Raw genomic sequence first — 230686 nt, forward strand, 5'->3', positions numbered from 1 at the left:
CCCAATCCACAGAATGTGGACGAGGTCGGGGTATCAACATATCTGGCGTTGACTTTTGGCACGCTGTTGAGTTCTCAAGGAACGGACGCTTCCTTCGGTCCCGTCTCCGGGCCCTCCGGGCTTTTCCCTTCGGTCTTGCTGTCTTGCGTTTCCGACTCTATCAGAACCTTTCGGTCCTGATTCCCAGTCGCCGGGACCGCTGAAAGGTATCCGCTTTCGCGTTTCCCTTTCGGCGTGTCCACTACGTTAACCGATTCCCTAAGCAACTCATAATCGAGCCGAGAAGTTCGAATTTCGGCATGCCGAAATAGAACCCGTCAGGGGCAAATCGTAGGTAGTGGGTGGCCACTTCGGGCTGCTGATGAGCAAGACCCGTGTAAAGCGGCTCGGACTACATTAGGCGTCCCGACCCGGCGCGTCAAGTTGCCCTGCGGCGGGGAGTGTGGGCGCGGTACGGGCTCACCGTGGGGTCGCCGTCGATCCAGTATCGCCAGGGGTGCGGGGCGCCGTCGCCTCCCACGCCCGTGCGTGGGCCGTTGCGTACCAGGTCACTTGGGGGTGGTGTGCCCGTGAGGATCGACAGGGGCGCGTCGCCGCCGGTGCAGACGTCCGTGCCGTTCAGGGCGCGGTCGATGGCCAGGCCGGTGGCCAACCGGGCCGGGCCTTTGGCCAGTTCCTTGTCGTTACGGGCCGAGACACGTCGTTTCCGTACCTGCTCCGCTCCCTCCCGGACCTCGCCGGCGCGCAGCAGCACTCCGCTTGCCCGGCCCTCCGGGCCGCAGACCAGGTTGAGGCAGTGCCACATGCCGTACGTGAAGTAGACGTACGCGTGGCCGGGCGGGCCGAACATCACGTCGTTGCGGGCCGTACGGCCACGGAAGGCGTGCGAGCCCGGGTCGATGTCGCCCGCGTATGCCTCCACCTCCGTGAGGCGAAGCTCTATCGTTCCTTCCGCCGTGCGGCGTAGGAGAGTTCGGCCCAGGAGGTCCGGGGCGACTTCCAGCACGGGCCGGTTGAAGAAGTCGCGGTGCAGCGGCGTACGGTCGGGGCGCTCGATCATGTCGTCCGAGCGTAGCGGGGGAACCGCCCGCGGTCGTGACGCGTATGTAGAGGTCAGGATCTAGGAGGAGTGACTATGGGCTTCAAGAGGCTGCTCGCGAGCATGGGCGCCGGCGGTGCGTCGGTCGAGACCGAGCTGACCGAGCAGAACGTCGTGCCGGGCGGAGTCGTCCAGGGCGAGGTGCGTATTCAGGGAGGGTCGGTCGACCAGCAGATCGAGGGGCTCTCCGTCGGTCTCCAGGCGCGCGTCGAGGTCGAGGGCGGTGACCAGGAGGTCAAGCAGGACCTGGAGTTCGTCAAGCAGCGTCTCGGTGGCGCCTTCGAGGTGCAGGCCGGCGCGGTGCACGTGGTGCCGTTCGGGCTTGAGATCCCGTGGGAGACCCCGGTGACGAGCATCGCCGGGCAGCAGCTGCACGGCATGAACATCGGTGTGACGACAGAGCTGGAGATCGCCCGCGCGCTGGACTCCGGCGACCTGGACCCGATCAACGTGCACCCGCTCCCGGCGCAACAGGCCATCCTGGACGCCTTCATCAGTCTGGACTTCCGCTTCAAGAGCGCGGACATGGAGCGTGGGCACATCCGCGGGACGCGTCAGCGGCTGCCGTTCTACCAGGAGATCGAGTTCGTTCCGCCGCAGCGCTACCGCGGGCTGAACCAGGTGGAGCTGACGTTCGTCGCGGACGACCGTGAGATGGACGTCATCCTGGAGATGGACAAGAAGCCGGGTCTGTTCAGCGAGGGCAGCGACTCGTTCCGCGCGTTCAAGGTGGGTCTGCACGACTTCCAGGGCACCGACTGGGCTGCCTATCTCAACCAGTGGATCGCTGACGTCGGCGGACGTCGTAACTGGGCCTGAGGGCCCACCGGCCATAGTCTCGGCTTCGGAAGGCCGCCGGGGCCCACGAGGCCCGGCGGCGCGAAGCCGAATCCGGAGGTTCTGTAGTGACCGAGGCGACGAGGGCTCCACTCCCTCATGACTTCCACCCGCCGGTGCCGTCCTTCACCGTGGTGAGCGACGACATCGCGCCCGGTGCGGTCCTGAAGGACGCCCAGGTCTTCGCGGCCGGGAACACGTCGCCGCACCTGCGGTGGGAGGGATTCCCCGCGGAGACCAAGAGCTTTGCCGTGACGTGCTTCGACCCCGACGCGCCGACCGGCAGCGGTTTCTGGCACTGGGTGCTGTTCGACATCCCCGCGTCGGTCACCGAGCTTCCGGCGGGCGCTGGTTCCGGTTCGTTCGTGGGGCTGCCCGCGGGCGCGGTGCACGCCCGTAGCGACTACGGGTCCAAGGAGTTCGGGGGCGCCGCTCCCCCGGCGGGTGATCCCGCGCACCGTTATGTGTTCACGGTGTACGCGGTGGACAGTGACGCGCTGGGCCCGGATTCGGACGCCTCGCCCGCCGTGGTCGGCTTCAATCTGCGCTTCCACACGCTCGCGCGTGCGCGGCTGATCGGTGAGTACGCCGCTCCGGCGGCCGACTGACCGTTCAGCTGTTGTTTGCCCTGCCCTGGTCTTGGAGAGATCAGGGCAGGGCATTTTTTCGTTGCGGGGGCTATTGGGGTCGTCTCCGGAACCCGGATCGGCGGATATTGCGTTGTCCATCTTGGCGCGCCCGGCCAGAGTTGATCCCAGCCCGCCTTCCGGCGGGGCGGCAGACGGGAGGTGGGCGGGATGCGGGACACGCTGGTACTGAATGCGAGCTTCGAGCCGCTGTCGACGGTGACACTCAACCGTGCGGTGGTGCTGGTCCTCCAGGACAAGGCCGTCGTCGAGCAGTCTCACCCGGCTCTGCGGGTGCGTGCCGCCGCGGTGGATCTGCCGGTGCCTCGGGTGATCAGACTCTGCAGGTATGTACGGGTGCCCTTTCGAAGACAGGCGCCGTGGTCGAGACGTGGAGTGCTGGTCCGTGACCAGCACCGGTGCGCGTACTGCGGTCGGCGGGCGACGACCGTGGACCACGTGGTGCCGCGGTCGCGCGGTGGTGCGGACAGCTGGCTCAACACGGTCGCCTCGTGTGCCGAGGACAATCACCGCAAGGCCGACCGGACGCCGGAGCAGGCGGGGATGCCGCTGCTGTACGAGCCGTTCGTGCCGTCTCCGGCCGACGCGATGCTGTTGGCGCTGCGGGCCGGTGAGCGGTCGGCGCTGCCGCAGTGGCTGGCGGGGGTCGGTGCCGCCGCCGCGTAGCCGCGCCGGTGAAGCTCTGTCGCTCTGTCGGGAAGCCCGTCTCCGTGTTACTGCCGGAGGCGGGCTTTCGCGTGTGCGGTCCGTCAGCGCGTGACCAGTTGGACGATGGCCGCCGTGCCGACGACCACGATCGTCGCACGCATGACCGTGGGCGACAGGCGTCGGCCGACCTTCGCGCCCAACTGGCCGCCGATCGCCGAGCCCACGGCGATGAGTACGACCGCCGTCCAGTCGAACTCCGCCACGAAGAGGAAGAAGATCGCGGCGATGGTGTTCACGATGGCGGCGAGTACGTTTTTCACGGCGTTGAGGCGCTGCATCTCGTCGTCGATCAGCATGCCCATGAGGGACATGTAGATGATCCCCTGGGCGGCCGTGAAGTAGCCGCCGTAGACGCTGGCGGCCAGTACGCCGCCGACGAGCAGCGGTCCGCCGTCGGTCTTGGTGGCGACGTTCTTGCGTTCGCGGTGGCGCCGGACGGTCTTGGCGAGCCGGGGCTGGAGGATCACCAGGACGAGGGCGAGGCTGACCAGGATCGGCACGATCGTCTCGAACGCCGTCGAGGGCAGTGAGACGAGCAGGATCGCTCCGCCGAGCCCGCCGCAGACGGAGGCGGTGCCCAGTCGGATGATGCGGCGGCGCTGGCCGGCGAGTTCCGCGCGGTAGCCGATGGCTCCGCTGACGGCGCCGGGTATCAGGCCGAGCGCGTTGGAGACGGTCGCGGTGACGGGTGGCAGGCCGGTCGCGAGCAGCACCGGGAAGGTGATCAACGTCCCTGATCCGACGATCGCGTTGATGGTGCCGGCGCAGGTGCCCGCGACGAACACGGCGAGCATCTCCCAGATGGTCACGCAGCACGTCCCTCGGTGATCGGTGGTGGTAGCACCGATCATGCCCGACGGCGGGGCCGGTCCCGTACGACGGGTGGTGCGTCGTACGGGACCGTGACCTGCGGATCAGTCGAGCGGCGGCTGCTGGCGCCGCTCCTTGCCGGTGTTGAAGCCCGGCACACCTGCGCCGAGGTTGTCGAACGCGCCGCTGAGTCCCTTGAGCGCGTCGCCGATCTCGCTGGGCACGATCCAGAGCTTGTTGGCGTCGCCCTCGGCGATCTTGGGGAGCATCTGGAGGTACTGGTAGGCGAGGAGCTTCTGGTCGGGGTCTCCGGCGTGGATGGACTCGAAGACCGTACGGATCGCCTGGGCCTCGCCCTCGGCGCGCAGGGCGGCTGCCTTGGCCTCACCTTCGGCGCGCAGGATCGCGGACTGCTTCTCACCCTCGGCGGTCAGGATCGCCGATTGCCGAATACCCTCGGCTGTGAGGATCGCGGCGCGCTTGTCGCGGTCCGCGCGCATCTGCTTCTCCATCGAGTCCTGGATGGACGTCGGCGGTTCGATGGCCTTCAGCTCGACGCGGTTGACGCGGATGCCCCACTTGCCGGTCGCTTCGTCGAGGACGCCGCGCAGGGCCGCGTTGATCTCCTCGCGCGAGGTGAGGGTCCGTTCCAGGTCCATGCCGCCGATAATGTTGCGCAGCGTGGTGACGGTGAGCTGTTCGATCGCCTGGATGTAGCTGGCGACTTCGTACGTCGCGGCGCGGGCGTCGGTGACCTGGTAATAGATGACCGTGTCGATGTTGACGACCAGGTTGTCCTGGGTGATCACCGGCTGCGGCGGGAAGGGGACGACCTGTTCGCGGAGGTCGATGCGGTTGCGGATCGAGTCGATGAACGGGACCACGATGTTCAGGCCCGCGTTGAGCGTGCGGGTGTAGCGCCCGAAGCGCTCCACGATGGCGGCGCTCGCCTGCGGGATGACCTGGATCGTCTTGATCAGGGCGATGAATACAAGCACCACCAGAATGACCAGGACGATGATGATTGATGGCATCGTGTTCCTACTGCCCTTCGCTGCGGACTGCCGGATGGCCGGTCTGCCGGACTGTCAGATGATCGAGTTTCGCAGAACACGCGTGTGTCTGCGGGGCGTTCGGCCTGGTTGGCTCAGTTCGCACGGCGTGCGCGGGTGCCGGGGAGCGTTCACATCACCACCGCGGTCGCGCCGTCGATGTCGGCGACGTCGACCTTCTCCCCCGGTTCAAAGCTCTGTTCGGCGTCGAGGGTGCGTGCGGACCAGATCTCTCCGGCGAGTTTGATCCGGCCACCGCTGCCGTCGACCCGTTCGACGACCACGGCCTGACGTCCTTTCAGGGCGTCGATTCCCGTGGCCGTACGGGGAGTTCGGGCGCCTTGTCTGGCTGCCAGGGGCCGTACGACGGCGATGAGGGCGACCGAGACCCCCACGAAGACGAGGACCTGCGCCACGATTCCGCCGCCGAGCGCCGCGACGACGGCACCGGCCACCGCGCCCACGGAGAACATGCCGAACTCGGGCATCGCCGTCAGGACGAGCGGAATTCCCAGTCCTACGGCCGCGATCAGCCACCATACCCACGCGTCGATTTCCACATCATCATGGTAAGGCGGCGGGTCCGGTCCGGACAGGGGGTGTGTGCGGGTCGTCCCTGGCTCAGCGCAGCGGCAAACCGCGTGCCGACCAGCGGTCGTTGGCCTGCTCGACGACGAGCGGGAGGCCGAAGCAGAGGGAGAGGTTACGGGACGTCAGCTCGGTCTCCATGGGGCCGGCGGCGAGGACCTTGCCCTGGCGGATCATGAGGACGTGGGTGAAGCCGGGGGCGATCTCCTCGACATGGTGGGTGACCATGATCATGGAGGGGGCGTACGGGTCCCTGGCGAGCCGGCCGAGGCGGCGTACGAGATCCTCCCGGCCACCGAGGTCGAGACCGGCGGCCGGCTCGTCGAGCAGCAGCAGTTCGGGGTCGGTCATCATCGCGCGGGCGATCAGGGTGCGCTTGCGCTCGCCCTCGGAGAGGGTGCCGAACTTGCGGTCCAGGTATTCGGTCATGCCGAGCCGGTCGAGGAAGGCGCGGGCGCGCTGCTCGTCGACCTCGTCGTAGTTCTCGTGCCAGGTGGCGGTCATGCCGTACGCGGCGGTGAGGACCGTCTGGAGCACGGTCTGGCGCTTGGGCAGCTTCTCGGCCATGGCGACGCCCGCCACGCCGATGCGGGGGCGGAGTTCGAAGACGTCGACCTTGCCGAGCTTGTCGCCGAGGATCTTCACCTTGCCGGTGGAGGGGAAGAGATAGCTGGACGCGAGGTTGAGGAGGGTCGTCTTGCCGGCGCCGTTGGGGCCGAGGATCACCCAGCGCTCGCCTTCCTTGACGGACCAGGAGACGTCGTCCACCAGAGCGCGTCCGTCGCGGACCACGGATACGTCCACCAGCTCCAGTACATCGCTCATGAGCGCGTTGTCTCCCCATGCAGTCTTGAGATCTGGCATGCGCCTGTGGGCGCAGCTCCACAGGGAAAACCTACGCCACCGGTCCGGCGGTCAACTCCTTAGGTCCGTTCCCTAGGCTGGGGCCATGCTTTCCGAACCACGCTCAGGACTGTTGGCGGCCTGGGGAAATGCCCTCCTTGCCGGTTTCGTATCGCCGGACGACGCGGCTGCCGCGATCGTCGGGCCGGACGCCGTGCACCGGGTCGAGGGGCTGCCGGGCGAGGCGGGGCCGGTCGGGCTGACGCTGGCGCTCGGCCGGCTGCGCGCGCTGGGGGTGACCGGGTACCGGGTGGCGCTTCCGGCGCCGGGCCATCCGCTGGGGCTCAGCGGGCCACCGGACTTCAACGCCCGTGCGCTGGACGCCGAGGAGGCGGTGGTCGCCTCGGGGGCGCCGTACGGGCTGGTGCCCGAGGTGTCCGCGGTGGGGCCCGACGGCGACCGTCATGTCGAGGTGGTCTGGCACTGTCTGCCGGTGCGGGTGGCGCCGCCGGCGGATGTGCCGTCGCTCGGTGAGGCGGAGCGGGAGCTGGCCGAGGCGCTGCGGGACGCGACGGAGGTGCTGTCGCGGCTGGATGTCGCGGGGTCGGGTCCGGTGGCCGAGGCGGCGCTGGACGCTTACCGGGCACGGGCGGAGCGGGGCCGGGAGGTGCTGGCTCCGGGCTATCCGCCGCGCGCGGTACGGGTGCTGGAGCTGGCGCAGCGGGTGGCGCTGCTGGTCGCGCTGGCGCGGGAGCACGGGCACGGCGGGGCGGTGAGCGCGTCGGAGATGGCGGCGCGGGGCGAGGCGCTGCGGCCGGTGGAGCGGGTGTCGCGGCGGGCGCAGGTTGCCGCGTACAACGCGTATGTGGAGGAGCTGGAGCGCGGGGCGCGCTGAGTGCGGTGCCGGGGGCAGCGTGACCGGGGGTGTGGCCGACGGAACGGCCCCGGCGCCCGTCACCGAGGACGGGCACCGGGGCCGCGGGCCTTGAGGGCCGTGGATCAGGCGTTGAGGCCGTGGTTGGCGAACGCCGGGTTGAGGACGCCGATCACGTTGACCGTGTTGCCGACCGCGTTGACGGGGATCTGCACCGGCACCTGCACGAGGTTGCCGGAGCCGACGCCCGGCGAGTGCACCGCCTTGCCGTCGGCGTCGGCGTGCGGGCCGCCGGTGGCGAAGGCGGCGCCGGAGCCCGCGGCGACGAGGCCACCGGCGATCATGGTGAGGGCAGCGGCCTTCTTAAGGTTGTTCATTTTCAGGATCCTCCATCGCAAGGGCCGCGGCGGTAATCCGCGGCACGCCATGGAGAACGCCCGGACACCGCCGGGGATACGCCGTGTGGGGTACATCCACCCGACGGTATGAATCTCAGATCGGAACACGACGTTCCGGATCGTGCCGGATCATCGGTGCTCAGCCGGTGATCCCGTGCCGTACGGCCCACAGCGCAGCCTGCGTGCGGTCCGCGAGGTCCAGCTTCATCAGGATGTTCGAGACATGCGTCTTGACGGTCTTCTCCGAGAGGACGAGCGCGCGGGCGATCTCCCGGTTGGAGCGGCCGTCCGCGATCAGGGTGAGCACCTCGCGCTCCCGGTCGGTGAGCGAGGACCCCCTGCCGTGTCCGGCGCCGGGGTCGTCCTGGGCCAGCAGCGCGCCCGCCACCTCCGGCTGGAGCAGGACATGACCGGCGTGCACGGAGCGGATGGCGCCGGCCAGCGCCTCCGGGTCGACGTCCTTGTATACGTAACCCGCGGCCCCGGCACGCAGCGCGGGCACCACCGTGCGCTGCTCGGTGAAGCTCGTCACGATCAGCACCTTGGCCGGGTTGGCGAGTTCGCGGAGCTTGCGCAGCGCCTCGATGCCGTCGGTGCCCGGCATCTTGATGTCCATCAGGACGACGTCCGGGCGCAGCTCCTCCGCGCCGGCCACGCCCTCGGCGCCGTCGGACGCCTCGCCCACGACCTCTATGTCGTCCTGTATCTCCAGGAAGGTGCGCAGACCTCGGCGGACCACCTGGTGGTCGTCCACCAGCAGCACACGGATTCTCTTGTCGTCAGCCACCGGGCACTTCCATCTCGATCGTGGTGCCCTGTCCGGGCGCCGATTGCACGGTCAGCCGGCCGCCCACACCGCTCGACCTGTCCCGCATCGAGACGAGCCCGAGATGGCGGCCGGCCCTGCGGACCGTTCGCGGTTCGAAGCCCTTGCCGTTGTCGGTGACGCTGAGGACGGCGCCCTGGCCCCGCGGGGCGACGGTCACGTCGACGCGGTTCGCGCCGGAGTGACGCAGCGCGTTGTGGAGCGCTTCCTGGGCCACCCGCAGCATCGCCTCCTCCTGGGAGGCGGGCAGGGCCCGTACCCCGCAGCTGTCGAAGGTGACCTGTGCCGAGTGCGCGCGGTCCAGGACCTGGATATGGGTGCGCAGGGTGTGGACGAGACCGTCCTCCTCCAGGGCCGCGGGGCGCAGCTCGACGACGGCGGCGCGCAGTTCGTCGGCGGCCTCGGCGGCGAGGTCGGCGACCTGCTGGAGCTCGCCCCTGGCGCGTGCCGGGTCGCGGTCGATGAGGCTGGAGACGGCCTGGGCGGTCAGCCGCAGCGAGAAGAGTTTCTGGCTGACGGCGTCGTGCAGTTCGTGGGCGAGCCGTGAGCGTTCCTCGGCGATGGTCAGCTCGCGGCTGCGCTCGTACAGCCTGGCGTTGGTGAGGGCGATCGCCGCGTGCTGGGCGAGGATGCCGAGAAGTTCCTCGTCCTCCTCGGTGAATCCGCAGCCGCCGGCCGGCTTGGGGCAGCGTTTGTTGGCGAGGAAGAGTGTGCCGATCGTCTCGTCACCGTCGCGGATGGGCGTGCCGAGGAAGTCGGACATGTCGGGGTGGGCGGCGGGCCAGCCGCCGAAGCGGGGGTCCTTCTTCACGTCGGCCAGCCGCTCGGGCTTCGCGTCGTGCAGCATCGCCGCGAGGATGCCGTGCTGGCGCGGGAGCGGGCCGATGGCCTTCCACTGGGCGTCGCTGACTCCGTCGACGACGAACTGGGCGAAGCCGCCGTGGTCGTCGGGCACACCGAGCGCCGCGTACTCGGCGTCGAGCAGTTCGCGGGCGGAGGCGACGATCGTCTTCAGGACGTCCCGTACTTCCAGATGTCTGCTCATCGCGAGGAGTGCGGTGCTCACGGCGGCGAGCCCGGAGCTCGGTCGATGGCTCATGACTTCACGGTACCGGCGGGTGCCGCGGGGCGGATCGGACCTGGGACGCACCCGACGGAGGGCGGACGGCCTAGGCCTATGTGCCTTGGGGGCGCGGGACCCGCGGCCGATTCGGCGGGCCGCTTGTCCTTTTTATGTTGGGGACAACGGGCCTCGGCGCCGAGGCCAACGGCCCTCGGCGACGCCCGCGGCCCACGCGAGGCGAGAAGGAGCGGACGCCATGTCGGTAGCGATCATCACGGGGGCTTCCAAAGGACTGGGGCGCGCACTGGGCGGGGCGCTCGCGCGGGAGGGGTGGGACCTGGTGCTCGACGCCAGGACGCCCGGCGCGCTGGCGGACGCCGCGCGGGAGATCGGGGCGCACGGGACGCGGGTGACGGCGATCCCCGGGGATGTGACCGATCCCGCGCACCGCGCGGAGCTGGTCGCGGCGGCGGCCGGTCTCGGCGGGCTCGATCTGCTGGTGAGCAACGCGAGCGCGCTGGGCGCCGAGCCGCTTGTACGGCTGGACGCGCTGGCGCTCGACGGGCTGCGCGCCGCGCTGGAGACGAATGTGGTGGCGGCGCTCGGGCTCGTGCAGGAGGCACTGCCGCTGCTGCGGGCCGCCGGCGCGGGCACGGTGATCGCCGTCAGCTCGGACGCGGCGGCGGAGGCGTACGAGACCTGGGGCGGGTACGGGGCGTCCAAGGCCGCGCTCGACCACCTGGCCGCCGTGCTCGGGGTCGAGGAGCCGGAGCTGCGGGTGTGGACCGTCGATCCGGGCGACATGCAGACGGATCTGTACGCGGCGGCCGTACCGGACGACGGCGATGCCCGGCCGGATCCCCGGTCCGTGGTGCCGGGCTTCCTGCGGCTGCTGCGGCAGCGGCCGACGAGCGGCCGTTACTCGGCCACCTCGTTGCTGGATGTGGCCTCGTGACCAGGGCTGCCGGGCTCCGGGCGGGTCCGGAGGGGCTGGGAGGTGCCATGAGCCTGGAGGGACTCCGGGTGCCCGATTCGCTCTCCGCGCGGGTGCCGGCCGAGCAGCGTGGCACGGGGCGGGACGACGTACGGCTGCTGGTGTCGCGCGGCACGCGGGTGTCGCACCACGTCTTCGGGGAGCTGGCGGGGCAGCTGAGGGCCGGGGACGTGCTCGTGGTGAACACCTCGCGGACGCTGCCGGCGGCCGTCGACGGGCGGCTGCGCGGTGAGCGGCTGGTCGTCCACTTCTCCACGCGCGGGGACGACGGCCGGTGGGCGGTGGAGCTGCGGACTCCGGGAGCGGCCGGGGGGCGGAGAAGGGGGGCGACCGTGGCGCGTGCCGGGGGGCCGGCCGGTGCGGTCGTACGGCTGCCGGGCGGCGGGCACCTCGTGCTGGAGGAGCCGCTGGACCCGGCGGGCACGCGGCTGTGGTGGGCGCGGGTGGCCGGCGGGGACGTGGCGGCGCTGCTGGGCCGCCACGGCCGGCCCATCCGGTATGGGTACACGGAGCGGGACCAGCCGCTCTCGGCGTACCAGACGGTCTTCGCGCTGCCCTCCCCCGACGGGTCGGGCTCGGCGGAGATGCCGAGCGCGGGGCGGCCGTTCACCGCGCGGCTGGTGGCGGAGCTGGTGAGCCGGGGTGTGCAGTTCGCGCCGATCAGGCTGGACACGGGGGTGGCGTCGGCGGAGGCGCACGAGCCGCCGTACCCGGAGCGCTTCGAGGTGTCGGCGACGACGGCCCGGCTGGTGAACGCCGCCGCCGCGGGCGGCGGGCGGATCGTCGCGGTCGGGACGACGGCCGTGCGGGCGCTGGAGTCGGCGGCCGGTCCGGGCGGGGTCGTGCGGGCGGCGTCGGGCTGGACGGATCTGGTGATCACGCCGAGGCGCGGGGTGCGCGTCGTCGACGGGCTGCTGACCGGGCTGCACGAGCCCGAGGCCTCGCATCTGCTGATGCTGGAGGCGATCGCCGGGCGCGAGGCGCTGGAGCGCGGTTATACCGAGGCCGTACGGCATCTCTACCTCTGGCACGAGTTCGGCGACGTCCACCTCGTTCTACCGGCTGAGAACGCTCACTCTCCGAATTGCTTCAGCAACCTCCGGTGAGTTGGGCACCTGCCCCATGTGACGCCGCACATAGGACCCAGATCACTTACGAAGGGACGTAGTGGACATAAAGACGGACATAAGCACGGCATGAGCCGGTAGCGAGGTGTCCCTTTTGCACCTCTTTCAACTATCACGGGTCGTACGTCACACCTTTGCCACATGGTTTTGCTGCCGCTAAGAATTGCAGCCGTCGCCGCCGAGAAGGCACTGCCCGACCGGGCCTCCGCGACTCCCGCTATTCGAAGAGGTATGTCGTATGACCGCGTCCAGCACCACTGGCAACCGTCTGAAGAAGAGCCACAAGCTCTCGATCGCCGGCGTGACAGCAGTCGCCGCCGCGGCCGTCACCTTCTCCTTGATCCCGGGCAACGCATCCGCCGAGTCCCAGGGCAAGGATGTGGCCGCCTCCGTGTCCACCACCCCGGTGGCCTGGAACATCGCGAACGGCAGCGGCCAGGCCGCAGCCGTCACGGAGAGCCTGACCAAGCAGAGCAACCTCGCCGACCGCGTCGCGGAGATTCACGCGAAGCAGGAATCGGCGGCGAAGGCAACGTCCAAGGCCGACGTCAAGGCCAGCTCCAAGGCCGGTTCCAAGACCGACGCCAAGACCGATGCCAAGGACAAGGCCGAGGCGAAGGCCAAGGCGAAGAAGCGCGCCGCCGAGAAGGCCAAGGCGAACCGCTCCGCCGACCGCAAGCCCGCCTACGCCAACAACCTGAACGGATGGATCAAGGAAGCCCTGTCCATCATGAAGAAGGAGAAGATCCCCGGCACGTACGAGGGTCTGCACCGCAACATCATGCGCGAGTCCAGTGGTAACCCGCGTGCGATAAACAACTGGGACATCAACGCCAAGAACGGCGTCCCGTCGATCGGCCTGCTCCAGGTCATCAAGCCGACCTTCGACGCCTACCACGTCAAGGGCACGCCCAACAGCCAGTACCACCCGGTCGCCAACCTCGTGGCCGCGGCCAACTACGCCGCCGACCGTTACGGCTCGATCGACAACGTCGACAGCGCCTACTGAGCCGCTGCCCGACCCCGTGGTCCCGCACGACCACGCACAGACGCCGGTGGGCGGCACCCCGCGAAGGGGTGCCGCCCACCGGCGGTTCGCCTGTCAGTACTCCGCGTTACTTGCGCATGACCTCCGGTTCGTGGCGGCGCAGCAACCGCGCCACCGCGACCCCGCACACGGCTCCGATGAACAGCAGGACCGTGAGGTTGAGCCCCCACTGTCCGATCGAGTGTTCCCAGAGCGGGTCCAGGTCGTTCGGGCTCTTGGGATCCCACGGCGGCATCAGATGCGCCAGGTCGAGGGTCGAGCCGGTGCCCGCGATCGCCCAGCGTGAGGGCATCAGCCAGGCGAACTGCTCCAGGCCGGGCGAACCGTGGATCTGGAAGAGCGTGCCGGTGAAGACGACCTGGACGATCGCGAACATGACCAGCAGCGGCATGGTCTTCTCGGCGGTCTTCACCAGCGAGGAGATCACCAGACCGAACATCATCGACGTGAAGCCCAGCGCGATGATCACGAGGCACATCTCGACGGCCGGCGGCATGATCAGGCCCTCGTCCGGCAGCGCGCGCGGCGCGAAGCCGATGCCGCAGATGATGACGCCCTGGAAGGCCGTGATCATGCCGAGCACGATGACCTTGGACATCAGATAGGCGGAGCGGGAGAGGCCGGTGGCCCGTTCCCGTTCGTAGATCACCCGTTCCTTGATCAGTTCTCGTACGGAGTTGGCCGCACCCGAGAAGCACATGCCGACCGCGAGGATCAGCAGGATCGTCCCGGCCTTGCCGTTGAACCTGGCCGGGGCCTCCGGCGGGCCCAGTCCGTACTCCGCCGGGATCACGACGCTCACCACGCCGAGTACGGCGGGCAATATCACCATCAGGCCGAGGAAGCCCCGGTCGGAGGCGATCACCGAGGAGTAGCGGCGGATCAGCGTCCAGAGCTGGGAGCCCCAGCTCTGCGGCTTCGGCGGGCGCATCTGCTGCGGCGTCGGCATGTGCACGGACTGAGCGGCGACGGCGTCGATGTCGGCGGCGTACATCTGGTAGTGCTGCGAGCCGCGCCAGCGGCCCGCCCAGTCGTAGTCGCGGTAGTTCTCGAACGCCGAGAAGACATCGGCCCAGGTCGTGTAGCCGAAGAAGTTGAGCGCTTCCTCCGGCGGTCCGAAGTACGCGACCGAGCCGCCGGGCGCCATGACGAGCAGCTTGTCGCAGATCGCCAGCTCGGCCACCGAGTGCGTGACGACCAGGACCGTACGGCCGTCGTCGGCGAGGCCGCGCAGGAGCTGCATGACGTCGCGGTCCATGCCCGGGTCGAGACCCGAGGTCGGCTCGTCCAGGAAGATCAGCGACGGCTTGGTCAGCAGTTCGAGGGCGACGGAGACACGCTTGCGCTGGCCGCCGGAGAGCGAGGTGACCCGCTTGTCCTTGTGGATGTCGAGCTTCAGCTCGCGCAGCACCTCGTCGATACGGGCCTCGCGCTCGGACTCGGCGGTGTCACCGGGGAACCGGAGCTTGGCGGCGTACTTGAGCGCCTTCCGTACGGTCAGCTCCTTGTGCAGGATGTCGTCCTGCGGGACCAGACCGATGCGCTGGCGCAGCTCGGCGAACTGCTTGTACAGATTCCTGTTGTCGTACAGGACGTCGCCCTGGTTGGCGGGCCGGTAGCCGGTGAGCGCCTTGAGGAGCGTGGACTTGCCGGAGCCCGAGGGGCCGATGACCGCGATCAGCGACTTCTCGGGGACACCGAAGGAGACGTCCTTGAGGATCTGCTTGCCGCCGTCGACCGTCACCGTGAGGTGGCGGGCGGAGAAGGAGACCTCGCCGGTGTCGACGAACTCCTCAAGCCGGTCGCCCACGAGGCGGAAGGTCGAGTGACCGACGCCGACGATGTCGTTCGGGCCGATGAGGGCCGTCCCGGACTTGTGCATCGGCTGGCCGTTGACGTATGTGCCGTTGTGGGATCCGAGGTCACGGATCTGGAAGCGGCCGTCGGGCGTCGAGGTGAACTCGGCGTGCAGACGCGAGACCTGGAGGTCGGAGACGACCAGTTCGTTCTCCAGCGCACGGCCGATGCGCATCACCCGGCCGAGAGCCACCTGGTGGAAGGTGGTCGGGCTCCGGTCCCCGTACACCGGCGAGGCCCCCGCCGCGCCACCCGTGCCGGGACCGCCTTGACCACCGGGACCGCCGTGCTGCTGCGGTACGTAGCCGTGCTGGGGCTGCTGCTGGTGCTGTTGGTGCTGGGGCTGCTGCTGTTGGTGGTGCTGAGGCTGAGGCTGCTGCCAGCCCTGTTGCTGGGGCGGCTGCTGCTGAGGGGCCCAACCGGGGGCTCCCTGCTGCTGCGGCTGCGCGGGCGCGTGCTGTGGCGCCTGGGCCTGCTGGGGCGGCGCGGCCTGGGCCTGGTAGGCACCGGCTGCCGCACCGTTGAGATTCAGCCGAGGTCCGTCGGTCCCATTGCCGAGACGTACGGCGCTACCGGCACCGATTTCCATCTGGTGGATCCGCTGGCCCTGTACATAAGTGCCATTTGTGCTGCCGTGGTCCTCAATTACCCAACTACGGCCCCCCCAGCTGATGGTGGCATGACGCCACGAGACCCGGGCGTCATCGATCACCAGGTCGCCCTGCGGATCACGTCCCAGGGTGTACGACCTGGACTGATCAAGCGTCCAGGTCCTTCCGTTCATTTCAAGTACGAGTTCCGGCACTCCATGCCCCACTGGTTGTCCCCCGAGTTACTCCCACGACAGGGAGTCTAGGGATGGCGAACATCGGGGGGAACTATTTCAGGCCCGCCCCCTTATACGAAAGTCGGGCCTCGGAGAAGACCGCGAAAACATCTTCGGGGCGCGGCGAAACGTAAGTGAACAGGATCAAATCCCACATGAAGGACGTGTGTCCGCTACGCGGGACGCCGCGTCGCCCCACCCGCCCCGCCCGCTACGGTGGAATCACCATGAGCGCATCGCAGCAGCCCCGTCAGACCACCGACGCCGCCCCCACGCTTCTTGTCAAGATCTTCGGGAAGGACCGCCCGGGGATCACCGCAGGCCTCTTCGACACCCTCGCCGCCTACTCCCTCGACGTCATAGACATCGAGCAGGTCGTCACCCGTGGCCGTATCGTCCTGTGCGTGCTCGTCACCGCGCCGGAGGCCGGCGGCAGCACCGAGGGTGCGCTGCGGGCGACCGTCCACAGCTGGGCCGAGTCCGTGAAGCTCCAGGCCGAGATCATCTCCGGGACCGGCGACAACAGGCCGCGCGGCAGCGGCCGTTCCCATGTCACCGTGCTCGGACATCCGCTGTCCGCCGAGTCGACGGCGGCGATCGCCGCCCGGATCACCTCGACGGGCGGGAACATCGACCGTATCTTCCGGCTCGCGAAGTACCCGGTCACGGCGGTGGAGTTCGCCGTGTCGGGCACAGAGACCGCACCGCTGCGCACCGCTCTGGCGACCGAGGCCGCCGAGGTCGGGGTGGACGTGGCCGTCGTGTCGGCCGGGCTGCACCGCCGCGCGCAGCGGCTGGTCGTCATGGACGTCGACTCGACCCTCATCCAGGACGAGGTCATCGAGCTGTTCGCCGCGCACGCGGGCTGCGAGGAGCAGGTCGCCGAGGTGACGGCCAGGGCCATGGCCGGCGAACTGGACTTCGAGCAGTCGCTGCACGCGCGCGTGGCGCTGCTGGCGGGACTCGACGCGTCGGTGGTGGAGAAGGTACGCACGGAGGTACGGCTCACGCCCGGCGCCCGCACCCTGATCCGTACGCTCAAGCGGCTCGGCTACCAAGTGGGCGTCGTGTCCGGCGGGTTCACCCAGGTGACCGACGCGCTGAAGGACCAGCTCGGGCTGGACTTCGCCTCGGCGAACACGCTGGAGATAGTGGACGGGAAGCTCACCGGGCGCGTGGTGGGCGAGATCGTCGACCGGGCGGGCAAGGCCCGGCTGCTGCGGCGGTTCGCCGAAGAGGCCGGGGTGCCGCTGTCCCAGACGGTGGCGATCGGCGACGGGGCGAACGATCTCGACATGCTGAACGCGGCGGGGCTCGGGGTGGCGTTCAACGCCAAGCCGGTGGTCCGCAAGGCCGCGCACACGGCGGTCAACGTGCCGTTCCTGGACACGGTGCTGTATCTGCTGGGGATCACGCGCGAAGAGGTGGAAGAGGTGGAGGCCGCGGAGGCCGCCAGGGAGTCGGCCACGGAGCCCGATACGGAGCCGGTCGAGGGTTCGTCGTCCGGCTGAGCCGCCTACGGCACAGGACAGGAAGCCCCGGCACACACACCGTGCCGGGGCTTCATCCGTTTCGTACGCAAGGGAGTTGGGGCGGTCGGAGGGCCGCCGTCAGTCGTGCGGGGCCCAGTATTCGAGCAGCGTCCCCACGTCGGGCTCCACGGTCTTCCATGTGCCGGTGAAACCGATGACCGCGAAGGCAGAGGTCGGGTACCCGCTCGCGGTCATCCGCCCCAGGGCGCCCCCCTCGGCGCGGGCCGAAAGCGCGTCTGCGAGGGCGTGCATACCGGGGTTGTGGCCGATCAGCAGGAGGTCGGCGACCTCGTCCGGTGTCTCGGTCAGCAGCGCCAGGAGGTCGCCGAGCGTGGCGTCGTACAACCGGTCCTCGTAGACGGTCCTGGGCCGCTGCGGCAGCTCCTGCACCGCCAGCTTCCAGGTCTCGCGCGTGCGGACCGCCGACGAGCAGAGGGCCAGATCAAAGGCGATACCGGTCTCCGCGAGCCGCCCACCGGCCACCGGGGCGTCCGCGCGGCCTCGCTCGGCGAGCGGCCTCTCGTGGTCGGCCACGTCGGGCCAGTCGGCCTTCGCGTGCCGGAGTAGGACAATCCTGCGGGGTGTTTCGACGCTCATGCATCCCAGCTTCGCACGAAATGCGCCGTCAGGCGCGGGGTGTTGGAGGGGGCACCCGCCCAAGGTGGCCCTACCGGCGGGGGCACTACCGGGCGAGGGTCTGCTGAATCTGGATCACCACACGGCCGACGCCGGGGTCACTCGCGGCGGCGCTGGCCTCGCCGGGACCGGCCATCAGCAGCAGAAGCGCGGCGAACGCGATGGCCGGGAGCACGACGGCCCACCACGGGAGACGGATGTCGACGGTGTCGGGGGACGGGCGGTGGGACCGGGTGTGCGTAGGGGCCGCCATGGCCGCCTCCGTAGGTCAGCGGTTGAAGTACCTCAAAGCTACGGACGACCGGGGCCGGCCCCCATCCGGAGACCCACCCACTTGACCCTGACCCTGACCCCCTAAGGGACGGTGGTGCCAGCACCACCATCCCTCCCCTTTTTTTTGGGGGGCTCGGTTCGCCTCCGGGGCGCTATAAGTCGGTGTCGACGGTCGACCGTGCTCAGCCCCTCGTTCCTCGGGGCCTCTGCGCGCTCTCCCTTTCGACACCGACGCGCCCCTTCGGCTCACTCGCCGACGACTCTCGTGCCGGATCGTGGTCGGGACTCAGGGGGAGGCGATCGAGGCGATGACGGCGATCACGACCATGATGCCGATGATCGTGCCGAACATCAGCAGCAGTTTCTTCTGGCCGTTCTGGGGATTCGGATCAAGGACTGGCATGCCGCCAGTTTCTCATCTCAGCACTCGTCCTCGATCGTCCGGTCCCGGCCGGCCACCACGCCCAGGATGATCTGCGGCACCATCAGCCCGCCCATCAGCGTGATCGGCAGTTCCCAGCCGCCGCTGTGCTGGTAGAGCACCCCCACCAGCAGCGGCCCCGGAATGGAGATCAGATAGCCGGTGCTCTGTGCGAAGGCCGACAGCCGTACGATCCCGGCACCGGTCCTCGCGCGCATGCCGATCATCGTGAGCGCCAGCGGGAAGGCGCAGTTGGAGACCCCCAGCAGCAGCGCCCACACCCAGGCCCCGGCGGCGGGCGCGAGGAAGAGTCCCGCGTAACCGGTCAGCCCGCAGGCGCCCAGGGCGATGACGATCGGGCCCTGGTTCTTCATCCGGGTGGCCAGTCGCGGGATCACGAAGGCCAGCGGGACGCCCATCACCATGGTGACGGCCAGCAGCAGCCCCGCCGTACCGGCGGGGACGCCCGCGTCGCGGAAGATCTGCGGCATCCAGCCCATGGTGATGTACGCGCCCGTGGCCTGGAGGCCGAAGAAGCAGCCGAGCGCCCAGGCGGTACGGCTCCGGGCGATCCTCGGTGCCGGTGCCGCCTCCGCGCCGGCCGGGGTCGCGACCGGGGCCGGGGTCGCTGCGTCCCTCCCGTCGCGTACGAGGAGCGCGGCCCACGGCAGTACGGCGACTGCCGCGACCACGGCCCACACACCGAGGCCCAGGCGCCAACTGCCGCCCAGCGCCGTGGTCATGGGGACGGTCGCGGCGGCTGCCACGGCCGTGCCGGCGGAGAGGGACATCGAGTAGAGGCCGGTCATGGTGCCGACCCGGTCGGGGAAGTACCGCTTCACGATCACCGGCATCAGCACGTTGCTGACGGCTATGCCCATCAGCGCGAGCGCACTCGCCGCGAGGAAGGCGGCTGTGCCGCTGGTGAGGGGGCGGAGCAGCAGACCCACCGTGACGGCCACCATGCCCGCGCAGACGACGGCGCCGGGGCCGAAGCGGCGGGCGAGGCGCGGGGCCATGACGCCGAAGACGGCGAAACAGAGCGGGGGTACGGAGGTGAGGACCCCGGCGACGCTGCCGCTCATATGGAGTCCGACGCGTACGTCTTCGAGCAGCGCGCCGAGGCTGGTGATGGCGGGGCGCAGATTGACCGCGGCGAGGACGAGTCCCACGACGAGGAGCCGGGTCAGCCAGACGGTCGTCCGGGGTGAGGGGGCCGGTGCGGGAGAATCGGCGGGCGCGGGTGCCACGGCCTCCCGGTGCGTGAGCGGGGTCGTGGTCTCGTCAAGCATGGAGCCATCATAGAATCATGGGATGATTGGTTGTCCAATCCCGGCACTGAGAACTTGGAGCACCATGGCCCTGACCTCTCCCCGGCGATCCGCGCTCTCCGATCAGGTGATCACCCAGCTGCGGAACCAGATCACGTCGGGCGAATGGCCGGTGGGTTCACGTATCCCCACCGAGCCCGAGCTGGTCGAGCAGCTGGGGGTGGCACGTAACACCGTCCGCGAGGCGGTCCGCGCGCTGGCGCACAACGGGCTCCTGGACATCCGGCAGGGCTCGGGCACCTATGTCGTCGCCACGAGCGAGCTGGCCGGTGTGATGCACCGCCGGTTCGCCGACGCCGACGCCCGGCACATCGCGGAGGTGCGATCCACCCTCGAAGCCTCGGCGGCGCGGCTGGCGGCCGAGCGGCGTACGGAGCGGGAGATGCGGCAGTTGGAGACCCTGCTGGCGCGCCGCGAGGAGGCGTGGGCGGGCGGGGACGCCGAGCTGTTCGTGGCCGCGGACGCGACCCTGCACCTCGCGGTGGTCGCGGCCTCGCACAACGAGGTGCTCACCGCGCTCTACGCGGACCTGAGCGAGCTGATGCGCGACGGGCTGCGCTCCGATGTGGGGCGCGAGCTGCGGCCGGCGTTCCATCTGGACCACGCGCGGCTGGTGGACGCGATCAGGGCCGGGGACCCGGAGACGGCGGGTACGGAGGCGGCGAGCCACGCGTTCACCTGCCTCCGCAGGACGGCCTGAGACGGGACAGGGGCGGCCGGTCAGGGCGTGACGCGCTCGTGGCTGACCCAGGCCGATGCGACTTCCTTCCAGCAGCGTCCGGTGAGCCGGGCGTAGCCGGCCGCGCCGGCCTCGACGGGGGCGCTGTCGGAGTCGACGTCCCACCAGCGGGCGCACTCCATGTGCAGCTGGAGGCGGTCGGGCTCGGGGTACGGGTTGTGGCAGACGGCGGTCACCAGGGAGCCCTCGGTCGTCGTACGGCAGGCGGCTCCGAACGGGGCGCGGTCACGGCGCTCGCGGTCGCCGCGGTCACCGTCACGGTCGTCGTCGCCACCGTCGTCGCCGCGTGCGCCGTCGCTCCCGGCGTCCGCCGCGAACCGGTCGGCGCCGGTCATGTCCGCCGTCGATGGCCTGGCCACCGGGGGCGGCGGCTCGTCCCGTACGACAGCGGTGACGGCGAGGCCCACGACGATCAGCACGGCCACCGTGAGTGAGGCGGCCACCTTGCATGCTCTCCGGTACACAGCGACACCTCCTCCCCGATCAGTGTGCGGGGAGGAGGTGCGCTTCTCGACTCGTACGACCACGGACAGTGACCTGCCACGGTCCGTGACGCGGGAATCCCTTCGGTCAGGCACCCATCATGTGGACGCCGCCGTCGACGTGCACGATCTCGCCCGTCGTCTTCGGGAAGAAGTCCGACAGCAGCCCGACGACGCCGCGCCCCGTCGGCTCCGGGTCGGCCAGGTCCCAGCCGATCGGCGCGCGGTGGTTCCACACGTCGGCCAGTTCCTCGAAGCCCGGAATGGACTTGGCCGCCATCGACTTGAGCGGCCCGGCCGAGACGAGGTTGCAGCGGACGTTCCGGGCGCCCAGGTCCCGCGCGAGATAGCGGTTGGTGGATTCGAGCGCCGCCTTGGCGATGCCCATCCAGTCGTACTTGGGCCAGGCGAACTGCGCGTCGAAGGTGAGCCCGACGACCGAGCCGCCGCGCTCCATCAGCGGCAGACAGGCCATGGTCAGCGACTTGAGCGAGTACGCCGAGACATGCACCGCCGTGCCGACGTCCTCCCACTCCGCCTCCAGGAAGTTGAAGACTCCCTGTGGGCCGAAGGCGATCGAGTGCACGACACCGTCGAGGCTCGCCCCCTCGCCCTGGTGCTCACGGATCCGGTCGGCGAGGGAGTCCAGGTGCTCCTGGTTGGTGACGTCCACCTCGATGACGGGGGCGGGCTTGGGCAGCCGCTTGGCGATGCGCTCCACGAGCGAGAGGCGCCCGTATCCGGTGAGGATGACGTCCGCGCCCTCTTCCTGCGCGATCTTGGCTGCGTGGAAGGCGATGGAGGAGTCGGTGAGGACCCCGGTGACGAGGATGCGCTTGCCGGCGAGGATTCCACTCATGTGATCAGTGACCCATGCCCAATCCGCCGTCAACGGGAATGACGGCTCCAGTGATGTACGCGGCGTCGTCCGAGGCGAGGAAGCGGACCGTGGCCGCGATCTCCTCGGGCTGCGCGTAGCGGCCGAGGGGGACATTGGCGACGATGTTCTTGCGCTGCTCGTCGGTGAGCACCTTGGTCATGTCGGTGTCGACGAAACCGGGCGCGACGACGTTGAACGTGATGTTGCGCGAGCCGAGTTCACGGGCGAGCGAGCGGGCGAAGCCGACGAGCCCGGCCTTGGAGGCCGCGTAGTTCGCCTGGCCCGGCGAGCCCATCAGCCCGACGACCGAGGAGATCAGCACGACGCGGCCCTTCTTGGCGCGCAGCATGCCGCGGTTGGCGCGCTTGACGACGCGGAAGGTGCCGGTGAGGTTGGTGTCGAGGACGGAGGTGAAGTCCTCCTCCGACATCCGCATCAGCAACTGGTCCTTGGTGACACCGGCGTTGGCGACCAGCACCTCCACGGGACCGTGCGCTTCCTCGATCTCCTTGTAGGCCTGCTCCACCTGCTCGGCGTCGGTGATGTCACACCGGACGGCCAGGCAGCCCGACTCCGTCAGGGCTTTGGGCGGTTCGCCCGTGCGGTAAGTGATGGCGACCTTGTCGCCGTTGCCGACGAATGCCAGGGCAATGGCAAGACCGATGCCCCGGTTTCCTCCGGTGACGAGAACCGAGCGGCTCAACGGAGCACCTTTCGTAGCTGTCTGGTACGTGGAGAACCTATCGGTCGGGCCGCCGGTCCGTGGACTCGGGCATGGACAGCGCCTCGGTACGGTCGCTGTGGGGTCCCTACATAAACGGGGGCGAAACTCCACCCCGTACCGCATGATTCACTGCGGACACCTTTACCGAGGCATGTGAAAGGGAGGCCGACGTGCCCCATGAGGTCGATCAGTCGTTTCTGGCGCTGCCGCTGCGGGCACTCGCCGACGCGGCGCTCGCCAGAGCGCGGGCGCTCGGCGCCGATCATGCCGATTTCCGGTTCGAGCGGGTGCGGAGCGCGGCCTGGCGGCTGCGGGACGCCAAGCCCGCCGGGTCGTCGGACTCCACCGACCTCGGGTACGCGGTCCGCGTCGTGCACGGCGGCGCGTGGGGGTTCGCGTCCGGGGTCGATCTGACGATGGACGCGGCGGCCAAGGTCGCCGGACAGGCCGTGGCGATGGCCAAGTTGTCGGCGAAGGTGATCGCGGCGGCGGGTTCGGACGAGCGTGTGGAGCTGGCCGACGAGCCGGTGCACGCGGAGAAGACCTGGGTGTCGGCGTACGACATCGACCCGTTCGAGGTACCCGACGAGGACAAGACCGGGCTGCTCGCGGAGTGGAGCGCGCGGCTGCTGCGCGGGGAGGGCGTGGCGCATGTGGACGCCTCGCTGCTGACCGTGCACGAGAACAAGTTCTACGCGGACACGGCCGGCACCGTCACCACGCAGCAGCGCGTCCGGCTGCACCCGCAGCTGTCGGCGGTCGCCGTGGACGGCGAGAGCGGCGAGTTCGACTCGATGCGCACCATCGCCCCGCCCGTCGGGCGGGGTTGGGAATATCTGACGGGCACCGGCTGGGACTGGGACTCCGAGCTGGAGCGGATTCCGGGGCTGCTCGCCGAGAAGATGCGCGCGCCGAGCGTCGAGGCGGGGACGTACGACCTGGTCGTCGACCCGTCGAACCTCTGGCTGACCATCCATGAGTCGATCGGCCACGCGACGGAGCTGGACCGGGCGCTCGGGTACGAGGCGGCCTACGCCGGGACGTCCTTCGCGACCTTCGACCAGCTGGGGAAGCTGGCCTACGGCTCGTCGATCATGAATGTGACGGGTGACCGCACGGCGGAGCACGGGCTGGCGACGATCGGGTACGACGACGAGGGTGTCGAGGCCCAGTCGTGGGACCTCGTCAAGGACGGCACGCTCGTCGGCTACCAGTTGGACCGGCGGATCGCGAAGCTCACGGGCTTCGACCGCTCCAACGGCTGCGCGTACGGCGATTCGCCGGGCCATGTGCCGGTGCAGCGCATGGCGAACGTGTCGCTGAAGCCGGATCCGGGCGGGCTCGGCACGGAGGATCTGATCGGCGGGGTGGAGCGCGGGATCTATGTGGTCGGCGACCGTTCGTGGTCGATCGACATGCAGCGGTACAACTTCCAGTTCACCGGGCAGCGGTTCTTCCGGATCGAGAACGGCAAGCTGGCGGGTCAGTTGCGCGATGTCGCCTACCAGGCGACGACGACGGACTTCTGGGGCTCCATGGAGGCGGTCGGCGGACCGCAGACGTATGTACTCGGCGGCGCCTTCAACTGCGGCAAGGCCCAGCCGGGCCAGGTGGCGGCGGTCTCGCACGGCTGCCCGTCGGCCCTGTTCCGAAGCGTGAACATCCTCAACACGACGCAGGAGGCCGGAAGTTGAGCACGAGCAGCAAGCCGCACGAGATCGTCGAGCGGGCACTCGAACTGTCCACCGCCGACGGCTGCGTGGTCATCGCCGACGAGCATTCGACCGCGAACCTCCGCTGGGCCGGCAACGCGCTGACGACGAACGGCCTCACCCGGAGCCGTACGCTCACCGTCATCGCGACCGTCGACGGCAAGGAGGGCACCGCCTCCGGTGTGGTGTCCCGATCCGCCGTCACCGCCCACGAGTTGGAGCCGCTGGTGCGGGCCGCCGAGGCAGCCGCCCGTGGTGCGGGTCCCGCCGAGGACGCCCGGCCGCTGGTCGAGGCCGGGCCGGTGTCGGAGGACTTCACCGACGAGCCCGCCGAGACGACATCCGCGGTCTTCGCCGACTTCGCGCCGGCGCTCGGTGAGTCCTTCGCGCACGCCAGGGCCGGCGGCCGTGAGCTGTACGGCTTCGCGAACCACGAGCTGACGTCGACGTATCTCGGTACGTCCACGGGTGTACGGCTCCGCCATGACCAGCCCAACGGCACGCTGGAGCTGAACGCCAAGTCCCCCGACCGGTCGCGGTCGGCCTGGGCGGGGCGGGCGACGCGGGACTTCAAGGATGTCGACCCGGCGGCGCTCGACGCGGAGCTGGCGCGGCGCCTGGCCTGGGCGGAGCGGCGGATCGAGCTGCCGGCCGGCCGGTACGAGACGCTGCTGCCGCCCACCGCGGTGGCAGATCTGCTGATCTACCAGCTGTGGTCGTCGTCCGCGCGGGACGCGGCCGAGGGCCGTACGGTCTTCTCCAAGCCCGGCGGCGGTACCCGCGTCGGCGACACCCTCGCCGAGCTGCCGCTGTCGCTGCGCAGCGATCCGAACGAACCGGGCCTGGAATCCGCTCCGTTCGTGATCGCGCACGCGTCGGGCGACGACGCGTCGGTGTTCGACAACGGGCTGCCGCTCCGCGCGACCGACTGGATCCGGGACGGGAAGCTGGACCGGTTGATCACCACGCGGCACAGCGCGGAGCTGACCGGGCTGCCGCTCGCGCCGCCGGTCGACAATCTGGTCCTGGACGGCGGCGGTGAGCGTTCGCTGGAGGAGATGGTCGCCGGCACCACGCGCGGGCTGCTGCTGACCTGCCTGTGGTACATCCGCGAGGTCGACCCGGCCACTCTGCTGCTGACGGGGCTGACCCGGGACGGTGTCTATCTCGTCGAGAACGGCGAGGTCGTCGGCGAGGTGAACAACTTCCGCTTCAACGAGTCGCCGGTCGGTCTGCTCCTGCGGGCGTCGGAGGCGGGACGGACGGAGAAGACGCTGCCGCGTGAGTGGGGCGACTACTTCACGCGGGCCGCGATGCCCGCGCTGCGGGTGCCCGATTTCAATATGAGTTCGGTCAGCCAGGGCGTATAACCTCGAAGGCGTTCCGTCGTCACGGACGCCGGACGGACCTGGACACATCGAAGGAGACGCGAGAAACGTGACGGATATCGTCGACGAGCTGCGGTGGCGCGGGCTGATCGCCCTGTCCACCGACGAGGACGCGTTGCGCAAGGCGTTCGCGGACGGCCCCGTCACGTTCTATTGCGGCTTCGACCCGACCGCGCCCAGCCTGCACCTGGGGAATCTGGTCCAGATCCTCACCATGCGCCGGATCCAGCGGGCGGGGAACCGTCCGCTGGGTCTGGTCGGCGGGGCGACGGGCCTGATCGGCGACCCCAAGCCGAACTCGGAGCGCACGCTGAACGAGCCCGAGGTCGTCGGCGAGTGGGTGGAGCGGCTCCGGGGGCAGATCGAGCGGTACCTGGACTTCGACGGTCCGTACGCCGCGACGATGGTCAACAACCTGGACTGGACGTCGGGTCTGTCGGCGATCAGCTTCCTGCGCGACGTGGGGAAGTACTTCCGGGTCAACAAGATGATCGCGAAGGAGGCGGTCGCGCGGCGGCTGAACTCCGACGCGGGCATCAGCTACACGGAGTTCAGCTACCAGATCCTTCAGGGCATGGACTTCCTGGAGCTGAACCGGCGCTACGGCTGCACGTTGCAGACCGGCGGCAGTGACCAGTGGGGCAATCTCACGGCGGGTACGGACCTGATCCACCGGGTCGAGCCCGACGCGTCGGTGCACGCCCTGGCGACCCCGCTGATCACGAAGGCCGACGGCACCAAGTTCGGCAAGACGGAGTCCGGCACGGTCTGGCTGGACCCCGAGCGGACCACGCCGTACGCGTTCTACCAGTTCTGGCTGAACGCGGACGACCGGGACGTCTCCAAGTTCCTGCGGATCTTCAGCTTCAAGTCCCGCGAGGAGATCGAGGAGTTGGAGAAGCTGACCGAGGAGCGTCCGCAGGCCCGTGCGGCGCAGCGCGCGCTGGCCGAGGAGCTGACGACGCTGGTCCACGGCGCCGATCAGTGCGCCGGTGTGGTCGCGGCGTCGAAGGCGCTGTTCGGCCAGGGGGAGCTGACCGGGCTGGACGCGGCGACGCTGGCGGCGGCCCTGTCCGAGGTGCCGCACGCGCGGGTGGCGGAGCTGGCGCCGATGGTGGACCTGCTGACCGAGGTCGGGCTGGCGCCGAGCAAGTCGGCGGCCCGTCGGACGGTGAAGGAGGGCGGGGCGTACGTGAACAACGTCAAGGTCACGGACGCCGAAGCCGTACCGGACGCCGGGGAGCTGCTGCACGGTCGCTGGCTGGTGCTGCGCCGGGGCAAGAAGAACCTCGCCGCGGTCGAGGTCACGGCGGACGCGGCGTCCTGATCCGGCGCGGGAAAGCGGTACGGCCCGGTACGCGTACGGCGTGCCGGTCCGTACCGCTGTCGGGCAGGTGGGACCGGTCCGGGTGTGTCGCGTATACGCCGCTTGTCGAACAGGGCCGTACGTGCGCGGGCGGGGACGGGGTGCGCCGCCGTCGAGCGGTACCCCCTCTCGTAGTGGGCGCAGGGCGGGCGTACCGTTGAGCGGGTCCGGCACGGGGAACGGCCGGCGAGGGAATCGGATGGTGGATCGTGATGCGGAAGCAGCGCAGCGCCGAGGTTTTCCGTATCACGGGCGCGAGGCGGGGGCTCGACGAGGACGTGCGCGGCAGGCAACGGCGCTATGTCATCTCGATGCTGGTGCGCACCCTCGCGGTGATCCTGGCCGTGGCTCTGTGGAATGTGGAGCGATATGTCGCGATTGCCTGCCTCGTACTGGGAGTCCTGCTGCCGTACGTGGCCGTGGTGATCGCCAACGGGGGACGGGAGAACGGTGGTTCGCTGCCGTCGACGCACCTCGCTCCGCCGGCCCGGCCGATGATCGCTCCCGCTCCGGCGGCGGGTGGAGCGGAATCCGGCACACGGTCCGCGAACTTCGAACATCCCGGTCCCCCACACGAGCGAAATTGAGCGGGCCCGGCCGCAAAGCTCAAGAAAAGCTCAGATCAATCATGAAGTTCCGGTGCACCTGACCCCGTTACCCGTGACATACTTTGTAGGCGCTCCGCATCCCCCGTCGGAGCGACGGACCGACGCCGGGCAGCTCCCCCCGTGGCTGCTCGGCGTCGCCTTTTTACGGCCTAGGCTTCAGGTCGTGGACCTCTTCGATTCTTCCAGCGCATCCTCCGGGCCCGACAGCCCTGTCTGTTCGGCCAAGGGCTGCCGCGCGGCAGCCGTGTGGGTGCTGGCGTGGAACAACCCCAAGCTGCACTCGCCCGAGCGCCGGAAGACCTGGCTGGCCTGCGACGACCACCGCGAACACCTTTCGTCGTTCCTCGGCGTCCGCGGTTTCCTGAAGGATGTGGTCACCCTGGCCGAGTGGGAGCGGGACAGCTCAGCCGCCGATGGCTGACATGGGACGGTCGGGCTGGAGGAACGTCGGGTCGTCCAGGCCGGAGCCCGCCTTCTTGCCCCACATCGCCAGCTTCCACCGCGTCGCGATGGCCTCGTCGGACGCGTCGGAGCGCAGGGCCGTACGCAGGTCGGTCTCCTCGCGGGCGAACAGGCAGCTGCGCACCTGACCGTCGGCGGTGAGCCGGGTGCGGTCGCAGGCGGAGCAGAACGGGCGGGTCACGGAGGCGATGACACCGACCCGGTGCGGTCCGCCGTCCACGATCCAGCGCTCGGCGGGGGCGGATCCGCGCTCCTCGCCGCCCTCCTCGGTGAGCGTGAAGCGGGTCCTCAGTGACTGGAGGATGTCACCGGCGGTGATCATTCCGTCGCGCTTCCAGCCGTGCTGGGCGTCGAGGGGCATCTGCTCGATGAAGCGCAGCTCGTAGCCGTGTCGGACGGCCCACGCGAGGAGTTCCGGTGCCTCGTCGTCGTTGAGCCCCGGCATCAGCACGGTGTTGACCTTGACGGGGGTCAGTCCGGCCTCGCGCGCGGCGGCCAGGCCGTCGAGCACGTCCTGGTGGCGGTCGCGCCTGGTGAGGGTTTTGAAGACGTCGCGGCGCAGGGTGTCGAGCGAGACGTTCACCCGGTTGAGGCCCGCGGCCTTCAGTGCCGCGGCCGTGCGGCCGAGCCCTATGCCGTTGGTCGTCAGCGACATCTTGGGGCGCGGGGTGAGGGCCGCGCAGCGCTCGACGATGCCGACGAGACCGGGCCGCAGCAGGGGCTCACCGCCGGTGAAGCGGACATCGCGGACGCCCAGCCGGGTCACGGCTATGCGGACGAGTCTGACGATCTCGTCGTCGGTGAGCAGATCGGGCTTGGCGAGCCATTGCAGGCCCTCTTCCGGCATGCAGTACGTACACCGGAGATTGCACTTGTCGGTGAGCGAGACGCGCAGGTCGGTGGCTGCCCGGCCATAGGTGTCGACGAGCACGGTGAGCCCCTTCCCTCGTGGTGTCCTTCGAGCGTACGGCAGACCTCTGACAACGGCCGGGGCCGCTTGCGACGAGGAGCGGCGTGGTCGCGTCGTAGGACTCTACGACGCGGCCACGCCGAATGCGCTCGCTTCGGTGGAAGACGATCAGGGATCGATCAGTGCGCCCCGGTGCCGGTGAGCGACTTGACCTCCAGCTCGGCGTACTTCTTGACGTCCGGCTCCTCCTTGGAGAGGAGCGATCCGAGCCAGCCGAGCAGGAAGCCCAGCGGGATCGAGATGAGACCCGGATTCTCCAGCGGGAAGAAGGCGAAGTCCACGCCCGGGAACATCGAGCTGGGCTTGCTGGAGACGACCGGCGAGAACAGCACCAGCAGGACGGACGAGGTGAGACCGCCGTAGATCGACCAGAGCGCGCCCGTCGTCGTAAACCTCTTCCAGAAGAGGCTGTAGAGGAGCGTCGGCAGGTTGGCGGAGGCGGCGACCGCGAAGGCGAGGGCCACCAGGCCGGCGACGTTCAGGTCGCGGGCGAGGGCGCCGAGCGCGATGGAGACGATGCCGATGGCGACGGTCGCGTAGCGCGCCGCGCGGACCTCCTCCTTCTCGGTGGCCTTGCCCCGGCGGATGACGTTGGCGTAGATGTCGTGCGCGAACGACGACGAGGACGCCAGTGTCAGACCGGCCACGACCGCGAGGATGGTGGCGAAGGCGACCGCGGAGATGATGGCTAGCAGGATGGCGCCGCCGGTGGAGTCCCCGCCGCCGCCGATCTCCATCGCGAGCAGTGGCGCGGCCGTGTTGCCCGCCGGGTTGGAATCGGTGATCTCCTTCGGGGTGAGCAGCGCCGCGGCGCCGAAGCCCAGGGCGATGGTCATCAGGTAGAAGCCGCCGATGATGCCGATGGCCCAGTTGACGGACTTACGGGCCGCCTTGGCCGTGGGCACGGTGTAGAAGCGGATCAGGATGTGCGGCAGACCGGCGGTGCCGAGGACGAGCGCGATACCCAGGGAGATGAAGTCGAGCTTCGAGGTCTCCGTGAGGCCGTACTTGAGTCCCGGCTCCAGGAAGGCGGTGCCCTTGCCGCTGTTGGAGGCGGCGGTGCCGAGCAGGTCGGAGATGTTGAAGTTGAACTTCAGCAGCACCAGGAAGGTGATGAGCAGGGTGCCCGCGATCAGCAGGACGGCCTTGACCATCTGGACCCAGGTGGTGCCCTTCATGCCGCCGATGGTGACGTAGACGATCATCAGGATGCCGACCAGGGCGACGATCAGGATTTTGCCCGCGTCGCTGGTGATGCCGAGCAGCAGGGAGACGAGCACGCCCGCACCGGCCATCTGGGCGAGCAGGTAGAAGATCGAGACGACGATGGTGGAGGCGCCCGCCGCCGTACGGACGGGGCGCTGGCGCATCCGGTAGGCGAGGACGTCGCCCATGGTGTAGCGGCCGGAGTTGCGCAGCGGTTCGGCGACCAGCAGCAGCGCGACGAGCCAGGCGACGAGGAAGCCGATGGAGTAGAGGAACCCGTCGTATCCGAAGAGGGCGATGGCACCGGCGATACCGAGGAAAGAGGCGGCGGACATGTAGTCGCCGGAGACCGCGAGGCCGTTCTGGAAGGCGGTGAACTGCCGTCCGCCCGCGTAGAAGTCGGCGGCGCTCTTGGTCTGCCGGCCGGCCCACACGGTGATGACGAGGGTCGCGATGACGAACAGGGCGAAAAGCGTGATGATCAGCGGCCGGTGCTCGCTGGCGTCGGTATTGGCCAGATGTACGTTCGCGGCCTCACTCAGCTGAATGGTCGGGCTCACAGGTCGGCCTCCATACGGGACTTGATCGCCGCGCCCTTGGGGTCGAGCTTCTGCGATGCGAACTTCGCGTAGAACCAGGCGATGAGGAAGGTGGTGAGGAACTGACCGAGGCCGAAGACGAAGGCGACATTGATGTTGCCGAAGAGCTTGGTACCCATGAAGCCGCCGGCGTAGTTGGACAGCAGGACGTACAGCAGGTACCAGGCGATGAAGGCGATGGTCAGGGGGAAGGCGAAAGAGCGGTACGTACGGCGCAGTTCACCGAACTCGGCGCTCCCCTGGACCTCGACGAACTGTGCTGTCGTGGGCTGGGCGGGGGTGCTGGAGTCCGATTCGCCCTGGGGCGGCGGTCCATCGGTAGCCACGGAATCTCCTCGTGACGCGGGTGCGGTAGGGGTGTTCATGGGTGTCCTCACTCGGGGGGTGATGTTGCTCCACCCCCTGACAACGGCACGGAGAGCGTGGCGAAGTGGTTCAACACCCGCGTTTTTCTGACCGAAATCGTTGCTGAGCAGCGATGATCAGAGATAGCTTCGCTCGTCATGTACCCGCCCATGCGCAGCGTGCGCAGGGGCGGCCTCACGGATGATGTGGAGAACCCATGGCTCATCTGAGATCCAGACAGCGGCGCGCACTGGCTCTGCCCGTCGGTCTGGCGCTCGTCGCCTCGCTCGGCTTTCTGCCGGCCGGCGCGGCTTCGGCGGCGCCGGCAGACGTCCCGGCCGCCGTTTCGGCGGACGGCCCGAAGATGTCGTACGTCGTGAACACCAACGGCGGGCACTCCACCGTCAAGTCGGTGAAGAAGGCCATCGCCGAGGCCGGCGGGACAGTCGTGATCGCCTATGACCAGATAGGTGTCATCGTCGTCCATTCGCAGAACCCGGAGTTCGTGAAGACGATCCGCAAGGTCCGGGGCGTCGCTTCGGCGGGGGCCACCCGCACGAATCCGATGGCGGCCCAGACCACCACGGACATCGACGCGGAGCAGCCGCTGTCCGCCAAGGAGGCCAAGGCCGCCGCGGCGACGGCGTCCGAGGACCAGGACGCGCTGGAGCCTCTTCAGTGGGACCTGCCGGCCATCAAGGCCGACAAGGCGCACCAGAAGTCGCTGGGCAGCAGCAAGGTCACGGTCGCCGTGATCGACACGGGTGTCGACGACACCCACCCCGATCTCGCGCCGAACTTCGACCGCCGCGCCTCGGCCAACTGTGTGGGCGGTACGCCCGACACGACGGACGGCGCCTGGCGTCCCGCCGCGGGCGAGAGTGACCACGGCACGCACGTCGCGGGCACGATCGCCGCGGCCAAGAACGGCACCGGTGTCACCGGCGTCGCTCCGGGTGTGAAGGTCGCCGGCATCAAGGTGTCGCAGCCCGACGGCTTCTTCTACACCGAGGCGGTCGTCTGCGGCTTCGTCTGGGCCGCCGAGCACGGCGTCGATGTGACGAACAACAGCTATTACACCGACCCGTGGCTGTTCAACTGCGCCGACGACCCGGACCAGAAGGCCCTGGCCGACGCCGTCGGGCGGGCCACCCGGTACGCCGAGGGCAAGGGCGTCGTGAATGTCGCCGCCGCCGGCAACTCGGACATGGATCTGGCCGCCGACGAACTGATGGACGGTTCCAGCCCGAACGACACCGTTCCGAGTGAGCGCGTGATCGACCCCGACACATGCCTGGACATCCCGGCCCAGCTGCCGGGTGTGGTCACGGTCTCCGCGACCGGTGCGAAGAACCTGAAGGCGTCGTACTCCAACTACGGCCTCGGGGTCGTCGACATCGCCGCTCCCGGTGGCGACCGAACGGCGTACCAGACGCCGGAGGCGCCCGCCGTCAACGGTCTGATCCTGAGCACGCTGCCCGGTGGTGGCTTCGGCTACAAGGGTGGTACATCGATGGCTTCCCCGCACGCGGCGGGTGTCGCGGCGCTGATCAAGTCGACCCACCCCTACGCCTCGCCGTGGCTGGTCAAGACGTTGATGAACGTCCAGGCCGACGCGACGCCGTGCGGCAACCCGTACGACATCGACGGTGACGGCACCGTCGACGCGGTGTGCGAGGGCAGCAAGAGCAAGAACGGCTTCTACGGCGTCGGCACCGTCGACGCGCTGGACGCCGTCAGCCGGTAACGGCGACCGCGTGAGCGGGTGAGCGGGCCGTCCTACGGGGCGGCCCGCTCAGTCGTGTACGGGGCCGGTACGGCGGCCCGCAGGACCCCGGCCGTGAGCAGGGCCTGGGCCGCGATGTAGGTGAGCATGATCCAGAGGTCCGCGACGGGTGGCCGCGGCCACTCGGCGACGCCGGCGGCGATCAGCGTGTCGGAGAGCAGGAAGAGCGCGCCGCCCGCGCCCGCGAGCGGGCCGAGACCACTGGCCCGGTAGGCCATGGCGGCCAGCAGCAGGCTGTATCCGGCGACGGGGACGCGCAGTTCGGCGGGGAGGTCGGGCCAGAGCAGAACGAGCGTCACGACGACCAGCAGGCCGTATCCGAGGGCCAGATCCACGCGGGTGCGGCGGCGGCCGAACAGCGTCAGGTAGCAGACGTGTCCGGCGGCGAAGCAGCCCATGCCCGCGAGGAACGCCCCGTCGGCCGACGAGAGCAGGAACACGTCGCCGCCCCAGCCGAGGAGCAGCGCGGCGACGAGCAGCCGCGGACCGCCCCGCGCGGCCACGTACACGGCGAGCAGCGGCATCAGCAGGGGCTTGGCGAGGAGTTGGCCGGTCCGTGCGTCCGCGGCGACGCTCACCAGCTCGGCGACGGCGGCGAGTGCGAAGGCGGCGAGTGCGAAGGTGGCCAGGGGAGGCTTCGCGAGCCGGTCGCTCATTCGGGCTGCCATCCGGGTCCCCGGAAGAGACGTCCGGCCCGTTCGCGCCAGTCGCGGGCGGCGCGCAGGTCGCGGGCGATGGCGGCGTACTCGTGGGTGGCGACCCGCAGCGGGTTGTAGGTCTCTATGTTCTTCGTGAGCCCGAAGACGGGCCGCTCGGTCTCGGCCGCGAAGGAGCCGAAGAGGCGGTCCCAGACGATCAGGATCCCGCCGAAGTTGCGGTCCAGGTAGCCGCCTTGGGAGGCGTGGTGCACCCGGTGGTGGGAGGGCGTGTTCAGGACGTACTCGAAGGGCCGGGGCAGCTTGTCGATCCGCTCGGTGTGCACCCAGAACTGGTAGACGAGGTTCGCCGACGAGCAGAAGGCGAGCGCCGCGGGGTGGACCCCCAGCAGGATGAACGGCAGGTAGAACGGCCAGACGGTGAGTGAGGTCCAGGGCTGGCGCAGCGCGGTGCTGAGGTTGAACTTGCGGCTGGAGTGGTGGACCACGTGGCAGGCCCAGAGGATCCGTACGACGTGGTGACCGCGGTGGGACCAGTAGTAGAGGAAGTCCTGCGCGAGGAGCATCAGCGGGATCGTCCACCACAGGACGGGCACGCGAAGGGGTGTCAGCTCGTACGCCGCCGTGTAGATGGCGACGACGGGGATCTTCCACAGGAGGTCGAAGCCGAGGCTGCCGAGTCCCATGGAGAGGCTGGTGGCGGCGTCCTTGCCCGAGTACCCGGCGGCGTCCTCGTCGGGATGGAGTCGGTAACTCACCACCTCGACAAGGGTGAGCAGGACGAACGCGGGGATCGACCAGAGCACGACATCGGGCAGGTTCGGCGGCATGTCAGCACCGTAGGGCGGGGCGTCGGCCCCGGCTAGATGGTGTTACTGACAAGTATATGAGACGTCCTGTCAGCGGATTTTGGTGGCTTCCACCAACGGGTGACCGGACGTCCCGTCAACTCCCGGGCCCTGCGGGCGGGCCGACGACCGGTCAGAGGCGTGTCACGGACTGTCAGTCGTGGCCCGTATTCTCTGTGACCATGCTCGACGACCCTGCGATTTCAGCGATGTGGCCGGCCGCGTACCCCCGGGGATACGCGGTCGTCGACGTGGAGACCACCGGACTCGCCCGTGACGACCGGATAGTGTCCGCGGCGGTGTACCGACTGGACGCGCGGGGCGACGTCGAGGACCACTGGTACACGCTGGTCAATCCCGAGCGGGATCCCGGCCCGGTCTGGATCCACGGTCTGACGGCCGATGTACTGGCGGGCGCACCGCTGTTCAGGGATGTCGCGCACGATTTCTCCGAGCGGCTCGCGGACCGGGTGCTCGTCGCGCACAACGCGGCCTTCGACTGGTCGATGATCTCGCGGGAGTACGCACGCGCCAAGGCGACCGCGCCCACACGCCAGCGGCTGTGCACCATCGCCCTGGCCAGGGAGCTACGACTCCCCCTGCCCAACCACAAGTTGGCCACGCTCGCCGAGCACTTCGGCGTCGTGCAGCAACGCGCGCACCACGCGCTGGACGACGCGCGGGTGCTCGCGGAGGCGTTCCGGCCGAGCCTGCACGCGGCGGCGCGGGACGGGGTGCGGCTGCCGCTGCTCGAATGCCGGCCGCTCACCGAGTGGTCGGACACCCCGGCGACGCCGCCGCTGATCGGCCGTCAGACGGCCTACCGCCCGGCGACCTGGCGTCCGTCGCGCCGGCTGCCGCCCTGTCCGTATCCGAACCCGGGGCGGTACGAGAGCGACAAGCCGCTCGCGCAGGGGATGCGGGTGGCGTTCTCGGGCGACACGTCGGTCGACCGTGAACTGCTGGAGGACCGGGCGATCGAGGCGGGGCTGCATGTCGCCACCAGCGTCTCGCGCAAGACGAGTCTCCTCGTGACGAACGATCCGGAGGCGGCGACGTCCAAGGCGGTGAAGGCGGCGGAGTACGGCACGCCGGTCGTCGACGAGGCGGCGTTCACCCACCTGCTGCGCGACGTGGCCCCGTCGCCGTCGGCGCTTCCCGCGGCGGTACCCACGGTGGTGCCCCCGTCAGACGGGTGATTGCGCCGCGACTCGCCCGCCGTCCGCTCGCACACCGCTCCGCCGCGTCCCACCCTGTGGCGCATGGCACGTTGCGAAGTCTGCGGAAACGAATACGGCATGTCCTTCGAGGTGCACGCGCAGGGCGCGGTGCATGTCTTCGACTGCTTCTCCTGCGCCATCCACCGCATGGCGCCCGTCTGTGAACACTGCCGGGTCCAGATCATCGGCCAGGGCGTCGAGGTCGAAGGCCAGTGGTTCTGCGGCGCCCACTGCGCCCGCGCGGAGGGGAAGGCGGGCATCGTCGACCGGGTGTGAGGGGCGCCGGCCCACGGGGCGGGGCGCCGGCGGTCCGGGCCGGGGCGCCTGCCGGACGGGTGACCCGCTGCCGGTGCCGCCCGGCCCGCCGGGTACCGTCAAAGGCGTGTACCGCTTCCTCTTGTCGCGGCAGTGGGTGATCCTCACCCTGCTCGCCCTCGTCCTCATCCCCGTGATGATCGAGCTGGGCTTCTGGCAGCTGCACCGCCACGAACGCCGGGTGGCGCAGAACACCCTGATCGCGGACAACCTCAAGGCGAAGCCGGTCCCGGTCACCGAGCTGACCTCCCCCGGCCACACCGTCCCGCGCGCCGACTACTGGCGGCAGGTCGAGGCCACCGGCAGATTCGACACGGAGCACGAGGTCGTCGTACGCCGCCGGACCAACACCGACGAGACCGTCGGCTTCCATGTCCTGACCCCGTTCGTCCTCGACGACGGCCGCGCGGTCCTCGTCAACCGGGGCTGGATCCCCTTCGGCGAGGACCAGCGGTCCTTCCCCGACATCCCGGCGGCGCCGAAGGGCGAAGTCACCGTCACCGGCCGCCTCAAGGCCGACGAGACGACCCGCAGCAGCGGCATCAAGGAGCTGAGCGACCTCCCGGACCGCCAGGTGATGCTGATCAACAGCGCACAGCAGGCCCGGTCCCTCGGCCGTACCGTCCTCGGCGGCTACATCGAACAGACCGCTCCTGCGGCGGCCGGCGGCAGCCCGGAGCAGATCCCGAAGCCCGACTCCAGCTCGATCGGCGCGCACATGGCGTACGCCGTGCAGTGGTGGCTGTTCACCGCCGGTGTGCCCGTCGGGTGGGTCGTTCTCGTACGGCGCGAGAAGCGCGACCGGGCGGCGACCGCGACCCGGAGCGCCCCCGAGCGTGAGACGGCAGCCGTGTAACTGAGTCGCTGCGCGCTGGCGTTCGGGCATATCGGTCCCGCGTGGACGGCCCTGGCCCCGGCGATGGCGGAGAAGGCAGGATGGGGCCATGGATCTTGGACTGAAGGACCGTGTCTACGTCGTCACCGGGGCGTCCCGGGGGCTGGGGCGCGCGTCCGCCGAAGCGCTGGCGGCGGACGGCGCGAAAGTGGTCGTCACCGGACGCGACGAGAAGTCCGTCGCCGAGGCGGCGGCCTCGATCGGCCCGAACGCGTTCGGCGTCGCCGCGGACAACGCCGACCCCGCTGTCGCCGAGCGTCTGATAGCGGTGGCGCGCGAGCGGTTCGGCGGCTTCGACGGGATCCTGATCAGCGTCGGCGGCCCGCCACCGGGGCTCCCGCTGGACACGACGGACGAGCAGTGGCGGTCGGCGTTCGACTCGGTCTTCCTGGGCGCGGTACGGCTGGCGCGTACGGCGGCGGCGGAACTGGCCGACGGCGGGGTCGTCGGCCTCGTCCTGTCCGGCTCGGTCTACGAACCGATCCGCGGCCTCACGATCTCCAACGGCCTGCGGCCTGGTCTGGCGGGTTTCGCGAAGTCGCTGGCCGACGAGGTGGGTCCGCGCGGCGTCCGCGTGATCGGCCTGCTGCCGGCCCGGATAGACACCGATCGCGTCCGCGAGCTGGACGCGCTGTCCGGCGACCCGTCGGCGGCGCGGGCGTCGCACGAGTCCCGCATACCGCTGCGCCGCTACGGCACGCCGGAGGAGTTCGGCCGTACGGCGGCGTTCATGCTCTCCCCGGCGGCGTCCTATCTGACGGGCCTGATGCTCCCGATCGACGGCGGCACCCGGCACGGCTACTGACCCTTCCTGCCGGGGCTCCGCCCCGGACCCCGCGCCTCAAACGCCGGGGGGCTGGAAGTTCAAGTCACCCTCTGCGCCCGGTGCTTGGCGGCACGCAATCTCGCCTCCGTCGGCAGCGACTCCAGCCCCGCCGAATCCCGCGCGTGCGCCACCGCCTTCTCCGTCAGCCCCTCGAGCGCGGTCCCCGGCGCCACGTGCGGCTCCAGCAGCAGCCGTACCCGCGCCTCCGGCGCACTCCGGCGCCCCGTCAGCCGGACGCGTGCCCGCGCCACGCCGTCCAGCGACTGCGCCTCGCTCTCCAGGACGTTCTCCAGCGCCCGCCCCCGCAGCAGCGCCCCCTCTCCGTCGCCGCTGTCGACCAGCACCTCGGACAGCCGCGGGCGGCGCAGTTGGGACAGCAGCCACCACAGCGTCAGCAGCACCAGGACCGCGAGCACCGCGATGACGACCGGCCACCACCAGCTCTGGTCGCTCCAGCGCACACGGTCGGCGTGGCTCAGCAGGACGTCCTCCTTGCCGGAGTAGGGCCACCAGGACGGGACGGACACGCCCAGCCCCGTCGCGAGCAGCCCGCCGCCCACGCACAGCAGTACCAGCCCGACGAGACCCAGCAGGACACGGTTGACGACCCTGACCATCCCGTCATCCCTTCTTCTTCGGCCGGCGGACGTACACGGAGAGCGCGGGCGGCTTGACGAGCCCCAGCTCGCCGATGCCGGTGCCCAGGGCGGTGTCGAGATCGGCGCGTACGTCGTCGAGTTCGCGGAAGTGGGACACGGCCCGGACCCGGACCTTGGACCGGCGGGCCCGTACCCGTACGGACTGCACACCGGAGACTTCGAGCGCCCGGTCGCGCAACATCAGCGCCGCCGCCTCCCGGTCGAGTCCGGCCCGGACCCCCGCCGGGCCGCGCCGCATCGGCAGGATCTCGCGCAGGCCCGGCGTCAGGGCGAGGACGATCAGCCAGAGGCCGAGGACCGCCGCGACGCCCGTGCCGACGAGGACCCAGGTGTTGTCCAGGGGCTGGGTGGCGAGCCGGCCGGCGAGCCAGCGGCGCCAGTACATGGCCGGGTGGTCGGCGCGGACGGCCGCGACGTCGTACAGCAGCAGCGCCGCCGCGCCGAGCAGGACGGCCGCGACGACGGCGGCCGGGATCCGGCGCCAGGACCAGAACCGGCCGGCCTTGCCGTCTCCGTCGCCCTGTCCCGTCGCCGGCCGCCTCGGTTCGTACCGCGCGGCGGAGGCGGACTGGTCCAGCTCCATCACGTCCGCGCGGACGGCGCCCGCGGCGCGCTCGGTCCCCTCGCCTGCCGGTTCACCCGCCGACCCATCCGCCGGTTCACTCATTGGATCCTCCCCTGCGCCGCGCGGGTCTGGGCGGAGTGCAGCCGTTCGACGACGACCGCCACCTCGGGCACGTCCATCCCCGCCAGAGCATGTACCCGCTGGGCGACCCGCTGACGCACCGCGCCGCACCGGGCGCCGATGTCGGAGGGGTAGTCCAGCTCGACTCCGACCCGTACCCGCGCGACGTCGTGGTGGACCAGGACGCTGGCGTGCGGCGCCTCGCCCCCGACCGGTACGCCGTCCAGCGCCTCCCGCGCCGCCTGTGCGGCGATCTTCGCGACGACCCGGTCGGCGATCGTGGTCGCCCCCCGCTCCGCAGCCGCCACCCGCTCACCGGCCACGGGCGGTCACCGCCGACGTTCGTCGCGTTCGCGACCGCGGAAGAGGTCGCCCGCTTCCAGATCGCCGTCGAGGAATCGGCCGGCCACGAAGCCGACCGCGCCCAACGCGGCCACCAGCAGAAAGGCCCCGAAACCGCCGAAAAACCCGGCGAACGCCAGGGCCATACCGGCCAACAGGCCGACCACCGCCATGCTCATCCTGTGACTCCTCCTCGGTCTTGCGGACCTGTCCGTTACTGGAGCCGGGACTCGGGCTCGTCGTCCTCTTCGTCGGGCAGCTTCACATCGCTGACGGCGATGTTGACCTCGACGACCTCAAGGCCCGTCATCCGCTCGACGGCGGAGATCACGTTCTCCCGTACATCGCGGGCGACGTCGGCGATCGACACGCCGTAGTCCACGACGATCTCCAGGTCGAGGGCGGTCTGCACCTCGCCCACCTCGGCCTTCACGCCGCGCGAGACGGACTTGGTGCCGCCGGGGACCCGGTCGCGTACGGCACCGAAGGTGCGGGACATACCGCTGCCCATCGCGTGGACGCCGAGCACATCACGCGCGGCGAGGCCGGCGATCTTCTCGACGACACCGTCGGCGATGGTGGTCCGTCCGCGGACGGCGGGGGCGCCGCCGCCCCTCCTGCCGGGGGACGACTTCCGCTGATCATCGGTGGACGACGACTTGGCGGACGGCTCGGACTGGTTGCGCTGTGCGATGTCGGACATGCGATTCGCCCCTTTCCGGGCGCCGGTGGACTCGATGCCCACATTAAGGCGACTTGCCCGGTCTTGCGCCGGGAATACGGCAGTGTGGGCCCATGACGACTGGGCGCGGTGGCAAGGGTGCGGACGGATGGGGTGCGGCGGTACGCGAACGGCTCGGCCTCGGCCGACTGCTCCCGCTGGGCGACGCGGCGGACGGCGCGTGGCTGGCCGAACGGGCGGCGACGACCGCGCTGCGAGGCACGGCCGCACGGGTGCCCGGCGCAGTGCTCGGCCGGCTGCGGCTCTGTCTGGCCGATCCCGGCTCGACGGAGCCGCCCGCGGTGCCCCCGCCGCCCGGCGCGCTGCCGCCGGGGGTGCTCCGTATCGAGGGGGATTTCGCGGCGGTCGCGGGCCGGCCGCTGCCCGACCTGGCCGAGCGGCTGCGTACGGCGCTGTACGCGCACGCGGTGGACCGGCTGGGGCTGCGGGTGACGGAGGTGGACCTGCGGGTGACGGCACTGCTGGAGCGGGAGCCGGAATCTTCGGGAGCGGCTGAGCCAGTCGAGGCAACAGCCGTCACCCCGGACGGCACGGTGGCGCTCAACGCGGCGAACGTCCCCGGCGTCGCCCATCTCTCCGGGGCGCTCGGCACCGCGGTGCTCGTGGCCGAGGGCCATGCGCGCATCGAGTTGGCGACGGCGGCGGGCCACCATCCGTCGAAGGTGGCGCGCGCCGTCAGCGAGACGGTCTCGGCGTCACTGCCGGGTCACCCGACGGTCGCCGTACTGATCACGGCGGTCGACGTCAGGGCCTGATCCGAAAAGGCCGTGTCTGACAAATCCCGCCTGGCCGCGCGACGCCCGGCACGCACGCCCGCCGCGTTGGCAGCGCTCTCGAAGGCATCCGAGTACGCCCAGTACGAGAGCGATCCTCCGCCTTGCGATCGCACGCACCGGACGCCGCGCGCCCCGCCCCAAGGGCGGACGGCGCTATTTGTCAGACACGGCCTAGTCGCCCAGTCCCGCCAGGTCGCGCAGTCGGCGTGCCTGCGCGGCGCGCTCGGCGGCGCGCTGTTCGTCGTACGTACGCGTCGAGGCGCCCCGCAGCAGGGCTTTCGTCTCGACCGTCGCGTCGCGCGGCGCCGCGAGCAGGGCCGCGGTCAAGTCCTTCACCGCCGCCTCGAGTTCGGCCGGTGGCACCACGAGATTGGCCAGGCCGGTGCGCTCGGCCTCATCGGCCTGGACGAAGCGGCCCGTCGCGCAGATCTCCAGCGCGCGGGCGTATCCGACGAGCCCGACGAGGGGGTGTGTGCCGCCGAGGTCGGGGACCAGCCCCAGGCTGGTCTCGCGCATGGCGAACTGCACGTCCGACGCGACGACTCGCAGGTCGCACGCCAGCGCGAGCTGGAACCCGGCGCCGATGGCGTGTCCCTGGACGGCGGCGATCGACACGATGTCGCTCCGGCGCCACCAGGTGAAGGCGGACTGGTACGCGGCGATGGCCGCGTCGAGGTCCGGGTCGGAACGGCGTGCCAGTTCCGGGAAGGAAGGTTCACCGTCGAAGCCCTCGGGGCTGAACGCCTGCCGGTCGAGGCCGGCGGAGAAGGACTTGCCTTCGCCGCGCAGCACGACGACCCGCACGCTGCCCGGCAGTGACTGTCCGGCTTCCGTCAACGCCCGCCACAGAGCGGGAGACTGAGCGTTGCGCTTGGCCGGGTTGGTCAAGGTCACCGAGGCAACCGCGTCCTCGACGGTGAGCCGTACGCCGTTCTTGTCGAGTACGGGATCGAGCGAAGTCATGGGGTGCCTCCGGTTCGGTGCAGTCAGCACAACTGGCTAAGTGACTGCACAGTAACCACCCGGTCGACCGCGACGACCGGCCGGGTGGTCACCGGCGGACCGGTGGCCGGAGAAGCGGTGCGCGGTCGTCAGGCCGAGGCCTTCTTGCCACGTGTCGCTCCCCCGCGTCCCCGCAGTGTGACTCCGGATTCGCTGAGCATCCGGTGGACGAATCCGTATGACCGGCCCGTTTCCTCGGCCAGCGCACGGATACTCGCACCGGAGTCGTACTTCTTCTTCAGGTCTGCCGCGAGCTTGTCGCGCGCGGGGCCGGTTACCCGGCTGCCCTTCTTCAGAGTCTCGGCCACCCGTGCCTCCTCATGGAAGTGCGCTCTGGACTTCTCATGATCACCCCTCGGGGCGCTCCTGGCCACCCATTCAGCAAGGTTCGCACCACAAGCTTCGACGGAGCCCAGGATTCGAACACGAACGGAATTCTTACTTCCAGACCAGTGTCTGCACACCGGTCGCCGGAAGCACACAAGAAACAGCAGGTCAGACACGGTGCCCCGGAGAGCTGATCGAAATGGACCCGGAACCGCTTGATCGTCGGGGCGCCACGCCAAAGTACGAGACGCACTCACCCAGATGATGGATCACCGCTGAGCCGAATGATCCATACGGAGTGGATCACGATCGTGCGGTCAGGCCAGCGCCACCAGATCCGCGTAGTCCGCGCCCCACAGGTCCTCGACACCGTCGGGCAGCAGGATGATCCGTTCCGGTTCGAGCGCCTGGACGGCGCCCTCGTCGTGGGTGACGAGGATGACCGCGCCCTGGTACGTGCGCAGCGCGCCCAGGATCTCCTCACGGCTGGCGGGGTCGAGGTTGTTCGTGGGCTCGTCCAGCAGCAGCACGTTGGCCGACGAGACCACCAGGGTCGCCAGCGCGAGGCGGGTCTTCTCGCCGCCGGACAGGACACCGGCCGGCTTGTCGACGTCGTCCCCGGAGAAGAGGAAGGAGCCGAGGGTCTTACGGACCTGGACCAGGTCGAGGTCCGGGGCCGACGAGCGCATGTTCTCCAGGACCGAGCGCTCGGGGTCGAGCGTCTCGTGCTCCTGCGCGTAGTAGCCGAGCTTGAGGCCGTGGCCCGGTGTCACTTCTCCGGTGTCGGGCTTCTCCACCCCGGCGAGCAGCCGGAGCAGTGTGGTCTTTCCCGCGCCGTTGAGGCCGAGGATGACGACGCGTGAGCCCTTGTCGATGGCCAGGTCGACATCGGTGAAGATCTCCAGGGAGCCGTACGACTTCGACAGGCCCTCGGCGGTCAGCGGCGTCTTGCCGCACGGCGCCGGGTCCGGGAAGCGCAGCTTGGCGACCTTGTCGGACTGGCGTACGGCCTCCAGGCCGGACAGCAGGCGCTCGGCGCGGCGCGCCATGTTCTGCGCGGCGACGGTCTTGGTGGCCTTGGCGCGCATCTTGTCGGCCTGCGAGTTGAGGGTGGCGGCCTTCTTCTCCGCGTTGGCCCGCTCGCGCTTGCGGCGCTTCTCGTCGGACTCGCGCTGCTGCTGGTAGAGCTTCCAGCCCATGTTGTAGACGTCGATCTGGGAGCGGTTGGCGTCCAGGTAGAAGACCTTGTTGACGACCGTCTCGACGAGGTCGACGTCGTGGGAGATGACGATGAAGCCACCGCGGTACGTCTTGAGGTAGTCCCGCAGCCAGACGATGGAGTCGGCGTCGAGGTGGTTCGTCGGCTCGTCCAGGAGCAGGGTGTCGGCGTCCGAGAAGAGGATGCGGGCGAGTTCGACACGGCGGCGCTGACCGCCGGAGAGCGTATGGAGGGGCTGGCCGAGGACCCGGTCGGGCAGGCCGAGCGCGGCGGCGATGGTGGCGGCCTCGGACTCGGCGGCGTAACCGCCCTTGGTGAGGAACTCCGTCTCCAGGCGCTCGTACTTCTTCATCGCCTTCTCGCGGGTGGCGCCCTTGCCGTTCGCCATCCGGTCCTCGTTCTCGCGCATCCTCTTCAGGACGGTGTCGAGGTCGCGCGCGGAGAGGATGCGGTCGCGGGCGAGGGTGTCGAGGTCGCCGGTGCGCGGGTCCTGCGGCAGATAGCCGACGTCGCCGGAGCGGGTGATGGTGCCGGCGGCGGGGATGGCCTCACCCGCGAGGCACTTGGTGAGGGTGGTCTTGCCTGCTCCGTTGCGGCCGACGAGGCCGACGCGGTCGCCCTTGGCGATACGGAAGGAGGCGGACTCGATGAGGACACGAGCGCCGGCGCGCAACTCGACACCGGTGGCGGTGATCACGGGAAAACTCCAAGGCGGTATGGACGGCGGAAGGGCGGGCGGAGGGGATTCTTCGACGCCGGCTAATGCACAAGGAGAAATGCCATACGGCCGAGTCTACCGGGACCGCACAACTGGTTTACGCCTGGCGGAGTCTGTCCGGGGCGGTCGCCCGAGAGGCGTTGTCGGTGGCCGGTGCGAGACTGTGAGAAGTGAGACGCAGGTCACAGCCGAGCTTGGAGAAGGGTGATCAGCATGGCCGGTGCGCCGAGTATCTGTCCGACGCTCGTCTACGACGACGCGAAGGCGGCCATCAGGACGCTGAAGGACGCCTTCGGCTTCACGGAGCTGAGTGTGTACGAGGGCGAGGACGGCAGCGTGCTCCATGCCGAACTGGCCCATGGGAACGGCATCGTGATGCTGGGGTCCGGGAAGGGCGACGGCGTCTTCGCCAAGGCGATGGCGGGCGGCGGGCCCGCCGGGATCTATGTGGTGGTGGAGGACGTCGACGCGCACCACGCGCGAGCCGCCGCACAGGGCGTGGAGATCCTGATGCCGCCGACGGACCAGGACTACGGCTCGCGCGACTACATGGCGCGGGACGCGGAGGGCAACGTGTGGAGCTTCGGGACGTACGCACCGGGCGCCGGGGGCTGAGCGCCCGGCCGCCGCCCGGTGGCAGGCCGGCCGACGGCGGCCGGGGCCGGTCAGGCTCCTCCGGTGTGGACCTGGAACGCCGCCCGGCGGACGGCCTTGGCGAGGGCGGGGTCCGGGTGCGCGGCGGCCAGCGCGACCAGGACCTGCACGGTGCGGGGGTGGCCCACGGCCCTGATCTCGTCCAGCAGTGCGGGGACGGTGCCCTGGACGGCCGAGTCGAGATGGCGGACCAGCAGCGCGGTCTCCCCGTGGTCGGCGACGGCGGCGGCGGTGTCGACCCAGAGCCAGGTCGACTCGTCGCGGGTCAGGACGTCGGGTGCGTCCTCAGGGTCCGTGCCCTCGTATTCGGCGAGCCAGAGCAGCGCGTAGGGGCGCAGTGAGGGTTCGGCCGAGGCGGTGCGCACCTCGGACTCGGCGGGAGCGCCGACGACGCGCAGCGCCTCGAAGGCGAGTCCGCGCAGGAGCGCGTCCTCGCCGCGGGCCACGGCGAGGAGTTCGGTGACCGCGCTGCCGACGGGGCGGGCGGCGAGCCAGGCCCGGTATTCGGCGCGGGCCGGTCCGGGGGTGAGCCGCGCGCAGCCGCGCAGCATGTTCTCGGCGGACTGCTCGATGTTGCCCGCCGGGCTCTGCGCGGCGACGCAGATCTGCTCCAGCTTGACCCAGACCGCCCAGTTCCCGAGCGGGGTGAGGGTCGCCTGGCCCTTGCCGAGGGTCAGGGCGCCGACGGCGGCCAGACCTTCCAGGGCCCAGTCGAGAAGCGGCGGCAGCGGGACCGTGCCGGTGGCCCGGTCGGCTTCGGGCTCGGGCTCGGGTGCGGACGCGGTCGGGGCGGCGGTGGGGCCGGACACGGTCGCGGGGTCGTACGGCACCTCGCAGCGCTCGTCGCGCAGTTCGGCGACGCGCTGCTGGAGCAGGTCGAGCAGGGCCGGTACGAGCACGGAGCCGGCCGAGAGCTGGAGGAGGGAGAGCATCTGGGGGACGGCTTCGACGACCTCGGCGACCGTCGCCGGGGCGACGTCGGCGGGGGCGGCGTGGACGAGCGACCAGGCGTCGAAGAGGGCGACCCAGCCGCGCAGGACGGCGGAGTCGTCACGGTTCCAGGCGCGCAGGCGCCAGCCGGGGCGTGCGGTGCCGCCGTGCAGTTCGACGAGCCCGGCGAGCCTGGCGCGGTCCCAGCCCGCGCTCACCTGGTCCGGAGTCAACTCCAGGGCGGCGGCGGCCCGTTCGCGGGCCGATGGGGCGAGGGGGCCCGCGCCGGGGTCGCGGTCGGCCGCGGCCCAGCGGGCGATCCGTACGGCGTCGGCGAGGACGGTCCGCGCCTGACGGGCCAGCTCCGCGGGGGGTGGTGTGCCCTCCGGCGGGCGGGGCGCCGGACGCGTGCGTCCGGTGGTCACGGCCCGTCGGGCCGTGGTCAAGGCTCGCGGGCGGACGAGTCGGAGTCTGGAGTTGCGCGCCAATTGCTCATCAGGCTTTCGGGACGTCACGGGAGCAGTCTTCCCGCTGATTGCCCGAAAGCCCAAACGGAACCTCCGGCCGGGGCCTTGCCCGGCCGGTCACACCGCCGGGAAGACACCGGACCGGAGGGTGGCCGTGGTCGGCCGGGGCCGTCGACGGCCGTACCGGCGGGGGGTTGCGGGCGGGGGTGCGGAAGTCGGACGCGGGGTTACATGAGGGGGGTGAGGAAGCGGCGGAGCGTCTCCTCGTAACCGAGGGGGTCGGCGTTCCACATGGCGCCGTGCGGGGCGTCCGAGACGGTGTGAAGGCTCACCAGTTCGGGGCGGCGGGCGGCGAGTTCACGGGAGGGATACCAGGGCGCCAGGACGTCGTCGGGGCCGTGGACGATCAGCGTCGGGACGTCGAGCATGCCCGGATCGGCGACCACGGGCAGCCGGCCGCCGCGCAGTCCGGTCCGGCCCTGCGCCGCGCGGACGGCGAGCGGCAGCAGCGGGCCCGGAGTGCGGCGGGCGGTGGCCAGGGCACGCAGGGTGGCCTCCCAGTCGAGCACCGGGCTGTCCAGCACGAGGCCCTTGATCCGGTCGCGCTGTCCGGACTTCCCCGCGGCGTGCAGGGCCATGGTGGCGCCGACGGACCAGCCGTACAGGATGACGTGTTCGGCGCCGCCCCGGACGGCGAAGCGGATCGCGGCGTCCAGGTCGCGCCATTCGGAGTCGCCGAGGTGACCGAGCCCGTCCGGGGAGCGCGGGGCGCCGCGGTCGCCCCGGTAGGCCAGGTTCAGGACCGGGAGCTGCTGCTCCACCAGGAACTCCAGGACGTTCATGGGGTGCTCCAGGGTGGTGCCGAGGCCGTGCGCGGTGATCACCCAGGTGTCCCGGCTGCCCGGCACGAACCAGCCGGGCAGCGCGCCGAGTTCGCCGGGGATCTCCACCCGGTCGTACTCGATGCCGAACGCGGCGGCGGGGTCGCCGTGGTGGAGCTGCGGGGTGAGCCGGACGCGGCTGCCGGCGTCGAGGGTGCCGCGGCCGACGCGCTCCAGCCTGCGCACGACGGTGTCGGCGGGGTGCGGTACGTCGTCGATGACCGGTCCGACGACCGCCTGGACGTCCGAGGACTCCAGCCCGTAGGTGCCGGGGCGCAGGGAGGCCAGGCAGCGGGTGAGGGTGACGCGGCCGGCGGCCGTGGCGTGCACGGTGAGCCGCGGATCGCCCGGCAGAGGCCGTCCGGGGGGCGCCTTGAGCGCGGCGTCGCTGGCGTACCGGCCGACCGCCACAGCGGCCGTGCCGACACCGATCACTGTGGTGACGGCTGCTGCCGTCGCTCTGGCCGGGCGCATTTCCCCAGTGTCGGTACGGACGGCCGGTACGGCCAGTGGAGCAGCCGTCCGGGGTGACACGGGAGGCGTGGCCGGCCCTTACGCGCGCGCGTGGTCAGCCGCGCTGACCGTAACCCTTGAGCTGTTCCTGGACGTCCCGCACCTGTTGTCGGGAGAGCAGGCTCGGCGTGTGGCCGGGGACGGAGCCGGCGGTGAGCCAGAGCCTGCACATCCACTCCAGCTGGGCCGTGCGGTCGTACGCCTTGTCCAGGGTGTCGGCGTAGGTGACGGTGCCGTGGTTCTGGAGCAGACAGCCGGTGCGGTCGCGCAGCGCGCGCACCATGTTCTCGGCCAGGGCGTCGGTGCCGTACATCGCGTACGGGGCGACCTGGACCGGGCCGCCGAAGTCCGCCGCCATGTAGTGGATCAGGGGGAGTTCGGGCACGAGGGTGGAGACGGCGGTGGCGTGCACAGCGTGGGTGTGCACCACGGCGCCGGCGTCCGCGTTCCGGTAGACCTCCAGATGCATCGGCAGTTCGCTGGTGGGCTTGAGGCGGCCGATGACCTGGTGCCCTTCGAGGTCGACGGCGACGGTGTCCGCGGGCGTCAGCCGGTCGTAGGGCACCCCGCTGGGGGTGACGAGGACCAGCTCCCCGACACGTACGGACACATTGCCCGAGGTGCCGACGACCAGACCGTCTGCCGCGCTGCGGCGGGCGGTGGCGACGAGGTCCCGCCAGGCCTGTTCGATCGCCTGCCCGTGCTCGTGTCCCCGCGTGCGTTCGTGCGTTGATTCCTGCGTGCGCTCGCGCTCGTGTCCGGTGTCGGTCATGCGGCGATCCTGCCAGGTGACTCACGGCGGTTCGCTAGGTCCACGTTCGAGTGAAATGTCTCGGCTCCGGGCCTCAGGAGTTCGATACTCCGCACGCCCGCTCACAAGCGGAAGGACCACTCCCTATTGAGAGACACCGCAGCGCCCGCCCCAGTTCATCTTCCGTTCACTCTGTTTCCCTACGTTCCTGAACGGCCAATGACGTCAAACGATTGCCTGGGTAAATGGAACACATCACGCTGCTGCTCGCGATCGTGATCGTGACGGCTCTCGTGTTCGATTTCACGAACGGTTTCCACGACACCGCCAACGCGATGGCGACGACCATCTCGACCGGCGCCCTGAAACCCAAGACGGCGGTGGCGATGTCCGCCGTGCTCAACCTCGTCGGCGCGTTCCTGTCGGTCGAGGTCGCCAAGACCATCTCCGGCGGGCTCATCAACGAACAGGGCATCAGAACGGAAGTGATCTTCGCGGCGCTCGTCGGCGCCATCCTGTGGAACCTGTTCACCTGGCTGCTCGGCCTTCCGTCCAGCTCCTCCCACGCTCTCTTCGGCGGCCTGATCGGCGCCACGCTGATGTCTGTCGGGACCTCGGGAGTCAACGGCGGAGTCGTCGTCACCAAGGTCCTGCTCCCGGCGCTCGCCGCGCCGCTGGTCGCCGGTCTGGCCGCGATGCTCGCCACCCGGCTGACGTACCGCATCGGCCGCAACACGGACGAGAAGGACACCGCGAAGGGTTACCGTGCGGGACAGATCGCGTCGGCCGGCCTCGTGTCCCTCGCCCACGGCACCAACGACGCGCAGAAGACCATGGGTGTCATCACCCTCGCGCTGGTCACCGGCGGCGTCCTCGCCCCCGGCTCCAACCCCCCGATGTGGGTCATCGTCTCCGCCGGTGTCGCCATCGCGCTGGGCACCTACCTCGGCGGCTGGCGCATCATCCGCACCATGGGCAAGGGCCTCACCGACCTCCGCCCGCAGCAGGGCTTCGCCGCGCAGACCAGCGCGGCGACCGTCATCCTCGCCTCGTCGCACCTGGGCTTCTCGCTCTCCACCACGCAGTCCTGCTCCGGTGCCGTGATGGGCGCCGGCCTCGGCCGCAAGGGCGGAGTCGTCCGCTGGTCGACCGCCACCCGGATGTTCGTGGCCTGGGGGCTGACGCTGCCGGCCGCCGGCCTGGTCGCGGCGGGCGCCGAGTTCCTGACCAAGCAGGGCTCGTGGGGCATCGCGGTCACGGCCACGCTGCTCGTGGTGCTCTCGGCGGTCATCTGGTTCGCGTCGCGCCGCCGGCCGGTCGACCACACCAACGTCAACGCGGCGGACGAGCCCGCCGAAGCGGCCGTCGCCCCCGTCACCCCGCCCCCCGTGGGCGGTCCGGCGCCGGAGATCGCCGCCACCATCCCGGCCCCGGCGGCGAGTTCGGGCACCGCGGAAGCCGGCGCCGAACCCACCGCCGAACCGGCCCGGCCCGCGGCCGTCTGACATCAGTGGCCCGATGAAGCTCCCGATGAAGCTAAGGACACATTCCGCATGAACATCGACTGGGCGGCGCTCGGCTCCGTCTTCGGCGTCAGTCTCGTGACCACCGTCGCTCTGGTGGGCCTGTTCACCCTGGGCATCGTCGGGCTCTCGAAGAGCGCGGCACCCGCCGGGAGCGCGGGCACCGGGAGCGCGGCCAAGGGGACCACCGGCTCCGGCGCGCTGGCCCGCAGCGGCGCGTACGTCTGCTTCGCCCTGTGCCTGGCGGCCGTGTCGTACGGGATCTACATGATCGTCGCCTGACGCGGCGCGATCGAACGCGGTGGAGGGGGTGGCCCGTACGGGCCACCCCCTCCACCGCGTTCGCCCACCCACCTCGTGTGGGCCTCAGCACACTGCCCCGCCGCAGGTCAAAGCCTGGTTGACGGGGATTCGCGCGCATGGTGGACTGCCGAGGCCAATACGGCGACAGCGAGAGGAAGCCGGTGCGAATCCGGCGCGGTCCCGCCACTGTGACCGGAGACAGCCATGTCTCCGGGAGCCAGGAACTCTTGTCGCCGCATCACGTCGAACCAGGGCGCGGACCCTGAGTGAGGACATGTCGCCATGCCCGGCTGCGGTTCAGCTGTCGCGTCCAGAGCTGTGAGTACGAGACCTCCATGGCCTCCGAGAGCTTCCCGAGGCGTATCGGCGGGCTGAGCGATGCGTGCCGAGTCCTCGGCGGGCCGCGAAGTACCGGCCCAGGGAAGCGTTTTCGCGTACGGTGCCGCCGCCGGTCTCCTCCTCGACCGGCTCGTCGGCGATCCCCGGCGCGGCCATCCGGTCGCCGCCTTCGGGCGGGCCGCGGGCGCGGTCGAGCGGCTGCTGTGGCATGACCACCGGGGCTGGGGCGCGCTCCACACGGCTGTGTGCGCCGGTGGTACGGCAGGAGTGGCCGCGCTCGTGGCGCGCGGGCTGCGGGGCCGTACGGCCGCGTCCGTGGCCCTGACGGCCGCCGTCACCTGGAGCGTTGTGGGCGGTACGTCGCTGGGGCGCGAGGCGCGCGCCGTCGGCGGGGCGCTGGCGGCCGGGGACGTCGAGGTGGCGCGGGAGCGGCTGCCGCATCTGTGCGGGCGGGACCCGCAGAGCCTGGACGGACAGCAGATCGCGCGCGCCGTCGTGGAGTCCGTCGCCGAGAACACCTCGGACGCCGTCGTGGGAGCCCTGGTCTGGGGCGCGTTCGGCGGGGTGCCAGGACTGGCCGCGTTCCGCGCCGTCAACACGCTGGACGCGATGGTCGGTCACCGGTCGCCGCGCCATCTGCGCTTCGGCTGGGCGTCGGCGCGGCTGGACGACGTGGCGGGCTGGCCGGGGGCCCGGCTCACGGCCGCGCTGGCCGCCGTGGCGGGCGGCGCTCCCGCTCGGGCGCTGCGCGCCGTACGGCGCGACGCGGGCCGCCATCCGAGTCCCAACGCGGGCCCCGTGGAAGCGGCGTTCGCGGGCGCGCTGGGCGTACGGCTCGGCGGCACCCTCGCCTACGGCGGACGGGTCGAGCACCGGCCGGTGCTGAACGGCGGTGGCCGGCCGGTCGAGGTGGCCGACATCGAGCGCGCCGTCCGACTGTCGCGCCGTGTCGGTGTGCTGGCGCTCGGCGTCTGTGTGGCCGGGCGGCTGCTGGCCGACAACCTCCTGAAGAGGAGGGGCCGATGAGCGGAGGGCGGGGGCAACGGCGCGGCGGCAGGCCCCTCGGCGGCGGGCTGCTCGTCGCGGGCACCACGTCCGACGCCGGGAAGAGCGTCGTCACGGCGGGCATCTGCCGCTGGCTCGTACGCCGGGGCGTGAAGGTGGCGCCGTTCAAGGGGCAGAACATGTCGCTGAACTCGTTCGTGACCCGCGAGGGCGCCGAGATCGGCCGCGCGCAGGCGATGCAGGCACAGGCGGCGCGCGTCGAACCGACGGCGCTGATGAATCCCGTCCTGCTCAAGCCGGGCGGCGACCGCAGCAGCCAAGTGGTGCTGATGGGGCGGCCGGTGGGTGAGCTGAGCGCCCGCGGCTACCACGGCGACGGTGCCGGGCCCGGCCGCCAGGAGACCCTGCTGGGCACGGTCGTGGACTGTCTGGAAGAGCTGCGGAGCACGTACGACGCGGTGATCTGCGAGGGCGCCGGAAGCCCGGCGGAGATCAACCTGCGGCGTACCGACATCGTGAACATGGGCGTCGCGCGGGCGGCCCGGCTGCCGGTCGTCGTGGTCGGCGACATCGACCGGGGCGGCGTCTTCGCGTCCTTCTTCGGGACGACGGCGCTGCTGAGCCCCGAGGACCAGTCGCTGGTCGCGGGCTACCTGGTCAACAAGTTCCGCGGCGACGTCTCGTTGCTGGAGCCGGGCCTGGAGATGCTGCGCGGGCTGACCGGCCGTGCCACGTACGGCGTGCTGCCCTTCCGGCACGGCCTGGGCATCGACGAGGAGGACGGTCTGCGGGTCTCGTTGCGCGGCGCCGTACGCGAGTCGGTGGTGGCGCCTCCGTACGGAGAACAGGTCCTGCGGGTCGCCGTCTGCGCGGTCCCGCTGATGTCCAACTTCACCGATGTGGACGCGCTGGCCGCCGAACCGGGCGTCGTGGTGCGGTTCGTGGACCGCGCCGACGAGATCGCCGACGCGGACCTGGTGATCGTGCCCGGTACGCGCGGCACGGTGCGGGCGCTGGCCTGGCTGCGGGAGCGCGGTCTCGCCGACGGGCTGTCGCGGCGCGCAGCCGAGGGCCGCCCCGTCCTCGGGATCTGCGGCGGCTACCAGCTCCTCGGCGAGCACATCGAGGACGACGTGGAGTCCCGCGCCGGAGCCGTGGACGGGCTCGGACTGCTGCCCGTACGTGTCGAGTTCGCCCGCGAGAAGACGCTGGCGCGGCCCGTCGGTCAAGCGCTGGGCGAGCCTGTCGAGGGGTACGAGATCCACCACGGCGTCGCCTCCGTGGAAGGCGGCGATCCGTTCCTCGTCGACGGCGCCGGCCGCCGCCTGGACGGCACGCGCGTGGGACCGGTGTGGGGCACGCACTGGCACGGCTCGCTGGAGAGCGACGGCTTCCGGCGGGCCTTCCTGCGCGAGGTCGCCGGGGCCGCCGGGCGCCGTTTCGTGCCCGCCCCGGACACCTCGTTCGCCACCCTGCGCGAGGAGCAGCTCGACCTCCTCGGAGATCTGATCGAAGAACACGCGGACACGGACGCGCTGCTGCGGCTGATCGAGTCGGGCGCCCCGTCAGGACTTCCCTTCATCGCACCTGGAGCGCCATGACCACCGTGCCTGTCAACAGCCCTTCCCCGACTGTGCTGTTGCTGTCCACCGCCGATACGGATCTGCTGGCGGCCCGTGCCTCGGGCGCCCCGTATCTCATCGGCAACCCGACGCGGGTCGACGCCGCCGACGGCCTGCCCGCGCTGATCGCCGGGGCGCGGATCGCCGTCGTCCGTCTCCTGGGCGGAAAGCGCGCCTGGGAGGACGGTCTCGCCGCGCTCCGCGCATCCGGCATACCGACCGTGCTGCTGGGCGGCGAGTCCGTACCGGACGCGGAGCTGATGGCCGAGTCGTCGGTGCCCGCCGGTGTGGTGGCGGAGGCGCTGCGCTATCTGGTCGAGGGCGGGCCGGAGAACCTGGCGGAGCTGGCGCGCTTCCTCTCCGACACCGTGCTGCTGACCGGCGAGGGGTTCGACGCGCCGCGCGCGATGCCCGAGTGGGGCGTGCACGGCGAACGCGCCTCCGTAGAAGGGCGGCCGACCGTCGGCGTGCTGTTCTACCGTGCGCATCACCTCTCCGGGAACACCTCGTTCGTGGATGTGCTCTGCGACCGCATCGAGGAGCGGGGCGCCAACGCCCTTCCGGTGTACTGCGGTTCGCTGCGCGGCGCCGATCCCGCCCTGTACGAGCGGCTCGGCGCTGCGGACGCGCTGATCGCGACGGTGCTCGCCGCCGGCGGCACGGTCGCGTCGGACGCGTCGGCGGGCGGCGACGACGAGGCGTGGGACATCGGGGCGCTCGCCGACCTCGACGTGCCCGTCCTGCAAGGGCTCTGTCTGACCTCGTCACGAGCCGCGTGGGACGCGTCGGACGCCGCGCTGTCCCCCATGGACGCGGCGATGCAGGTCGCGATCCCGGAGTTCGACGGGCGGCTGGTCACGGTCCCCTTCTCCTTCAAGGAGGAGGGCCCTGACGGGGTCCCGGTGTACGTCGCCGACCCCGAGCGGGCCGGCCGGGTCGCCGGGATCGCGGTGCGGCACGCCCGGCTGGCGCACAAGCCGAACGCGGAGAAGAAGCTGGCCGTGGTCTTCACCGCGTACCCGACGAAGCACTCACGCGTCGGCAACGCGGTCGGCCTCGACACCCCCGCCTCCGCGGTGCGGGTCCTGGACGCCCTGCGCGACGCCGGTTACTCGGTGGGGGACGGCGCCGACGCGCACCCCGACAACGGTGACGAGCTGATCCACCGGCTGATCAACGCCGGTGGCCACGACGTGGAGTGGCTGACGGAGGAGCAATTGGCGGTCGCGCCCGCGCGGGTGCCGCTGGCCGACTACCGCGCCTGGTTCGACAGGCTGGAGCCGGAGTTGCGCGCGAGCATGCGGGAGCACTGGGGGGAGCCGCCGGGCTCGCTGTACGTGGACGGCGACGACATCGTGCTGGCGTCACTGCGGTTCGGGAACGTGGTGGTGATGATCCAGCCACCGCGCGGCTTCGGCGAGAACCCGATCGCGATCTACCACGACCCGGACATGCCGCCGTCGCACCACTACATGGCGGCGTACCGCTGGCTGGAGACTGCGGCTGCGGAGAACGGTTTCGGCGCGGACGCGATCATCCACATGGGCAAGCACGGCACGATGGAGTGGCTGCCCGGCAAGGGCCTCGGCCTGTCGGCGGGCTGCGGCCCGGACGCGGTGCTCGGCGAACTGCCGCTGGTCTACCCGTTCATCGTCAACGACCCCGGCGAGGGTACCCAGGCCAAGCGGCGCGGCCACGCCACGGTCGTGGACCATCTGGTGCCGCCGATGGCGCGCGCCGACACCTACGGGGACCTGGCCAAGCTGGAGCAACTGCTCGACGAGTACGCGCTGGTCAGCGATCTCGACCCGACGAAGGCACCGGCCGTGCGCGCCCAGATCTGGACGCTCGTCAAGGCCGCCGAACTCCACCACGACCTGCATGTGGACGAGCAGCCGGACGACGACGACTTCGACTCGTTCGTCATGCATGTCGACGGCTACCTCTGCGAGATCAAGGACGTCCAGATCAGGGACGGCCTGCACATCCTGGGCGGCGGGCCGAGGGGCGAGGCGCGGGTCAATCTGGTGCTCGCCGTGCTGCGTGCCTCGCAGGTGTGGGGCGGCACGGCGAACGCGCTGCCGGGTCTGCGGGCGGCGCTCGCCGAGCACTTCGGGCTGGTCGAGAAGGAGTTGCTGGGCGAGCCCGGCGCACCGGTGAAGGTGCCGGTGGAGCTGACGGATCTGGTGGCGGGACCGGCGCGGTCGGCGGCGGACGCGATCGATCTGCTGGAGCAGCTGTGCCGGCGGCTCGCGGAGGGCATGGAGGAGCGGGGGTGGGAGCTGTCGGCGGCGGCCCCGCTGGTCGGGGAGGTACTGGGCCACGAACTGCCTTCGGCGGTGGCCGTGTTGGGCTTCGCCTGTACGGAGGTGGTACCGAGGCTGGCCCGTACGACGGACGAGATCGACCACATCCTGCGCGCGCTGGACGGCGGCTTCGTCCCGGCGGGGCCCTCCGGGTCGCCGACGCGCGGGCTCGTCAACGTCCTGCCGACGGGCCGCAACTTCTACTCCGTCGACCCCAAGGCGATCCCGTCCCGGCTCTCCTGGGAGGTCGGCCAGGCGCTCGCGGACTCCCTGGTCGCCCGCTATCTGGCCGACACGGGTGACTATCCGGCGTCGGTGGGGCTGACCGTCTGGGGCACGTCCGCGATGCGCACCCAGGGCGACGACATCGCCGAGATCCTGGCGCTGCTGGGCTGCCGGCCGGTGTGGGACGAGGCGTCGCGGCGGGTCACCGGTTTCGAGATCGTGCCGGTGGCGGAGCTGGGGCGCCCCCGGATCGATGTGACGGTGCGGATCTCGGGCTTCTTCCGGGACGCCTTCCCTCATGTGGTGGGGCTGATCGACGACGCCGTACGGGCGGTGGCGGAGCTGGACGAGCCGGCCGAGACCAACTACGTGCGGGCGCACGCCGATCAGGACACGGCGGAGCACGGCGACCGCCGAAGGGCGACGGCGCGGATCTTCGGGTCGAAGCCGGGCGCGTACGGGGCGGGTCTGCTGCCGCTGATCGACGCGCGGAACTGGCAGTCGGACGCGGATCTGGCCGAGGTGTACGCGGTGTGGGGCGGTTACGCGTACGGGCGCGGGCTCGACGGGCGGGCGGCGCGCGGGGACATGGAGACGGCGTTCCGGCGGATCAAGGTGGCGGCGAAGAACGTCGACACGCGGGAGCACGATCTGGTCGACGCGGACGACTACTTCCAGTACCACGGCGGGATGGTCGCGATGGTGCGGCATCTGACGGGTGAGTCGCCCGAGGCGTACGTGGGTGACAGCGCGACGCCGGACCAGATCAAGACGCGCACCCTCGGCGAGGAGACGCACCGGGTGTTCCGGGCGCGGGTGGTCAATCCGCGCTGGATGGCGGCGATGCGGCGGCACGGCTACAAGGGCGCGTTCGAGATGGCGGCGACCGTGGACTACCTGTTCGGGTACGACGCGACGGCGGGCGTCGTGGACGACTGGATGTACGAGAAGTTGTCGGCGGAGTACGTGTTCTCGCCGGAGAACCAGGAGTTCATGCGGCAGTCCAACCCGTGGGCGCTGCGCGGGATCACGGAGCGGCTGCTGGAGGCGGCGGAGCGGGGGCTGTGGGCGGAGCCGGACGAGGCGACGCTGGAGCGGCTGCGGGCGACGTATCTGGAACTGGAGGGCGATCTGGAGGGGGGCGGCGAGTGAGGGCCCTGACGCCGGACCTGCCGAACACGCCGACCCACGCCTTGGAGGCACTGTGAGTACGCCGTACCCCTTCACCGCGATCGTCGGGCAGGACGACCTGCGGCTCGCGCTGCTGCTCAACGCCGTCTCCCCCGCCGTAGGCGGCGTGCTGGTGCGCGGTGAGAAGGGCACCGCGAAGAGCACGGCCGTGCGCGCGCTTTCGGCTCTCCTGCCGGAAGTGGACGTCGTCGTCGGGTGCCGGTTCTCGTGCGCGCCCACGGCGCCCGATCCGGCCTGTCCCGACGGGCCGCACGAGGCGGGCTCCGGCACGGCGCGGCCCGCGCGGGTGGTCGAACTGCCCGTCGGCGCCGCCGAGGACCGGCTGGTGGGTGCGCTGGACATCGAACGGGCGCTGGCGGAGGGCGTGAAGGCGTTCGAGCCGGGGCTCCTCGCCGACGCGCACCGGGGAGTGCTGTACGTCGACGAGGTCAACCTGCTCCACGACCATCTGGTGGATCTTCTGTTGGACGCCGCCGCGATGGGCGCCTCCTACGTAGAGCGTGAGGGGGTCTCCGTACGGCACGCTTCCCGCTTCCTGCTCGTCGGGACGATGAACCCCGAAGAGGGTGAGCTGCGGCCCCAGTTGCTCGACCGGTTCGGGCTCACCGTCGAGGTCGCCGCCTCGCGCGAGCCGGATCTGCGGGTGGAGGTCGTACGGCGGCGGCTCGCGTACGACGACGACCCCGCCGGGTTCGCCGCGCGCTGGGCCGGCGAGGAGAACGAGCTGCGGGCACGCATCGTGGCCGCGCGGGCCCTGCTGCCCGAGGTACGGCTCGGGGACGCCGCGCTGCGGCAGATCGCGGCGACGTGCGCCGCGTTCGAGGTGGACGGCATGCGCGCCGACATCGTGATGGCCAGGACGGCGACGACGCTCGCCGCGTGGGCGGGGCGCACGGTCGTGCTGGCCGAGGACGTACGGCAGGCGGCGCTGCTGGCGCTCCCCCACCGCAGGAGGCGCAATCCGTTCGACGCGCCGGGGCTGGACGAGGACAGGCTGGACGACACACTGGAGGAGTTCGGCGGGGAGGACGACACCCCCGAGGACGATCCGGATCCCGACGGTCCCGGCGGGGGCGGGCAGCCGCCGCAGGACGGCCCCGAGGGCCCCCAGGGGCCGGAGGACGGTTCCGCGGAGACGGCGGAGACGGCGGAGACGGCGGAGACGGCGGAGGCCCCCGCGCAGCCCGAGGAGGGGCAGGGCGGCCGGCCCGCCGGGGGCGGTGAGCAGGCGGCCGTACGGGCCGACGAGCCCTTCCGTACGAAGACGCTCAGCGTGCCCGGTCTCGGTGAGGGGGCGGCGGGGCGCCGTTCGCGGGCCCGTACCGACCACGGCCGTACGACCGGGGCGCGGCGGCCACAGGGCGCGCTGACCAAGTTGCATCTGGCCGCGACCATCCGGGCCGCGGCCCCGCATCAGCGGGCGCGCGGGCGTTCGGGGCGTGGGCTGGTGGTGCGGCGTGACGATCTGCGCCAGGCGACCCGTGAGGGGCGCGAGGGCAATCTGGTGCTGTTCGTGGTGGACGCCTCCGGGTCGATGGCCGCGCGGCAGCGCATGTCGGCCGTGAAGGGCGCGGTGCTGTCGCTGCTCCTGGACGCGTACCAGCGGCGCGACAAGGTCGGTCTGATCACCTTCCGTGGGAAGGACGCCACGGTGGCGCTGCCGCCGACCTCGTCGGTCGACGCGGCGGCCGTACGGCTGGAGACCCTGCCCACCGGCGGGCGCACCCCGCTGTCCGCCGGGCTGTTGAAGGCGCACGACGTCCTGCGGGTGGAGCGGATGCGCGATCCCGCGCGGCGCCCGCTGCTCGTCGTGGTCACGGACGGGCGGGCGACGGGCGGGCAGGCGACGGGCGGGCCCGATCCGGTGGCGCTCGGTACGCGCGCGGCGCGGCTGCACGCCGCCGAGGGCACGGCGTCGGTCGTCGTGGACTGCGAGTCGGGGCCGGTACGGCTCGGGCTCGCGGTGGCGCTCGCGGGTCAGCTGGGCGGGACGGCCGTCACGCTCGACGAGCTGCGCGCCGACAGCATCGCGGGACTGGTCAGGGACGTACAGGGCACGCGGGGCCCACAGGGCGCACAGGGCGCACACAGGAAGGCCGCTTGATGCCACAGGGACAGCCGGCCGTCGTGCCGGACGACGGGCTCACCACCCGGCAGCGCCGCAACCGCCCTCTCGTCGTGGTCCACACGGGCATCGGCAAGGGCAAGTCGACGGCGGCGTTCGGGCTCGCGCTGCGCGGCTGGACGCAGGGCTGGCCGATCGGAGTGTTCCAGTTCGTCAAGTCGGCGAAGTGGAAGGTGGGCGAGGAGCACGCGCTGAAGGTGCTGGGGGCGAGCGGCGAGGGCGGTTCGGTCGACTGGCACAAGATGGGCGAGGGCTGGTCCTGGGTGCAGCGCGACAGGCAGCTTTCCAATGAGGACGCGGCGCGCGAGGGCTGGGAGCAGGTCAAGCGGGACCTGGCGGCGGAGACGTACCGGCTGTATGTGCTGGACGAGTTCGCGTACCCGATGCACTGGGGCTGGGTGGACACCGACGAGGTCGTACGGGTGCTCAGGGAGCGGCCGGGGACACAGCATGTCGTGATCACCGGGCGGAACGCGCCGGAGGCGCTGGTCGAACTCGCCGATCTGGTCACCGACATGACGAAGGTCAAGCACCCGATGGACGCGGGGCAGAAGGGGCAGAGGGGCATCGAGTGGTGAACGCCCCTTCGGTTTCCGCAGGTTCACGGGTGTCGGTGCCACGTCTGGTCATCGCCGCGCCGGCCTCCGGCAGCGGCAAGACCACCGTCGCCACCGGGCTGATGGCCCTCTTCGCCGCACGCGGCCTCGCCGTGTCCCCGCACAAGGTCGGGCCCGACTACATCGATTCGGGCTACCACGCGCTGGCGACGGGACGGCCCGGCCGCAACCTCGACGCGTACCTGTGCGGTACCGAGCTGATCGGCCCGCTCTTCGCGCACGGCGCGGCGGGCTGCGACGTGGCCGTGGTCGAGGGCGTGATGGGGCTGTACGACGGCGCCGCCGGGCAGGGCGAACTCGCGTCCACCGCCCAGGTGGCGAAGCTCCTGCGGGCGCCGGTGGTGCTCGTCGTGGACGCGTCGTCGCAGTCCCGGTCGGTGGCGGCCCTGGTGCACGGCTTCGCGTCGTGGGACCCGGAGGTGCGGATCGGCGGCGTGATCCTCAACAAGGTCGCGTCGGACCGGCACGAGGAGTTGCTGCGCGAGGCGCTGGACGAGTCGGGGGTGCCGGTGCTCGGGGTACTGCGGCGTGCTGCCGAGATCGAGACGCCGTCGCGCCATCTGGGGCTGGTGCCGGTGGCGGAGCGGCGGGGCGACGCGGTGGGGGTGGTGCGGGGGTTGGCGGAGCGGGTGCGGATGGGGTGTGACGTGGAGGGGCTGCTGGCGCTTGCGCGCAGTGCGCCTTCTTTGGAGGTGGGGGTATGGGACGCGGTGCGGGAGGTGGAGGGTGGCGCCTGCGGCGGGCCTGTTCCCCTACCCGCCCCTTCCCACAACCGGGGCTCCGCCCCGGACCCCGCTCCTCAAGCGCCGGAGGGGCTGAGAGTGGCCGTCGCCGGTGGGGCCGCTTTCACGTTCTCCTACGCCGAGCACTCCGAGCTGCTTCGCGCCGCCGGCGCCGACGTCGTCGTCTTCGATCCGCTCCGGGACGAACGACTGCCTCCCGGAACCAGGGGGTTGGTCATCGGCGGCGGGTTTCCCGAGGTGTACGCCGCCGAGTTGGGGGCCAACGAACCCCTCCGTAAGGAGGTCGCCGAACTGGCCCGCTCCGGCGCCCCCGTGGCCGCCGAGTGCGCCGGGCTGCTCTATCTGGCGCGGTCGCTCGACGGGGCGCCGATGTGTGGCGTGCTGGACGCCGACGCGCGGATGTCGGAGCGGCTGACGCTCGGGTACCGGGAAGCCGTCGCCGTCGGGGACAGCGTCCTCGCGGCCTCAGGTACGCGGTTGCGGGGCCATGAGTTCCACCGGACGGTGCTCGAACCCGGGGCCGGTGCGACGCCCGCCTGGGGGCTGGTGCGGCCCGAGCACAGGGTGGAGGGGTTCGTACAGCGAGGCGTGCACGCGAGCTATCTGCATACGCACTGGGCGGCGGCGCCCGGCATGGCACGGAGATTCGTCGAAAGGTGCACGGCATGAGCGGCAGACTCGTCGGGGTCGGCGTGGGACCCGGTGACCCCGAACTGGTGACGGTGAAGGGCGTGCGGTGTCTGCGGGAGGCGGATGTCGTCGTCGTGCCCGTGATGGCGGCGGCCGACGGTACGGACGGCGGGGAGCCCGGCCGGGCCGAGGCGACCGTGCTGCACTACGTCGGCGCCGAGAGCGTCGTACGCGTCGTCTTCGCGCTCAACGAGCGCGGCGACCGGGCCCGCCGCGAGGCCGCCTGGGACGCGGCGGGCGAGCGTGTCGCCGGTCTGCTGCGCGCGCACCCTCACGGAAGCGTGGCGTTCGCGACGATCGGCGACCCCAACGTCTACTCGACCTTCACCTATCTCGCCCAGACGATCGGTGAGTCGGTGCCGGGGACGGTCGTGGAGACCGTGCCGGGGATCACCGCCATGCAAGATCTCGCGGCGCGCAGCGGCGCCGTACTGACAGAGGGCACCGAGCCGTTGACGCTGGTACCGGTGACGGCGGGCGCCTCCGTACTGAAGGACGCGCTGAACGGTCCGGGCACCGTCGTGGCGTACAAGTTCGGACGGCTGGCGGGCGAGGTCTCCACAGCGCTGCGGGAGACGGGCCGTACGGAGGGCGCGGTGTGGGGGTCGGCGCTCGGGCTGCCGGAGGAGTCGATCCGGCCCGCCTCCGAGTTGGAGCACGGGGCGCTGCCGTATCTCTCGACGCTCATCGCACCCGCGCGGCGCGACGGCGGGCGCGGGGGCAAGCTGTGACCGGACCGAGAACCGGCCGGCGCGCGTCAGCCGGCCAGCGCCACCACCAGCCAGATGAAACCCGCGCCGGCAACGGTGCACATGAGCGTCGACAGCGCGGGGTGCTCGTGATGCGCCTCGGGAAGGATCTCGGCGGCGGCCAGATACAGCAACGCGCCGCCGAAGAAGCCGAGATAGCTGCCGAGCAGTTCCTCCGGAAGGGTGAACAGCAGCGTGGAGGCGGCGCCGACGACGGGCGCGACCGCGTCGGCGAAAAGCATCGCGAAAGCTCTGCGGCGGTCGTTGCCGTAGAGGCTGGTGAGTGTGTACGTGTTGAAGCCGTCGGCGAAGTCGTGGGTAATGACGGCGAGCGCGACGGTCGCGCCCATGCCGCCGCCGACCTGGAACGCGGCGCCGAGCGCGATGCCGTCCATCAGGCTGTGCAGGACCATCGCCGCCGCGGCCGTCAGGCCCACCTCGGGCGCGCGTTCGGGCCGTCCGGCGTCCCGGCCGTGCTGGTGCGGGTCGTCGGCGTCCGCGGCGCCGTGTGCGGCCCGGCGTACGGCCAGCAGGCGCTCCACGACGTGCGCGAAGAGGAATCCGCCGACGAACAGCAGGAGCGCCTGGTGGACGCCGAGGAAGTCCTCGCCGGCCGCTTCCATGGCCTCGGGCAGCAGCTCAAGGCCGACCACGCCGAGCATCAGCCCGCCGGCCAGACCCAGTACCAGATGGCGGCGGTCGGTGACGCGCTGCGCCGTCCAGCCGCCGAAGAGCGTCATGAGGAACGCGCCGAGCGCGACGAACACCGCCATGCGCCCTTGCTAGCCGATCGGCCCCCCGGTCCGCACGTTCATGTTCACCCCCTCCGCTCCCCCGCCCCGTTGACCCACGAGGACCGCCGCTCATGACCGATCACACCGCAGGCAAGGTGACCTTCGTCGGCGCGGGCCCCGGCGCCGCCGACCTGTTGACCTTCCGTGCCGCGCGGGCCATCGCCGCCGCCGACGTCGTCATCTGGGCGGCCAGCCTGGTGCAGGCCGACGTGCTCGACCACGCGCGCGAGGGCGCCGAGATCCTGGACTCGGCGGCGCTCTCTTTGGAGGACGTCGTCGCCGTGTACGAACGGGCGGTACGCGACGGGCTGAAGGTCGCCCGGATCCACTCCGGCGATCCCGCCCTCTGGGGCGGTACGCAAGAGCAGGCCGATCGCTGCGACGCGCTGGGTCTGGAGGTGGAGATCGTGCCGGGGGTCTCGTCGTTCTCCGCCGTCGCCGCCGTCGCGGGGCGGGAGTTGACGATTCCGGAGGTCGCGCAGTCCGTGATCCTGACCCGGCTGGGCGGCGGCAAGACACCGATGCCGCCCGGTGAGGAGGTACGGGAGTTCGCCAGGCACGGCACGACGATGGCGGTGTTTCTGTCGGCCGCGCGGTCGGGACAGCTCACGCAGGAGCTGCTGGAGGGCGGCTATCCGACGTCGACGCCGGTCGTGGTCGCCCACCAGGTGACCTGGCCGGAGGAACTGGTCGTGCGCTGCACCCTCGGCACGCTGGAGGAGACGGTCAAGGAGCACAAGCTCTGGAAGCACACGCTGTTCCTCGTCGGGCCCGCGCTGGCCGCGTCGGGCACGCGCTCGCACCTCTACCACCCCGGTCACTTCCACGGCTTCCGGCGGGCCGACCCGGCAGCCCGCAAAGCGCTGCGCGAGGAGCGGAACCGGGGCGCCGCGCGGTGATCACCGTCATCGGTACGGGGACGGGGACACCGCTCTCCGTGGACTCGCTGCGGGCCGTGGCCGAGGCGACACTCGTCGTCGGGGGGCATCGGCATCTCAAGGAGGCCGCGTCGGAGGCCGGGCTGCCCGAGCGGGTATCGCGGGTGGTGCTGGGGCCGCTGGCACCGGCGCTGGACGTGATCGCGCGGCACCGTGCGGACGGGAGCGCCGGAAGCGCCGGCCGGGTCGTGGTGCTGGCCTCGGGCGATCCGGGGCTGTTCGGGATCGTACGGGCGCTGGCCGGGCGCTTCGGGCCCGCCGCTCTCGACGTACGGCCCGCCGCCCCGTCCGTGGCCGTGGCGTTCGCCCGGATCGGGTTGCCGTGGGACGACGCGGTCGTCGTCAGCGCGCACGGACGCGACCTCCGTACGGCGGTCAACGTCTGCCGCGCGCACCCCAAGGTGGCCGTACTGACCGGTCCGGGCGCGGGTCCGGCCGAGTTGGGCGCCGCGCTCGCGGACAGCGGGCTCCCGCGCACGCTCGTCGTCGCGTCGGCGCTGGGCGACCCGGACGGCGAGCGGGTCGAGCGGCTGTCCCCCGCCGACGCGGCCGAGCGCGACTGGCCGCAGCCGCTCAGTGTGGTGCTGTGCCTGGACGAGGCGCGGGCGCACGCCCCGGTGCCGCGCACACTGGCCGGTCGCGCGCCGGGGCCCACGCGCTGGGCGCTGGGCGAGGAGGAGTTCGCGCACCGCGACTCGATGATCACCAAGTTCGAGGTGCGCGCGCTGGCGCTGGCGCGGCTCGGGCCGAGGACGGGCGATCTGGTGTGGGACGTCGGCGCGGGCTCGGGGTCGGTGGCCGTGGAGTGCGCGCGGTTCGGCGCGGCGGCGATCGCGGTGGAGAAGTCGTCCGACGGCGTCGAACGGATCCGCGCCAACGCGCTGGCGCACGGCGTGGACGTGCAGACCGTGCACGGCTCCGCGCCGGCGGCACTGTCCCGACTGCCCGATCCGGACGCCGTGTTCGTCGGCGGCGGGGGCCGCGAACTGCCCGCCGTGGTCACGGCTTGCGCGCGCCGGGCGCGTCGGACGGTCGTGGTTGCGGTGGCCGCGCTGGACAGGGTGCCGGCGGTGCGGGCAGCGCTGTCCGGGGCCGGGTTCGCCACCGGCGGCGTGCTGCTGCACTCCTCGCGGCTCGCCCCGCTGCCCGGCGACGTGACCCGGCTCTCGGGCACGAACCCCGTCTTCCTGCTGTGGGGCGACCGCCCCACCGATCCCCAACCTCTGCGAGGAGCGACCCAGTGATCGGCCTGATATCCGCCACGGCGGCGGGCACGGCGGCCCGCGACCGGCTGGCCACGGCCTGGCCCGGCCGCACCCGCGTCTACGACGGCCCGGTGCGCGAGACGGTGCAGCGCGCGTTCGCCGAGTGCGAGCAGTTGGTGTGCTTCCTGGCCACGGGGGCGGCGGTACGGCTGCTGGCGCCGCTGCTGGCCGACAAGGCGACGGACCCGGGGGTCGTGTGTGTGGACGAGGCGGGCCGGTACGCCGTGTCGCTGCTCGGGGGCCACGGCGGTGGCGCCAACTCCCTGGCGGCGGAGGTCGGTTCCGTCCTGGCGGCGACCCCGGTGATCACAACGGCGACGGATGCGACGGGTGTCCCTGGTCTCGACACCCTGGGCCTGCCGACCGAGGGCGCCCTCGCGGCGGTGACGCGGGCGATGCTGGACGGCGCCCCGGTGACGCTGCGAGCGGACACGGTGTGGCCACTGCCCCCGCTGCCGCCGAACGTGCGGCGGGGCGGACCTCTTGGCGGGGGCGGGGTGGCTGCTGCGCCGCTGGGCGGGGACGAGGGCGGCGCTGCTGGGCACGCGATATCCGGTACGCCGAAGGCCGTCGCGCCACACACGGCCTCCCCTGACCGCACGCGAGGTCCGGTGTCGGCAGCGCCCGGGAACGGTGGGCCTCGGGTGCTCGTCACCGATCGGGTCGTGGACCTCGGGCCGGTGGACGTCGTCCTACGGCCACCGTCCCTCGTCGTCGGGGTCGGCGCCAGCCGGGGCGTCGGGGTCGACGAGGTGTACGGACTCGTCCTGGACGCGCTGGGCGATGCCGGGCTCTCGCCGCTCAGCGTCGTGGAGTTGGCGACCGTCGACGCCAAGGCGGACGAGCCCGGCATCGTCGGGGCGGCCGACCGGCTCGGGGTGGCCGTCCGGACGTATCCGGCGGACGCGCTTGCCGCGATCGACGTGCCCAACCCGTCGGGCGCGCCGCTCGCGGCCGTCGGCACCCCGTCCGTCGCGGAGGCCGCCGCGCTGGCCGCCGGGCGGGGCGGTGAACTCCTCGTACCGAAGCGGAAGTCCAGCCCCGAGGGGCGGCCCGCGATGGCCACCTGCGCCGTTGTGCGACGGGCTCCGCGCGGGCGGCTGGCCGTCGTCGGGCTGGGGCCGGGGGCGCGGGACCTGCTGACGCCGCGCGCGGCTGCCGAGCTGCGGCGGGCGTCGGTGCTCGTCGGGCTCGACCAGTACGTCGACCAGATCAGGGACCTGCTGCGGCCCGGCACGCGGGTGATCGAGTCGGGGCTCGGGCACGAGGAGGAGCGGGCCCGTACGGCCGTGGCCGAGGCACGGGCGGGCCATGCCGTGGCTCTGATCGGCAGCGGCGACGCGGGCGTGTACGCGATGGCGTCGCCCGCGCTCGCCGAGGCGGCCGACGACATCGACGTCGTCGGCGTGCCGGGCGTCACCGCCGCCCTGGCCGCCGCCGCGATTCTCGGCGCGCCGCTCGGGCACGACCACGTCTCGATCAGCCTGTCCGACCTGCACACGCCGTGGGAGGTCATCGAACGCCGCGTCCGCGCGGCGGCCGAGGCGGACATCGTGGTGACGTTCTACAACCCGCGCAGCCGCGGCCGGGACTGGCAACTGCCCAAGGCCCTGGCGCTGTTGGCGGAGCACCGTACGGCGAAGACACCCGTCGGAGTCGTACGCAACGCGTCCCGCCCCGACGGCACCAGCCACCTCACCACCCTCGCCCGGCTCGACCCGGCGACGGTGGACATGATGACGGTGGTGACGGTGGGCAACACGGCCACGCGTGAGATCGCGGGCCGCATGGTGACGCCACGGGGCTACCGGTGGCAGTCGGAGGGGACCCGATGAGCCTCGACCGTGTCGTCCACCCCATCGAGGAGGAGTCGTTCCGCAGGCTGCGCGCCCGTGTCGACACCTCACACCTCGCACCGCTGACCCGCGCGGTCGTGGAGCGCGTCATCCACTCGGCGGCCGACCCGGCGTATCTGACCGATCTGGTCTGCGACGAGGCGACGTTGACCGTCGCGCACGGCGCGCTGCACGCGGGCGCGCCGGTCGTCGCCGACGTGGAGATGGTCGCCGCCGGGATCACCCGCCGCACGGCGGTGTGCCGTCTTAAGGAGGCCGTGTCGGGGCCGGGGCTCACCCGTTCCGCGCACGCGGTGCGCCTCGCGTACGAGCAGGTCGGGCCCGGCGCGATCTGGGTCGTCGGCTGCGCGCCCACCGCACTGGAGGAGTTGCTGCTCCTGGACGCCGCGCCCGCGCTGGTGATCGGGCTCCCGGTCGGTTTCGTCGGCGCCGTCGAGTCCAAGGCCGCACTGCGCGAGAGCGGCCTGCCCGCCGTGAGCAACATCTCGGAGAAGGGCGGCTCCGCCGTGGCCGCCGCCGCGCTCAACGCCCTTCTCTACCACCCGCAGAACCCGCCACCGCACCGCCTCTTCAAGGAGAACGCGTGACCACCCCTCGACCCGCACTGCTCATCGCCGGACACGGCACCAGGGACACCGGGGGCGCCGAGGCCTTCCGGGAGTTCGTACGGGAGCTGGGCCGGCGGCACCCCGAACTGCCCGTCGCCGGCGGCTTCATCGAGCTGTCGGCGCCGCCCATCGGTGAGGCCGTGGCCGAGCTGGCCGAACGGGGTGTCACGCGGTTCGCCGCCGTCCCGCTGATGCTGGTGTCCGCCGGGCACGCCAAGGGCGACATCCCGGCGGCGCTCAAACGCGAGCGGGAGCGGCATCCGGGGATCTCGTACACCTACGGCCGTCCCCTGGGCCCGCACCCCGCTCTGCTGACGGTCCTCGAACGGCGCCTGGACGAGGCGCTGGCGGGCCTGGCGGGGTTCGACGGCGACCGGTCCGAGGTGACCGTGCTGCTCGTGGGGCGCGGTTCGACCGATCCCGACGCCAACGCGGAGGTACTGAAGGCGGCGCGCCTTCTTTGGGAGGGTCGAGGTTACGCGGGCGTCGAGACCGCCTTCGTGTCGCTGGCGGCGCCGGACGTGCCGAGCGGGCTGGACCGCTGCGTACGGCTCGGGGCGCGCCGGATCGTGGTGCTGCCGTACTTCCTGTTCACCGGGATCCTGCCGGAGCGCGTGGTGCGTCAGACGCGGGAGTGGGCGGCGGCGCATCCGGAGACGGAGGTGGCCTCGGCCGATGTGGTGGGCCCCACCGAGGAGTTGCTGGACCTGGTCATGGAGCGCTACCACGAGGCGGTCCAGGGGGATCTGCGGATGAACTGCGACTCCTGCGTCTACCGCGTCGCGCTGCCCGGCTTCGAGGACAAGGTGGGGGCGCCGCAGCAGCCGCACTTCCACCCGGACGACGACGGTCACGACCACGGCGACCACGGCGACCACGGCGACCACGGGCATCACCACGGTCACGGTCACGGCAGTCATGCGCACGCGCACTGAGGCCCAACAGGCGGTACAGCACGACCTGCGCCATCACGGCGACGCCGAAGTCCGGGACGGCGGCGCGGACCTGACCGATCTCGCGGTCAACGTCCGCCCCGGCACACCACCTGACTGGCTGCGTGCGCGCATCGCCGCGTCGCTCACCGGCCTCGCGGCCTATCCGGACGGACGCGCGGCACGGGCCGCCGTCGCCGCGCGCCACGGACTGCCGGTGGAGCGGGTGCTGCTGACGGCGGGTGTCGCGGAGGCGTTCGTCCTGCTCGCCCGCGCCGTCGGGGCGCGCCGCCCCGTCGTGGTGCACCCGCAGTTCACGGAGCCGGAGGCGGCGCTGCTCGGCGCCGGGCACACGGTACGGCGCGTGCTGCTCGACCCTGGTGACGGCTTCCGGCTGGACCCTGCCGCCGCCGTCGCCGAGGACGCGGATCTGGTCGTGGTCGGCAATCCGACAAACCCGACGTCCGTACTGCACCCGGCGGCCGACCTCCTCCAACTGGCGCGTCCGGGGCGGACGCTGGTCGTGGACGAGGCGTTCATGGACGCGGTGCCCGGAGAGCCGGAGGCGCTGGCGGGGCGCCACGACGTGCCGGGGCTCGTGGTGCTGCGGAGCCTGACCAAGACGTGGGGGCTGGCGGGTCTGCGGATCGGCTATGTGCTGGCCGATCCGGCGACGATCGCGGCTCTCGCGTCCGCCCAGCCGCTCTGGCCGGTCTCGACGCCCGCGCTGGCCGCCGCCGAGGCGTGCATGACGCCGGCCGCGCTCGCGGAGGCCGAGTCGGCAGCGCGTCGTACGGCGGTCGATCGGGCCCATCTGCTCGCCGGACTGGCCCGGTTCGACGGTGTGCGCGCCGTGGAACCGGCCGCGGGACCCTTCGTCCTCCTACGGATGGAGTCGGCCGACGCCGTACGGGAGCGGCTGCGCGCGCTGGGCTTCGCGGCGCGCCGCGGCGATACGTTTCCGGGTCTCGGGCCGCGGTGGCTGCGGCTCGCGGTGCGGGACCGGGCGACGACGGACCGTTTCCTCCGGGCCCTCGACCAGGCCGTGTCGGCGGTCCGCGCCTGAGGACCGGGCGGGCGGTACGACGCGACGCGCCCTCCGCCCGCCCTCGCCCGTCACGGACAGGGCCCGGCGCGGCCCGTCAGCCCCGGTCGCGCGTCCGGACCAGCACCAGCGCGCCGCCGCCCACCGCGAGCAACAGCACGGCGCCGCTGGCCAGATACGGCGTCATGGAACTGCCGCCCGTCTCGGCGAGGCGCTCGGGCGCCGGTTCTGCGGCCGTCCGCGGCTCGACGCCCTCCTTCTCCGGTTCCGGCCGCTCCTCCCTCACCGGTGCGGCGGGCGCCTCGCAGGTGGCCTCGGCGAGCGTGACGGTGCCCTGGACGTCGGCGACGTTCAGCTTGAGCGGGTTCACCGCGACTTTCAGTTCGAGCGCGGTGGCGGCGGCCGTACGGGACGTGGTCCGCGTCCTGGACAGGTCGAGCGTCACCTCGCCGGCGCCCGGCACCTCGACACGGGTCGGCCCGCCCGCGGAGAGCGTGACCTTCTTACCGAGGACGGTGACGGCGCCGAGCAGGTTGGACTCGGCGACGGGCTTCCGGCCTGCCGCGCAGACCGCCTTGGAGGTGACTTCCTGGACCTCGATGAGCGAGAGCAGCGGCAGCCCCGGCACATGCACCTTGGCGCGGGCGATGTTGGCGTACCCCTCGGCCTTGCGTTCGTCGACGGTGGCCCGCGCGGTGGCGACGTCGGCGCGCAGCACGGTGAACGGCCGGCCCTGGTCGACCCCGTCGAGTTCGACGGTCAGCGCGGTGCGGTCGGCGTCGGCCGGGGCCCGCACCTCGTTGAGCGCCGCTCGCAGCGGCACGTTGACCGACTTGTCGAGCAGGGACACGTCGAGGCCGGTCCGCAGAACGACCGCGCCCGCCTTGCCCTTTCCGGAGGTCACACCGGTCGCACCGGTCCCTCCTGCTCCTCCGGTGGCCTGCGCCGGGGCGGCGAGCACGACGGGTCCGGCGACCAGCGCCACGGCGGCGGCCAGTGCGGCGGAACGGCGCGCGGGCATGCGGAAGACATTGCTGTTCAAGATGTGGAACCCCCACAGAGATGTGACGTCGCCGACCGGCCCGCACGGGGACACGTGCGCGGCGGCGACCGAGACACCGGAATCTTTACGCACTGAGAGTGAACTGACGGACACCTGAGGTGAGTTCACTCCAAAGTGAGGTTTCCGCCCCCAAGTTCGAATCCGCGGGTACGGGCGTTCCTTCCGGCCACCCGCACGGGGGACGTCGGAACGTCAGCCCACGACCCGCCCGTTCAGCACGATCCGCCGCGGCTCCGCCAACACCCCCACATCCGCCCTCGGGTCCTCGTCGTACACCACCAGGTCGGCCGGAGCGCCCTCTTCAAGGCCCGGACGGCCCAGCCAAGCCCTGGCCTTCCAAGCGGTCGCCGACAGCGCCTCCAGCGGCGGAATACCGGCCTTCACCAACTCCGCGACCTCGCCGGCCACCAGACCGTGCGCCAGGGAGCCGCCCGCGTCCGTGCCGACGAAGACCGGGATGCCCGCGTCGTACGCGTCGCGCACCGTGTCGTAACGGCGTTCGTGCAGTCGCCGCATATGGGCCGACCAGCGCGGGTACTTGGTCTCGCCGCCGGCGGCGAGAGCGGGGAAGGTGGCGATGTTGACCAGCGTCGGGACGATCGCCACGCCACGCTCCGCGAAGAGCGGGATCAGTTCGTCGGTGAGCCCGGTGGCGTGCTCGACGCAGTCGATCCCGGCCTCGACCAGATCACGCAGCGCCACGTCGGCGAAGCAGTGCGCCGTGACGCGTGCGCCGAGCCGGTGCGCTTCCGCGATCGCCGCCTCGACGTCGCCGCGCGGCCAGCACGCGGTCAGATCCCCCGCCTCGCGGTCGATCCAGTCGCCGACGAGCTTGACCCAGCCGTCGCCGCGCCGGGCCTCCCGGGCGACGCAGGCGACGAGGTCGCCCGGCTCGATCTCGTGGGCGAAGTTACGGATGTAGCGGCGGGTGCGCGCGATGTGCCGGCCGGCCCTGATGATCTTCGGCAGATCGTCACGGCCGTCGATCCAGCGGGTGTCGGACGGCGATCCCGCGTCACGCAGCAGCAGCGTGCCGGCCTCCCGGTCCGTGAGCGCCTGCTTCTCGCTCGTCGCATCGTCCACCGGGCCATGGGTGTCCAGACCGACATGGCAGTGGGCGTCGACCAGGCCGGGCATCGCCCAGCCGACCACCGTACGGACGTCACGCGCGCCGACGGGACGCTCATAGCTCGTTCGCCCGTCCACGACCCACAGCTCGTCCCTGACGTCGTCAGGGCCGACGAGCACCCGCCCCTTCACATGCAGCACCGCGTGATCCCTCATGGGCGGAACCTTACGAGGCGCTGAGTACCCTCGACGAGGGAGTGTCCGAACAGCGTTCGAGCAACGCGAACACCCCGCGACCCACCGACCCGAAGAGAGCACACCACCGTGACCCACCCGTTGCTGGACCTCGCCCCCCTCACCCCCGCCCACTTCGCGGCTGTCGAGCGACGGGTCGCGGCCCTGCTCGACACCGAGCAGGACGTGGTGATCACGCAGGGCGAGGCACTGCTTCCTCTGGAGGGCTGCGTGCGCGGCGGTGCCCGCGCCGGTTCGACCGCGCTGAACGTCGTGACCGGCCCCTACGGCCAGACCTTCGGCGACTGGCTGCGCGACTGCGGCGCGACGGTCGTGGACCTGGAGGTCCCCTTCCACGGCGCGGCCACCGCGGAGCAGGTCGAGCGGGCGCTGGCGGAGCACCCCGAGATCGACTTCGTGTCGCTCGTCCACGCGGAGGCGGCCACCGGCAACACCAACCCCGTGGCCGAGATCGGTGAGGCCGTCCGCGCCCACGGGGCCCTGTTCATGCTGGACGCCGTCGCCTCGGTGGCCGCCGAGCCGCTGCTGCCCGACGCCTGGGGCGTCGATCTGTGCGTGATCGGCGCGCAGAAGGCCATGGGCGGGCCCGCCGGGGTGTCGGCCGTGTCGGTGAGCACCCGCGCGTGGGAGCGGCTGGCCGCGAATCCGGGGGCGCCGCGCCGCTCGTACCTCTCGCTCCTGGACTGGAAGGAGCGCTGGATCGACACCGGCCGCACCGCCCTGCCGCACGCACCCGCCCAGCTGGAGATGCTGGCCCTGGAGGCCTGCCTGGAGCGCATCGAGTCGGAGGGGCTGACCACCCGAATGGCGGCACACGCGTCGGCAGCCGCGGCCACCCGCGCGGGCGCGCTCGCGCTCGGCGGCGGTCTTGAGCCGTACGTGTACTCCGCGCGGGACGCGGCGCCGGTGGCCACCACGCTGCGTACCCCCGCAGGGGTGGACGCCGCCGGGCTGGTCGCCGAGGCTCTGGCCGTCGATCCCTCGCTGCCGCTGATCGCCGGGGGCGGGGCACTGGCCAAGGAGATGGTCCGGGTCAACCACTACGGCTCCGACGCCACCCCCGGGGTGGTGCGGTCCTCGCTGGCCGCACTGGGCGGGGCGCTCGCCGGCACGGGTGCGCGGGTGAATCTCGCGGCGGCCGAGAAGGCAGTATCCGACAACTGGCCCGACAACGCATCTTGAATACAAAGGAAGCGTTAATTCGAGAATACGGTTGCGCATTCCATCGCGCGCAGCTCCCCGTTATCGTCTGCCCGCTTTTCCTGATCCTAAACACCAAGGTTTCAACAACGTCTACGACGTAATTCCGGTGCAGGTCGAGAGCGTTACACATATGTGACCGAGTACACAAGCGTGCCCGTCTTGCCCCAAATCTTACGGTCAAACCATCCCAGACCGCCACTCCGTCGCGCTGCGTGCGCGCCCGCGCGATAACACAGATCAGGTTGGTGCCCAACCCCTGCCGACGATGCGATTTCTGAATTAGCTCGGTAAATTCAATAGACATGACTGCCGCCCAAGCAGACCTTGCAGGTGTCCGAAGCGAATTCGCGCGATCCATCAGGATCGACGCCCCACGAGTGGAGGACGGAGCCGCGATCTGGCGCATCGCCCGCGATTCCGAGGTACTGGACCTGAACTCCTCGTACAGCTATCTGCTGTGGTGTCGTGACTTCGCCGCGACCTCCGTCGTGGCCCGCGACACCGCCTCAGTCACCGCGCCCGGCGCCGCCGGGGCCGCCCGGACCGATGGATCCCCCGACGGATCCCTCGACGGAGCTGCCATCGGCTTCGTCACGGGTTACATCAGGCCCGAGCGCCCCGAGGTCCTGGTCGTCTGGCAGGTGGCCGTCGACAGTGCCCACCGGGGCAAGGGCCTCGCGGGCACCCTGCTGGACGCACTCACCCGGCGGGTCGTCGAGGAGCAGGGGATCACCTCTGTCGAGACGACGGTCACGCCCGACAACACCGCGTCGGACCGTCTGTTCCACGCCTACTCCGAGCGTCATGGCGCGACCCTGGAGCGCGAAGTGCTCTTCGACGGGGACCTCTTCCCCGACGGGGGCCACCAGCCCGAGGTGCTGTACCGGATCGGCCCTCTCACGACCTGAGCGGCCCGTTCCTCCCCGATCCGCACTCCTCTTCTCCCCCACCCTTCAGGAGACCCCCATGACCATCACCCCGCCCGCACTGAGTGTCTTCGAAACCCTTGAGTCCGAGGTGCGCAGCTACTGCCGCGGCTGGCCCGCCGTGTTCGACCGCGCGCAGGGGAGCCGGATCACCGACGAGGACGGCCACAGCTACCTCGACTTCTTCGCCGGCGCCGGGTCTCTCAACTACGGGCACAACAACCCCGTACTGAAACGCGCCCTGATCGACTACATCGAGCGCGACGGCATCACCCACGGCCTGGACATGGCGACCACCGCCAAGCGCGCGTTCCTGGAGTCGTTCCAGAACGTGGTGCTGCGCCCCCGTGACCTGCCGTACAAGGTGATGTTCCCCGGCCCCACGGGCACCAACGCCGTCGAGTCGGCCCTCAAGCTGGCCCGCAAGGTGAAGAACCGCGAGGCGATCGTGTCCTTCACGAACGCCTTCCACGGCATGTCGCTGGGCTCGCTCGCCGTCACCGGCAACGCCTTCAAGCGGGCCGGAGCCGGCATCCCGCTGGTCCACGGCACCCCGATGCCGTTCGACAACTACTTCGACGGCCAGATCCCGGACTTCCTGTGGTTCGAGCGGCTGCTCGAAGACCAGGGTTCCGGCCTCAACAAGCCCGCCGCCGTCATCGTCGAGACGGTGCAGGGCGAGGGCGGCATCAACGTCGCCCGCCCCGAGTGGCTGCGCGCGCTCGCCGACCTGTGCGAGCGGCAGGACATGCTTCTGATCGTCGACGACATCCAGATGGGCTGCGGGCGCACCGGCGGGTTCTTCTCCTTCGAGGAAGCCGGCATCACCCCCGACATCGTCACGCTGTCGAAGTCCATCAGCGGTTACGGCCTGCCGATGGCGCTGACGCTGTTCAAGCCGGAGCTGGACATCTGGGAGCCCGGCGAGCACAACGGCACGTTCCGCGGCAACAACCCGGCGTTCGTGACGGCCGCCGCCGCGCTGAACACGTACTGGGCCGACGGCCAGATGGAGAAGCAGACCCTGGCGCGCGGCGAGCAGGTCGAGCGCGCGCTGCTGGCCATCGTCGACGAGTGCGAGCCGGACAGCGTGAGCTTCCGGGGCCGTGGCCTGGTCTGGGGCATGGAGTTCCAGGACAAGCCGCGTGCGAGCGCGATCTGCCGTCGCGCCTTCGAGCTGGGGCTCCTGCTGGAGACCTCCGGCCCGGAGAGCGAGGTCGTGAAGCTGCTCCCCGCGCTGACCGTCACCCCCGAGGAGCTGGACGAGGGTCTGCGGACCCTGGCCCGCGCCGTACGCGAGACCGCCTGATCCTTCCATCCACCTCCGAGGGCCGGGTCTGACCCGGCCCTCGCGGGGGCACCCGTACCGGACACCACCACAGCACAGAAGGGCCGTCACCGTGATCGTCCGATCGTTCAGGGACATCGAGAACACCGACCGCCACGTGAGATCCGCGTCGGGCACCTGGGAGAGCAAGCGCATCGTGCTCGCCAAGGAGAACGTCGGCTTCTCCTTGCACGAGACCGTGCTCTACGCGGGCACCGAGACGTCGATGTGGTACGCGAACCACATCGAGGCGGTGCTGTGCGTGGAGGGCGAGGCCGAACTCTCCAACGACGACACCGGCGAGACCCACTGGATCGAGCCCGGCACGATGTATCTGCTCAACGGCCACGAGAAGCACACACTCCGGCCGAAAACCGACTTCCGATGTGTCTGCGTCTTCAACCCGCCGGTGACAGGGCGGGAGGACCATGACGAGAACGGCGTCTACCCGCTGCTGACCGAGGAGGCTTGATCCCATGACCGCCACCGCACCCGCACGCACCGACCTGTATCCGACCCGTGGCGTGGGCGAGGTGACCACCCCGCGCCAGGACCCCGTCGTCTGGTCGCCGCCCGGCGCCCCCGGTCCGGTCTCCCCAGCCGATCTCCAGGGGCTGGAGCGGGACGGGTTCCTCACGGTCGACCAGCTGATCAGCCCCGACGAGGTGTCGCTCTACCGCACCGAACTGGACAGGCTGATCACCGACCCGGCGATCCGGGCCGACGAGCGCTCGATCATCGAGCCCAAGTCCCAGGACGTACGGTCGGTGTTCGAGGTCCACAAGATCAGCGAGGTCTTCGCGGGTCTGGTGCGCGACGAGCGTGTGGTGGGGCGGGCGCGGCAGATCCTCGGCTCGGACGTGTACGTCCACCAGTCCCGTATCAACGTGAAGCCGGGCTTCGGCGCCTCGGGCTTCTACTGGCACTCGGACTTCGAGACCTGGCACGCGGAGGACGGTCTGCCGAACATGCGGACCATCTCGGTGTCGATCGCGCTGACCGAGAACTACGACACCAACGGCGGCCTGATGATCATGCCCGGGTCGCACAAGACCTTCCTGGGCTGCGCGGGCGAGACGCCGAAGGACAACTACAAGCAGTCGCTGAAGATGCAGGACGCCGGAACGCCGTCGGACGAGGCGCTGACGGGCTTCGCCGAGCAGCACGGCATCAAGCTGTTCACCGGCAAGGCCGGTGCGGCGACGTGGTTCGACTGCAACTGCATGCACGGCTCGGGTGACAACATCACCCCGTTCCCGCGCAGCAACGTCTTCATCGTGTTCAACAGCGTGGAGAACGCGGCGGTCGAGCCGTTCGCGGCGCCCGCTCCACGCCCGTCGTTCATCGGCTCCAGGGACTTCACGCCGGTCCGCTGAGGCTGCTGTACGGGAAGCGGGGCCGGTCGTCATGACCGGCCCCGCGCCCGTGCGCCGCGACGTGCCCCGTACTCGTGGCCCCGCTCTCAGCCGGCGAGGACGTCCAGCGCGCGGTCCACGTCCGCCGTGGAGTTGTACAGATGGAAGGCGGCGCGCAGATTCCCCGCGCGGACCGCGACCTTGACACCCGCCGCGACGAGCCGGGGCCCCAGGTCGCCGAGGCCCGGAACGGCCACGACGGTGGATCCCGCGGCGGCGACCGGCCGGTGCCCGAGGGCGACCAGGCCCGCCCGGAAGCGGTCGGCGAGCGCGGTGACATGGGTGTGGATCCGTTCGACGCCGATCTCCTCCAGCAGGGCCAGGGACTGTTCGGCGCCGTGGTAGGCCAGGAAGGCCGTCGGCTCGTCGAACCGCCGTGCCGAGTGGGCGAGTTGTTCGACGGGGCCGTACGTGCTCTGCCAGATGTCCTCGCCCGAGACCCATCCCGCGTGGATGGGTATCAGGCTCTCCTGCGCCTCCTCGGTGACGGTCAGGAACGAGGTGCCGCGCGGGCTCACCAGGAACTTGTAGCCGCCGGTGACGGTGTAGTCGTACGCCCCCGCGTCGACGGGCAGCCAGCCCGCCGCCTGCGTGAGGTCGAGCAGCGTACGGGCGCCGTGCGCCGCGGCGGCGGCCCGTACCGCCGGCAGGTCGGCCATCCGGCCGTCGCCGGACTGGACGGCGGAGACGGCCACCAGGGCGGTCCCCGGCCGTATCTCGTCCGCCAGCGACTCCAGCGGCACATAGCGCGGTTTGAGATCGCGGCGTACGACGAAGGGGTTGACGAGGGAGCTGAACTCGCCCTCGGCCATGAGGACTTCACCGCCCGGCGGCAACGAGGCGGCGATCAGACCGGCGTGCACCGCCACGGCGTTGCCGACGGCGACGCGTTCGGCGGGCATCCCCACGAGGCGGGCGAACGAGGCGCGGGCGGCGTCCACCGAATCGAAACTGCCCGCGCCGTCCCGCTGCCCCGTGCCGTTCTCGGCGGCCAGCGCCCGCACCGCTTCGACGGCCCGGCGTGGCAGCAGACCGCAGGTCGAGGTGTTCAGATACGTCGTCTCAGGCACGAACTCGGCGCCACCCAATGTGTCCATGCCTTCACCCTGGGGCCGGTATCTCCCCTAGTCAATTGCGCATTTTCCAGGGGAACACCCAAGAGATCCTTATGAATGGGTGTGGGCCTGCGGAATCTCGCAGGCTCCGTCCGCGTCGCAGGCGCCGGCCTCTCCGTCCCCTCCGACGGGCGTGATCGCGCGCCCCTGCCACGCCTGCTCCAGCGCCTGGGTGAAGACCTCGGCGGGCTGGCCGCCCGAGACGCCGTAACGGCGGTCGAGGACGAAGAAGGGCACACCGGTCGCGCCGAGTTCCGCCGCCTCGCGCTCGTCGGCCCGTACGTCGTCGGCGTACGCGCCCTCGTCCGCGAGAACCTCCCGCGCCTCGGCCTCGTCCAGACCCGCCTCCACCGCGAGATCGACCAGCGTCCGCGTGTCGTACACCGAGCGCTCCTCGGCGAAGTTCACCCGGTAGACGATGCTCAGCAGCTCGCCCTGACGGCCACGGGCCTTGGCCAGATGCAGCAGCCGGTGGATGTCGAAGGAGTTGCCGTGGTCCCGGGCCCCGACGAGATACCCCAGCCCTTCGGAGCGCGCGTGCGAGGCGACCCGCTCCTCCATGGCGAGGGCCTCCTGCCGCGACCGGCCGAGCTTGGCGGCGAGCATGTCGATCACCGGACCGACCTCGCCCTTGGCATGTCCGGGGTCAAGCTCGAAGGACCGGTGCACCACCTCGACATCGGTCCGGTGCGCGAAGGATTCCAGCCCCTTCTCGAACCGGGCCTTGCCGATGTAGCACCAGGGACAGGCGATGTCGCTCCAGATCTCCACACGCATATGTCTGCTTCTCTCCAGGCCGGACCGGGTGCGGAGCCCGCCTCCGCTACTCCCGCAACCCCTCGGGCGCGCTCCCCATTCCCCGGCCGCCCACTCCGCCTCACTGCGCCCCCGCCGAGACCCGGCGCACCACGCTGAGCAGGTACTCCCCGAGGGGAACTTCCTGGCCTCCACAAGAGACCAGAGGCAGGCAAGGTCTGCTCCCCTGTATCGACCCGCCCTCTTCTCTTGTGCTTATCCGTGGCAGGGGTGAGGCTCGTGCACGTCCGTGCAACCGACTCGATAGAGGAGTGACCAATCGCCCTAGCTAACGGCAAGGGTCGCCTCCCGTCGGCCCGACTTCGTGGCGGCGCTTGGTGCCGGGGGTTGGCGTCCCTGATTGAGGGCATGTTCCATGGCTTGCTAGCCTTCGGCCATGTTGCGCTTGGATCAGGCGTCGCGCGCCCGCGTCGTAGTGGCGGGGATGGGCGATGCCGGACTTTTGGCCGCCATCAACCTGGCCCGGCATCGACGCCTCGTCGACGTGGTGGGTGTCTCCAGCAAGCCGGGCCTGATCAGTGGACAGAGTCTGGGGTGGCGACTGGCCCGGCCCGAAGAGTGGGTGACTCGGTTCAACATCTCCTACGACCGCTTTCGGGTCCTGGACCGCGCGCGCTTGGTGCATGGCTCGCTGACCGGCCTTGATACGGACGCTCGTACGGTCACGGTGAGGTCGGCTGACGGCACTACGACACGCGAACCGTACGACGCGCTTGTGCTCGCCACAGGCGTGAGTAATGGGTTCTGGCGTCAGCCCGAGCTGCAGGACCAGAGTGAGATCGACAAGGGGCTGCGCGACATGCACGCCCGGTTCGCCGCCGCTGATTCCATCGCTGTCGTCGGTGGCGGGGCGACAGCGGTGGGCAGCGCCGCGCAGCTCGCCGAGGCGTTTCCCGACGCACGGATCGACCTGTATTTCCCCGGAGATCGTGCCCTCACCAGCCATCATCCCGACGTCTGGAACGCGGTGAGGGCGCGGCTCGAACGGCTCCGCGTTCATCTGTACCCAGGTCACCGTGCAGAGCTGCCGACCGATCTGTCACCGGCGGCGGGGCCCGTTACCTTCGTCACCGGCCAGCCCCCCGCCGAGGCAGGACTCGTGCTCTGGGCAGTCGGCCTGGCCCGCCCGAACACCGCATGGCTGCCCGAGGACCTGCTCGACCCGCACGGATACGTCCGCGTGGGCACAGACCTGCGAACGCCCGATCACGACCGCATCTGGGCCGTGGGCGACGTAGCAGCCAGCGATTCCCTGCGTGGTTCGGCCCGCAACGGAGGCCCCGCATTGGTCGCGCGCAACGTCGTGGCCGCACTGCGTGGAAAACCCGGCCGTGACTTGCAGATCCGGGGGCAGGCACAAGGGGCCGTTCTCGGGCCCCTGCAGGACGGTCTTGAGATCTTCTCCTACGCCGGCCGCCGCGTCCGCATACCTCGTCGACCCTATTTCGCCTTGGAGCGTTATCTGGAGGGCCCGTTCGTTTACGGCGGGATTCGCCCGGCTTCTTCGCAGGTAGCGGACTCCATGAAACAGGTTCTCTGACCTGACGGTCGGTGGGGTCTGCGCTCTCATGGTGGGTTTGCGCGGGCTCTGTGAAGTGCGCTTTTACTGAGCTTGAACTCATGATTGGTGTTGAGGTGAGGGACAGACCCCCTGCCGGTCGAGGGCCCCGCGCTCGGCGGAGTGCTGTCCCACTACTCGATGATCCATACCCCACCTGGAGAATTACCCGCGCTGCTCGCCGAGCAGGTGCGTGTCCTGGCACCAGGGAGCCTGCTCCTGGTGTCCTTCGGAACCGAGGGACCCGAGCCGGTCCGCTTCGACCACAAGGTGACGCCCGCCTATAGCTGGCCGGCGGAGCAGTTTGCCGAGTTGCTGGCCGGGGTCGGCCTCGTCACATTTGCTCGGTTGCTCCACGACCCGGCGCCCGAGCGGGGCTTCCTCGACAACCATTTCCTGGCCCGCCGCCCGTAGAGCGTGGTTCGTGGCCTGGGTCGGGGTGCTGTATTGATCCGTAACTCAAAGGGTTCTATTCGAGGGTGTAGCGGACATGTGGGCCGCCGAAGTAGCCGCGGACGATGTGCGGCTGGCCCTGACGGCGGTGGAAGAAACGGCGGGTCTCGACGGCGAGTTGGGCCTGGTCGCGGGCCCGGCTGTGCATCGGAAGGCTGCGCTTGAGGTCGGCGTTGACCAGCTCGTCGGTGTTGAGCTCGGGCGAGTAAGGGCTTGCAGGGAATCAAGGTGCTGCTTCCCGTCCTGAGGCTCGTTGGTGTGGTATGCGCATTCCGGATGAGACCCGTGCCCAACTCGCTGTGAAGTTCGCGGTGTTACTCCCGCATTTGGAGAAGCGGCAGCGACGGTGTCGGCGTACGGACTTACTGATCGTTTCAGAATGTGAACGGGGGCTCGTCAGGTAGCGTCAGTCATCGAGCCGGTTCAGGACCTGGGTGAAATAGGGCGGGGGGACGGACTGACGATCGTTCACCTGATCTCCCGAAGGCGCGGTGCGTTGCGGAACGTGCTCACATCTTCGAGCGCCCGCAGGGGTGGCGTTATGGCGCGCCCTGGCGAAGGGTAGGTAGCGAATTAGTCTGATCTACCTACCAATTCGCGCGGTAGGCAAGCCGACGAGCCTTTGTCCGCCTCACTGCGCCCCCGCCGACACCCGGCGCACCACGCTGAGCAGGTACTCCTTGCGGTGGAGCGGGTCGTGGTCCGTGCGGGAGCGGGTCGGTGGAGTGTCCTGGACCGGCTGGTGGTGGGCGAACGATGCCTCCAGGACGCCCTCGCCGCTCGTGAGCGTCGGGAGCTGTTGTTCGAGCGCGTGGACCTGGGCCGCCGGGATCTCGCCCTCCACGACGTACGAGGTCCCTTGCACCGACGGCGTGTGCGGCACCGCGCGCCGCCGGGCCAGGGCGGGCAGGACGGTGCCGAAGGTGTCGGCCGGGACTTCGAGTCGGAAGTGGTGCATCGGTTCGCACACGATCGTGCCGGCGTCCTTCAGCGCCGCCATCAGCACCAGCGGGGTCAGCAGGCGGAAGTCGCCGCCCGTGCTGGACATGCTCTTGTCGAACGTGCCGTGGGCGTGGCTCTGGCGGGGCGCGTAGCCGGTGCGGGTCAGTACGACGACGCAGTCGGGGACCGACCATCCGTACAGCCCTTCCCGCAGGGTGGCGCGCACGGTGTCCTCGATGGCTTTCATGAACGCGTACGGCATGGAGCCGAGTTCGACCTCCAGCCGGAATTCCACGCCGCTTCCGGGCGGGGCGGGTTCGACCCGAAGTCCGACCGTCGCGAGGAAGGGATTGGGTTCCTTTCCCATGACTTCCGCGGCATTTCCCGTACCGGCGACCCTTTCGATACAGATCGTCGTCGTCTCCCGGAAGGTGACATCGACGCCGTATTCGTCGGTGAGTGTCGCCTGAATGACCTCCTTCTGGACCTCTCCGTAGAGCGACACGGAAATCTCCTGCCGAATCTCGTCCTGCCGCAGATTGATCAGCGGGTCCTGCTCGGCGAGTTGGGTCAGCGCCGCGTGCAGCGCGCCCTTGTCGGCCCCGTCACCGGGAACGACCACCGTCTCCAGCGTCGGCGGGGAGAAGTGGTGCCGGACGGCGGTGGCCGCCGACGGGTCGCCGAGCACGTCGCCGATCCGGATGTCACCGAGCCCCCAGAGTTTGCCGATCCGGCCCGCGCCGACGGACGCGCGGCGCACCGACGAGCCGTCGTCGAAGACGCTGATCGCGGTGACCTTGCCCTCGGCGTCGTCGCCGATCGGCAGCCGGTCGCGCACCCGCAGCTCACCGGAGAACATCCGGACGTACGCGATCTTCTCGCCCGCCGCGCCGCGCTCGACCTTGAAGACGCTGCCCGAGACGGGTCCCCGCTCGTCGCCCGCCGTGGCGGGCAGCAGCTCCCTGATGGCGCGGGTGAGCGTGGCCACGCCCGCGCCGGACATGGCGGAGCCGAAGAACACCGGGTGGGTGACGGCGCGCCCGGTCTGCACGGCCAGTTCGCGGCGGAGCCGGTCGTACGTGAGGCGGGCCGGGTCGTCGACGTACGCGGCCAGGAAGGCGTCGTCGTGTTCGGCCAGCCGCTCGGCCAGCGGGCCGGTCGGGGAGAAGGCCGGGTCCGTGCCCTCGTACGGGGTGAAGCCGGCGTCACGCGTGCCGAGTCGGTGTACCGATCCCATCGGGAGGATCGCGGGCGTCAGCTTCTCGGCCAGGTCGCGCAGGAGGCCGTCGTGGCGGGCGCCAACACGGTCGATCTTGTTCACGAAGACAAGCGTGGGGATGCGCAGCCGTCGCAGCGTCCGCATCAGGACACGCGTCTGCGCCTGGACACCTTCGACGGCCGAGACGACCAGGACGGCGCCGTCGAGAACGCTCAGCACCCTCTCCACCTCGGCGATGAAATCCGGGTGTCCTGGTGTGTCGATGAGATTGACGGTGACGTCGTCGATGGCGAACGACACGACGGCGGACTTGATGGTGATGCCGCGTTGGCGTTCCAGGGCCAGCGAGTCGGTCTGGGTGTTTCCGTCGTCGACGCGTCCGATCTCGTCGATGACTCCGGCGGCGTGCAGCAGCCGCTCGGTGAGGCTGGTCTTACCGGCGTCTACGTGCGCCAGAATTCCGAGGTTGAGCGTACGTGTACTCACTGAGCGTCATGTCCCTTGAATAGGCAGGAATTCCCTTCTGCTGGATGGACATCGACGCTCGGCGCATGACGGCTCCTCGACTGTTCGGCGGGCCGGCCGCTCGGCCGACGTCGGGGAGTACAGCAAACCCCGGCCCGACCGGCAAGCTGTTTACCGGGCGGGTCGGGGTTCGGATGTGTCGTGTTGACGTGTTGACGCGTTCTTACGAGGCCGTCGCCGGCTCCGCGCGGCCGTCGACCCGGCGCGGCAGCCCCGCCGGGTTGTCGTCGCGCAGCTCCGGCGGGAGCAGCGCGGCGGGTGTGGACTGGTAGGTGACGGGGCGCAGCCAGCGCTCGATCGCGGTGGCGCCGACGGAGGTCGACGTGGAGGTGGACGCCGGGTACGGGCCGCCGTGCTGCTGCGCGGGGGCGACGGCGACGCCGGTGGGCCAGCCGTTGACGAGGACGCGGCCCGCGAGCGGCGTCAGGTCGGCGAGCAGCCGCGCGGCGCCGGAGTCCGCGTCCTCGGCCTCGCCGTCGGCGAGGTGGAGCGTGGCGGTGAGGTTGCCGGGAAGGCGGGCCAGGACGGCGCCGATCTCGGCGTCGGAGCCGTAGCGGGCGACGACCGTCACGGGGCCGAAGCACTCCTCCAGGAGCAGATCGTGCGGTCCGTCGGCGGCGAGATGCGTCGCCGGAACGGTCAGAAAGCCCGCGCTGACGGTGTGGTCGCCGCCGGCGCCGGGCGTGATCGGGGCGGCCACGCCGGGGAGTTCGGCCCGCTCGCGTACGCCGGCGACGAACGCGTCCCGCATCCGGTGGTCGAGCATCACGCCCGGCTCGGTCTGGCTGACGGCCGTCGTCAGCGACTTGAGCAGACTGTCGCCCACGTCACCCTCCGGGACGAGCACGAAGCCGGGCTTGGTGCAGAACTGTCCCTCGCCGAGAGTCATCGAGCCGGCCAGACCGGCGCCGAGCTGCTCGGCACGCTCGGCGGCTGCGGCCTCAGTGATCACGACGGGGTTGAGCGAGCCGAGTTCCCCGTGGAAGGGGATCGGGGTCGGGCGGGCCGCCGCCGCGTCGAAGAGGGCGCGTCCGCCGCGTACGGAACCGGTGAACCCCGCCCCGGCGACCAGCGGGTGCTTCACCAGCTCCACACCGGCCTCGAAGCCGTGCACCAGGACCACGACGTCCTCGGGCAGTCCGACCCGCTCCGCCGCCCTGCGCAGCGTGGCGGCGCAGATCTCGGAGGTGGCGGGGTGGTCGGGGTGCACCTTGACGACCACGGGGCAGCCGGCGGCGAGCGCGCTCGCCGTGTCGCCGCCGGGGACGGAGAAGGCGAAGGGGAAGTTGCTCGCCGAGTAGACGGCGACGACCCCGAGCGGCACCTTCCAGCGCCGCAGGTCGGGCCAGGGCGGCGTCCGGTCGCCGTCGGCGTGGTCGATGCGTACGTCGAGGAACGACCCCTCGTCGACGACGTCGGCGAATGCCCTCAACTGGGCGGTCGTACGCGCGAGTTCGCCGGTGAGCCGGACCGGCCCCAGCGCGGTCTCGGCGTCCGCCGCCTCGATGACGTACGCCCCCGATTCGTCGAGGAGGTCCGCCGCCGTACGCAGAAGCGCCGCACGCGCGGTACGGTCTGCGAGCGCGGGCCGGGTCGCGTGCGCGCGGCGTACCTCGCGGTCGACCTCCTCGGCCGTCGCCTCGACCGCGACCTGCTCACGTGGCTTCCCGGTTCGGGGGTCGACACTCCAGACTGGTGCTGCTGCCACCGTGGCTTCCTTCCCACTTCCTGTGCCGTCCGCTGTCATCACCGAGGGGCTGTTCGGTATTCTGAACAAAGTTCCTGGTGATGAATCCAGGGGAACTCTATTTCTGTGCGTTCTGTGTGGTCAAGAGTGGTCAAGTTAGGGGCGAGGGACGATGTCGGCTGCGGAAACCGGTGGTGCACAGGTCAAGTCCGCTGTGCGGACGGTGGAATTGCTGGAGTACTTCGCCGGACGCCCCGGTATGCACTCGCTCGCCGTGGTGCAGGAGGCGGTCGGCTACCCCAAGTCCAGTCTCTACATGCTGCTGCGCACCCTGGTGGAGCTGGGCTGGGTGGAGACCGACGCGACGGGCACGCGGTACGGCATCGGCGTACGGGCGCTGCTCGTCGGCACGTCGTACATCGACGGTGACGAGGTGGTGGCCGCCGCCCGCCCCACCCTGGACCGGCTCTCCGACGACACGACGGAGACCATCCACCTGGCGCGGCTCGACGGCACGAACGTCGTCTATCTGGCCACCCGCCAGTCGCAGCACTATCTGCGTCCCTTCACCCGCGTCGGCCGCCGGCTGCCCGCGCACTCCACCTCGCTCGGCAAGGCGCTGCTCGCGACGCACAGCGACGAGCAGGTGCGCAAGATGCTGCCCGAGACGCTGTCGCCGCTGACGGAGAACACGATCACCGACCGTGAGCAGCTGATCGAGGAACTGAACACGATCCGTGAGCAGGGGTACGCCGTGGACCGTGAGGAGAACACCCTCGGGCTGCGCTGCTTCGGTATCGCGATCCCGTACCGGACCCCGGCGCGGGACGCCATCAGCTGCTCGGTGCCGGTGGCCCGGCTGACCCCGGCGCACGAACAGATGATCAAGGACGCGCTGTTCGACGCGCGTGACCGGCTGACGCTGGCCACGCGCCGGCTCTGACGTCCCCGCCGACTCCGACCTCCCCCGCGCGGTCCGGTCTCCCCCGCGCGGCGGAGGAAGATCGTCAGGGCGCATGAGGCGCGGCTGGCGCCCGGCCGTGAGTGTGGATGGCATGACCTTGCCATCGGCCGCCACAGCCGGCACCGCGCCTCTCCCCGGACGAGGGGTACGGGTGCTGCGCACCGTCGCGATCGCCTCCTGCCTCCCGTACATCACGCTCAAGATCCTCTGGATCGCCGGGGACAGGACCGGTATCCCCGACGGCAGCACGCTGCTGGAGCACCGGACCAGGATGGCCGTCGTCAACGGTGCGTCCGTCGTCCTCGACGCCACCGTGGTGGTCCTCGCGCTGCTGCTGACACAGCCCTGGGGGCGACGCGTCCCGGCCTGGCTGCTCACCCTGCCCATGTGGGTCGCGACGGGGCTGCTCGCGCCGATCATGACCGGTTATCCGCTCCAGCTGGCGGCCTCGATGCTCGACGGCTCCCGCCCCGCGCCGTCGAACTCGGAGCCGTTCCTCGACCCGTGGGTGTTCGGCGTCGTCTACTCCGGCTTCATCCTCCAGGGCCTCACCCTGGGCACGCTCTTCGTGCTGTACGCGCGGCGCCGCTGGGGCCATCTGTGGCGGGGCCGCGTCGGGGACGTGCCGACGACGACGTCCGTACGTGCGACCGCCGCGGCCGGTTCGCTGCCGGCGCTGCTGCCCGCCGCCATGCATCTGCTCTGGGCGACGGGGGCGACGACCGGGCTGAGCGCCGACCGGGTCGACAGCCGGTCGACCGACTTCTACCTCGTGGAGGGCGTCAACGCGCTGTTCGCCGTCGTCGCGGTGGTGGGCACGCTGCTGCTCGCCTTCGGCTTCCGTGCGGGCGCCGGCCTGTCGACGAGAGCCCCGCTCGCCGCCGCGTGGGTGGGGTCGGGCACGCTCGGCTGCTGGGGCGGCTTCCTCCTGCTCGTCACGGCGCTGCCCAGCGATCCGGACCAGCGGGCCGCCGCCCTGATGGTGCTGACCTACGCTGTGTCGATGCTCGCCGGGTTCCTGCTGTTCAGCAGCGTCGTCCTCGTACTGCGGCGCCGCGCCGTATGAAAGCCCTGCTCCGGCGGCCGGCTGCGGCTGTCCTCCGCCCGCTCGTCGGCGGCCGGGCCCGGCTGCGCTGGACGCATCTGATCCTCGGCGGCGCGCTGTTGATGCCGTACTGGCTGCTCGGCACAGTGATCGTCGGCCCGCTCATCGGCACCGGCACCATGTTCGCCAGCTCCCTGACGCTCCAGTTCGGCGCGTACGCGGTCGCTCTGCCGCTCGCCGCGGCGAGCGCGCTGTTCCCGCTCGTACGGCCGCTCTCGGTGGCGGCGGCGCGGGCGCTGTGCGCGATCCCGGAGGGCTCCCTGGCCGACGGGCCCGCCCGCTCGCGTGCGGCCCGTGTGCGTACGACCGGCTGGTTCACCCTGCATGTCGGGCTCGGCGGGATCATCAGCGGCATGTCGCTGGCGGTGCCGCCGTTCGCGGTGGCGCTGATGGTGCTGCCGCTGTCGCCCGCGATGCGGGAGTCCTGGCTCGGGATGCCCCGTGTCTTCGCCCAGGGCTGGACCATGGCTCTGTCGCCGCTCGCCGGGGTCCTGTCGCTCGTCGCCCTGGCGGCGTGCGCGGCGGCGGCGAGCGGGCTGCTGGCGCGTCTGGCCCCCGTGCTGCTCGGGCCGACGCCGTCCGACCGGCTGGCCGCCGCCGAACGCCGCGCGGCGGATCTCGCCGCGCGCAACAGGCTCGCCCGCGAGCTGCACGACTCGGTCGGCCACGCGCTGAGCGCCGTGACCCTCCAGGCGGGCGCGGCGCGCCGGATCCTGGACAGCGACGCGCCGCGGGACAGGGAGTTCGTACGGGAGGCACTGGCCGCGATCGAGGAGACCACCCGGCGCACGGTGGGCGAACTGGACTCCGTGCTGGGCCTGTTGCGGCAGGACGACAAACACGAACACGTACACGAGCACGGACCGCCTTCCGGGCCGACGCTGGACGCGCTGGACGCGCTGCTCGCCCACAGCGGCGTACACGTCGCGCTGACCGTCGAGGGGGACATCGCGACGGTGCCGGAGCCGGTGTCGCGCGAGGCGTACCGCATCGTCCAGGAGGGGCTGAGCAACGCCCTGCGGCACGGCGGGGCCGCGCCCGTCACCCTGCATGTCGCACTGAGCACCGAGAAGTTGGAGATAACGATGGAGAATCCGCTGCCCACCACCGCCCCGGTCGTACGCCCCGGCGGCGGGCGCGGACTGCGCGGCGTCGCGGAGCGGGCCACGCTGCTCGGCGGGCACACCTCGGCGGGTCCGGACGGGCCGCTGTGGCGGCTGTCCGTCGCCCTCCCGCCTACCGCCGACGCGGGCGCCCGGAGGGATCGACCGTGAACGAGATCAGGGTGGTGCTCGCCGACGACGAGCGGATGGTCCGTACGGCGCTGCGCGTCATCCTGGAGGCGGAGCCGGACCTGACGGTCGTCGGCGAGGCGTCGACGGGCGCCGAGGCGGTGTCCGTGGTGCGCGCGGTGCGGCCGGACGTCGTGCTGATGGACGTGCGGATGCCGGAGATCGACGGTATCCGCGCGACCGAACAGATCCTCGGCGCACCGGCACCAGCACCGGCATCCGCCCCGCTGCCGCGCGTCGTCGTCGTGACGACCTTCGAGAACGACAGCTACGTGTACGACGCGCTGCGCGTCGGCGCCTCCGGGTTCCTGCTGAAACGGGCGGGGGCCGAGGACCTCGTCCAGGCGGTCCGGCTGGTGGCGCGGAGCGATTCGCTGCTCTTCCCGGCCGCGCTTCGGGGCCTGGCGGCGGAGTACGCCCGCGGGAAGCCCGCGCCGCCGCGCTGGGCGAGCCGGCTCACCGAGCGCGAGGCGGACGTACTGCGGCTGATGGCGACCGGTCTGACGAACGCGGAGATCGCGGGGCGGCTCGGCGTCGGTCCGGCGACGGTGAAGTCGCACGTCGCGTCGGTGCTCGCGAAGACCGGCGCCAGGGGCCGTACGCAGGCGGTGATCGCGGCGTACGAATCGGGGTTCGTCAGCCCGAGGTGACAGCCGCCTTCAAAGGAGGTCGGCCCGGTATGAAGAGTTTCTGAGAAGAGGCGCGCGGCGGAACGCGGCGTCCGGTCCCGTTCGTCCTTGATGGGGAAGGACGGGATGGGATGAACAAGACAATCAGGCGGACCTCGGTCGTCTGTCTGCTCCTGGTGCTCGCCCTGCTGGTGCGGGCCACCTGGGTGCAGGCGTACGAGAGCAAGGCCCTCGCGGACAACGAACGCAACCGACGCACGCTCATCGACCAGTACGCCCAGCCACTGGGCGACATCGTCGTGGCCGGCACCCCCGTGACGGGCTCGGCCAGGACGTCGGCCAGCGACGACCTGAAGTACAAACGGACCTATACGAACGGTGAGCTGTACGCGGCGGTCACCGGCTACAGCTCGCAGGCGTACGGCTCCACACAGCTCGAGGGCATCTACTCCCACGTCCTCGACGGCACGGACCCCCGGCTGAAGGATCCGCTGGGCACACTCACCGGCGAGCAGGCCGCGCCGGGCAGTGTCCTGACGACGATCGACCCGGCGGTGCAGAAGGCCGGTTTCGAGGCGCTCGGTGACAAGAAGGGCGCGGCCGTCGCGATCGACCCGGCGACCGGCAAGATCCTCGGGATGGTCAGCACCCCGTCGTACGACCCCTCGACGATCAGCGGCACGACCGACGGAGACGCCTGGAGCGGGCTGAACACCGACGCGGACAAGCCGATGGTCAACCGGGCGCTGCGGCAGCCGCTGCCGCCCGGTTCGACCTTCAAGCTGGTGGTGGCCGCGGCGGCCCTGGAGGACGGGCTGTACGGATCGGTGGACACCCGGACACAGAGCCCGGATCCGTTCACGCTGCCCGGCACGAGCACGGTCCTGAAGAACGAGAACGCGTCGGCGCCCTGCGAGGACGCGACGATCCGCACGGCGCTCCAGTACTCGTGCAACAACGTCTTCGCCAAGATGGCCGCGGACCTCGGCGAGGACAAGGTGGGCGCGATGGCGTCGAAGCTCGGCTTCAACGACACCGAGCGGGACGTGCCGGTACGGGCGGCCGAGAGTGTCTATCCGTCCGGCATGGACGCCGCGCAGACGGCGCTGACGGGCATCGGCCAGTTCGATGTCACGGCCACACCGCTCCAGATGGCGATGGTCACGTCGGCGCTGGCCAACGACGGGGTCCTCGAATCGCCGCACATGGTGTCCAAGGTGGTGGACGCGGGCGGCGACACGCTCACCTCTTACGAGGACGAGTCCTCGCGCCGGATCGTCTCGTCCTCGACGGCCGAGCAGTTGCGCGGCGCGATGGTGACGGTGGTCGACGAGGGCACGGGCTCGAACGCCCGGATCGACGGGGCCGAGGTCGGTGGCAAGACGGGCACGGCCCAGCACGGCGTGGCCAACAGCCGGACGCCGTACGCCTGGTTCACCTCGTACGCGAAGGACGCGTCGACGGGCAAGGAGGTGGCGGTGGCCGTGGTGGTCGAGGACTCGGACGCGGCGCGCTCGGAGGTCAGCGGCAACGGTCTGGCGGCGCCGATCGCCAAGCGGATGATGGAGGCGGCGGTGCGCTGACCGCCCTCCCCCGCTCCTGTGGCAGCCGGGGTCCGTCGTGCCAGGATGTGCCGATGGGGACGGGGAAACAGACGGGGAAACAGACGGCGAAACGGGCCGGGAAGCGTACGGGCGCGGACTGGGCGATATCCACCGTCCTCCGTGACCGCAACGCCGGGCTGTATCTGACCGGCGTCGTGGTGTCCGGTTTCGGTACGTCGGCGATGTGGCTGGTCGGCGGTATCTGGGTCAAGTCGCTCACCGGGTCGGACAGCCTGGCGGCCCTGACGGTCTTCGCGATGTGGGCGCCGACGCTGATGGGGCCGCTGCTGGGGGCGGTGGCCGACCGGTGGCGGCGCAGGCCGCTGCTGGTGTTCTGCAATCTCGCCATGGCCGCGCTGCTGCCCCTGCTGCTCGTGGTCGACTCGGCCGACCGGATCTGGATCCTGTTCGCCGTGCTGCTCGTGTACGGCGTCAGCGGCGTCGTCCAGGACGCGGCCGAGGCGGCCCTGGTCGCCACGGCGATCGACAAACGGCTGCTCGGTGACTTCAACGGGCTGCGGATGACGGCCAACGAGGGCATGAAGCTCCTCGCGCCGCTCGCGGGCGCCGGACTGTACGCCGCCTACGGCGGCGGGACGGTCGCCCTGCTCGACACCGTGACGTTCGCGCTGGCCGCCGGCCTCTTCGCGCTGATGCGGGTCCGGGAGGAGAAGCCGGTGCCGGACCGCGAGGGCGGCTGGCTGTCCCGGACGGCCGAGGGGGCGCGCGTGCTGCGGCAGTCGCCGGTCCTGCGGCCCCTCGTGCTGGCCGGGTCGGTCACCATGCTGCTCGCGGGGCTCAACGGCGCCGCGATCTACGCGGTGGTCGACAAGGGCCTCGGGCACGCTCCTACGTACGTAGGTCTGCTCTACGCGCTCCAGGGCGTCGGCTCGGTCGCCGTCGGGCTGTTGGCGGGCCCGCTGATGCGCAGGATGCCGGAGCGGGTGTTCGCCGCCGGTGGCATCGCGCTGTTCGCCGCCGCCGTGGGGCTTCGGGCGCTGCCGTACGACGCCGTGGTGCTGGCGAGCGCGGTGGCGGTCGGGATCGGGCTGCCGTGCGTGCTGATCGTCGCGCTCACGGCGGTGCAGCGGGAGACGCCGGACGCGGTGCTCGGGCGGACCGCCGCCACCGCCAACACCCTGATCTACGTGCCGAACGCGGTGTCCCTCGCGCTCGGCGCGGGACTGATCGCGTTCGTCGACATCACGGTCCTGCTGCCGGTCACCGGGGTGATCGGTCTGCTGACGGCGGGGAGCCTCGCCTTCTACGGAGGGCTGCCGCAGGTCCGGTCAGCCGAGGCGTGAGAGCGCGTCGGCGACGGCGGCCAGGTCCGCGTCCGACGCCAGGCCGGCGTGGTAGAGCCGCAGTTCGGTCGCGCCGAGCGAGCGTGCGTGCGCCGCGTCGGCGGCGAGGCTGTGCGGGCTGCCGCCCATGCCCTGGACGACGGTGAAGTTGGCGGCCAGCACGGTGGATTCGTGGCAGTGCGCGGCGAACGGTGTCAGCATCGCCTCCGCCGCGCCGCCCGTGCAGGGCAGGACGACCCCGTCGGCGATGCCCAGAATGTGCGCGGGGTCGACCCCGGCGTTGGCCCCGGTTCGGTGCGGGTGGGGGTCGGCGTGGAGCAGCACCTGGAAGCCGGGGCCCGCCTGCGCGCGCACGGCGGTGACGGTGGCCTCCTGGAGCGTACGGGCGGTCCGGACCCGCCAGTTGAGGGTGGTCGCCGCGAGACCGGCGCCCAGGAGCCTCTCGACGCCCTGCCATCCCGAGGGGGTGCCGGGACCCTCAGCGCCGCTCCAGACGGGCTTCAGGGCGCGTCTGACGGCGGTGTTCAACTCGTCGGCGTCCAGCCCCAGCGACAGATACCCGGCGCGGCAGACGGAGCAGAAGCAGAGCGACATCAGGTACTGCGCGGCCTCGCCGAGGGGGACGCCGCCGATCTTGTCGTGGGCGTGCAGGTGCGCGAGCCCGTACCAGCCGAGGGATTCCAGTTCGGTGCCCGCCGCTCCGGGCCGTACGGCGGCTTCCGCGGCGAGCGAGGCGAGGTAGGTACGGACGGTGGGGCGCGCGATGCACGGGGCCCAGGGGTAGCGGTCGCCGTAGGCGTTCACCACGGAGGTACTGGGATGCTCGGCGCCCAGCCGGGAGTTGTGCGCGAGGACGACCCAGGTGTGCACGTCGAGTCCCGCGTCGGCGAGCGCCGCGGCGGCCTCGCCGTAGGCGTCGGCGCGGGCCCAGTCGCCGGCGGCGTACGGGCGCAGTTCGGCGTCCCCCCAGCGGCCCTCGTCCATGGGGTAGAGCACGGCGGCGTGTTCGGCCGTGACGACACGGTGGCGCGGGTGGCGCGGGGTCAGGGCGCGCGTGGAGTGGTAGGCGGAGGCGAGGGTGACCTGCCGGACGCCGAGATCCGCGACGCGGGCGGCTGCGCCGGGATCGCCCACGACGTCCCACGGGTAGAGGAAGGCGGAGGTCTTCACGCGCGCTTCCCCGCCTCTCCGTCGGCGAGCAGCGCGTAGCCGCGTTCGATGATCTCGGTGAGTTCCTTGATGTGCGCGGGCTGCGGTTCACTGAGGGGTGTGCGCACCTCGCCGACGTCGTAACCGCGCAGCCTGACGGCCGCCTTGACGAGCGAGACGGCGTATCCGCGTCCTCTGGCGCGCAGTTCGACCAGAGGCCGGTAGAAGCCGTCGATGAGCCTGTTCACGGTTGTGTCGTCGCCGGAGGTGAGGGCGCGGTGGAAGGCGAGGGCGATCTCGGGCGCGAAGGCGAAGACGGCGGAGGAGTAGAGGCTGATGCCGATGCCCCGGTAGGCGAGGCCGGTGAGTTCGGCGGTGGGCAGGCCGTTGAAGTAGAGGAAGTCGCGGCCGGGTTCCTCGGTGCGTACGGCGCTGAGGATGCGCTGCATCAGATCGAGGTCGCCGTAGCCGTCCTTGAGGCCGATGATGCCGTCGACCCTGGCGAGTTCGACGACGGTCTCGGGGGTGAAGAGGACGTTGTCTCGCTGGTAGACGATGATCTCCAGGCCGGTGGCGGCGGCGAGCGCGGTGTAGTGGCGCAGCAGGCCCTCCTGGTCGGCGACGACCAGGTAGGGAGGCATGGCGAGCAGTCCGTCGGCGCCGGCCGCCTCGGCGATCTGCGCGTATCTGACGGCGATTGCCGTACCGTAACCGGCGGCTGCCACGACGGGGACCGCTCCGGCGGTCTCCTCGACGGCCGCACGCACGCAGTCCCCGAACTCCTCCGGGGTGAGCGCGTGGAACTCGCCCGTGCCGCAGCAGGCGAAGACCGCGGCGGCTCCCGCGTCGATGCCGCTTCGCAGGTGCGCGCGGTACGCGTCGAGGTCGAGGGCGCCGTCCGGACCGTAGGCGGTGACGGGGAAGAACAGTGGCCCGGCGACTCGGGTGAGGCGGGCGGCGAGCGGGGCTGAGGTCACTGGCGCTCCCTGGGCCGTGCGGCGAGCACGCACACTCGTGCACGATTCTGATCGGCGTCCATATTTCTGAACAGCGCCACGCTAGGGCAGCCGCGCGGCGCCGGTCAAGACGGAAAGCCGCAACCCAGGAGCGGATCGGCCGTCTCCGCGCGACACTTGACGGTGACCGCGATGCTCCTTAATTTGTCCACGCATGTGAATCACATCCATGAATCTGAGCCATTCCCGGCCCGCCCGAGTACGTCCGAGGAGATCGAGCCCATGCCCCGACCGCGAACCGTCCTGCTCACCGGCGCAGCGGGCGGCCTCGGCACCCTGATGCGGGGGCTGCTGCCCGCGTACGGGTACGAGCTCCGGCTCTTCGACGCCACTCCCATAGAAGGCGAACCGGACGCCATCACGGCCGACCTCGGCGACAGGCGCGCGCTGCGCGAGGCCGTCCAGGGCGTCGACGCGATCATCCACCTCGCCGGGATCTCGCTGGAGGCGCCGTTCGACAAGATCCTGCGGGCCAACATCGAGGGGACGTACAACCTCTACGAGGCGGCACGCGAAGAGGGCACCGCGCGGGTGGTCTTCGCCTCCAGCAACCACGCCGTCGGGTTCACGCCACGGCCGCGCGGCGGCTATCCGCTCGACTCGGAGGCGCTGATCCCGATCGGGACCCCGCGCCGCCCCGACACCTTCTACGGCCTCTCCAAGTGCTTCGGCGAGGATCTGGCGCAGCTCTACTGGGACTTGCACGGGCTGGAGACCGTCTCCGTACGGATCGGGTCCTGCTTCATGGAGCCGACCTCCGTACGGATGCTGTCGGTCTGGATGAGCCCCGGCGACGGCGCGCGGCTCTTCCACGCCGCGCTCACGGCCGAGGACGTCCGGCACTCCGTCGTCTACGGCTCGTCCGCCAACACCCGGCTGTGGTGGGATCTTTCGACGGCGCGGGCGCTCGGGTACGACCCCCAGGACGACTCCGAGCAGTACGCGGACAAGCTCGTCGCCGAGCAGGGCGAACTGGACCCGGACAATCCCGACCACGCCCATCTGGGCGGCCACTTCTGCACACACCCACCCCAGTGGCCGTACTGAGCCGTCCGGGCTAGGGCCTGGAGGGTAAGGGAACGGCAAAGAGGGGTCGTTCGTTACCTCTGGCATGACAGCTATGACCCCCGGCTCGAACATCCCTCTCTCCGCCGCCCGCGTGGCGGTGGACGTCGCCGCCCCGGTGCGGCTCGACGTATCGGGCCTGCTGCTCACCGCCGACGGCAAGGTGCGCTCCGACGACGACTTCATCTTCTACAACCAGCCGACGGGTCCGGGCGTGACCTACCGGTCCGGCGGCGGTACGGCTCCGGACGCGATCGTGGTGGACACGTCCGCCGTCCCCGCCGGAATCGAGAAGATCGTCGTCACGGCCAGCCCCGACGCCGCGGGCCAGAGCTTCCAGGGCATCGAGCCCACAGCGACCATCCGCAACGCCGACGACGGCAGCGCGCTCGCCACCTTCACCCCGCCGAATCTGGGTTCGGAGACCGCTCTGGTGGTCGTGGAGGTCTATCTGCGCAACGGCGCCTGGAAGGTCCGTGCGGTCGGCCAGGGGTACGCGAACGGGCTGTCGGGCATCGCCACCGACTTCGGTGTCTCCGTCGAGGAGCCCGTGACGCCCGTCGCCCCCCAGGTACCGCAGGCACCCGTGACGCCGCCGGCACCGGTGCCGCCGTCCGCGCCCGTTCCGCCGTCCGCTCCGACCCCCTCACTGGCCGATCCCCGGATCGCCACCCCTTCAGCCCCTGTCCCGCCGGCACCGCCCCAGGCACCCATGGCGGGCGCCGGGAAGATCAACCTGGACAAGGGCCGCGTCAGCCTCCAGAAGAACCAGACGGTGTCGCTCGTCAAGGGCGGCGCCCCGCTGCTGACCCAGGTCAAGATGGGCCTCGGCTGGGAGCCCGCGTTCCGCGGCAAGGACATCGACCTCGACGCCTCGGTGATCGCCTACGGACCGAACCGCAACCATCTGGAGAGCTGCTACTTCGGCAAGCTCTCCATCCTCGGCGGTTCCATCAAGCACTCCGGCGACAACCTCACCGGTGAGGGCGCCGGGGACGACGAGACGATCGTGGTCGACCTCGGCCGGCTGCCGGCGGAGGCCACGGGCCTGGTCTTCACGGTCAACTCGTTCACCGGCCAGAAGTTCAACGAGGTCGCGAAGGCCTACTGCCGGCTGCTCGACGCCCGGACCGGCGAGGAGCTGGTCCGCTTCGACCTGACGGGCGCCGAGCCGCAGACCGGCGTGATCATGGCCAAGCTGATCAAGCAGTTCTCCGGCGAGTGGGAGATGACCGCCGTCGGCGAGTTCGTGAAGTCCCGCACGGTCCGCGGCATGGTCAAGCCGGCGGCCAAGGCTCTCTGAGCGCCGCCGGAGGGCATGCCTTTCCGGCGGACATGCCTGCACGGGCCGCCGCGGTCACGGGGATCGCGGCGGCCCGTGGGCCTGGATCTTCAGAGCTTGGTCAGTTTGGAGAAGGGGCTCAGGATCCGCCCCTGGCGGCCGGAGAAATCGATGAGCACGGCGTTCTCGCCCTCGACTCCGATGACTCTTCCCAACCCGAACTGATCATGGGAGACACGGTCTCCCACATCGAACTGCTCGGGCGGAGGTGAGGCCGGGCCTTGGCGGTTGAAGGGACTGGACGGCAGGTGGCGCCGGGAACCGGCTGACTTTGTCATTAGCTGGAGTATGCGCCCAACGGCCCCCGACGCGCCATGCCCGACAACCGACGGGCCGCGGGATCACTCGTTCCCCAGTGACCCCACGACCCTCTCCACGACCTTCCCAGCGGCCCCGTTCGGGCCGGCCGTGGGCGGTCGGCCCGCCCACGGCCAGTCGGCGTCCCGACCCGCCTCCAGCAGCGGAACCATACGGAAAGCGGCGTCGGAGAGACCGCCGAACGTGTGCCGGTTCCCGGTGCCCGAAGGACCGTGCCCGGCCCGGTATCCGGCCAGATTCCAGGTGTAGACGGGAACGCGCTCCGGGAGCTGCTCGGTCGGGTCGCCGTAGTGGCTGTACGACGCCTGCTCGTCCGTGACGATCAGCACCCGGTCGTGGCCGCGGTAGTGCTTCCGTACCGCCAGCGTCGTGTCCGTACCGCCCAGGCTGCCGAAGCGCTCCAGGACCTTCAGCACGGACTCGCCGCGGCCGTACGTCACCGCGGCGCTGCCCGAGCCGAACTCCACCAGATCGGCGTCGGCCGCGCGCATCGCCGTCGCCGTACCGAAGATCGCCGCGGCGTCCGCCCGGTTGAGCTGCGAGCGGTCCGACAACGGCGACCACATCGAGCCCGAGCGGTCCACCAGGATCAGCGTGCGCCCCGGCAGCGCGGGCACATTGGCCAGCGAGTGGCCGAGCGCCCGCTCCAGCGGGTAGGCCCAGCGCAGCGACGGCGCGTGCTGGTACGCCGCGAGATAGCGGAACGGGAACTGCCGCGACCGGGCGACGACCGCCGGGGCGGACAGCTCGGCGGCGACCTTGGCCGCGACCTCGTCGCTCACCCCGGCCTCGTCGAAGTTCCGCAGGTTGCGCAGCAGAGCCATCGGCCCCATGGACGGGATGACGGCCTCCCAGGCCGACGCGTCCATCGGGCCCTGGAGCCAGCCCGCCAGCATCTCCCACGTCATGCCCGCCTCGGCCAGACGCCCGGCGGCGCCGGGAGCCGTGATCGCCGCGCGCCGCTCGGCGACGGGCAGCGCCATCAGCTCGCGGTGGGCGGTGAGGGTGCGGTTCGACGCGGGCGGAACAGCGCTGTCGGGGTGGTGCCGGCGGTCCAGGGCGTAACGGAACAACTCGCCCTGCCACGCCTTCGCCGGGTCCGGCGAGGCATGCACGAGATTGAGAATGTCCCCGAAGCGATAACCCTTCGACGCCGTGTCGTACTTCAGCAGCGACTTTCCGCTGTAAAGGCGCTTGACGGCATCGGCCGTTCCCCGCTTGACGGGCTTGGGAATCCGGCGCCCGTAACGCGACGTCCAGTAACCGAGCATTTCACCGGGCTCATCGGCACGCAGCAGTACGGAATCGATGACCTGGCGGTTCGACGGGCCCGTGACGACGCCCGGTTCGAGACGCGCCTGCACATATTCGGCGGCGCCGACAAGGGCGGCGGTCCGCATGTTCCCGTCGCGGCGCAGCCAGCTCAGCAGACCGGCGGTCCACTGCGGGTCCTCGACGGCGAGCTTGCGCACGAGGGCGGTGAAACGGTCGTCACGGCGGCCCCCGGACTCGTAAAAGGTCTGCTGGGAAACGAAGTTGGCGACAGCCAGCAGAAACAGCTCGGACTTCGCGTCGCGCTGATGTCCGCTACCGCCCTGGTGGGTCCGGGTCTTACGGCCGGTCGACCGCACGGGCGAGGTGCCACCGACCACCGAAAGGTGAGTGTTGAAACGTGCCATGGGAATTCCCCCGAATTCAATGAAAGTCCAGAGATCAAGGCCGGCGGAACCGACATAGGTGCTCTGCCAACTGAGCTACATCGGCTCGAAAGCCGATGGCAGGACTCGAACCTGCGACCTCCCCATTAAGAGTGGAAGTAGGTCCCGCCTTCGCACCTGGACGAATATGACTTTAGGAGAGCGAGCGGCGGGCTGCCACGGGTTTTACCGGCGGTGCTGGAGTCCGGGCGCGGCGCGCGCCGGCCCGTGTCGAGTGGCCGCCGCAACCTTGGGATGCTCTCTGTGCGTCGCAGTGATCGGCCGTGTACCGGTGGTGGGCGCGGTGGGTTCGGAGGGGGAGCCACAGTGGAACAGCTCGGTGGGTACCGCCTGGTCGCTCTGCTCGGCGAGGGCGGCATGGGCCGGGTCCATCTCGGCAGGGCGGCCTCCGGCCGGCTGGTCGCCGTCAAGACGGTGCACGAACATCTCGCGGCGGACCCCCAGTTCCGGGAGCGCTTCCGGCGGGAGACCGCCGCCGCCCGGTCGGTGGCGGGGCCGTTCACGGCCGCCGTGCTCGCCGCCGACCCGGAGGCCGTACGCCCCTGGCTGGCCACCGAGTTCTGCACGGGCCCGACCCTCACCGGGGCGGTCTCGGCCCTCGGGCCCCTGGCCGCGGGCGAACTCGCCGCGCTCGGGGCCGCGCTGGCGGAGGCGCTGGCCGCCGTGCACGCCGCGGGGCTGGTCCACCGCGACCTCAAGCCGTCGAACATCGTCGTGACGCGCGACGGCCCGATGGTCATCGACTTCGGCATCGCGCGGACCGCCGCCGACGAGAGCCTGACCGACAGCGGTGAGGTCGTCGGCTCCCCCGGCTTCATCGCGCCCGAACTGCTCTCCGGGGAGGGCGAACCGGGCCCGGCCGTCGATGTGTTCGCGCTCGGGGCGCTGCTCACGTACGCGGCGACCGGCCGTCCGCCGTTCGGCACCGGACCGGTGCACCAGGTGCTGTACCGGACCATGCACGGCCCCGCGGATCTCGACGGGGTGGCGGAGACGGCGGGCGCGCGGGAGGGAGCCACCGGGTGGCGGGAGTTGCTGGGGAGCTGTCTGAGCCAGGAGCCCGCCGACCGGCCCACCGTGGCCGAGGTGCTGACCGCGTGCGCGGCGTGGACCGAGGGCGATCCGTGGTGGGAGCGGGAGGCGGTGTCCGGTCTGATCCGGCACCGCGAGGAGGAAGTGGCCGCGCTGGTCGCGAAGGCGACGGGGGCGGCGGGGGCGGCGGGGGCGGCGGGGGCCGTGGAACCGTCGGCCGACGGACCGGCCAACGCCCTTTCGGTGCCCAGCGACAGGACGCCCGCACCCGGCGCGCGCGCTGACACCGTCGTGAGCCGCGGCCGGGGCGCGTCCCGCAGACGGTTCCTGCGCTGGGGCGGCGCCGCCCTCGCCGCCGGCTCGGCGATCGGCGCGGTCGCCTGGCTCACCGAACTCACCGGCGGCGGCAGCAGCGACGGGGAGGACCCGGGCGCCTCCGGTTCGCCGGGCCCGTACACACTCGGCCGCGCCCTGTGGACCCGTGACATCGGCGAGGCCCGGCCGATACGGCACGGCGAGGCCCTTTACCTGAGGGACGAGGCGGGGCTGACCCGCCTCGACGCCAGGAGCGGGGCCATCGCCTGGAAGTACCCGGCCGAGCACATCACCGACACGGTGCCGGGTGACGAACTCGTCCACGTACTGCGCTCCTCCCCTGCCATGTTCTCGACCGAGGTCATCGCCCTGGACGCCGCGACCGGCGTCCAGCGATGGTCCGCCGACCCCAGGATCCACAACCCGCATCGCCCCCTGAGACTGCGCGAGACCCCCACCTCCGACCCGGTCGTCGCGGTCGACGGCGAGAAATCCGTACTCTCCGTCTCCGCGGACATCCTCTGCGTCGTCACCTACGCCTCGTACTCGACGCAGTGGGAGCGCCGCACCGGCCAGGAACTGCCCTGGCGCGCGTACGGCTACGACCCGCGCACCGGAGACCCCCTCTGGTTCCACCAGGGCGCGCGGGCGGAGGTGGAGGGGCTCCACCAGCGGGAGGGCCGGATCGGCGTGGCGGCGGCGACCACGTCGCTCGTCACGGAGGAGAACCAGACGGACGAACCACTCACCGTGCTGCGCGCCGCCGACGGCGCACTCGACCGCCAGATACCTCGCGGCGCGCGCTACCCGGAGTCGTATCTCGGCTTCCCCGGCGTCCGCCACTACTCGACGGACGGCCGGCTCAAGGCCGTCGACCTCGCGACCCGGCGCACCCTGTGGAGCCGTGACCTGCCCGAGGACGAGACCGAGACCGCGATCACCCCCACGGCGCACGCGGGGCGCGTGCACACCGCCACGTACGACACGGTGCGGGCCCTCGACGCGGACACCGGCCGCACCCGCTGGAGCCTGACGGACATCGGCCTGCCGACGGAGAGCGACCTGCTGGTGGCCGACGGGCTCGTGTACGGCCTGGGGAGGGCGCCGGAGGGCGAGGACACGCCCGACCGCCGCCCCGGCTGGGGCGTGCACGCGCGGAACGCGGCGACGGGCGCGCTGGTGTGGGCCGCCGAGACGGGCGAGGTGCGGACCGTGCTCGCAGGACCGGGCGCCGACGCGCAAGTGGGTCTCGTCCATGTGGTGTCGGACGACGGCACGCTGTCCACCTTCGCCGCACCGGAGCCGACATGACCGATCCCCTGCTGCCCGGCGACCCCGCCGCACTCGGCTCCGTACGGCTGCTCGGCCGGCTCGGTGCCGGTGGGATGGGCCGGGTCTATCTGGGCCGTACGACCGGTGGCCGGCTGGTCGCGGTGAAGACCGTCCACGCGCACCTCGCGGCCGAACCGCACTTCCGGGAGCGCTTCCGGCGCGAGGCCGCCGCCGCCCGCGCCGTGACGGGGGCGCACACGGCCGCTGTCCTCGACGCCGATCCCGCGTCCCCGGTGCCGTGGCTGGCCACCGCCTACCTGCCGGGCGTCACGCTGCGGCGCGCGGTCGCCGCCGCCGGGCCGCTGACCGTGCCTGTCGTACGGTCGCTGGGTGCTGCGCTCGCCGAGGCGCTGACGAGCATCCATGGCGCGGGACTCGTCCACCGCGACCTCAAACCCTCCAACGTCCTGGTCACGGCCGAGGGGCCGCGCGTCATCGACTTCGGGATCGCCCGTGCGCTCGGCGACCAGGGGATCACCGCGGCCGGGGACATCGTGGGGACGCCCGGCTTCATCGCACCCGAGCAGATCACGGGGAACTCGCCGGTGACGGAGGCGGCCGACGTGTTCGCGCTCGGCGCGGTCCTCGCCTTCGCCGCCACCGGCCGCAATCCCTTCGGGGACGGAACGGTCGCGATCCTGCTCTACCGGGCAGTGCACGAGGAGCCCGGCCTGGACGACGTGCCCGGCGAGCTGCGCGGGCTGATCGCCGGCTGTCTGAACAAGGAGCCGGGGCAACGGCCTTCGGTCGCCGCCGTGCTGGAGCGGACGGCCGATCCCGAGTCGCCGCTGTGGTGGCGCGAGGAGCCGTTGCGAAGCCTGGTACGGGGCGACGAGGCGGGCCGCGACAAGGACGAGGCCCGGCCGCGCGAGCACACCGCCGTGGTTCCCACGAAGGAGGTGACGGCCCCGGCGCCCCGCCCCGGTCGCGACCCCTCCGACCGGGCACGGCGCGTCGAGCGGCGCCGTGAACTGGCGCGCCGGGGAGTGCTGTTGGCCGGCGCCGGCGGCCTGACCGGGCTGCTCGGCGTCTCCGTCGTACGCGGCTGGGGAAACCCCCGTCCGGGCGGCCTCACCGACGGTGCGGAGCTGGACCTCAAGAAGGGCTCGGCCGAGCCGGGCGCGCTCCGCTGGAGTCTCACGGCGGAGTCGGGGGAGGTCGACGCCCTGCTGCTCTCCGGCGGCACCCTGCTGCTGCACGGATCACTCGCCCTGGGCGGCGCGGGCTACGTCCGTGCCTGCGCGGCCTCCGACGGGGCCCGCCGCTGGGAACTGGAGGCCTCGGTGGGCGCGCCAGGTGTGTGGGGCGTGGCGGACGGGAGTCTGGTGGCGCCCGATGTGGGGCTTCCCGTCGTCGATGTCGGCTCGGGAAAGGAACGCGCCACGGCCGATCCCGTGCAGCGGCTGACTGCCGAATGGGTCACCGTCGTCGACGGCGCGCTGATCTCGTCGTACGAGGACCGGGAGGACGCGAAGGAGCTGGAGGCCATCGATCTGCGCACAGGGACGGTCCGTTGGGCGCGGGAGCTGGGCGGGACGCAGCCACCGGCGGCGCTGGGCCGCACGATGCTGCTGGGCGCCGCTCTCGGGTGGCGGGTGCTCGGTGTCGACGCGGCGTCGGCCAGGACGCTCTGGACGTACGAGGGGTTGAAGGACGGCGACGACCGGTGGCTCGCCGCCGCCGCGCTGCCGGCCGCGGGGAACTTCGCCCTGCTCACCACGGCGGGCAAGCTGCACATCGTCCGCGCACGCGGCGGCGGGCGCGTCGCGGTCGCGGCAGGGATCCACGCCGTGACTCCGGGCGCCACGGCCGTCGGCGAGGCGGGCGGCAGGGGCCTGCTGGCCACGGCGGGCGCGCTGCGGGGCTTCGACCCCGACAGCGGGAAGTCGATCTGGCCGCGCCCGCGCCCCACACTCGGCGCCGAGACAAGCTGGCAGCGGCGGACGGGCGGAGAGCGCGCGCCGGTCACCGCGGGCGGTCTGGTGCTGCACTGGGCGAGGGCGGACACCCTTGAGGCCGTCGATCCGGTGTCCGGGAAGCCCCGGTGGACGCGGCGGCTGACGGGGATCGCGAAGATACCGCCGGTCGTCGCCGGCGACACGGTCTACGCGGCGTGCGGCGCCACCTGCACCGCTCTGCGCCTCACCGACGGTACGCCGCGGCGCACCTGGTCACTGCCTGGCATCATCGACGGGCTCGCGTCCGACACGTCGGGCTGGTACGGCCGGATCGGTACGTCGGCGATACGGGCGTACAACGGCGTCGACGGCTGACGACTCGCTTCCCTCCCCCGAAGGGCCCTCCCCATGTACTTCCCGCAGACCGGCCGCCGGGTCCTGGTCACCGGCGCCTCGCGAGGTCTCGGCCGCGCCGTCTCCCGCGCCTTCGCCGCCAACGGCGACCGCGTCGCCGTCCACTACGGCACCCGTGAGGACGACGCGCGCCGCACCCTCGACTCCCTCGACGGCACAGGCCACGTGCTGGTGAGAGGCGACGTGTCGGACCCGGAGGGCGCGGCCCGGATCGCGGACGCGGCGCTGGAGGCACTGGGCGGCGTCGACGTACTCGTGAACAACGCGGCGGTGAACGAGCGTCATCCGCTGCCCACCACGTCGTACGAGGACTGGGCGGCGAGTTGGCAGCGCCACCTCTCGGTGAACCTCCTCGGCACGGCGCTGCTCAGCCACCGCGCGGCGCGGTCGATGATCGAGCGCGGCACGGGCGGCCGGATCGTCAACATCGGCTCACGCGGCGCGTTCCGGGGCGAGCCGGACCACCCGGCGTACGGTGCCACGAAGGCGGCGGTGCACGCGCTGGGCCAGTCACTCGCGGTCTCGCTCGCGCCGCACGGCATCGCCGTCGCCTCCGTCGCACCGGGCTTCTTCGACACGGAACGGGTGGCCGACCGCCTGTCCGGGCCGGAGGGCGAGGCGATCCGGGCGCAGAGCCCGTTCGGCCGGGTGGCGACGGCGCGGGAGATCGCGGCGGCGGTGCTGTGGCTGGCCTCGCCCGAGGCGGAGTGGTCGTCGGGAACGATCCTGGACCTCAACGGCGCGTCGCACCTGCGGACATGAGGCCGGTCCGCCGCCTGCCGCGGCACCGGAGTGCTTCGTCTCCGGGGGCTGTCGCCCGCAGCGCAAACCCGGCGGCGCCCCGCGCCCCCCTCAACCCCCGCTGCGTGACCTCGCCTTGAACGCCGCCTTGCGGGCGTCCTTCGCCGCCTTGCGGTCCTGGTGCAGTCGGCCCATCGCCTCCAGCACGTCCGCCGTCGCCGGGTGGTCCACCCGCCATGCCACGTCGAAGAAGCCGCTGTGCTGGCCGACCAGGCCCTCCACCAGCTCCTGGAGCTCCACCGGCTCACCCTCGGCGTCGAGTTGGGCCGCGATCGTGTCGATCGCCAGCCAGAAGATCATCGACTCGGGCGGCGGCGGCACGTCCGCCGCCCCCAGTTCGGCGAGCCACACGCGGGCGAGCCCGCCCAGCTCCGCGTCGTCCAGGACCTCGCGCACCGCGGGCTCGGCCTCGGCGCCGACGAGCGCGAGGGACTGCTGGCAGTGCAGGCGGCGCAGCGGGGCGCCGGGGTCGGTTCCCCTGGCGGCGACCAGGAGTTCGCGCGCCGCCTCAGCGGGCTCGCGGCGGGTCAGCCACGCTTCCGTCTCGGCGCGGGCGGCCCGCTCCGGGAAGTGCGCGACGCCGTCGAGCAGCGCGTCGGCGCCCTTGTCGGCCAGGTCGCCGACGGCGGGCGCCTCGACGCCCGCGTCCCGCATCCGGGACCTGATGCCGTGCAGCCCGAGCGGGGTCAGCGTGACCACGCCGTACCGGGACACGTCCTCGTCGTCGGCGGACGGTACGGCGTCGCCGCCTGCGCCGGCCTCCGAGTCCTCGACCATCAGGGCCTCGTCCACGGGCACGTACGTGACGAGCCCGATCGGCTCCAGCAGCGCGAACTGGTCGTCCAGCCGCATCATCGCCTCCGACACCTGTTCAAGGACGTCGTCGGTGGGCTCGCCCATGTCGTCGGGCACGATCATCGACGCCGCGAGCACGGGCAGCGGTACGGGGACGGGTTCCGTACCGCCCTCGCCGACGGTGAGCAGATACAGGTTCCCGAGGACGCCCTCCAGGAACTCCGCCTCCACCTCCGGGTCCCAGTCCAGCGCGTCGAGGTCGATCTCGCCGTCGTCGCCGACGGCGCCGGCCAGGTCCTCCAGGACGGGCGCCGTCGCGTCGGCGAAGACGACGTCCAGGGCGTCCAGCCAGAGGGAGAGGATGTCCTGCGGGCTGCCGGAGGTGATGAGTTCGAGCGCGGCCCCGGCGCTCACGGTGCCGTCGGCGTCACCGCCGGAGCCGCCGTCGGCGCCCGAGCCTCCGTCGGCGCCCGCCGCCGCCTCCTCGTCGGGGTCCTCGACCTCCACCAGCCCGGTGTCGACGGCCACCCGCCACGCCTCGCTCGCGTCGGCCTCGGCGTCCGCCCGCGCCCACGCCGCCAGCGCTTCGTCGCTCTCCGTCGGCTCCGGGCTCTCGGTCCCCGTCAGCCCCAGCACCTCGGCCGCCGCGGGCAGTTGCTCGTCGACGAGTTCACCGCCCGCGCCGACGCGTGTCCCCGGCCCGGCCCAGCGGGCGAGACGTACCGCCCTGGCGAGCAGCGGTACGGCGAGCGCGTCCCGCGCCAGCTCCGCGTCCGAGGGCAGCCGCACCGGCGGCAGAGTGGGGCGGTCTCCGGACATACTGGTGATTCTCCTTGCGCCTTACGGGGTCCAGGGCGCCCAAGCGTAGACGTATTTCACCCCATCCCACCCGGTTCACTTGGCCGACAACGGGTGTACACCGGGACACCCTTGACAACGCATGGGCCCACACAAGAGATTGACGCGCGTAGAACCACATCTCCACGCCGCCCCCTACCTCCTCCCTTCCTCACCTCCGGAGTCCCGTAATGCCTTCATCCGTACCCAGAACGGCCGCGATTTCGGCCGTCGTCGCCGCCGCACTGGCCGCCGGTCTGCTCGTCGGTTCCTCCTCCGCGTCCGCCGCCGAGGTCAGGATCCACGGCATCCAGGGCAGTGGCCGGATATCGCCGCTCGTGGGTACCGCGGTGGCGGACGTCCCCGGCATCGTCACGGGCGTACGGACGTACGGCTCGCGCGGCTTCTGGTTCCAGGACCCGAACCCCGACAAGGACGCCGCGACGAGTGAGGGCATCTTCGTCTTCACCAACGCCGTTCCGACCGTCGCCGTGGGCGACTCGATCAAGGTGTCCGGCACGGTCACCGAGTACATCCCCGGCGGCGCCGCCTCCGGGAACCAGTCCCTCACCCAGATCTCGTCGCCGAAGATCACGGTCGTCTCCTCGGGCAACAAGGTGCCCGCGCCGGTGACCATCTCGGCCAAGTCCGTACCGGCCGCGTACGCACCGAACGGCACCGCCGCCACCGGCAACAGCATCAACGGCCTCCCGTTGAAGCCCCGCAGCTACGCGCTCGACTACTACGAGTCGCTGGAGGGCATGAACGTCCGCGTCGGCACCTCGCGCGTGGTCGGCGCCACCGACCCGTACTCGGAGCTGTGGGTGACGGTCAAGCCGAGCGAGAACGCCAACCGCCGCGGCGGCACGGTCTACGGCGGTTACGACGACCAGAACACCGGCCGCCTCCAGATCCAGCAGCTGGCCCCGATCGCCGAGCAGCCGTTCCCGAAGGCCGACGTCGGCGATGTGCTGTCCGGCGACACCGAAGGCCCGCTGGACTTCAACCAGTTCGGCGGCTACACGCTGACCGCCCGCACGCTCGGCGAGGTCACCGGCGGCGGCGCAGAGCCCGAGACGACCCGTGTGCAGCGCGGTGACGAGCTGGCCGTGGCGACGTACAACGTCGAGAACCTCGACCCGTCCGACCCGCAGGAGAAGTTCGACGCGCTCGCCGGCGCCGTCGTCAGCAGCCTGTCGTCGCCGGACATCCTGGCGCTGGAGGAGATCCAGGACGACAACGGAGCCAAGGACGACGGCACCGTCTCCGCCGACGCGACGATCGCCAAGTTCACGGCGGCGATCGTGGCGGCCGGCGGCCCCGCGTACGAGGCGCGCACCATCGACCCCGAGAACAAGACGGACGGCGGCGAGCCCGGCGGCAACATCCGCCAGGTCTTCCTCTTCAACCCCGAGCGGGTCTCCTTCACCGACCGCGCGGGCGGCGACGCCACGACGGCGACCGAGGCCGTGAGCAAGGGCGGCGACGCCGCGCTGAGCCTCTCCCCCGGCCGGATCGACCCGACGAACGCGGCCTGGGAGAACAGCCGCAAGCCGCTGGCCGGTGAGTTCACCTTCCGCGGCGAGCCGGTCATCGTGATCGCCAACCACTTCGCCTCCAAGGGCGGCGACGAGAGTCTGGTCTCCCACCACCAGCCGCCGAACCGGATCTCCGAGGCGCAGCGGCACCTCCAGGCGAAGTCCGTCAACACCTTCGTCAAGGACCTCCTCGCGATCCAGCGGAAGGCCAACGTGCTGGTGGTGGGTGACATCAACGACTTCGAGTTCTCCACGACCACGAAGACGCTCACCGCCGACGGCGCGCTGTACCCGGCCATCAAGTCCCTGCCGGCGCCGGAGCGTTACTCGTACGTCTACCAGGGCAACAGCCAGGTTCTCGACCAGATCCTGACGAGCCCGTCGATCGACGACTTCGACTACGACAGCGTCCACATCAACGCCGAGTTCGCCGACCAGAACAGCGACCACGACCCGCAGGTGCTGCGCTTCCGCCCGTGACCGGGGCCGCCTCTGCCTGAACGGCGGTGGGGGGGGGGGGGGCCCCGCCCCCCCCCCCCCCCCCCCCCCCCCCCCGCTTCCCGCTGAGTCCGAGGGCCCCGATCTCCCCCTCAGCCCGCGCTGAGACTGATCGCGGGCGCGTACCTCTTCACCTCGCCGCCCACGAGGCCCGGGAAGTTCCGCACCTTCTCCCACTGCTCGGTGCTGGAACCGACGCCGTCGCCCGGCGCGTTGAGCGCTTCGATGTGGCCCTCCGCGTTCTCCCACTCGGCGTAGTTGAGCACCCGCCTCCCGTCCGTGCTCGTGTGGAAGTGCGCGGCGATCCCGGCCGACCGCTCGTACGGGTCGTTGTCGAGGGCGGCGAAGACCGCGTCCGTCCACTCCCGCTGCCGCGCGGGGTCGGGCCCGTCGAACTCGGCGTCCACGATCACCACACAGCCGGGCACACAGGTGTCGCCCTCGGCCGGCTCCCCGCTGCGGTACAGCTCGTACGAGCCGAGCCCGAGCCGCTCGATCCCCGGCACGGCCGCGTCGATCTCCGCGTTGCGCGCGTCCCGGCCCGTACGGAAGAAGTCCTGGTACGCCGCCTCGTCGCGCCACTGCGAGTAGTGCAGCAGCGTCCGACCGTCCTCGCCGACCAGGACGCTGTACGAGAGAAGGCCGCCGTCCGGCCAGTCCCGAGCGCTCCATGCCGCACGGATCGCTTCGACGGTCGCGCGCTGCCGTTCGGGCGTACCGACGCGCCAGGTGCTGACCTTGACGACGCCCACGCCGGAACGCCTGATCTCGGGGACGGTGCCGACCCGCACGGACATGGTGATCCCTCCTCGTCGCCGCACCACCGTGGTGCGGCGTCACTCACCATGCTCAAATATGAAGTGGGGTTGAAGTCAACGGGATTCGGCCCACCGCGCCACCCAGGCGGCGAACCCCGCCTCTTCCTCGCAGGGCGCGGCGCCGACGTCGCTGACGGCCCATATCCGGCCGCGCTGCGCACCGGTGACGACCAGATGCCAGTAGAGCCCGCAGCCGTCCGTGCCCAGCACGACGCTGCCGTCGTTGCCGACCTCGTCGATCAGCGGCTCTATCTCCTCGTACGGCCGGGGGTCGTCCTCCCACACCCATGCCTCGGTGAGCGGGAACGCCTGCGCGAGGGCGCGCTGCCCGTCGACCGGGCCCCAGTCCGCGGGCAGGGACTTCAGCGGGAGGAGCCCGCCGGCATCGGGGGGACCCTCACCACTGCCGTCGCATATCTCGGCGACCAGCGTGCGATACGGCTCCGGCAGCACGACGCCGTGCTCCCGCTCGAAGGCGCGGACGGTGTCCCAGCCCAGCGGGGGTCTGCGGAGGCCGGGCGGGAAGGCGGCGCGCAGGGCGTCGAGGTCGCAGGGGTCGGCACGTTCGGTGTTCATGCGCTCCATTGGATCACCGACCACTGACAGGGTCGGCCGCCCAGGAGGTCACTTCCAGGGTGCCGTCCGAGCCGATGTCGACGGGGAGCGGCAGAGAGATCGGATCCTCGCCCGGGGCGGGCGTGACGACGATATGGGCGCCCGGAGCGGGGGCTCCGTCCAGGGAGGTGACGCGGTTGTTCCAGTGCAGCACCGCGCTCGCCGTGTCGTCGGGCGCGAGGGTCAGCTGCCGGGGACGGTCGTCGCGCCTGCCGGTGTAGGTGTAGTCGCTCTTGTGGGTGATCTTGACACCGATCGGTTCACGGCCGTCGTCGAGGAGTTCGACGCCGGGGTGGCCCTTGACGCGGCGGGGCTTGTCGCCGCAGTTCCAGAGCTGGAGCGTGACCACGCGGTGGCCCATGGCGGCGTCCTCGCCACCGATCACGACATCGAGGCCGGACGGCGGGCAGCCGGGCGCTGTCGCCTCGGCGGAGGGGGACGGGGAGGGGGACGGGGGCAGGTCGAGAGGCGAGGGCGGTGGCTGCCCCGGTGTGGACGGGGCGGCGCCACCGCCCTTCTCCGCCTCGATCTCGCTCCTGAGGTCGGAACAGCCGACCGCCGTCAGCAGCAGGACGAACGCCCCGGCGAGCAGCGCGGCGGGGCGGTGTCGCCTCGTCATCGGTCCCCGCCCCCCCCATCCCCAGTGGCCCGTGGCCCGTTTGACGCGTCGTCAGTTGTGGCTGTGCAGAACGTCGTTCAGACCGCCCCAGACCGCGTTGTTCGGGCGGGCCTCGACCTTGCCGGTGACCGAGTTGCGGCGGAAGAGGATGTTCGACGCGCCGGACAGCCCACGGGCCTTGACGATCTCCCCGTCGGGCAGCGTCACACGCGTACCCGCCGTGATGTAGAGACCGGCCTCGACGACGCACTCGTCGCCCAGCGGGATGCCGACGCCCGCCTCCGCGCCGATGAGGCAGCGCTCGCCGATCACGATGCGCTCCGTGCCGCCGCCGGAGAGGGTGCCCATGGTGGAGGCCCCGCCGCCGATGTCCGAGCCGTCGCCGACGACGACGCCGGCCGAGATCCGGCCCTCGACCATGGAGGTACCGAGCGTGCCCGCGTTGAAGTTGACGAAGCCCTCGTGCATCACGGTGGTGCCCTCGGCAAGGTGCGCGCCGAGCCGGACACGGTCGGCGTCGCCGATCCGTACGCCCTTGGGGGCGACGTAGTCCGTCATACGCGGGAACTTGTCGACCGAGGTGACCTGGAGGTGCAGCCCCTCCGCACGGGCGTTCAGGCGCACCGTCTCCAGCGCGTCGACGGCGACCGGGCCGAGCGAGGTCCAGGCGACGTTGGCGAGCAGGCCGAAGAGGCCGTCGAGGCTCTGGCCGTGCGGCTTCACCAGGCGATGGCTGAGCAGGTGAAGGCGCAGGTACGCGTCGTGCGCGTCCAGCGGCTTGTCGTCGAGCGAGGCGATGACCGTACGGACGGCGACGACCTCGACACCGCGGCGCGCGTCGGGCCCGACGGCCTTGCGCGCGGCGTCGCCGAGCAGTTCGGCAGCGCGGTCGGCGCTCAGCCGCTCGGTACCGGCGGGGCCCGGCTCGTCGCTGAGCGCGGGGGCGGGGTACCAGGTGTCGAGGACGGTGCCGTCCTCGGTGAGGGTGGCGAGCCCGGCGGCGACGGCGCCGGTGGTACGAGTAGCAGTCGTGTCGGTCATGAGCGAAACCTAACGGGCGCCCGTACGCGGAGGCCAACCCGTCTCGGCGTACGGGCACCAGGAAGGCGACTGAACGTGTCCCTTGCGCCGGGCCCTGGTGGGGCGAGCCGGTTCAGCCGAGCCGGTTGTCGTCCGTGTCGCCCGGTGCGCGGGTGGTGTCGTCCTCGGCGCGCGGCAGGATCCGGTGGCCCTCGGAGTGGTGGTTCACCCAGCCGCAGACTCCGCAGCTGTAGCGGCCGTCGAGTCCTGCGATGAGCGTGCCGCACTGGCGGCACTCCGCGTAGGTGATCTCGGGGCCTATGGCGTCCACGAGCTCCGTTGCGGACCCCGGCGCATACTCAGGCGCGTGTTCAGGCGCGTGCTTGGCGGACCGAATGCTCATCCGTTCAATCTAACGGCGCCGGCGCCGGCGCCGGCGGCCCGGCCAGGATCCGGCCGAGCATCTCGCGCGTGTACCCGGCGTCGTACTCGCGGCCCGTGAGCAGTACCTGAAGGCAGATGCCGTCCAGCAGGGCGACCACCGCGCGGGCGGTGAGCGGGTCGACGCGGCCGGCGAGGGTCGCCGTGACTCCGACGCACCAGTCCGCCGCGACCGGGCGCAGCGCCGGGCGGCGCAGTGCGGCGAGATACAGCTCGTACTCCAGCTCGACACCCGTACGGTCCCCGGCGAGCCAGTGCCCGGTGATCCGGGCCAGCTCGTCCGCGATGTCGCACTCCGGGTCGGCGAGGGCGCGGTTCTCCCTCACAACCGTGGCGAAGCCCTCGTTGGCCTGTCGCAGCGCGGCGACCAACAGCTCGTCCAGGGAGGCGAAGTGGTATGTCGTGGAGCCGAGCGGCACATCGGCCTCGGCGGCGACGGTGCGGTGGCTCAGCCCCGCGATCCCACTGCGCCCGACCACCCGGAGCGCCGCGTCGATGATCCGCTGCCGCCGCTCGGGGTCGTAGCGGCGCGCCATCAGTGGGCCCCGCCGAGATTGAGCAGTACGACTCCGCCTATGACGAGCGCCATCCCGGCGAGCTTCGCCGGGGTGGCCGCCTCGCTCAGGAACACCATGCCGATGGCGGCGACGGCGGCGGTGCCGACGCCCGCCCAGATCGCGTACGCGGTACCCACCGAGAGGGTCTTGAGTGTCTGGGCGAGCATGGCGAACGCCAGCACATAGCCGGCCACGGCCCCCACCGAGGGCCAGAGCCGAGTGAAGCCCTCGCTGTATTTCATGGCCGTCGTGGCGGCCACCTCCGCCATGATCGCGACAGCGAGCAATCCGTATCCCAGTCCCATGTGTACGAGTGTACGCATAACTTGCGTACACCCGTACACAAGACGGTGGAATTCCCGGCCGTGCGACACCAGCGGCTACGGTGTCCCGGCCGGAGTGGCGACAACGCATCGGAGCAGAGCAGTGACGCAGGACGCGGGGTGGGGCGGCGGCGCGCAGGGCGGCGGGCCGCCGGGCGGATACGGACCGTACGGCGGTGGTGGGCCGCCCTACGGCGGTGGAACACCCCCTCCTTACGGAGGGCAGCCCCCGTACGGCGGGAGTCCGCCTCCGTACGGAAGCGGTCCCCCGCCCGACTGGGGCGGCTGGTCGCGCCCCCGCGGGCCGAAGCCCGGCGTGATACCGCTGAGCCCGCTCACTCTCGGCGAGATACTGAGCGGCGCGTTCCAGACGCTCGGCCGTCACTGGCAGCAGGTGCTCGGCATCGCGGTGGCGGTGTACGGCACCGCGCTCCTGGTCAGCGTCGGTGCGGTGGCCGTCGCGTACGCCGCCGTCGGTGACCGTCTGTCGGCCGTCGTCGACACACCGGACGACTCCACACCCGCCTGGGCCGACCTGCGGCCGCTGGTCATCGCCTTCGTCTGTCTCTGGATCGTGGTGACCGCGGCGATGCTGCTGGCCACCTCGATGATGCAGGCCTGCTGCCCGGTGATCGTCCAGGAGGCGGTGCTCGGCAGGCCGGTCAGGGTCGGCCCGACCCTGCTGCGGGCGCTGTCCCGTGTGGCCGCCGTGGCCGGAACGGTCTTCCTCAGCGGTCTGATCGCACTGGTCCCGGTCCTGCTGTTCATCGCCGGGGTGGTCTCCACCATCGTGACGGTCATCGCGCTGGGCGCCTGGGACCCGGCCGGCTGGCTGATCCCACTGGGCTTCCTCGGCGCTCTGATCCTCACGCCCCTGGCGATCTGGCTGTGGGTGCAGTTCAGCCTCGCCCCGGCGGTCGTCGTGGTCGAGTCACGGGGCCCCGTCGACGCGCTGCGCCGCTCGGCCGAGCTGGTCCGCGGCTCCTGGTGGCGGATCTGCGGCATCTCGCTGCTGGCCTTCGTGATCGCCTCGGTCGCGGGTCTGGTGCTCCAGCAGTTGCTCAATGTGCTGGGGATGTTCCCCAGCGCCTTCGGGTTCGGCTCGGAAGAGTTCAGGCACGAGCCGACCACGAGCGAGATCTTCATCACCGCGAGCGGCTATCTGATCGTGGTGCTGGTGAGCCAGCTGGTCAGCCAGATCTTCTCGACGACCTTCCCGCAGCTGGTGCTCAATCTGCTCTACATCGATCAGCGCATCCGTACGGAGGACCTGGCACCGGCACTGATCTCGGCGGCGTCGACCGCCCCGACCGCCCCGGCCGCTCCCCCTGGCGGCCCCTGAATCCCGGACACGTGAGCGGGCCCCACGATCCTGGTGATCGTGGGGCCCGCTCACGTACGCCTCGTAAGGCCGTGCCTCAGACGTTGAAGCCCAGCGCGCGCAGCTGCTCGCGGCCGTCGTCCGTGATCTTGTCCGGACCCCACGGCGGCATCCAGACCCAGTTGATCTTCAGCTCGTTGACAATGCCCTCCGTCGCCGACTTCGCCTGGTCCTCGATCACATCGGTCAGCGGACAGGCCGCCGACGTCAGCGTCATGTCGAGGGTGGCGACGTTGGAGTCGTCGATGTGGACGCCGTAGATCAGGCCCAGATTGACGACGTCGATGCCCAGCTCGGGGTCGACGACGTCGTACAGCGCCTCGCGGACCTCCTCCTCGGAGGCCGGCTTCATCATCACGGTCTCGTTCTCGCTCATGCCGTCTCCTTCTGCGCGGTGTCGCCCAGTGCCTGGGCCGTCGCGTCCTTCCACGCCATCCAGCTCAGCAGCGCGCACTTCACACGGGCGGGGTACTTGGAGACGCCGGCGAACGCCACGGCGTCCTCCAGCACCTCCTCCATGGCGTCGTCGGGCTCGATCTGGCCCTTGGACTGCATCAGCTCCAGGAACGCGCTCTGGATCTTCTGCGCGTCCGCCAGTTCCTTGCCGACCAGCAGGTCGTTCAGCACGGACGCGCTGGCCTGGCTGATGGAGCAGCCCTGGCCCTCGTACGACACGTCCGCGACGCGCGAGCCGTCGTACTTCACGCGCAGGGTGATCTCGTCACCGCACGTCGGATTGACGTGGTGCACCTCCGCGTCGCCGTCCCGCAGACCGCGCCCGTGGGGGTGCTTGTAGTGGTCCAGGATGACTTCCTGGTACATGGAATCCAGCTTCACCGGTCAATCCCTCATCCGAAGAAATTACGGACGTGCTCCAGCCCGTCGACCAGTGCGTCGACCTCGGACTGCGTGGAGTACAGATAGAACGACGCTCGCGTGGTCGCCGGAATTCCGTACCGCAGGCAGACGGGCCGCGCGCAGTGGTGACCGACCCGGACAGCGATGCCCTGCTCGTCCAGCACCTGACCCACGTCGTGCGGGTGGATGTCTCCGAGTGTGAAGGAGATCGTGGCGCCGCGCTCCTCGGCCGTGGAGGGGCCGATGATCCGCAGGTCCGGGACGTCGAGCAGCCGCTTCACCGCGTACTCGGTGATGGCGTGCTCATGCGCGGCGATCTTGTCCATGCCGATCGCGCTCAGATAGTCCACGGCCGCGCCGAGGCCGACGGCCTGGGCGACCGGAGGCGTACCCGCCTCGAACTTGTGCGGAGCGGGGGCGTATGTCGACGAGTGCATCGACACGGTCTCGATCATCTCGCCGCCGCCGAGGAACGGCGGCAGGTCCTCCAGCAGCTCCTGCCGGCCCCACAGGACGCCGATGCCGGTCGGGCCGCACATCTTGTGGCCCGTGAAGGCCACGAAGTCGGCCTGGAGCGCCTGCACGTCGACCGCGGCGTGCGGGGCGGCCTGCGAGGCGTCGATCAGCACCAGCGCGCCGACCTCCTGGGCGCGGCGGACGATCGCCTCGACGGGGTTGACCGTGCCCAGGATGTTCGAGATCAGCACAAAGGAGACGATCTTCGTCTTCTCGGTGATGATCTCGTCGATGTTCGACAGGTCGAGCCGGCCGTCGTCGGTGAGACCGAACCACTTCAGCTTCGCTCCGGTGCGCTGCGAGAGCAGCTGCCACGGCACGATGTTGGAGTGGTGCTCCATCTCCGTGATGACGATCTCGGTCTCGTGGTCCACGCGGTAGGGCTCGTCCGCCCAACCCAGCATGTTCGCCACGAGGTTGAGCGACTCCGAGGCGTTCTTGGTGAAGATCACCTCGTCACGGCTCGGCGCGTTGATGAACGCGGCGACCTTGTCGCGCGCGCCCTCGTAGAGCGCCGTGGCCTCCTCGGCGAGCACATGGACGCCGCGGTGCACGTTGGCGTTGTGCTGCTCGTAGTACTCGTTGAGGGCGTCGAGCACCTGGCGCGGTTTCTGCGACGTCGCCGCGTTGTCCAGATACACGATCTTCTTCCCGTCGTGGACCACACGGTCCAACAAGGGGAAGTCCTTGCGGATCGCCTCGGTGTCGAGAAGGCCCGGCAGCTGTGTCACGCGGTGACGCCACCCTTCACGTACGCCTCGTAGCCCTCGTTCTCCAGCTTGTCCGCGAGCTCGGCGCCGCCGGACTCGGCGATACGGCCCTGCGCGAAGACATGCACGAAGTCGGGCTTGATGTAGCGGAGGATCCGCGTGTAGTGCGTGATCAGCAGCGTGCCGACCTCTCCGCTCTCCCGGACGCGGTTGACGCCCTCGGAGACGACCCGCAGCGCGTCGACGTCCAGACCGGAGTCCGTCTCGTCGAGGATCGCGACCTTGGGCTTGAGCAGTTCGAGCTGAAGGATCTCGTGGCGCTTCTTCTCGCCGCCGGAGAAGCCTTCGTTGACGTTGCGCTCGGCGAACGCGGGGTCCATCTGGAGCTGTTCCATCGCGGTCTTGACCTCCTTCACCCACGTACGCAGCTTGGGTGCCTCGCCGCGCATGGCGGTGGCGGAGGTGCGCAGGAAGTTGGAGACCGAGACGCCGGGGACCTCGACGGGGTACTGCATCGCGAGGAAGAGCCCGGCGCGGGCGCGCTCGTCGACGGTCATCTCCAGGACGTCCTCGCCGTCCAGCGTCACGGTGCCACCGGTGATCGTGTATTTGGGGTGGCCCGCGATGGAGTACGCGAGGGTCGACTTGCCGGAGCCGTTGGGGCCCATGATGGCGTGCGTCTCGCCCTGCTTGACGGTCAGGTCGACGCCCTTGAGGATCGCGCGGGCGCCGCCCTCCGCCTCGACAGTGACGTGCAGGTCGTTGATTTCAAGGGTTGCCATGGGTGACTCAGGACTCCTGGGTGACGGAGACGAGCACATCGTCCCCTTGGATCTGTACGGGGTATACGGGGACGGGGCGCGTCGCGGGCAGGCTGTTCGGCTTTCCGGTACGCAGGTCGAAGCTGGAGCCGTGCAGCCAGCACTCGATCGAGCAGTCCTCGACCTCTCCCTCGGAGAGGGAGACGTTGGCGTGCGAGCAGATGTCGTTGATCGCGAACACCTCGCCCTCGGTACGGACGACGGAGACCGGTATGCCGTCGAGTTCCACCCGCTTCGGGGTGTCCTCTTCCAGCTCGGTCAGTCCACAGACTCGGACGAAGGCCATCAGACTGACGCCTCCAGCTCCGCCTCGATCTTGGCCAGCAGGCGCTCCTCGACGTCCGGCAGTCCGATCTGCTGGACCAGCTCGGCGAAGAAACCGCGGATGACGAGGCGACGGGCCTCGACCTGCGGGATGCCGCGCGACATCAGGTAGAACAGCTGCTCGTCGTCGAAGCGGCCGGTGGCCGAGGCGTGTCCGGCGCCGGCGATCTCGCCGGTCTCGATCTCCAGGTTCGGTACGGAGTCGACGCGGGCACCGTCCGTGAGGACCAGGTTCCGGTTCATCTCGTAGGTGTCGGTGCCCTCGGCGACCACGCGGATGAGCACGTCACCGATCCAGACGGCGTGCGCGTCGTCGCCCTGGAGCGCGCCCTTGTAGACGGCGTTGGACTTGCAGTGCGGCGCGTTGTGGTCGACCAGGAGCCGGTGCTCCTGGTGCTGGCCCTTGTCGGTGAAGTAGAGGCCGAACAGCTCGGCCTCGCCGCCGGGGCCCGCGTACTGCACGCGCGGGTGGAGCCGTACGACGTCGCCGCCGAAGGTGACCACGATCGACTTGAACGAGGCGTCCCGGCCGACCAGCGCGTTGTGCTGGGCGACATGGACGGCCTCGGCGTTCCAGTCCTGCACGGACACGACGGTCAGCTTGGCGCCGTCGCCGACGAGGAAGTCGACGTTGGCGGCGACCACCGCGTCACCGGTGTGGTCCATGACCACGACCGCCTCGGCGAAGGCGCCCAGCTCGACCACCTGGTGCACGAAGCCGGTGCCGCCCTGACCGTGCACGGTGATCCGGATCGGCTCGGTGAGCACCGCCTCCTTGGGAACGGAGACGACCGACGCCTTCTCGAACGAGGTGTACGCCTGGGCGGCCACCCGGTCCACCGGCGTACCGGCCCTGCCCACGCGCGGGTCGTCGCGGCCGACGGTCTCCTGGGTGACACCCGCGGGGGTGTACACCTCCGTACGGATAAGGCCGTCTGCGACGGCCGTCCCGTCCTGGAGACCGCGCAGCCGCTCCAGCGGCGTGAACCGCCACTCCTCCTCGCGGCCGTGCGGAACGGGGAAGTCCGCGACGTCGTAGGACGGCGGCGCGCTCATGCGCGTGGCGACGGTCGACTCGGCGGCCACCGCGATCGAACCGGCGGTGGTGGAACCCACCGGAATGTTCTGAGCCTCAGCCATGGCTGTCGTCGTGCTCTCTCTCTGCCTCTTGGGGACTCTTGGGGAATCGGTCGCTGCGGCGGGCTGCCGCTCGGGGCGGCGTCAGCCGACGGAGCCTTCCATCTGGAGTTCGATCAGCCGGTTGAGCTCCAGGGCGTACTCCATGGGCAGTTCCTTGGCGATCGGCTCCACGAAGCCGCGCACGATCATCGCCATGGCCTCGAACTCGGTCATGCCGCGGCTCATCAGGTAGAAGAGCTGGTCCTCGGAGACCTTGGAGACCGTCGCCTCGTGCCCCATCGACACGTCGTCCTCGCGGACGTCCACGTACGGATAGGTGTCGGAGCGCGAGACGGTGTCGACCAGCAGCGCGTCACAGAGCACGTTGGACTTGGATCCGGGCGCGCCCTCACCGATCTCGATGAGACCTCGGTAGGAGGTACGGCCGCCGCCTCGCGCCACCGACTTGGAGACGATGTTCGAGGAGGTGTTCGGGGCCATGTGGACCATCTTGGCGCCGGCGTCCTGGTGCTGGCCCTCGCCCGCGAAGGCGATGGACAGGGTCTCGCCCTTGGCGTGCTCGCCCATCAGGTAGACGGCCGGGTACTTCATGGTGACCTTGGAGCCGATGTTGCCGTCGACCCATTCCATGGTCGCGCCCTCGTAGGCCACGGCACGCTTGGTGACGAGGTTGTAGACGTTGTTCGACCAGTTCTGGATCGTCGTGTAACGGCACCGGCCGCCCTTCTTGACGATGATCTCGACCACGGCGCTGTGCAGCGAGTCCGAGGAATAGATCGGCGCCGTGCAGCCCTCGACGTAGTGGACGTAGGCGTCCTCGTCGACGATGATCAGCGTCCGCTCGAACTGGCCCATGTTCTCCGTGTTGATACGGAAGTAGGCCTGGAGCGGGATCTCGACATGCACGCCCTTCGGCACGTAGATGAACGAACCGCCGGACCACACGGCCGAGTTCAGCGAGGCGAACTTGTTGTCGCCGACCGGGATGACCGTGCCGAAGTACTCCTGGAACAGCTCGGGGTGCTCCTTGAGAGCGGTGTCCGTGTCCAGGAAGATGACGCCCTGCTCCTCCAGGTCCTCGCGGATCTGGTGGTAGACGACCTCCGACTCGTACTGGGCCGCGACACCGGCGACGAGGCGCTGCTTCTCCGCCTCGGGGATGCCGAGCTTGTCGTACGTGTTCTTGATGTCCTCGGGCAGGTCCTCCCAGGACTCGGCCTGCTTCTCCGTGGACCGGACGAAGTACTTGATGTTGTCGAAGTCGATGCCCGACAGGTCGGAGCCCCAGCTCGGCATCGGCTTCTTGCCGAACAGCTTCAGTCCCTTGAGACGGAGCTTCAGCATCCACTCCGGCTCGTTCTTCTTCGCCGAGATGTCGCGGACGACCTCTTCCGAGAGCCCCCGCTTCGCGGTGGCACCGGCCGTGTCGGAGTCGGCCCAGCCGTATTCGTACTTGCCCAGTCCGTCGAGCTCAGGATGGGCGGTCTCCGTGGGGAGCGTCATGCGGGGTTCCTCCCGGCCGTGCTTTCGGATGCGTGATGTTCGGTCTGCGGTGTATCGGTCTGTGGTGGGACGCCGTGCCCGGCGCCGTGGGGGATGAACGTCGTGCACACCCCGTCGCCGTGGGCGATGGTCGCGAGACGCTGCACATGGGTCCCGAGCAGCTCGGAGAAGAATTCCGTCTCCGCCTCGCACAACTGCGGATACTTCTCGGCCACGTGGGCCACCGGGCAGTGGTGCTGGCAGAGCTGCTCGCCCTGCTGATGCGGTGCGCTACGAGCCGTAGCAGCGTACCCGTCGGCACTCAGTGCCCTGGCGAGCGCGTCCGTGCGCTTCTCGGGTGAGGCGGCTCCGACCGCCTCGCGGTAAGCCCCCGCCTGGGTGGCGATCCGGTCGCGCGCGAACGCGGCGACGGCCGCCTCCCCCTCGGCGCCGCCGCCCGCGCCTCGGGCGATCCACTCGATGGCGTCGGCGGCGAGCTTGTCGTACGACTGGTCGAAGGCGTCCCTGCCGCAGTCGGTGAGGGCGAACACCTTGGCGGGCCGGCCACGTCCGCGTGAGCCGTAGACTCGCTGGTCACGAGGCTCCACGACGGCGTCGGCCGCGAGTGCGTCGAGATGGCGGCGGACGGCGGCCTGGGTGAGCTTCAGGCGCCCCGCGAGATCGGAGACGGTGGACGGGCCGTGATCCAGGATGGAGCGCGCGACCCGATTTCGCGTGGAACGCTCACCGGTCGCGAGTTCCTCCTGCGGAGCCTCGCCGACGTATTTCACAACGCCATTGTTGCGTAATTCCTTGACGAGTGACAACAGCCGTCGGAAACCGCGCGTGGTGCCCTGCGTCACTTAGGGTCACCTAAGAAGATCGGGGGTGGCCACCCGGACGAGGGGTTCGTCCGCCCCCGGAACGGGGGCGCCGGTTGCCGCTGCCTAGACTCACGGCATGCGCAGCGTCGTCGGAGAGCCGGTGGTCCAGGTCCGGGGCCTGGTCAAGCGGTACGGGGCCAAGACCGCGGTGAACGGCCTGGATCTGGCGTTCCGGGCGGGCACGGTGTCCGCGGTCCTCGGGCCCAACGGAGCCGGCAAGACCACCACGATCGAGACCTGCGAGGGCTATCGCAGACCGGACGAGGGCACCGTACGCGTCCTCGGACTCGACCCCGTGACCGACGCGGCGCGGCTGCGCCCCCGGATCGGCGTGATGCTCCAGTCCGGCGGCGTGTACTCCGGCGCCCGCGCGGAGGAGATGCTGCGCCACATGGCCGCGCTGCACGCGAACCCCCTGGACGTGACCGCGCTGATCGAGCGTCTCGGGCTCGGCGGCTGCGGCCGTACGCCCTACCGGCGGCTCTCCGGCGGGCAGCAGCAGCGGCTCTCGCTCGCCATGGCGGTCGTGGGCCGGCCCGAGCTGGTGTTCCTGGACGAGCCGACCGCGGGGCTCGACCCGCAGGCCCGCCGCTCCACCTGGGACCTGGTGCGCGAGCTGCGCGCCGACGGCGTGAGCACCGTGCTCACCACGCATTTCATGGACGAGGCCGAGGAACTGGCCGACGACGTCGCCATCATCGACGCCGGCCGGGTCGTGGCGCACGGCACCACCGAGCAGCTGTGCCGGGGCGGCGCCGAGAACAGCCTGCGTTTCACCGGCCGCCCCGGACTCGACCTCGGCTCACTGCTCAAGGCGCTGCCCGACGGATCGGCCGCCGCCGAACCGGCGCCGGGCGCCTACCGGATCGGCGGCACGATCGATCCGCAGCTGCTCGCGACGGTGACGTCCTGGTGCGCGCAGCACGGGGTGATGCCGGACAAGATCTCCGTCGAACGGCACACGCTGGAGGACGTCTTCCTCGAACTGACCGGCAAGGAGCTGCGTTCATGAGCACCGATACGGAGATGAGTACCGGTGCGGAGACGGGCACCGGTACGTACGCGCCCGCCCCGGGCGCGGCGCCGCTGTCGCGGATGATCGCCGCGCAGACGGCCTTCGAGACGAAGATGCTGCTGCGCAACGGTGAGCAGCTGCTGCTGACCGTGATCATCCCGAGTCTGCTGCTGGTGCTGTTCTCGACGGTCGAGATCATCGACACGGGCGCGGGTGACTCGGTCGACTTCCTGGCTCCCGGTGTCCTCGCCCTGGCCGTGATGTCGACGGCCTTCACCGGACAGGCCATCGCGACGGGGTTCGAACGGCGTTACGGGGTGCTCAAGCGGCTCGGTGCGTCACCGCTGCCGCGCTGGGCCCTGATGACCGCCAAGACGCTCTCCGTACTGGTCACCGAAGTGCTCCAGATCCTGCTGCTGACGGTCATCGCGTTCGCGCTCGGCTGGTCGCCGGAGGGCAACCCTCTCACCGTACTGCTGCTGCTCGTGCTCGGGACGGCCGCGTTCTCGGGACTGGGGCTGCTGATGGCGGGGACGCTCAGGGCCGAGGCGACGCTGGCCGCGGCGAATCTGGTGTTCGTGCTGCTGATGGTGGGCGGTGGCGTGATCGTACCGATGGACAAGTTCCCCGAAGCGGCACAGACATTGCTCGGTCTGCTGCCGATCTCGGCCCTCTCCGAGGGCCTGCGGGACGTGCTCCAGCACGGTGCGGGGATGCCCTGGGACGACCTCGGGGTGCTGGCCGCCTGGGCAGTGCTCGGGCTCGGGACCGCGGCGCGCTTCTTCCGCTGGGAGTAGGTCCCTCGGCTGCGGACGGGGTGCGCGCGGCTGCGCGCGGGGACCCCTCGTGACCGCGTTCACAAGCCCCCGCCTACCATGGTGGCCGTGTGGAACCCCCTCGACTACATCGCCCAGCGCTGGACGCCCTCCCCCCGCATCCTCAGGCGCGCCGCGCTCTCCGCCGTCGTGATGACCGTCGTCATCATCGTCACCGGAGGCGCCGTCCGGCTCACGGGCTCCGGGCTCGGCTGCGACACCTGGCCGAAGTGCTCGGACGACAGCCTGTTCGCGACGTCCGAACAAGGTCTGCACGGCGCGATCGAGTTCGGCAACCGCATGCTGACGTACGTCCTGTCGGCGGCCGTCGGCTGGGCCATCGTCGCCTCCCGGTCGGTCAAGCCCCGGCGGCGCGGCCTCACCCGGCTCGCCTGGAGCATGTTCTGGGTCGTCCTGCTGAACGCCGTGATGGGCGGCATCACGGTCCATATGGAGCTCAACCCCTGGACGGTGGCGGTCCACTTCCTGCTCGCCAACGCCCTGCTCACCGTCACCGTGATCGTCTGGCAGCGCACCCGCGAGGGCGACTCGACGCCCCGGCCACGGGTCCCGCGTCCCGTACGGAAGCTGTCCTGGGCGCTGGTCGCCGCGACGGCCCTGCTGATCACCCTGGGCACGACGGTGACCGGTTCCGGCAAGCACGCGGGCGACAGCAGCGACGTGCCGCGCATGCCGTTCGACTGGATCGACGCGGCGCACGTGCACGCGGCGGCTGCCTGGCTGGTCTGCGCGCTGGCGATCGCGATGTGGCTGGTACTGCGCGTCGTGGACGCTCCCGACGACACCCGCGCGCGGGCGCGCGACCTGCTGATCGTCCTGCTCGCGCAGGGCGGTGTGGGCTATGTCCAGTTCTTCAGCGATGTGCCCGAGTTCCTGGTCGGCATCCATATGCTCGGCTCCGCGCTGACCTGGATCGCGGTGCTGCGGCTCGCGTTGAGCCTGCGTGAACGGCCCGTGGTGGACCCGGAGATCCCGGCGCAGGCGGACCCGGCCGACCCGGCGCTCTCCACGGCCTGAGCGGCCCCGGCCCCTTACGTTCCGTCCCGGCTCGGCAGCGAGCGGTAGGTCTGTTCGACCTCTTCGTGCACCAGTACGCTGTGCCCGGAGTCACCGACTGTCGCGGAGGCACGGGTGGGGGAACCGACATTCGGGGTGCTGGGTCCACTACAGGTGCGGGTGGATGGCGTCCCGGTCCGCATCGGTGGCCCCAAGCCGAGAGCGATTCTCGCCACATTGCTGTTGCAGCCGGGCGGTTTCGTCTCGCTCGACGTGCTGACCGAGGTCCTGTGGCCCGGCGGTGCTCCCCGGTCCGCGGTGGCCAACGTACGGACGTACGTGCGCGCGCTCCGTCGGGCGCTGTCCGAGGCGGGGGTCGCCACCGACGGGCTCAGCACCCAGCCGTCGGGGTACGCGTTCGATGTCGCACCCGACGACATCGACATGCTGCTCTTCGAACAGCGGCTGGACCGGGCCCGCGCGGAGCGCGACCGCGGCAACAACGCCGCCTCGTTGCGCGGCTACGAATCGGCACTCGGCCTCTGGCGCGGCAGCGTGCTGCAGGACGTGCCGTCCAGTGTGGTGTGGGATCCGGCGATCACCAGGGCCGAGGAAGCACGATCGGTCGCCGTCGACGAATGTCTCGACCTGCGGCTGCGCACGGGAGACTACGTGCCGCTGATCGCCGAGTTGCGGTCCCGCCTCACCGAGGACCCGCTGCGGGAGGACCTGTGGCAGATGCTGGTGCGCGCACTGCACAGCTCGGGCCGCACCATCGAGGCCCGCTCCGCGTACGCCAAAGCCGAGCGGATCCTCGCCGCAGAGCTCGGCATCGAGCCGGGCGCCTCCTTGCGCCACGCCGGGGAGGAGGCCAACGGCTATGTCGGCCGGCGCCGCGCGACGCTCTCGCCGGTGTGCCAACTGCCCATCGATGTACCGGACTTCACGGGTCGCACCGAGGAGATCGCCGCACTGGAAGGACTGCTGTCGGCGGCCGGCCGACAGCCGGTCGTCGGGGTCTTGACGGGTCCGCCGGGTTCTGGGAAGTCCACACTGGCGGTTCATGTGGCGCATCGGGTGCGTGACGCCTTTCCCGACGGCCAGCTCTTCGTCGATCTGGGTGGAATGGGCGCTCAGCCGCGCGAGTCGGCCGACGTCCTGGCCGAGATGTTGCGCGGTCTCGGTGTCATCGACAGCGCCATTCCCGGTGAATTGAGTGAGCGGGCCGCGCTGTTCCGCTCACGCCTGGCACAGCGGCGGTTCCTCATCGTCCTGGACGACGCCGTCGGCAGTTCACAGGTGCGTTCCCTGCTCCCGGGAACTGGGGGATCAGCGGTGCTCGTCAGCTCACGGCGCCGTATGCCGGGGCTGCCGGCGCACCACGTCCCCATCGGAGTGATGAAACACGACGAGGCCCGCGCACTGTTCGGCACGATCGTCGGACCGGACCGGCTGCACCTGGAAGGAGCGGACACCGACCGGGTGCTCGCCGGCTGCGGCTCGCTGCCACTGGCCGTACGGATCGCCGGCTCCCGGCTGGCGAACCGGCCGGGCTGGACCGTCGGCACGCTGGCCGACCTCCTGCACGACGAGCGCGGACGGCTGGACCAGCTCCAGACGGGTGAGATGGAGGTACGGGCGAGCGCGGAGCTGAGCTACCGGCATCTGCCCGAGCAGGCCGCGACGGCCTTCCGCGCCTTCGGGCAGCTGGCCGACGAGCCGGTGGCGGGCTGGCTCGTCGCGGTGGCCATGGGGCGTGCCGACGAGGCCGCGAAGGAACTGGAGACGCTGGCCGACGAGCATCTGGTCGAGGTGGTGGGCACCGACCCTCTCGGGCTGCAGCGTTACCGCATGCACAACCTGCTGCGCTGCTACGCCCAGGAGCTGGCCGAGTCGGACGATTCCGGCGTACGCGCGCGGCGCCGGCTGGAGGTCGTCGACACCTTGATCGCGCTCGCCCGCCGCGCCAATGCGGCGATGCCCACGCGTTTCCTCGGAGTACTCGGTGAGTCGGCCCGACCGGCCGGGCCCGCCACCGCGATCTCGCCCGCGGTGGATGCCTGGCCCGTGCAGTGGTTCGAAACAGAACGCCGCCTCCTTGTCGCCGCCGTGGAATCCGCGTTACGCCTCGGTCACGTCTCCCGGGCCGCCGATCTCGCGATCGAGCTGGCGGGTTTCTTCGACATGCGCGGCTACTACGCCGACTGGCTGCGGACGCATCAGCTCGTGCTCGACGCGACGCCGGCTCCGTCCGACGCGCAGGCCGCGGCGCTGCTCCGCAACATGGGCCAGCTCCACCTTTACGGGGACCGGTACACCGACGCGGTCGCGTCGTTCGAAACCTCGCGTGCTCTCTTCGCCGGTCTCGGGCACCTGTCCGGCGAGGCGATGGCCGCGGTGGGGGCCGGGTCCGTGTACCGGGTCATCAATGACCTCGATGCCGCGCTGGAGAGGTTCGTCGCGGCATTGCGCGGATTCGGCGAGGCCGGTGACCGGCACGGCGAAGCGGTCGCATGCAACGCGATCGCCTCGGTGTGGTTGGAGCGGCGGGACCCCGAGGCCGCGGCGCCGTGGCTCGACGGTGCTCTGGAGCTGTCCCGCGAGGTCGGCGACCGGCACCGCGAGGCACAGGTGCGCCGCCGGATCGCGGTGATGCACGAACTGCGCGGCGAACCACACGTCGCGCGGGCCGAACTGGAGTGCGCACTCGCCATCTTCGACGATCTGGCCGACACGCACTGCGCGGCCTGTGTGCAGCAGAGCATCGGGGAGCTGTGCTTGCAACAGGGCGACGCCGGCCAGGCGTCCGCGCTGCTGGTCGATGCGCTCGTCGTACAACAGCAGCTCGGTGATCGCCGGGCGGAGGCGCGTGTCGCGTGCCTGCTGGGCGAGTTGCACCACGCGACCGGCCGGGAGCAGACCGCGAGGCGCTACTTCCACCGTTCGCTGTCCACGTGGCGCCGGCTCGACGCTCGCGATCAGGCCGAACTCGTCGACGCGAAGCTGCGGTTGCTGAACTGACGTGCACTGGTGGGCCGTCGCCGACGAACGCGGTGCCGGCCGCGTGGCCAGCACCGGTCGTACACACTCCGTCAGCCGCACCTGTTGTTGCTGGTCTGGTAGCGCGTCAGGTAGTCGTTCCACTGGACGCCCTGGATGACCGCGACGACGACCGATCCGTTGTGTATCTGCTCGTAGTGCAGGTGCGGAGAGAGGTCGTAGAGCGCGGACGTGGCGCCTACTTCTCCGATCCGCTGGCCGATCGTGACCGTCTGGCCCTTCTGGACGTCACGGGTCTTCAGGTGCGCGTAGCGCGTCTGCCAGCCGTCTCCGTGCCCGATCACGATGGTGTTGCCGTAACCGGTGTCCGTGGCGTAGTACGAGGAGAGGACCGTGCCGCCGGCGCTGGCGAACACCCGACGGCCGAGGTCGTCCGGGTTGCCGCTGGAGTCGTAGTGGTTCCAGTCGATCGCGTGCGCCGGGCTGTGTCCGTTCCAGTTGCTGCCGCGCCAGCTCTGGCCACAGTCGAACGGCATCTTGAAGATGGGTCGGCTCGCGATCAGCGCATCTGCCGGCGAGGCTTCCTGCGGGGCCGCGACGGCGGCCGAAGCCGTGACAGTGAGAGTGACAACCACGCTCACAGCCGCCAGAAGCCGACCGATATGTCTCTGCATGCTCTTCCCCTTGAAGTCGGTGACTGGAAGATTCAAGGAGGCGGGCATACAAAGTGGATACAACTCTGTGAGCGGCAGCTGGGTGCGCTCAACGGCTCGCTGAGGGCGAGGAGTTCGCCGAAGTCCCGTCAGACGTCGTCCAGGCCGTAGACCCGGCGGGCGTTGCCCGAGGCGATCAGCTCCGCAACGCGCTGCGCGTCAGCGAGCGCCCACGAACCGTCCGCCGCCCAGCCGCCGAGCACCCGTGCCAGTGCCTGCCGGAAGACCCGCGCACCGACGACGTGCAGTTCGGGCAGCCCGCGCGCGCCGCTGGAGTAGAGCAGCTTCCCGAAAGGCGCCAGCTCCAGCACCTGTGCCAGTACGTCCGCCGCGCGCGCCCCGGTGTGCGCGAGGGCCGGGCCGAGATCCACGTACACGTGCGGGAAGGCCGCGGCGAGCCGGGCCGCGTGCCGGTGGTAGGGCCGGCCGGGCAGCAGCACCAGGTCGGTGCCGAGCCCGGCCGTGGCCGCCGCGAAGTCGGCGACGGGCGCGGGCCTCCCGTCGGCGCAGGCGCCCCCGCAGCCCTCGCCGCCGCCCGCGTGCAGTTGGAGCGGCAGCCCGGTGGCGACGGCGGTCCACAGCAGATTCCGCAGCAGTACGGGGTCGGTGAGCCGGCCGCCCACCCGCCGCCCGGCGAGCCACCGTCCGGCGGCGGCGCGAACCTCTCCGGGGCCGGGCGGCTCGGACGCCGGGGCGGCGCCGTGGCGCAGGGCGGCCACGGACACGAAGGCGACGGCCGAGCCGGCCGCCGTGTGCACGGCGTGGGCGAGGTTGGCGAGCAGTGAGTCGACGGTGCCCGAGGTGTCGGCCACCTGCTGGGCGAGCAGTTCGAGCCGTACGATCTCGCGCGCCTCGGCTCCACCGGCCGCCGCGATCTCCTCGGGGCCGGTCAGATCGCCGGGCAGCCCGGTGTCGACGAGATAGGTGGTGATGCCGGTGCCCCGCAGCAGCAGCCGGCCGGCCTCCAGGACGCCCAGCTCGCGGCGCCGGGCCAGATAGGCGGCGGGCGAGATGTGCGGCTCCAGTCCGAGGAGCGGCGGGCACCAGCGCCGTACAGCGAATCCGGTCTGGGTGTCGAAGAAGGTGGTGCCGGCGGCGGGCGGCCCGGCGGTCCTGCCGAGCTGGGCCTCGAAGGTGCCGAGGCCCAGCTCCGTACGGAGGACACCGTGGCAGTTCTGGTCCACCAGAGTCGTTGTCTCGATCATGGGGCTTCCCGTCGTGGACCGTTTCCCTACAGTCCTAACGGGCAAGGAGCGCTCGGGTGTTGGTCTGTCCTCAATCGCCGGGGCCGTTGGCCGGTCCGCCGACCTGGATGCCGGCCATCCGCGTCCACTCGTACGGCCCGGTGCGGACCTTCGCGGCGAACTCGCCGTCGAAGGCCTCGTGCACCGTGATCCCGGCCTTTTCGACGGCCTTCAGCGCCACGTCGTGCGAGGGGGCGACCAGGTCGCCCCAGTCGCCGTCCTGCGCCACGAGCACGATGCGGGTGCCCGCCCGGCCCAGATACGCGAGCTGTCCCTCGGCGCCGCCGTGCGCCCGCGCGAACGCGCCGATGTGCTTGGCCAGTCGGGCCGCGCGGCGCTCGTCCCTTACGGCCTGGCGGCTCGCACGCGTGCCGTCGCCGCTCTGCTCGTCAACCTCGGTCTCTGCCATGGACGACATGCTACCGACGGGTAGTGGAACCGTGCCGGGGACTACCGCAGGAAGGGGTCCACCGCGACGGCCACGAAGAGCAGCGAGACATAGGTGATCGACCAGTGGAACAGCCGCATCTCCTTGAGCTTGCCGCCCGTCGCACCGGACTTGGCACGCGACTGGAGCCCGTGTGCCTCCCAGAGCCACCAGCCGCCGGCCACCAGCGCCACCGATGTGTAGAACCAGCCGGTGTAGCCGAGCGGCGTCAGCAGCAGCGACACCGCCACCATCACCCAGCTGTAGAGGACGATCTGGCGCGCGACCACCTGGTTCGACGCGACGACGGGCAGCATGGGCACGCCCACCCGCGCGTAGTCCTCGCGCACCTTCATCGACAGCGGCCAGTAGTGCGGCGGCGTCCAGAAGAACATGACGAGGAAGAGGATGACGGCGGCCCAGGACAGCGAGTTGGTGACCGATGACCAGCCGATGAAGACCGGCATGCAGCCCGCGATGCCGCCCCAGACGATGTTCTGCGAGGTGCGCCGCTTGAGGATCATCGTGTAGACGACGACGTAGAAGAGGAGCGCGCCGAGCGCGAGCGCCGCCGACAGCCAGTTGACGAGCAGACCGAACCAGAGCGTCGAGATCACGGCCAGGGAGAGCCCGAAGGCGAGGCCTTCGCGGGGCGACACCATGCCGGTGACCAGCGGGCGCTGCGACGTGCGGTCCATCAGCGCGTCGATGTCACGGTCGATGTACATGTTCAGCGCGTTGGCGCCGCCGGCGGAGAGATAGCCGCCGACGCAGGTGACGACCATCAGCCAGAAGTCCGGTGCGCCCTGCTCGGCCAGGAACATCACGGGAACCGTGGTGATGAGCAGCAGCTCGATGATCCGTGGTTTGGTCAGCGCCACGAACGCCTTGACACGGGCTCCGAACGGCCGATGGCCCCCCGGGCTCGGAGTCAGGACGACCCCTGCGGGTCGGGACTCGACGGCCGTCACGCACACCCCAGACAGAGAAATCCCAGCAAGCTCCGGGCGTGAAGGCCCGGTAAAGACTTGCGCGTACCACGCCACTCTAGACGTTGCCCATATGCCGTTCTTCTCGGGGGTGCGCTCGTGTTGACGCCTGCTCGAAGCCTTATGCGCGCGGTCGGAGTTCGCCGTCGCGGTGTCGCTCGGGAAAGGCGCCGGGCCTCCCGCCCGATGCCCGCCGGGCACCCCAGCGCCACCCTGACGATGTCTCTTCTTTACGGAAGTGGACGGGAATGGTCGCGCAGCGCCACAAGGGTAGGCTCGGCGGCGAACCGGTGCGCCCTCAGACACCGGGATTCGACATGTGGAGAGGAGCCCTGACTCAGGGTGAGCACCAAGCCGACCACCACAGATCTCGAAGAGTGGACCGATCTGGACCGCAAGGCGGTCGATACCGTCCGTGTCCTGGCCATGGACGCCGTACAGAAGGTCGGCAACGGCCATCCCGGTACGGCGATGAGCCTGGCCCCCGCCGCCTACGTGCTCTTCCAGAAGTTGATGCGGCACGACCCGGCCGACGCGCAGTGGACCGGGCGTGACCGGTTCGTACTCTCCGCGGGCCACTCGTCGCTGACTCTCTACATCCAGCTCTACCTCGCGGGTTACGGCCTGGAGCTGGACGACCTCAAGGCGTTCCGCACCTGGGAGTCGAAGACTCCGGGTCACCCGGAGTACGGCCACACGGTCGGCGTCGAGACCACCACCGGGCCGCTCGGCCAGGGTGTCGCCAACGGTGTCGGCATGGCGATGGCCGCCCGTTACGAGCGCGGCCTGTACGACCCCGACGCGGCGCCTGGCACCTCCCCCTTCGACCACACCATCTGGGTGATCGCGGGTGACGGCTGTCTCCAGGAGGGTGTCTCCGGCGAGGCGTCGTCGCTGGCCGGCCACCAGAAGCTCGGCAATCTCGTCCTGCTGTGGGACGACAACCACATCTCCATCGAGGGTGACACCGAGACGTCCGTCTCCGAGGACACCCTGGCGCGGTACGAGGCGTACGGCTGGCACGTCCAGCGCGTCGAGCAGCTGCCGAACGGCGACCTCGACCCGGCGGGTCTGGCGCGGGCGCTCAAGGCCGCGCAGGACGAGACGGAGCGCCCGTCGTTCATCGCCGCGCGCTCGATCATCGCCTGGCCCGCCCCGCACGCGCAGAACACCGAGGCCGCGCACGGCTCGGCGCTGGGCGACGAGGAGGTCGCCGCGACCAAGCGGGTGCTGGGCTTCGACCCCGAGCAGACCTTCGAGGTCGGCGACGAGGTCCTGGCGCACACCCGGCTGGCGCTCGACCGGGGCCGGGAGACGCGCGCCGAGTGGGAGAAGACGTTCGCCGCGTGGCGTACGGCCAACCCGGAGCGTGCCGCGACGTTCGACCGGATCCGCGCGGGCGAGCTGCCCGAGGGCTGGGAGACGAAGCTGCCGGTCTTTGAGACCGGCAAGGGTGTGGCCACCCGCGCCGCCTCCGGCAAGGTGCTCCAGGCTCTCGGTGCGGTCATCCCCGAGCTGTGGGGCGGCTCCGCCGACCTGGCGGGGTCCAACAACACCACGATCGACAAGACGTCGTCGTTCCTCCCGGCGGGCAACCCGCTGCCGGAGGCCGACCCGTACGGCCGCACGGTGCACTACGGCATCCGTGAGCACGCCATGGGTTCGACGATGAACGGCATCGCGCTGCACGGCAACACCCGTATCTACGGCGGCACTTTCCTGGTGTTCTCCGACTACATGCGCCCGGCCGTCCGGCTCGCGGCGCTGATGCAGGTGCCCGTCACGTACGTCTGGACGCATGACTCGATCGGTCTCGGCGAGGACGGCCCGACGCACCAGCCGGTCGAGCACCTGGCCGTCCTGCGGGCCATCCCCGGTCTCAACATCGTGCGTCCCGCCGACGCCAACGAGACGGCGATCGCCTGGCGCGAGATCCTCAAGCGGCACGCCAAGGGCGCGCCGCACGGACTGGCGCTGACGCGTCAGGGTGTGCCGACGTACGAGGCCAACGAGGGCGCGGCCAAGGGCGGTTACGTGCTGTTCGAGGCCGAGGGCGGCGAGCCCGAGGTCGTACTCATCGGTACCGGCTCCGAGGTCCAGCTGGCGGTCGAGGCGCGCGAGCTTCTTCAGGAGGCGGGCATCGCGACCCGCGTCGTGTCGATGCCGTCGGTCGAGTGGTTCGAGGAGCAGGACCAGGCCTACCGGGACAGTGTGCTGCCGCCCTCCGTGAAGGCGCGGGTGGCGGTCGAGGCCGGGATCGGGCTCACCTGGCACCGTTTCGTGGGCGACGCCGGCCGCGTCGTGTCGCTGGAGCACTTCGGTGCCTCGGCCGACGGCAAGGTCCTCTTCCGGGAGTTCGGCTTCACCGCGGACGCGGTCGCGGCCGCCGCTCGGGAATCTCTGGCAGCCGTCGCGCGCTGACGTAGGTATAAGACATAGGAGATGCAACTCTCATGACAGACGCACTCAAGCGCCTCTCCGACGAAGGCGTCGCGATCTGGCTCGACGACCTGTCGCGCAAGCGCATCACATCCGGCAATCTCGCCGAACTCATGGATCAGCAGCACGTCGTGGGCGTGACGACCAATCCCTCGATCTTCCAGAAGGCGATCTCCGGCGGCGACGGCTACGAACCGCAGCTGACGGACCTCGCGACCCGCCGGGTGACCGTCGAGGAAGCCGTCCGCATGATCACGACGGCGGACGTCCGTGACGCCGCCGACATCCTGCGGCCGGTGTTCGACGAGACGCAGGGCCAGGACGGCCGTGTCTCGATCGAGGTCGACCCCCGGCTGGCGCACAACACGGCGGCGACCGTCGCGGAGGCCAAGCAGCTGGCCTGGCTGGTGGACCGCCCGAACACGTACATCAAGATCCCCGCCACCCGCGCGGGGCTCCCCGCGATCACCGAGACGATTGCCCGGGGCATCAGTGTCAATGTGACGCTGATCTTCTCGCTGGAGCGCTACCGCGAGGTCATGGACGCCTACCTGGCGGGTCTGGAGAAGGCGAAGGCCTCGGGCCTGGACCTTTCGAAGATCTTCTCGGTGGCGTCCTTCTTCGTGTCCCGTGTGGACACCGAGATCGACAAGCGGCTCGGCGCGCTGGGCACGGACGAGGCGAAGGCCGCGCGCGGCAAGGCCGCGGTCGCCAACGCCCGCCTGGCCTACGAGGCGTACGAAGACGTCTTCGGCACCGACCGCTGGGCGGCGCTGGACCGTGCCCAGGCCAACAAGCAGCGTCCGCTGTGGGCCTCGACGGGCGTCAAGGACCCCGCGTACCGGGACACGATGTACGTCGACGACCTGGTGGCCCCGCACACCGTGAACACCATGCCGGAGGCCACGCTGGACGCGGTCGCCGAGCACGGAGCGGTCACCGGTGACACCGTGAAGGGTACGTACGACCAGGCGCGCGCGGATCTCGAAGCCATCGAGAAGCTGGGCATCTCCTACGACGACGTCGTCCAGCTGCTGGAGGACGAGGGCGTGGAGAAGTTCGAGAAGGCCTGGACCGACCTGCTCAAGTCGACCGAGGCGGAGCTGAAGCGCCTCGCCCCTTCGGAGGACTGAACCCTTGACCGCAACCCACGGAGCGAATCCGCTTCGTGACGCCGCGGACCGACGGCTCCCGCGTATCGCGGGGCCGTCGGGCCTGGTCATCTTTGGCGTCACGGGCGATTTGTCCCGTAAAAAGTTGATGCCTGCCGTCTACGACCTCGCCAACCGCGGACTGCTGCCGCCGGGCTTCTCGCTCGTCGGCTACGCCCGTCGCGAGTGGCAGGACGAGGATTTCGCGCAGGAGGTCCACGACGCCGTCAAGGCGCACGCCCGTACGCCGTTCCGGGAGGAGGTCTGGCAGCAGCTCATCCAGGGGATGCGCTTCGTCCAGGGTGACTTCGACGACGACCAGGCCTTCGAGAATCTGAGGTCCACGATAGAGGACCTCGACAAGGTGCAGGGTACGGGCGGCAACTTCGCCTTCTACCTCTCCGTACCGCCGAAGTTCTTCCCCAAGGTCGTCAAGCAGCTCAAGAAGCACGGGCTGGCCGACCAGCAGGAGGGCTCCTGGCGGCGTGCCGTCATCGAGAAGCCGTTCGGCCACGACCTGGTCTCCGCGCAGGAGCTGAACAAGGTCGTGCACGAGGTCTTCCCCTCGAACGAGGTCTTCCGGATCGACCACTACCTGGGCAAGGAGACCGTCCAGAACATTCTGGCGCTGCGCTTCGCCAACACCCTCTTCGAGCCGATCTGGAACCGGTCGTACGTCGACCATGTGCAGATCACCATGGCCGAGGACATCGGCATCGGCGGCCGGGCCGGCTATTACGACGGCATCGGCGCCGCGCGTGACGTCATCCAGAACCACCTTCTCCAGCTCCTCGCGCTCACCGCCATGGAGGAGCCCGCCTCCTTCGACGCGGACGCGCTGGCAGCCGAGAAGACCAAGGTGCTCGGCGCCGTACGCCTGCCGCACGACCTCGGCAAGGACACGGTGCGCGGGCAGTACGCCGCGGGCTGGCAGGGCGGCGAGAAGGCCGTCGGCTATCTCCAGGAAGACGGCATCGACTCCAAGTCGAAGACCGACACCTACGCCGCGGTGAAGGTGGAGATCGACAACCGCCGCTGGGCGGGTGTGCCGTTCTACCTCCGTACGGGCAAGCGGCTCGGCCGCCGGGTCACCGAGATCGCGGTCGTGTTCCAGCGGGCCCCGCACTCTCCCTTCGACCACACTGCGACCGAGGAGCTGGGGCAGAACGCCCTGGTCATCCGGGTGCAGCCGGACGAGGGCGTGACCATGCGGTTCGGTTCCAAGGTGCCCGGCACGGCGATGGAGGTGCGGGACGTCTCGATGGACTTCGCCTACGGCGAGTCGTTCACCGAGTCCAGCCCCGAGGCGTACGAGCGGCTGCTGCTCGACGTGCTGCTCGGCGACTCCAACCTCTTCCCCCGTACGGAGGAGGTCGAGCTGTCCTGGAAGATCCTCGACCCGATCGAGCACTACTGGGACAAGCACGGCAAGCCCGCGCAGTACGAGTCCGGGACCTGGGGTCCGGTCGAGGCGGACGAAATGCTCGCACGACACGGACGGAGCTGGCGTCGGCCATGAAGATCGACCTTACGGACACCACGTCCAGCAAGATCAACAAGGCGCTGGTCGAGGGACGCCGGGCCATCGGCACCCCGGCCGTCGGCATGGTCCTCACCCTGGTCCTCGTCACCGACGAGGAGAACGCGTACGACGCGCTCAAGGCCGCCAACGAGGCGTCGCGCGAGCACCCCTCGCGCAAGCTGGTCGTCGTCAAGCGGTTCTCCCGCTCGGCACGCGACCGGTCCAAGGCGCGCCTCGACGCCGAGGTGCGGGTGGGTGTGGAGGCGGGCACCGGCGAGACAGTCGTCCTGCGGCTGTACGGCGAGGTCATCGAGCATGCCCAGTCGGTCGTCCTGCCGCTGTTGCTGCCGGACGCGCCCGTCGTGGTGTGGTGGGCGGCCAACGCGCCGGACAACCCCGCGAAGGACCCGCTGGGCACGCTGGCCCAGCGCCGGGTGACGGACACGTACGCCGCCGAGAACCCGATCGACGAGCTGAAGGCCCGCGCCACCGTCTACACCCCCGGCGACACGGACCTGGCGTGGAGCCGGATCACACCGTGGCGCTCGATGCTGGCCGCCGCGCTGGACCAGGTCGACTGCAAGGTCACCTCGGTCCGGGTGGAGGGCGAGGAGCTGAACGCGAGCTGCGAGCTGCTGGGCATGTGGCTCGCCGAGCGGCTGCACGTCCCGGTCACCCGCGCGGTCTCGGCCGGCCCCGGCCTCACGGCCGTGCGGATGGAGACCGACTGCGGGCCGATCGAGCTGCGGCGTTCGGACGGCTCCCTGGCGACGCTGTCCATCGAAGGCCAGCCGGACCGGGCGGTGGCGCTCAACCGGCGGGAGACCTCGGAGCTGATCGCCGAGGAGCTGCGCAGGCTCGACCCGGACGACACGTACGCGGCGACGCTGCGGTTCGGCCTGGACCGGCTGGAGTCGGCGAAAACTGACACCTCCGGCGACGACGGCGACGGCGCTCCGGCGGCGAAGAAGGCGGCTCCCCCGCGTGGGTCGGCCAAGAAGGCGGCGTCGAAGTGAGCGTTCCGCAACTCGTCGTCCACCGGGACAAGGAGCTGATGGCGCAGGCCGTCGCGGCCCGGCTGATCACGAAGATCGTGGACGCCCAGGCCGCGCGCGGCTTCGCGTCGATCGTCCTGACCGGCGGGCGCAACGGCAACGGCCTGCTGGCCGCGCTGTCCGAGGCGCCGGCACGGGACGCGGTCGACTGGACCCGGCTCGACCTCTGGTGGGGCGACGAACGCTTCCTGCCGGAGGGCGACCCGGAGCGCAACATCACCCAGGCGCGGGCCGCGCTGCTGGACTCGGTGCCGCTGGACCCCTCGCGGGTGTACGCGATGCCGGCCTCCGACGGCGCGTACGGCTCCGACATCGAGGCAGCCGCCGCCGCGTACGCGACCGAACTGGCCGCGTCCGCACGGCCGGAGGACCACGCGCGGGTCCCGTCCTTCGACGTGCTGATGCTCGGCGTGGGGCCGGACACGCACGTGGCCTCGCTCTTCCCCGAGCTGCCGGGCGTCCGGGAGACCGAGCGCACGGTGGTCGCGGTGCGCGGCGCGCCGAAGCCGCCGCCGCTGCGGATCTCACTGACTCTGCCGGCGATCCGGGCGGCGCACGAGGTGTGGCTGCTGGCGGCGGGCGAGGACAAGGCGGAGGCGGCGGAGATCGCTCTCTCCGGCGCGGGCGAGATCCAGGCGCCGGCGGCGGGCGCACAGGGGCGGGCGCGGACGCTGTGGCTGCTGGACGAGGCGGCGGCGTCGAAACTGCCGCGCGCGCTTTATCCACAGGCGTCCGCCTGATTCGGCGGTGTACGTCAGATCGGGCGGCGTACGTCCGAACTGACGCGCCTGCCTGACGGGGTGTCATATCACTCGCAGCGACGGCCCGGTTCGCCTTCTCGGTGGCCGGGCCGTCGTGCGTTTCCCGCCGCTTACCGGCCTCCGCGCCGGATACATATCGTCACTTTCGCGGCCGATGGACACATCCCCACCCGGCTCTCATGCCCTCGGGCGCCCTCTCCCGACGGACTGTCAGTGGGCACCGTTAGCGTTCTTCCTCTACCGCAGTGCGGGGTCCATTCCCCTGCGGGATTCGTGATGCGTGAACGGGGAGAGGTGCGTACGGATGGGCTGGCTGTCGGCGGGCGACGGATACGAAGTCGCCTTGGTGGAAGGCCGGGTGACCGCGAGGTCCACGTCGGGGCGCGGCGGGGGACGGCAGTTGAAGACACTGCCCAAGGCGGTGCGGACACACCCCGAGGTGGACCGGCTGCGCAAGCTGGCCGAGTGGCTGGACCGGCACGCGACGGCGTGTGTGGCGCGGGTGGACAGCTGGATGGTGTCGTCCCTGCCCGTCCCGACCGGGCTGCTGGCCCGCGTGTGGCCCGACGCCGCGTGGCAGGCGGGGCTGCGCGACCTGGTGGTGATGGGCGAGAGCCCGGACGAGGTGGGCTTCCTCCGTGACGCCACCGACTCGGGCGAGCTGCGGGTGGTCGATCCGGACGGCGAGACGATACGGCTGTCGCCGTCGACGGTGACGCTGCCGCACCCCGTGCTGCTGCCCGAGCTGGATGATCTGCGGGAGTTCGCCGCCGAGTTGGGCCTGACCCAGGGCGTGGAGCAGATCCACCGGGCGACCTGGCACAAGCCGGCCGACCTCGCCAGGAACGCGACCTCGGTGTCGGACTTCGCGGGCGGTGGCTACGACTCACGGTTCGGGCTGGCGGCGCGGGCCACCACGCTCGGCTACCGGGTGTCGGGAGGCTACGCCACCTGCCGGATACGGGAGTCCGGGACGGTGACCGAGGCGTCGGTGTGGATCGGGGAGCCGTACTGGGACGGGGAGTCCGAGACCGGAGACCTGTCCTGGAGCCTCCAGGACGGGCGCTCGCTGCCGCTGCGGCTGGTCGGACCGGTCGCCTGGTCCGAGGGCATGCGCATGGCCGCCGCCCTGTACGCCGGGCGCACGGTCAAGGAGGGCGAGGACACGTGAGTGACGACACGGGGGCAATGGTGCGGGTGACGACGGATACGGCGGGGGCTGTGGTGGGAGCAGGGACAGAGGGACCGACGGGGGCCGAAGCGCGGGCGGAGGCCGAGCAGTTGCTCCGGGCCGGAGCGGTGCTGCCGCCGGGCACGCCGGACGCAGGCGAGCGCGCGGTCCCGCTGACCACGCGCGCCTACCGGCATCCGGGGCTCGACGACCGGGTCGTGGTGCGGCTGGTCGCCGCGGAGCTGGGCGCGGCGGAGGATCTGGCCGCGGACTTTCTGGGGCTGGAGCCGGACGGCGAGCCCGTCGAGGTCGGCCTGGGTCTGCGGCAGTCGCTGAGCTTCCCGGAGTGGGTGCTCGTGCACCACCCGCAGGACGGCCGTCAGGCGCTCGGGCTCGTCCCCGAACTGGACCGGGTGGCCCGGCAGGCGACGACCAAACCGAAGGCGGCGCTGACCTCCTATCAGCAGATCGCGGCGCGGTTGGCCGACTCCGTACCGCATTTCCTGCCGACCTTCTTCGAGCAGGCCGGGCGGGTCTTCCTGGGGGCGGAGAACCCCGGCTTCGCGGGGCAGATGTTCACACGGGCCCGCGACGCGGACAGGCAGTACGGCCTGGCGCTGGACGAGGAGCGGCTGGACGCGGTGTTCCTGGAGTTCGCGCTGGCCGGGGCGCTGCCTGTGAAGGCGCTTTCCGGGTACGCGCGGGAGCTGGCGGCCCGGGTGCCGGCCGATGAGGCGTACCGCCGCTTCCGTGAACTGTGTCTGCGGCGTACAGCGGGCGGCATCCAGCCCTCGGTCCAGATGTCGACCGATCTGCGGAAGCTGGCGAAGGCCACCGGGGCGGACGTGGCGGTGGCGGAGGGCGCGTATCTGACCGATCTGCTCGCCCTGCCTGCCACGCGGCGGGCGGCGCCGGGCTGGTGGAAGGCGCAGCGCCCGGCCCTTGCGGCGCTGGCCCGGCGGGAGCCCTCGACGCGCGGGACGCTGCTGGATCTGCTGCCCGAGGACGACGACTGCGCGGAGTTCTGGCTGGAGTTGCTGGAGGAGTGCGGGGCCACCGAGGGGCTCTGGGACAGCGCGCTGCCCGCGGCGCAGCGGCCGTCGGACGGTACGGTCGGCTGGTACCTGCGGTTCATGAAGTACAACTCGCCTTCCTACCGATCGGCCGTCCGCGTCCCGGCGTTCTATCCGCTCGTGGAGCGGATGGCCGGGCAGCTGCGGGCCGAGCTGGCCGAGTCCGGCACGACACACCAACTGCCGGTGCCGTACGACGACGTGGATCTGCTGGACCTGCTGCTTTCCTTGGATGTGCCGGTCGCCGATCCGGAGACGGAGGGGCGGACCCGCCACCTGCTCGTACGCGAGTGGGCCAAGCGGAAGGACGACCGCCGCGATCTGCGCGCGCTGGAGGCCGACGCGCGTTTCCGGCCCGCGTTCCACGGGGGGCTCGACCGGTTCGGCTTCGAGGCGGACGCCCTCCAGAGGCTGGCCGACTCCCCCGGCGGTCGTCCGATGCTCACGGAGTGGATGAGCGCGACCGCCCGGAAGGCCACCGCGTCGACGCTGCCCATGATGCCGGACAGCCTGTACCGGCTGGCCCGGCTGCCCGGCGTGGCACTGGCTCTCGCGGAGGACGAGGTACGGGCCGTCGCCGCCACCGACGTGGCCCCGCTGCTGGCCCGGACGCTGCGGGCCGGGATCTTCGACGAACTGAGCTGGCCCGCCTGGGAGAAGGCGGTCGCGGAACTGGCGCCGGAGGAGAATCGGAACGGGCTCGTCGTCGCCGATGCCTGGCCTCATCTCATCCTGGCGGGTGCCTCGCAGGCGCGGGTCCTCGACGCCGAAGGCGCCGTACTGACCCATGACCTGCGCATCCCCGACAACGAGATCCGCTGGTACGAGCACCCCGGATTCCACTACGTGGACGGGCAGTTGCTCGTTCACTGGCGGTCCAGGTCCGACGACGGCCGGCTGCACGGGTACTGGCACACGGCCGCCGACCGCCCGGCCCCCATGGAGTCCGCGGTCGGCGTCCGGGGCGTCCAGGTCAGTCGACTCAGCAGCGGTCTGGGCGGGTTCACCCTGCCCAGGCCGGGCGGCGGGCGGCTCACGGGCGGCGGTGTGCTGTACGCGGGGGACACCACGCTGCCCGCCGAGCGGTCGGTGAACACGGACGGGACGCGCTACTGGACGAGGGTCGAGAGGGCCGAAGGCGGTGCACGTCTGCACGAGTTGGACCCGGAGTCCGGGACGGTCGGCGAGGTCGGCAAGCCCGCCTTCTTCGCCGAGGCGACTCGCGACGCGCCGGAGGGCAGCCAGTGGATCGGGGGCGTCCTGCTGCCCGCGCCGTCGGCCGAGACCGGTCCCGGAGCGCATCCGGTGGGCGGGCTCCTCGGCTGGCGGGTGGTGCGGCTGCCCGACGGGTCGCGGCGCTGCGAGGACCTGGCCGGGCACTCCGTCACGCTGGCGCGAGGCGCCGGCTGGCCCGCTCGCCCTCTGATGTTCCCTGGCGACGACCGACCCAGGGGTGTCGTTGCCGCAGGCTCCGAGATCCAGCTGGTCGACCCCGAGGGAGCGGTCACTTCCTTCGCCGGGATGAACGACAATCCGGGTCCGTTCGCCGCGGGCACCGTGCTGCTGCCGCCGGAGAACTACTGGCACTGCCTGAGGGCCAGGGACCCGCGGGGCTCCGAGGCGCTGCGCGGGATCGACCGCGACACGGTGGCGGCGCTGCTGGCGGCGGCGGTCGCGCAGGCCAAGGAACGGACGGAGAAGTCCACTCCGGAGACCGACGAACTGGCCTCACTGGTAGGCCAGTCGCTGCCCGCGGTCAGCCATGACGCACTGGTGGCCGGCATCGTGGGAGTGCTGCGGTTCGCCGCCGAGCAGCAGGCCGTGCTGGACGGGATCGTGAAGCGGCTCGACGACAAGGCGGTGGTCGCACGGCCGGTGGCCGAGGCGGCCGGCCCGGAGAACGAGCTGATCGGGGACGCGCTCAACGGACTGGCGGACGACTGCCGGTTCTCGGGCTACTCGTCCACCTCGCGCAGCATCGGCGGTCAGCTCCAAGCGCTGAACAGGGAGTTGGGAACTCCGTCCGAGGCCGGCGCGGCCGGGACCGCTGCGGACGCCGCACAGGAGGCCGGAGCCGTCGCCGGTACGGCCGTCCGCCTCCACCTGGACGGGCCGCCGCTGCCCGTGGACAGCTCCGAATGGGACGAACTCCTCGGCTCCCCGGCCGCGTTGGCGTTCCGGGCCGCTTCGGCGACCGCCGCGCCGGAACACCGCGCGGTTCTGGCCGAAGTGCTGACCGAGCTGGACACACTCGGCCTGACGGGCACCGGCGGCAGCGACCGCTGGCGTATCTGCCGGCTCCGCCTCGACGAGAACGCGCTGGCCGGCCCGGACGGCACCACGCGGACGGGTAACTGGTCGGGGGTGCTGCGGCTGGCCGATGGCGCCTTCCTGGCCGTCATCCGCCCCGGATACTGGAACGGGTCCGGGCGCGACCTCAGGGCGCTGTTCCACGACCCCGCGGGCCGGTTCGAGGTTCCCGCGCCGTACACCGTGGCGTCAGCGCCCCGCGAGATCGGCGACGGAACTGGCCGGGCGAGCGACTGGTTCACCGTCTTCCGCGCCGAACTGGCCGCGCGTGGGCCCGCGCCCTGGTTCCCCGCCGCCGCCGAGGAGTTCGCCCGGCTGACGGGCGTCACGGAATCCGCGGCGGCGCTGGTGGTGGCCGGTCTGCCCCAGGTGGAGACGCATGTGCAGAGCTTCCTTCCCACGGACGTACGGAACACGCTCGGGCTGAAGACCCCGAACGCCGCGCTGGCCAGGGACGAACTGCGCCGCGTGGACGTCCACGTCCGGCGGGCCGTGGTGGCGGCACTGCTGCCTGCCGAGCCCGCCCGGCTGTGGACGGACGGGCCCGACGTCTCCGCGGCGGCCGAGGTCTGGAACAGCGCGCTGGGCAAACGGACAGCCGTCTCGGAGGAGGACCTGCTGCTCGTGGCGGAGGCGGTCCGGGCCGTGCGATCGTCCTGGACGCCCGAAAAGACCCTGCGGGCGCTCCTCGACCCGTCCGGCGAACCGCAGTTGACGGTTGACACGGCCTGGCGGGTCCACGAGGACCGCGTCATTGCCGTCGGTACGGACACCACGGCGTTCGGCACGCGCGCGCTGACGACCATGACCGCGACGGCCGCGTGGCTGGCCCACCGGCTGCCGGCCGGGCATCCGGTCCGGGCGCTGCTTCCGGGTGTGCTGAACGCGGTACGGGAGCGGCTGGCCAACCCGGAGCTGATGCTCGACCTGGGCCGGTATGTGTACCTGTCCGCGTTCCGCAAGGCGGCCGGCGCTCCCACGGAGACCCAGGACGGATACGAACGCTACGGCGCGGTGGTCCTGCCCACGCACGACAACCAGCCGTTGCCCGCCATCCGTGTGGCGCTGCTCGACGAGGCGGGTGGCGACCCGTACCTGACGGTCCTGCGCGGTATCGGCGACGCGTACGGCGGCGGCGAACCTCTCGACGCCGAGCGGCAGTTCCCCGCCGAGATGGGCCTGCGGGCCGCGCGCGACCCGCGCTTCGCCGCGCTCCTCGGCGATCCGGGCGACCCGCCGTCCGGCGAGCGGGACAAGGACGGCACCTGGTACCCGCAGGATCCCTCCCGCTCCGTGCCGGACCTCGTCACGGAGGCGGCGAAGGAGTACGGCATCAGTGAGGACGCCGCCGTCCTTTATCTGATCCTGCTGGCGATGCCCGATCCGACCGACACCAACGTGGCCCGGTGGACGGGCTGGAAGCGGCGGCGCGGCGGAGCCGCCCGTATCGAGGCGGCGCGCGACGAACTGGCGGCCACCGACCTGGTGGTCAAGGCGACGCGCACCGGGGCCCGGCGCTCGCTCTTCCTGCCGGGAGGCTGGACGGTCACCGAGCCGACGACACTCTCGCTGGAGCGGTGGAAGCTGCCGCTGTTCGACCTGGTGAGCGGCGGAAGCCCGCTGCTGGACGTGGTCGTGCCCACGGAGCCGGTCGCCGACCTCTACCGCAGGGCGTGGCAGCGGGTCAGGGAGGGCGACACTCCACGCTTCGACGAGCTCAAGACCCGACGCGTCGGGCGGGGCGGCCGGGGCTGACCGTACGGCCGGGGCAGGGTGCGCGGCCACCCCGCCCCGGCCGAACCGACCCACCACCGGCGGGACATGGCGCCCTGCCGCGCCACGCGCCTCTCCCACTCCACCATCTGAAGGACAGAGCATGACGACCCGAACAGACACCCGGACAGACACCCAGAACGACACCGGGACGACGGCGCCCGCGACCCGGCAGTCACTGCCGGCCGAGGAGCGGTACGCCACCGAACTCGCCTTTCTCGCCGCCTACGACGACGGCCCTCGCCCACCCGGCTGGGCGCTGACCCCGCGCGCGGTGGTCACCTTCATCTGCGGCAGCGGCGGCGAGGCCCTGCGGCTGCCGAAAAGCAGCGACGGGTTGCCCGCGCGGCTGACCGTCCCCGCCAAGTTCATCGGCGAACGCGCCCTGGTGGAGCGGTGCGTGGTCACCCTCGTCGGTGAGCGCGGCCTGCTGCTCGTCGGCGAACCGGGCACCGCGAAGTCGATGCTCTCCGAGCTGCTGTCCGCGGCCGTCAGCGGCACCAGCGCCCTCACCGTGCAGGGCACCGCGGGCACCACCGAGGACGCCTTCCGCTACGGCTGGAACTATGCCCTGCTGCTCGCCCAGGGCCCTACGCCACAGGCCCTGGTCGCCTCCCCGGTGCTCACGGCCATGCGCACCGGCCGGGTCGCCCGGATCGAGGAGATCACCCGCTGTCTGCCGGAGGTGCAGGACGCGCTCGTGTCGATCCTGTCCGACCGGCGGCTGAGCGTGCCCGAACTCGCGGGCACCGACGACGCGCAGGCGGCGGCCGTCCCCGGCTTCAGCGTGATCGCGACGGCGAACCTCCGGGACCGGGGCGTCTCGGAGATGTCCGCCGCGCTCAAGCGGCGCTTCAACTTCGAGACCATCCATCCCATCGCCGACGCGGACGCGGAGACGGCGCTCGTACGCGGGCAGGCGACGGCCGCCGTGGAGCGGGCCGGTACGGCGTACGGGGTGGACGACGCCGTACTGGACGTACTGGTCACCGTCTTCCGCGATCTGCGCAGTGGCCGCTCGGCCGAGGGCTGGGACGTGGAGCGGCCGGGCACCGTGATGTCCACCGCCGAGGCGGTGCAGGTCGCCGCGTCGCTCGGGGTGGCGGCGGCGTATCTGCCCGGCGGGGATCTGCTCGACCTCGTGCCCGGACATCTGCTCGGAGTCGTCCTCAAGGACGACCAGGCCGACCACGGGCGGCTGTTGGGCTACTGGGACGGCCCGGTACGCCGTCGCGCCGAGGACGGCGCGGAGATGTGGCGCCGCCTCTGGGACCTCCGGGAGAACCTGCGTTGAGCGCCGCCCCGGCGGTGGACACCACCGCATACGACCCTCACGTGGGCGCGGATCCCCGGAGCGCGGTGAGCGCCCTCGCGGAGAGCGTGGAGCCGTATCTGATCGGCGTACGGCACCACAGCCCCGCGCTGGCAGCCGCGATCCCGGCCCTGCTGGACGCCTCGGGCGCGGACGTGGTCTGCGTCGAGCTGCCGGCCGACTTCCAGTCGTGGCTGCCCCATCTCGCCGCCCCGGGCACCGTGGCACCGGTGGCGCTCGCCGGCGCCCACGAGGACGGGCGGGTCGGCTTCTATCCGTTCGCGGACTTCTCCCCGGAACTCGCGGCGGTCCGCTGGGCCAGGGACAACGGCGTCGAAGTGCGCTGCTGCGACCTGCCGTTGTCCGACCGCGGCTGGACCGCGACGGGGCCGGAGACCGACTGGGAGACGGACTCGGAGTCCGGCTCGGAGCCGGACCGCCCCGGAACGGCCTTCGCCGCCGCGCTCGACGTGTCCGGCACCGGCCGCGAGGGCGACGACCTGTGGGACCGAGCGGTCGAGGTCCGCGCACCGGGCTGCCCCCCGGAGGCTGTCCGCCGCGCGGCACTCGGCGTCGGCTGGGCGATGCGCCGCGACGCGTCGACGGGCGCGGGCGTGTCACCCACGGACCTGGCCCGCGAGGCCCACATGCGCGAGGTGATCACCGAAGCGACGGCCACCGGCCGCGTGGCGGCGATCATCGGCGCTTTCCACGCCCCGGCGCTGACGCCACTACGGGATGAACCGGCCTCCGGCTCCGGTGATGGGGAGGTTGCCACCGGGACGACGACGGGGGGCGTAACCGGCGGGACCGACCGGTCGGCAGCGGCAGGCGGGACACCCCTCGCCGACAGCAACACCGAGACCGGCGACACGCACAATCCAGGCGGGTCCCGCGTGCCCGGCGGAGACGGGCCAGCCGCCGTGACGTCTCTCGTGCCGTACACCTTCGCCCTGCTCGACTCCCGTTCCGGGTACCCCGCCGGGATCCGGGATCCGCGTTGGCAGCAGGCCGTGTTCACGGCCGGTGGTGTGCCCGAGCTGGTGCGTGACGCGGCCGCCGGTGCGATCACCGGGCTGTGTCGGGCGATGCGGGCCGCCGGGCACACAGCGGGGACCGGCGAGGCCGTCGAGACCCTGCGGCTCGCCGACGACCTGGCGCGGCTGAGGTCGCTGCCGGCTCCGGGGCGCGGCGAGCTGCTTGAGGCGGTCACGGCCGTTCTCGGCCAGGGCGAACCCCTCGGCCGGGGCCGGGCCCTGGCGCGGGCTCTCGAAACCGTCCTGGTGGGGACCGACCGGGGCAGGATCGCACCTGGCACGCCTCGTTCCGGGCTCGGCCCCGCCGTCGAGGCCGAACTCGCCGCGCTGCGGCTGCCGTGCCCGGAGAGCCCCGAGCCCCGCGAGGTACGTCTCGACCCGCTCCGGTCGGAGCTGGACGGGCGCCGCGAGGTCCTGCTGAACCGTCTTGAGGTGTGCGACGTCGGCTACTGCACCTCCGGCGATGTCGCCCGTACGGGCGACTCCGCCGTTCTCAGTACCCGGTGGCAGGCGTCGTGGACACCGGCCGTCCCCGCCCGGCTCGACCTGGTGGGCGTCCGCGGTGTCACGGCGGCCGTCGCCGCGGCCGGGAAGCTGCGCGAGACGGCGCACGCGCAGGACGCGGACGGCGGACCCACCGCCGCGCGGATCCTCACCGGGCTGCACGACGCGGCCCGCTGCGATCTGCCGGAGCTGGTCACCGAACGTCTCGCCGAGGCCGCCGACGTCCTTCCGTCGTCGGCGACTCTGCCCGAACTCCTCGACGCCCTGGACCTGTTGCACGCCCTTCGCCAGGGACATCTGCCGGGCACCACCGCCCCCGCCCTACGTGCCGCGTCCGAACTCGCCGTGGTTCTGCTGGAGGCCGCCGTACGGGGCCTCCCCGGTCTCGCGGGCAGTGACGACCCGAAGGACGCCGTCGCCCTGGTCGCGCTCGCCACCCGAGCCGGCGAACACCGCCTCGGTCTGCGGATGGACAACGCGCTGAACACGCTCGCGACGACCGGTTCACCGGTCATCCGGGGAGCGGCGACGGCGACGCGCGTCCTGCTCGATCTGGACGCACCGGAGGCCCTGGGCGACCGGGTCGCGAGCTGGGTCGACCGAGCCGTCGCTCCGGACGGGCGGCACCGCCTCTCCGGACTGCTCACCGGTCTGCTGAGCGCGGCCGGACCACTCCTCCAGTCCGCCGAGGCCGCTCTCACCCCGCTGCTGGATCGCGTCGACACCCTTCCCGACCAGGGCTTTCTCGACCGGCTTCCGGCGCTGCGCGGTGGGTTCGACGTGCTCACCCCCGCGGACCGGGGCCGGCTGCTCCGTACGGTCGCCGATCGCCTCGGCGACCGCCCAGACCTGACCCTGGGCGCGCCACCGGAACTCATCGCGCTGTGGACGGCGGCCGACGCCGCCGGACTCGCCGCACTGACGGCCCTGGGCCTGCCCGACCGAGTGTCCTCGCAAGGGCCCGAACTCAAGGACGTACCGAAGGGCGCACCGAAGGACGTACCGAACGAGTCCCGGAGCGCGCGTCCCCGCACGGGCCCCGCGGACGGCTCCCGACGCCTCGCCCCCGCCGACCGCTGGCGGCTGCTGCTCGGCCGCGAGAGCGATCAACTCTCCGACGGCGCCCGCCGCTACGCGCACGCGCTGGACGAGCTGTACGGAACCGGCCGTGGCGAAGGCGGCGCCGCCATCGCGGACGGGCCGCCCGGCGCATCGGGCGACGGGGGCGGCCAGGGCAGGTCCTTCCCCAGCGCCCGCGAATGGGCGAAGGAACTCGACGCCCTGTTCGCCGCCGACGTCCGCGAGGAAGTGCTCGCCAGGGCGGCGGACGGCGGCCGTATGGACGTACTCGCCGAGCTGGACCCGGCATCGGTCAGACCGTCCGTCGAACTGCTGACGTCCGTCCTCTCGCTGGCCGGCGGTATGCCCGAGCGGCAACTCGCCCATCTGCGGCCACTCGTACGCCGCTTGGTCGACGAGTTGGCGCGGGAGCTCGCCACCCGGCTGCGCCCCACTCTCACGGGGCTGACCAACCCGCGCCCGACCCGCCGCGCCGGCGGCAAGCTCGACCTTCCCCGCACCCTGCGCGCCAACCTGGCTCACACCCGCCGCCTCGACGACGGGCGGACCGTCGTCGTCCCCGAGCATCCGGTGTTCAGCACCCGCGTGAGCCGGGAGGCGGACTGGCGGCTGATCCTCGTGGTCGACGTGTCCGGATCGATGGAGGCTTCGGTCATCTGGTCCGCGCTGACCGCCGCCGTCCTGGGCGGTGTGCCCACCCTGTCCACGCACTTCCTCACCTTCTCCACCCAGGTGATCGACCTGACGGACCGGGTCACCGATCCGCTGTCGCTGCTGCTTGAGGTACGCGTAGGCGGCGGTACGCACATCGCGGCGGGACTCGCCCACGCCCGCTCCCTGGTGACCGTGCCGAGCCGCACGCTCGTCGTGGTCGTCAGCGACTTCGAGGAGGGCTACTCACTCGGGGGCCTGCTCGGCGAGGTGCGCGCTCTCGCCTCGTCCGGTGTCCATCTCATGGGCTGCGCGGCCCTGGACGACACCGGCGCCCCGCGCTACTCGGTACCTGTCGCACAGCAGTTGGTGGCCGCCGGGATGCCGGTCGCCGCCCTCAGCCCTCTCGCCCTCGCCCGCTGGGTGGGCGACCGTCTCCGCGGGGAGAACCGATGACGCCGTCCCACTCGACCGTCCCACTGCCGCCCGTCGCCCCCGAGGTGTTCGCCGGTGCGGTGGAGAGCCTGACGTCCCGGCTGCGCAAGAAGCTCGACGCGGCCATCGAGCAGTACGGCGCCGTACCGGCGACCGCCCCGCCCGGTGGTGAAGGCGACGATGCCGGTATCGGTGTGAAGTGCGGCGAGGACGCGGTGGTCACGCTGCTGCCCGGCCCGTCCGGGGCCGTCACGGACCCGGACCAGGCGCGCTGTACGTGCCTGCTCGCACCGCGCTGTCTGCACCGGACGGCCGTCCTCGGGGCATGCCCGGTGGCGGACACGGATGCCCCGGCGGAAACCGCGGCGGAAGCGCCCCCCGAGGCTCCCGCCCCCGAACCCGCCGTCACCACCCCGCTCACCCCCGTCCAGATCGCCGCGGCGGCCGGGCTGTGGTCCGCCGCCACCGCCGTCCTGACGGCCGGAGTACCCGCAGCCGGCGCGATTCCCCAGGCGGAACTCCTGCGGGCCGCCCACACGGCCCGGCTGGCCGGACTGCATCGGGCCGAGGCTGCCGCCCTCCGCGTGGCACGCGGCCTGCGACACGCCCGCGCGGGCCACGCCGGCCACCGGCTGGCCGACCTGGTCTCGGCCCTGCGTGAACTCCTCCTCATCACCGGCCTGTTGGCCGCGGGCAACAGCGACCCCGTACTGATCGGCACCGCCCGGCGCGGTTACCGGCCAGGCGGCACGTTGCGCGTGTACGGCGTCTGCCGGGAGCCCGTCATCAGCGCCACCGGGTACGGGGGTGTGGTCACCCATCTCGTCGACGACGACCAGAACTGGTACTCCGTGGCTGACGTCAAACCGGGCGGATCGGCCCGCGCGCGTGGCGCGGCGACAGCCCCCGTCACCGTCGGCGCGACAGCTCTCGACCACGCCCAGCTCTCCCGTAGCGGCCTGTTGATCACCGGCGCGACCATCTCTCCGGACCACCGTCTCGGTTCCGGCAAGGGTGTCCGCTCCACTCCGATCGCCGGCCTGCCCTGGTCGTCGGGACCGACCGCCGCCCTGTTCGCCCACCGGCCGGCCGAGACAGTCTCCGAACGGCTCGCCGCCCATGGCACCGGCCCCGACGAGGAACTGACTGCCCGGATCGGCGAACCCTTCGGCTGCGACCTGGTGATCACCGGCGCCGTGGGCGATCAGTTGCTGGCCCGCGAGCTGCCGCACCCCGACGCCGTCGAGCCGACCGGCCCGGTGATCCGTCTGATGGCCGCCCACCCCCATCCGGATCTCGCGCACACGGCGAATCTGCGCCGGCTCGCCTCCCGTCCCGGCATGCGTGTCCGCGTACTGGGCCGGATCGACCCCGAGCGCGCTGCCACCCTGCGTCCCCTGGCGGTGGGCCCGGTGCCGGGCACGGAGGCGACGCTGCGTCTCCCGGCGCAGTGGCTGAACCGCGCCGACCTCGGATACGACCGCCTCCAGGGCTCACATCTCCCGTCCCCCGGCGTCTGTCCTCCAACGGGTCCCGAGCGCACCGGTCCGGATGTGCTGGCCGACTCCCCCGTCTGGCGCGTACGACGCCTCACCGAACTGGCCGTCGCGGGCGGACGCCGATCGGTCGCCGAATCCGCCCGCGGCGGCGGCTCACGGGCCGACGGCGCGGCGCTCCGGGCGACCGGCTTCCACACGGCCGCCGACCTGACGGCCACCCTCACCTTCGAGGCCGACCGCCGCACCCGCGACAACTTCGGCCGCACCGGCGACGACGACCCAACCAGCTACGCGTCGGCATGGCTGGCGACGGCGTTCCATCTGGCGTCCACGGAAAGGGAGTTGGTCCGCGCCAGCTGGCAGACCCCCTGAGCCCGACGGGCCATTTCAGCCCCGTCGGCGTTTGAGGCGCGGGGTCCGGGGCAGAGCCCCGAAACCCAGCCCGCCCGGCGTTTGAGGGCACGGCCGAAGGCCGTACGGGGTCCGGGGCAGAGCCCCTCACGCGGCGGAGCCGCATATCGATGCTGCCGGGAAGGGGCGGGTAGGGGAACAGCCCCGCGAGCGGCCCCACACCCGCCCGCCCCGGCCCTCTACTCCTCCAGGAACGGCTCCAGCAACCCCGGCACGGCCTCCACCGCGAACGCCACACCCTCCCCGGCCCCCACGTCGTAGACGTGATACGCCCCTTCCCCCGCCGCCGTCGTCGCCGTCACCGTCAACAACCCCGCCCTACGCTGAAAGTACGACTGCTTGACGGTCCACCCGATCACCCCACTCCGCTGCAGCGCGACGGTCGACCGCCGCACCGTCCCCGAGCGCGCCACCAGATACCCGCCCCCGAGGCCATGGCCGAGACTCCGGTACGCGTCGAGCGCCAGCAGCACCGCCACCGGCAGCAGCACCCCCGCGCAGACCGCCGCGACGGTGAGCAGCACGTCGCTCACGAGCAGGCCGAGGAGGACGAGCACCAGCACCGGCACCAGCGCGGAGCCCACCGCCCAGCGCAGCCGCCGGCCGCGCGCGGCGAGCGGGTGCGGGACGAGTCCGGCCATGCCCGTCGGGGACGACGTCTCGCGCAGGACCTGCGCGGCCACCTCGTCCGCCGCCGCCCTCGGCGCGGCCGGCAGCAGCGTCTTGAGGTCGGTGTGCTTGTCGTCGTCGTCCTGGGCGAGCCCCGTGGCGACGGCGTCGACCCGCGCGGCGCCGACCAGCCGTACCCCCAGCGGCTCGACCAACTCCACGCCCCGCAGCCTGCGCTCCTCGATGGAGACGGACCGCGACGTGAACAGCCCGCGCCGCACCCGCAGGGTTCCGCCGGGCTCGCGCTCCAGCCGGTAGTTCCACCACATCTCGACCCAGAGGCCGAGTGAGCCGACTATGCCCGCGAGGAGCGCCCCGGCGGCGAGCACGACGATCATCATCACGATCGAGGTGTCCCGGAACCGGTCGCCGATCCAGTCGATCACCTCGTGCTGGACCCCGAACCACTCGCTGACCTGCATCACACCTCCCGCCGCCGCTCCGCCCAGCAGGGGCGCCACGAAGGAGAGGGGCGCGTAGCGAATCCAGCGGGGGTCGAGGACGGCCAGCATGCCGTCCGGATGGGTTCCGGAAGCCGACGGTGCGCGGTCCAGCAGTTCCGTGCGAAGACGCTCGCCCTCCGCGCGGGTGACGGGGTCGAGTTCCAGGGTGGATTCGCCGCCGGTGTGCTCCCCCGTGCCGATCCGGACCTTCACCAGGCCGAGGATCCGCAGCAGGAGATTGGCAGTCAGGTCGACGCTCCTGATCCGCTCGCGGCCCAGTGAGCGCCGTTTGACCAACAACAGCCCCGTGTGGAGTTCGGCCCGGTCGGGGCCGATGCGGTAGCGGGTGCGGCGCCAGCGGATGTAGTCGCCGCCGGTGCCGCAGGCGATCAGCAGCAGCGCCGCGGGCAGCACCCAGGCGAGCGCCCGCCATATCCCCATGCCGCCGGAGAGGCCGATGGCGGTGGGCACTCCGGCGCCGGTCGCGACGCCGGTCATGACGGCGGCGGTGACCAGCAGGGTGCGCTTGTCGAGCTTGCGCCACTCTTCTCCGGGCGGGAGCGCGGCGACCGTGCTCACGTCGCGTCTCCGGGGGTCGCCCGGGTGATGTGGGTCAGCTGCTCTGCCAGTTCGGCGGCCAGCTCATGGTCGAGCCCCGCGATCCGTACCGCTCCTTTGGAGGAGGCGGTGGTGACGATGACGGTGGAGAGCTTGAACAGCTGCTCCAGCGGGCCCCGTACGGTGTCCACGGTCTGGATCCGGGACATCGGCGCGATCCGCCACTCCTGCCAGAAGTAGCCGGTACGGACGTAGACCGCCTCGTCCGTCACCTCCCAGCGGTGCACCCGGAACCACCAGCTCGGTATGAACACCGCGCAGGCCAGGCCGAGCACCGCCAGGACCGCGGCGGGGACCAGCAGCCAGGTACGGGCCGGGGCTATGAGCGCGCCCAGTACCGCGAGGACTGCCACCGGTGCCAGGGTGAGCAGCAGCCACTGTGCGCGCCACCAGGTGACCGCCCTCTCGTTCAGTGTGTTGCGGGGCGGCCTGAGCCGCCGCTCCCCCTCGGTCATCGGCTCAACGCCCCCGCAGCGCCCGGTACTTGGCGACCAGCTCCGCCGTGGAGGCGTCCAGCGGCTTGTCGTCCGAGCTGTCGCGGCCGCCGTCGATCTGGGTGAGGATCGGCTCGATCTCCTTGGCGAGGACCTTGCCGAGTTCGACGCCCCACTGGTCGAACGAGTCGATGTTCCAGACCGCGCCCTGGACGAAGACCTTGTGCTCGTACAGCGCGATCAGCTGGCCGAGTACGGAGGGAGTCAGGGACTCGGCGAGGATCGTGGTGGTCGGGTGGTTGCCCCGGAACGTCTTGTGCGGCACCAGTTCGGCGGGGACGCCCTCGGCCCGGACCTCGTCGGGTGTCTTGCCGAACGCCAGCGCCTGGGCCTGCGCGAAGAAGTTGGCCATCAGCAGGTCGTGCTGGGCGACCAGCCGGTGCGGCAGGTCGTCGACCGGCTGGGCGAAGCCGATGAAGTCGGCGGGGATGGTCTTCGTACCCTGGTGGATCAACTGGTAGTAGGCGTGCTGTCCGTTGGTGCCGGGGGTGCCCCAGACGACCGGTCCGGTCTGCCACTCCACCGGCTCGCCGTCACGGTCCACGGACTTGCCGTTGGACTCCATGTCGAGCTGCTGGAGATACGCGGTGAACCGGGACAGGTAGTGGCTGTACGGCAGGACGGCATGTGACTGGGCGTCGAAGAACGCCCCGTACCAGACCCCCAACAGGCCGAGCAGCAGCGGTGCGTTGGACTCGGCGGGCGCGGTGCGGAAGTGCTCGTCGACGAGGTGGAAGCCGTCGAGCATCTCGCGGAAGCGCTCGGGGCCGATGGCGATCATCAGGGAGAGGCCGATGGCGGAGTCGTACGAGTAACGGCCGCCGACCCAGTCCCAGAACTCGAACATGTTGGTGGTGTCGATGCCGAATTCGGCGACCTTCTCACCGTTCGTGGACAGCGCCACGAAGTGCTTGGCCACGGCCTCCTGACCGGCCTGAAGCTCGGTCAGGAGCCAGTTGCGGGCCGAGGTGGCGTTGGTGATGGTCTCGATGGTGGTGAACGTCTTCGACGCGATGACGAACAGCGTCTCGGCGGGGTCCAGATCGCGTACGGCCTCGTGCAGGTCCGCGCCGTCGACGTTCGACACGAAACGGACCGTCAGGTCGCGGTGGGTGAAGGACTTCAGCACCTCGTAGGCCATCGCGGGACCGAGGTCGGAACCGCCGATGCCGATGTTGACGATGTTGCGGATGGGCCGGCCCGTGTGGCCGAGCCATTCGCCGGCCCTGACTTTCTCGGAGAAGGCGGCCATCTTGTCGAGGACGGCGTGCACGCCCGGCACGACGTTCTCGCCGTCGACCTCGATCACCGCGTCGCGCGGGGCGCGCAGCGCGGTGTGCAGCACCGCCCGGTCCTCGGTGGTGTTGATCTTCTCGCCGCGGAACATCGCGTCGCGCAGCTCCGCGACGCCGGTGGCCACAGCCAGTTCACGCAGCAGTGTGAGCGTCTCGTCCGTCACCAGCTGCTTCGAGTAGTCCAGGTAGAGGTCACCGACCTGGAGGGTGTAGCCGGTGCCGCGCGCCGGGTCCTCGGCGAACAGCTCCCGCAGACTCGTCTCCCCCAGCTGCTCACGATGTTTGCCCAGCGCGCTCCACTGGGGCATCCGGTTGAGCCTGGCGCGGCCTTCTGCCTTTTTGTCGGACATCTTGCTTCAGCCCACTTCTTCTCGTACGTGAGTGCCTGCGTGAGTGCGGTGCCCAGCTGCCCACCCAACCTAATTGATCAGAGCGCCGAGCGACGCGACAGCGAGCGTGAACGCACCGGCCGCCAGCAGCGCCGGGGTGTTGAGCCCCCAGGCGCCGGCGACCAGACCGCCGAGCAGCGCCCCGAGCGGTGCCCCGCCGATGGCGAGCGTACGGAAGGCGGAGCTGATGCGGCCCAGCATCTCGGCGGGGCTCCGCTCCTGGACCAGCGTCGCCTGGTTGACGTTCCACACCATGCCCATGACCGCGAACACCGCCATGGCGGCGATGGCCGCCCACAGTTCACGGACTGTTCCGAGCACGACCAGTGCGCAGGTCTGGACGATCCCGGCGACGAGGATGCTGCGTATCCGCCCGATCCGGACCGCGAGCCTCGGTGCCACCAGTCCGCCGGCGACGCTCGCGACGCCGAAGGCCGTGATGACCGCCGCGTAACCGCTGTTGCCCGCGTCCAGCCAGCCGGTGATGTGCAGGACGAGGGTGGCGATGAGGGCGCCCATTCCGATGTTGCACAGGGCGGTCGCGACGGAGAGGCCGCGCAGCGCGCTGTCCCGCCACAGCGCGCGCATCCCGTCCGCCATCTCCGCGCGCAGGGTGCCGCCTGCCGCCTTCGGGGCCTTGGCCGGGGCGTCGGTCCGCAGGGAGGCGATGAGCAGCGCGCCGACGACATAGGTGGCCGCGTTGACCGCGAACGGCGCGGAGGCGCCGAGGATCAGCAGCGCGGGCACCAGCGGCGCCGCCAGGAAGCCGCTGGCGACGTGCTGGCCGGTCATGAGGCGGGCGTTGGCGCCGGCCAGCGTGTCACGGGGGACGACGGCGGGCAGCAGGGCCGTCGCGGCGTTGTCGAAGAGCGTCTGGAGGGTGGTCAGCAGAAAGGCGAGGGCGAGCAGCAGCGCGATCGTGCCGTGGTCGAGGGCGACCGCCAGGGCGAAGCCCGCCATCAGTACGCCGCGCACCAGGTCGACGGCCCACATCGCCCGGCGCTGGTCGACCCGGTCGGCGACGGCGCCGCCCAGCAGTCCGAACAGCAGCCAGGGCAGATAGCCGCAGGCGGTGACGGAGGCGATGAGCAGCGGGTCGTCGGTCAACGAGGCGGCGAGCAGCGGCAGTGCGGCCGTACGCAGCGAGTCCCCGAACCGGGAGATGACGGCCGCGCTCCACAGCCGCCCGAATCCCCCGCGCCACGCGGGGGCGGGCGCTTTCGGGGCCGCCGGCGCCTCGGCCGCCTCTTCCTCGGCTGCCGCCGGCCCGCTCGCCGTCGCCTCGTCCGTCGTCACAACTCTCCCTTTCGGTCATCCTGTTCGGACCGTAAGGGATGCCACTGACAATCGACCGGCCGTGAAAGCGGCTCCGGCCGGACACCTTTGGGTGTCCGGCCGGATCAATGTCTAGATCTCGCCACGCAGTTTGGCGAGGGCTTCCGCGAGAATGGCCTCGCCGTCCGCGTCGCTGCGCCGCTCGCGCACATAGGCGAGGTGTGTCTTGTACGGCTCGGTGCGCGGTGGGTCCGGCGGATTGTCCTGGTCCTGGCCGGCCGGGAATCCGCAGCGCGGGCAGTCCCACGTATCCGGAACCTGCGCGTCACTGGCGAAGCTCGGCTGCGTCTCGTGCCCGTTGGAGCACCAGAAGGAGATGCGCAGGCGTGGCGCGGACTCGCCACGCTCGGCCTCACCCATCGGCCCCGCTCCGACCCGGCTTCCCCGGATCGCGTTGCCACTTGCCACGGTCGTAACTCCCTGCGTGAATGGTGCCGCAAGCATCAAGCGTCGAGAGGCAGCTCCGCTGTTCGAGCGCCCCAGTCTACGTATGGCCCAACGCGCGTCCAGTGGGCGGAGTTACACCCCCACCGCCGGGACGCAGGGCCTCATGATAGGCCGCGCCCCCGGCGACGTACCGTACGACTGGTCAGTTGTCCAGCTTCATCAGCAGACCAAGCACGACAATGCAGGCGAACCATCCCATACCGACCACGATGGTGATGCGGTCGAGGTTACGCTCGGCGACCGACGAACCACCGACGGACGACTGCATGCCGCCACCGAACATGTCGGAGAGGCCGCCGCCCTTCCCCTTGTGCATCAGCACCAGCAGCATCAGCAGCAGGCTGAAGACGATCAGGGCGATCGAGAACCCCATAATCACGGCTGGACCCTACTTTCCGGAATTCTCTCGAATTGATTTGATTCGGGATTGAACGGGATTGAACAGGACTGCGACGGACAACGGGGGCCGGCGGCATAAGTGAGATGCCGACTCGGCCCCCGTCAGGGTACGACGGATCCGCGCCGTCGCATACTTACTGGTCGCGGAACCTGACGATCTTGACGAACTCCTCGGCGTCCAGCGCCGCGCCGCCGACAAGGGCGCCGTCCACGTCCGGCTGCGCCATGATCGCGGCGACATTCCCGGACTTCACCGAGCCGCCGTACTGAATGCGGACCTGGTCCGCCAGCTCCTGCGAGTACAGCTCCGCGAGACGGCCGCGGATCGCTCCGCACACCTCCTGCGCGTCCTCGGGGGTGGCGACCTCGCCGGTGCCGATGGCCCACACCGGCTCGTACGCGATCACGACGGACTCGGCCTGGTCGGCCGGGATGTCCTTGAGGCCGCCGTCGAGCTGCGCGAGCGTGTACGGGACCTGCTCGCCGGCCCTGCGGACGTCCAGGCCCTCACCGACGCACAGGATCGGGGTCAGTCCGTGCTTGTACGCGGTCCGCACCTTCGCGTTGCACAGCTCGTCGGTCTCGGCGTGGTACTGACGTCGCTCACTGTGACCGACGGCCACGTACGTGCACTTCAGCTTCGCCAGCATCGGTCCGGAGACCTCGCCGGTGTACGCGCCGGAGTCGTGCGAGGAGATGTCCTGGGCGCCGTACTTGATCTTCAGCTTGTCGCCGTCGACCAGTGTCTGCACGGATCGCAGATCGGTGAACGGCACCAGGACGGCCGTCTCGACCGCGTCGTGGTCCTTCTCGGTCAGGGCGAAGGCGAGCTTCTGGACGTGCGCGATGGCCTCAAGGTGGTTGAGGTTCATCTTCCAGTTGCCCGCCATCAGCGGGGTACGGGCGGTCTTCTCGGTCGGGGTTGCAGCTGCCATCAGTTGGTCAGTCCTCCAGTGCGGCGAGGCCGGGAAGCGTCTTGCCTTCGAGGTATTCGAGGCTCGCGCCGCCACCGGTCGAAATGTGGCCGAATGCGTTTTCGTCGAAGCCGAGGATCCGTACGGCGGCGGCGGAGTCGCCACCGCCGACGACCGTGAAGGCGTCGGAGTCGATCAGGGCCCGGGCGACGGCCCGCGTGCCCTCGGCGTAGTCCGGGTGCTCGAAGACACCCATGGGGCCGTTCCAGAAGACGGTCGCCGCGTCGGCGAGCTTCGAGGCGTACAGCCGGTTGGTCTCCGGGCCGTTGTCCAGGCCCATCCCGTCGGCCGGGATGGCGTCGACGGCGACGGTCTCCGGGTCGGCCGGTGCCTTCGTTTTCAGGTCCGGGAACGAGGTCGCGACCAGGACGTCGACCGGCAGGACGAACTCCACGCCCCGCTCGTCGGCGCGCTTCAGATACTCCTGGACGGCCGGGATCTGGTCCTCCTGGAGCAGCGAGGCGCCGACCTCGTGGCCCTGGGCCTTCAGGAAGGTGTACGCCATGCCGCCGCCGATCAGGATGCGGTCGGCCTTCTCAAGGAGGTGGTCGATGACACCGAGCTTGTCGGAGACCTTGGCACCACCGAGGACGACCGCGTACGGCCGCTTGACGTCATCGGTCAGCTTCTTGAGCACACCGACCTCGGTGGCGATCAGACCGCCCGCGGCGTGCGGCAGCCGGGCCGGCAGGTCGAAGACCGAGGCGTGCTTGCGGTGGACGGCGCCGAAGCCGTCGCCCACGTAGAGGTCGGCCAGCTCGGCAAGTTGGTCGGCGAAGGCGGCCCGCTCGGCGTCGCCCTTCGACGTCTCACCGGTGTTGAAGCGCAGGTTCTCGATGACGGCGACCTGTCCGTCGGCGAGCGCGGCGGCGACGGCCTTCGCGGAGTCGCCGACGGTGTCGGTCGCGAACGCCACGTCGGTGCCCAGGAGTTCACCCAGACGAGCGGCGGCGGGGGCCAGCGAGAAGGCCGGGTCCGGCGCACCCTTCGGGCGGCCCAGGTGCGACGCCACGATCACCCGTGCGCCGGCTTCGGCGAGCCTGGCGACGGTCGGCAGCACGGCGCGGATCCGGCCGTCGTCGGTGATCCTTGCGGTGCCGGTGCCGTTTTCGAGCGGCACGTTGAGGTCGGCCCGGACGAAGACGCGCTTGCCGGCCACCCCTTCGTCGAGAAGTTCGTCGATCGTCTTCATGTATCAGTGACTCCTTGAGAGCGGCTCCACGTCCCGCGACGTAGCGAGCACACAGAAGAGCGAGCACACACAGCACACAGACGACAGGGCCCGGTCAGCGCCACGTCGCGCCGCACGAGCCCTGTCGTTCACATCGGGAGTTGCCTACCGGACCGGCGTCAGAGCTGACCGCCGACGAAGGTGGTCAGGTCGACCAGGCGGTTGGAGTAGCCCCACTCGTTGTCGTACCAGCCGATGACCTTCACGCTCTTGCCCTGGACCATGGTCAGGGAGGAGTCGAAGGTGCAGGAGGCCGGCCAGTTCACGATGTCCGAGGAGACGATCGGGTCCTCGGTGTACTCCAGGAGGCCCTTCAGCTGGCCCTCGGAGGCCTTCTGGAACGCGGCGTTGACCTCGTCCTTGGTCACCTCGCGCTCCAGCTCGACGACCAGGTCGGTGACGGAGCCCGTCGGGACGGGGACGCGCATCGCGATGCCGTCGAGCTTGCCCTCCAGCTCCGGGATCACCAGGGCGGTCGCCTTGGCGGCACCGGTGGTGGTCGGAATGATGTTCTCGGCGGCGGCACGGGCGCGGCGCAGGTCCTTGTGCGGGAAGTCCAGGATGCGCTGGTCGTTGGTGTAGGCGTGGACCGTCGTCATCATGCCCTTGACGATGCCGAAGCTCTCCAGGAGAACCTTGGCCATCGGCGCCACACAGTTGGTGGTGCAGGAGGCGTTGGAGATGACGTGGTGGTTCGCCGGGTCGTACTTGTCCTGGTTGACGCCCATCACGATGGTGATGTCCTCGTCCTTGGCCGGAGCCGAGATGAGGACCTTCTTGGCGCCGCCCGCGAGGTGCTTCTCGGCGTCGGCCTTCTTGGTGAAGATGCCGGTCGACTCGACGACGATGTCGACGCCCAGCTCACCCCAGGGGATGTCGGCCGGGTTGCGCTCGGAGAGCACCTTGAACGTCTTGCCGTCGACCGTGATCGTGTCGGCGGTGTGGCTCACCTCTGCCTTGAGGCGGCCCATGATCGTGTCGTACTTCAGCAGATGAGCGGTGGTCGCGGTGTCACCCAGGTCGTTGACAGCCACGATCTCGATGTCGGCACCCTGCTCCAGCAGCGCGCGGAAGTAACTGCGACCGATGCGGCCAAAGCCGTTGATGCCTACGCGGATCGTCACGAACCGATCTCCTCGTTGGTACGCCGGGTTTCGACGCCGGCGAGTGCGTATGGGATGTCCCCGACCGGTTACGACCCTACCTCTCCCCGGGCGCCCCGGTGACATCGAGTGTCCGGCTACGGACCGGCGGCGCCGTGTACCCCCCGGTAGGGGTACGGGCGCCGCCGTGGCGTGACGTCGCGCCGGCGCGGTCAGCCGCGCAGGGCCCGCAGCGCCTTCCCGAGCAGCGCCGCGCGCCGCTCCGCGTCCGTGACCTGCTCCAGCCCGAAGCCGAGCAGGACGGTGTCCTTCGTGGTGACCGCCGCAGCGCCGGTGCCGGTGTCGTACGTCCCCGCCGCCGCGCTCGCGAACCGCGGGAAGAGGTCCGGGGCGAGGACGGAGGAGGTGACGGTGTACGTACCGGCCTGGTCCAGCGGGTTGCCGGGCGCCGCACCGAGCGGCCCCGACGTGCCGAGGAGCGCGCCGGCCCCGGTGAAGGCGGTGGCACCGGCCGCGGGGGCCCGCCCGTACGCGCCCAGGTAGTACTGGCTGAAGTCGTTCGTCCGGGTCCGGCCGACCTGCGCGTTCCCGCCTGCCTGCTCGCCCGCCTCGATCAGCTTGCCGCCCTCGTTGAGGAAGTCGCGCACGGGCAGCTGCGTATCGCCGCCGGGGGCGCCGGCGCCGGTGTGGTGGACGACGGTGGGGAAGTGGCTCAGGACGCCCAGGGGATGCGGTGCGCCCTGCGTGGCGGCGTCCCAGACGACCGCGGTACGGCCGTTGGCCCGCAGCGCGTCGACGTACGCCTGTGCGTACTGCGCGGGCGCGCCCTCGTCGGCGACGACGAGGGTGTCCGCCCTGGGGCGCTCGGCGACGGTGTACGTGAAGCGGTCACTGGTGGTGCGCTTGCCGCTCTTGGTACGGCCGGTGAACCAGACCTCGACGCGGTCGCCCGGTTCGGCGTCCTCGACCTCGGCGCGGTACTCGTCGAAGTGGAGGTTGTCCTCGCCGCCGTACGTCTCGCCGCCCTTCCAGGCCCGCAGGCTCTCGTCGTGCGTACGGCCGCCGTTGATCCGGTAGTTCAGCTCTTTGTCACGCAGCGACTTGCGGGCGGTGACGGCGACTTCCTGGTCGGCGCCGCGTCCGTAGGAGGTGGTGAAGGTGTCGGGGGTGAAGTCGGGTGCGGTGAGACCGACCGAGGAGGACGGCTGGTCGGGGTGGGAGGCGGTCTCGGCGACGGAGAGCGCGAAGGGGATGTTCTTGGCGAACTCCGCCTGGATCAGCTTCTCGTCGTCGGGGAAGTTGAAGCCGGACTGGCAGTCGTCCGCCTCCCAGGCGTCGTCGGGGATGCTGTCGGAGACCGTCTCGCAGGTGGTCATCTCCGGGGTGAACATCATGATCCCGTTGACGTTCGCGGCGTGCCCGTCGGCCTCGCCGTTGGTGGTGTACAGCTCGGAGGAGACCTGCGGGTAGTAGCCGGGAACGGCCGAGTTCTCGGGGGTGCCCGCGAGTGACCGGTAGAGGATGTCGTCGGGGGTCGGGGTGGCGACCTGCCAGCCCACGCCGTAGAGGATCAGTTCGGCGGCGGAGTGGTAGTTGATGCCGTAGTCGAACCCGATGCGCTTCTGGAGGCCGTCGATGGCCTGGGTCTCGGGCTCGGAGCCGGGTGACGCGCCCCGGTAGGTCTCGCCGGTGGAGTTCGGGGACGAACCCTCGTTGTCGTAGCCCCACTTGTAGGTGAAGTTACGGTTCAGGTCGATGCCGTCGCCGCGGCTGATGACGCCGTCGCCGTTGACGTCGCGGAGGTTCTTGCGCCAGAGGCGGTTGGCGTCGGCGGCGTGGGTGAAGTCGTAGCCGTCGGGGTTGGCGGACAGGACGAACCACAGCTCGGTGGAGTCGACGATCTTCGTGATCCTCGGGTCCTTGCCGTAGTTGTCCAGATAGTGGTGCATCAGCCGCCGCGTCATCTCGGGGGTGATCCACTCCCGCGCGTGCTGGTTGGACATGTAGAGCACGGACGGCTTGGTGCCGTCCTCGGTCCTGGCCGCGCCCTTGCTGAGCTTGAGGGCGAGGATGTCCTTGCCCTGGACGGTCTTGCCGATGGAGACGACCTTGGTGAGTCCGGGGTGGGCCGCGCCGGCCTCGGTTATCTCCTCCTGGAGACCGCCGGGGCCGCTGTACTGACGGTAGACACCGTCCCCGGCCGCCCGCAGCCGGGATTCCGCTTGTACGGAGATCCGCCGCTCGGTGACATCGACGCCCCGCCGCTCCAAGTCGCGCGCCTGGTCGCCGGTGAGGAACAGCTCGACCTTCGCCGTGCCGCCCCTCGGTACCGATTCGCCCAGCTCGTGCGCGTCCTGGCCGGCCGCGAGGAGCAGCGGTACCTGCTCGGCGGCGACCTTGGCGTCGAAGACCTTCAGGGTGTCCCCGGCCGCGGCCGGGGATCTGTCGGTGGCGGTCTCGGCCTGCGCGCCGGGTGCCGCCGTGATTCCGCTCAGCAACAGTGCGCCGGCCGCGAGGATCGCTCTCGCTCCACGTCTCATGTGCCCCCCTTGCTGTGGTCCGCCACAGGCGTGACGGGACGCCGCAAGGGTCACCAACCCACATGACCATGTCAAGAGTGCGGAAAGACCATACAAAATGCCGCTGTCGGCCCCCAACGGGGTGCCGGCAGCGGCATGTTGACGTCCTCCGGTGCGGCGCGCCGTCTCGGCCTACGGTCGGCCGAAGCGCTGTCTCAGCCGACGAGGCCGTCCGCCATCTCCTCCGACAGCGTCGACTCGGTCCCAGGAATACCCAGGTCCTGCGCCTTCTTGTCCGCCATGGCCAGCAGCCGGCGGATCCGTCCCGCCACCGCGTCCTTGGTGAGCGCCGGATCGGCGAGCGCGCCCAGCTCCTCCAGCGACGCCTGCTTGTGCTCCATCCGCAGACGGCCGGCGGCTGCGAGGTGCTCGGGCACCTCGTCGCCCAGGATCTCCAGCGCCCGCTGCACCCGCGCCCCGGCCGCCACGGCCGCGCGGGCCGAGCGGCGCAGATTCGCGTCGTCGAAGTTGGCGAGGCGGTTGGCCGTCGCACGGACCTCGCGGCGCATCCGCCGCTCCTCCCACGCCAGCACCGACTCGTGCGCCCCGAGCCGCGTCAGCAGCGCCCCGATCGCGTCCCCGTCCCGTACGACGACCCGGTCCACGCCACGCACCTCGCGCGCCTTGGACGGGATCTGGAGCCGGCGGGCCGCGCCCACGAGCGCGAGGGCCGCCTCGGGCCCCGGGCAGGTCACCTCCAGCGAGGAGGAGCGCCCCGGCTCGGTGAGCGAACCGTGGGCGAGGAACGCACCCCGCCAGGCCGCCTCGGCGTCGCAGGTCGCACCCGAGACCACCTGGGGAGGCAGTCCGCGGATCGGCCGGCCCCGGCCGTCGACCAGACCCGTCTGACGGGCCAGCTGGTCACCGCCGGTAATCACCCGTACGACATAGCGGCTGCCGCGGCGGAGTCCGCCGGGGGCCATCACCACCAGTTCGGAGTTGTGCCCGAAGATCTCCAGGATGTCCTTGCGGAGCCGGCGCGCGGCGATGCTGGTGTCCAGCTCCGCCTCGATCACAATGCGACCGCTGACGAGGTGGAGACCACCCGCGAACCGCAGAATCGCCGAGACCTCCGCCTTCCTGCAGCACGTACGGGTGACGGGAAGCCGGGCGATCTCGTCCTTCACCGCTGCAGTCATCGCCATGGGCCGATCCTTCCATGCATCCGAAAAATACGGTCGTACGCGGCGGCCAACAGTTCCGGATCGTGCTTCGGAAGTCCGTCGGGTCGGGCCACGGGAGCCAGCTCGACCGCGGCACCCAGCCGCTTCGCGGCATCGGAGAGTGATTCGCTGTCGGGCACGGCGGCCTCGTCGGCCAGCACCACGTCCAGGGCGAGTTTAGGTGCGTGTCGTCCCAAAACCTCCAAATGACGCTGCGGTGAGAAGCCATCGGTTTCACCGGGTTGCGGCGCGAGGTTCAGCGAGAGGACCCGGCGGGCCTTCGTCTCGACGAGCGCGTCGAGCAACTCGGGCACCAGCAGATGAGGGATCACGGAGGAGAACCAGGAGCCGGGGCCGAGCACCACCCAGTCGGCGTCGAGGACGGCGGCGACGGCTTCGGGGACGGCCGGCGGGTCGTTCGGCACGAGATGCACCGACTGCACCTCACCGGGCGTCAGCGCGACCGTGGCCTGTCCCCGTACGGTGCCGATCTCGTCCGGCCTGTCCGGGTCGTGGCCGCGTACGAGCGCCTGAAGCTCCAGCGGCACCGCGGACATCGGCAGCACCCTGCCGTGGGCTCCGAGGAGCTTGCCGACCAGGTCCAGCGCCAGGACATGGTCGCCGAGCTGTTCCCACAGGGCGACGATCAGCAGATTGCCGACGGCGTGCTCGTGGAGGTCGCCCTTGGACTGGAAGCGGTGCTGGATGACACGGGCCCAGGTCTGGCCCCAGTCGTCGTCTCCGCACAGCGCCGCCAGCGCCTTGCGCAGATCACCGGGCGGCAGCACGCCCAGCTCCTCACGGAGCCGGCCGCTGGAGCCGCCGTCGTCGGCGACCGTGACGACGGCCGTGAGGTCGCCCGTGATCCGGCGCAGCGCCGTCAGGGAGGCGGACAGCCCCATACCGCCGCCGAGGGCGACGACCTTGGGCTGGGCGCCTCGGCCCCGGCCGGCCAGCGCGGGTGTGCCCTTGCGCAGCCGCCGCAGCCGGAAGTTGCGTCCGGTCACTCGCGCCCCATGTCCCGGTGGACGACCACGGTCTCGATCCCCTCGGCGGCCAGCCGGGCGCCCAGCTTCTCCGACATGGCAACGGAGCGGTGCTTGCCGCCGGTGCAGCCGACGGCGACGGTCACATAGCGCTTGCCCTCGCGGCGGTAGCCGGTGGCGATCAGCTCCAGCAGCTCCGTGTAGCGGTCCAGGAACTCCTTGGCGCCCGGCTGGTTGAAGACATAGCCGGACACCTCCTCGTTGAGGCCGGTGAACGGGCGCAGCTCGGGGACCCAGTGCGGGTTCGGCAGGAAGCGGCAGTCGACCACGAGGTCGGCGTCGACCGGCAGGCCGTACTTGTAGCCGAACGACATGACCGTGGCCCGCAGCTCGGGCTCCTCGTCACCGGCGAACTGGGCGTCCATCTTGGCGCGCAGCTCGTGGACGTTGAGGCTGGAGGTGTCGATCACCAGGTCCGCGTCGCCGCGCAGCTCGCGCAGCAGGTCGCGCTCGGCCTCGATGCCGTCGACGATCCGGCCGTCCCCCTGGAGGGGATGGGGGCGGCGTACGGACTCGAACCGGCGCACCAGGGCCTCGTCGGAGGATTCCAGGAACACGATCCGCCGGGTGACCTGCTTGGCGTCGAGGTCGGCCAGCGACTCGCGGAGGTTGTCGAAGAAGCGGCGGCCCCGGACGTCGACGACGACGGCGATCCGGGCCACGTTGCCCTGCGAGCGGGCGCCCAGCTCCACCATGGTGGGGATCAGCGCGGGCGGCAGGTTGTCCACGACGAACCAGCCGAGGTCCTCCAGGCACTTCGCGGCCGTGCTGCGGCCCGCGCCCGACATGCCGGAGATGATCACCAGCTCGGGGATGGCGGGCTCGGGGGCGGTCCCCTCGGGGACGGCAGGTCCGGCCGCCGCGTCGGTGCCTTCGGCGGGCTCCCCGGCGCTCTCCCCCCGCGTGGTCCTCGCGTCCTCTTCCGCCGCCGCCCCCTCCGCGGTCTCCTTGGGCTCACCCGTACTCACGTCTGCCACTCCGTCCCGGTCGTGCTCAGTCATGCGTGCTGCCCCCGTCGTCTTCCATGATCTCTCCTGTCGCCGTGTTCACGGCGGGCGCGGCGGGTGCCGCCTGGGCGAGGGCCACGGCGACGGACTCGGCCGTCTTGCGGCCGAGCCCCGGCACCTCACAGATCTGCTCGATTGTGGCCTGCCGGAGCTTCTTCACCGAGCCGAAATGCTTGATGAGTGCCTGCTTCCGGGTCTCGCCCAGGCCGGGGACGTCGTCCAGGGGGCTGGTGCGGATGCGTTTGGCCCGTTTGGCCCGCTGATAGGTGATGGCGAACCGGTGGGCCTCGTCACGTACGCGCTGGAGAAGGTACAGGCCTTCGCTGGAGCGGGGCAGCACCACGGGGTCGTCGTCATCGGGCACCCAGACCTCTTCGAGGCGCTTGGCGAGGCCGCAGACGGCGACGTCGTCGATGCCCAGCTCGTCCATGGCCCGTTTGGCGGCGGCCACCTGGGGCTGCCCGCCGTCGACCACGACCAGTTGGGGCGGGTACGCGAAGCGCTTGGGCCGGCCGTCGTCCTCCTTGAAGGACGACGGATCGGAGTGGCCGTTGTTCACGTTCTCACCGGGGGCGGCAGGATGCTGGACGGGCGTGTCCCGGCCGTTCGGGTCCTGGCCGTTCGTGTCGTGGGTGGTGGATGACCCCTCGTTCTCGGCCGTCCACTCCCCCGTGCGCTCCTTCTCGGCGAGGTAGCGCTTGAAGCGCCGGCCGATCACCTCGTGCATGGAGCGGACGTCGTCCTGGCCCTCGAAGCCCTTGATCTGGAAGCGGCGGTACTCGCTCTTGCGGGCGAGTCCGTCCTCGAAGACGACCATCGAGGCGACGACGTCGTCGCCCTGGAGGTGTGAGATGTCGAAGCACTCGATACGCAGCGGCACGCTGTCCAGACCCAGCGCCTGCGCGATCTCCTCCAGGGCGCGCGAGCGCGTCGTCAGGTCGCTCGCGCGCTTCGTCTTGTGCAGGACGAGGGACTGCTGGGCGTTGCGCCCCACCGTCGCCATCAGGTCCTTCTTGTCACCGCGCTGCGGGACACGCAGCGAGACGTGCGAGCCCCGGCGGTGGCTCAGCCACTGGGAGAGCGCGTCGGTGTCCGCCTGGTCCTCGGGCAGGGCGGGGACCAGGACCTCCTTGGGAACCGAGTCGCCGATCTCCTCCCCGTACAACTGCTGGACCGCGTGCACGACCAGGCCCGCCGTGTCGACGGCCTCGACCTTGTCGGTGACCCAGCCGCGCTGGCCGCGGACACGTCCGCCGCGGACGTGGAAGATCTGGACGGCCGCCTCCAACTCGTCCTCGGCGACGGCGATCAGGTCGGCGTCGGTGGCGTCGCCGAGGACGACGGCGCTCTTCTCCATCGCCCGGCGCAGCGCCCCTATGTCGTCGCGCAGCCGGCCCGCCTTCTCGTACTCCATGTCCTCGGCGGCGTCCGTCATCCGCTGCTCCAGCCGGCGGATGTACGCGCCGGTGCGGCCGGCCATGAAGTCGCAGAACTCCTCCGCCAGTTGGCGGTGCTCGTCCGGGGTGACGCGGCCGACGCAGGGCGCCGAGCACTTGCCGATGTAGCCGAGGAGGCAGGGGCGTCCGGTGCGCTCCGCGTTCTTGAACACCCCTGCGGAGCAGGTGCGTACGGGAAAGACACGGAGCATCAGATCGACGGTCTCGCGGATGGCCCACGCGTGGCCGTACGGACCGAAGTAGCGCACGCCCTTCTTCTTGGCGCCGCGCATGACCTGCACGCGCGGGAATTCCTCGTTCAGCGTGACCGCGAGATACGGATAGCTCTTGTCGTCGCGGTACTTGACGTTGAAACGGGGGTCGTACTCCTTGATCCACGAGTACTCCAGCTGGAGCGCCTCGACCTCCGTGGAGACGACGGTCCACTCGACGGAGGCTGCCGTGGTGACCATCGTGCGGGTGCGCGGGTGGAGATTCGCCAGGTCCTGGAAGTAGCTGGAGAGCCGGGGGCGCAGGCTCTTGGCCTTCCCGACGTAGATCACCCGGCGGTGATCGTCGCGGAATTTGTAGACCCCCGGGGAGTCGGGGATCTGTCCCGGCTTGGGGCGGTAGCTGGAGGGGTCGGCCATGTCTTCCACCCTACTTCCGGGCACGGACAGTGGAGCCGCGCCGGGTGGTTCCGAGGGGGTGTCGCGGTGGTGTCGTGGGGGCGGGCGGAGGTGGGGTCAGGCGCCGGGGCCCGCGACGAGCCTGCCGCCCTTCGCGGTGATCGGCACCTCGGGCAGCGGCACCGTCGCCGGACCCTTCGTCGCCTGGCCCGTCGTGACATCGAACCGGCTGCCGTGGCAGGGGCAGTTGCCCTCCGTGCCCTCGACCTTGTCCAGCACACAGCCCGCGTGGGTGCACTGCGCGCTGAAGGCCTTGTACTGGCCCTCGGCGGGGCAGCTCACCACCAGCCGCTCCTCGCGGTAGAGCTTCACACCGCCGACCGGCACCGCGTCGGCCGCACCCAGGTCCACCGCGGCGGTGGGGGTCGGCACCTCGGCGTGACCCAGCTTCGACTCCGTGGAGCAGGCGGCCACGCCGACACCGGCCGCACCGGCGAGCGCGACACCCTTCAGGACGGTACGACGGGGGGTGGGCCGGGCGGGCATGGTGTCTCCACTGGTCAGAAGGCTTGCGCTGCGTTCGACCCTACCGGGGGCGATTCCGGCGCCTTCGCCGGGCGTCACCTGCTCCCGCACCGGCACTGAACCTCCTTATGAGGGCGACGCGCGAGAGGGGAGGGCGACGGAGAGGACCTGGGCTTCGGCTGCGGCTGTGGTCTCGGAGCCGACGACGGGGCCGGGGCCGGGGCCGGCGACGAGGCCGACGACGGAGCCGAGGGCAGGGCCGGGGCGGCGGCGCGGGTACCGGGGACGGCTGGGGAGGCCGCCGGGGACGGCAGGAAGCCCGTGCGGGTGAAGTAGTCCACATACGTACGGAAGAGGTGTTCGTCGATGTCGGGGCAGCCGATCCCGGTGCCCTCCAGCGCGCGCCGGGTGTCCGCGGCGTCGAAGAGCACGCTCCCCTCCGAACCCCCTCCGCGCGTCTCGGCGGCCATGGCCGGAAGCAGCGGGAAGGCGGCGTTGCCGGGATCCGCCTCGGTGGCGGCGAGCCAGTCGGCGGCCGGGACGTCCCTTACGGTGTGGCCGAGGGCGCGCAGGCGCGCCACGGCGGTGTCCATGCGCAGAGGGCGCTCCCCCGCGAGATGGAACGTCCGCCCCGCCGACAGGGGTTGGCGGGAGAGCGCCACCACGGCGGCGCTGACGTAGTCCACCGGCACGAGGTCGAAGGCCGTGTCGACACCGGACGGGGCGACGCCCGCCTGGAGGCAGCCCTTCAGCAGCAGCCACATGAAGTCGCCCCTCTGACAGACGCCGGTGGTCGACTCGCCGGTGATCCGGGTGGGCCGGTAGACGGTGACGGGCAGCCCCCGGTCGCGCGCGGCCTCGGCGAGCCGCTCTGCGGCCCATTTGCTCTGCGTGTAGCCGTGTTCCAGCGCCGCGACCGGTCCCGTCGGATCCTGGGGGCGTACGGACCGTACCGGCCGTACGGGCTGTGGGGACCCTTCGCCCCCGCCGTACGCGCTCTCGGCCCCGCCGCCTCCGTACACACCGACGGTGGAGATGTGGTGGACGGGCACGGTGCGGTGCAGGGCGGCCAGCCGCAGGATCTCCTGCGTGCCGTACACGTTGGCGGCTCTCAACTGCTCGTAGGAGAAGACCAGGTTGACGGCGGCTCCGCAGTGGTAGACGGCGTCGACGGTGCGGGCGAGGTGGTCGAAGCCGGCCGCCGAGAGGCCGAGCCGGGGCCGGGCCAGATCGCCCGTGATGACGGTGACCCGGTGCTCGGTGGACGGGTCGCCGAGACCGTACGACTCAAGGGCCGAACGCAGTCGTCCTTCGGCGTTCAACTGGTCGCTGCCGCGCACCAGGCAGTGGACGGTGGCGTCGGTCCGGCGCAGCAGCTCCCTCAGGAGGAAGGCACCGAGGAAGCCGGTGGCTCCGGTGAGGAGGACCTGCTCCGGGTCGGGGACGACGCTGCGCACATCGTCCGCGGCAACGATGTCCGGGGCCAGCTGTATGTCGTCGGTGAGGTCGGGGACGACATGCGTACGCCCTCCTCCTGAGGAGGCGTCCACCAGTGCGGCGAGGCCCGCGACGGTCGGTGAGGTGAAGACCGAGCGCAGCGGCACCTGTACGTGCAGCTCCTCCCGGAGCGCGAGGACCAGCCGGGTCGCCAGCAGGGAATCGCCGCCGAGCGCGAAGAAGTCGTCGTGTACGCCGATGGGGCCGGGGCCGAGCAGTGCGGACCACAGGCGCGCGATCCGCTCCTGCGTGGCGGTCGGGGCGGCAGTACCGGTACGGGACCGGGCGACGGCCCGCGCCGTGTGGCGGCTCTCGTCGCGGCCGGTGCCCGCCGCGAGTGCGGCGCGGTCGACCTTGCCGCTCGACGTGAGCGGGAAGCGGTCGACCGGTATGCACCGGGCCGGGACCAGCGGGTCGGGCAGCCGGGCGCGCAGCCGTTGCCGTACCTCCTCGGGGCGTGCCGCCTCCGCGTCGCCGGCGATGTAGTAGGCCAGGAGTCGCTTGCCGGCTCCCGGTCCGAGGTCATGAGCCACGACTGCCGCGTCGGCCACGCCGCGCTGGGCGCGTACGGCGGCCTCGACCTCGCCGGTCTCCACCCGGTGGCCCCGGATCTTGACCTGGCCGTCGCTCCGCCCGACGTACTGGATCCGGCCGTCGGGCAGCAGCCGGGCCAGGTCACCGGTGCGGTAGAAGCGGCTGCTCTCCCGCGCGCCGGTGCCCGGAACATCGATGGGCACGAACTTCTCGGCCGTCAGCTCGGGGCGCCCCACATAGCCGCGCGCGACCACCGGCCCGCCGACGCAGATCTCCCCGACGGCGCCCGGCGGCACGGGCCGCAGCCGCTCGTCCAGCAGCAGGACCGTGGCACCGTCGACGGGGCGTCCGACGCTCGGCAGATCGGGCCAGTCGGCCGGGTCGGGGCCCAGCCGCTCCGCCGTCACGACGTGCGTCTCCGACGGGCCGTACTGGTTCTCCAGCGTGGCCGAGGTCAGCGAGCCGAAGAACTGCCGCAGGGCGGGGGTGACATGGAGCTGTTCGCCCGCCGTGAGGACTTCCTTGAGAGAGTCGCAGCGACGGCCTGTGGCGCACGCGTACTCCACCAGCTGCTGCAACGCGACGAACGGCAGGAACAGCCTCTCGACCCGCTCCGACGCGATCAGGTCGAGCAGTTGCCGCGGGTCTCTGCGGACGTCCTCGTCGACGAGGACGAGCGAGCCGCCCGCCGCCCAGGTGGCGAAGATCTCCTGGAACGCGACGTCGAAGCCGAGGGGCGCGAACTGAAGCGTGCGCGCCCCCTCGTTCGCGTCCGGCCCGGTCCCCGAGCGGCGGCGCTGCCACTCGACCAGATTGGCCAGCGGGCCGTGCTCCATGGCGACGCCCTTGGGACGCCCCGTCGAACCCGAGGTGTAGATGACGTACACGAGGTCGTCGGGTCCCACCGGGACGACAGGGCCGGTGAACGGCGGTCCGGTGACGCCGCGCTGCGGCACGTCCGGCAGGTCGTCGATGAGCAGGACGTCGACGCCCAGGGGCAGTTCGGCCGGCCGGCACCCGCGCTGGGTGAGCAGGACGTCGATCCCGCTGTCCCGCACCGTGAAGGCGATCCGCTCCGCCGGATGCGCCGGGTCGATCGGCACACAGCTGCCGCCCGCCTTCAGCACCCCGAGAACGGCCACCGGCAGGTCCGCCGTCCGCTCCACGCAGACGCCTACGGGGCGGCGTACGGCGCCCCGCGTGACGAGCAGCGCCGCGACGCGGCCGGCGGCGGCGTCCAGCTCCGCGTACGTCAGGGTCCGCCCGTGCGCGACGACGGCGGGCGCGTGGGGTGTCAGCCGGGCGGAGCGCGCGAACGCCTCGTGCACGAGCGGGACTTCGGGGGGCGGCGGCGCGCCGTGCGCCCACTCGGTGAGGGTCCGCCGTTCCTCGTCGGCCGGCATGACCGCCAGGTCCTGGAGCGCGGCTTCGGGGCGGGCGACGGCGTCGGCGACGAGCGTACGGAACCGGACCGCCAGGCGCTCGGCGGTCGTGCGGTCGAAGAGGTCGGCCGAGTACTCCCACAGTCCGCGGTACCCGTCCCCGTCGGGCACCAGGTGCAGGAACACGTCGTACTTGGCCGTGCCGCCGTGCACCCGGCGGCGCTCGGCCGCCACACCGGGCAGGGACAGCGCCGACGGGGGCGCGTCGTCGACCGCGAACACCACCTGGAACAGCGGGAATCGGCTGAGCGTGCGCTCGACGCCCAACTCGCGCACCAGATGGCTGTACGGCACGTCCTTGTGCCGGACGGCCGATCTGACCTGATGCTTCATCTCCACCACCAGGTCCGTGAACGACCGGTCGTGGCGCGGCCGTCCGCGCAGCGGCAGCACATCGGTGAGACAGGCGATGAGGTCCTCGGTCTCCGGCTCGTCGCGACGCGACACGGGCGTGCCGATGACGAGGTCGTCCTGGCCGGTGTGCCGGCCGATCAGCGCGGTCAGCGCGGCGGCGAACACCACGAAGCGCGTCGTCCGCAGCCGGGCGGCGAGGCCGCGTATCAGGTCACCCGTGGCGGCGTCGACGCCGAACTCGACCTGGCCGCCGTGGTGGCTGAGGGCCGGCGGGCGGGGGCGGTCGGCCGGGAAGGACGACTCGTCGGGCGCGCCGGCCAGTTCGGCCCGCCAGTGCTCGACCAGCCGTGCCCGATGGGCGCCGTCGGTGGTCCGCTGGCGCAGGGCGTACGGCCCGGACTGGACGGGCAGTTGGGGCAGCCGGGACGTTCTGCCCTCAACCTCGGCGCGGTACAGCTCGCTGAACTCCTGGTCGAGGAGGCTGAAGCACCAGCCGTCGATCACGGCGTGGTGGATCGCGACGGCGAGTACGGACTCACCGTCCGCGGGCAGGCGCGAGCCGTCGGTGTCGGTGTCGGTGTCGGTGTCCCGCACACTCTCGGCCGTCACGAGCAGCGTGGCCCTCAACAGCGGTGGTTCGGCGAGGTCCGTCTGCCGGGTGACGGCGTCCCTGAGCGCCGTTTCCCGCTCGTCGGCCGTGACCCGCCGTACGTCGACCGGGACCCGCATCGGCGGGAGGACGATCTGGCAGGGAGCGCCGTCCACCAGCACCAACCGGCTGCGCAGCGCCTCGTGCCGGGCCACGATGCCGGTCAGCGCCGCTTCCACGGCAACGATGTCGAGGGGGCCGCGCAGCCGGTGGACCCAGGACTCCAGATAGCGCGAGGTGCCCTGCTGATACTGGTCGTTGAGCCAGATCGACTCCTGCTCGAACGACATCGGATAGGTACGCGGTTCCATCGCTTCTCGCTTCGTGGTGCGAACGACTGGGACGGACCTCTGGGGGGTGGCGGCTGAGGCCGGTGCGGCGATATTCAGACACCGATCATGCGTCTATCAGCCCGGCAGGTCCAACAGCGCGGCGATGTCGATCTTTCCGTTGGGCGTCCGGGGGAAGGACCCGATCCGGCGGACGTCGTCCGGCACCTGCGCGCGCGGCAGTACGGCGGCGAGCGCTTTCCGTACGGTGCCGGGGTCGGGGGCGACGCCGTCGAGCATGCCGTCGGCGTCCCCCGTACCGCCCGTACCGCCGGGCGGTTCCTCGGTGTAGAACAGCGCGAGGCGTTCGTACGCACCGCTCCGACCGGTCACGGGAAGCACGGCGCACTCCCGTATGCCCGGCAGACGCAGGGCCGCGGTCTCCGTCTCGGCGGGCTCGACGCGCTGTCCGGCGATCTTGACCTGCCGGTCGGCGCGGCCGTGGAAGTGGAGCACCCCGTCGCTGTCCAGTCGGCCGAGATCACCGGTCCGGTAGATCCTCACGGGGCCGGTGCCGGGGTCGAACGTGGTGAAACTCTCCTCCGTCGCCCGTTCGTTGCCGAGATAGCCGTCGGCCAGGCCCTCCCCGGAGACACAGATCTCGCCGAGTGCGCCGGGCGGGACCGCGTGGTCGCCGTCGAGGACATGGACCGCGGTGCCGGGGGCCGCCGTGCCGAGCGGGATGCCGTACTCGGCCTCGCAGTCGGCGGGTCGGATGCGGTGGGTGGTGACGAAGACGCAGCACTCGACCGGGCCGTAGCCGTTGAGCAGTGTGATCCCCGGATGGCGGGCCAGGAAGGCCCGGATGTGCGGGGCGGAGAGCCGTTCGCCGCCGGTGAGGACCTGGCGCAGTCCGGTGAAGCAGTCGGGGTCCTCGTCCACGAAGAGATTGAAGAGGGCGGCGGTGAGCCAGACGGTGTCCAGGCCGGTGGACCGGACGAGTTCGGCCAGGTCGTCGGGGAGGAAGTAGTCGCCGTCGAGGAGCACGACCGTGCCGCCGGTGGTCAGCATGCTCCACAGTTCGAGGGTGAGCGCGTCCCAGGAGACGGGTGCGGCCTGGGGTATCACGCGGCCGGGGCCGAAGTTGGCGAAGCTGTCCGGGCCGAACAGCCGGGTGGTGGCCCGGTGCGGCGAGAGCACCCCTTTGGGGGTGCCGGTCGTGCCCGAGGTGAAGAACACGGTGGCGGTCGCCGCTCCGTCGACCGCGTCCGCCTCAGGGGCGGCGTCCGTGGCCGGTGCCCGTCCGGCCGCTTCGCTCAACTCCTCGGCGGGTGGGGTCCATACGGTGCGGCCGTCGGCGGCCGGCCGGGGCGGCACGCCCCCTCCGGGAGGCGGAACCACGACGACGGGCGGCGCCAGCATGCCGAGCACGGTCCGCAGCCGGCCGGCGGGCAGTTTCGGATCCAGCGCCGCGTAGGCGGCGCCGCGTCTGAGTACGGCGAGGAGCACGGCCACCAGTTGGGGAGAGCGTGGCAGCAGCACGGGCACCAGGTGTCCGGCACGGACACCGAATTGGCCCAGCTCGACGGCGTACGTCTGCGCCGCCAGGTCGAGCGTCCGGTAGCTGACGGGCCGGCCCGCGAAGACGAGCGCGGTGGCGTCGGGCCGGAGTTGGGCCTGTCGCGCGACGGCCTCGTGGATGAGCTGCGCACCGTTGAACCGCGCACCGAGTGTGCGGGACATGCGGGACATGAGAAGTCGGTCCCCGTCCCCGTCAGACGGCTTCGCCGCAGGCGATCACGGCGGCTTGGAAGTCGGCGACCGTCTCACTGTCGAAGACCGTGTCGGGAGAGACCCGGATGCCCAGCTCTCTCTTGACGCGGGTGCATATGCGTACCGCTTGGAGGGATGTGCCGCCGAAGTCGTAGAAGCTGTCGGAGGGCTTCAACTCATCGGCCCCAAGGACCTCTGCCATGATCCGGACGACGGAAGCGCTCTCACCGCGCTGCTGCTCGGACACCTTCATCTCGCATCCTGCCGATTGATGGAAGGTGCCCATTCTGACCCAGATCCCGCTCATACGTTCGGCCGAGGCGCCCGCGAGGGACGCCCCGGCCGCCGATGTCAGGACTTACGGGACCGCGCGGCCGTCTTCCTGGCCGCGGTCTTCTTCGCCGTCGTGCCCGTCGCCGTCTTCGCCGCCGTCTTCCGGGCCGGTGACTTCGTACGTCCCGAGGAAGCGGCGTCGCTGATCCGCTCCGCGTCGAGGATCTCCCGCAGGAACTTTCCGGTGTGGCTGGTCGCGACCCCGGCCACCTGCTCCGGTGTGCCCTCGGCGACGACGAGCCCGCCGCCGTTGCCGCCCTCGGGACCCATGTCGACGACCCAGTCCGCCGTCTTGATGACGTCCAGGTTGTGCTCGATGACGATCACCGTGTTGCCCTTGTCGACCAGCCCCGACAGCACGTTGATCAGCTTGCTGATGTCGTCGAAGTGCAGCCCGGTGGTCGGCTCGTCCAGCACGTACACCGTGCGGCCCGTGGACCGCTTCTGCAGCTCGCTGGCCAGCTTCACACGCTGCGCCTCACCCCCCGAGAGGGTCGGCGCGGACTGGCCGAGCCGCACATAGCCCAGGCCCACCTCGTTGAGCGTCTTGAGGTGGCGCGAGATCGTCGGGACGGCCTCGAAGAAGTCGAGCCCCTCCTCGATGGGCATGTCCAGCACCTCGGCGATGGACTTGCCCTTGTAGTGGACCTCCAGGGTCTCCCGGTTGTACCGGGCGCCGTGGCAGACCTCGCACGGGACGTACACGTCCGGCAGGAAGTTCATCTCGATCTTGATCGTGCCGTCGCCCGCGCAGTTCTCGCAGCGTCCGCCCTTGACGTTGAAGGAGAAGCGGCCGGGGAGATACCCGCGGACCTTCGCCTCCATCGTCTCGGCGAAGAGCTTGCGCACATGGTCGAACACCCCGGTGTACGTGGCCGGGTTGGACCGGGGCGTACGGCCGATGGGCGACTGGTCGACATGCACGACCTTGTCGACCTGGTCGTCCCCGTCGACGCGGGTGTGGCGCCCCGGCACCGACTTGGCGCCGTTCAGCTCACGGGCCAGGTGCATGTAGAGGATGTCGTTGACCAGGGTCGACTTACCGGATCCGGAGACGCCCGTGACGGCGGTGAACAGGCCGAGCGGGAAGGACACGTCGATGTCCCGCAGGTTGTTCTCCCGCGCGCCGTGCACGGTGAGCCCGCGGCCCGGATCGACCGGCCTGCGCAGGTCCGGCGTGGGAATGGCCTTCTTGCCGGCCAGATACTGCCCGGTGATCGAATCCTCGCTGGCCAGTAGCTCCTTCAATGTGCCGGAGTGGACGACCTTGCCGCCGTGCTCACCCGCGCCGGGGCCGATGTCGACGATCCAGTCGGCCACCTTGATGGTGTCCTCGTCGTGCTCCACGACGATCAGGGTGTTGCCCATGTCGCGCAGCCGGATGAGGGTTTCGATCAGCCGGTGGTTGTCGCGCTGGTGGAGGCCGATGGACGGCTCGTCCAGGACGTAGAGCACGCCGACCAGACCGGAGCCGATCTGGGTGGCGAGCCTGATGCGCTGCGCCTCGCCGCCGGAGAGGGTGCCGGCCGCGCGGTTGAGCGAGAGATAGTCCAGGCCGACGTCGACCAGGAACCGCAGCCGTTCGTTGACCTCCTTGAGGACGCGCTCGGCGATCTGCTTGTCCCTCGCGTTCAGCGTCATCTCGCCGAGGAAGTCGGCGCACTCGCTGATCGACATCGCGGAGATGTCGGCGATGGACCTGTCCATGACCGTGACCGCGAGGACGAGCGGCTTGAGTCGGGTGCCGTGGCACGTCGGGCAGGGCACCTCGCGCATGTAGCCCTCGAAGCGCTCCCTGCTGGTGTCGCTCTCCGCCTCGGAGTGCCGGCGCTTGACGAAGGAGACCGCGCCTTCGAAGGACGGCGTCGTGTACGCCCGCTCGCGGCCGTACCTGTTCCTGTACCGCACCTCGACCTGGGTCTTGTGGCCGTACAGCAGGGCCTTCTTGGCGCGCTGCGGCAGTCCGGCCCACGCGATGTCCGTACGGAAGCCGACGGACTCGGCCAGACCGCCGATGAGCCTGCCGAAATACTCCCGCGTGTGACCGTGCGACCAGGGGTGGATGGCGCCCTCGTCGAGCGACCTCTCTTCGTCGGGGACGATCAGCTCCGGGTCGACCTCCATGCGGGTGCCGATGCCCGTGCAGTCGGGGCAGGCGCCGAAGGGCGAGTTGAAGGAGAAGGAGCGGGGCTCCAGCTCCTCGAAGGACAGGTCGTCGTACGGGCAGTACAGATGCTCCGAGTACATCCGCTCGCGCTCGGGGTCGTCCTCGGGAAGGTCGACGAAGTCCAGCACGACCATGCCGCCGGAGAGCCCGAGCGCGGTCTCGACGGAGTCGGTCAGCCGGCGCTTGGCGCTGCCCTTCACCGTGAGGCGGTCGACGACCACCTCGATGGTGTGCTTCTCCTGCTTCTTGAGCTTCGGCGGCTCGCTCAGCTGGATGGTCTGCCCGTCGACGCGCGCCCGGCTGTACCCCTTGGTCTGGAGGTCCGAGAACAGGTCGACGAACTCGCCCTTGCGCTCCCTGATCAGCGGCGACAGCACCTGGAAGCGGCTGCCCTCGGGCAGCTCCAGGACCTTGTCGACGATGGCCTGCGGCGACTGGCGGGTGATGGGCCGGCCGCACTCGGGACAGTGTGGCTTGCCGATACGGGCGAAGAGCAGCCGGAGGTAGTCGTAGACCTCCGTGATCGTGCCGACCGTCGAGCGGGGGTTACGGGAGGTGGACTTCTGGTCGATGGAGACGGCCGGCGAGAGGCCTTCGATGAAGTCGACGTCCGGCTTGTCCATCTGGCCGAGGAACTGCCGGGCGTAGGAGGACAGCGACTCGACATAGCGACGCTGCCCCTCCGCGAAGATCGTGTCGAACGCGAGGGAGGACTTGCCCGACCCCGAGAGCCCGGTGAAGACGATCAGGGAGTCACGGGGGAGGTCGAGCGAGACGTTCTTGAGATTGTGTTCGCGAGCGCCACGGACGATGAGACGGTCGGCCACGCCGGTCCGCACCTTTCTGGAGAGAAGCAGGGGCGGAGCCCCCGTCCCAGAGTAATGGGGGTCGCCAGAGCGATGGACTGCCAAACGGAATGACCCGGGTCACTGGGGCACCGGGCTGCGAGGGCTCCTTTCCAGGATGCCTCCGAGGAGCTTATAGCACGCGCATTCGATTTTCGGCCCCTCGCTGCCACCTTCACCCGAAGGAGTGGTGGGGCTATGGTCGGCCCCATGCTCGATCATGTGCGCGACCTGGAATCACTGCGTGAAGCGACCGAGCGGCTCCTCACCGCAGCCGCCCGACTGGACAACGTCTCCGTGGCCGAGCCGTCACGGCTGCCGGGCTGGAGCCGCGGTCATGTCCTGGCTCATCTGGCCAGGAACGCCGACGCGCTCGTCAATGTGCTCGAAGGGCGGCAGATGTACCCGGACGCCGCCACCCGCGACGCCGACATCGAGCGGGACGCCCCGCGGCCCCTGGACGTCCAGGTCGCCGACGTACGCGACACGGCCGAGCGCTTCCGGCGAGTGGCGGCCCGCCCCGCGGACTGGGCACGCACGGTCGCGCTCCGCAACGGCGTGACGGACGTGGCCGCCCGGCTCCCGTTCCGCAGACTCGTCGAGGTCCAGCTCCACCATGTCGACCTGGGCATCGGCCTGGAACTCGAAGATCTCTCCGACGACTTCACCGGCCGCGAGATCGACTTCCTCACCGAGCGCTTCGCCGGGAACGCCGACGTACCGCCGCTCGCCCTCGCCTCCCCCGGCGGGCGCACCTGGCGCACGGGCCGCGCCGACGGCGCTCCGGCCACCGTCACGGGCTCGACGGCCGACCTCATGGGCTGGCTCGCCGGACGCCGCGACGGGTCGGCGCTCAGGACGACGGACTCCCTGCTGCCGGTGCTGCCTCCGCTATAGGCTGAGTCGTATGACATACAGCGGAGCCGTGAAGCTCGACGGACCGGCAGATGTGCACGAGTTGACCGACCTGATGATCTCCAAGGTCGCCGTCGGCGCGATGAACAACAACGCCTATCTGTTGCGCTGCCGGGCCACCGGGGAGCAGCTGCTGATCGACGCGGCGAACGACGCGGGCACGCTGCTGACGCTGATCGGTGACGACGGCATCGTGTCCGTCGTCACCACGCACCGGCACGGTGACCACTGGCAGGCGCTGGCCGAGGTCGTGGCCGCCACCGGCGCCACCACGTACGCCGGGCGGTACGACGCCGAGGGGATCCCCGTCCCGACCGAGGTCCTGGTCGAGGACGGGGACACGATCAGGGTCGGCCGGGTCGAACTGACCGCGCGCCGTCTCGTCGGTCACACGCCGGGCTCGATCGCCCTGGTCTACGACGACCCGCACGGCCATCCGCACCTCTTCACGGGCGACTGCCTCTTCCCCGGCGGCGTGGGCAACACGTTCCAGGACCCGGAGGCCTTCGCCAGCCTGATCAACGACGTCGAGACGAAGCTGTTCGACCGGCTGCCGGACGAGACCTGGGTCTATCCGGGCCACGGCGACGACACCACACTCGGCACCGAGCGCCCGCAGCTGCCCGCCTGGCGCGAGCGCGGCTGGTAGGGCGGACCGGGGCGAGTGGCTGATGCCACTCGCCCCGGTCTTGTGTCTCGTACGTCGCGATCCCGTACGTCGCGCGGTCAGGCGTCGATGTCTGCCTTGCCCGCGCTGTCCTTGCCCTCGATCTTGTCCCCGGCGTCCTTGCCCTCGGCCGCTTCGCGCTCCGCCTGCTTCTTGGAGGCGATCAGGCTGGTGATCGTGGTGACGATCAGCACACCGCAGATGACGGCGAGCGAGAAGGAGATGGAGATCTCGGGGACATGCACCCCGTTCTCGTGCAGTGCGTGCAGCACCAGCTTCACGCCGATGAAGCCGAGGATGACCGACAGGCCGTAACTGAGGTGGACCAGCTTCTTGAGCAGGCCGCCGATCAGGAAGTACAGCTGCCGCAGACCCATCAGCGCGAAGGCGTTGGCGGTGAAGACGATGTACGGGTCCTGGGTCAGACCGAAGATCGCGGGGATCGAGTCCAGCGCGAACAGCACATCGGTGGTGCCGATGGCGAGCATGACCACCATCAGGGGGGTCAGGACGCGCTTGCCGTTGTTGCGGATGAAGAGCTTCGTGCCGTGGTACTTGTCGGCGACTCCGAAGCGGTTCTCGATGGACTTCAGGAGACGGTTGTCCTCGATCTCCTCTTCTTCCTCGCCGGAGCGTGCCTCCTGGATGAGCTTCCAGGCGGTGTAGATCAGGAACGCGCCGAAGATGTAGAACACCCACGAGAAGCTGGCGATGATCGCCGCGCCCGCCGCGATGAAGATGGCGCGCAGGACGAGGGCGATGAGCACACCGATGAGCAGCACCCGCTGCTGAAGGTGTGAGGGCACCGAGAACTTCGCCATGATCAGGACGAAGACGAAGAGATTGTCGACACTGAGCGACTTCTCGGTGATGAATCCGGCGAAGAACTCGCCCGAGGCCTGGCTGTTGCCGAATATCAGCAGGCCGACGCCGAACAGCACGGCGAGAACGATCCAGACGACCGTCCAGATTCCGGCTTCCTTGATCGACACGTCATGGGGCTTGCGCCCGATGAGGAAGTCGACCGCGATCAGGGCACACAGACCAAGAATGGTCAGCACCCAAAGGGTCCATGAAACGTCCACTACGCCTCCGGCTTCGTACGGCTACTGATCAGCGTCGTCGCTGCCGGAGGTCTCTTCCACCCAGGGCGTCTCATCTGCGCCGGCGGGCCGACGCCCCGGGACCGATGGCGGTCCGTATTGACGGGTACGTCGCGGTGCGGGAGTACTCCCCTCCGTTCAATGGAGAGTACAGGAAACACCAAGAGAAGGTAAAGTTCGGGCCCAGGCGGGTGCTGAGGTGCAGGTCAGGGCGTGTGTACGGGTCAGCGGCGCCAAGCCCGGCGCGCCTCGGCGACCTGCTCCAGGACGCGTCGGAGTATCTGGCTGCCCGGCGGCATCGTCAGCGGTTCGAACGTCCACGCGTGCCCGACCCACGGGTCGGCGAGGTGGTCGTCCGCGACCGGTGTGATCCGCAGCAGCGAGCGCCAGAGCGGGTCGAGCACCGGGCCGTACGCGCTGGCGTCCTCCCGGTCGGCGACCATCATCAGATGGACACCGACGGCCGGGCCCTCGTCGGCGAGATAGCGCAGCTGGGTGACCGCGCGGTCGTCGAACCCGTGCGGGAAGTCGTTGACGATGAGCAGCTGTTCGCCGGTGTCGAGATCGGGCGGCAGGGAGTCCGCCGCGCCGCCCCTGATGGCCATCTGCACCAGGTCCACGCGCTGGGTGAGCTTCGCCAGCACGGAGGAGACGCCCGCGGCGCCGCTCGCCGGCGGCTGGCTCAGCACGCCCGCGCCGACCAGCGGGGCCAGCGACATGGCCGCCGAGCCGGCGGCATCGATCACATGGACCGTGAACTCGCCCGGCGGGTACGCCGCGAGGAGGCGCGCGGCATGACCGACCGCGTTGTCCATGGCGAGCCTGCGCAACTGCCCCTCGTCCAGCATCAGGGCGGCCTCCGAGCCCGACCGGCCGCTGTCGATCCACAGGCCACGCTCCAGGGGGAGCCTGACCAGCATCGGGATCCGCAGGTCCGTGCGCTCCGGCAGGTGGAGATCGCCGAGGCGCAGCGCCATCGGGTTGTCCATCGGGACGCGGTAGGCGTGCCAAACGGGGTTGTCCCAGCGGGCGTACGCGGGCGGCAGGGCGGGCTCGACGACGTCGGACTCGGCGGCCAGCTGGCCAAGGTCCCGGTCAAGGGCCTCACGCGCCTGGTCGGTGAGCTGGTCCCGCTTGGCGCGGGCGACCTCGCGGGCCGCGTCGCCGGTGCCGCCGATCCGGCTGCGCGGGTCGGACAGGACCCGGTCCAGTTCCTGGTCCATCCGGGACTCGGCGAAGTCGACGGCGCTGCGGTAGGCGGCGGTGGCGCGGGCCAGGTCCTCGAACATGCCCCACACCTGGTTGTACAGGCGCTCCTCCATGGACCAGCCGGTCGCGTCGCCCGCGACCGGGCGGGGCGTCTGACCGGGCTGCGCCGGCGGCGACGCGGGCGGCGGGGTGGGCGGAGCCGTGGTCTGCCGGCGCGGGTGGGTGTAGTTGACGCGCCCACCCGAGGTGCCGTGTGCGGCGGCAGCCGGCTGCTGGCCCTGGCCGTCCGCGGGGCCGGTCGGCTGGCCGGGGGTGCCGGGCCGTTGGTGCGGCGTCGCACCGGTGGCTGAACTCCCGCCCGGCGAGGCGCCGGCCGCGCCCGCCGCACCCGCCGCGGTCTGGCCGGGCTGCGTGGCGGTGGCGGACCTGTCGGAGCGGACACGTACGCCGTCCGGTGTGCCGGTCAGCGGGGCCTGGATGGCGCTGGCCATGTGCCGGGCCACCGCCTCCTGGATCCCGGCGGCGAACTCGCGGGCCCCCGGCAGGCCCTGGTCGCCGAACAGCTCGGCGAGCCCGCCCGCGTACCCCTGGCCGACGGCGCGGACCTTCCAGGCGCCCTGGCGGCGGTAGAGCTCCAGGGCGACGACGGCGGACTCCGCCTCCAGGCCGGTGATGGTGAAGCTGGCGATCTCGGTGCCGTCGGTGGCGGTGACGGCGGCGAACGGGGCGGCCGTGGTGCCGAACCTGGCGGGGCCGCCGACCCCTTCGGGGAGCGCGAGCAGTACGTGCACCAGATGCGCGCGGTCGGGCACGGCCTCCAGGTCGACATGGAAGCGCAGGCCGGCGGCGGCCTGCCGGGACACCTCGATGCCGGGCAGCGTGGGCGAGCCGGGATGGGCGACCCACTCGATGCCGAGGACCGTGCCCCGGTCGTCGCCGAGGGTGGCACACGCCATGACCGGTGCTCCGGCCGTCACCCGGATCTCAAGTCGGCTGTGTGGCAAGGGATGGTTCTGCCCCCGGACCAGCTCGGCCGTCATCGCCTCTGTCCCCTCGTCGGTCACGCGTCGGTGCCCCGTAGTGATGTCGTTCTGTGGTGCTGCGTCGTGTCGTACGTGTCGTGTCGTGCGGTGGTGCGTGCGTCGTGCCGTACCTCTCGCCAACCGGTACAGCTCCCGGCGGCCTTGCCTCCGGGAGCTGCACGTGCGCTGGCGAGAGCCGTGCCTACAGGTGCGGCAGGATCGCCGGCATCAGGTCCTGGAACGTCCGGCCGTTGGCCGGGTTGCCCAGGGCTGTCATCTGCCAGCCGGCGCCGGCGCGGTGCACCTTGGCCATGATCTGCGCGGTGTACTGACCGCCGCCGTCGAGTGTGTAACGGGCGAGCTCGTCGCCGTTGGTCTCGTCGACGATGCGGCAGAAGGCGTTCTGCACCTCCTGGAACGTCTGGCCGGTGAACGAGTTCACCGTGAAGACGATCTGGTCGATGTGCACCGGAACGCGCTGGAGGTCGACGAGGATCGCCTCGTCGTCGCCGCCCTGTCCGGCACCGCCGACGAGATTGTCACCGGTGTGCCGCACGGAGCCGTCGTCGCTGACAAGGTGGCGGAAGAAGACCACGTCGACCGGCTGCTTGTCGGCGAAGAGCACGGCCGAGGCGTCCAGGTCGATTTCGCGGGTGCGTGACCCGAACAGGCCGCGACGCGGGGCGGCTTGCCAGCCCAGCCCCATACGGACCGCGGTCAGGGTGCCGCCGCCCCTCTTCTCCAGGCTGATGGCCTGCCCCTTGGTCAGGTTGACCCCAGGGCCCCCGGGCGCACTGCCCTTGGATACGTCCACCACGCGCTGTCCCCTCTCGGAATTTCCCCGCAACCGTCCATGTGTGCGGTTGTCCCGTACCCTACGCAGTCGCACTGACAGCGCAGGAGACTTCGGCCGTTTTTGTGTCGGTCTTGAAACACACCAGGTGCGGCGGCGTCAGGCGAGCCCCACTTCTCTCATCTGCCGCAGCTCCTTCTTCAGTTCACTCACTTCGTCACGCAGCCGAGCGGCCACTTCGAATTGCAGATCGGCGGCTGCCGCGCGCATGCGATCGGTCATCTCCTCGATGATCCCGGCCAGTTCGGCCGCGGGCCGGTCGGTGACCACCGCGCCCTGCTTGCCCGCCTTGTCCGCCCGGCCGGAGAGCGCCGGCACCGGGGCCTTCGCCTGCTTGCCCTCCTTGCCCTGGCGGTAGCCCGTACCGAGCAGTTGCTCGGTGTCGACCTCTTCACGCGCGATGGTCGCGACGATGTCGTTGATCTTCTTCCGCAGCGGCTGCGGGTCGAGTCCGCGCTCGGTGTTGTACGCGATCTGCTTCTCGCGGCGGCGGTTGGTCTCGTCGATGGCCTGCTCCATCGCCGGGGTGATCTTGTCCGCGTACATATGGACCTGACCCGAGACGTTGCGCGCCGCGCGGCCGATCGTCTGGATCAGCGATGTCCCCGACCGCAGGAAGCCCTGCTTGTCCGCGTCGAGGATCGCCACGAGCGACACCTCGGGGAGGTCGAGGCCCTCCCTCAGGAGGTTGATGCCGACGAGGACGTCGTACTCCCCCGCGCGCAGTTCGCGCAGCAGCTCGATACGGCGCAGGGTGTCGACGTCGCTGTGCAGATAGCGGACCTGCACGCCCAGTTCGAGGAAGTAGTCCGTCAGGTCCTCGGCCATCTTCTTGGTGAGGGTGGTGACCAGGACCCGCTCGTCCTTCTCGGTGCGGTCGCGGATCTCGTGCACCAGGTCGTCGATCTGCCCCTCGGTGGGCTTGACGACGACTTCCGGGTCGACCAGCCCGGTGGGGCGGATGATCTGCTCCACGAATCCGTCGCCGCGGGAGAGTTCGTACTTGCCGGGGGTGGCCGACAGATAGACCGTCTGGCCGACGCGCTCCTGGAACTCCTCCCACTTCAGCGGGCGGTTGTCCAGCGCGGAGGGCAGCCGGAAGCCGTGGTCCACCAGGGTGCGCTTGCGGGACGCGTCGCCCTCGTACATCGCGCCGATCTGCGGCACCGTGACGTGCGACTCGTCGATGACCAGCAGGAAGTCCTCGGGGAAGTAGTCGAGGAGGGTGTTGGGCGCGGTGCCGGGCGAGCGGTCGTCGAAGTGCATCGAGTAGTTCTCGATACCGGAGCAGGAACCGATCTGGCGCATCATCTCGATGTCGTACGTGGTTCGCATGCGCAGCCGCTGGGACTCCAGGAGCTTGCCCTGCCGGTCCAGCTCGGCCAGGCGCTCCTCCAGCTCGCGCTCGATGCCGTTGACGGCCTTCTCCATGCGCTCGGGCCCCGCCACGTAGTGGCTGGCCGGGAAGACATACAGCTCCTGGTCCTCGCTGATGATCTCGCCGGTGAGGGGGTGGAGGGTGGAAAGGGCCTCGATCTCGTCGCCGAACATCTCGATGCGGACGGCCAGTTCCTCGTAGACCGGGAAGATCTCGATGGTGTCGCCGCGGACCCGGAAGGTGCCGCGCGTGAACGCCATGTCGTTGCGCGTGTACTGGATGTCGACGAAGCGGCGCAGCAGCTGGTCGCGGTCGTACTCCTCGCCGACCTTCAGGGGCACCATCCGGTCCACGTACTCCTGGGGCGTACCCAGGCCGTAGATGCAGGAGACGGACGCGACCACGACCACGTCACGGCGGGTGAGCAGCGAATTCGTCGCCGAATGGCGCAACCGCTCGACCTCGTCGTTGACCGAGGAGTCCTTCTCGATGTAGGTGTCCGACTGGGGGACGTACGCCTCCGGCTGGTAGTAGTCGTAGTACGAGACGAAGTACTCGACGGCGTTGTTGGGCAGCAGCTCGCGGAACTCGTTCGCCAGCTGGGCCGCCAGCGTCTTGTTCGGAGCCATCACCAGGGTGGGGCGCTGAAGCTTCTCGATCATCCAGGCCGTGGTGGCCGACTTGCCGGTGCCCGTCGCACCGAGCAGGACGACATCCTGCTCACCTGCGCGGATGCGGCGCTCCAGGTCCGCGATCGCCGTCGGCTGGTCGCCGCTTGGCTCGTAGGAGCTGATGACCTCAAAAGGCGCCAAAGTACGTTCGATCTTGGAAACTGGCCGCATGTACCCACCGTACGACCACCCACTGACAGTCGAGGGTGGATGCCCGGTCGGATCACCAGTCGTGGATGTCCCGCGACCCGCCCCCGGACCGCCTGGACACCGTCTCCTCGGCCGTTTCCCCGTACCTGGGCTCCCACCCGGCCGGCTGCGCCGGTATGCCGGGCAGGGCCCGCTCGTGGCGTCCTCGGCCCTGCTGGTTCCGGAGCACGGGGCCGCTCCGCTCCGGGCCGCCCATGACCATCAGCGGGTCGAAGATCACCACGACGGCCGCCAGCAGCAGGAAGACGCCGGGCCCCACCAGCATGGGACCGAGCAGTGTGCTGGCCGGTTCGGCTCCGTCGGCCCCGTCGGCGGAGGCGCCGGACGTCCGCAGATGGACGTGGACGGCGGCCATGCCCATGTAGTGCATCCCGGTGACCGCGACCCCCATGGCGAGGCTGGCTGCGAGGCTCATCAGCAGGCTGTGGACGGACACGGCGGCCCAGAGCGCCGTGGTGGCCGCCACGACAGCGATCACGACGGAGCCGCCGACGGTCACCGTGTCGTAGCCGAGTCTGCCCTCCAGACGGATTCCGGCCATTCCCAGGTAGTGCATGCTCGCTATGCCGAGACCGGTGACCGTACCGCCGGTGACCAGGGCCATCGTGGTCGTGCCCCGGTAACCCACGATGAAGATGCCGAGGCCGACCATGACGATCGCGAGGGCGAGGCTGGCGAGGGTCGTGGCCGGGTCGTAGGCGACGGGTGTCTCCGCCACGGCGAAGCCCATCATGGCGATGAAGTGCATCGTCCAGACGCCCGAGCCGATCGCGGTGGCGCCGAGCGCGAGCCAGCCGGCCTTGCGTCCGCGCTCGGCCGTGTGCAGGGATCTCATGGCGCAGCGCAGGCCCAGCGCGCCGCCGAGGCAGGCCATGAGGAAGGCCGCCACGGGGGTGATCAGGCCGTAGCTGAATCCTTCGGTGGTGCCCTGCATGCGGTACGCCCTTCGCTCCTGATGAGCCGTCTGCGGAAGCGTTGGTTCGGGGGCGAGGGTATGACCAGCGGCACGGCAAGCAAACATCAGGTCACCCCTTTGTCGACTTGGAGACCGCCTCCGGGCCCGGCGAGGGCGCATTCCGTTCACGTTGTGGCCAACCTTCGCCTGTCGCGTGTTGGCCGCCGACTGTCACTCTCGGCCCGTCTGTGATCGATCGACGCAAGGAGTTCACGTGTACGCACGCACCTCTGTGACCGCGACCGTCGCACTGCTGGGAGCCGTCGCGCTGGTCCTGCCGGGGACCACGTCGGCCGCCGCGCCGCGCGCCACGGCCCCCGAGACGTCCCCCGCGTCGGCGCGGGACGACGCCGATCCGCTGGTCATCGCGCACCGCGGCGCCTCCGCCTACGCGCCGGAGAACACCCTCGCCGCCGTCGACAAGGCCGAGGAGCTGGGCATCGACTGGGTGGAGAACGACGTCCAGCGTACGAAGGACGGCGAGCTGGTCGTCCTGCACGACACCGACCTCAAGCGCACCACCGACGTCGAGCAGGTCTTCCCCGACCGCGCTCCGTGGAATGTGAAGGACTTCACCGCCGCGGAGGTCGCGCGGCTGGACGCGGGCAGCTGGTTCGGCGCCGAGTGGGCGGGCGCGGGGGTGCCGACGCTGAAGGAGTATCTGGACGCCGTCGAGGACAACCGGCAGAAGCTTCTTCTGGAGATCAAGGCGCCCGAGCAGTATCCGGGCATCGAGAAGGACGTCCTGCGCGTGCTCCGCGCGGAGGGCTGGCTGGACCCGGCGCACGTGCGCAACAAGCTCGTCATCCAGAGCTTCGGCGCGGACAGTGTGAAGGCCGTGCACGCGCAGCGGCCCGACGTGATCACGGGTTTCCTCGGTACGCCGGCGGTGGCCGACCTGCCGTCGTACGCGAAGTTCACCGACCAGATCAACCCGCATCACTCCTCGCTCACCGCCGAGTACGTGGCCGCCGTGCACCGGCTGAAGGGCGCGCACGGCAAGCGGCTCCAGGTCAACACCTGGACGGTCAACGACGCCGCGGGCGCTCTGCGCGTGGACGGGTTCGGCGTGGACGGCATCATCACCAACAACCCGGACGTGGTGCGGGACGCGGTGGGCTGACGAGCGGGGCCGGTGCGGGGTCGAAAGCCGTTGTCAGACCCTGGCCGTAGCGTTGTCGGCATGGACAGCAACGCGCAGTCGGTGGAGTGGGCCGTCGTCGGGAGCGACATCGGTCCGCTGCTGCTGGCCGCCACCGGTGAAGGACTTGTGACAGTTGTCTTCCACGCCACGACGGGGCGGCGGGAGGCGGCACTTCGACAGCTGAAGGGGCGGCTCGGCGCCGAGCCCGTCGAGGATCCGGCGGGCCGGCTGGCCGAGCCGATACGTCAGCTGGCGGCCTTCTTCGACGGCACCCTCCGGGAGTTCGAGCTGCCGCTCGACTGGTCGCTGTCGGGCGGCTTCAACCGGCAGGTGCTGCGGGAGCTGGCGGCCGGCGTCCCGTACGGCACGGTCGTCGGGTACGGCGATCTGGCCGACCGGGTGGGCAGTCCGGGCGCGGCCCAGGCGGTCGGCGCCGCGATGGGGTCCAACCCGCTGCCGATCGTGGTGCCGTGCCACCGGGTGGTGGAGAGCGGCGGCGGGCTGGGCGGCTTCGGGGGCGGTCTGGAGACCAAGCGCCAACTGCTGGCTCTGGAGGGCGTGCTGCCCGCGCCGCTGTTCTGACGCGGCTTCCCGCCACGGCCTGCCCGCTCTCCGGTCGGCCCGAGACGTTTGCCGGGCTCCGTGCCGTGCCAGGGATGGGACATGCCTGACACGACACTGCTGCTGTCCCCCGAGGTGCGGGCGGCGCTCGACGCGCGCCGGCCCGTCGTCGCCCTGGAGTCGACGATCATCGCGCACGGTCTGCCGCGACCGCGCAATCTGGCCGTCGCCGAGGAGCTGGAAGCGCTGGTACGGTCCGGCGGCGCCGTCCCCGCCACCGTCGCCGTGCTGGACGGCCGGGCCCATGTGGGCCTGGACAAGGACCAGTTGGAGCGGGTCGCCGGAGATCCGTCCGTCCGGAAGCTGGGCCACCGCGATCTGGCGCCCGCCCTGGCGACGGGGGCCAGCGGTGCGACGACCGTGTCCGCGACGGCGTTCCTCGCCGCCCGCGCCGGGATCCGGGTCTTCGCGACCGGCGGCCTGGGCGGCGTCCACCGCGACTGGGTCGGGGCGCAGGACGAGTCGGCGGACCTGCGGCTGCTCGCCGAGACCCGGATCACGGTGGTCTGCGCGGGCGTGAAGTCGATCCTGGACGTACCGGCGACCTTGCAGCGCCTGGAGACCCTGGGCATCGGGATCCTCGGGTACGGCACGGAGCACTTCCCCGGCTTCTACCTGACATCGTCCGGGGAGCCCGTCGACTGGACGGTGCGCACTCCGCAGGAGGTCGCGGCGGTGATGGACGCCCAGGACAAGCTCGGCGGGCCGGAGGCCGCGCTGATCGTCGCCAATCCGGTGCCGGAGTCGGAACAGCTCGACCCGCAGCTGCACGACCGGGTCCTCGCCGAGGCGCTGTCGGAGTGCCGGGAGCGGGGCATCGTCGGACAGGCGGTGACGCCGTTCCTGCTGGGTGAGCTGATGCGACGTACCGGCGGCGCGTCGCTGGAGGCGAATCTGGCCGCCGTACGCGGCAACGTGCGGCTAGCCACGCTGGTCGCGGCGGCGCGGTGAGCGGTGAACCGCCCGCCGACGGCGACGCCGGCGCGCTGCTGATCGTCGGGGACGTCGTCACGGACGTGGTGGCCCGGCACCGTACGCCGCTCGCGCACGGCACGGACACGGCGGCCGAGATCCGCACCCTGCCGGGCGGCGCCGGGGCCAACGCGGCCTGCTGGGCCGTCGCCACGGGATGCGCGGACGTCCGGCTGCTCGGCCGGGTCGGCGCGGACGCCGCCGCGTGGCACGAGGAGCGGCTGCGAGCTGCGGGCGTGCGCCCCCTGCTCGTCGTGGACGACGACGCGGCGACCGCCACCGTCGTCTCGCTGGTCGACGCGTCCGCCGAACGCACGTTCCTGACCGACAGCGGCGCCGTCCTCCGCCTCGACGTCGCCGACTGGTCGGCCTCGCTGCTGGACGGCGTGCGCCGGCTGCACATCTCCGGGTATCTCTTTTTCGCCGCCACCAGCCGTCAAATGGTGCGCGCCGCCCTGGAGTCGGCGCGGGCGCGTGACATCCCGGTGAGTGTGGACCCCGCCTCGGCGGGCTTCATCGCGCGCCTCGGCGCCGAGACGTTCCTCGCGGCGGCGGACGGTGTCGAGGTGCTGCTGCCGAACGCCGACGAGGCCAGGCTCCTCACCGGCGTCCCGGATGCCGGGAAGGCGGCGGCCGAGCTGAGCCGCCGCTTCCCGCTCGTCGTGGTGACCCTGGGGTCCGACGGCGCGTTGGTGGCGGCGGACGGAGCCGTGACGGCGCGCGTTCCGCCCGATTCCGCGCGGGCCGTCGACTCCACCGGGGCGGGCGACGCGTTCAACGGCGCCTTTCTGGCGACCCTGCTGGCGGGCGCCGATCCGGTGACGGCCGCGGCGGCGGGCTGCCGCGCCGGAGCCCTGGCGGTCGCGCTGCCGGGCGGCCGGCCACCGGTGCCGTGAACAGTCCCGCCCGGCCCGCGCAGGCGCGGTTCAGCTCTGCCGTGGCGCCCACGCGGGACGCCGCGGATCGTCCGCCCGTACGAGGACGTCGGCGGCCTCCGCAGGGCCGACCTCCCGCTCGTACCGTTCGAAAGCGGGCAGCGTCCACTGTTCGCTCTCCTCGGTGCGACGGCGGAGCGCGGCGGGCGACAGCCGCAGATGCACCGTGAGGTCGAACGGGAACCAGTGACCGAGCAGCAGCGGCCCGTGCACCAACAGCACACCGCCCGGCGGGAGTTCGACGCGCGCGCTGCGGGTCGCGCGGTCGGTGGCGGGATCCCACAGATCGGGCAGGACACGGCCGGTCCCGCCCGCTTCCACCGGCCCGAACACCTCCCGCCACAGGGCGCCCGTGTCGAACCAGCCGTCGTAGTACGAGTCGGGCTCGTGCCGCCCGTACTCGTACCGCAGCGACGCGGGCCGCAGGAAGCCGCCGGTCCCGACGACGAGCACCGAGCGGCCCCTCAGCCGCAGGGCGTCCGCGAGCGCTTGAGCAAGCACGCCGGGGCGCGCGGCGGGGGCGCCGTCCACCGCGATACGCGGCCAGGGGCCGCCGTCGTCGGCCTTGGTCTCCAGGGCACGCTCGGCCAGTGCGCCGGTCAGCCGCTCCCAGGTGATCGCTTCGAGTCTCACCCTTCCATCATGGGGCCGCCGACGACGGCGTACGCGTCGCGGGGCGGCTCGTACGCGCGGCGCGGGCGGCTCCTACGACGGGTCGTAGTCCTGGATGCGGCGCCCGTGGGTGCGGTCCGTCAACGCCGGTAGGCGGGTGGTCAGTTCGCTGACGATCTGTGGGACGTCGAGCGTCAGGAGCCTGCGGTCACGCATCAGGACCTTCCCGTCGACGATCGTGGTCAGCACATCGGCGGAGCGCGCGCTGAGGACGAGAGTCGCGGCGTGGTCGTGGACCGGCTGGGTGTGCGGCCCCGTCAGGTCCACCAGGATCAGATCGGCGCGCCGTCCCGGAGCGAGGGCGCCGATCTCGTCGCCGAGGCCGACGGCGCGGGCGCTCTGGGTGGTGGCGTGGTCGAGTGCCTGACGGGCGGTCAGCCAACCGGGGTCGCGCTGCGTGGACTTCTGGCTCAGTGCGGTGAGCGTCATGCTCTCCCAGACGTCGAGGGTGTTGTTCGACGCCGCCCCGTCCGTCGCCAGGCCGACGGGCACGCCGATCGAGGCCAGGGCGCGCAGCGGCGTCGGGCCCCAGCCGAACTTGAGGTAGCCCTTGGGCGCGGTGGCGAACGCGACGCGCCCGGTACGGCGCCGTAGTACGGCGAGGTCGTCGGCCGCCACGCCGCCGTCGGCCACCACCCCGCCGTCGGACGAACCGATGCCGTCGGCCGAACCGGTGCCGTGGACCAGCCCGGTGCCGTGGGCGACGAGCAGGTCGACGTCGAGCAGCCCGGCACGGTGCAGGGTCTCGATGGGTGTACGGCCGATGGCGGCGACACTCGCGGCCGTCTGCTCCGCGTTCTCCGCAGCGTGGATGTGCACCAACAGACCGTGCTCGCGAGCGAGTTCGGCGGTCGCGGCCAGATCGTCGTCGTTCACCGTGTACGGGGCGTGCGGGGCCAGCGACGTCGTGATCCGCCCGCCGGCGGCGCCCCGCAGCCGGAGCGCGAAGTCGAGGGAGCGCTCTCGGCCGGCGGCGCCCTCGCTGGAGAAGTACCCCGCGCCGAGGTTGGCCCGCAGCCCGCTCGCCTCGGTGGCGGCGGCGACCCTGTCCATGGCGAAGTAGTGGTCGGCAAAGGTGGTGACACCGCCGCGGATCATCTCGGCGCAGGCGAGCAGGGCGCCGAGTTCGACGTCACGGTCGGTGAGATTGGTCTCGATGGGCCAGATCCAGTCGTTGAACCACTCCTCGATCGGCAGGTCCTCGGCGATGCCGCGCAGCGCCACCATCGGTGTGTGCGTATGGCAGTTGATCAGTCCGGGCATGGCGAGCAGGCCGCGCGCGTCGATGCGTTCGAGCGCGGGCAGGGCGGCGACGGCCTCCGGGGTGGTGATCGACTCGATGAGGCCGCCACGTACGACGATCGCGCTGTCGCCGGTGAAGCCGATACCACCGGCCCCGTCGGTGCCGTCGTGCGTCAGCGTGGTGCAGCCGGTGATGACGAGATCTGCGGGCCGGCTCTCGGGAACGGTGGTCATCGGAGCAACGTACTGGGCGCGAGGGCCTGTCCGGCGGTCTTGCACTCGTGCGGGTGGTTTCCGGTGGGAGCCGGTGTCTCGACGGGGTGGGCGGATGGTTGACCGCCGTGTGAATCCGCAGGTGGCAGCCCCCTCCTTGCGGACCGTCCCAGAGAGCGAGCCCCTTCCGTGCCGACCGTGACGAACACCTCGCAGCCCGACCCCGCCGCGGGCACCCCGAGCAACCCAGGCACCGCGGGCACCCCGCGCTCCCCGAGGCGGCGCGCGTGGCTCGCCCTCGCGTCCGCCTCCGTCGCCGTCCTGACGGTCGGCGCTCCCGCCGCGTACGCGACCCTCGACAGCGAACAGCGTCCGACGCAGACCCGTCGTGGCGAGGCCTACGTCGAGACGCGGCTCTTCTTCGGTACGGAACGGCCCGACGGCGGAACGGAGGTGACCGACCGTCAATTCATGGCGTTCATCGACCGCGAGGTCACTCCGGACTTTCCGTCGGGGCTGACGATCCAGGAGGGCCGCGGCCAGTGGCGGGACTCCCAGGGCAAGATCGAGCGGGAGCGTTCGTACGAGCTGATCCTGCTGTATCCGGCGTCGGAGGCGAATTCACGCGACGCCCGGATCGAGCGGATCCGGGACGCGTACGTCGATGCGAACGCCCAGGACTCTGTGACCAGGCTGGACGAGCGGACGCTCGCGGACTTCTGAGCGCAGGACGGCGCGGGGTCGTAAACCGGCCCCGCGGCGGGCATTTCTTCCTCATGACCGTTCGCCCGCGCCCCCTGCTGCTCCTCGACGTCGACGGCCCCCTCAACCCGTACGCCGCGCGGCTGCCGCGCCCGCGCGGGTACACGACGCACCATCTGCGCCCGTCGAACTGGCTCGCCCGCCAGACCCCCGGATCCCGCCGCCACAGACGCGGGCTGCGGGTACGCCTCAACCCCGCCCACGGCCCGGTACTCACCGGGCTGCCCTTCGAACTGGCCTGGGCCACCACCTGGATGCACGAGGCCAACACCATGATCGCGCCGGCTGTCGGGCTGCCGACCGATCTGCCGGTGATCGAGTGGCCGGAACTGTTCGCGACCGATCCGGACGGCCTCTACTGGAAGACGCGTCCGCTCGTGGAGTGGGCGGACGGCCGGCCCTTCGCCTGGGTCGACGACATGATCACCGATCGGGACACCACATATGTCGCGACCCACCACGACGGCCCCGCGCTGCTGTTGCGCATCCATCCGCGACGCGGGCTGCGGGAGCGGGACTTCGCGACGCTGACACGCTGGGCGCAGTTGCTCTGAGAGCGCATAGTCGGGTCTCCGGACTGCCGACCAGGCGAATCGAGCGATGCGCCAATTCCGTTCGAGCATTGGCATGGACCTGTTCATGATCCTTGGATACGCTCCGGCCGGGGTGAATGAGAGCGCTCTCACTCGCCCGCTGTTCCACTGTTCCATCCCCACGATCGCTGGAACAACCGAAGGGCGAATGCCTTGAGACGCACAGCAGTTGTACGCACCGGTCTGTCCACACTCCTCCTCGTCGGTACCTGGGCTGCGGCCGGGCTCGCGCCCGCGTCGGCCGCCGCTCCCGACTCCGCGTCGGCCTCGACATCGATGTCAGCGTCGGCGCCGAAGGCGGCACCCGCCGCATCCGACAGCCTGATCACCGCCATGCAGAAGGACTTCGGCCTGACGAAGAGTCAGGCGGTCGCCCGGCTCGCCGCCGAGAAGACGGCGACCGCCGTCGAGGACAAGGCGCAGCGCGTGGCGGGAGCGTCGTACGGCGGCTCCTGGTTCAGCGCGGCCGACAACACACTGACCGTCGCCCTCACCGACGGCGGCAAGGCAGCCGCCGTGCGCGCGACAGGCGCCACGGTCAAGCTCGTGAAGCACAGCGAGAAGACGCTCGACGCGACCATGAAGCGGATCGACGCGCTCTCCGCACCGGCCGGCGTGAGCAGTTGGCGTGTCGACCCGAAGTCCAACCGGGTCGTGGTGAACGTCCTCGCCTCGGAGCGTGCCGACAAGGCCGTCGCCGGGTTCGTCGCCAAGGCCGAGAAGACCGGTCCTGTGACGGTCGTGGAGACCACGCAGGCTCCCACCACCTTCGCCGCCGGGACGGTCGGCGGCGACCCGTACTACACGGGCAACGTCCGCTGTTCCATAGGCTTCTCCGTGCACGGCGGCTTCGTCACCGCCGGTCACTGCGGCCCGCAGGGGCAGTCGGTGCGCGGCTGGGACAACTCCGCCATCGGCAACTTCCAGGGATCGTCCTTCCCCGGCAACGACTACGCGTGGGTGAACGTCGCCAACGGCTGGTGGACCGTGCCAGTCGTCCTCGGCTGGGGCACCGTGTCGGACCAGCTGGTGCGCGGCTCGAACGAGGCCCCCATCGGCGCCTCGATCTGCCGCTCCGGCTCCACCACGCGCTGGCACTGCGGCAATGTCCTGGGCAAGAACGAGACGGTCAACTACGCCCAGGGCGCCGTCCACCAGATGACCAAGACGAGCGTCTGCGCGGAGGGTGGCGACTCCGGTGGCTCGTTCATCAGCGGTGACCAGGCGCAGGGCGTGACGTCCGGCGGCTGGGGCAACTGCAGTGGTGGCGGTGAGACCTGGTATCAGCCGGTCAACGAGATCCTGAGCACGTACGGGCTGACGCTGCACACCGCCTGATCCAGGCCGCGCTCGCTGGCCGGAACGGACCTCTCGCCGGGTCCGCCCGGCCCCCGGTCCGTCGCGGCGGATCGTCGGCGGCCGAATCGTCGCGGCGGCCGAATCGTCCTCGATCGCCGGACGAGGCTCAACGCCCGTCCGGCGATCGGGTGTCGTGGTGTCCGAAGCGCAGTTCACCGATTGTGCCGGCCTGGACGACCATGCCGTGCACCGTGCCGCCGCTGATGGTGTTGTGCACGTCGGGCGCCTGCCTCGGTACGGAGGCGGCGGGCGCCAACTCGTCCAGGATCGCGCGGAGTTCGGCAGCCGCCGCCGGGTCCGCGGCGAGCGCACGGCGCAGCCGGGCGCGCCATTCGGACTGGACGTCGGCCATCAGCTGTTCGTCCTCGTCCCGCCGGGCCACGACCAAGTCGGCGCGTCCGGTCTCCAGGTCCTCCTCGACCGAATCGGGGGTGGCCGAGCCGCGGCCCGCGAAGAACGCCGTCATCCGGTCCCGCGCCGCCGCCCAGCCGTCCGTCGCCATCTGCTGGACGAGAGCGCCGGCCGTCGCAGTCGCCAGTGCCACCAACTCGGCTTCCACCGTGCCCCCTTGATCCGTGATTGGTCAGAGCTTACGGATACGAGCTTACGCATACGAGCGTAGCGGTCACTGTCCGAGAAGGGCGGTGAGTGCGCCCACCGGGTCCGTGTCGGGGGTGCCCCGTGGCCACCAGTCCTCACGGTCGCGGTCCGACTCGTACCCGTACCAGAGCCCGTCGCGGCCGAAACGGAGCTGGAGCGACGGCTCGGAGAGGCGGTTGCGCCAGGGGCGGAAGTGCGGGAAGTCGGCCGCCATGAGCGCGGGTCGGGCCCGGTCGAACGGTCCGGCGGGCGGGTCCCACGCCTCCTCCAGGACGGCCAGCCCCGCCGGACCCCCCTGGCGCCAGGCGGCGACCGCGCGTGCCAGGTCCATGGGGCTGTGGTCGGTGCCCGCCGCCAGGTCGCGGTAGAGGGCGCGGGTGGAGGCGGTGAGCCCGGAGCCAGGATGGGCGGCGGCCAGCCGGACGGCGTCCTGCCAGGGGGTGAGGCCGCCGACGGGGTCGATACCGGTCGCGAGGAATGTGTGCGCGCGGACCGCCGCCTCGGTGGCGAGCAGGTCGAGCGCCAGGGGGTCGGGGGCGCCCGGTGTGTGCGGATAGACCGGCGGGCGGCCGGGGTTGGCGGGCGGCGGGAACGGGGGCGGCAGGGTCGGGGCAGTGCGGGCCGTGATCGCCGTGGCCGCGTCGACCGTGGGCAGGGGCGGTGCGGCGGTGCCGCGTTCGGCGGCGGAGCGGTTGGCGTTGCGGCGGGTCAGGTCGGCGAAGATCTCGTGCTCGCCGCGTCCGCGCATCAGGAACAGCACGAACGGGTCCTCGTCGAGCAGCCGCGCCGTCTGGTAGCAGAGCGCCGCCGCGTGCTTGCACGGGAAACCGTCGTCGGGGCAGGAGCAGTCGGGCGTGAGGTCACCCGCGGCGGGCAGCAGGTCCGCCGTGGCGGCGAGCGCGTGCGGCATGTCCTTGTCGAGGAGGGCGGCGATGTGGTCGGGGCGGGCAGCGGCGGCGTCCAGGAGGTCTTCCCAGTCGCCGTCGTCGAGGGTGCGCAGGCGGATCTCCGTGCGGTACGGGCGCGGCCGGGAACCGTGCACGTACGCCATGACCCGGCCCGGCGTGACCGTGATCGCGTCCACGTGCCCACGGCCCGCGTAGGCCCGCCCGCGTCGCAGCCGGGCCGGGTCGAGCGCCGAGTCCTCCATGGACTCCACCCAGGCGTTGCCCCACCAACTGGTGGCGAAGTCACCTTGGGGCGCCGCACCGGGCCGGGGTGGCAGGGCGGGGAACGTACGACGGCGGTCGTCGTGCCGAGGGGCGCGCGGTGCGGTCATGACGGCCTCCGCAGCGAGACCAGATCGGCCAGTTCACGGTCGGTCAACTCGGTCAGGGCTCCTTCGCCCGAGCCCAGCACGGCATCGGCCAGGGCGCGTTTGGCGACCAGCATCTCGGCGATCCGGTCCTCGACGGTGCCCTCCGCGATCAGCCGGTGGACCTGCACGGGCTGGGTCTGGCCGATGCGGTAGGCGCGGTCCGTGGCCTGCTCCTCGACGGCCGGGTTCCACCAGCGGTCGTAGTGCACGACATGGCCCGCCCGAGTGAGGTTGAGGCCGGTTCCCGCGGCCTTGAGCGACAGCAGGAAGACGGGCGTCTCGCCGGACTGGAACCGGTCCACCATCCGCTCGCGCTCCGCCACGGGCGTGCCGCCGTGCAGGAGTTGGGACGGGATCGCGCGGGAGGTGAGATGGGCGGACAGGAGCCGCGCCATCGACACGTACTGCGTGAAGACCAGGACCGAGCCGTCCTCGGTCAGGATCGTGTCGAGCAGCTCGTCGAGGAGGGCGAGCTTCCCGGACCGACCGGTGAGTCTGGCCTGCTCCTCCTTCAGATACTGCGCCGGGTGGTTGCAGATCTGTTTGAGCGCGGTGAGCAGCTTCATGACCAGGCCGCGCCGGGCGATGCCTTCCGCTGCCTCGATGGCGGCCATCGTCTCGCGGACCACCGCCTCGTACAGGGAGGCCTGTTCACGGGTGAGCGGCACCGGATGGTCGCTCTCCGTCTTCGGCGGCAGCTCGGGGACGATGCCGGGGTCGGACTTCCTGCGGCGCAGCAGGAAGGGGCGGACCAGCCGGGAGAGCCGGTCCACGGCCTCGTCGCTCGCGAGGGTGCCCGCCGATCCCGCGTGTTCCACGTTCTCCACGATGCGCGCGTGGCGGGCGCGGAAGGACTTGAGCGGACCGAGGAGTCCGGGCGTCGTCCAGTCGAGCAGCGCCCACAGCTCGGAGAGGTTGTTCTCCACGGGGGTGCCGGTCAGCGCGATACGGGCGGGTGACGGGATGGTGCGCAGGGCCTTGGCGGTGGAGGAGAACGGGTTCTTGACGTGCTGGGCCTCGTCGGCGACGACCATCCCCCAGGTGTGCGTGGCCAGTTCGGCCGCGCTGGAGCGCATCGTGCCGTACGTGGTGAGGACGAACCCGTCCGTGACCCCGTCCAGCGTGCGGCCGGAGCCGTGGAAGCGGTGGACCGGGACACCGGGCGCGAAGCGGGTGATCTCCCGCTGCCAGTTGCCGAGGAGGGAGGCCGGGCAGACGACAAGCGTGGGGACCGGGCGGGCACGGTGCAGATGGAGCGCGATGACGGTGATCGTCTTGCCGAGGCCCATGTCGTCGGCGAGGCAGCCGCCGAGGCCGAGCGAGGTCATCAGGTCGAGCCAGGCGAGCCCGCGCAGTTGGTAGTCGCGCAGAGTGGCGTCCAGGGCCGCGGGCTGCGGAACGGCCAGCGGGCCGGAGACGAGCCGGTCACGCAGGACCGCCAGCGTGCCGGTCGGGACGGCCTCGACCGTCTCGCCGTCCACCTCGGCCGTGCCGCTGAGGGCCACGGCCAGCGCGCCGACCGGGTCGAGCAGGCCCAACTCCCGCTTGCGCGCCTTCCGTACGAGGTCGGGGTCGACCACCACCCACTGGTCGCGCAGCCGCACGATCGGCCGGTGCGACTCGGCGAGCGCGTCCATCTCGGCCTCGCTGAGCGGATCGCCGTCGAGCGCCAGCTGCCAGTTGAACTTGAGCAGTTCCTCGCTGTCGAAGAAGGGGGTGCCGTCCGTGGCCGAGCCGGGCGCGGGGCGTACGACGGCGGCGGCCGAGAGCGTACGGGCCAGCTCCCTCGGCCAGTGGACGGCCACCCCGGCGGCGGCGAGGCTCGCGGCCCCCGGACCGAGCAGTTCATACAGCTCGTCCTCCGACAGCGGCAGAGCGGCGGGGACGTCGTGCTCCAGGAGCCGGGCGAGCGGCGGCCAGACGCGGGCGGCGCGGCGCAGCGCGAGCAGGGCGTCGATCCGGGCTCGCGGCCCGAAGAGGTCGTCGCCGTCGCCCGCCCAGAGCCGGGCCGCGTCCATGACGAGCGTCGGGTCGGCGAGGCTGTGGATCTGGACCAGTGCGGCCCCGGCGCGCCGCTCCACGCCGGACTCCTCCGGGGTCTCGTGGGTGGAGGCGGAGTCGAACAGCTCGTACGCGGAGAGGTCGAGGCGCAGCGAGACGCGCACCCCGGCGTCCATCCCCGCTGCCGCCTCGGCCGCCCAGGAGCGGGCGCCGGGCAGATGCTGCGCGGCGTACGCGGCGAACGGCGCGCCTGCGGCGAAAGCGGCGGCGGGTGTACGGGGCAGGGTGTCGGCGACCGCGTCGAGGAAGGCCCGCACCAGGGCTTCCGGCTCCGGCAGCCGCAGCGGGAGCAGGTCGGGGAGCGGGACGGCGTGGGCCTCGTACGGCATGGCGGCGGCGATGGCCCGCAGCTGGGCGATGTCGTCCGCGTCGAGCGGGCCGGCCCGCCAGGCGTCGTGGTCGCCGGCGGTGAGGCCGGGCAGCAGCCGGCCCCGCGCCGACAGGTGCAGCGCGTGCAGGGCGGCGGCGCCCCAGCAGATGGCGGAAGGGTGGGCCGAGGCGTCGGAGCGGGCGCGGACCAGCAGCGGCAGGGCGTCGGCGACGGGCATGAGGACGGCGCGCACGACGTGGGTACGGACACCGGGGCCGTGCTCGTCTTCGCCGACGGGGTCTGCTGCCTCGTCGGCCGGAGCCACGACCGTGAGGTCGCCCGTGGTGAAGCCGCCGCCGGCGGGCGGCTCCCCCTCCGGGGCCCAGAACGCGACCCGTCCGTCGCGGGGCAGTCCGGCGGGGAGGAAGACGGCGGCGCAGCGCGCCAGTGGCATCGCGGCGGAAAAGGCATCCGTGACGGCGTTCGAAAAGGCGCGCGCAGGCGAAGACGCGTCGTTCGACACGTGCCGCGTCATCGTCATCGACTCCCTCCGCCCGGTCGCTTACCTGCGAGATCTAATTACCCGGCGAGTCTAGGCGGGGGGTCTGACAGTGGCCCCGTCATGCCTGAAGGCCGCATCCCCTCAAGGCGTGAGGATGCGGTCTTCAGGCGCGGCGGAGCGGGTGGCCACGGATCAGATCCGTCGGCGCACCAGGGCGACCAGCTCCACGGTCTTCTGCCGCCGCACCCACGCGACCACGGCGAAGAGGACGAGGAAGATCACCGGAGTCAGCGCGTTCTCACCGTCGAAGACGGTCACCTGGGTGATGAGGGCACCGATCATCAGGCCGATGAGCGCGATCGCCGAGACCCCGGAGAGGATCGGTATGCCCAGCGCGACGGCCCCCGCCAGCTCAAGGGCGCCGGTGAAGTACATGAACCAGTCGCCGAAGCCGATCGCGTCGAACGACTCGGCAGCCACCGAGTGGCCGATGAGCTTCGGCCCGGCGCTGGGGACCGCCAGGAACAGCGCCAGGACGATCTGGAGCGTACGGACCGTGATGTCCGTGCGACGCGAGGGTCCGGCCTGGGCCGTGGAGGAAGCGGAAACGGCCGCAGAAGCGGCGGCGGGAGCGGTCTGCGCGGGGATGGTCGTAACCTCGGACATCAGGGGTCTCCTCCGTTGAGCACATGGTGTGTCTTTCAAGGAGGTAGACACCCGCCCGGCCCGGAACTCATCGCTCTGCGGGCGGCCTGAGCGACGAATTTCCCGTCGGCTCGTTTCGCCGCTCCGCACCCGGTGGATCGGAGGCCCGGACCGGGTACATCACTGACAGGAGGTGCGAAGCCATGCGCACCGGAAGTGAACCTCTCACCGCGCGCAGTCCACTGCGGATGCGCTGGTGGCTGAGCCTCTGGGGCCTGATCTGGACCGCATTCGGCACGTCCGTCTTCGCGCTCGCCGGCCGGCCGGGCTGGGCGATCGCCTGCGGGGTGCTGCTGCTGATCGTCGCCACGGACTTCGTGCTCGTCGTCCGCCATCTACGCCAGGGGTCGCGCTACCAGCCGGGACGTGACGTACCGCCGTTCGAAGATCACAGCAGCCGCCGGAGTGACCACGGCAGTGGGGGCGAGAGCCGTGGCGAGGGCGGGAGTGATGAGGGCGACCTCAGTCGTCCGAGTCGAAACGTGCGGCTTTGAGATACTCGGGCTTGGGGTCGAGCGCCGCCGCCAGCCTGAAATGCTTCGTCGCGTGCTCGGGCCGCCCCGCCCGCTCATAGGTACGGGCCAGTGCGAAGTGCGCGAACGCGTTGTCCGGCTCGCGCTCCAGGACCAGCTCGAACTCCAGCTCCGCGGGCCGCAGTTGGGCGGCGGCGAAGAACGCGCGGGCGCGCAGCAGCCGGGCGGCCGTGTTCTCGGGGTGCGCCGCGATCACCGAGTCGAGCAATTTGACCGCGCCACGCGGATCACGCGCGGCGAGAAGCTGCTCCGCCGCGCGATAGTCGATGACGTGGGTCTCCGGGCTCTCGGTCACGGTCGAATCCTTCCCCTGGGTCCGCGCTTTCAACGTCGCACACGTCGGCGGTATTCCAAAAACGTCATGGCGGTACGCGTCAGCGGTCGGCGGCGGCCCGTTCGACCAGCCGTTCCCAGACCTCGCGGACCTGCGGCTCCAGCTTCTCCAGCGGACCGTCGTTGTCGATGACCAGATCGGCGGCGGCGGTGCGCTGCTCGCGGGTGGCCTGCGCCGCCATCCGCGACCTGGCCTCGGACTCGGCCATGCCTCGCAGCCGTACGAGCCGGTCGAGCTGCCTCTCGGGCGACGCGTCCACGACCAGGACCAGGTCGTAGAGCCCCGTCAGCTCGCTCTCGACGAGGAGCGGCACATCGTGGACGACGATGTCTTCCGCCCCGGCCGTGCTCTCCAGCTCCACCGAACGGGCCCTGACCAGGGGATGGACGATGGCGTTCAGGGTGGCGAGCTTGTCGCTGTCGGAGAAGACGAGCGAGCCGAGCTTCGGCCGGTCGAGCCTCCCGTCGGCGGTGAGGACGCCGGGCCCGAAGGCGTCCACGACGGCGTCGAGCCCGGTGGTTCCGGGCTCGACGACCTCTCTGGCGATCTTGTCGGCGTCCACCAGCACCGCGCCGTACGAGACGAGCAGTCGGGACACTTCACTCTTTCCGGCGCCGATCCCGCCGGTCAGGCCCACTTTCAGCATGCTTCGCAGCTTAGAGCGTGGACCGGATGTCTTACGAGACGCCCGGACATCTGCCACGAGCGACCACCGGCCACCGGTCGGTGGCCGGTGACGCGTCGCCTTACCCGTCGCCCTCCCGCTCCGCCAGGAACTTCTCGAACTCGCGCCCGATCTCGTCCGCCGACGGCAGCTCCACCGGCTCCGCCACCAGATTGCCCCGGCTGTCGGCGCCGGCCACCGCGTCGTACTGATGCTCAAGGCCCTGCACCATCGTCACCAGCTCCTCGTCCCCCTCGCTCAGCTGGCGCTCGATCTCGGTCTGGGTGCGCTGCGCCTCCGTACGGAGGGCGTGCGCGACGCCCGGCAGAACCAGGCCCGTCGCCGCGGTGATCGCCTCAAGGGCGGTCAGCGCCGCGTCCGGATACGAGGACCGCGCCACGTAGTGCGGGACGTGCGCGGCCACGCCCAGGACGTCGTGTCCGCTCTCCATCAGCCGGTACTCGACCAGCGCCTCGGCGCTGCCGGGCACCTGTGCCTCATCGAAGGGGCTGCGGTGGCCCGGCATCAGGTCGGTGCGGTTGCCGTGCGGGGTGATGCCGACCGGGCGCGTGTGCGGCACGCCCATCGGGATGCCGTGGAAGTTGACGGCCAGCCGTACGCCGAGGCGCTCGACGACCTGACTCACGGCCGCCGCGAACCGCTCCCACTCCACGTCGGGCTCGGGCCCCGACAGCAGCAGGAACGGGGCACCTGTGGCGTCCTGGACGAGCCGCACCTCGAGTGCCGGTGTCTCGTAGCTCGACCAGCGGTCGCGCCGGAACGTCAGCAAGGGGCGGCGGGCGCGGTAGTCGACCAGCCTGTCGTGGTCGAAGCGCGCCACCACCTGGTTCGGCAGCGATTCGAGCAGGTTCTCGACGATCTGGTCGCCGGTCTCACCCGCGTCGATGTAGCCCTCGAAGTGGTAGAGCATGACGAGGCCCGCGGACTCCTGCGCGAGCGCCATGTCGACGACTGCCAGGCCCTTGGGCTCCCACTCGTACAAATCCTGCGGATCAAGCACGATTACCGGTCCTCCTCGTGTTCCTCAGGGAGAACGCGCCTCCGGGCGTGAGCATTCCCCGCCCGCGCGCCCCGCATCCGGTGGCCGGACCGGCGGTGCCGGTGATGCGGGACACAAGAGGGCGCCTCCGTACGGTACTTGGTGCTGTGGATCTTCGCTCACCGACCCGCGCGGGGGCATGCGTAAGGCCCGCTCCCCGAGGGGAACGGGCCTTACGTGGAGCTGTCTACCGGTTACGGGGTCGGAGCGTCAGCTCTGGCCGCCAGCCAGCTTCTCGCGCAGGGCGGCCAGGGCCTCGTCCGACGCCAGGGCGCCGGAGTTGTCCTGGGACTCCGAGGAGTACGAACCGCCGCCGCCACCGCCACCGCTGCCACCGGAGGCCGCGGGAGCCGCGCCGGCCGGGGCGGCAGCGCCCTCGGCAGCGGCGGCCTCGTCGGCCTCGCGGGACTTGATGACCTGAGCCTGGTGCTGCTCGAAGCGGGTCTGCGCCTCGGCGTACTGGGTCTCCCACACCTCGCGCTGAGCCTCGAAGCCCTCGAGCCAGTCGTTGGTCTCGGGGTCGAAGCCCTCGGGGTAGATGTAGTTGCCCTGGTCGTCGTACGAGGCAGCCATGCCGTACAGCGTCGGGTCGAACTCGACCGAGGCCGGGTCGCCACCGAACGCCTCGTTGGCCTGCTTCAGCGAGAGGCTGATGCGGCGGCGCTCCAGGTCGATGTCGATGACCTTGACGAAGATCTCGTCGTTGACCTGGACGACCTGCTCCGGGATCTCCACGTGGCGCTCGGCCAGCTCGGAGATGTGGACCAGACCCTCGATGCCCTCGTCGACGCGGACGAACGCACCGAACGGAACGAGCTTGGTGACCTTGCCGGGAACGACCTGGCCGATCTGGTGCGTCCGGGCGAACTGCTGCCACGGGTCTTCCTGCGTCGCCTTGAGCGACAGGGAGACACGCTCGCGGTCCATGTCCACGTCGAGAACCTCGACGGTGACTTCCTGGCCGACCTCGACAACCTCGGAGGGGTGGTCGATGTGCTTCCAGGACAGCTCGGAGACGTGCACGAGACCGTCGACACCGCCGAGGTCCACGAACGCACCGAAGTTGACGATCGAGGAGACGACGCCGGAGCGGACCTGGCCCTTCTGCAGGGTCGTGAGGAAGGTCTGGCGAACCTCGCTCTGCGTCTGCTCCAGCCAGGCACGGCGGGACAGGACCACGTTGTTGCGGTTCTTGTCCAGCTCGATGATCTTGGCTTCGAGCTCCTTGCCCACATACGGCTGGAGGTCGCGGACGCGGCGCATCTCGACGAGAGAGGCCGGCAGGAAGCCACGGAGGCCGATGTCGAGGATGAGTCCACCCTTGACGACCTCGATGACGGTGCCGGTGACGATGCCGTCTTCTTCCTTGATCTTCTCGATCGTGCCCCAGGCGCGCTCGTACTGCGCGCGCTTCTTGGACAGGATGAGCCGGCCTTCCTTGTCCTCCTTCTGGAGAACGAGGGCCTCGATCTCATCGCCCACGGCGACGACCTCGTTGGGGTCGACGTCGTGCTTGATCGAAAGCTCGCGGGAGGGGATGACGCCTTCGGTCTTGTAACCGATGTCGAGCAGGACCTCGTCCCGGTCGACCTTCACGATGACGCCGTCGACGATGTCGCCGTCGTTGAAGTACTTGATCGTCTCGTCGATCGCGGCGAGGAATGCTTCCTCGTTACCGATGTCGTTGACCGCAACCTGCGGGGTGGTGGCGGTGGTCTCGGTGCTGCTCGTCATGTGGGTAAAGGCTCCGGTACGGACATTGAGTCGTAGGTACTGCCACGCCGAGAGCCCGTATCGCCATCCGCCGGAAGTCCGGACAGCCGAGGGAGCGCCATTCCCGAGAAGAGAAGGCGCCTCGACAACCGAGGGAACCAACGACAGATGCGAGCGCGGCCTGCTACGTCTGAGGCGCGCAAGCCCGCAGCGCAACCTTTAGCATACGGGGGCAGCCGGACACGGTCAATGCGCGAAGGCGCACACCGGGGGCGGAACGCCCCATACCCGGCACAACAAGCGTTTCATGAGGCCACGATGGGCACACCGCAGCCCAGGCCGCCACCGGCCGACTACAGCGCGGCACAGGTTCGTGACGCCTCACCGCACACTACGACGACGGACACGATGAGCCAAGAGCAGGCAGAGCAAGCAGCGCGGCTGGAGCCGGAAGCCACCCGCCGCGACAGCGACAGCACCGAGAGCAGCCGCGCCAACCGGGGCTGGTGGAACAGAAACGCGGACGACTACCAGATCGAGCACGGCACCTTCCTCGGCGACGACCGGTTCGTCTGGGGGCCGGAGGGCCTGGACGAGGTGGAGGCGGAGCTGCTGGGGCCGCCCGAGTCGCTGAAAGGCCTCGACGTCCTGGAGATCGGGGCGGGCGCGGCGCAGTGTTCGCGCTGGCTGACGAGGCAGGGGGCGCGCCCGGTGGCGCTCGACCTCTCCCACCGGCAGCTCCAGCACGCGCTGCGCATCGGCGACGACGTGCCTCTTGTGGAGGCGGACGCGTCGGCGCTGCCGTTCCGCGACGGGTCCTTCGACCTGGCGTGCTCCGCGTACGGCGCGATCCCCTTCGTCGCCGATCCGGTACGGGTGTTCCGCGAGGTACGGCGGGTGCTGCGCCCCGGCGGGCGCTGGGTCTTCTCGGTGACGCACCCGATCCGCTGGGCGTTCCCCGACGAGCCGGGGCCAGAGGGCCTGTCGGTGTCCGCGTCGTACTTCGACCGCACGCCGTACGTGGAGCAGGACGAGCAGGGACGCGCGGTGTACGTGGAACACCACCGGACGGTGGGTGACCGGGTACGCGACGTGGTGGCGGGCGGTTTCCGGCTGGTCGACCTGGTGGAACCTCAGTGGCCGGCCTGGAACACCCAGGAGTGGGGCGGCTGGTCGCCGCTCCGCGGGAATCTGATTCCGGGGTCGGCGATCTTCGTCTGCGTCCGGGACTGAGGGCGTGATCCGCGACGACGTCCTCGGCACGCTGCCCGTAGGCACCGCCCTGCCGGCGCTGGAGGCGGCCCTCGACGGGCCGGGGTGCGCCGTGCTGTGCGCGCCGCCCGGCACGGGCAAGACGACGCTGGTGCCGCTGGTGCTGGCCGGGCTCGTACGGCCGGGCGGTGGCGCGGTGGGGCCGCGGCGGCGCGTGGTCGTCGCCGAGCCGCGCCGGATCGCCGCGCGTGCGGCGGCCCGGCGGATGGCGTGGCTGCTGGGCGAGCGGGTCGGCGGGAGTGTCGGATTCACGGTGCGCGGGGAGCGCGTGGTGGGGCCCGACACGGTGGTGGAGGTGGTGACCACCGGCGTGCTGCTCCAGCGGCTCCAGCGCGACCTGGAACTCGGCGGCGTCGACGTGGTGATCATCGACGAGTGCCATGAACGGCATCTGGACGCCGACACGGTGGCGGCCTTCCTGCTGGACGTACGGGCCGCGCTCCGTCCCGAACTGCGGCTGGTGGCCGCGTCGGCGACGACCGACGCCGAGGGGTGGGCGCGGCTGCTGGGGGACGCGCCCGTAGTAGAGGCGCGGGGAGTCACGCATCCTTTGGAGGTCGTGTGGGCACCGCCGGCCCGGCCCGTGCGTCCGCCGCACGGGATGCGGGTCGATCCGGCGCTGCTGACGCATGTGGCCTCGGTGGTGCGCCGGGCGCTGGCCGAACGCGCGGGCGACGTGCTGGTGTTCCTGCCGGGGGTCGGTGAGATCGGCCGGGTGGCGGGCCAGTTGGGGAGCTCCGGCGACCTCGGCGCGGAGGTCCTCCAGGTGCACGGCAGGGCGCCGGCGGAGGTGCAGGACGCGGTGCTCGCGGGGCCGGGGGACGGCAACCGCCGCGTCGTACTGGCGACTTCGGTCGCGGAGTCGAGCCTGACCGTGCCGGGAGTGCGGGTCGTGGTCGACTCCGGGCTGGCGCGTGAGCCGCGTACGGACCACGCACGGGGGCTGAGCGCGCTCACCACGGTGCGGGCCTCCCAGGCGACATCACGGCAGCGCGCGGGGCGTGCCGGGCGGGAGGCACCGGGCGCGGTGTACCGGTGCTGGGACGAGGCGGAGGACGCCCGGCTCGCGCGGTTCCCCGCGCCGGAGATCAAGGTCGCCGATCTGGCGGCGTTCGCCTTGCAGACGGCGTGCTGGGGCGACCCGGACGCCTCGGGCCTCGCGCTGCTCGACCCGCCCCCTACGGGGGCGCTGGCCGCCGCGCGGGCGGTGCTGGCCGCGATCGGCGCGGTGGACGCGGAGGGCCGGGTGACCGACCGGGGTGTCCGCATGGCGCGCCTCGGCCTCCACCCCCGCCTCGCCCGCGCCCTCATCGATGGCGCCCAGCAGGTCGGCGCACGCCGGGCCGCCGAGGTGGTGGCACTGCTGAGCGAGGAACCGCCGAGGGCGTACGGGGACGACCTGGCGGCCGCGTGGCGTACGGCGAGACGGGGAGGCGACGGGTACGCGTCGCGCTGGCGCCAGGAGGCGCGCAGGCTGGCCTCGGCACCGCCGGGGCCGCCGGCCGGGCCGGGCCGGGACCGCGGAGCCGGCAGGGACGGTGGGGACGGCCGGGCCGCGGGCCGTACGACCGGCGGGGAGCCGGTGCAACGCGACGGGCTGCCCGATGACGCCGTCGTCGGGGTCGTCGCCGCGTACGCCTTTCCCGAGCGGGTGGCGCGAGCCCGTGGCGGCGGCGCGTTTCTGATGGCGTCCGGGACCGGCGCCGAACTCGCGGACGGGTCAGGGCTGCGCGGCGCGCCGTGGCTGGCGATCGCCGTCGCGGACCGGCCCGCGACGGCCGCCTCGGCGCGGGTACGGCTCGCCGCCGTCATCGACGAGGACACGGCCCGCGCCGCCGCCGCGCATCTGCTCGTCTCCGGTGAAGAGGTCCGCTGGGAGGACGGTGACGTCGTCGCCAGGGACGTGACGCGGCTCGGGGCGGTCGAGCTGTCCGCACGGCGGCTGCGCGAGCCCGACCCGGCACGCGTGCGGGCGGCGCTGCTGGACGGTCTGCGGCGGGAGGGCCCCGGCGCGTTGCTGCGCTGGACGCGCGACGCCGAGGCCCTGCGGGAGCGACTGGACTTTCTGCACCGGGCGTTGGGCGCCCCGTGGCCGGACGTGTCGGACCCGGCGCTGCTGGCGGGCGCGGACGACTGGCTGGAGCCCGAGCTGTCGAAGGCCCGCCGCCGCGCCGATCTGGCGCGCATCGAGGCGGGCCAGGCGCTGCGCCGGCTGCTGCCGTGGTCGTCGGGGCAGGCGGGGCGGCTGGACGAGCTCGCGCCCGAGCGCATCCAGGTGCCGAGCGGATCGCGCGTACGCGTCGACTACGGCGGGGAGCAGCCCGTACTGGCGGTGAAACTCCAGGAGTTGTTCGGCCTGACCGCGACACCGACCGTCGCGGGTGTGCCGGTGCTGGTCCATCTGCTCTCCCCCGCCGGGCGCCCCGCCGCGGTCACGGCGGACCTGGCGTCCTTCTGGCGGGACGGCTACCGCGCCGTACGCGCGGAACTGCGCGGGCGCTACCCGCGGCACCCGTGGCCGGAGGACCCGACACAGGCGGCGCCGACGCGGCGCCTGAACGACCGCCGGTAGGCGGTGTCCTGCCGATCGGCCCGTGAACGCCTGGCACGGCACCTCGCGGTGTCGGCGCCCAGCCGTCCACCCGCCGCACTGCCAGTGTGAGCCTGCGTCCTCCGGGCGGACGGCGCTCCTTCGCGGACACGCCCTCGGCGTTGTCCGCGGTCGCCCCCCTTGCGGTCTCACGCGCCCACCTGCCATCAGCCAGGCGGCAAGCCGGCCCGCCCTGTTCCTGCGCGGTGCCGGAACACCGCGCGCCGCCCCCTCCGTCCGAGACGGAGGGGGCGGCGTGCGCTCGTCGGTGCGGTGGCTACGCCGCCGGTGCGGCGACCTTCAGTTCGATCGTCACCTTCGCGCCGCCCGCCGTCTCGATCTGGAGCAGGAACGTTCCGGTCGCGTCGTCCGCGAAGATCTTCGGGAGGACGAGCACACCCTGGGCGTTCGTCTTCAGACCCGTCAGGGCACGGAGCGGCTTGCCGTCCGCGTCCTTGAAGTACGGGCCCTTGTCCGCCGCCGACGCGTCGTCCGCGGACTTGATCATGGTGGCCTTGACCGCCACACCCGGAGCGATCTGCCCCTTGTTGGTGGCCCTGACCTCGACGGTGTCGGCGAACTCCGTGCCCGGCGCCGCCGTCAGCTCCTTGTCGCCGGTCCTGACGACCGCGTCCGCGACGCGCTCGGTGACGGTCGCCGTGAAGTCGACGGCCGGGATCGTACGGCCCACGACAGTCGCCCGCACCGTGAAGTCGCCGGTCTTCTCGCCCGCCTGGAGAACGGGCGCCTGGGCGATTCCGTCGGCGCCGCTCGTGACGGTGGCCTTCTTCGCGCCGCCCGCGAACGTCGCGTCCGTGTCGCCGACGATCGCGAACTGCACCGCCACCTTGCCGATGACCTTGCCCTTGGCGTCCTCGCCGCGCACCGTGACGCGCTCCGCGAACGCGCCGCCGGCCGTGGCGGACAGAGTGCCGGTGCCCGCGTCCTCCAGCCGCTGGACGGCCGGCTCGGGGGTGATGGGCGGCGTCGTCGGGGGCGTCGTCGGAGGAGTGGTCGGCGGCGTCGTGGGAGGCGTCGTCGGCGGCGTGGAGGGCTTCGGGGGCTTAGGCGACGTACCGGGGTTCGTCGGGCTTGGATCGGGGCTCGGTGAGTCGCTGGGACCGTCCGGGTCCAGCGGGCCGGGGCCCTCGGGGAGCACACCCGTGCCGTCCGGCACCTCGTGGCTGCCGCGCTTGTAGTACTCCAGCCAGGACAGGACCGTCGCCAGATACTCCCGCGAGCGGTTGTAACTGAGGATCGCCTGGTCGAGATTGGACTTGACCGACAGGTCGCGATTATTGGCGCAAAGATAGCGACCGGCGGCCAACGCCGCGTCGAAGATGTTGTTCGGGTCCTCGCGGCCGTCGTTGTTGGCGTCCTGGCCCCAGGTCGCCCAGGTCGACGGGATGAACTGCATCGGGCCCACGGCACGGTCGTGAGTCTTGTCGCCGTCGTACGCGCCGTTGTCGGTGTCGGAGATGTTGGCGAAGCCGACTCCGTTGAGCACCGGGCCCAGGATCGGCGTCAGGGTGGTGCCGTTGTCGTCGACCCGGCCGCCGCGCGCCTGGCCCGACTCGACCTTGCCGATCGCGGCGAGGAGTTGCCACGGCAGATTGCAGCCGGGGTTGGTGATCGCGACGCTCTGTTCGGCCTGCTTGTACGCGGCGAGCACCGTGGCGGGTATACCCGCCTCCGAGGCGCCCTGGGCGGGCAGGTCGATCGAAGTGCCGGGCTTGTCGGGGGTGTTCAGCGGCGGAAGGTCGGTGTAGTACGACGAGTCGCCCGAGGCCGTGTCCTCGTCCGGCACGCTCGATCCGGACGCCTGCTTCCCGCTGTCACCACCACCGCCGGAGACGATGGCGGGTGCCTGCGAGGCGGAGAGTGCGGCGACCGCGAGCGCGGCGACCGCGGTGGTGGTCGCCCCTCTGCGGAGCCGGCGGCCGAATTGCGCTGCCATACGTCTGGTCCCTCCCGGTGAACGGCTGTTCGCGCTCCCCAGCGCGAGGACTCACGCGACCCTACGGCAACTCCCTGTGCGCGCACACGGGTCGGTGACCGCTTTTCACCGGTTCGCCACCTGCCGGCTTCCCGTAGGTCGAACCGGTGGCCGAGAACGTACGTCCTCCATACTGATCCGACTGACTCCGTGCCAGGTGGGCGTGGACCCTGCCTGTTCGACCGACACGCCCCAGGGAGAACGGCCATGCCCTTCACGCTGAGCCATGCCGCGGCGGTACTGCCGGGCATCAGGAGGGACGGCACGTCGCGTGGGCCGCTGCTCGCCTCCGCGCTCGTCGCCGGCTCGATGGCACCCGACATGACGTACTTCGCCGCGACCGCCGTGCCCGCCGCCATGGAGTTCGGCGAGCTGACGCACGCGCCCGTGGGCCTGTTCACCGTCGATGTCGTCATCGCCGCCGCCCTGGTGGGCCTCTGGCTGACGCTGCGCGAGCCGCTGCTCGCGCTGCTGCCCGCCGCCTGGCAGGGAAGGGCGTACGCCTTCGTACGAGGACCCGACCGGCGCCGCGACCGGCGGGCGGCCCTCGCCGCGCGGTTCTACCTCTCGGCGGTGCTCGGCGCGGCCACCCATGTGGTGTGGGACGCGTTCACGCACTTCGACCAGTGGGGCGTACGGGTGGTGCCCGCGCTCGGCAAGGCAGTCGCGGGCCTGCCTCTGTACACGTACACGCAGTACGGCAGTTCGGCCCTGGCCCTGGTGGCGCTCGGCTGGTTCACGCTCTCCGCCGTGCGCCGGCTGCCCCGGACCGTCGCGCCGGTCCGGGTGCCCGTGCTCCCGCGGCGCGAGCGCGCTGTCGCTCACGCCCTGCTGGTGGGGTGCGTACTGCTCGGCATGGCGCACCGGTTCACCCGGTGGTACGCCTACCACGGGCAGGTGGCCACGCCGTTGGACGTGATCCCGACTCTCTGTTTCGGCGCGGGGGCGGGGCTGGCCCTCGGACTTGTCGTGTACGGCGTGGGCATGCGCCTGCGCGCCGCCCGTACGAAGCCGGTGACGGCGTCCACCACCAACGGCCGGACCGCACCGGACCGTTCCCGTACGGGATCGCGCTGATCCCGTACGAGAACGCCGGCACGTCGTCAAGAGCGGTCCGCCGTCAGTGGGCGGCCGAGTCCCAGTCCGGTCCCACGCCCACCGAGATGTCCAGCGGCGCCCGCAGATCCGTCGCCGCCGCCATCTCACGGATCACCAGCTCCTCCACCCTCTTCCGCTCGCCGGGGGCGATCTCCAGCACGATTTCGTCGTGGACCTGGAGCAGCATGCGCGATGCCAGCCCGGCCTCGGTCAGCGCCCTGTCGACACGGAGCATGGCGACCTTGACGATGTCGGCGGCCGTGCCCTGGATCGGGGCGTTGAGCGCCATCCGCTCGGCCATCTCGCGGCGCTGGCGGTTGTCGCTGTTGAGGTCCGGGAGATAGCGGCGGCGGCCGAGCATCGTCTCCGTGTAGCCCGTGTCCCTGGCCTCTTCGACGGCTCGCTGGAGATAGTCCCGTACGCCGCCGAAGCGCTCGAAGAAGGTGTCCATCAGGCCGCGCGCCTCGGCCGCCTCGATGTTCAGCTGCTGGGACAGGCCGAACGCCGAGAGGCCGTACGCCAGTCCGTACGACATCGCCTTGATCTTGCGGCGCATGTCGGGGGTGACGGCGGCACGCTCCACGCCGAACACCTGGGAGGCGACGGTGGTGTGCAGGTCCTCGCCGGAGGTGAACGCCTCGATCAGACCGGCGTCCTCGGACAGATGCGCCATGACGCGCAGCTCGATCTGGCTGTAGTCGGCGGTCATCAGCGACTCGTAGCCCTCGCCGACGACGAATCCCCGGCGGATCGCGCGGCCCTCGTCGGTGCGCACCGGCACGTTCTGCAAGTTGGGGTCGGTGGACGAGAGCCGGCCGGTGGCCGCCACCGTCTGGCTGAAGGTGGTGTGGATACGGCCGTCGGCCGCGACCATCTTGATCAGGCCCTCGACGGTGACCCGGAGCCTGGCCTGCTCGCGGTGGCGCAGCATCAGGACCGGCAGTTCGTGCTCGGTCTGCGCGGCGAGCCAGGCCAGCGCGTCGGCGTCCGTCGTGTAACCGGTCTTGGTCTTCTTGGTCTTGGGCAGGCCCAGCTCACCGAAGAGGACTTCCTGGAGCTGCTTGGGCGAGCCGAGGTTGAACTCGTGCCCGACGGCGGCGTGCGCCTCCTTCACCGCCTGCTGGACGGCGGCGGCGAACTGCTCCTCCAGGGTGACCAGATGGGGCTGGTCGGCCGAGATTCCGTTGCGCTCCAGCTTGGCGAGCAGCGCGGAGGTGGGCAGCTCGACGTCCTGGAGCAGTCCGGTGGCCCCGACCTCCTCCAGTCGGCCGGTGAACGCCTCGCCGAGGTCGAGGATCGCCCGCGCCTGCGTCATCAGCGCGTCCGCCTGGGCCTGGTCGTCGCTGCCGAAGGCGAGCTGTCCGTCGGCGGCGGCGGCCGGGGCCAGTTCACGGCCGAGGTACTCCACGGCGAGGGCGTCGAGCGCGAAGGAGCGGCGGCCGGGCTTGACCAGATACGCGGCGAGCGCGGTGTCCATGGTCACCCCGCCGACCTGCCAGCCGTGCTCGGGGGCGACCCGCATCGCGCTCTTCGCGTTGTGCAGCACCTTGGGGTGGTCCGCCGCCGCGAGCCAGGCACCGAAGGCCTTCTCGTCGGCCTGGTCGAGCTGGGTGGGGTCGAACCAGGCGGCGGCGCCGTCGGCCGCGGCCAGCGCGACCTCGCCGATGCTGCCCGTGCCGAGCGCCCAGGTGTCGACGAGGGCGACACCCAGCGGCTCGTCGCCGTGCTCCGCCAGCCAGGGGGCCAGCTCGCCGGAGGCGAGGACCGTGCCGTCCAGCTCGATGCCCGCCTCGGGAGCCGGGGCCTCGTCCTCCGCGGCGCCGGGGTCCACCGCGAGCAGCCGCTCCCGCAGGCTCGGATTGCGGATCTCCAGCACGTCCAGCACGCCGGTGACGGCCGACCGGTCGTACGGGGCGCGCTCCAGGTCCTGCGGGGACTTCGTCAGCTCGACGGTGCGCACCAGCTCGGTGAGATGGCGGTTGAGCTTGACCGAGGGCAGATGCTCGCGCAGATTCGCACCGACCTTGCCCTTGACCTCCTCGGCGCGCTCCACCAGGTCGGCGAAGGAGCCGAACTGATTGATCCACTTCGCGGCCGTCTTCTCACCGACGCCGGGGATGCCGGGGAGGTTGTCCGACGGGTCGCCGCGCAGGGCGGCGAAGTCCGGATACTGCGCGGGGGTCAGTCCGTACTTCTCCTGGACCTTCTCCGGGGTGAAGCGGGTCAGCTCGGAGACGCCCTTGGTGGGATACAGCACCGTGGTGTGCTCGGTGATGAGCTGGAAGGAGTCCCGGTCGCCGGTGACGATGAGGACTTCGAAGCCGGCTTCCTCGGCCTGTGTGGCGAGGGTGGCGATGACGTCGTCCGCCTCGTAGCCGTCGATCGCGAACCGGTGCGCGTGCATCGCGTCCAGCAGCTCGCCGATCAGCTCGACCTGGCCCTTGAACTCGTCGGGCGTCTTGGAGCGGTTCGCCTTGTACTCGGGGAACTCCTCCGACCGCCACGTCTTGCGCGACACGTCGAAAGCCACCGCGAAGTGCGTGGGCGCCTCGTCACGCAGGGTGTTCGCCAGCATCGACGCGAAGCCGTAGAAGGCGTTGGTCGGCTGGCCGGAGGTGGTGGTGAAATTCTCCGCCGGCAGCGCGAAGAACGCCCGGTACGCCAGAGAGTGCCCGTCCATGAGGAGCAGGCGGGGACGGTTGTCTGCGGTCTTCTTCGATGCTGTCTCAGCCACGTACCCGATCCTGCCACGCCCCACTGACAATCCTCACCCGCGCACTCCGCCGCGACGGGCTGTCGGAGGTGCGTGACAGGATCGGGGGCGAGTGACGACGTACGAGTGAGGGAGAGCGTGATGGCCAGCAAGCCGCCCTCGGGTGATCCGGTCCAGGACGCCCCGCAGGTCGACGCCCCGCGGCACAGCGCCGCCGGACTGCCGGCCGTGGCGCATTCGCTGCGCATCGCCCAGCAGCAGATGGGTGTGCGGCGGGCGGCGCGGACGCTGCTCAAGGTCAACCAGAAGGACGGCTTCGACTGTCCGGGCTGCGCCTGGCCGGAGGGCGATCACCGCCACACGGCGGAGTTCTGCGAGAACGGCGCGAAGGCGGTCGCCGAGGAGGCGACGCTGCGCCGGGTGACGCCCGACTTCTTCGCCGCGCACCCGGTGGCCGACCTGGCGACGCGCAGTGGCTACTGGCTGGGCCAGCAGGGCCGGATCACCGAGCCGATGCTCCTGGAGCGCGGCGCGAACGGCACCGAAGGCGACCGGTACGAACCGGTCAGCTGGGAGCGCGCGTTCGCGATCATCGCCGAGGAGCTGACCGCGCTGGACTCCCCCGACGAGGCGCTCTTCTACACCTCGGGCCGTACGAGCAACGAGGCGGCCTTCCTGCTCCAGCTGTTCGCCCGCGAGTTCGGCACGAACAATCTGCCGGACTGCTCCAACATGTGCCACGAGTCGTCCGGTTCGGCGCTCGCCGAGACCCTGGGCGTCGGCAAGGGCAGCGTGTCCCTGGAGGACATCCACCAGGCCGACCTGATCATCGTGGCCGGGCAGAATCCGGGCACGAACCACCCCCGGATGCTCTCCGCCCTGGAGAAGGCCAAGTCGGCGGGCGCGCGGATCATCTCGGTGAACCCGCTGCCCGAGGCCGGCCTGGAGCGGTTCAAGAACCCGCAGACCCCACAGGGCATGGTCAGGGGCGCGGCGCTGAACGACCTCTTCCTCCAGATCCGTATCGGCGGCGACCAGGCCCTGTTCCGGCTGCTGAACAAGCTCGTCCTGAAGGCGGCGGAGGCCGACCCGGCGGCGGTCGACGAGGCGTTCGTCGCCGAACACACCCACGGCTTCGAGGAGTTCGCCGCCGCCGCGCGCGCCGCCGACTGGGACGAGACGCTGACGGCGACAGGCCTGGAGCGCGCCGACATCGAGCGCGCGCTGGCCATGGTGCTGGCCTCGAAGCGCACCGTCGTCTGCTGGGCGATGGGCCTCACCCAGCACAAGCACTCCGTCGCGACCATCCGCGAGGTTGTCAACTTCCTTCTGCTGCGCGGCAACATCGGCCGGCCGGGCGCCGGGGTGTGCCCCGTACGAGGACACTCCAACGTCCAGGGCGACCGCACCATGGGCATCTTCGAACGGCCCGCGCCGGCGTTCCTCGACGCCCTGGACCGGGAGTTCGGGATCACCTCGCCGCGCCACCACGGCTACGACGTCGTACGGTCCATCCGCGCCCTGCGTGACGGCGACGCGAAGGTCTTCTTCGCCATGGGCGGCAACTTCGTCTCCGCGTCGCCGGACACCGAGGTGAGCGAGGCGGCGATGCGCACCGCGCGTCTGACCGTGCATGTGTCGACCAAGCTCAACCGCTCGCACGCGGTGACCGGCGCGCGCGCCCTGATCCTGCCGACCCTCGGCCGCACCGACAAGGACATACAGGCGGGCGGCAGGCAGATAGTGACCGTGGAGGACTCCATGGGCATGGTGCACGCCTCGCGCGGCAACCTCCCGCCCGCGAGCCCCCACCTGCTGTCCGAGCCGGCGATCGTCACCCGGCTGGCGCGGGCCGTCCTCGGTCCCGCGTCGCTGACTCCGTGGGAGGAGTTCGAGAAGGACTACGGGTCGATCCGCGACCGCATCTCGCGCGTCGTCCCCGGCTTCGAGGACTTCAACGAACGCGTCGCAGCGCCCGGCGGTTTCCAGCTCCCGCACGCCCCGCGCGACGAACGGCGCTTCCCCACCGCCACCGGCAAGGCCAACTTCACCGCGGCACCCGTCGAGTTTCCGCACCTGCCGGAGGGCCGGCTGCTGCTCCAGACGCTGCGCTCGCACGACCAGTACAACACCACGATCTACGGCCTCGACGACCGCTACCGGGGCATCAAGGGCGGTCGCCGCGTCGTCCTGGTGAACGCGGACGACGCCCGCGAACTGGGCCTGGCCGACGGCTCGTACACGGACCTGGTCGGCGAGTGGAAGGACGGCGTCGAGCGGCGCGCCCGCGGCTTCCGGGTGGTGCACTACCCCACGGCCCGCGGCTGCGCCGCCGCCTACTACCCGGAGACGAACGTGCTCGTGCCGCTGGACTCGACGGCCGACACGAGCAACACCCCGGCGAGCAAGTCCGTCGTGGTGCGCTTCGAGCACCGATGACGGAGCACGCACCGCACCGCGCAGGGAACACGTACCGCACCACACAGCCGATCGGAGCCGGACCCCATGGGTGAGCAGTCCTCAGCGAACGAGCAGTCAGCGGCGGCGTTCCCGCAGGAGGTCATCGACGAGTACGCGCCGTACGACGTCGACCTGACGTCGTTCTTCTCCGCCGGGGACCTCGGCGCCCGCATGGGCCTGCGCGTCACCGAGGCGTCCGCCGAACGTGTCGTCGCCACCCTGCCGGTGGAGGGCAACACCCAGCCGTACGGGCTGCTGCACGGCGGCGCCTCCGCCGTGCTGGCCGAGACCCTCGGCTCCATCGGCGCGATGCTGCACGGCGGACGCGGCAAGGTCGCGGTGGGGGTGGACCTCAACTGCACCCACCACCGCGCCGTCCGCAGCGGGGTGGTGACCGGCGTCGCCACCCCCATCCACCGCGGCCGGTCCACCGCGACGTACGAGATCGTGATCACCGACGAGCGGGACAAGCGGGTGTGCACCGCACGGCTGACCTGTCTGCTCCAGAGCGGCGACGGCACCGCCTTCATGGCGAGGAAAGACGCCTGAGGAGCGAACCTCAAGGGAGGCTCAAGCGGGCCGGGGGAGGCTTCGAACGGGCTTCTCCCGGCGCAGGGTGACCAACAGGTGAGACGCGCGACCACCGCCCGGCGGCTGTGAAACACGGTGGAAACCGGGGCGTGTTGGGACTCGTACGGGCGCGTCGGCCCCCGCAATCGCCCGCGCGGCACCGGCACACGAGAGCCAGGTGGGGGCCCGCTGGTGACGTTGCGTAACGCCATGAGGTGCGATCCATTGTCCTGTCGCCCGATGCGCATTAGCTTCGGCACATGAGCGCCATCGGCCCTGTCGAACCCGGCGAGGACACCTACCACCACCCGGAGACCCAGCTCACCGGCGCCACCCCGGCCCGCGTCCGTACCGCCGTGCCCGCGCGCCACCGCCGGGCGGCCCTGCCGGCCGTCGCCGCGACCCTCACCACGGGCGTGTGCGTGTACGTCCTCAACGCCCCCGCGCCGCCGCCCGAGCCGCCGCCACCCTGGCCCTCGCAGGTCGTCGGCTTCGCCTACACGGGCGCGTCGCCGAAGGGCGACCGGACGGGGGCGTTCACCTTCGACATCACCATCTCGACCGAGCCCGGCCGCCGCGTGCGGATCGACGCCATCACCCAGCCGTCGGCGGCGCTCGCCGTATCGACGCAGCCCTCCGCCCCGTTCACCGTCCCCGCCGGGAAGTCCCGTGAAGTACTGGTGACCGTCTCTGTACTCGACTGCGCGTCAGTACCACGGAACGCCGCACTCCCCTTCCTGGATGTCACCCTGCGTAATGAACGGGCGGTCCAGAAACAGAGCCGGATCCTCGGAAACGGGTACCCGGAAGACCTCGGCGCGGCCGTCCGGAAAGCGTGCACCCGTCCCGCTCCGTAATCAATCGACTACCAGCAGAGTCCTGCTGGTTCTCACCATGTGGACTCCCGAACGGTCTCAAAACACACGTCTTTCCCTTCCCTTACGGGCTTCACCACGCTTCCGTCATAACAAGAGCGTCACATCATGGGCCGCACCTCTGCACCACCCCCACCAGCGCGCTTAGAGTCACGGCCAGTCACCGCGCCACCGGATTCCTTTCAGTTCGGTTCCAGCGCTCGACCCGGCTTCCCAGTCAGGGACAGCCGTGCCAGGGGAAAGGACTGATCGTGCGTCACCGTTCCTTGTTCATAGTCACCACTGCTGTCACCGTGGGAGCCCTCACGCTTTCTGCCTGCGGCTCCCGCGACGACAGCAGCGAGGGCGGCGGCGGCGGCGGAAAGACAACCGTCGTCATCGGCCTCGACGCGCCGCTGACCGGAGACCTCTCCGCGCTCGGCCAGGGCATCAAGAACTCCGCCGACCTCGCCGTCAAGACGGCCAACAAGAACAACGAAGTCGAAGGCGTCACCTTCAAGCTGGAGGCGCTCGACGACGTGGCCCAGGCCGCGACCGGCCAGCAGAACGCCACCAAGCTCGTCGGCGACGACGAGGTCATGGGTGTCGTCGGCCCCCTGAACTCCGACGTCGGCCAGTCGATGCAGAAGGTCTTCGCCAACGACAACCTGGTCCAGGTGTCGCCCGCCAACACCAACCCCGAGCTGACGCAGGGCAAGGACTGGCAGGCCGGCAAGAAGGTCCGCGGCTTCGACACGTACTTCCGCACGTCGACCACGGACGCCATCCAGGGCCCGTACGCCGCGCAGTACATGTTCAACGAAAAGAAGCTCAAGAAGGTCTATGTCATCGACGACAAGAAGACCTACGGAGCCGGTCTGGCCGCCACCTTCTCCGCCGAGTTCAAGAAGCTCGGCGGCAAGGTAGTGGGCACCGACCACATCAACCCGGACGACAAGGACTTCTCGTCCGTGGCGAGCAAGGTCGCGCAGACCGACGCCGAGTTCGTCTACTACGGCGGCGAGTACCCGGCCGGCGCCCCGCTGGCCAGCCAGATCAAGAACGCCGGCGCCAAGATCCCCACGGTCGGCGGCGACGCTCTCTTCAGCGCCGAGTACATCAAGCTGGGCAAGAAGAACTCCGAAGGCGACCTCGCCAGCTCCGTCGGCGCGCCCCTGGAGACCCTGGACACCGCCAAGACGTTCATCAAGGACTACGCGGCCGGCGGCTACGACGGCGCGTTCGAGGCGTACGGCGGCTACTCCTACGACTCCACCTGGGCGATCATCCAGGCGGTCAAGGCCGTCGTCGAGAAGAACGACGGCAAGCTGCCCGGCGACGTCAAGGACGCGCGCAAGCAGATCACCGAGGCCATGCAGGACGTCAAGTTCGACGGAGTCACCGGATCGGTCGGCTTCGACGAGTTCGGCGACACCGTGAACAAGCAGCTCTCCCTCTACGAGGTCAAGGGCGGCAAGCACGTCCCCGTCAAGACGGGCGTGTTCGAGGGCTGACCGGGCTCACCAGCCCTCCCTCCATATAGGAACTACCACCGCGCGGGGGCGCCACAGCGCCCCCCCGCGGCCGTATCTGACCCCACTCATTCGGAGGCCCCGCGGTGAACGATCTGCCGCAGCAACTTGCCAACGGCCTGCTACTCGGCGCGCTGTACGGACTCATCGCAATCGGTTACACGATGGTCTATGGCATAGTCCAGCTCATCAATTTCGCCCATGGCGAGATATTCATGATCGGCGGCTTCGGTGCGCTGACCGCATTCCTCTGGCTGCCCAGCGGCACCAGCCTGCTCATCGCGCTGCCCCTCATGATCCTCATGGCGATGGCCTGCTCCGTGCTCGTCGCCGTAGGAGCCGAACGCTTCGCCTACCGGCCCCTGCGCAACGCACCCAGGCTCGCACCACTGATCACCGCGATCGGCCTCTCCATCGCACTGCAGCAGGCGGTCTGGGCCTTCTACCCCGACGCCACCAAGTCCAGGCCGTTCCCCGAATTCGAAGGCGGCAGGCTCGACTTCGGCGCCTTCGCCATCAGCCGCGGCGACCTCTTCCTGCTCATCGCCGCCCCCCTGTGCATGATCACCCTCGGGTTCTTCGTCTCCAAGACCCGCACCGGGCGCGCCATGCAGGCCACGTCGCAGGACCCCGACACGGCCAAGCTGATGGGCATCAACACCGACCGCATCATCGTCACCGCGTTCGCGATCGGAGCGGCCTTCGCCGCCATCGCCGCCGTCGCCCACGGCCTCAAGTACGGCGAGGTCAACTTCAAGATGGGCTTCATCGCCGGACTCAAGGCATTCACCGCCGCGGTCCTCGGCGGAATCGGCAACATCTACGGCGCCATGATCGGCGGACTCGTCCTCGGCCTCTCCGAAGCCATGGCCACCGCCTACATCGAGAACATCCCCGGCATGTCCCAGCTCGGCGGCGGCGCCTGGAAGGACGTGTGGGCGTTCGTCCTCCTCATTCTCGTCCTGCTGCTGAGGCCCCAGGGTCTGCTCGGCGCACGCGTCTCGGATAGGGCGTGACACCGATGACCACGACAATCGACAAAACCGCGACCCCCGCCCCGAACCCGGCTCCCCCGGTCATCGGCCTGCCCCTGTCGGCAGCCCGCGCCGGCACCGTCATCGGCGCGATCGCCACCTTCGCGAGCACCTTCCTCGCCTGGACCTGGACCGCCGCGTTCCCCGGCGACCTCAGCGTCACCGGATACCCCGGCGGCCTGCAGGTACTCACCCTCGCCGGAGCGATCCTCACCCTCCTGTACGTACTCGCCGGCTACGAGATCCGCGGACTGCGCTGGCTCACACCCGCCGGCAAGAACGGACCCGCGCTTCTCTTCGCCCTCGGCACCTTCGTCACCACCTGGTTCACCGTGATCGCCATCACCGTGGACCTCGGCGGACTCGCCAACCTCGAACCCGGCGCCTACGTCGCGGCCGTCGCCTCACTGATCGCCCTCGTCGCCGCGCTCGGGCTCCCCGCCGACGTCGCCGACGAGAACGCCGGCACGCCCAACGCCTGGCAGCGTTTCGTCCAGTGCTTCAAGGCACCCACGCCCAAGGAAGCCACAGCGCTCCCCGGCTGGGCCGAAATCCTCATCATCGCCGTCTCGTTCGGCCTCGGCCTGTACGTCTTCACGTACGGGATCGACATCGACTCCGACAACCCCCAGCTGTTCATCGGCTTCCTGATCCTCGTCGGATTCGGCGCCACAGCCATCTCCCGCGCCGGACTCAACCGCCGCCTCGCGGGCCTCACCTCCAAGCACAAGAACGTCACCGTGACCGCGGCCTTCGTCGCCGCGTTCGCCTTCCCGTTCACCCAGAGCAACGACGCGTACGCCACCATCGGTACGAACATCCTGATCTTCGCGACCGTCGCCCTCGGACTCAACGTCGTCGTCGGCCTCGCCGGCCTCCTCGACCTCGGATACGTCGCGTTCCTCGGCGTCGGCGCCTACACGGCCGCCCTCGTCTCCGGCTCGCCCTCCTCCACGATCGGCCTGCACCTGCCGTTCTGGGCTGCGGTCCTCTGCGGCGCGGGCGCCTCGCTGATCTTCGGTGTCGTCATCGGCGCACCGACACTGCGCCTCCACGGCGACTACCTCGCCATCGTCACCCTCGGCTTCGGCGAGATCTTCCGCATCACGATGCAGAACCTCGACGGCTCCTCCGGCCCCGACGTCACCAACGGATCCAACGGCATCCCCAACATCCCGGACCTCGAACTCTTCGGATTCAACCTCGGGGAATCCCATACGATCCTGGGGATGGAGCTGGGCAGGTTCTCCAACTACTACCTGCTCATGCTCCTGTTCACCATCATCGTGGTGACCGTCTTCCGCCGGTCCGACCAGTCCCGCATCGGCCGCGCCTGGGTCGCCATCCGCGAGGACGAGACCGCCGCCAGGGCCATGGGCATCAACGCCTTCCGGCTCAAGCTGCTCGCCTTCGCCCTCGGCGCCACCCTCGCCGGCATGGCCGGCACCGTACAGGCCCACGTGACCTTCACCGTCACACCCGCCCAGTACAAATTCGTCGAAGCCGTACCGCCGAACTCCGCCTTCCTGCTCGCCGCCGTCATCCTCGGCGGCATGGGCACCGTCAGCGGACCCCTCATCGGCGCGGCGCTGCTCTACCTCATCCCGGCGAAGCTCCAGTTCATGGCCGACTACCAGCTCCTGCTCTTCGGCGTCGCGCTCATCCTCCTCATGCGCTTCCGCCCCGAAGGCCTCATCGCCGACCGCAGGAAGCAGCTGGAATTCCACGAGACCGGGCAACTCGACGCCCCCAAGGGCGATATCGGCCTCAAAAAGGCGGGGGTGTGACCCAATGACCACCGACATCCAGCCCACCGACTCCGGCGCCGCCGGAACGGGCACCGCCACCGGAACGGCCGTACTGGAAGCCACCGGCGTCACCAAGAAGTTCGGCGGACTCACCGCCGTACAGAACGTCGACCTCCACGTCAACACCGGCGAGATCGTCGGCCTCATCGGCCCCAACGGCGCTGGCAAGACCACGTTCTTCAACTGCCTCACCGGTCTGTACGTCCCCACCGAAGGCACCGTCAGCTACAAAGGCACCGTCCTGCCGCACCAGTCCCACCTGGTCACCAAAGCAGGCATCGCCCGCACGTTCCAGAACATCCGCCTCTTCGCCAACATGACCGTCCTGGAGAACGTCCTCGTCGGACGCCACACCAGGACCAAAGAAGGCCTCTGGTCCGCGCTCCTGCGCGGCCCCGGCTTCAAGAAGGCGGAGAAGGAGTCCGAGGAACGCGCCATGGAACTCCTTGAGTTCACCGGCCTCGCGGCCAAGCGCGACCACCTCGCCCGCAACCTCCCCTACGGAGAACAGCGGAAACTGGAGATCGCACGCGCCCTCGCGAGCGACCCCGGACTGCTCCTGCTGGACGAGCCGACGGCGGGCATGAACCCGCAGGAGACCCGCACCACCCAGGACCTGGTCTTCGCCATCCGCGACCAGGGCATCGCCGTACTCGTCATCGAGCACGACATGCGCTTCATCTTCAACCTCTGCGACCGCGTCGCCGTCCTCGTCCAGGGCCAGAAGCTCGTCGAAGGCACCGCCGATGTCGTCCAGGCCGACGAACGCGTCGTCGCCGCCTACCTCGGCACCCCCTACGAAGGCGCCCCCGGCGCCGAGGAAGTCTCCGAGGTCGAGGCCGCGGAGGCACACGCGGACAGCACGGCAGGCACAGAAGGAGACACCAAGTGACCGCACTACTGGAGGTGGAGGACCTCAAGGTCGCCTACGGCAAGATCGAAGCCGTCAAAGGCATCTCCTTCAGCGTCGAAGCCGGTCAGATCGTCACGCTCATCGGCACCAACGGCGCCGGCAAGACAACCACCCTGCGCACCCTGTCCGGGCTGCTCAAGCCCTCCGGCGGCCGGATCATCTTCGACGGCCAGCCGCTGAACGGCATCGGCGCGCACAAGATCGTCGCCATGGGCCTGGCGCACTCCCCCGAAGGCCGCCGGATCTTCCCCCGGCTCACCATCGCGGAGAACCTCAAGCTCGGTGCCTTCCTCCGGAAGGACACGGCCGGTATCGAGAAAGACATCCAGCGCGCCTACGAACTGTTCCCGATCCTCGGCGAACGCAGCAAGCAGGCAGCCGGCACCCTCTCCGGCGGCGAGCAGCAGATGCTCGCCATGGGACGGGCACTGATGTCACAGCCCAAACTGCTCATGCTGGACGAACCCTCCATGGGACTCTCGCCGATCATGATGCAGAAGATCATGGCGACGATCGCCGAACTCAAGTCCCAGGGCACGACGATCCTCCTCGTCGAACAGAACGCCCAGGCGGCACTGTCACTGGCCGACCAGGGCCATGTGATGGAGGTCGGCAAGGTCGTACTCTCCGGCACCGGACAGGACCTGCTGGTCGACGAGTCCGTACGGAAGGCGTACCTGGGCGAGGACTGAGCCGGATACGAGAAAGGCCCGCGCCCCAATGGAGGTGCGGGCCTTCCTCACGCCGTACGCCGCCGCTACTGCCCCTTCGCGGCCTTCTTCTCCTCGGCGTCCTGGATGACCGCCTCGGCGACCTGCTGCATCGACAGCCGCCGGTCCATCGACGTCTTCTGGATCCACCGGAACGCGGCGGGCTCCGTCAGGCCGTACTGCGTCTGGAGGACCGACTTGGCACGGTCCACGAGCTTGCGCGTCTCCAGCCGGGTCGTCAGATCCGCGACCTCCCCCTCCAGCGCCTTCAGCTCGTTGAACCGCGAGACAGCCATCTCGATGGCCGGCACGACGTCGGACTTGCTGAACGGCTTCACGAGATACGCCATGGCACCGGCGTCCCGCGCACGCTCCACGAGATCGCGCTGCGAGAAGGCCGTGAGCATCAGGACGGGGGCGATGGACTCGTGCGCGATCTTCTCGGCGGCCGAGATGCCGTCGAGGACGGGCATCTTCACATCGAGGATGACGAGATCGGGCCGGTGCTCGCGGGCCAGCTCAACGGCACGCTCACCGTCACCGGCCTCGCCCACGACGGAGTAGCCCTCCTCTTCGAGCATCTCCTTGAGGTCGAGACGGATGAGCGCCTCGTCCTCGGCGATGACGACGCGGGTGGTCAGGGGCGGGACGTGCGACTTGTCGTCGTCTTCGACGGGCTGGGGCGACTCGGGGGCGGTCACTGAGGCTCCTCGTAACTGGCAGATACTGCTGTCCCTGAGCCTACCTAGCTACGGTATGGTTGGAGCACGGAAGGCCAGCCCCTTCCTTCGTTTCGAAGGAGCCCCGGTAGCCCAGCGGTAGAGGCCATGGATTCAAAACCCATACAGCGTCGGTTCGAATCCGACTCGGGGCACTTCCCTTCGTTTCCCAGGTCGGGCAACACGTTCCGCGATCTTCACACTTCCTGGTGAACGAGCGTCCGATTCCGCACGGAAACACGAAGATCAAGCGAAGCTCCGAGCATGGAGCAGCACAGATCATCGATACGCGAGGAAGCACTCGCGCTGCTGAAGCAGGGCGTAACCAATCGCGCGGTAGCCGAACGCTTGAACGTGCCTCGCGGGACTGTCGGCTGGTGGCGTCATCAGGAACGCAAGCAGCGCGGTGAGCGTGTGGGCAGGCAGCTCTGCCCGATCTGCCACAACCGCCCGCTGGACAGAAGCGCCTTTTCGTACGTGCTCGGCTTATATCTCGGCGACGGCTATATCACTCACTACGCCAAGCACCGGGTTCCCAGCTTGATGGTCACGCTGGACGACGTCTGGCCTGGTGTTCAGGAAGCGGCAGCCGCAGCACTGCAAGCGGTGTTCCCCAGCAACTCGATATGTCGCGTGCGCAAGGAGGGCTGCCATGACGTCAAGGTCTACTTCAAACACTTGAAGTGCCTGTTCCCGCAACACGGTCCGGGCAGGAAGCACGAGCGTTCGATTGAACTGCACGCCTGGCAGCAAGAGATCGTGGATGAGCACCCCTGGGAGTTCATCCGCGGCCTCATCCACTCGGACGGCTGCCGCATCACGAACTGGACCGAGAAAACCATCGGAGGCAAGCGCAAGCGGTACGAGTACGCGCGTTACTTCTTCACCAACACGTCCAGTGACATTCTGCGGCTCTTCACCGACACCCTGGACAAGGTCGGTGTCGAATGGCGGCCCTGCAACCAGCGCCGCAGCGCTCAGAACATCTCCGTCGCCCGCAAGGCGTCCGTCGCCCTCATGGACGCCCACGTCGGGCCGAAGCACTGAACTCCGGCCCGACACCAACTACTTCGGGCTGTCGTCCTCCCCCACGTGGTGGACCCTGACCAGGTTGGTCGAGCCCGCGACTCCCGGCGGGGAGCCCGCCGTGATCACCACGACGTCGCCCTTGTCGCAGCGGCCGATTCTCAGCAGGTGTTCGTCCACCTGCTCGACCATCGCGTCCGTCGAGTCCACGTGAGGACCGAGGAACGCCTCCACTCCCCACGTGAGGTTCAGCTGCGCCTGTGTCGCCCTGTCGGGCGTGAAGGCGAGCAGCGGGATCGGGGAGCGGTAGCGGGAGAGGCGTTTGACGGTGTCGCCGGACTGGGTGAACGCGACCAGGAACTTCGCGCCCAGGAAGTCGCCCATCTCGGCCGCCGCGCGGGCGACCGCGCCGCCCTGGGTGCGGGGTTTGTTGCGTTCGGTGAGTGGGGGGAGGCCCTTGGCCAGGACGTCCTCCTCCGCGGCCTCGACGATGCGGCTCATGGTGCGGACCGTCTCGACGGGGTATTTGCCGACGCTTGTCTCGCCGGAGAGCATCACCGCGTCGGTGCCGTCGATGACGGCGTTGGCGACGTCGGAGGCCTCCGCGCGGGTGGGGCGGGAGTTGTCGATCATCGAGTCGAGCATCTGCGTGGCGACGATGACCGGTTTCGCGTTGCGCTTCGCGAGTTTGATCGCGCGCTTCTGCACGATCGGCACCTGTTCCAGCGGCATCTCGACGCCGAGGTCGCCTCGGGCGACCATGATGCCGTCGAACGCGGCGACGATGTCGTCTATGTTCTCCACGGCCTGGGGCTTCTCGACCTTGGCGATGACGGGGACGCGCCGCCCCTCCTCGTCCATGATCCGGTGGACGTCGTCGATGTCGCGTCCGCTGCGCACGAAGGAGAGCGCGATGACGTCGGCGCCGATGCGCAGGGCCCAGCGGAGGTCGTCGATGTCCTTTTCGGAGAGCGCGGGGACGGACACCGCGACGCCGGGGAGGTTGAGGCCCTTGTTGTCGGAGACCATGCCGCCTTCGACGACGGTGGTGCGGACGCGGGGTCCGTCGACCTCGGTGACTTCGAGGGTCACCTTGCCGTCGTCGACGAGGATGAGTTCGCCGGCGGTGACGTCGGCGGCGAGTCCGTCGTAGGTGGTGCCGCAGGTGTGGCGGTCGCCTTCGAGGGGTTCGACGGTGATGGTGAATTCGTCGCCGCGTTCAAGGAGTACGGGCCCTTCGCGGAAGCGCCCGAGGCGAATCTTCGGTCCTTGAAGGTCGGCGAGGATTCCTACGCTGCGGCCGGTTTCCTCGGCTGCTTTGCGTACGCGCTGGTAGCGCTCCTCGTGATCGGTGTAGCTGCCGTGGCTGAGGTTGAAGCGGGCGACGTCCATTCCGGCCTCGACCAGTGCTTTGATCTGGTCGTACGAGTCGGTGGCGGGCCCGAGGGTGCAGACGATTTTTGCTCGGCGCATGCTCCGACACTAAACCTTACCGCCGGGTAGGTAATTGGTCTCACATGACTACTCAACAACCTTTGCATGAAGGGTTGTTGACAAGTGTTGAAGTGCGCGCGGGTGCGCTCTGATGAGCGATATCTCAGAGGACCGGCGGTGTCATCGTGAAGCGTGCGTTCACTTGCGCGTAGACGGTCTGCCGCTGCGGTTCGAGATCCAGGGCGGGCGGCGCTCCGGGAGCTTCGGGGGCGCCGCCGTAACTCATCGCGTACGCGGGGGCACGCGTGGCGAACGGTACGGCGTTCTCCGCTCCGATGTCGGCGAGCTCGACGAGGGCGGTGAGGTTCGCGCCGAGGGCGCCGGCGTATTCGCGGGCCCGCTGGACGGCTTCGCGGACGGCTTGCCTGCGTGCTTCGCCGTGGGCGGGTGAGTCGGGCCGCAGGGCCCACCAGGGGCCGCCGACGGTGGTGAGTTCGAGGTCGGCGAGGCGGGTGGTGAGTTCGCCGAGTGCGGTGAAGTCGGCGAGCTGGGCGCTGATGTTCACGCGGCCGTGGTAGGCGCGGACGCGTTCGCCGCGGCCGTGGCGGGTGAGTTCGGGGTTGATGGAGAAGGAGCCGGTGACCAGTTTCTCGACGGCGTCTCCGTAGGACTTGATGAGGGTGAGGGCTTCGTTGTTGCGGCGGGTGAGGTCGTCGAGGGCGGTGCGCCTGTCGGTGCCGCGGGCGCCGACGGAGACGTCGATGGTGGCGATCTCCGGGTCGAATTCGAGGCGTGCTTCGCCTCGGACGGCGACGCGGGGGGCCTCGGGGGTGCCGTAGGGGGCGGGTGGGGGCGCCGGGGTGTCGGTGGGGGCGTCGGTGGTCATGGGCGGGTTCTCCCTCGTACGGCGGCGAGTTGGGGGCGGGCGGGATGTCTCGTACTCCCGTCCGGTCACTCTTCCATCCGGTTTCCGTTCGGGCACCTCATTCGGCAGTCATCGGATCGAAACCCGCCGGGGGTGTTCGATCGCGCGTTCCTGCGTCAGAATCTAGCCGCCTTGTCTACGCGCGTTGTGCGGGTGGATGACGAGATCGAGGGAGTAGCGATGCCGCTGAACCGTAGGACGTTCCTGGGCCGTTCGGCCGCCGCCGGTGCCGGTGTGGCGATCGCCGGGGGCGCCGCGGTGCCCGCGGGGGCGCAGGAGCAGGCCGCCGGCGCGGGGGGCGGCGAGGGACATCCGCCGAAGCGGTACTCGTTCACCGTGATGGGCACGACCGATCTGCACGGCAATGTCTTCAACTGGGACTACTTCACGGACAAGGAGTTCGACGACAGGGACCGCAACGACGTCGGACTGGCCAAGATCTCCACTCTGGTGAACCGGATCCGTGAGGAGAAGGGCCGGGGCAACACGCTGCTCATCGACGCGGGCGACACCATCCAGGGCACGCAACTCTCGTACTACTACGCCAAGATCGACCCGATCACGGCGAAGCGCGGCCCGGTGCACCCGATGGCGCAGGCGATGAACGCGATCGGCTACGACGCGGCGGCGCTCGGCAACCATGAGTTCAACTACGGCATCCCGGTGCTGCGGAAGTTCGAGGAGCAGTGCCGTTTCCCGTTGCTCGGTGCGAACGCGCTGGACGCGAAGACGCTGCGGCCCGCGTTCCCGCCGTATGTGATCAAGCGGCTGCGGACGCCGTTCGGGGGTGATGTGCGGGTGGCGGTGCTGGGGCTGACGAATCCGGGTATCGCGATCTGGGACAAGGCGAACGTCCAGGGCAAGATGACGTTCCCGGGTCTGGAGGAGCAGGCCGCGAAGTGGGTGCCGAAGCTGCGGTCGATGGGCGCCGATGTGGTGATCGTGTCCGCGCACTCGGGGTCGAGCGGCACGTCCTCCTACGGAGATCAGCTTCCGCACATCGAGAACGCGGCGGGCCTGGTGGCCGAGCAGGTGCCGGGCATTGACGCGATCCTGGTCGGTCACGCGCACAGCGAGATTGCCGAGTACCGGGTCACCAACAAGGAGACCGGCAGGGACGTGGTGCTGTCCGAGCCGCTGAAGTGGGGGCAGCGGCTGACGCTGTTCGACTTCGATCTGGTGTGGGAGCGGGGCCGCTGGTCGGTCGAGAAGGTGGGCGCGCAGGTCCTCAACTCGAACACGGTCGAGGAGGACAAGAAGATCACGGGGTTGCTGGAGGACGAGCACCGCAAGGTCGTGGCCTACGTCAACCAGGTCATCGGGACGTCGACGGCCGCGATGACGACGGCGGACGCGCCGTGGCGGGACGAGCCGTTGATCGATCTGATCAACCATGTGCAGACGGAGACGGTGAAGGCGGGTCTGGCGGGCGGTGAGTGGGCGGCGCTGCCGTTGCTGTCGCAGGCGTCGTGCTTCTCGCGTACGGCGGGGATCCCGGCGGGTGAGGTGACGATCCGGGACGCGGCGGCGCTGTATCCGTTCGAGAACACTCTGGAGGCACGGTTGCTGACGGGTGCTCAGATCAGGGAGTATCTGGAGTATTCGGCGAGGTATTACGTGCAGACGGCTGCGGGGGCTCCGGTGGACACGTCGAAGCTGACGAACGCGGGCAACATCCCGGACTACAACTACGACGTGGTGTCGGGGCTGACGTACGACATCGACATCGCCAAGCCGGCCGGTTCGCGGATCGTGGATCTGTCCTTCGAGGGCAAGCCGCTTGATCCGGCGGCGAAGTTCGTGCTGGCGGTGAACAACTACCGGGCGAGCGGCGGCGGCAATTTCCCGCATGTCGCGGGCGCGCAGCAGTTGTGGGCCAATCCGGACGAGATCCGGAACACGATCATCACGTGGGTGCAGACGGCGAAGACCGTCGACCCGGCGGTGTTCGCCTCGGTGGACTGGAAGCTCACGCGCGACGGCACCCCGGTCTTCTGACTCGTCGCGCGATGACGCGCCGGCGTGGTGCCGTCCCCTCGGGACCACGCCGGCGCACCCCCGGGCGTCAGCGCGCCTCGGACAGCGGCACGAAACTCCTGGGCACCGGCACCTGCCGGTGCCTTTGCTGTCCGTCGAGGCCGAAGGTGGTGAACGCGGTCCGTCGCGGCAGCGGGTACGGCTCCGTGCCCGTCAGCGAGTTGAGGATCGTCGCGCTGCGCCAGGCGGCGAGCCCGAGGTCGGGGGCGCCGACGCCGTGCGTGTGCCGCTCGGCGTTCTGTAC

Annotated in this window: 193 protein-coding genes, 2 tRNA genes, 4 pseudogenes and 1 riboswitch (1 of these 200 cut by a window edge); of the genes and pseudogenes, 94 read left to right on the forward strand and 105 right to left on the reverse strand. The window is 70.9% G+C overall.

The window, feature by feature from the left end:
• Nucleotides 1-418: 418 nt before the first annotated feature.
• On the reverse strand, nucleotides 419-1060 hold the full coding sequence (locus ACIBLA_RS10475) for a DNA-3-methyladenine glycosylase (protein WP_399198371.1): 642 nt from the start codon (nucleotides 1058-1060) through the stop codon (nucleotides 419-421).
• Nucleotides 1061-1135: 75 nt separating this feature from the next.
• On the opposite strand from ACIBLA_RS10475, the gene ACIBLA_RS10480 reads away from it, so the two are divergent.
• The 3 genes from ACIBLA_RS10480 to ACIBLA_RS10490 all read left to right on the forward strand — a co-directional run bounded on the left by ACIBLA_RS10480 (nucleotide 1136) and on the right by ACIBLA_RS10490 (nucleotide 3249).
• Nucleotides 1136-1918, forward strand: coding sequence for a sporulation protein (locus ACIBLA_RS10480; protein ID WP_363245855.1), 783 nt, complete (start codon nucleotides 1136-1138; stop codon nucleotides 1916-1918).
• 86 nt (nucleotides 1919-2004) lie between these two features.
• Nucleotides 2005-2544, forward strand: coding sequence for a YbhB/YbcL family Raf kinase inhibitor-like protein (locus ACIBLA_RS10485; protein ID WP_399198372.1), 540 nt, complete (start codon nucleotides 2005-2007; stop codon nucleotides 2542-2544).
• A gap of 189 nt (nucleotides 2545-2733) precedes the next feature.
• Nucleotides 2734-3249 (forward strand): HNH endonuclease, encoded by a 516-nt coding sequence (locus tag ACIBLA_RS10490; RefSeq protein WP_363245853.1) that lies wholly within the window; start codon nucleotides 2734-2736, stop codon nucleotides 3247-3249.
• 83 nt (nucleotides 3250-3332) lie between these two features.
• On the opposite strand, the gene ACIBLA_RS10495 is transcribed toward ACIBLA_RS10490, so the two are convergent.
• The 4 genes from ACIBLA_RS10495 to ACIBLA_RS10510 all read right to left on the reverse strand — a co-directional run bounded on the left by ACIBLA_RS10495 (nucleotide 3333) and on the right by ACIBLA_RS10510 (nucleotide 6566).
• Nucleotides 3333-4100 carry a sulfite exporter TauE/SafE family protein gene (locus tag ACIBLA_RS10495; protein WP_363245852.1) on the reverse strand — a complete coding sequence of 256 codons (768 nt, stop codon included), beginning with the start codon at nucleotides 4098-4100 and terminating at the stop codon, nucleotides 3333-3335.
• Nucleotides 4101-4205: 105 nt separating this feature from the next.
• A complete protein-coding gene (locus ACIBLA_RS10500; protein WP_078078021.1) occupies nucleotides 4206-5135 on the reverse strand; it encodes an SPFH domain-containing protein in 930 nt (309 codons plus the stop codon).
• Nucleotides 5136-5284: 149 nt separating this feature from the next.
• Nucleotides 5285-5713, reverse strand: coding sequence for an NfeD family protein (locus ACIBLA_RS10505; RefSeq protein ID WP_363245851.1), 429 nt, complete (start codon nucleotides 5711-5713; stop codon nucleotides 5285-5287).
• 61 nt (nucleotides 5714-5774) lie between these two features.
• Nucleotides 5775-6566, reverse strand: a complete 792-nt coding sequence (locus tag ACIBLA_RS10510; protein WP_363245850.1) for an ABC transporter ATP-binding protein — start codon at nucleotides 6564-6566, stop codon at nucleotides 5775-5777.
• A gap of 124 nt (nucleotides 6567-6690) precedes the next feature.
• Here ACIBLA_RS10510 and ACIBLA_RS10515 point away from each other — a divergent pair, with 124 nt between their 5' ends.
• Complete coding sequence (locus ACIBLA_RS10515) at nucleotides 6691-7479, forward strand: hypothetical protein (protein WP_363245849.1); 789 nt, start codon at nucleotides 6691-6693, stop codon at nucleotides 7477-7479.
• Between the two features lie 104 nt (nucleotides 7480-7583).
• Here ACIBLA_RS10515 and ACIBLA_RS10520 read toward each other — a convergent pair whose 3' ends face one another.
• From ACIBLA_RS10520 to ACIBLA_RS10530, 3 genes are all read right to left on the reverse strand, one after another.
• A complete protein-coding gene (locus ACIBLA_RS10520) occupies nucleotides 7584-7835 on the reverse strand; it encodes a chaplin (protein WP_363245848.1) in 252 nt (83 codons plus the stop codon).
• Nucleotides 7836-7995: 160 nt separating this feature from the next.
• Complete coding sequence (locus tag ACIBLA_RS10525; protein WP_363245847.1) at nucleotides 7996-8643, reverse strand: response regulator transcription factor; 648 nt, start codon at nucleotides 8641-8643, stop codon at nucleotides 7996-7998.
• Complete coding sequence (locus ACIBLA_RS10530) at nucleotides 8636-9781, reverse strand: GAF domain-containing sensor histidine kinase (protein ID WP_363245846.1); 1146 nt, start codon at nucleotides 9779-9781, stop codon at nucleotides 8636-8638. Before ACIBLA_RS10530 ends, ACIBLA_RS10525 begins: the two co-directional genes overlap by 8 nt.
• A 220-nt stretch (nucleotides 9782-10001) precedes the next feature.
• On the opposite strand from ACIBLA_RS10530, the gene ACIBLA_RS10535 reads away from it, so the two are divergent.
• From ACIBLA_RS10535 to ACIBLA_RS10545, 3 genes are all read left to right on the forward strand, one after another.
• Entirely contained in the window at nucleotides 10002-10700 is a 699-nt protein-coding gene (locus ACIBLA_RS10535) for an SDR family NAD(P)-dependent oxidoreductase (protein WP_363245845.1), read from the forward strand.
• A 47-nt stretch (nucleotides 10701-10747) separates the two neighbouring features.
• On the forward strand, nucleotides 10748-11845 hold the full coding sequence (locus tag ACIBLA_RS10540; protein WP_399198373.1) for an S-adenosylmethionine:tRNA ribosyltransferase-isomerase: 1098 nt from the start codon (nucleotides 10748-10750) through the stop codon (nucleotides 11843-11845).
• Nucleotides 11846-12104: 259 nt separating this feature from the next.
• Nucleotides 12105-12875, forward strand: a complete 771-nt coding sequence (locus ACIBLA_RS10545) for a transglycosylase SLT domain-containing protein (protein WP_399198374.1) — start codon at nucleotides 12105-12107, stop codon at nucleotides 12873-12875.
• A 106-nt stretch (nucleotides 12876-12981) separates the two neighbouring features.
• On the opposite strand, the gene ACIBLA_RS10550 is transcribed toward ACIBLA_RS10545, so the two are convergent.
• Nucleotides 12982-15555: an FHA domain-containing protein gene (locus tag ACIBLA_RS10550; protein WP_363245842.1), complete on the reverse strand. Its 2574-nt coding sequence runs from the start codon at nucleotides 15553-15555 to the stop codon at nucleotides 12982-12984.
• A 269-nt stretch (nucleotides 15556-15824) separates the two neighbouring features.
• Here ACIBLA_RS10550 and serB point away from each other — a divergent pair, with 269 nt between their 5' ends.
• A complete protein-coding gene (gene serB, locus ACIBLA_RS10555) occupies nucleotides 15825-17108 on the forward strand; it encodes a phosphoserine phosphatase SerB (RefSeq protein WP_363245841.1) in 1284 nt (427 codons plus the stop codon).
• A gap of 99 nt (nucleotides 17109-17207) precedes the next feature.
• Here the strand turns inward: serB and ACIBLA_RS10560 are convergent, their stop codons facing one another.
• The 4 genes from ACIBLA_RS10560 to ACIBLA_RS10575 all read right to left on the reverse strand — a co-directional run bounded on the left by ACIBLA_RS10560 (nucleotide 17208) and on the right by ACIBLA_RS10575 (nucleotide 19751).
• Nucleotides 17208-17726, reverse strand: coding sequence for a histidine phosphatase family protein (locus ACIBLA_RS10560; RefSeq protein WP_363245840.1), 519 nt, complete (start codon nucleotides 17724-17726; stop codon nucleotides 17208-17210).
• 85 nt (nucleotides 17727-17811) lie between these two features.
• Nucleotides 17812-18018: a hypothetical protein gene (locus ACIBLA_RS10565; protein ID WP_363245839.1), complete on the reverse strand. Its 207-nt coding sequence runs from the start codon at nucleotides 18016-18018 to the stop codon at nucleotides 17812-17814.
• Nucleotides 18019-18324: 306 nt separating this feature from the next.
• Entirely contained in the window at nucleotides 18325-18441 is a 117-nt protein-coding gene (locus ACIBLA_RS10570; RefSeq protein WP_023542633.1) for an SGM_5486 family transporter-associated protein, read from the reverse strand.
• Nucleotides 18442-18458: 17 nt separating this feature from the next.
• Nucleotides 18459-19751: a CynX/NimT family MFS transporter gene (locus ACIBLA_RS10575; protein WP_399198375.1), complete on the reverse strand. Its 1293-nt coding sequence runs from the start codon at nucleotides 19749-19751 to the stop codon at nucleotides 18459-18461.
• Nucleotides 19752-19815: 64 nt separating this feature from the next.
• On the opposite strand from ACIBLA_RS10575, the gene ACIBLA_RS10580 reads away from it, so the two are divergent.
• Nucleotides 19816-20490, forward strand: a complete 675-nt coding sequence (locus tag ACIBLA_RS10580; protein ID WP_399198376.1) for a FadR/GntR family transcriptional regulator — start codon at nucleotides 19816-19818, stop codon at nucleotides 20488-20490.
• A 20-nt stretch (nucleotides 20491-20510) separates the two neighbouring features.
• On the opposite strand, the pseudogene ACIBLA_RS10585 reads toward ACIBLA_RS10580, so the two are convergent.
• The 3 genes and pseudogenes from ACIBLA_RS10585 to fabG form a co-directional block, all read right to left on the reverse strand.
• Nucleotides 20511-20747: pseudogene (locus tag ACIBLA_RS10585) on the reverse strand (hypothetical protein); the annotation flags it as partial.
• 352 nt (nucleotides 20748-21099) lie between these two features.
• A complete protein-coding gene (fabI, locus tag ACIBLA_RS10590; RefSeq protein WP_399198377.1) occupies nucleotides 21100-21870 on the reverse strand; it encodes an enoyl-ACP reductase FabI in 771 nt (256 codons plus the stop codon).
• Between the two features lie 4 nt (nucleotides 21871-21874).
• Entirely contained in the window at nucleotides 21875-22594 is a 720-nt protein-coding gene (gene fabG / locus ACIBLA_RS10595; protein WP_363245834.1) for a 3-oxoacyl-[acyl-carrier-protein] reductase, read from the reverse strand.
• Between the two features lie 191 nt (nucleotides 22595-22785).
• On the opposite strand from fabG, the gene ACIBLA_RS10600 reads away from it, so the two are divergent.
• The 5 genes from ACIBLA_RS10600 to ACIBLA_RS10620 all read left to right on the forward strand — a co-directional run bounded on the left by ACIBLA_RS10600 (nucleotide 22786) and on the right by ACIBLA_RS10620 (nucleotide 28110).
• Nucleotides 22786-24309 (forward strand): TldD/PmbA family protein, encoded by a 1524-nt coding sequence (locus ACIBLA_RS10600; RefSeq protein ID WP_363245833.1) that lies wholly within the window; start codon nucleotides 22786-22788, stop codon nucleotides 24307-24309.
• The gene (locus tag ACIBLA_RS10605) at nucleotides 24306-25697 is read left to right on the forward strand and encodes a metallopeptidase TldD-related protein (RefSeq protein WP_363245832.1); all 1392 of its coding nucleotides are present in this window, start codon (nucleotides 24306-24308) and stop codon (nucleotides 25695-25697) included. Before ACIBLA_RS10600 ends, ACIBLA_RS10605 begins: the two co-directional genes overlap by 4 nt.
• Nucleotides 25698-25764: 67 nt before the next feature.
• Nucleotides 25765-27042, forward strand: coding sequence for a tyrosine--tRNA ligase (gene tyrS / locus ACIBLA_RS10610; RefSeq protein WP_363245831.1), 1278 nt, complete (start codon nucleotides 25765-25767; stop codon nucleotides 27040-27042).
• 251 nt (nucleotides 27043-27293) lie between these two features.
• On the forward strand, nucleotides 27294-27668 hold the full coding sequence (locus ACIBLA_RS10615; protein WP_363245830.1) for a DUF3099 domain-containing protein: 375 nt from the start codon (nucleotides 27294-27296) through the stop codon (nucleotides 27666-27668).
• 184 nt (nucleotides 27669-27852) lie between these two features.
• Nucleotides 27853-28110 carry a hypothetical protein gene (locus tag ACIBLA_RS10620; protein WP_363245829.1) on the forward strand — a complete coding sequence of 86 codons (258 nt, stop codon included), beginning with the start codon at nucleotides 27853-27855 and terminating at the stop codon, nucleotides 28108-28110.
• On the opposite strand, the gene moaA is transcribed toward ACIBLA_RS10620, so the two are convergent.
• The 3 genes from moaA to ACIBLA_RS10635 form a co-directional block, all read right to left on the reverse strand.
• Nucleotides 28093-29082 carry a GTP 3',8-cyclase MoaA gene (moaA, locus tag ACIBLA_RS10625; protein ID WP_363245828.1) on the reverse strand — a complete coding sequence of 330 codons (990 nt, stop codon included), beginning with the start codon at nucleotides 29080-29082 and terminating at the stop codon, nucleotides 28093-28095. The two genes, ACIBLA_RS10620 and moaA, sit on opposite strands and share 18 nt — an antisense overlap.
• 158 nt (nucleotides 29083-29240) lie before the next feature.
• Complete coding sequence (locus ACIBLA_RS10630) at nucleotides 29241-30869, reverse strand: cation acetate symporter (protein ID WP_399198466.1); 1629 nt, start codon at nucleotides 30867-30869, stop codon at nucleotides 29241-29243.
• Nucleotides 30870-30883: 14 nt separating this feature from the next.
• Nucleotides 30884-31252, reverse strand: coding sequence for a DUF485 domain-containing protein (locus ACIBLA_RS10635; RefSeq protein ID WP_363245827.1), 369 nt, complete (start codon nucleotides 31250-31252; stop codon nucleotides 30884-30886).
• Between the two features lie 236 nt (nucleotides 31253-31488).
• On the opposite strand from ACIBLA_RS10635, the gene ACIBLA_RS10640 reads away from it, so the two are divergent.
• Nucleotides 31489-33018: a S8 family serine peptidase gene (locus ACIBLA_RS10640; protein WP_363245826.1), complete on the forward strand. Its 1530-nt coding sequence runs from the start codon at nucleotides 31489-31491 to the stop codon at nucleotides 33016-33018.
• Between the two features lie 32 nt (nucleotides 33019-33050).
• On the opposite strand, the gene ACIBLA_RS10645 is transcribed toward ACIBLA_RS10640, so the two are convergent.
• Both ACIBLA_RS10645 and ACIBLA_RS10650 read right to left on the reverse strand, forming a co-directional pair.
• Entirely contained in the window at nucleotides 33051-33725 is a 675-nt protein-coding gene (locus ACIBLA_RS10645; RefSeq protein WP_399198378.1) for a lysoplasmalogenase, read from the reverse strand.
• Nucleotides 33710-34543, reverse strand: a complete 834-nt coding sequence (locus ACIBLA_RS10650) for a sterol desaturase family protein (protein WP_363245824.1) — start codon at nucleotides 34541-34543, stop codon at nucleotides 33710-33712. The genes ACIBLA_RS10645 and ACIBLA_RS10650 overlap by 16 nt, the downstream gene beginning before the upstream one ends.
• A 194-nt stretch (nucleotides 34544-34737) precedes the next feature.
• Between ACIBLA_RS10650 and ACIBLA_RS10655 the strand changes: the two genes are divergently transcribed.
• The 4 genes from ACIBLA_RS10655 to ACIBLA_RS10670 all read left to right on the forward strand — a co-directional run bounded on the left by ACIBLA_RS10655 (nucleotide 34738) and on the right by ACIBLA_RS10670 (nucleotide 37796).
• Nucleotides 34738-35760, forward strand: a complete 1023-nt coding sequence (locus ACIBLA_RS10655) for a DEDDh family exonuclease (protein WP_399198379.1) — start codon at nucleotides 34738-34740, stop codon at nucleotides 35758-35760.
• Between the two features lie 63 nt (nucleotides 35761-35823).
• Nucleotides 35824-36057: a hypothetical protein gene (locus tag ACIBLA_RS10660; RefSeq protein ID WP_329389300.1), complete on the forward strand. Its 234-nt coding sequence runs from the start codon at nucleotides 35824-35826 to the stop codon at nucleotides 36055-36057.
• A 106-nt stretch (nucleotides 36058-36163) separates the two neighbouring features.
• The gene (locus tag ACIBLA_RS10665; RefSeq protein WP_399198380.1) at nucleotides 36164-36952 is read left to right on the forward strand and encodes an SURF1 family protein; all 789 of its coding nucleotides are present in this window, start codon (nucleotides 36164-36166) and stop codon (nucleotides 36950-36952) included.
• An 88-nt stretch (nucleotides 36953-37040) separates the two neighbouring features.
• Nucleotides 37041-37796 carry an SDR family oxidoreductase gene (locus ACIBLA_RS10670; protein ID WP_363245821.1) on the forward strand — a complete coding sequence of 252 codons (756 nt, stop codon included), beginning with the start codon at nucleotides 37041-37043 and terminating at the stop codon, nucleotides 37794-37796.
• Nucleotides 37797-37855: 59 nt separating this feature from the next.
• Here the strand turns inward: ACIBLA_RS10670 and amaP are convergent, their stop codons facing one another.
• The 5 genes from amaP to ACIBLA_RS10695 are packed head-to-tail and all read right to left on the reverse strand — an operon-like array spanning nucleotide 37856 to nucleotide 40206.
• Nucleotides 37856-38434, reverse strand: coding sequence for an alkaline shock response membrane anchor protein AmaP (gene amaP / locus ACIBLA_RS10675; protein ID WP_363245819.1), 579 nt, complete (start codon nucleotides 38432-38434; stop codon nucleotides 37856-37858).
• A 4-nt stretch (nucleotides 38435-38438) separates the two neighbouring features.
• A complete protein-coding gene (locus tag ACIBLA_RS10680) occupies nucleotides 38439-39143 on the reverse strand; it encodes a DUF6286 domain-containing protein (protein ID WP_363245818.1) in 705 nt (234 codons plus the stop codon).
• Nucleotides 39140-39484, reverse strand: a complete 345-nt coding sequence (locus tag ACIBLA_RS10685; RefSeq protein WP_363245817.1) for a hypothetical protein — start codon at nucleotides 39482-39484, stop codon at nucleotides 39140-39142. The genes ACIBLA_RS10680 and ACIBLA_RS10685 overlap by 4 nt, the downstream gene beginning before the upstream one ends.
• Nucleotides 39485-39490: 6 nt before the next feature.
• Nucleotides 39491-39682 carry a hypothetical protein gene (locus ACIBLA_RS10690; protein ID WP_363245816.1) on the reverse strand — a complete coding sequence of 64 codons (192 nt, stop codon included), beginning with the start codon at nucleotides 39680-39682 and terminating at the stop codon, nucleotides 39491-39493.
• Between the two features lie 35 nt (nucleotides 39683-39717).
• Nucleotides 39718-40206, reverse strand: coding sequence for an Asp23/Gls24 family envelope stress response protein (locus ACIBLA_RS10695; protein WP_363245815.1), 489 nt, complete (start codon nucleotides 40204-40206; stop codon nucleotides 39718-39720).
• A 92-nt stretch (nucleotides 40207-40298) separates the two neighbouring features.
• Here ACIBLA_RS10695 and ACIBLA_RS10700 point away from each other — a divergent pair, with 92 nt between their 5' ends.
• Nucleotides 40299-41000 (forward strand): hypothetical protein, encoded by a 702-nt coding sequence (locus tag ACIBLA_RS10700; protein ID WP_363245814.1) that lies wholly within the window; start codon nucleotides 40299-40301, stop codon nucleotides 40998-41000.
• A 192-nt stretch (nucleotides 41001-41192) separates the two neighbouring features.
• Here the strand turns inward: ACIBLA_RS10700 and ACIBLA_RS10705 are convergent, their stop codons facing one another.
• The 3 genes from ACIBLA_RS10705 to ACIBLA_RS10715 form a co-directional block, all read right to left on the reverse strand.
• On the reverse strand, nucleotides 41193-41984 hold the full coding sequence (locus tag ACIBLA_RS10705) for an enoyl-CoA hydratase/isomerase family protein (protein WP_363245813.1): 792 nt from the start codon (nucleotides 41982-41984) through the stop codon (nucleotides 41193-41195).
• Between the two features lie 128 nt (nucleotides 41985-42112).
• Nucleotides 42113-42331 carry a helix-turn-helix domain-containing protein gene (locus tag ACIBLA_RS10710; RefSeq protein WP_023542602.1) on the reverse strand — a complete coding sequence of 73 codons (219 nt, stop codon included), beginning with the start codon at nucleotides 42329-42331 and terminating at the stop codon, nucleotides 42113-42115.
• 336 nt (nucleotides 42332-42667) lie between these two features.
• Complete coding sequence (locus tag ACIBLA_RS10715; protein ID WP_363245812.1) at nucleotides 42668-44266, reverse strand: ABC-F family ATP-binding cassette domain-containing protein; 1599 nt, start codon at nucleotides 44264-44266, stop codon at nucleotides 42668-42670.
• A gap of 234 nt (nucleotides 44267-44500) precedes the next feature.
• On the opposite strand from ACIBLA_RS10715, the gene ACIBLA_RS10720 reads away from it, so the two are divergent.
• Nucleotides 44501-44902: a VOC family protein gene (locus ACIBLA_RS10720; RefSeq protein WP_399198382.1), complete on the forward strand. Its 402-nt coding sequence runs from the start codon at nucleotides 44501-44503 to the stop codon at nucleotides 44900-44902.
• 50 nt (nucleotides 44903-44952) lie between these two features.
• Here ACIBLA_RS10720 and ACIBLA_RS10725 read toward each other — a convergent pair whose 3' ends face one another.
• The 3 genes from ACIBLA_RS10725 to ACIBLA_RS10735 form a co-directional block, all read right to left on the reverse strand.
• Nucleotides 44953-46386, reverse strand: coding sequence for a hypothetical protein (locus tag ACIBLA_RS10725; protein ID WP_399198383.1), 1434 nt, complete (start codon nucleotides 46384-46386; stop codon nucleotides 44953-44955).
• Between the two features lie 179 nt (nucleotides 46387-46565).
• Nucleotides 46566-47693 carry an alpha/beta fold hydrolase gene (locus ACIBLA_RS10730; protein WP_363245809.1) on the reverse strand — a complete coding sequence of 376 codons (1128 nt, stop codon included), beginning with the start codon at nucleotides 47691-47693 and terminating at the stop codon, nucleotides 46566-46568.
• A 94-nt stretch (nucleotides 47694-47787) separates the two neighbouring features.
• The gene (locus ACIBLA_RS10735; RefSeq protein WP_363245808.1) at nucleotides 47788-48504 is read right to left on the reverse strand and encodes a class II aldolase/adducin family protein; all 717 of its coding nucleotides are present in this window, start codon (nucleotides 48502-48504) and stop codon (nucleotides 47788-47790) included.
• A gap of 224 nt (nucleotides 48505-48728) precedes the next feature.
• Between ACIBLA_RS10735 and ACIBLA_RS10740 the strand changes: the two genes are divergently transcribed.
• The 9 genes from ACIBLA_RS10740 (at nucleotide 48729) to cobI (ending at nucleotide 61903) form a co-directional block, all read left to right on the forward strand.
• The gene (locus ACIBLA_RS10740; RefSeq protein ID WP_363245807.1) at nucleotides 48729-49988 is read left to right on the forward strand and encodes an inorganic phosphate transporter; all 1260 of its coding nucleotides are present in this window, start codon (nucleotides 48729-48731) and stop codon (nucleotides 49986-49988) included.
• A gap of 48 nt (nucleotides 49989-50036) precedes the next feature.
• Nucleotides 50037-50288, forward strand: a complete 252-nt coding sequence (locus ACIBLA_RS10745; RefSeq protein WP_363245806.1) for a hypothetical protein — start codon at nucleotides 50037-50039, stop codon at nucleotides 50286-50288.
• A gap of 171 nt (nucleotides 50289-50459) precedes the next feature.
• Nucleotides 50460-50536, forward strand: a riboswitch (cobalamin riboswitch).
• 151 nt (nucleotides 50537-50687) lie between these two features.
• Nucleotides 50688-51674 carry a cobalamin biosynthesis protein gene (locus ACIBLA_RS10750; protein WP_399198384.1) on the forward strand — a complete coding sequence of 329 codons (987 nt, stop codon included), beginning with the start codon at nucleotides 50688-50690 and terminating at the stop codon, nucleotides 51672-51674.
• Nucleotides 51671-53254 carry a cobyric acid synthase gene (locus ACIBLA_RS10755; RefSeq protein ID WP_399198385.1) on the forward strand — a complete coding sequence of 528 codons (1584 nt, stop codon included), beginning with the start codon at nucleotides 51671-51673 and terminating at the stop codon, nucleotides 53252-53254. The genes ACIBLA_RS10750 and ACIBLA_RS10755 overlap by 4 nt, the downstream gene beginning before the upstream one ends.
• Nucleotides 53251-56958 (forward strand): cobaltochelatase subunit CobN, encoded by a 3708-nt coding sequence (gene cobN, locus ACIBLA_RS10760; RefSeq protein ID WP_399198386.1) that lies wholly within the window; start codon nucleotides 53251-53253, stop codon nucleotides 56956-56958. The genes ACIBLA_RS10755 and cobN overlap by 4 nt, the downstream gene beginning before the upstream one ends.
• Nucleotides 56959-57010: 52 nt before the next feature.
• A complete protein-coding gene (locus ACIBLA_RS10765) occupies nucleotides 57011-59101 on the forward strand; it encodes a putative cobaltochelatase (RefSeq protein WP_399198387.1) in 2091 nt (696 codons plus the stop codon).
• A complete protein-coding gene (gene cobO / locus ACIBLA_RS10770) occupies nucleotides 59101-59700 on the forward strand; it encodes a cob(I)yrinic acid a,c-diamide adenosyltransferase (RefSeq protein ID WP_363241494.1) in 600 nt (199 codons plus the stop codon). The genes ACIBLA_RS10765 and cobO overlap by 1 nt, the downstream gene beginning before the upstream one ends.
• A gap of 29 nt (nucleotides 59701-59729) precedes the next feature.
• Nucleotides 59730-61151: a cobyrinate a,c-diamide synthase gene (locus ACIBLA_RS10775; protein ID WP_399198388.1), complete on the forward strand. Its 1422-nt coding sequence runs from the start codon at nucleotides 59730-59732 to the stop codon at nucleotides 61149-61151.
• Nucleotides 61148-61903: a precorrin-2 C(20)-methyltransferase gene (cobI, locus tag ACIBLA_RS10780; RefSeq protein ID WP_399198389.1), complete on the forward strand. Its 756-nt coding sequence runs from the start codon at nucleotides 61148-61150 to the stop codon at nucleotides 61901-61903. The genes ACIBLA_RS10775 and cobI overlap by 4 nt, the downstream gene beginning before the upstream one ends.
• 26 nt (nucleotides 61904-61929) lie before the next feature.
• Here the strand turns inward: cobI and ACIBLA_RS10785 are convergent, their stop codons facing one another.
• Nucleotides 61930-62694 carry a ZIP family metal transporter gene (locus tag ACIBLA_RS10785; protein ID WP_363241497.1) on the reverse strand — a complete coding sequence of 255 codons (765 nt, stop codon included), beginning with the start codon at nucleotides 62692-62694 and terminating at the stop codon, nucleotides 61930-61932.
• Between the two features lie 92 nt (nucleotides 62695-62786).
• Here ACIBLA_RS10785 and cobM point away from each other — a divergent pair, with 92 nt between their 5' ends.
• The 6 genes from cobM to cobC are packed head-to-tail and all read left to right on the forward strand — an operon-like array spanning nucleotide 62787 to nucleotide 69380.
• Nucleotides 62787-63614: a precorrin-4 C(11)-methyltransferase gene (cobM, locus tag ACIBLA_RS10790; protein WP_363241498.1), complete on the forward strand. Its 828-nt coding sequence runs from the start codon at nucleotides 62787-62789 to the stop codon at nucleotides 63612-63614.
• A complete protein-coding gene (gene cbiE / locus ACIBLA_RS10795; protein ID WP_399198390.1) occupies nucleotides 63611-64897 on the forward strand; it encodes a precorrin-6y C5,15-methyltransferase (decarboxylating) subunit CbiE in 1287 nt (428 codons plus the stop codon). The genes cobM and cbiE overlap by 4 nt, the downstream gene beginning before the upstream one ends.
• Nucleotides 64894-66753, forward strand: a complete 1860-nt coding sequence (gene cobJ / locus ACIBLA_RS10800) for a precorrin-3B C(17)-methyltransferase (RefSeq protein ID WP_399198392.1) — start codon at nucleotides 64894-64896, stop codon at nucleotides 66751-66753. The genes cbiE and cobJ overlap by 4 nt, the downstream gene beginning before the upstream one ends.
• Nucleotides 66750-67361 (forward strand): precorrin-8X methylmutase, encoded by a 612-nt coding sequence (locus ACIBLA_RS10805; RefSeq protein ID WP_399198393.1) that lies wholly within the window; start codon nucleotides 66750-66752, stop codon nucleotides 67359-67361. The genes cobJ and ACIBLA_RS10805 overlap by 4 nt, the downstream gene beginning before the upstream one ends.
• Nucleotides 67358-68317 (forward strand): sirohydrochlorin chelatase, encoded by a 960-nt coding sequence (locus tag ACIBLA_RS10810; protein ID WP_399198394.1) that lies wholly within the window; start codon nucleotides 67358-67360, stop codon nucleotides 68315-68317. Before ACIBLA_RS10805 ends, ACIBLA_RS10810 begins: the two co-directional genes overlap by 4 nt.
• The gene (gene cobC, locus ACIBLA_RS10815) at nucleotides 68301-69380 is read left to right on the forward strand and encodes an Rv2231c family pyridoxal phosphate-dependent protein CobC (protein ID WP_399198395.1); all 1080 of its coding nucleotides are present in this window, start codon (nucleotides 68301-68303) and stop codon (nucleotides 69378-69380) included. The genes ACIBLA_RS10810 and cobC overlap by 17 nt, the downstream gene beginning before the upstream one ends.
• Before the next feature lie 76 nt (nucleotides 69381-69456).
• Here the strand turns inward: cobC and ACIBLA_RS10820 are convergent, their stop codons facing one another.
• Both ACIBLA_RS10820 and ACIBLA_RS10825 read right to left on the reverse strand, forming a co-directional pair.
• Nucleotides 69457-70401: an SCO1860 family LAETG-anchored protein gene (locus tag ACIBLA_RS10820; RefSeq protein WP_399198396.1), complete on the reverse strand. Its 945-nt coding sequence runs from the start codon at nucleotides 70399-70401 to the stop codon at nucleotides 69457-69459.
• A gap of 213 nt (nucleotides 70402-70614) precedes the next feature.
• Entirely contained in the window at nucleotides 70615-71706 is a 1092-nt protein-coding gene (locus ACIBLA_RS10825; protein WP_399198397.1) for an amidohydrolase family protein, read from the reverse strand.
• 108 nt (nucleotides 71707-71814) lie between these two features.
• Here ACIBLA_RS10825 and ACIBLA_RS10830 point away from each other — a divergent pair, with 108 nt between their 5' ends.
• The 5 genes from ACIBLA_RS10830 to thpD all read left to right on the forward strand — a co-directional run bounded on the left by ACIBLA_RS10830 (nucleotide 71815) and on the right by thpD (nucleotide 76577).
• On the forward strand, nucleotides 71815-72927 hold the full coding sequence (locus ACIBLA_RS10830) for a pyridoxal-phosphate-dependent aminotransferase family protein (protein WP_399198398.1): 1113 nt from the start codon (nucleotides 71815-71817) through the stop codon (nucleotides 72925-72927).
• Nucleotides 72928-73250: 323 nt separating this feature from the next.
• Nucleotides 73251-73856, forward strand: a complete 606-nt coding sequence (ectA, locus tag ACIBLA_RS10835; protein WP_363241506.1) for a diaminobutyrate acetyltransferase — start codon at nucleotides 73251-73253, stop codon at nucleotides 73854-73856.
• A gap of 58 nt (nucleotides 73857-73914) precedes the next feature.
• On the forward strand, nucleotides 73915-75183 hold the full coding sequence (gene ectB, locus ACIBLA_RS10840; protein WP_363241507.1) for a diaminobutyrate--2-oxoglutarate transaminase: 1269 nt from the start codon (nucleotides 73915-73917) through the stop codon (nucleotides 75181-75183).
• A gap of 91 nt (nucleotides 75184-75274) precedes the next feature.
• On the forward strand, nucleotides 75275-75673 hold the full coding sequence (locus ACIBLA_RS10845; RefSeq protein ID WP_363241508.1) for an ectoine synthase: 399 nt from the start codon (nucleotides 75275-75277) through the stop codon (nucleotides 75671-75673).
• A 4-nt stretch (nucleotides 75674-75677) separates the two neighbouring features.
• Nucleotides 75678-76577, forward strand: a complete 900-nt coding sequence (gene thpD / locus ACIBLA_RS10850) for an ectoine hydroxylase (RefSeq protein ID WP_363241510.1) — start codon at nucleotides 75678-75680, stop codon at nucleotides 76575-76577.
• An 86-nt stretch (nucleotides 76578-76663) separates the two neighbouring features.
• Here thpD and ACIBLA_RS10855 read toward each other — a convergent pair whose 3' ends face one another.
• Both ACIBLA_RS10855 and ACIBLA_RS10860 read right to left on the reverse strand, forming a co-directional pair.
• Nucleotides 76664-77713, reverse strand: coding sequence for an aminotransferase class V-fold PLP-dependent enzyme (locus tag ACIBLA_RS10855; RefSeq protein WP_399198399.1), 1050 nt, complete (start codon nucleotides 77711-77713; stop codon nucleotides 76664-76666).
• Between the two features lie 69 nt (nucleotides 77714-77782).
• Complete coding sequence (locus ACIBLA_RS10860; protein ID WP_399198400.1) at nucleotides 77783-78508, reverse strand: DsbA family oxidoreductase; 726 nt, start codon at nucleotides 78506-78508, stop codon at nucleotides 77783-77785.
• Nucleotides 78509-78923: 415 nt separating this feature from the next.
• Here ACIBLA_RS10860 and ACIBLA_RS10865 point away from each other — a divergent pair, with 415 nt between their 5' ends.
• Both ACIBLA_RS10865 and ACIBLA_RS10870 read left to right on the forward strand, forming a co-directional pair.
• Complete coding sequence (locus ACIBLA_RS10865) at nucleotides 78924-80087, forward strand: FAD-dependent oxidoreductase (RefSeq protein WP_363241514.1); 1164 nt, start codon at nucleotides 78924-78926, stop codon at nucleotides 80085-80087.
• A 105-nt stretch (nucleotides 80088-80192) separates the two neighbouring features.
• Nucleotides 80193-80519: pseudogene (locus ACIBLA_RS10870) on the forward strand (SAM-dependent methyltransferase); the annotation flags it as partial.
• 55 nt (nucleotides 80520-80574) lie between these two features.
• On the opposite strand, the pseudogene ACIBLA_RS10875 reads toward ACIBLA_RS10870, so the two are convergent.
• The 3 genes and pseudogenes from ACIBLA_RS10875 to ACIBLA_RS10885 form a co-directional block, all read right to left on the reverse strand.
• Nucleotides 80575-80766 (reverse strand): annotated as a pseudogene (locus tag ACIBLA_RS10875) (IS630 family transposase); the annotation flags it as partial.
• A gap of 423 nt (nucleotides 80767-81189) precedes the next feature.
• Nucleotides 81190-83205 (reverse strand): GTP-binding protein, encoded by a 2016-nt coding sequence (locus ACIBLA_RS10880; RefSeq protein WP_399198401.1) that lies wholly within the window; start codon nucleotides 83203-83205, stop codon nucleotides 81190-81192.
• Between the two features lie 202 nt (nucleotides 83206-83407).
• A complete protein-coding gene (locus ACIBLA_RS10885; protein WP_399198402.1) occupies nucleotides 83408-84952 on the reverse strand; it encodes an aldehyde dehydrogenase (NADP(+)) in 1545 nt (514 codons plus the stop codon).
• A gap of 151 nt (nucleotides 84953-85103) precedes the next feature.
• On the opposite strand from ACIBLA_RS10885, the gene ACIBLA_RS10890 reads away from it, so the two are divergent.
• From ACIBLA_RS10890 to ACIBLA_RS10915, 6 genes are all read left to right on the forward strand, one after another.
• The gene (locus tag ACIBLA_RS10890) at nucleotides 85104-85874 is read left to right on the forward strand and encodes an IclR family transcriptional regulator (RefSeq protein WP_363241517.1); all 771 of its coding nucleotides are present in this window, start codon (nucleotides 85104-85106) and stop codon (nucleotides 85872-85874) included.
• 112 nt (nucleotides 85875-85986) lie between these two features.
• Nucleotides 85987-86961, forward strand: a complete 975-nt coding sequence (locus tag ACIBLA_RS10895; RefSeq protein WP_399198403.1) for a hypothetical protein — start codon at nucleotides 85987-85989, stop codon at nucleotides 86959-86961.
• A complete protein-coding gene (locus ACIBLA_RS10900) occupies nucleotides 86958-88274 on the forward strand; it encodes a histidine kinase (protein ID WP_363241519.1) in 1317 nt (438 codons plus the stop codon). Before ACIBLA_RS10895 ends, ACIBLA_RS10900 begins: the two co-directional genes overlap by 4 nt.
• A gap of 5 nt (nucleotides 88275-88279) precedes the next feature.
• Nucleotides 88280-88942 (forward strand): response regulator, encoded by a 663-nt coding sequence (locus ACIBLA_RS10905; RefSeq protein WP_399198467.1) that lies wholly within the window; start codon nucleotides 88280-88282, stop codon nucleotides 88940-88942.
• A gap of 110 nt (nucleotides 88943-89052) precedes the next feature.
• Nucleotides 89053-90504 (forward strand): penicillin-binding transpeptidase domain-containing protein, encoded by a 1452-nt coding sequence (locus ACIBLA_RS10910; protein ID WP_399198404.1) that lies wholly within the window; start codon nucleotides 89053-89055, stop codon nucleotides 90502-90504.
• A 53-nt stretch (nucleotides 90505-90557) separates the two neighbouring features.
• On the forward strand, nucleotides 90558-91829 hold the full coding sequence (locus ACIBLA_RS10915; protein WP_399198405.1) for an MFS transporter: 1272 nt from the start codon (nucleotides 90558-90560) through the stop codon (nucleotides 91827-91829).
• Here ACIBLA_RS10915 and ACIBLA_RS10920 read toward each other — a convergent pair.
• Both ACIBLA_RS10920 and ACIBLA_RS10925 read right to left on the reverse strand, forming a co-directional pair.
• Nucleotides 91815-92999, reverse strand: coding sequence for a hypothetical protein (locus ACIBLA_RS10920; protein ID WP_399198406.1), 1185 nt, complete (start codon nucleotides 92997-92999; stop codon nucleotides 91815-91817). The two genes, ACIBLA_RS10915 and ACIBLA_RS10920, sit on opposite strands and share 15 nt — an antisense overlap.
• Nucleotides 92996-93955, reverse strand: a complete 960-nt coding sequence (locus tag ACIBLA_RS10925; RefSeq protein WP_363241523.1) for a 5-dehydro-4-deoxyglucarate dehydratase — start codon at nucleotides 93953-93955, stop codon at nucleotides 92996-92998. Before ACIBLA_RS10925 ends, ACIBLA_RS10920 begins: the two co-directional genes overlap by 4 nt.
• A 261-nt stretch (nucleotides 93956-94216) precedes the next feature.
• Between ACIBLA_RS10925 and ACIBLA_RS10930 the strand changes: the two genes are divergently transcribed.
• Entirely contained in the window at nucleotides 94217-95041 is an 825-nt protein-coding gene (locus ACIBLA_RS10930) for an NAD(P)-dependent oxidoreductase (RefSeq protein ID WP_363241524.1), read from the forward strand.
• Nucleotides 95042-95105: 64 nt separating this feature from the next.
• Nucleotides 95106-96362 carry a TerD family protein gene (locus tag ACIBLA_RS10935; RefSeq protein WP_363241525.1) on the forward strand — a complete coding sequence of 419 codons (1257 nt, stop codon included), beginning with the start codon at nucleotides 95106-95108 and terminating at the stop codon, nucleotides 96360-96362.
• An 89-nt stretch (nucleotides 96363-96451) separates the two neighbouring features.
• On the opposite strand, the gene ACIBLA_RS10940 is transcribed toward ACIBLA_RS10935, so the two are convergent.
• The 3 genes from ACIBLA_RS10940 to ACIBLA_RS10950 all read right to left on the reverse strand — a co-directional run bounded on the left by ACIBLA_RS10940 (nucleotide 96452) and on the right by ACIBLA_RS10950 (nucleotide 98561).
• Entirely contained in the window at nucleotides 96452-96679 is a 228-nt protein-coding gene (locus ACIBLA_RS10940; protein WP_363241526.1) for a hypothetical protein, read from the reverse strand.
• 63 nt (nucleotides 96680-96742) lie between these two features.
• Nucleotides 96743-98398: a TROVE domain-containing protein gene (locus ACIBLA_RS10945; protein WP_399198407.1), complete on the reverse strand. Its 1656-nt coding sequence runs from the start codon at nucleotides 98396-98398 to the stop codon at nucleotides 96743-96745.
• Between the two features lie 93 nt (nucleotides 98399-98491).
• Nucleotides 98492-98561, reverse strand: a tRNA-Lys gene (locus tag ACIBLA_RS10950).
• A 182-nt stretch (nucleotides 98562-98743) separates the two neighbouring features.
• On the opposite strand from ACIBLA_RS10950, the gene ACIBLA_RS10955 reads away from it, so the two are divergent.
• The 3 genes from ACIBLA_RS10955 to ACIBLA_RS10965 are packed head-to-tail and all read left to right on the forward strand — an operon-like array spanning nucleotide 98744 to nucleotide 104190.
• Entirely contained in the window at nucleotides 98744-101095 is a 2352-nt protein-coding gene (locus tag ACIBLA_RS10955; protein ID WP_399198409.1) for a protein kinase, read from the forward strand.
• The gene (locus tag ACIBLA_RS10960; RefSeq protein WP_399198410.1) at nucleotides 101092-103389 is read left to right on the forward strand and encodes a protein kinase; all 2298 of its coding nucleotides are present in this window, start codon (nucleotides 101092-101094) and stop codon (nucleotides 103387-103389) included. The genes ACIBLA_RS10955 and ACIBLA_RS10960 overlap by 4 nt, the downstream gene beginning before the upstream one ends.
• A gap of 33 nt (nucleotides 103390-103422) precedes the next feature.
• Nucleotides 103423-104190, forward strand: coding sequence for an SDR family NAD(P)-dependent oxidoreductase (locus ACIBLA_RS10965; protein WP_399198411.1), 768 nt, complete (start codon nucleotides 103423-103425; stop codon nucleotides 104188-104190).
• A gap of 90 nt (nucleotides 104191-104280) precedes the next feature.
• On the opposite strand, the gene ACIBLA_RS10970 is transcribed toward ACIBLA_RS10965, so the two are convergent.
• A complete protein-coding gene (locus ACIBLA_RS10970) occupies nucleotides 104281-105843 on the reverse strand; it encodes a hypothetical protein (protein WP_399198412.1) in 1563 nt (520 codons plus the stop codon).
• A 209-nt stretch (nucleotides 105844-106052) separates the two neighbouring features.
• Here ACIBLA_RS10970 and ACIBLA_RS10975 point away from each other — a divergent pair, with 209 nt between their 5' ends.
• Nucleotides 106053-107879, forward strand: a complete 1827-nt coding sequence (locus tag ACIBLA_RS10975; RefSeq protein ID WP_399198413.1) for an endonuclease/exonuclease/phosphatase family protein — start codon at nucleotides 106053-106055, stop codon at nucleotides 107877-107879.
• A 110-nt stretch (nucleotides 107880-107989) separates the two neighbouring features.
• Here ACIBLA_RS10975 and ACIBLA_RS10980 read toward each other — a convergent pair whose 3' ends face one another.
• The 7 genes from ACIBLA_RS10980 to ACIBLA_RS11010 form a co-directional block, all read right to left on the reverse strand.
• Entirely contained in the window at nucleotides 107990-108694 is a 705-nt protein-coding gene (locus ACIBLA_RS10980; RefSeq protein WP_399198414.1) for an antibiotic biosynthesis monooxygenase, read from the reverse strand.
• Nucleotides 108695-108769: 75 nt separating this feature from the next.
• The gene (locus tag ACIBLA_RS10985; protein WP_399198415.1) at nucleotides 108770-109291 is read right to left on the reverse strand and encodes an SMI1/KNR4 family protein; all 522 of its coding nucleotides are present in this window, start codon (nucleotides 109289-109291) and stop codon (nucleotides 108770-108772) included.
• Between the two features lie 13 nt (nucleotides 109292-109304).
• Complete coding sequence (locus ACIBLA_RS10990; protein ID WP_399198416.1) at nucleotides 109305-109949, reverse strand: DUF4232 domain-containing protein; 645 nt, start codon at nucleotides 109947-109949, stop codon at nucleotides 109305-109307.
• Between the two features lie 51 nt (nucleotides 109950-110000).
• The gene (dapD, locus tag ACIBLA_RS10995; protein WP_399198417.1) at nucleotides 110001-110990 is read right to left on the reverse strand and encodes a 2,3,4,5-tetrahydropyridine-2,6-dicarboxylate N-succinyltransferase; all 990 of its coding nucleotides are present in this window, start codon (nucleotides 110988-110990) and stop codon (nucleotides 110001-110003) included.
• A gap of 112 nt (nucleotides 110991-111102) precedes the next feature.
• Nucleotides 111103-111300: a hypothetical protein gene (locus tag ACIBLA_RS11000; protein WP_363241538.1), complete on the reverse strand. Its 198-nt coding sequence runs from the start codon at nucleotides 111298-111300 to the stop codon at nucleotides 111103-111105.
• Between the two features lie 76 nt (nucleotides 111301-111376).
• Nucleotides 111377-111946: a TetR/AcrR family transcriptional regulator gene (locus tag ACIBLA_RS11005; RefSeq protein ID WP_399198418.1), complete on the reverse strand. Its 570-nt coding sequence runs from the start codon at nucleotides 111944-111946 to the stop codon at nucleotides 111377-111379.
• Complete coding sequence (locus ACIBLA_RS11010; RefSeq protein ID WP_399198419.1) at nucleotides 111946-112272, reverse strand: DMT family transporter; 327 nt, start codon at nucleotides 112270-112272, stop codon at nucleotides 111946-111948. The genes ACIBLA_RS11005 and ACIBLA_RS11010 overlap by 1 nt, the downstream gene beginning before the upstream one ends.
• Nucleotides 112273-112393: 121 nt before the next feature.
• Between ACIBLA_RS11010 and ACIBLA_RS11015 the strand changes: the two genes are divergently transcribed.
• Nucleotides 112394-113632, forward strand: a complete 1239-nt coding sequence (locus tag ACIBLA_RS11015; protein ID WP_399198420.1) for a hypothetical protein — start codon at nucleotides 112394-112396, stop codon at nucleotides 113630-113632.
• Nucleotides 113633-113708: 76 nt separating this feature from the next.
• Here the strand turns inward: ACIBLA_RS11015 and ACIBLA_RS11020 are convergent, their stop codons facing one another.
• The 8 genes from ACIBLA_RS11020 to ACIBLA_RS11055 all read right to left on the reverse strand — a co-directional run bounded on the left by ACIBLA_RS11020 (nucleotide 113709) and on the right by ACIBLA_RS11055 (nucleotide 120313).
• The gene (locus ACIBLA_RS11020) at nucleotides 113709-114047 is read right to left on the reverse strand and encodes a metal-sulfur cluster assembly factor (RefSeq protein ID WP_363241542.1); all 339 of its coding nucleotides are present in this window, start codon (nucleotides 114045-114047) and stop codon (nucleotides 113709-113711) included.
• Complete coding sequence (sufU, locus tag ACIBLA_RS11025) at nucleotides 114044-114508, reverse strand: Fe-S cluster assembly sulfur transfer protein SufU (RefSeq protein WP_363241543.1); 465 nt, start codon at nucleotides 114506-114508, stop codon at nucleotides 114044-114046. The genes ACIBLA_RS11020 and sufU overlap by 4 nt, the downstream gene beginning before the upstream one ends.
• Before the next feature lie 11 nt (nucleotides 114509-114519).
• Nucleotides 114520-115776 (reverse strand): cysteine desulfurase, encoded by a 1257-nt coding sequence (locus tag ACIBLA_RS11030; RefSeq protein WP_363241545.1) that lies wholly within the window; start codon nucleotides 115774-115776, stop codon nucleotides 114520-114522.
• Nucleotides 115773-116537 carry a Fe-S cluster assembly ATPase SufC gene (sufC, locus tag ACIBLA_RS11035; protein WP_363241546.1) on the reverse strand — a complete coding sequence of 255 codons (765 nt, stop codon included), beginning with the start codon at nucleotides 116535-116537 and terminating at the stop codon, nucleotides 115773-115775. Before sufC ends, ACIBLA_RS11030 begins: the two co-directional genes overlap by 4 nt.
• A gap of 7 nt (nucleotides 116538-116544) precedes the next feature.
• Nucleotides 116545-116862, reverse strand: a complete 318-nt coding sequence (locus ACIBLA_RS11040) for a non-heme iron oxygenase ferredoxin subunit (protein WP_363241547.1) — start codon at nucleotides 116860-116862, stop codon at nucleotides 116545-116547.
• Entirely contained in the window at nucleotides 116862-118040 is a 1179-nt protein-coding gene (sufD, locus tag ACIBLA_RS11045; RefSeq protein WP_399198421.1) for a Fe-S cluster assembly protein SufD, read from the reverse strand. The genes ACIBLA_RS11040 and sufD overlap by 1 nt, the downstream gene beginning before the upstream one ends.
• An 81-nt stretch (nucleotides 118041-118121) precedes the next feature.
• On the reverse strand, nucleotides 118122-119543 hold the full coding sequence (gene sufB, locus ACIBLA_RS11050) for a Fe-S cluster assembly protein SufB (protein WP_363241549.1): 1422 nt from the start codon (nucleotides 119541-119543) through the stop codon (nucleotides 118122-118124).
• Nucleotides 119540-120313, reverse strand: a complete 774-nt coding sequence (locus ACIBLA_RS11055; protein WP_363241550.1) for an ArsR family transcriptional regulator — start codon at nucleotides 120311-120313, stop codon at nucleotides 119540-119542. The genes sufB and ACIBLA_RS11055 overlap by 4 nt, the downstream gene beginning before the upstream one ends.
• Nucleotides 120314-120482: 169 nt before the next feature.
• Here ACIBLA_RS11055 and ACIBLA_RS11060 point away from each other — a divergent pair, with 169 nt between their 5' ends.
• The 4 genes from ACIBLA_RS11060 to ACIBLA_RS11075 all read left to right on the forward strand — a co-directional run bounded on the left by ACIBLA_RS11060 (nucleotide 120483) and on the right by ACIBLA_RS11075 (nucleotide 126274).
• Nucleotides 120483-121418: an ABC transporter ATP-binding protein gene (locus ACIBLA_RS11060; RefSeq protein WP_363241551.1), complete on the forward strand. Its 936-nt coding sequence runs from the start codon at nucleotides 120483-120485 to the stop codon at nucleotides 121416-121418.
• A 14-nt stretch (nucleotides 121419-121432) separates the two neighbouring features.
• Entirely contained in the window at nucleotides 121433-122218 is a 786-nt protein-coding gene (locus ACIBLA_RS11065) for an ABC transporter permease (RefSeq protein ID WP_399198468.1), read from the forward strand.
• Nucleotides 122219-122296: 78 nt separating this feature from the next.
• Complete coding sequence (locus ACIBLA_RS11070) at nucleotides 122297-123274, forward strand: COX15/CtaA family protein (protein ID WP_363241552.1); 978 nt, start codon at nucleotides 122297-122299, stop codon at nucleotides 123272-123274.
• A gap of 114 nt (nucleotides 123275-123388) precedes the next feature.
• Nucleotides 123389-126274: a BTAD domain-containing putative transcriptional regulator gene (locus ACIBLA_RS11075; RefSeq protein WP_363241553.1), complete on the forward strand. Its 2886-nt coding sequence runs from the start codon at nucleotides 123389-123391 to the stop codon at nucleotides 126272-126274.
• Between the two features lie 71 nt (nucleotides 126275-126345).
• Here the strand turns inward: ACIBLA_RS11075 and ACIBLA_RS11080 are convergent, their stop codons facing one another.
• From ACIBLA_RS11080 to ACIBLA_RS11095, 4 genes are all read right to left on the reverse strand, one after another.
• The gene (locus ACIBLA_RS11080) at nucleotides 126346-126927 is read right to left on the reverse strand and encodes a M23 family metallopeptidase (protein WP_363241554.1); all 582 of its coding nucleotides are present in this window, start codon (nucleotides 126925-126927) and stop codon (nucleotides 126346-126348) included.
• Between the two features lie 128 nt (nucleotides 126928-127055).
• A complete protein-coding gene (locus ACIBLA_RS11085; RefSeq protein WP_363241555.1) occupies nucleotides 127056-128171 on the reverse strand; it encodes an amidohydrolase family protein in 1116 nt (371 codons plus the stop codon).
• A gap of 70 nt (nucleotides 128172-128241) precedes the next feature.
• On the reverse strand, nucleotides 128242-128619 hold the full coding sequence (locus ACIBLA_RS11090) for a hypothetical protein (protein WP_363241556.1): 378 nt from the start codon (nucleotides 128617-128619) through the stop codon (nucleotides 128242-128244).
• Nucleotides 128620-128660: 41 nt separating this feature from the next.
• Nucleotides 128661-129608, reverse strand: coding sequence for a heme o synthase (locus ACIBLA_RS11095; protein ID WP_363241557.1), 948 nt, complete (start codon nucleotides 129606-129608; stop codon nucleotides 128661-128663).
• A 360-nt stretch (nucleotides 129609-129968) separates the two neighbouring features.
• Here ACIBLA_RS11095 and tkt point away from each other — a divergent pair, with 360 nt between their 5' ends.
• The 10 genes from tkt to ACIBLA_RS11145 all read left to right on the forward strand — a co-directional run bounded on the left by tkt (nucleotide 129969) and on the right by ACIBLA_RS11145 (nucleotide 149771).
• Nucleotides 129969-132047, forward strand: coding sequence for a transketolase (gene tkt, locus ACIBLA_RS11100; protein ID WP_363241558.1), 2079 nt, complete (start codon nucleotides 129969-129971; stop codon nucleotides 132045-132047).
• 32 nt (nucleotides 132048-132079) lie between these two features.
• Nucleotides 132080-133198: a transaldolase gene (gene tal / locus ACIBLA_RS11105; protein WP_363241559.1), complete on the forward strand. Its 1119-nt coding sequence runs from the start codon at nucleotides 132080-132082 to the stop codon at nucleotides 133196-133198.
• A gap of 4 nt (nucleotides 133199-133202) precedes the next feature.
• Complete coding sequence (gene zwf, locus ACIBLA_RS11110; RefSeq protein ID WP_363241560.1) at nucleotides 133203-134735, forward strand: glucose-6-phosphate dehydrogenase; 1533 nt, start codon at nucleotides 133203-133205, stop codon at nucleotides 134733-134735.
• Nucleotides 134732-135754, forward strand: coding sequence for a glucose-6-phosphate dehydrogenase assembly protein OpcA (gene opcA / locus ACIBLA_RS11115; protein ID WP_363241561.1), 1023 nt, complete (start codon nucleotides 134732-134734; stop codon nucleotides 135752-135754). The genes zwf and opcA overlap by 4 nt, the downstream gene beginning before the upstream one ends.
• On the forward strand, nucleotides 135751-136533 hold the full coding sequence (gene pgl, locus ACIBLA_RS11120; protein WP_363241562.1) for a 6-phosphogluconolactonase: 783 nt from the start codon (nucleotides 135751-135753) through the stop codon (nucleotides 136531-136533). The genes opcA and pgl overlap by 4 nt, the downstream gene beginning before the upstream one ends.
• A gap of 325 nt (nucleotides 136534-136858) precedes the next feature.
• Nucleotides 136859-137725, forward strand: a complete 867-nt coding sequence (locus tag ACIBLA_RS11125; RefSeq protein WP_363241616.1) for a DUF4132 domain-containing protein — start codon at nucleotides 136859-136861, stop codon at nucleotides 137723-137725.
• Nucleotides 137722-142863: a DNA-binding protein gene (locus tag ACIBLA_RS11130; protein WP_363241563.1), complete on the forward strand. Its 5142-nt coding sequence runs from the start codon at nucleotides 137722-137724 to the stop codon at nucleotides 142861-142863. Before ACIBLA_RS11125 ends, ACIBLA_RS11130 begins: the two co-directional genes overlap by 4 nt.
• Before the next feature lie 121 nt (nucleotides 142864-142984).
• On the forward strand, nucleotides 142985-144175 hold the full coding sequence (locus tag ACIBLA_RS11135) for an AAA family ATPase (RefSeq protein WP_363241564.1): 1191 nt from the start codon (nucleotides 142985-142987) through the stop codon (nucleotides 144173-144175).
• Complete coding sequence (locus tag ACIBLA_RS11140; protein ID WP_399198422.1) at nucleotides 144172-147921, forward strand: DUF5682 family protein; 3750 nt, start codon at nucleotides 144172-144174, stop codon at nucleotides 147919-147921. Before ACIBLA_RS11135 ends, ACIBLA_RS11140 begins: the two co-directional genes overlap by 4 nt.
• Nucleotides 147918-149771, forward strand: a complete 1854-nt coding sequence (locus tag ACIBLA_RS11145; protein ID WP_363241565.1) for a hypothetical protein — start codon at nucleotides 147918-147920, stop codon at nucleotides 149769-149771. The genes ACIBLA_RS11140 and ACIBLA_RS11145 overlap by 4 nt, the downstream gene beginning before the upstream one ends.
• Before the next feature lie 218 nt (nucleotides 149772-149989).
• Here the strand turns inward: ACIBLA_RS11145 and ACIBLA_RS11150 are convergent, their stop codons facing one another.
• The 19 genes and pseudogenes from ACIBLA_RS11150 to uvrA form a co-directional block, all read right to left on the reverse strand.
• Entirely contained in the window at nucleotides 149990-151501 is a 1512-nt protein-coding gene (locus ACIBLA_RS11150; protein WP_363241566.1) for a PH domain-containing protein, read from the reverse strand.
• On the reverse strand, nucleotides 151498-151995 hold the full coding sequence (locus tag ACIBLA_RS11155; RefSeq protein ID WP_363241567.1) for a PH domain-containing protein: 498 nt from the start codon (nucleotides 151993-151995) through the stop codon (nucleotides 151498-151500). The genes ACIBLA_RS11150 and ACIBLA_RS11155 overlap by 4 nt, the downstream gene beginning before the upstream one ends.
• Before the next feature lie 4 nt (nucleotides 151996-151999).
• Nucleotides 152000-153679 (reverse strand): glucose-6-phosphate isomerase, encoded by a 1680-nt coding sequence (gene pgi, locus ACIBLA_RS11160; protein WP_363241568.1) that lies wholly within the window; start codon nucleotides 153677-153679, stop codon nucleotides 152000-152002.
• A 69-nt stretch (nucleotides 153680-153748) separates the two neighbouring features.
• Nucleotides 153749-154900: an MFS transporter gene (locus ACIBLA_RS11165; protein ID WP_363241619.1), complete on the reverse strand. Its 1152-nt coding sequence runs from the start codon at nucleotides 154898-154900 to the stop codon at nucleotides 153749-153751.
• Nucleotides 154901-155125: 225 nt separating this feature from the next.
• Nucleotides 155126-155461 carry an RNA polymerase-binding protein RbpA gene (locus tag ACIBLA_RS11170; RefSeq protein ID WP_006349936.1) on the reverse strand — a complete coding sequence of 112 codons (336 nt, stop codon included), beginning with the start codon at nucleotides 155459-155461 and terminating at the stop codon, nucleotides 155126-155128.
• Nucleotides 155462-155642: 181 nt separating this feature from the next.
• Nucleotides 155643-155879, reverse strand: a complete 237-nt coding sequence (secG, locus tag ACIBLA_RS11175; protein ID WP_063889525.1) for a preprotein translocase subunit SecG — start codon at nucleotides 155877-155879, stop codon at nucleotides 155643-155645.
• A 154-nt stretch (nucleotides 155880-156033) separates the two neighbouring features.
• Nucleotides 156034-156834, reverse strand: a complete 801-nt coding sequence (gene tpiA / locus ACIBLA_RS11180; RefSeq protein ID WP_363241569.1) for a triose-phosphate isomerase — start codon at nucleotides 156832-156834, stop codon at nucleotides 156034-156036.
• A 7-nt stretch (nucleotides 156835-156841) separates the two neighbouring features.
• The gene (locus tag ACIBLA_RS11185) at nucleotides 156842-158065 is read right to left on the reverse strand and encodes a phosphoglycerate kinase (protein WP_363241570.1); all 1224 of its coding nucleotides are present in this window, start codon (nucleotides 158063-158065) and stop codon (nucleotides 156842-156844) included.
• Between the two features lie 158 nt (nucleotides 158066-158223).
• A complete protein-coding gene (gap, locus tag ACIBLA_RS11190) occupies nucleotides 158224-159228 on the reverse strand; it encodes a type I glyceraldehyde-3-phosphate dehydrogenase (RefSeq protein WP_363241571.1) in 1005 nt (334 codons plus the stop codon).
• A 323-nt stretch (nucleotides 159229-159551) separates the two neighbouring features.
• Nucleotides 159552-161747 (reverse strand): annotated as a pseudogene (locus ACIBLA_RS11195) (M14 family metallopeptidase); the annotation flags it as partial.
• Between the two features lie 194 nt (nucleotides 161748-161941).
• Nucleotides 161942-162931, reverse strand: a complete 990-nt coding sequence (gene whiA / locus ACIBLA_RS11200) for a DNA-binding protein WhiA (protein WP_329389095.1) — start codon at nucleotides 162929-162931, stop codon at nucleotides 161942-161944.
• Entirely contained in the window at nucleotides 162922-163956 is a 1035-nt protein-coding gene (gene yvcK / locus ACIBLA_RS11205; RefSeq protein WP_363241572.1) for a uridine diphosphate-N-acetylglucosamine-binding protein YvcK, read from the reverse strand. The genes whiA and yvcK overlap by 10 nt, the downstream gene beginning before the upstream one ends.
• Nucleotides 163953-164996, reverse strand: a complete 1044-nt coding sequence (gene rapZ, locus ACIBLA_RS11210) for an RNase adapter RapZ (protein WP_363241573.1) — start codon at nucleotides 164994-164996, stop codon at nucleotides 163953-163955. Before rapZ ends, yvcK begins: the two co-directional genes overlap by 4 nt.
• A complete protein-coding gene (gene uvrC / locus ACIBLA_RS11215; RefSeq protein ID WP_363241574.1) occupies nucleotides 164989-167088 on the reverse strand; it encodes an excinuclease ABC subunit UvrC in 2100 nt (699 codons plus the stop codon). Before uvrC ends, rapZ begins: the two co-directional genes overlap by 8 nt.
• 96 nt (nucleotides 167089-167184) lie before the next feature.
• Nucleotides 167185-167613, reverse strand: a complete 429-nt coding sequence (locus ACIBLA_RS11220) for a Rieske (2Fe-2S) protein (protein ID WP_363241575.1) — start codon at nucleotides 167611-167613, stop codon at nucleotides 167185-167187.
• A gap of 74 nt (nucleotides 167614-167687) precedes the next feature.
• Nucleotides 167688-172379: an amino acid adenylation domain-containing protein gene (locus ACIBLA_RS11225; protein ID WP_399198423.1), complete on the reverse strand. Its 4692-nt coding sequence runs from the start codon at nucleotides 172377-172379 to the stop codon at nucleotides 167688-167690.
• A 96-nt stretch (nucleotides 172380-172475) separates the two neighbouring features.
• A complete protein-coding gene (locus ACIBLA_RS11230) occupies nucleotides 172476-174080 on the reverse strand; it encodes an amino acid adenylation domain-containing protein (RefSeq protein ID WP_399198424.1) in 1605 nt (534 codons plus the stop codon).
• A 31-nt stretch (nucleotides 174081-174111) separates the two neighbouring features.
• On the reverse strand, nucleotides 174112-174363 hold the full coding sequence (locus tag ACIBLA_RS11235) for an acyl carrier protein (protein WP_363241578.1): 252 nt from the start codon (nucleotides 174361-174363) through the stop codon (nucleotides 174112-174114).
• 98 nt (nucleotides 174364-174461) lie between these two features.
• Entirely contained in the window at nucleotides 174462-177437 is a 2976-nt protein-coding gene (gene uvrA, locus ACIBLA_RS11240; RefSeq protein ID WP_399198426.1) for an excinuclease ABC subunit UvrA, read from the reverse strand.
• A gap of 228 nt (nucleotides 177438-177665) precedes the next feature.
• Between uvrA and ACIBLA_RS11245 the strand changes: the two genes are divergently transcribed.
• Both ACIBLA_RS11245 and ACIBLA_RS11250 read left to right on the forward strand, forming a co-directional pair.
• A complete protein-coding gene (locus ACIBLA_RS11245) occupies nucleotides 177666-178352 on the forward strand; it encodes a maleylpyruvate isomerase family mycothiol-dependent enzyme (RefSeq protein ID WP_363241582.1) in 687 nt (228 codons plus the stop codon).
• 10 nt (nucleotides 178353-178362) lie between these two features.
• On the forward strand, nucleotides 178363-179019 hold the full coding sequence (locus tag ACIBLA_RS11250; protein WP_363241583.1) for an MBL fold metallo-hydrolase: 657 nt from the start codon (nucleotides 178363-178365) through the stop codon (nucleotides 179017-179019).
• A gap of 77 nt (nucleotides 179020-179096) precedes the next feature.
• Here the strand turns inward: ACIBLA_RS11250 and ACIBLA_RS11255 are convergent, their stop codons facing one another.
• From ACIBLA_RS11255 to ACIBLA_RS11275, 5 genes are all read right to left on the reverse strand, one after another.
• Nucleotides 179097-180122 carry a TerC family protein gene (locus ACIBLA_RS11255; RefSeq protein WP_363241584.1) on the reverse strand — a complete coding sequence of 342 codons (1026 nt, stop codon included), beginning with the start codon at nucleotides 180120-180122 and terminating at the stop codon, nucleotides 179097-179099.
• Nucleotides 180123-180364: 242 nt separating this feature from the next.
• Nucleotides 180365-182389, reverse strand: coding sequence for a TerD family protein (locus tag ACIBLA_RS11260; RefSeq protein WP_399198469.1), 2025 nt, complete (start codon nucleotides 182387-182389; stop codon nucleotides 180365-180367).
• Between the two features lie 184 nt (nucleotides 182390-182573).
• On the reverse strand, nucleotides 182574-183140 hold the full coding sequence (locus ACIBLA_RS11265) for a TerD family protein (RefSeq protein WP_031231966.1): 567 nt from the start codon (nucleotides 183138-183140) through the stop codon (nucleotides 182574-182576).
• Nucleotides 183141-183323: 183 nt separating this feature from the next.
• Complete coding sequence (gene uvrB / locus ACIBLA_RS11270; RefSeq protein ID WP_399198427.1) at nucleotides 183324-185444, reverse strand: excinuclease ABC subunit UvrB; 2121 nt, start codon at nucleotides 185442-185444, stop codon at nucleotides 183324-183326.
• 52 nt (nucleotides 185445-185496) lie between these two features.
• Nucleotides 185497-186417 (reverse strand): MHYT domain-containing protein, encoded by a 921-nt coding sequence (locus ACIBLA_RS11275; protein WP_399198428.1) that lies wholly within the window; start codon nucleotides 186415-186417, stop codon nucleotides 185497-185499.
• A 235-nt stretch (nucleotides 186418-186652) separates the two neighbouring features.
• Here ACIBLA_RS11275 and ACIBLA_RS11280 point away from each other — a divergent pair, with 235 nt between their 5' ends.
• The 4 genes from ACIBLA_RS11280 to ACIBLA_RS11295 all read left to right on the forward strand — a co-directional run bounded on the left by ACIBLA_RS11280 (nucleotide 186653) and on the right by ACIBLA_RS11295 (nucleotide 190071).
• Entirely contained in the window at nucleotides 186653-187561 is a 909-nt protein-coding gene (locus ACIBLA_RS11280; protein WP_363241587.1) for a glycerophosphodiester phosphodiesterase family protein, read from the forward strand.
• Between the two features lie 60 nt (nucleotides 187562-187621).
• A complete protein-coding gene (locus tag ACIBLA_RS11285; protein ID WP_363241588.1) occupies nucleotides 187622-188164 on the forward strand; it encodes a methylated-DNA--[protein]-cysteine S-methyltransferase in 543 nt (180 codons plus the stop codon).
• 81 nt (nucleotides 188165-188245) lie between these two features.
• On the forward strand, nucleotides 188246-189154 hold the full coding sequence (locus tag ACIBLA_RS11290; protein ID WP_363241589.1) for a pseudouridine-5'-phosphate glycosidase: 909 nt from the start codon (nucleotides 188246-188248) through the stop codon (nucleotides 189152-189154).
• Nucleotides 189151-190071, forward strand: coding sequence for a carbohydrate kinase family protein (locus ACIBLA_RS11295; RefSeq protein ID WP_399198429.1), 921 nt, complete (start codon nucleotides 189151-189153; stop codon nucleotides 190069-190071). The genes ACIBLA_RS11290 and ACIBLA_RS11295 overlap by 4 nt, the downstream gene beginning before the upstream one ends.
• Nucleotides 190072-190101: 30 nt before the next feature.
• Here ACIBLA_RS11295 and ACIBLA_RS11300 read toward each other — a convergent pair whose 3' ends face one another.
• Together ACIBLA_RS11300 and ACIBLA_RS11305 are read right to left on the reverse strand one after the other, a co-directional pair.
• Nucleotides 190102-190743 (reverse strand): uridine kinase, encoded by a 642-nt coding sequence (locus tag ACIBLA_RS11300; RefSeq protein WP_399198431.1) that lies wholly within the window; start codon nucleotides 190741-190743, stop codon nucleotides 190102-190104.
• Between the two features lie 72 nt (nucleotides 190744-190815).
• Nucleotides 190816-192258 carry an amidohydrolase gene (locus tag ACIBLA_RS11305; RefSeq protein ID WP_399198432.1) on the reverse strand — a complete coding sequence of 481 codons (1443 nt, stop codon included), beginning with the start codon at nucleotides 192256-192258 and terminating at the stop codon, nucleotides 190816-190818.
• 168 nt (nucleotides 192259-192426) lie between these two features.
• Here ACIBLA_RS11305 and ACIBLA_RS11310 point away from each other — a divergent pair, with 168 nt between their 5' ends.
• From ACIBLA_RS11310 to ACIBLA_RS11320, 3 genes are all read left to right on the forward strand, one after another.
• The gene (locus ACIBLA_RS11310) at nucleotides 192427-192960 is read left to right on the forward strand and encodes a DUF3574 domain-containing protein (RefSeq protein ID WP_399198433.1); all 534 of its coding nucleotides are present in this window, start codon (nucleotides 192427-192429) and stop codon (nucleotides 192958-192960) included.
• 53 nt (nucleotides 192961-193013) lie between these two features.
• Nucleotides 193014-193553 (forward strand): hypothetical protein, encoded by a 540-nt coding sequence (locus ACIBLA_RS11315; RefSeq protein WP_399198434.1) that lies wholly within the window; start codon nucleotides 193014-193016, stop codon nucleotides 193551-193553.
• Nucleotides 193554-193745: 192 nt separating this feature from the next.
• Nucleotides 193746-194930 (forward strand): S1 family peptidase, encoded by a 1185-nt coding sequence (locus tag ACIBLA_RS11320; RefSeq protein ID WP_363241595.1) that lies wholly within the window; start codon nucleotides 193746-193748, stop codon nucleotides 194928-194930.
• A 127-nt stretch (nucleotides 194931-195057) separates the two neighbouring features.
• Here the strand turns inward: ACIBLA_RS11320 and ACIBLA_RS11325 are convergent, their stop codons facing one another.
• The 4 genes from ACIBLA_RS11325 to ACIBLA_RS11340 all read right to left on the reverse strand — a co-directional run bounded on the left by ACIBLA_RS11325 (nucleotide 195058) and on the right by ACIBLA_RS11340 (nucleotide 200408).
• Nucleotides 195058-195510, reverse strand: a complete 453-nt coding sequence (locus tag ACIBLA_RS11325; RefSeq protein ID WP_363241596.1) for a hypothetical protein — start codon at nucleotides 195508-195510, stop codon at nucleotides 195058-195060.
• A gap of 66 nt (nucleotides 195511-195576) precedes the next feature.
• On the reverse strand, nucleotides 195577-196830 hold the full coding sequence (locus tag ACIBLA_RS11330; RefSeq protein ID WP_399198435.1) for an SWIM zinc finger family protein: 1254 nt from the start codon (nucleotides 196828-196830) through the stop codon (nucleotides 195577-195579).
• Nucleotides 196827-199694: an SNF2-related protein gene (locus ACIBLA_RS11335; protein WP_399198470.1), complete on the reverse strand. Its 2868-nt coding sequence runs from the start codon at nucleotides 199692-199694 to the stop codon at nucleotides 196827-196829. Before ACIBLA_RS11335 ends, ACIBLA_RS11330 begins: the two co-directional genes overlap by 4 nt.
• Before the next feature lie 240 nt (nucleotides 199695-199934).
• Entirely contained in the window at nucleotides 199935-200408 is a 474-nt protein-coding gene (locus ACIBLA_RS11340) for a DoxX family protein (protein WP_399198436.1), read from the reverse strand.
• Between the two features lie 182 nt (nucleotides 200409-200590).
• Here ACIBLA_RS11340 and ACIBLA_RS11345 point away from each other — a divergent pair, with 182 nt between their 5' ends.
• Nucleotides 200591-200941 (forward strand): DUF6343 family protein, encoded by a 351-nt coding sequence (locus ACIBLA_RS11345; protein ID WP_363241599.1) that lies wholly within the window; start codon nucleotides 200591-200593, stop codon nucleotides 200939-200941.
• Here the strand turns inward: ACIBLA_RS11345 and ACIBLA_RS11350 are convergent.
• The 4 genes from ACIBLA_RS11350 to rpsA all read right to left on the reverse strand — a co-directional run bounded on the left by ACIBLA_RS11350 (nucleotide 200910) and on the right by rpsA (nucleotide 204772).
• Nucleotides 200910-201275, reverse strand: a complete 366-nt coding sequence (locus ACIBLA_RS11350) for a tetratricopeptide repeat protein (protein ID WP_363241600.1) — start codon at nucleotides 201273-201275, stop codon at nucleotides 200910-200912. The genes ACIBLA_RS11345 and ACIBLA_RS11350 overlap by 32 nt on opposite strands.
• 79 nt (nucleotides 201276-201354) lie before the next feature.
• Nucleotides 201355-201960, reverse strand: coding sequence for a dephospho-CoA kinase (gene coaE / locus ACIBLA_RS11355; protein WP_363241601.1), 606 nt, complete (start codon nucleotides 201958-201960; stop codon nucleotides 201355-201357).
• 100 nt (nucleotides 201961-202060) lie between these two features.
• Nucleotides 202061-202999, reverse strand: coding sequence for a PAC2 family protein (locus tag ACIBLA_RS11360; RefSeq protein WP_363241602.1), 939 nt, complete (start codon nucleotides 202997-202999; stop codon nucleotides 202061-202063).
• 249 nt (nucleotides 203000-203248) lie between these two features.
• Nucleotides 203249-204772, reverse strand: coding sequence for a 30S ribosomal protein S1 (rpsA, locus tag ACIBLA_RS11365; RefSeq protein ID WP_023542473.1), 1524 nt, complete (start codon nucleotides 204770-204772; stop codon nucleotides 203249-203251).
• Nucleotides 204773-205159: 387 nt separating this feature from the next.
• Between rpsA and ACIBLA_RS11370 the strand changes: the two genes are divergently transcribed.
• The gene (locus ACIBLA_RS11370) at nucleotides 205160-205984 is read left to right on the forward strand and encodes a class I SAM-dependent methyltransferase (protein WP_399198437.1); all 825 of its coding nucleotides are present in this window, start codon (nucleotides 205160-205162) and stop codon (nucleotides 205982-205984) included.
• Nucleotides 205985-205988: 4 nt separating this feature from the next.
• Nucleotides 205989-208595 carry an ATP-dependent RNA helicase gene (locus ACIBLA_RS11375; protein ID WP_399198438.1) on the forward strand — a complete coding sequence of 869 codons (2607 nt, stop codon included), beginning with the start codon at nucleotides 205989-205991 and terminating at the stop codon, nucleotides 208593-208595.
• Between the two features lie 295 nt (nucleotides 208596-208890).
• Here the strand turns inward: ACIBLA_RS11375 and ACIBLA_RS11380 are convergent, their stop codons facing one another.
• Nucleotides 208891-210570 (reverse strand): lytic transglycosylase, encoded by a 1680-nt coding sequence (locus tag ACIBLA_RS11380; RefSeq protein WP_399198439.1) that lies wholly within the window; start codon nucleotides 210568-210570, stop codon nucleotides 208891-208893.
• Between the two features lie 246 nt (nucleotides 210571-210816).
• Between ACIBLA_RS11380 and ACIBLA_RS11385 the strand changes: the two genes are divergently transcribed.
• Entirely contained in the window at nucleotides 210817-211686 is an 870-nt protein-coding gene (locus ACIBLA_RS11385; protein ID WP_399198440.1) for a DUF4184 family protein, read from the forward strand.
• 43 nt (nucleotides 211687-211729) lie between these two features.
• Here ACIBLA_RS11385 and polA read toward each other — a convergent pair whose 3' ends face one another.
• Nucleotides 211730-214441, reverse strand: a complete 2712-nt coding sequence (polA, locus tag ACIBLA_RS11390; protein WP_363241607.1) for a DNA polymerase I — start codon at nucleotides 214439-214441, stop codon at nucleotides 211730-211732.
• Nucleotides 214442-214561: 120 nt separating this feature from the next.
• Between polA and ACIBLA_RS11395 the strand changes: the two genes are divergently transcribed.
• The 8 genes from ACIBLA_RS11395 (at nucleotide 214562) to ACIBLA_RS11430 (ending at nucleotide 224283) form a co-directional block, all read left to right on the forward strand.
• A complete protein-coding gene (locus tag ACIBLA_RS11395) occupies nucleotides 214562-216859 on the forward strand; it encodes an FdhF/YdeP family oxidoreductase (RefSeq protein ID WP_399198441.1) in 2298 nt (765 codons plus the stop codon).
• 66 nt (nucleotides 216860-216925) lie between these two features.
• Nucleotides 216926-217429: a hotdog fold thioesterase gene (locus tag ACIBLA_RS11400; protein WP_363241609.1), complete on the forward strand. Its 504-nt coding sequence runs from the start codon at nucleotides 216926-216928 to the stop codon at nucleotides 217427-217429.
• Nucleotides 217430-217710: 281 nt separating this feature from the next.
• Nucleotides 217711-218307: a Tat pathway signal sequence domain protein gene (locus ACIBLA_RS11405; RefSeq protein WP_363241610.1), complete on the forward strand. Its 597-nt coding sequence runs from the start codon at nucleotides 217711-217713 to the stop codon at nucleotides 218305-218307.
• 269 nt (nucleotides 218308-218576) lie between these two features.
• Nucleotides 218577-219818, forward strand: coding sequence for a branched-chain amino acid ABC transporter substrate-binding protein (locus ACIBLA_RS11410; protein ID WP_363241611.1), 1242 nt, complete (start codon nucleotides 218577-218579; stop codon nucleotides 219816-219818).
• A 104-nt stretch (nucleotides 219819-219922) separates the two neighbouring features.
• Entirely contained in the window at nucleotides 219923-220852 is a 930-nt protein-coding gene (locus ACIBLA_RS11415) for a branched-chain amino acid ABC transporter permease (RefSeq protein WP_242573694.1), read from the forward strand.
• A 5-nt stretch (nucleotides 220853-220857) separates the two neighbouring features.
• Nucleotides 220858-222657, forward strand: coding sequence for a branched-chain amino acid ABC transporter permease (locus ACIBLA_RS11420; RefSeq protein ID WP_363246525.1), 1800 nt, complete (start codon nucleotides 220858-220860; stop codon nucleotides 222655-222657).
• A 4-nt stretch (nucleotides 222658-222661) separates the two neighbouring features.
• Nucleotides 222662-223570: an ABC transporter ATP-binding protein gene (locus ACIBLA_RS11425; protein WP_399198442.1), complete on the forward strand. Its 909-nt coding sequence runs from the start codon at nucleotides 222662-222664 to the stop codon at nucleotides 223568-223570.
• Nucleotides 223567-224283 (forward strand): ABC transporter ATP-binding protein, encoded by a 717-nt coding sequence (locus tag ACIBLA_RS11430; RefSeq protein ID WP_363246523.1) that lies wholly within the window; start codon nucleotides 223567-223569, stop codon nucleotides 224281-224283. The genes ACIBLA_RS11425 and ACIBLA_RS11430 overlap by 4 nt, the downstream gene beginning before the upstream one ends.
• Nucleotides 224284-224348: 65 nt before the next feature.
• Here the strand turns inward: ACIBLA_RS11430 and ACIBLA_RS11435 are convergent, their stop codons facing one another.
• Nucleotides 224349-225002, reverse strand: a complete 654-nt coding sequence (locus ACIBLA_RS11435; RefSeq protein ID WP_363246522.1) for a response regulator — start codon at nucleotides 225000-225002, stop codon at nucleotides 224349-224351.
• A 100-nt stretch (nucleotides 225003-225102) separates the two neighbouring features.
• On the opposite strand from ACIBLA_RS11435, the gene ACIBLA_RS11440 reads away from it, so the two are divergent.
• Together ACIBLA_RS11440 and ACIBLA_RS11445 are read left to right on the forward strand one after the other, a co-directional pair.
• A tRNA-Leu gene (locus ACIBLA_RS11440) sits at nucleotides 225103-225175 on the forward strand.
• A gap of 109 nt (nucleotides 225176-225284) precedes the next feature.
• Nucleotides 225285-226067, forward strand: a complete 783-nt coding sequence (locus tag ACIBLA_RS11445; protein WP_399198443.1) for a helix-turn-helix domain-containing protein — start codon at nucleotides 225285-225287, stop codon at nucleotides 226065-226067.
• An 18-nt stretch (nucleotides 226068-226085) separates the two neighbouring features.
• Here ACIBLA_RS11445 and pyk read toward each other — a convergent pair whose 3' ends face one another.
• Both pyk and ACIBLA_RS11455 read right to left on the reverse strand, forming a co-directional pair.
• Nucleotides 226086-227519, reverse strand: coding sequence for a pyruvate kinase (gene pyk, locus ACIBLA_RS11450; RefSeq protein WP_399198444.1), 1434 nt, complete (start codon nucleotides 227517-227519; stop codon nucleotides 226086-226088).
• Between the two features lie 124 nt (nucleotides 227520-227643).
• Nucleotides 227644-228366: an SIMPL domain-containing protein gene (locus tag ACIBLA_RS11455; protein WP_399198445.1), complete on the reverse strand. Its 723-nt coding sequence runs from the start codon at nucleotides 228364-228366 to the stop codon at nucleotides 227644-227646.
• A gap of 219 nt (nucleotides 228367-228585) precedes the next feature.
• Here ACIBLA_RS11455 and ACIBLA_RS11460 point away from each other — a divergent pair, with 219 nt between their 5' ends.
• Nucleotides 228586-230403 carry a bifunctional metallophosphatase/5'-nucleotidase gene (locus ACIBLA_RS11460; protein ID WP_399198446.1) on the forward strand — a complete coding sequence of 606 codons (1818 nt, stop codon included), beginning with the start codon at nucleotides 228586-228588 and terminating at the stop codon, nucleotides 230401-230403.
• 67 nt (nucleotides 230404-230470) lie between these two features.
• Here the strand turns inward: ACIBLA_RS11460 and ACIBLA_RS11465 are convergent, their stop codons facing one another.
• On the reverse strand, nucleotides 230471-230686 hold the 3' end of the coding sequence (locus tag ACIBLA_RS11465; protein WP_363246517.1) for a SidA/IucD/PvdA family monooxygenase. It continues 1197 nt past the right edge of the window; only the last 216 of its 1413 coding nucleotides appear in the window; the start codon falls outside the window, past its right edge — the gene reads right to left on this strand; the stop codon is at nucleotides 230471-230473.

The sequence above is a fragment of the Streptomyces sp. NPDC050433 genome (genome assembly GCF_044458565.1).
Taxonomy (GTDB): Bacteria; Actinomycetota; Actinomycetes; order Streptomycetales; family Streptomycetaceae; genus Streptomyces.

Coding starts and splice junctions, on each gene's coding strand:
- ACIBLA_RS10475 (WP_399198371.1), bottom strand. CDS start 1,060: ATGATCGAGCGCCCCGACCGTACGCCGCTGCACCGCGACTTCTTCAAC.
- ACIBLA_RS10480 (WP_363245855.1), top strand. CDS start 1,136: ATGGGCTTCAAGAGGCTGCTCGCGAGCATGGGCGCCGGCGGTGCGTCG.
- ACIBLA_RS10490 (WP_363245853.1), top strand. CDS start 2,734: ATGCGGGACACGCTGGTACTGAATGCGAGCTTCGAGCCGCTGTCGACG.
- ACIBLA_RS10500 (WP_078078021.1), bottom strand. CDS start 5,135: ATGCCATCAATCATCATCGTCCTGGTCATTCTGGTGGTGCTTGTATTC.
- ACIBLA_RS10510 (WP_363245850.1), bottom strand. CDS start 6,566: ATGAGCGATGTACTGGAGCTGGTGGACGTATCCGTGGTCCGCGACGGA.
- ACIBLA_RS10515 (WP_363245849.1), top strand. CDS start 6,691: ATGCTTTCCGAACCACGCTCAGGACTGTTGGCGGCCTGGGGAAATGCC.
- ACIBLA_RS10520 (WP_363245848.1), bottom strand. CDS start 7,835: ATGAACAACCTTAAGAAGGCCGCTGCCCTCACCATGATCGCCGGTGGC.
- ACIBLA_RS10530 (WP_363245846.1), bottom strand. CDS start 9,781: ATGAGCCATCGACCGAGCTCCGGGCTCGCCGCCGTGAGCACCGCACTC.
- ACIBLA_RS10535 (WP_363245845.1), top strand. CDS start 10,002: ATGTCGGTAGCGATCATCACGGGGGCTTCCAAAGGACTGGGGCGCGCA.
- ACIBLA_RS10540 (WP_399198373.1), top strand. CDS start 10,748: ATGAGCCTGGAGGGACTCCGGGTGCCCGATTCGCTCTCCGCGCGGGTG.
- ACIBLA_RS10545 (WP_399198374.1), top strand. CDS start 12,105: ATGACCGCGTCCAGCACCACTGGCAACCGTCTGAAGAAGAGCCACAAG.
- ACIBLA_RS10550 (WP_363245842.1), bottom strand. CDS start 15,555: ATGAACGGAAGGACCTGGACGCTTGATCAGTCCAGGTCGTACACCCTG.
- serB (WP_363245841.1), top strand. CDS start 15,825: ATGAGCGCATCGCAGCAGCCCCGTCAGACCACCGACGCCGCCCCCACG.
- ACIBLA_RS10560 (WP_363245840.1), bottom strand. CDS start 17,726: ATGAGCGTCGAAACACCCCGCAGGATTGTCCTACTCCGGCACGCGAAG.
- ACIBLA_RS10565 (WP_363245839.1), bottom strand. CDS start 18,018: ATGGCGGCCCCTACGCACACCCGGTCCCACCGCCCGTCCCCCGACACC.
- ACIBLA_RS10570 (WP_023542633.1), bottom strand. CDS start 18,441: ATGCCAGTCCTTGATCCGAATCCCCAGAACGGCCAGAAGAAACTGCTG.
- ACIBLA_RS10575 (WP_399198375.1), bottom strand. CDS start 19,751: ATGCTTGACGAGACCACGACCCCGCTCACGCACCGGGAGGCCGTGGCA.
- ACIBLA_RS10580 (WP_399198376.1), top strand. CDS start 19,816: ATGGCCCTGACCTCTCCCCGGCGATCCGCGCTCTCCGATCAGGTGATC.
- fabI (WP_399198377.1), bottom strand. CDS start 21,870: ATGAGTGGAATCCTCGCCGGCAAGCGCATCCTCGTCACCGGGGTCCTC.
- ACIBLA_RS10615 (WP_363245830.1), top strand. CDS start 27,294: ATGCGGAAGCAGCGCAGCGCCGAGGTTTTCCGTATCACGGGCGCGAGG.
- ACIBLA_RS10640 (WP_363245826.1), top strand. CDS start 31,489: ATGGCTCATCTGAGATCCAGACAGCGGCGCGCACTGGCTCTGCCCGTC.
- ACIBLA_RS10645 (WP_399198378.1), bottom strand. CDS start 33,725: ATGGCAGCCCGAATGAGCGACCGGCTCGCGAAGCCTCCCCTGGCCACC.
- ACIBLA_RS10650 (WP_363245824.1), bottom strand. CDS start 34,543: ATGCCGCCGAACCTGCCCGATGTCGTGCTCTGGTCGATCCCCGCGTTC.
- ACIBLA_RS10660 (WP_329389300.1), top strand. CDS start 35,824: ATGGCACGTTGCGAAGTCTGCGGAAACGAATACGGCATGTCCTTCGAG.
- ACIBLA_RS10670 (WP_363245821.1), top strand. CDS start 37,041: ATGGATCTTGGACTGAAGGACCGTGTCTACGTCGTCACCGGGGCGTCC.
- amaP (WP_363245819.1), bottom strand. CDS start 38,434: ATGGTCAGGGTCGTCAACCGTGTCCTGCTGGGTCTCGTCGGGCTGGTA.
- ACIBLA_RS10680 (WP_363245818.1), bottom strand. CDS start 39,143: ATGAGTGAACCGGCGGATGGGTCGGCGGGTGAACCGGCAGGCGAGGGG.
- ACIBLA_RS10690 (WP_363245816.1), bottom strand. CDS start 39,682: ATGAGCATGGCGGTGGTCGGCCTGTTGGCCGGTATGGCCCTGGCGTTC.
- ACIBLA_RS10695 (WP_363245815.1), bottom strand. CDS start 40,206: ATGTCCGACATCGCACAGCGCAACCAGTCCGAGCCGTCCGCCAAGTCG.
- ACIBLA_RS10700 (WP_363245814.1), top strand. CDS start 40,299: ATGACGACTGGGCGCGGTGGCAAGGGTGCGGACGGATGGGGTGCGGCG.
- ACIBLA_RS10705 (WP_363245813.1), bottom strand. CDS start 41,984: ATGACTTCGCTCGATCCCGTACTCGACAAGAACGGCGTACGGCTCACC.
- ACIBLA_RS10720 (WP_399198382.1), top strand. CDS start 44,501: ATGGCCGGTGCGCCGAGTATCTGTCCGACGCTCGTCTACGACGACGCG.
- ACIBLA_RS10730 (WP_363245809.1), bottom strand. CDS start 47,693: ATGCGCCCGGCCAGAGCGACGGCAGCAGCCGTCACCACAGTGATCGGT.
- ACIBLA_RS10735 (WP_363245808.1), bottom strand. CDS start 48,504: ATGACCGACACCGGACACGAGCGCGAGCGCACGCAGGAATCAACGCAC.
- ACIBLA_RS10740 (WP_363245807.1), top strand. CDS start 48,729: ATGGAACACATCACGCTGCTGCTCGCGATCGTGATCGTGACGGCTCTC.
- ACIBLA_RS10745 (WP_363245806.1), top strand. CDS start 50,037: ATGAACATCGACTGGGCGGCGCTCGGCTCCGTCTTCGGCGTCAGTCTC.
- ACIBLA_RS10750 (WP_399198384.1), top strand. CDS start 50,688: ATGCGTGCCGAGTCCTCGGCGGGCCGCGAAGTACCGGCCCAGGGAAGC.
- ACIBLA_RS10755 (WP_399198385.1), top strand. CDS start 51,671: ATGAGCGGAGGGCGGGGGCAACGGCGCGGCGGCAGGCCCCTCGGCGGC.
- cobN (WP_399198386.1), top strand. CDS start 53,251: ATGACCACCGTGCCTGTCAACAGCCCTTCCCCGACTGTGCTGTTGCTG.
- cobO (WP_363241494.1), top strand. CDS start 59,101: ATGCCACAGGGACAGCCGGCCGTCGTGCCGGACGACGGGCTCACCACC.
- cobI (WP_399198389.1), top strand. CDS start 61,148: ATGAGCGGCAGACTCGTCGGGGTCGGCGTGGGACCCGGTGACCCCGAA.
- ACIBLA_RS10785 (WP_363241497.1), bottom strand. CDS start 62,694: ATGGCGGTGTTCGTCGCGCTCGGCGCGTTCCTCATGACGCTCTTCGGC.
- cobM (WP_363241498.1), top strand. CDS start 62,787: ATGACCGATCACACCGCAGGCAAGGTGACCTTCGTCGGCGCGGGCCCC.
- ACIBLA_RS10805 (WP_399198393.1), top strand. CDS start 66,750: ATGAGCCTCGACCGTGTCGTCCACCCCATCGAGGAGGAGTCGTTCCGC.
- cobC (WP_399198395.1), top strand. CDS start 68,301: ATGCGCACGCGCACTGAGGCCCAACAGGCGGTACAGCACGACCTGCGC.
- ACIBLA_RS10825 (WP_399198397.1), bottom strand. CDS start 71,706: ATGAGGGATCACGCGGTGCTGCATGTGAAGGGGCGGGTGCTCGTCGGC.
- ectA (WP_363241506.1), top strand. CDS start 73,251: ATGACTGCCGCCCAAGCAGACCTTGCAGGTGTCCGAAGCGAATTCGCG.
- ectB (WP_363241507.1), top strand. CDS start 73,915: ATGACCATCACCCCGCCCGCACTGAGTGTCTTCGAAACCCTTGAGTCC.
- thpD (WP_363241510.1), top strand. CDS start 75,678: ATGACCGCCACCGCACCCGCACGCACCGACCTGTATCCGACCCGTGGC.
- ACIBLA_RS10855 (WP_399198399.1), bottom strand. CDS start 77,713: ATGGACACATTGGGTGGCGCCGAGTTCGTGCCTGAGACGACGTATCTG.
- ACIBLA_RS10860 (WP_399198400.1), bottom strand. CDS start 78,508: ATGCGTGTGGAGATCTGGAGCGACATCGCCTGTCCCTGGTGCTACATC.
- ACIBLA_RS10865 (WP_363241514.1), top strand. CDS start 78,924: ATGTTGCGCTTGGATCAGGCGTCGCGCGCCCGCGTCGTAGTGGCGGGG.
- ACIBLA_RS10890 (WP_363241517.1), top strand. CDS start 85,104: ATGTCGGCTGCGGAAACCGGTGGTGCACAGGTCAAGTCCGCTGTGCGG.
- ACIBLA_RS10895 (WP_399198403.1), top strand. CDS start 85,987: ATGACCTTGCCATCGGCCGCCACAGCCGGCACCGCGCCTCTCCCCGGA.
- ACIBLA_RS10900 (WP_363241519.1), top strand. CDS start 86,958: ATGAAAGCCCTGCTCCGGCGGCCGGCTGCGGCTGTCCTCCGCCCGCTC.
- ACIBLA_RS10910 (WP_399198404.1), top strand. CDS start 89,053: ATGAACAAGACAATCAGGCGGACCTCGGTCGTCTGTCTGCTCCTGGTG.
- ACIBLA_RS10915 (WP_399198405.1), top strand. CDS start 90,558: ATGGGGACGGGGAAACAGACGGGGAAACAGACGGCGAAACGGGCCGGG.
- ACIBLA_RS10930 (WP_363241524.1), top strand. CDS start 94,217: ATGCCCCGACCGCGAACCGTCCTGCTCACCGGCGCAGCGGGCGGCCTC.
- ACIBLA_RS10935 (WP_363241525.1), top strand. CDS start 95,106: ATGACAGCTATGACCCCCGGCTCGAACATCCCTCTCTCCGCCGCCCGC.
- ACIBLA_RS10940 (WP_363241526.1), bottom strand. CDS start 96,679: ATGACAAAGTCAGCCGGTTCCCGGCGCCACCTGCCGTCCAGTCCCTTC.
- ACIBLA_RS10945 (WP_399198407.1), bottom strand. CDS start 98,398: ATGGCACGTTTCAACACTCACCTTTCGGTGGTCGGTGGCACCTCGCCC.
- ACIBLA_RS10960 (WP_399198410.1), top strand. CDS start 101,092: ATGACCGATCCCCTGCTGCCCGGCGACCCCGCCGCACTCGGCTCCGTA.
- ACIBLA_RS10965 (WP_399198411.1), top strand. CDS start 103,423: ATGTACTTCCCGCAGACCGGCCGCCGGGTCCTGGTCACCGGCGCCTCG.
- ACIBLA_RS10970 (WP_399198412.1), bottom strand. CDS start 105,843: ATGTCCGGAGACCGCCCCACTCTGCCGCCGGTGCGGCTGCCCTCGGAC.
- ACIBLA_RS10975 (WP_399198413.1), top strand. CDS start 106,053: ATGCCTTCATCCGTACCCAGAACGGCCGCGATTTCGGCCGTCGTCGCC.
- ACIBLA_RS10980 (WP_399198414.1), bottom strand. CDS start 108,694: ATGTCCGTGCGGGTCGGCACCGTCCCCGAGATCAGGCGTTCCGGCGTG.
- ACIBLA_RS10985 (WP_399198415.1), bottom strand. CDS start 109,291: ATGAACACCGAACGTGCCGACCCCTGCGACCTCGACGCCCTGCGCGCC.
- ACIBLA_RS10990 (WP_399198416.1), bottom strand. CDS start 109,949: ATGACGAGGCGACACCGCCCCGCCGCGCTGCTCGCCGGGGCGTTCGTC.
- dapD (WP_399198417.1), bottom strand. CDS start 110,990: ATGACCGACACGACTGCTACTCGTACCACCGGCGCCGTCGCCGCCGGG.
- ACIBLA_RS11005 (WP_399198418.1), bottom strand. CDS start 111,946: ATGGCGCGCCGCTACGACCCCGAGCGGCGGCAGCGGATCATCGACGCG.
- ACIBLA_RS11010 (WP_399198419.1), bottom strand. CDS start 112,272: ATGGGACTGGGATACGGATTGCTCGCTGTCGCGATCATGGCGGAGGTG.
- ACIBLA_RS11020 (WP_363241542.1), bottom strand. CDS start 114,047: ATGAGCGAGAACGAGACCGTGATGATGAAGCCGGCCTCCGAGGAGGAG.
- sufC (WP_363241546.1), bottom strand. CDS start 116,537: ATGGCAACCCTTGAAATCAACGACCTGCACGTCACTGTCGAGGCGGAG.
- ACIBLA_RS11040 (WP_363241547.1), bottom strand. CDS start 116,862: ATGGCCTTCGTCCGAGTCTGTGGACTGACCGAGCTGGAAGAGGACACC.
- sufD (WP_399198421.1), bottom strand. CDS start 118,040: ATGGCTGAGGCTCAGAACATTCCGGTGGGTTCCACCACCGCCGGTTCG.
- sufB (WP_363241549.1), bottom strand. CDS start 119,543: ATGACGCTCCCCACGGAGACCGCCCATCCTGAGCTCGACGGACTGGGC.
- ACIBLA_RS11060 (WP_363241551.1), top strand. CDS start 120,483: ATGCGCAGCGTCGTCGGAGAGCCGGTGGTCCAGGTCCGGGGCCTGGTC.
- ACIBLA_RS11065 (WP_399198468.1), top strand. CDS start 121,433: ATGAGTACCGGTGCGGAGACGGGCACCGGTACGTACGCGCCCGCCCCG.
- ACIBLA_RS11070 (WP_363241552.1), top strand. CDS start 122,297: ATGGTGGCCGTGTGGAACCCCCTCGACTACATCGCCCAGCGCTGGACG.
- ACIBLA_RS11080 (WP_363241554.1), bottom strand. CDS start 126,927: ATGCAGAGACATATCGGTCGGCTTCTGGCGGCTGTGAGCGTGGTTGTC.
- ACIBLA_RS11085 (WP_363241555.1), bottom strand. CDS start 128,171: ATGATCGAGACAACGACTCTGGTGGACCAGAACTGCCACGGTGTCCTC.
- ACIBLA_RS11090 (WP_363241556.1), bottom strand. CDS start 128,619: ATGGCAGAGACCGAGGTTGACGAGCAGAGCGGCGACGGCACGCGTGCG.
- tal (WP_363241559.1), top strand. CDS start 132,080: ATGACAGACGCACTCAAGCGCCTCTCCGACGAAGGCGTCGCGATCTGG.
- opcA (WP_363241561.1), top strand. CDS start 134,732: ATGAAGATCGACCTTACGGACACCACGTCCAGCAAGATCAACAAGGCG.
- ACIBLA_RS11125 (WP_363241616.1), top strand. CDS start 136,859: ATGGGCTGGCTGTCGGCGGGCGACGGATACGAAGTCGCCTTGGTGGAA.
- ACIBLA_RS11135 (WP_363241564.1), top strand. CDS start 142,985: ATGACGACCCGAACAGACACCCGGACAGACACCCAGAACGACACCGGG.
- ACIBLA_RS11145 (WP_363241565.1), top strand. CDS start 147,918: ATGACGCCGTCCCACTCGACCGTCCCACTGCCGCCCGTCGCCCCCGAG.
- ACIBLA_RS11155 (WP_363241567.1), bottom strand. CDS start 151,995: ATGACCGAGGGGGAGCGGCGGCTCAGGCCGCCCCGCAACACACTGAAC.
- pgi (WP_363241568.1), bottom strand. CDS start 153,679: ATGTCCGACAAAAAGGCAGAAGGCCGCGCCAGGCTCAACCGGATGCCC.
- tpiA (WP_363241569.1), bottom strand. CDS start 156,834: ATGGCAGCTGCAACCCCGACCGAGAAGACCGCCCGTACCCCGCTGATG.
- ACIBLA_RS11185 (WP_363241570.1), bottom strand. CDS start 158,065: ATGAAGACGATCGACGAACTTCTCGACGAAGGGGTGGCCGGCAAGCGC.
- whiA (WP_329389095.1), bottom strand. CDS start 162,931: ATGGCGATGACTGCAGCGGTGAAGGACGAGATCGCCCGGCTTCCCGTC.
- rapZ (WP_363241573.1), bottom strand. CDS start 164,996: ATGACTGAGCACGACCGGGACGGAGTGGCAGACGTGAGTACGGGTGAG.
- uvrC (WP_363241574.1), bottom strand. CDS start 167,088: ATGGCCGACCCCTCCAGCTACCGCCCCAAGCCGGGACAGATCCCCGAC.
- ACIBLA_RS11220 (WP_363241575.1), bottom strand. CDS start 167,613: ATGCCCGCCCGGCCCACCCCCCGTCGTACCGTCCTGAAGGGTGTCGCG.
- ACIBLA_RS11225 (WP_399198423.1), bottom strand. CDS start 172,379: ATGGAACCGCGTACCTATCCGATGTCGTTCGAGCAGGAGTCGATCTGG.
- ACIBLA_RS11230 (WP_399198424.1), bottom strand. CDS start 174,080: ATGTCCCGCACACTCGGTGCGCGGTTCAACGGTGCGCAGCTCATCCAC.
- ACIBLA_RS11235 (WP_363241578.1), bottom strand. CDS start 174,363: ATGAAGGTGTCCGAGCAGCAGCGCGGTGAGAGCGCTTCCGTCGTCCGG.
- ACIBLA_RS11245 (WP_363241582.1), top strand. CDS start 177,666: ATGCTCGATCATGTGCGCGACCTGGAATCACTGCGTGAAGCGACCGAG.
- ACIBLA_RS11250 (WP_363241583.1), top strand. CDS start 178,363: ATGACATACAGCGGAGCCGTGAAGCTCGACGGACCGGCAGATGTGCAC.
- ACIBLA_RS11260 (WP_399198469.1), bottom strand. CDS start 182,389: ATGACGGCCGAGCTGGTCCGGGGGCAGAACCATCCCTTGCCACACAGC.
- uvrB (WP_399198427.1), bottom strand. CDS start 185,444: ATGCGGCCAGTTTCCAAGATCGAACGTACTTTGGCGCCTTTTGAGGTC.
- ACIBLA_RS11275 (WP_399198428.1), bottom strand. CDS start 186,417: ATGCAGGGCACCACCGAAGGATTCAGCTACGGCCTGATCACCCCCGTG.
- ACIBLA_RS11285 (WP_363241588.1), top strand. CDS start 187,622: ATGGACAGCAACGCGCAGTCGGTGGAGTGGGCCGTCGTCGGGAGCGAC.
- ACIBLA_RS11290 (WP_363241589.1), top strand. CDS start 188,246: ATGCCTGACACGACACTGCTGCTGTCCCCCGAGGTGCGGGCGGCGCTC.
- ACIBLA_RS11305 (WP_399198432.1), bottom strand. CDS start 192,258: ATGACCACCGTTCCCGAGAGCCGGCCCGCAGATCTCGTCATCACCGGC.
- ACIBLA_RS11315 (WP_399198434.1), top strand. CDS start 193,014: ATGACCGTTCGCCCGCGCCCCCTGCTGCTCCTCGACGTCGACGGCCCC.
- ACIBLA_RS11330 (WP_399198435.1), bottom strand. CDS start 196,830: ATGACCGCACCGCGCGCCCCTCGGCACGACGACCGCCGTCGTACGTTC.
- ACIBLA_RS11335 (WP_399198470.1), bottom strand. CDS start 199,694: ATGCCACTGGCGCGCTGCGCCGCCGTCTTCCTCCCCGCCGGACTGCCC.
- ACIBLA_RS11340 (WP_399198436.1), bottom strand. CDS start 200,408: ATGTCCGAGGTTACGACCATCCCCGCGCAGACCGCTCCCGCCGCCGCT.
- ACIBLA_RS11345 (WP_363241599.1), top strand. CDS start 200,591: ATGCGCACCGGAAGTGAACCTCTCACCGCGCGCAGTCCACTGCGGATG.
- coaE (WP_363241601.1), bottom strand. CDS start 201,960: ATGCTGAAAGTGGGCCTGACCGGCGGGATCGGCGCCGGAAAGAGTGAA.
- rpsA (WP_023542473.1), bottom strand. CDS start 204,772: ATGACGAGCAGCACCGAGACCACCGCCACCACCCCGCAGGTTGCGGTC.
- ACIBLA_RS11370 (WP_399198437.1), top strand. CDS start 205,160: ATGAGCCAAGAGCAGGCAGAGCAAGCAGCGCGGCTGGAGCCGGAAGCC.
- ACIBLA_RS11380 (WP_399198439.1), bottom strand. CDS start 210,570: ATGGCAGCGCAATTCGGCCGCCGGCTCCGCAGAGGGGCGACCACCACC.
- ACIBLA_RS11385 (WP_399198440.1), top strand. CDS start 210,817: ATGCCCTTCACGCTGAGCCATGCCGCGGCGGTACTGCCGGGCATCAGG.
- ACIBLA_RS11395 (WP_399198441.1), top strand. CDS start 214,562: ATGGCCAGCAAGCCGCCCTCGGGTGATCCGGTCCAGGACGCCCCGCAG.
- ACIBLA_RS11400 (WP_363241609.1), top strand. CDS start 216,926: ATGGGTGAGCAGTCCTCAGCGAACGAGCAGTCAGCGGCGGCGTTCCCG.
- ACIBLA_RS11405 (WP_363241610.1), top strand. CDS start 217,711: ATGAGCGCCATCGGCCCTGTCGAACCCGGCGAGGACACCTACCACCAC.
- ACIBLA_RS11420 (WP_363246525.1), top strand. CDS start 220,858: ATGACCACGACAATCGACAAAACCGCGACCCCCGCCCCGAACCCGGCT.
- ACIBLA_RS11425 (WP_399198442.1), top strand. CDS start 222,662: ATGACCACCGACATCCAGCCCACCGACTCCGGCGCCGCCGGAACGGGC.
- ACIBLA_RS11445 (WP_399198443.1), top strand. CDS start 225,285: ATGGAGCAGCACAGATCATCGATACGCGAGGAAGCACTCGCGCTGCTG.
- pyk (WP_399198444.1), bottom strand. CDS start 227,519: ATGCGCCGAGCAAAAATCGTCTGCACCCTCGGGCCCGCCACCGACTCG.
- ACIBLA_RS11455 (WP_399198445.1), bottom strand. CDS start 228,366: ATGACCACCGACGCCCCCACCGACACCCCGGCGCCCCCACCCGCCCCC.
- ACIBLA_RS11460 (WP_399198446.1), top strand. CDS start 228,586: ATGCCGCTGAACCGTAGGACGTTCCTGGGCCGTTCGGCCGCCGCCGGT.